This window comes from Treponema sp. OMZ 790 (genome assembly GCF_024181285.1).
Classification (GTDB): domain Bacteria; phylum Spirochaetota; class Spirochaetia; order Treponematales; family Treponemataceae; genus Treponema_B.
In genome coordinates, this window is the sequence record NZ_CP051201.1 from 57672 (window position 1) to 288357 (window position 230686).

The 230686-nt window shown below is 36.8% G+C and carries 227 protein-coding genes, 1 tRNA gene, 2 pseudogenes and 1 riboswitch (2 of these 231 only partly in view); of the genes and pseudogenes, 125 read left to right on the top strand and 105 right to left on the bottom strand.

The features are described 5' to 3' along the window. The 6 genes in view from E4O01_RS00240 to E4O01_RS00265 are tightly spaced (at most 43 nt apart) and all read left to right on the top strand, a layout consistent with a single transcriptional unit that may run on beyond the window. Window positions 1-389 carry the end of a MinD/ParA family protein gene (locus E4O01_RS00240; RefSeq protein ID WP_253693075.1) on the top strand. It extends 508 nt beyond the left edge of the window, so the window shows 389 of its 897 coding nt (coding positions 509-897); its start codon lies off the left edge, out of view; it ends in the stop codon at window positions 387-389. Window positions 390-432: 43 nt separating this feature from the next. Then, a complete protein-coding gene (locus E4O01_RS00245; RefSeq protein WP_253693076.1) occupies window positions 433-1089 on the top strand; it encodes a hypothetical protein in 657 nt (218 codons plus the stop codon). A 31-nt stretch (window positions 1090-1120) separates the two neighbouring features. Continuing rightward, window positions 1121-1909, top strand: a complete 789-nt coding sequence (gene whiG, locus E4O01_RS00250) for an RNA polymerase sigma factor WhiG (RefSeq protein ID WP_253693077.1) — start codon at window positions 1121-1123, stop codon at window positions 1907-1909. An 8-nt stretch (window positions 1910-1917) separates the two neighbouring features. Next, window positions 1918-3888 (top strand): FapA family protein, encoded by a 1971-nt coding sequence (locus E4O01_RS00255; RefSeq protein WP_253693078.1) that lies wholly within the window; start codon window positions 1918-1920, stop codon window positions 3886-3888. After that, window positions 3869-4210: a hypothetical protein gene (locus E4O01_RS00260; protein ID WP_253693079.1), complete on the top strand. Its 342-nt coding sequence runs from the start codon at window positions 3869-3871 to the stop codon at window positions 4208-4210. The genes E4O01_RS00255 and E4O01_RS00260 overlap by 20 nt, the downstream gene beginning before the upstream one ends. Then, window positions 4207-4836, top strand: a complete 630-nt coding sequence (locus E4O01_RS00265; RefSeq protein WP_253693080.1) for a hypothetical protein — start codon at window positions 4207-4209, stop codon at window positions 4834-4836. Before E4O01_RS00260 ends, E4O01_RS00265 begins: the two co-directional genes overlap by 4 nt. On the opposite strand, the gene E4O01_RS00270 is transcribed toward E4O01_RS00265, so the two are convergent. Continuing rightward, window positions 4833-5723, bottom strand: a complete 891-nt coding sequence (locus E4O01_RS00270; protein ID WP_253693081.1) for a DUF4349 domain-containing protein — start codon at window positions 5721-5723, stop codon at window positions 4833-4835. The two genes, E4O01_RS00265 and E4O01_RS00270, sit on opposite strands and share 4 nt — an antisense overlap. A gap of 126 nt (window positions 5724-5849) precedes the next feature. On the opposite strand from E4O01_RS00270, the gene E4O01_RS00275 reads away from it, so the two are divergent. Beyond that, window positions 5850-9392, top strand: a complete 3543-nt coding sequence (locus E4O01_RS00275) for an alpha-amylase family glycosyl hydrolase (RefSeq protein WP_253693082.1) — start codon at window positions 5850-5852, stop codon at window positions 9390-9392. Here E4O01_RS00275 and E4O01_RS14640 read toward each other — a convergent pair. From E4O01_RS14640 to E4O01_RS00285, 3 genes are read right to left on the bottom strand one after another with little or no spacing between them, the layout of a single operon-like run. Further along, on the bottom strand, window positions 9389-9523 hold the full coding sequence (locus E4O01_RS14640; RefSeq protein WP_256484060.1) for a hypothetical protein: 135 nt from the start codon (window positions 9521-9523) through the stop codon (window positions 9389-9391). The two genes, E4O01_RS00275 and E4O01_RS14640, sit on opposite strands and share 4 nt — an antisense overlap. Before the next feature lie 4 nt (window positions 9524-9527). Further along, window positions 9528-10841, bottom strand: a complete 1314-nt coding sequence (locus E4O01_RS00280) for a PALP domain-containing protein (protein WP_253693083.1) — start codon at window positions 10839-10841, stop codon at window positions 9528-9530. A gap of 20 nt (window positions 10842-10861) precedes the next feature. Beyond that, entirely contained in the window at window positions 10862-11752 is an 891-nt protein-coding gene (locus E4O01_RS00285; protein ID WP_253693084.1) for a DUF2156 domain-containing protein, read from the bottom strand. Between the two features lie 146 nt (window positions 11753-11898). Between E4O01_RS00285 and E4O01_RS00290 the strand changes: the two genes are divergently transcribed. Next, window positions 11899-12705 carry a DUF2715 domain-containing protein gene (locus tag E4O01_RS00290; protein WP_253693085.1) on the top strand — a complete coding sequence of 269 codons (807 nt, stop codon included), beginning with the start codon at window positions 11899-11901 and terminating at the stop codon, window positions 12703-12705. A 94-nt stretch (window positions 12706-12799) separates the two neighbouring features. Continuing rightward, complete coding sequence (locus E4O01_RS00295; RefSeq protein ID WP_253693086.1) at window positions 12800-13507, top strand: DUF2715 domain-containing protein; 708 nt, start codon at window positions 12800-12802, stop codon at window positions 13505-13507. 61 nt (window positions 13508-13568) lie between these two features. Here the strand turns inward: E4O01_RS00295 and E4O01_RS00300 are convergent, their stop codons facing one another. Further along, a complete protein-coding gene (locus E4O01_RS00300; protein WP_253693087.1) occupies window positions 13569-14909 on the bottom strand; it encodes a tetratricopeptide repeat protein in 1341 nt (446 codons plus the stop codon). Between the two features lie 148 nt (window positions 14910-15057). Between E4O01_RS00300 and E4O01_RS00305 the strand changes: the two genes are divergently transcribed. The 6 genes from E4O01_RS00305 to E4O01_RS00330 all read left to right on the top strand — a co-directional run bounded on the left by E4O01_RS00305 (window position 15058) and on the right by E4O01_RS00330 (window position 22306). Continuing rightward, window positions 15058-17040, top strand: coding sequence for a DUF4139 domain-containing protein (locus E4O01_RS00305; RefSeq protein ID WP_253693088.1), 1983 nt, complete (start codon window positions 15058-15060; stop codon window positions 17038-17040). An 87-nt stretch (window positions 17041-17127) separates the two neighbouring features. Next, a complete protein-coding gene (locus E4O01_RS00310) occupies window positions 17128-18201 on the top strand; it encodes an MraY family glycosyltransferase (RefSeq protein ID WP_253693089.1) in 1074 nt (357 codons plus the stop codon). Window positions 18202-18219: 18 nt separating this feature from the next. After that, window positions 18220-18996 carry a CDP-alcohol phosphatidyltransferase family protein gene (locus E4O01_RS00315; protein ID WP_253693090.1) on the top strand — a complete coding sequence of 259 codons (777 nt, stop codon included), beginning with the start codon at window positions 18220-18222 and terminating at the stop codon, window positions 18994-18996. A gap of 97 nt (window positions 18997-19093) precedes the next feature. Next, complete coding sequence (locus E4O01_RS00320; RefSeq protein WP_253693091.1) at window positions 19094-20614, top strand: glycine hydroxymethyltransferase; 1521 nt, start codon at window positions 19094-19096, stop codon at window positions 20612-20614. Window positions 20615-20697: 83 nt separating this feature from the next. Then, the gene (locus E4O01_RS00325; RefSeq protein WP_253693092.1) at window positions 20698-21429 is read left to right on the top strand and encodes a carbon-nitrogen hydrolase family protein; all 732 of its coding nucleotides are present in this window, start codon (window positions 20698-20700) and stop codon (window positions 21427-21429) included. Between the two features lie 70 nt (window positions 21430-21499). Then, window positions 21500-22306 (top strand): phosphohydrolase, encoded by an 807-nt coding sequence (locus E4O01_RS00330; protein ID WP_253693093.1) that lies wholly within the window; start codon window positions 21500-21502, stop codon window positions 22304-22306. 13 nt (window positions 22307-22319) lie between these two features. Here the strand turns inward: E4O01_RS00330 and E4O01_RS00335 are convergent, their stop codons facing one another. Further along, window positions 22320-23834, bottom strand: coding sequence for an IMP dehydrogenase (locus E4O01_RS00335; protein ID WP_253693094.1), 1515 nt, complete (start codon window positions 23832-23834; stop codon window positions 22320-22322). Between the two features lie 148 nt (window positions 23835-23982). Here E4O01_RS00335 and ileS point away from each other — a divergent pair, with 148 nt between their 5' ends. From ileS to E4O01_RS00355, 4 genes are read left to right on the top strand one after another with little or no spacing between them, the layout of a single operon-like run. Continuing rightward, window positions 23983-27285, top strand: coding sequence for an isoleucine--tRNA ligase (gene ileS, locus E4O01_RS00340; protein ID WP_253693095.1), 3303 nt, complete (start codon window positions 23983-23985; stop codon window positions 27283-27285). Next, on the top strand, window positions 27269-28114 hold the full coding sequence (locus E4O01_RS00345) for a hypothetical protein (RefSeq protein WP_253693096.1): 846 nt from the start codon (window positions 27269-27271) through the stop codon (window positions 28112-28114). The genes ileS and E4O01_RS00345 overlap by 17 nt, the downstream gene beginning before the upstream one ends. A gap of 16 nt (window positions 28115-28130) precedes the next feature. Beyond that, window positions 28131-28379 carry an FmdB family zinc ribbon protein gene (locus E4O01_RS00350; protein ID WP_253693097.1) on the top strand — a complete coding sequence of 83 codons (249 nt, stop codon included), beginning with the start codon at window positions 28131-28133 and terminating at the stop codon, window positions 28377-28379. A gap of 4 nt (window positions 28380-28383) precedes the next feature. After that, window positions 28384-28743 (top strand): double zinc ribbon domain-containing protein, encoded by a 360-nt coding sequence (locus E4O01_RS00355; protein ID WP_253693098.1) that lies wholly within the window; start codon window positions 28384-28386, stop codon window positions 28741-28743. Window positions 28744-28746: 3 nt separating this feature from the next. Here E4O01_RS00355 and E4O01_RS00360 read toward each other — a convergent pair whose 3' ends face one another. The 6 genes from E4O01_RS00360 to E4O01_RS00385 all read right to left on the bottom strand — a co-directional run bounded on the left by E4O01_RS00360 (window position 28747) and on the right by E4O01_RS00385 (window position 35870). Further along, the gene (locus tag E4O01_RS00360) at window positions 28747-30018 is read right to left on the bottom strand and encodes an HD domain-containing phosphohydrolase (RefSeq protein WP_253693099.1); all 1272 of its coding nucleotides are present in this window, start codon (window positions 30016-30018) and stop codon (window positions 28747-28749) included. A 46-nt stretch (window positions 30019-30064) separates the two neighbouring features. Then, complete coding sequence (locus E4O01_RS00365) at window positions 30065-31354, bottom strand: cobyrinic acid a,c-diamide synthase CobB (protein WP_253693100.1); 1290 nt, start codon at window positions 31352-31354, stop codon at window positions 30065-30067. A 3-nt stretch (window positions 31355-31357) separates the two neighbouring features. Beyond that, window positions 31358-32026: a precorrin-2 C(20)-methyltransferase gene (locus E4O01_RS00370; RefSeq protein ID WP_253693101.1), complete on the bottom strand. Its 669-nt coding sequence runs from the start codon at window positions 32024-32026 to the stop codon at window positions 31358-31360. A 1-nt stretch (window position 32027) separates the two neighbouring features. Then, window positions 32028-32783, bottom strand: a complete 756-nt coding sequence (locus E4O01_RS00375) for a sirohydrochlorin cobaltochelatase (RefSeq protein ID WP_253693102.1) — start codon at window positions 32781-32783, stop codon at window positions 32028-32030. A gap of 154 nt (window positions 32784-32937) precedes the next feature. After that, the gene (locus E4O01_RS00380) at window positions 32938-34410 is read right to left on the bottom strand and encodes a M16 family metallopeptidase (RefSeq protein ID WP_253693103.1); all 1473 of its coding nucleotides are present in this window, start codon (window positions 34408-34410) and stop codon (window positions 32938-32940) included. Then, window positions 34407-35870 (bottom strand): M16 family metallopeptidase, encoded by a 1464-nt coding sequence (locus E4O01_RS00385; RefSeq protein WP_253693104.1) that lies wholly within the window; start codon window positions 35868-35870, stop codon window positions 34407-34409. Before E4O01_RS00385 ends, E4O01_RS00380 begins: the two co-directional genes overlap by 4 nt. Before the next feature lie 266 nt (window positions 35871-36136). Here E4O01_RS00385 and E4O01_RS00390 point away from each other — a divergent pair, with 266 nt between their 5' ends. From E4O01_RS00390 to E4O01_RS00420, 7 genes are all read left to right on the top strand, one after another. Then, on the top strand, window positions 36137-36502 hold the full coding sequence (locus tag E4O01_RS00390) for a GntR family transcriptional regulator (protein ID WP_253693106.1): 366 nt from the start codon (window positions 36137-36139) through the stop codon (window positions 36500-36502). A 15-nt stretch (window positions 36503-36517) separates the two neighbouring features. Further along, the gene (locus tag E4O01_RS00395; protein ID WP_253693108.1) at window positions 36518-37387 is read left to right on the top strand and encodes an ABC transporter ATP-binding protein; all 870 of its coding nucleotides are present in this window, start codon (window positions 36518-36520) and stop codon (window positions 37385-37387) included. 1 nt (window position 37388) lies between these two features. Further along, window positions 37389-38081 carry a hypothetical protein gene (locus tag E4O01_RS00400; protein ID WP_253693110.1) on the top strand — a complete coding sequence of 231 codons (693 nt, stop codon included), beginning with the start codon at window positions 37389-37391 and terminating at the stop codon, window positions 38079-38081. A 132-nt stretch (window positions 38082-38213) separates the two neighbouring features. Further along, entirely contained in the window at window positions 38214-38417 is a 204-nt protein-coding gene (locus E4O01_RS00405; protein ID WP_253693112.1) for a hypothetical protein, read from the top strand. A 54-nt stretch (window positions 38418-38471) separates the two neighbouring features. Beyond that, window positions 38472-39209 (top strand): DUF6895 family protein, encoded by a 738-nt coding sequence (locus E4O01_RS00410; RefSeq protein ID WP_253693114.1) that lies wholly within the window; start codon window positions 38472-38474, stop codon window positions 39207-39209. A gap of 6 nt (window positions 39210-39215) precedes the next feature. Further along, entirely contained in the window at window positions 39216-39929 is a 714-nt protein-coding gene (locus tag E4O01_RS00415; protein WP_253693116.1) for a hypothetical protein, read from the top strand. Window positions 39930-39991: 62 nt separating this feature from the next. After that, window positions 39992-41692 (top strand): ABC transporter ATP-binding protein, encoded by a 1701-nt coding sequence (locus E4O01_RS00420; RefSeq protein WP_253693118.1) that lies wholly within the window; start codon window positions 39992-39994, stop codon window positions 41690-41692. Between the two features lie 2 nt (window positions 41693-41694). On the opposite strand, the gene E4O01_RS00425 is transcribed toward E4O01_RS00420, so the two are convergent. From E4O01_RS00425 to E4O01_RS00440, 4 genes are read right to left on the bottom strand one after another with little or no spacing between them, the layout of a single operon-like run. Then, window positions 41695-42297 (bottom strand): ATP-binding cassette domain-containing protein, encoded by a 603-nt coding sequence (locus E4O01_RS00425; RefSeq protein ID WP_253693120.1) that lies wholly within the window; start codon window positions 42295-42297, stop codon window positions 41695-41697. A gap of 22 nt (window positions 42298-42319) precedes the next feature. Next, window positions 42320-42706, bottom strand: coding sequence for a DUF1667 domain-containing protein (locus E4O01_RS00430; RefSeq protein WP_253693123.1), 387 nt, complete (start codon window positions 42704-42706; stop codon window positions 42320-42322). Next, entirely contained in the window at window positions 42699-44006 is a 1308-nt protein-coding gene (locus tag E4O01_RS00435) for an NAD(P)/FAD-dependent oxidoreductase (RefSeq protein ID WP_253693125.1), read from the bottom strand. Before E4O01_RS00435 ends, E4O01_RS00430 begins: the two co-directional genes overlap by 8 nt. Further along, entirely contained in the window at window positions 44003-45472 is a 1470-nt protein-coding gene (locus E4O01_RS00440) for an NAD(P)/FAD-dependent oxidoreductase (RefSeq protein ID WP_253693127.1), read from the bottom strand. Before E4O01_RS00440 ends, E4O01_RS00435 begins: the two co-directional genes overlap by 4 nt. 114 nt (window positions 45473-45586) lie before the next feature. On the opposite strand from E4O01_RS00440, the gene E4O01_RS00445 reads away from it, so the two are divergent. Continuing rightward, window positions 45587-45659: transfer RNA gene (locus tag E4O01_RS00445), tRNA-Lys, on the top strand. Window positions 45660-45689: 30 nt separating this feature from the next. On the opposite strand, the gene E4O01_RS00450 is transcribed toward E4O01_RS00445, so the two are convergent. The 3 genes from E4O01_RS00450 to pepF all read right to left on the bottom strand — a co-directional run bounded on the left by E4O01_RS00450 (window position 45690) and on the right by pepF (window position 49676). Next, the gene (locus E4O01_RS00450; RefSeq protein WP_253693129.1) at window positions 45690-46691 is read right to left on the bottom strand and encodes a Fic family protein; all 1002 of its coding nucleotides are present in this window, start codon (window positions 46689-46691) and stop codon (window positions 45690-45692) included. Window positions 46692-46880: 189 nt separating this feature from the next. After that, window positions 46881-47816, bottom strand: a complete 936-nt coding sequence (locus tag E4O01_RS00455; RefSeq protein WP_253693131.1) for a M28 family peptidase — start codon at window positions 47814-47816, stop codon at window positions 46881-46883. Between the two features lie 21 nt (window positions 47817-47837). Next, window positions 47838-49676, bottom strand: coding sequence for an oligoendopeptidase F (gene pepF, locus E4O01_RS00460; RefSeq protein WP_253693133.1), 1839 nt, complete (start codon window positions 49674-49676; stop codon window positions 47838-47840). Between the two features lie 146 nt (window positions 49677-49822). Here pepF and E4O01_RS00465 point away from each other — a divergent pair, with 146 nt between their 5' ends. The 3 genes from E4O01_RS00465 to E4O01_RS00475 are packed head-to-tail and all read left to right on the top strand — an operon-like array spanning window position 49823 to window position 53794. Beyond that, window positions 49823-50935, top strand: a complete 1113-nt coding sequence (locus E4O01_RS00465) for a DNA adenine methylase (protein WP_253693135.1) — start codon at window positions 49823-49825, stop codon at window positions 50933-50935. A 15-nt stretch (window positions 50936-50950) separates the two neighbouring features. Continuing rightward, window positions 50951-53263 (top strand): MFS transporter, encoded by a 2313-nt coding sequence (locus tag E4O01_RS00470; protein WP_253693136.1) that lies wholly within the window; start codon window positions 50951-50953, stop codon window positions 53261-53263. Between the two features lie 15 nt (window positions 53264-53278). Continuing rightward, window positions 53279-53794 (top strand): nitroreductase family protein, encoded by a 516-nt coding sequence (locus tag E4O01_RS00475; protein WP_253693138.1) that lies wholly within the window; start codon window positions 53279-53281, stop codon window positions 53792-53794. A gap of 70 nt (window positions 53795-53864) precedes the next feature. Here E4O01_RS00475 and msrB read toward each other — a convergent pair whose 3' ends face one another. From msrB to E4O01_RS00490, 3 genes are all read right to left on the bottom strand, one after another. Then, window positions 53865-54929, bottom strand: coding sequence for a peptide-methionine (R)-S-oxide reductase MsrB (gene msrB, locus E4O01_RS00480; protein WP_253693140.1), 1065 nt, complete (start codon window positions 54927-54929; stop codon window positions 53865-53867). Window positions 54930-54990: 61 nt separating this feature from the next. Beyond that, complete coding sequence (locus E4O01_RS00485; RefSeq protein ID WP_253693142.1) at window positions 54991-55446, bottom strand: threonine/serine exporter family protein; 456 nt, start codon at window positions 55444-55446, stop codon at window positions 54991-54993. Further along, entirely contained in the window at window positions 55446-56216 is a 771-nt protein-coding gene (locus E4O01_RS00490; RefSeq protein ID WP_253693144.1) for a threonine/serine exporter family protein, read from the bottom strand. Before E4O01_RS00490 ends, E4O01_RS00485 begins: the two co-directional genes overlap by 1 nt. A 144-nt stretch (window positions 56217-56360) precedes the next feature. Between E4O01_RS00490 and loaP the strand changes: the two genes are divergently transcribed. The 21 genes from loaP to E4O01_RS00590 all read left to right on the top strand — a co-directional run bounded on the left by loaP (window position 56361) and on the right by E4O01_RS00590 (window position 80503). Next, window positions 56361-56897: an antiterminator LoaP gene (gene loaP, locus E4O01_RS00495; protein ID WP_253693146.1), complete on the top strand. Its 537-nt coding sequence runs from the start codon at window positions 56361-56363 to the stop codon at window positions 56895-56897. After that, entirely contained in the window at window positions 56881-58365 is a 1485-nt protein-coding gene (locus tag E4O01_RS00500) for a polysaccharide biosynthesis protein (protein WP_253730164.1), read from the top strand. Before loaP ends, E4O01_RS00500 begins: the two co-directional genes overlap by 17 nt. 7 nt (window positions 58366-58372) lie before the next feature. After that, a complete protein-coding gene (locus E4O01_RS00505) occupies window positions 58373-59593 on the top strand; it encodes a retropepsin-like aspartic protease (RefSeq protein WP_253693150.1) in 1221 nt (406 codons plus the stop codon). 269 nt (window positions 59594-59862) lie between these two features. Further along, a complete protein-coding gene (locus E4O01_RS00510; protein ID WP_253693152.1) occupies window positions 59863-60063 on the top strand; it encodes a hypothetical protein in 201 nt (66 codons plus the stop codon). Window positions 60064-60136: 73 nt separating this feature from the next. Continuing rightward, complete coding sequence (locus E4O01_RS00515; RefSeq protein WP_253693154.1) at window positions 60137-61426, top strand: S41 family peptidase; 1290 nt, start codon at window positions 60137-60139, stop codon at window positions 61424-61426. A gap of 320 nt (window positions 61427-61746) precedes the next feature. Beyond that, entirely contained in the window at window positions 61747-61869 is a 123-nt protein-coding gene (locus E4O01_RS14645) for a hypothetical protein (protein ID WP_256484063.1), read from the top strand. 230 nt (window positions 61870-62099) lie between these two features. Further along, window positions 62100-63440, top strand: a complete 1341-nt coding sequence (locus E4O01_RS00520) for a S41 family peptidase (protein ID WP_253693156.1) — start codon at window positions 62100-62102, stop codon at window positions 63438-63440. Window positions 63441-64072: 632 nt separating this feature from the next. Continuing rightward, a complete protein-coding gene (locus tag E4O01_RS00525; protein ID WP_253693158.1) occupies window positions 64073-65215 on the top strand; it encodes a hypothetical protein in 1143 nt (380 codons plus the stop codon). 296 nt (window positions 65216-65511) lie between these two features. Further along, a complete protein-coding gene (locus E4O01_RS00530; protein ID WP_253693160.1) occupies window positions 65512-65769 on the top strand; it encodes a hypothetical protein in 258 nt (85 codons plus the stop codon). 256 nt (window positions 65770-66025) lie between these two features. Beyond that, window positions 66026-68179, top strand: a complete 2154-nt coding sequence (locus E4O01_RS00535; protein WP_253719303.1) for a peptidase domain-containing ABC transporter — start codon at window positions 66026-66028, stop codon at window positions 68177-68179. Next, window positions 68176-69318: an HlyD family secretion protein gene (locus E4O01_RS00540; protein WP_253693164.1), complete on the top strand. Its 1143-nt coding sequence runs from the start codon at window positions 68176-68178 to the stop codon at window positions 69316-69318. The genes E4O01_RS00535 and E4O01_RS00540 overlap by 4 nt, the downstream gene beginning before the upstream one ends. Then, complete coding sequence (locus tag E4O01_RS00545; RefSeq protein WP_253693166.1) at window positions 69315-70700, top strand: hypothetical protein; 1386 nt, start codon at window positions 69315-69317, stop codon at window positions 70698-70700. The genes E4O01_RS00540 and E4O01_RS00545 overlap by 4 nt, the downstream gene beginning before the upstream one ends. 125 nt (window positions 70701-70825) lie before the next feature. Further along, a complete protein-coding gene (locus E4O01_RS00550; protein ID WP_253693168.1) occupies window positions 70826-71002 on the top strand; it encodes a hypothetical protein in 177 nt (58 codons plus the stop codon). A gap of 73 nt (window positions 71003-71075) precedes the next feature. Beyond that, a complete protein-coding gene (locus E4O01_RS00555) occupies window positions 71076-72353 on the top strand; it encodes a S41 family peptidase (RefSeq protein ID WP_253693169.1) in 1278 nt (425 codons plus the stop codon). Window positions 72354-72556: 203 nt separating this feature from the next. After that, on the top strand, window positions 72557-72850 hold the full coding sequence (locus E4O01_RS00560; protein WP_253693171.1) for a hypothetical protein: 294 nt from the start codon (window positions 72557-72559) through the stop codon (window positions 72848-72850). A gap of 62 nt (window positions 72851-72912) precedes the next feature. After that, the gene (locus tag E4O01_RS00565) at window positions 72913-74235 is read left to right on the top strand and encodes a S41 family peptidase (RefSeq protein ID WP_253693173.1); all 1323 of its coding nucleotides are present in this window, start codon (window positions 72913-72915) and stop codon (window positions 74233-74235) included. Window positions 74236-74449: 214 nt separating this feature from the next. Beyond that, entirely contained in the window at window positions 74450-75775 is a 1326-nt protein-coding gene (locus E4O01_RS00570) for a S41 family peptidase (RefSeq protein WP_253693175.1), read from the top strand. A 141-nt stretch (window positions 75776-75916) separates the two neighbouring features. Continuing rightward, window positions 75917-77092, top strand: a complete 1176-nt coding sequence (locus E4O01_RS00575) for a DegT/DnrJ/EryC1/StrS family aminotransferase (protein WP_253693177.1) — start codon at window positions 75917-75919, stop codon at window positions 77090-77092. Between the two features lie 3 nt (window positions 77093-77095). After that, window positions 77096-79183 (top strand): xanthine dehydrogenase family protein molybdopterin-binding subunit, encoded by a 2088-nt coding sequence (locus tag E4O01_RS00580; protein WP_253693178.1) that lies wholly within the window; start codon window positions 77096-77098, stop codon window positions 79181-79183. After that, the gene (locus E4O01_RS00585) at window positions 79173-79652 is read left to right on the top strand and encodes a (2Fe-2S)-binding protein (RefSeq protein WP_253693180.1); all 480 of its coding nucleotides are present in this window, start codon (window positions 79173-79175) and stop codon (window positions 79650-79652) included. Before E4O01_RS00580 ends, E4O01_RS00585 begins: the two co-directional genes overlap by 11 nt. Before the next feature lie 5 nt (window positions 79653-79657). Then, window positions 79658-80503 (top strand): FAD binding domain-containing protein, encoded by an 846-nt coding sequence (locus E4O01_RS00590; RefSeq protein WP_253693182.1) that lies wholly within the window; start codon window positions 79658-79660, stop codon window positions 80501-80503. Window positions 80504-80511: 8 nt separating this feature from the next. On the opposite strand, the gene holA is transcribed toward E4O01_RS00590, so the two are convergent. The 5 genes from holA to E4O01_RS00615 all read right to left on the bottom strand — a co-directional run bounded on the left by holA (window position 80512) and on the right by E4O01_RS00615 (window position 86441). Then, entirely contained in the window at window positions 80512-81528 is a 1017-nt protein-coding gene (gene holA / locus E4O01_RS00595) for a DNA polymerase III subunit delta (RefSeq protein WP_253693184.1), read from the bottom strand. Between the two features lie 68 nt (window positions 81529-81596). Beyond that, window positions 81597-82988, bottom strand: coding sequence for a hypothetical protein (locus E4O01_RS00600; protein WP_253693186.1), 1392 nt, complete (start codon window positions 82986-82988; stop codon window positions 81597-81599). 80 nt (window positions 82989-83068) lie between these two features. Beyond that, on the bottom strand, window positions 83069-83725 hold the full coding sequence (locus E4O01_RS00605; protein ID WP_253693188.1) for a hypothetical protein: 657 nt from the start codon (window positions 83723-83725) through the stop codon (window positions 83069-83071). Window positions 83726-83785: 60 nt separating this feature from the next. Beyond that, window positions 83786-85093 (bottom strand): hypothetical protein, encoded by a 1308-nt coding sequence (locus E4O01_RS00610; RefSeq protein ID WP_253693190.1) that lies wholly within the window; start codon window positions 85091-85093, stop codon window positions 83786-83788. 19 nt (window positions 85094-85112) lie between these two features. Further along, the gene (locus E4O01_RS00615) at window positions 85113-86441 is read right to left on the bottom strand and encodes a hypothetical protein (RefSeq protein WP_253693192.1); all 1329 of its coding nucleotides are present in this window, start codon (window positions 86439-86441) and stop codon (window positions 85113-85115) included. Between the two features lie 184 nt (window positions 86442-86625). On the opposite strand from E4O01_RS00615, the gene trxB reads away from it, so the two are divergent. From trxB to grdA, 3 genes are all read left to right on the top strand, one after another. Beyond that, window positions 86626-87579, top strand: a complete 954-nt coding sequence (gene trxB / locus E4O01_RS00620) for a thioredoxin-disulfide reductase (RefSeq protein WP_253693194.1) — start codon at window positions 86626-86628, stop codon at window positions 87577-87579. An 86-nt stretch (window positions 87580-87665) separates the two neighbouring features. Next, window positions 87666-87983 carry a thioredoxin TrxA gene (locus E4O01_RS00625; RefSeq protein ID WP_253677344.1) on the top strand — a complete coding sequence of 106 codons (318 nt, stop codon included), beginning with the start codon at window positions 87666-87668 and terminating at the stop codon, window positions 87981-87983. 125 nt (window positions 87984-88108) lie between these two features. Next, the gene (gene grdA / locus E4O01_RS00630; protein WP_253693196.1) at window positions 88109-88582 is read left to right on the top strand and encodes a glycine/sarcosine/betaine reductase complex selenoprotein A; all 474 of its coding nucleotides are present in this window, start codon (window positions 88109-88111) and stop codon (window positions 88580-88582) included. A 119-nt stretch (window positions 88583-88701) separates the two neighbouring features. Here grdA and E4O01_RS00635 read toward each other — a convergent pair whose 3' ends face one another. The 6 genes from E4O01_RS00635 to E4O01_RS00660 form a co-directional block, all read right to left on the bottom strand. Continuing rightward, window positions 88702-89886 (bottom strand): ABC transporter ATP-binding protein, encoded by a 1185-nt coding sequence (locus E4O01_RS00635; RefSeq protein WP_253693198.1) that lies wholly within the window; start codon window positions 89884-89886, stop codon window positions 88702-88704. Continuing rightward, on the bottom strand, window positions 89873-90904 hold the full coding sequence (locus E4O01_RS00640) for a FecCD family ABC transporter permease (protein ID WP_253693200.1): 1032 nt from the start codon (window positions 90902-90904) through the stop codon (window positions 89873-89875). Before E4O01_RS00640 ends, E4O01_RS00635 begins: the two co-directional genes overlap by 14 nt. A gap of 3 nt (window positions 90905-90907) precedes the next feature. Then, the gene (locus E4O01_RS00645; protein WP_253693202.1) at window positions 90908-92065 is read right to left on the bottom strand and encodes an ABC transporter substrate-binding protein; all 1158 of its coding nucleotides are present in this window, start codon (window positions 92063-92065) and stop codon (window positions 90908-90910) included. Window positions 92066-92240: 175 nt separating this feature from the next. Further along, window positions 92241-95984, bottom strand: a complete 3744-nt coding sequence (gene cobN, locus E4O01_RS00650) for a cobaltochelatase subunit CobN (RefSeq protein ID WP_253719304.1) — start codon at window positions 95982-95984, stop codon at window positions 92241-92243. Beyond that, a complete protein-coding gene (locus E4O01_RS00655) occupies window positions 95981-97912 on the bottom strand; it encodes a magnesium chelatase subunit D family protein (RefSeq protein WP_253693204.1) in 1932 nt (643 codons plus the stop codon). Before E4O01_RS00655 ends, cobN begins: the two co-directional genes overlap by 4 nt. After that, on the bottom strand, window positions 97899-98828 hold the full coding sequence (locus tag E4O01_RS00660; RefSeq protein WP_253693206.1) for a magnesium chelatase ATPase subunit I: 930 nt from the start codon (window positions 98826-98828) through the stop codon (window positions 97899-97901). Before E4O01_RS00660 ends, E4O01_RS00655 begins: the two co-directional genes overlap by 14 nt. 134 nt (window positions 98829-98962) lie before the next feature. Between E4O01_RS00660 and E4O01_RS00665 the strand changes: the two genes are divergently transcribed. After that, window positions 98963-100468: a class I SAM-dependent DNA methyltransferase gene (locus E4O01_RS00665; protein WP_253693208.1), complete on the top strand. Its 1506-nt coding sequence runs from the start codon at window positions 98963-98965 to the stop codon at window positions 100466-100468. Next, a complete protein-coding gene (locus E4O01_RS00670) occupies window positions 100458-100928 on the top strand; it encodes a restriction endonuclease subunit S (RefSeq protein ID WP_253719305.1) in 471 nt (156 codons plus the stop codon). The genes E4O01_RS00665 and E4O01_RS00670 overlap by 11 nt, the downstream gene beginning before the upstream one ends. A gap of 42 nt (window positions 100929-100970) precedes the next feature. Here E4O01_RS00670 and E4O01_RS00675 read toward each other — a convergent pair whose 3' ends face one another. The 7 genes from E4O01_RS00675 to E4O01_RS00705 form a co-directional block, all read right to left on the bottom strand. Beyond that, on the bottom strand, window positions 100971-101252 hold the full coding sequence (locus E4O01_RS00675) for a helix-turn-helix domain-containing protein (protein WP_253693212.1): 282 nt from the start codon (window positions 101250-101252) through the stop codon (window positions 100971-100973). Next, window positions 101245-101604, bottom strand: coding sequence for a type II toxin-antitoxin system RelE/ParE family toxin (locus E4O01_RS00680; protein WP_253693211.1), 360 nt, complete (start codon window positions 101602-101604; stop codon window positions 101245-101247). Before E4O01_RS00680 ends, E4O01_RS00675 begins: the two co-directional genes overlap by 8 nt. Window positions 101605-101721: 117 nt before the next feature. Beyond that, window positions 101722-102858: a restriction endonuclease subunit S gene (locus E4O01_RS00685; RefSeq protein ID WP_253719306.1), complete on the bottom strand. Its 1137-nt coding sequence runs from the start codon at window positions 102856-102858 to the stop codon at window positions 101722-101724. A 6-nt stretch (window positions 102859-102864) separates the two neighbouring features. Further along, window positions 102865-103848 (bottom strand): site-specific tyrosine recombinase/integron integrase, encoded by a 984-nt coding sequence (gene xerA, locus E4O01_RS00690; RefSeq protein ID WP_253693214.1) that lies wholly within the window; start codon window positions 103846-103848, stop codon window positions 102865-102867. Window positions 103849-103960: 112 nt separating this feature from the next. After that, window positions 103961-104374, bottom strand: a complete 414-nt coding sequence (locus E4O01_RS00695) for a putative toxin-antitoxin system toxin component, PIN family (protein ID WP_253693220.1) — start codon at window positions 104372-104374, stop codon at window positions 103961-103963. 1 nt (window position 104375) lies between these two features. Beyond that, window positions 104376-104687 carry a type II toxin-antitoxin system RelB/DinJ family antitoxin gene (locus E4O01_RS00700; RefSeq protein ID WP_253693218.1) on the bottom strand — a complete coding sequence of 104 codons (312 nt, stop codon included), beginning with the start codon at window positions 104685-104687 and terminating at the stop codon, window positions 104376-104378. A 164-nt stretch (window positions 104688-104851) separates the two neighbouring features. After that, window positions 104852-105499 carry a restriction endonuclease subunit S gene (locus E4O01_RS00705; RefSeq protein WP_253693216.1) on the bottom strand — a complete coding sequence of 216 codons (648 nt, stop codon included), beginning with the start codon at window positions 105497-105499 and terminating at the stop codon, window positions 104852-104854. Between the two features lie 151 nt (window positions 105500-105650). Between E4O01_RS00705 and E4O01_RS00710 the strand changes: the two genes are divergently transcribed. Beyond that, complete coding sequence (locus E4O01_RS00710; RefSeq protein ID WP_253693222.1) at window positions 105651-106835, top strand: HAD family hydrolase; 1185 nt, start codon at window positions 105651-105653, stop codon at window positions 106833-106835. 8 nt (window positions 106836-106843) lie between these two features. Continuing rightward, window positions 106844-109975, top strand: coding sequence for a type I restriction endonuclease subunit R (locus E4O01_RS00715; protein WP_253693224.1), 3132 nt, complete (start codon window positions 106844-106846; stop codon window positions 109973-109975). Between the two features lie 27 nt (window positions 109976-110002). Here the strand turns inward: E4O01_RS00715 and E4O01_RS00720 are convergent, their stop codons facing one another. The 5 genes from E4O01_RS00720 to E4O01_RS00740 all read right to left on the bottom strand — a co-directional run bounded on the left by E4O01_RS00720 (window position 110003) and on the right by E4O01_RS00740 (window position 115035). After that, complete coding sequence (locus E4O01_RS00720; RefSeq protein ID WP_253730165.1) at window positions 110003-110602, bottom strand: hypothetical protein; 600 nt, start codon at window positions 110600-110602, stop codon at window positions 110003-110005. Window positions 110603-110635: 33 nt separating this feature from the next. Next, window positions 110636-112111 (bottom strand): Na+/H+ antiporter NhaC family protein, encoded by a 1476-nt coding sequence (locus E4O01_RS00725; protein ID WP_253693228.1) that lies wholly within the window; start codon window positions 112109-112111, stop codon window positions 110636-110638. Between the two features lie 98 nt (window positions 112112-112209). Continuing rightward, a complete protein-coding gene (locus E4O01_RS00730; protein ID WP_253693230.1) occupies window positions 112210-112971 on the bottom strand; it encodes an ABC transporter ATP-binding protein in 762 nt (253 codons plus the stop codon). Then, a complete protein-coding gene (locus tag E4O01_RS00735) occupies window positions 112971-114038 on the bottom strand; it encodes a FecCD family ABC transporter permease (RefSeq protein ID WP_253693232.1) in 1068 nt (355 codons plus the stop codon). Before E4O01_RS00735 ends, E4O01_RS00730 begins: the two co-directional genes overlap by 1 nt. 1 nt (window position 114039) lies before the next feature. Further along, on the bottom strand, window positions 114040-115035 hold the full coding sequence (locus E4O01_RS00740) for an ABC transporter substrate-binding protein (protein WP_253693234.1): 996 nt from the start codon (window positions 115033-115035) through the stop codon (window positions 114040-114042). Between the two features lie 160 nt (window positions 115036-115195). Then, window positions 115196-115379: riboswitch (cobalamin riboswitch) on the bottom strand. A gap of 155 nt (window positions 115380-115534) precedes the next feature. Between E4O01_RS00740 and prcB the strand changes: the two genes are divergently transcribed. The 32 genes from prcB to E4O01_RS00900 all read left to right on the top strand — a co-directional run bounded on the left by prcB (window position 115535) and on the right by E4O01_RS00900 (window position 135302). After that, complete coding sequence (gene prcB / locus E4O01_RS00745; protein WP_253693236.1) at window positions 115535-116062, top strand: dentilisin complex subunit PrcB; 528 nt, start codon at window positions 115535-115537, stop codon at window positions 116060-116062. Between the two features lie 81 nt (window positions 116063-116143). Next, window positions 116144-118051, top strand: coding sequence for a dentilisin complex subunit PrcA (prcA, locus tag E4O01_RS00750; RefSeq protein WP_253693238.1), 1908 nt, complete (start codon window positions 116144-116146; stop codon window positions 118049-118051). Window positions 118052-118061: 10 nt separating this feature from the next. Continuing rightward, window positions 118062-120350, top strand: a complete 2289-nt coding sequence (prtP, locus tag E4O01_RS00755) for a dentilisin complex serine proteinase subunit PrtP (protein ID WP_253693239.1) — start codon at window positions 118062-118064, stop codon at window positions 120348-120350. Window positions 120351-120915: 565 nt separating this feature from the next. After that, complete coding sequence (gene tuf, locus E4O01_RS00760; protein ID WP_253693241.1) at window positions 120916-122103, top strand: elongation factor Tu; 1188 nt, start codon at window positions 120916-120918, stop codon at window positions 122101-122103. 62 nt (window positions 122104-122165) lie between these two features. Further along, a complete protein-coding gene (gene rpsJ / locus E4O01_RS00765) occupies window positions 122166-122474 on the top strand; it encodes a 30S ribosomal protein S10 (RefSeq protein WP_253688106.1) in 309 nt (102 codons plus the stop codon). Between the two features lie 57 nt (window positions 122475-122531). Beyond that, window positions 122532-123158: a 50S ribosomal protein L3 gene (rplC, locus tag E4O01_RS00770; protein ID WP_253677332.1), complete on the top strand. Its 627-nt coding sequence runs from the start codon at window positions 122532-122534 to the stop codon at window positions 123156-123158. A 14-nt stretch (window positions 123159-123172) separates the two neighbouring features. Then, window positions 123173-123808 carry a 50S ribosomal protein L4 gene (rplD, locus tag E4O01_RS00775; RefSeq protein ID WP_253693243.1) on the top strand — a complete coding sequence of 212 codons (636 nt, stop codon included), beginning with the start codon at window positions 123173-123175 and terminating at the stop codon, window positions 123806-123808. Window positions 123809-123810: 2 nt separating this feature from the next. Beyond that, complete coding sequence (locus E4O01_RS00780) at window positions 123811-124095, top strand: 50S ribosomal protein L23 (protein WP_002672216.1); 285 nt, start codon at window positions 123811-123813, stop codon at window positions 124093-124095. 33 nt (window positions 124096-124128) lie between these two features. Next, entirely contained in the window at window positions 124129-124959 is an 831-nt protein-coding gene (rplB, locus tag E4O01_RS00785; protein WP_253693245.1) for a 50S ribosomal protein L2, read from the top strand. 12 nt (window positions 124960-124971) lie between these two features. Then, complete coding sequence (gene rpsS / locus E4O01_RS00790) at window positions 124972-125250, top strand: 30S ribosomal protein S19 (protein WP_002669999.1); 279 nt, start codon at window positions 124972-124974, stop codon at window positions 125248-125250. 4 nt (window positions 125251-125254) lie between these two features. Next, window positions 125255-125617 (top strand): 50S ribosomal protein L22, encoded by a 363-nt coding sequence (gene rplV, locus E4O01_RS00795; protein WP_253677328.1) that lies wholly within the window; start codon window positions 125255-125257, stop codon window positions 125615-125617. A gap of 2 nt (window positions 125618-125619) precedes the next feature. After that, entirely contained in the window at window positions 125620-126339 is a 720-nt protein-coding gene (gene rpsC / locus E4O01_RS00800; protein ID WP_253693247.1) for a 30S ribosomal protein S3, read from the top strand. Next, entirely contained in the window at window positions 126339-126758 is a 420-nt protein-coding gene (gene rplP, locus E4O01_RS00805) for a 50S ribosomal protein L16 (protein WP_253695145.1), read from the top strand. Before rpsC ends, rplP begins: the two co-directional genes overlap by 1 nt. 12 nt (window positions 126759-126770) lie before the next feature. After that, entirely contained in the window at window positions 126771-126980 is a 210-nt protein-coding gene (gene rpmC, locus E4O01_RS00810) for a 50S ribosomal protein L29 (RefSeq protein WP_253693249.1), read from the top strand. A gap of 11 nt (window positions 126981-126991) precedes the next feature. After that, complete coding sequence (rpsQ, locus tag E4O01_RS00815; RefSeq protein ID WP_044977703.1) at window positions 126992-127264, top strand: 30S ribosomal protein S17; 273 nt, start codon at window positions 126992-126994, stop codon at window positions 127262-127264. Between the two features lie 18 nt (window positions 127265-127282). Then, window positions 127283-127651 (top strand): 50S ribosomal protein L14, encoded by a 369-nt coding sequence (gene rplN / locus E4O01_RS00820; protein ID WP_253693251.1) that lies wholly within the window; start codon window positions 127283-127285, stop codon window positions 127649-127651. A gap of 9 nt (window positions 127652-127660) precedes the next feature. After that, on the top strand, window positions 127661-127975 hold the full coding sequence (gene rplX, locus E4O01_RS00825) for a 50S ribosomal protein L24 (RefSeq protein WP_253693253.1): 315 nt from the start codon (window positions 127661-127663) through the stop codon (window positions 127973-127975). Next, on the top strand, window positions 127975-128526 hold the full coding sequence (rplE, locus tag E4O01_RS00830) for a 50S ribosomal protein L5 (RefSeq protein ID WP_253693254.1): 552 nt from the start codon (window positions 127975-127977) through the stop codon (window positions 128524-128526). Before rplX ends, rplE begins: the two co-directional genes overlap by 1 nt. Window positions 128527-128537: 11 nt before the next feature. After that, window positions 128538-128723: a type Z 30S ribosomal protein S14 gene (locus tag E4O01_RS00835; RefSeq protein ID WP_002670020.1), complete on the top strand. Its 186-nt coding sequence runs from the start codon at window positions 128538-128540 to the stop codon at window positions 128721-128723. Between the two features lie 10 nt (window positions 128724-128733). Next, entirely contained in the window at window positions 128734-129132 is a 399-nt protein-coding gene (gene rpsH / locus E4O01_RS00840; RefSeq protein ID WP_253693256.1) for a 30S ribosomal protein S8, read from the top strand. Between the two features lie 10 nt (window positions 129133-129142). Then, window positions 129143-129682 (top strand): 50S ribosomal protein L6, encoded by a 540-nt coding sequence (gene rplF, locus E4O01_RS00845; RefSeq protein WP_253693257.1) that lies wholly within the window; start codon window positions 129143-129145, stop codon window positions 129680-129682. Window positions 129683-129692: 10 nt separating this feature from the next. Beyond that, window positions 129693-130055: a 50S ribosomal protein L18 gene (rplR, locus tag E4O01_RS00850; protein ID WP_002670026.1), complete on the top strand. Its 363-nt coding sequence runs from the start codon at window positions 129693-129695 to the stop codon at window positions 130053-130055. 8 nt (window positions 130056-130063) lie between these two features. Beyond that, entirely contained in the window at window positions 130064-130585 is a 522-nt protein-coding gene (rpsE, locus tag E4O01_RS00855; protein WP_253693259.1) for a 30S ribosomal protein S5, read from the top strand. A gap of 4 nt (window positions 130586-130589) precedes the next feature. Then, a complete protein-coding gene (gene rpmD, locus E4O01_RS00860) occupies window positions 130590-130775 on the top strand; it encodes a 50S ribosomal protein L30 (RefSeq protein WP_253693261.1) in 186 nt (61 codons plus the stop codon). Continuing rightward, window positions 130775-131227, top strand: coding sequence for a 50S ribosomal protein L15 (gene rplO, locus E4O01_RS00865; protein ID WP_253693263.1), 453 nt, complete (start codon window positions 130775-130777; stop codon window positions 131225-131227). The genes rpmD and rplO overlap by 1 nt, the downstream gene beginning before the upstream one ends. 13 nt (window positions 131228-131240) lie before the next feature. Beyond that, entirely contained in the window at window positions 131241-132557 is a 1317-nt protein-coding gene (gene secY, locus E4O01_RS00870) for a preprotein translocase subunit SecY (RefSeq protein ID WP_253693265.1), read from the top strand. 47 nt (window positions 132558-132604) lie between these two features. Beyond that, complete coding sequence (rpmJ, locus tag E4O01_RS00875) at window positions 132605-132718, top strand: 50S ribosomal protein L36 (RefSeq protein ID WP_253693267.1); 114 nt, start codon at window positions 132605-132607, stop codon at window positions 132716-132718. Window positions 132719-132734: 16 nt separating this feature from the next. Next, window positions 132735-133100 (top strand): 30S ribosomal protein S13, encoded by a 366-nt coding sequence (gene rpsM / locus E4O01_RS00880; RefSeq protein WP_253693269.1) that lies wholly within the window; start codon window positions 132735-132737, stop codon window positions 133098-133100. Between the two features lie 24 nt (window positions 133101-133124). Next, window positions 133125-133505, top strand: a complete 381-nt coding sequence (gene rpsK / locus E4O01_RS00885) for a 30S ribosomal protein S11 (protein WP_002670039.1) — start codon at window positions 133125-133127, stop codon at window positions 133503-133505. A 10-nt stretch (window positions 133506-133515) separates the two neighbouring features. Continuing rightward, a complete protein-coding gene (locus E4O01_RS00890; protein ID WP_253693271.1) occupies window positions 133516-134571 on the top strand; it encodes a DNA-directed RNA polymerase subunit alpha in 1056 nt (351 codons plus the stop codon). Further along, window positions 134561-135100, top strand: a complete 540-nt coding sequence (gene rplQ, locus E4O01_RS00895) for a 50S ribosomal protein L17 (protein ID WP_253693273.1) — start codon at window positions 134561-134563, stop codon at window positions 135098-135100. Before E4O01_RS00890 ends, rplQ begins: the two co-directional genes overlap by 11 nt. Next, window positions 135084-135302, top strand: a complete 219-nt coding sequence (locus tag E4O01_RS00900; RefSeq protein WP_253693275.1) for a hypothetical protein — start codon at window positions 135084-135086, stop codon at window positions 135300-135302. Before rplQ ends, E4O01_RS00900 begins: the two co-directional genes overlap by 17 nt. Window positions 135303-135357: 55 nt before the next feature. Here E4O01_RS00900 and E4O01_RS00905 read toward each other — a convergent pair whose 3' ends face one another. Further along, a complete protein-coding gene (locus E4O01_RS00905) occupies window positions 135358-136701 on the bottom strand; it encodes an ATP-binding protein (RefSeq protein WP_253693277.1) in 1344 nt (447 codons plus the stop codon). Between the two features lie 238 nt (window positions 136702-136939). Between E4O01_RS00905 and E4O01_RS00910 the strand changes: the two genes are divergently transcribed. Genes E4O01_RS00910 through E4O01_RS00925 form a run of 4 tightly spaced genes read left to right on the top strand, consistent with a single transcriptional unit; the run spans window position 136940 to window position 139852 of the window. Beyond that, window positions 136940-137749 (top strand): PHP domain-containing protein, encoded by an 810-nt coding sequence (locus E4O01_RS00910; protein ID WP_253693279.1) that lies wholly within the window; start codon window positions 136940-136942, stop codon window positions 137747-137749. Beyond that, window positions 137742-138026, top strand: coding sequence for an acylphosphatase (locus tag E4O01_RS00915; protein WP_253693306.1), 285 nt, complete (start codon window positions 137742-137744; stop codon window positions 138024-138026). The genes E4O01_RS00910 and E4O01_RS00915 overlap by 8 nt, the downstream gene beginning before the upstream one ends. Then, window positions 138016-139500: a glycerophosphoryl diester phosphodiesterase membrane domain-containing protein gene (locus tag E4O01_RS00920; protein ID WP_253693309.1), complete on the top strand. Its 1485-nt coding sequence runs from the start codon at window positions 138016-138018 to the stop codon at window positions 139498-139500. Before E4O01_RS00915 ends, E4O01_RS00920 begins: the two co-directional genes overlap by 11 nt. A 10-nt stretch (window positions 139501-139510) precedes the next feature. Continuing rightward, window positions 139511-139852, top strand: coding sequence for a glycerophosphodiester phosphodiesterase family protein (locus E4O01_RS00925; protein WP_253693312.1), 342 nt, complete (start codon window positions 139511-139513; stop codon window positions 139850-139852). Between the two features lie 35 nt (window positions 139853-139887). On the opposite strand, the gene E4O01_RS00930 is transcribed toward E4O01_RS00925, so the two are convergent. Then, window positions 139888-141216, bottom strand: coding sequence for an MFS transporter (locus tag E4O01_RS00930; protein ID WP_253693315.1), 1329 nt, complete (start codon window positions 141214-141216; stop codon window positions 139888-139890). A 260-nt stretch (window positions 141217-141476) separates the two neighbouring features. Here E4O01_RS00930 and E4O01_RS00935 point away from each other — a divergent pair, with 260 nt between their 5' ends. Beyond that, window positions 141477-142259, top strand: a complete 783-nt coding sequence (locus E4O01_RS00935) for a glycerophosphodiester phosphodiesterase (RefSeq protein WP_253693318.1) — start codon at window positions 141477-141479, stop codon at window positions 142257-142259. Here the strand turns inward: E4O01_RS00935 and E4O01_RS00940 are convergent. From E4O01_RS00940 to E4O01_RS00980, 9 genes are all read right to left on the bottom strand, one after another. Beyond that, entirely contained in the window at window positions 142254-143126 is an 873-nt protein-coding gene (locus tag E4O01_RS00940; protein ID WP_253693320.1) for a ketopantoate reductase family protein, read from the bottom strand. The genes E4O01_RS00935 and E4O01_RS00940 overlap by 6 nt on opposite strands. Before the next feature lie 9 nt (window positions 143127-143135). Beyond that, on the bottom strand, window positions 143136-143651 hold the full coding sequence (locus tag E4O01_RS00945; RefSeq protein ID WP_253693323.1) for a GNAT family N-acetyltransferase: 516 nt from the start codon (window positions 143649-143651) through the stop codon (window positions 143136-143138). A 15-nt stretch (window positions 143652-143666) separates the two neighbouring features. Further along, entirely contained in the window at window positions 143667-143858 is a 192-nt protein-coding gene (locus tag E4O01_RS14740) for a GNAT family N-acetyltransferase (RefSeq protein WP_371819625.1), read from the bottom strand. Beyond that, window positions 143782-144105: a hypothetical protein gene (locus E4O01_RS00955; protein ID WP_253693325.1), complete on the bottom strand. Its 324-nt coding sequence runs from the start codon at window positions 144103-144105 to the stop codon at window positions 143782-143784. The genes E4O01_RS14740 and E4O01_RS00955 overlap by 77 nt, the downstream gene beginning before the upstream one ends. Beyond that, window positions 144089-144733 carry a class I SAM-dependent methyltransferase gene (locus tag E4O01_RS00960; RefSeq protein WP_253693327.1) on the bottom strand — a complete coding sequence of 215 codons (645 nt, stop codon included), beginning with the start codon at window positions 144731-144733 and terminating at the stop codon, window positions 144089-144091. The genes E4O01_RS00955 and E4O01_RS00960 overlap by 17 nt, the downstream gene beginning before the upstream one ends. A gap of 42 nt (window positions 144734-144775) precedes the next feature. After that, on the bottom strand, window positions 144776-145210 hold the full coding sequence (locus E4O01_RS00965) for an Rrf2 family transcriptional regulator (RefSeq protein WP_253693330.1): 435 nt from the start codon (window positions 145208-145210) through the stop codon (window positions 144776-144778). A gap of 73 nt (window positions 145211-145283) precedes the next feature. Continuing rightward, window positions 145284-145919 carry an SDR family oxidoreductase gene (locus E4O01_RS00970; RefSeq protein ID WP_253693333.1) on the bottom strand — a complete coding sequence of 212 codons (636 nt, stop codon included), beginning with the start codon at window positions 145917-145919 and terminating at the stop codon, window positions 145284-145286. A gap of 244 nt (window positions 145920-146163) precedes the next feature. Next, complete coding sequence (locus tag E4O01_RS00975; protein ID WP_253693336.1) at window positions 146164-146526, bottom strand: type II toxin-antitoxin system VapC family toxin; 363 nt, start codon at window positions 146524-146526, stop codon at window positions 146164-146166. Continuing rightward, window positions 146523-146750: a DUF2281 domain-containing protein gene (locus tag E4O01_RS00980; RefSeq protein ID WP_253693339.1), complete on the bottom strand. Its 228-nt coding sequence runs from the start codon at window positions 146748-146750 to the stop codon at window positions 146523-146525. Before E4O01_RS00980 ends, E4O01_RS00975 begins: the two co-directional genes overlap by 4 nt. Window positions 146751-146831: 81 nt before the next feature. Between E4O01_RS00980 and E4O01_RS00985 the strand changes: the two genes are divergently transcribed. The 3 genes from E4O01_RS00985 to E4O01_RS00995 all read left to right on the top strand — a co-directional run bounded on the left by E4O01_RS00985 (window position 146832) and on the right by E4O01_RS00995 (window position 151582). Beyond that, window positions 146832-148322 (top strand): hypothetical protein, encoded by a 1491-nt coding sequence (locus E4O01_RS00985; RefSeq protein ID WP_253693342.1) that lies wholly within the window; start codon window positions 146832-146834, stop codon window positions 148320-148322. 151 nt (window positions 148323-148473) lie between these two features. Then, a complete protein-coding gene (locus tag E4O01_RS00990; protein ID WP_253693345.1) occupies window positions 148474-150735 on the top strand; it encodes a methyl-accepting chemotaxis protein in 2262 nt (753 codons plus the stop codon). A 97-nt stretch (window positions 150736-150832) separates the two neighbouring features. Further along, window positions 150833-151582, top strand: a complete 750-nt coding sequence (locus tag E4O01_RS00995; protein ID WP_253693348.1) for an alpha/beta fold hydrolase — start codon at window positions 150833-150835, stop codon at window positions 151580-151582. Between the two features lie 41 nt (window positions 151583-151623). On the opposite strand, the gene E4O01_RS01000 is transcribed toward E4O01_RS00995, so the two are convergent. From E4O01_RS01000 to E4O01_RS01025, 6 genes are all read right to left on the bottom strand, one after another. Next, window positions 151624-151980 carry a type II toxin-antitoxin system death-on-curing family toxin gene (locus tag E4O01_RS01000; protein ID WP_253693350.1) on the bottom strand — a complete coding sequence of 119 codons (357 nt, stop codon included), beginning with the start codon at window positions 151978-151980 and terminating at the stop codon, window positions 151624-151626. Further along, entirely contained in the window at window positions 151977-152234 is a 258-nt protein-coding gene (locus tag E4O01_RS01005; RefSeq protein ID WP_253693352.1) for a hypothetical protein, read from the bottom strand. Before E4O01_RS01005 ends, E4O01_RS01000 begins: the two co-directional genes overlap by 4 nt. Before the next feature lie 261 nt (window positions 152235-152495). Next, on the bottom strand, window positions 152496-152927 hold the full coding sequence (locus E4O01_RS01010) for a very short patch repair endonuclease (protein ID WP_253686837.1): 432 nt from the start codon (window positions 152925-152927) through the stop codon (window positions 152496-152498). A 10-nt stretch (window positions 152928-152937) separates the two neighbouring features. Beyond that, window positions 152938-153963 (bottom strand): DNA cytosine methyltransferase, encoded by a 1026-nt coding sequence (locus tag E4O01_RS01015; protein WP_253693358.1) that lies wholly within the window; start codon window positions 153961-153963, stop codon window positions 152938-152940. Continuing rightward, a complete protein-coding gene (locus tag E4O01_RS01020) occupies window positions 153960-155363 on the bottom strand; it encodes a hypothetical protein (protein WP_253693361.1) in 1404 nt (467 codons plus the stop codon). Before E4O01_RS01020 ends, E4O01_RS01015 begins: the two co-directional genes overlap by 4 nt. Further along, window positions 155360-158083 (bottom strand): sensor histidine kinase, encoded by a 2724-nt coding sequence (locus E4O01_RS01025; protein ID WP_253693364.1) that lies wholly within the window; start codon window positions 158081-158083, stop codon window positions 155360-155362. The genes E4O01_RS01020 and E4O01_RS01025 overlap by 4 nt, the downstream gene beginning before the upstream one ends. Before the next feature lie 444 nt (window positions 158084-158527). Between E4O01_RS01025 and E4O01_RS01030 the strand changes: the two genes are divergently transcribed. From E4O01_RS01030 to E4O01_RS01045, 4 genes are all read left to right on the top strand, one after another. Beyond that, window positions 158528-158899, top strand: a complete 372-nt coding sequence (locus E4O01_RS01030; RefSeq protein WP_253730166.1) for a helix-turn-helix domain-containing protein — start codon at window positions 158528-158530, stop codon at window positions 158897-158899. A 45-nt stretch (window positions 158900-158944) separates the two neighbouring features. Beyond that, complete coding sequence (locus tag E4O01_RS01035; RefSeq protein WP_253693370.1) at window positions 158945-159580, top strand: ImmA/IrrE family metallo-endopeptidase; 636 nt, start codon at window positions 158945-158947, stop codon at window positions 159578-159580. A gap of 150 nt (window positions 159581-159730) precedes the next feature. Beyond that, window positions 159731-160480: a DUF4469 domain-containing protein gene (locus E4O01_RS01040; protein ID WP_253693373.1), complete on the top strand. Its 750-nt coding sequence runs from the start codon at window positions 159731-159733 to the stop codon at window positions 160478-160480. A gap of 168 nt (window positions 160481-160648) precedes the next feature. Continuing rightward, the gene (locus E4O01_RS01045; protein ID WP_253693377.1) at window positions 160649-160828 is read left to right on the top strand and encodes a hypothetical protein; all 180 of its coding nucleotides are present in this window, start codon (window positions 160649-160651) and stop codon (window positions 160826-160828) included. A gap of 16 nt (window positions 160829-160844) precedes the next feature. Here the strand turns inward: E4O01_RS01045 and E4O01_RS01050 are convergent, their stop codons facing one another. The 19 genes from E4O01_RS01050 to E4O01_RS01140 all read right to left on the bottom strand — a co-directional run bounded on the left by E4O01_RS01050 (window position 160845) and on the right by E4O01_RS01140 (window position 182788). Further along, on the bottom strand, window positions 160845-161429 hold the full coding sequence (locus E4O01_RS01050; RefSeq protein ID WP_253693379.1) for a hypothetical protein: 585 nt from the start codon (window positions 161427-161429) through the stop codon (window positions 160845-160847). After that, on the bottom strand, window positions 161411-162097 hold the full coding sequence (locus E4O01_RS01055) for a hypothetical protein (RefSeq protein WP_253693381.1): 687 nt from the start codon (window positions 162095-162097) through the stop codon (window positions 161411-161413). Before E4O01_RS01055 ends, E4O01_RS01050 begins: the two co-directional genes overlap by 19 nt. Before the next feature lie 177 nt (window positions 162098-162274). After that, a complete protein-coding gene (locus E4O01_RS01060; protein ID WP_253693384.1) occupies window positions 162275-162538 on the bottom strand; it encodes a hypothetical protein in 264 nt (87 codons plus the stop codon). A gap of 44 nt (window positions 162539-162582) precedes the next feature. Next, on the bottom strand, window positions 162583-163488 hold the full coding sequence (locus E4O01_RS01065; protein WP_253693387.1) for a leucine-rich repeat domain-containing protein: 906 nt from the start codon (window positions 163486-163488) through the stop codon (window positions 162583-162585). Window positions 163489-163989: 501 nt separating this feature from the next. Next, window positions 163990-164475, bottom strand: coding sequence for a GNAT family N-acetyltransferase (locus tag E4O01_RS01070; RefSeq protein ID WP_253693389.1), 486 nt, complete (start codon window positions 164473-164475; stop codon window positions 163990-163992). A 39-nt stretch (window positions 164476-164514) separates the two neighbouring features. Further along, window positions 164515-165660, bottom strand: a complete 1146-nt coding sequence (locus tag E4O01_RS01075) for an immunity 26/phosphotriesterase HocA family protein (protein WP_253693391.1) — start codon at window positions 165658-165660, stop codon at window positions 164515-164517. Between the two features lie 67 nt (window positions 165661-165727). After that, window positions 165728-166315, bottom strand: coding sequence for a hypothetical protein (locus E4O01_RS01080; RefSeq protein WP_253693394.1), 588 nt, complete (start codon window positions 166313-166315; stop codon window positions 165728-165730). Window positions 166316-167231: 916 nt separating this feature from the next. Beyond that, the gene (locus E4O01_RS01085) at window positions 167232-167963 is read right to left on the bottom strand and encodes an ABC transporter ATP-binding protein (protein WP_253693396.1); all 732 of its coding nucleotides are present in this window, start codon (window positions 167961-167963) and stop codon (window positions 167232-167234) included. A 62-nt stretch (window positions 167964-168025) separates the two neighbouring features. Beyond that, the gene (locus E4O01_RS01090; RefSeq protein ID WP_253693399.1) at window positions 168026-168337 is read right to left on the bottom strand and encodes a DUF1648 domain-containing protein; all 312 of its coding nucleotides are present in this window, start codon (window positions 168335-168337) and stop codon (window positions 168026-168028) included. Further along, window positions 168330-168917 carry an SdpI family protein gene (locus E4O01_RS01095; protein WP_253693402.1) on the bottom strand — a complete coding sequence of 196 codons (588 nt, stop codon included), beginning with the start codon at window positions 168915-168917 and terminating at the stop codon, window positions 168330-168332. Before E4O01_RS01095 ends, E4O01_RS01090 begins: the two co-directional genes overlap by 8 nt. Then, window positions 168910-169185 carry an autorepressor SdpR family transcription factor gene (locus E4O01_RS01100; RefSeq protein ID WP_253693405.1) on the bottom strand — a complete coding sequence of 92 codons (276 nt, stop codon included), beginning with the start codon at window positions 169183-169185 and terminating at the stop codon, window positions 168910-168912. The genes E4O01_RS01095 and E4O01_RS01100 overlap by 8 nt, the downstream gene beginning before the upstream one ends. Before the next feature lie 361 nt (window positions 169186-169546). Continuing rightward, window positions 169547-171436, bottom strand: a complete 1890-nt coding sequence (locus E4O01_RS01105) for a methyl-accepting chemotaxis protein (RefSeq protein ID WP_253730167.1) — start codon at window positions 171434-171436, stop codon at window positions 169547-169549. Between the two features lie 519 nt (window positions 171437-171955). Beyond that, window positions 171956-173494 carry a DUF3375 family protein gene (locus E4O01_RS01110; protein WP_253693409.1) on the bottom strand — a complete coding sequence of 513 codons (1539 nt, stop codon included), beginning with the start codon at window positions 173492-173494 and terminating at the stop codon, window positions 171956-171958. Next, complete coding sequence (locus tag E4O01_RS01115; RefSeq protein WP_253693412.1) at window positions 173491-174702, bottom strand: Wadjet anti-phage system protein JetD domain-containing protein; 1212 nt, start codon at window positions 174700-174702, stop codon at window positions 173491-173493. Before E4O01_RS01115 ends, E4O01_RS01110 begins: the two co-directional genes overlap by 4 nt. 23 nt (window positions 174703-174725) lie before the next feature. Beyond that, window positions 174726-178115, bottom strand: a complete 3390-nt coding sequence (locus E4O01_RS01120) for an ATP-binding protein (RefSeq protein ID WP_253693415.1) — start codon at window positions 178113-178115, stop codon at window positions 174726-174728. Beyond that, the gene (locus E4O01_RS01125) at window positions 178112-178711 is read right to left on the bottom strand and encodes a DUF4194 domain-containing protein (RefSeq protein ID WP_253693417.1); all 600 of its coding nucleotides are present in this window, start codon (window positions 178709-178711) and stop codon (window positions 178112-178114) included. Before E4O01_RS01125 ends, E4O01_RS01120 begins: the two co-directional genes overlap by 4 nt. Window positions 178712-178827: 116 nt before the next feature. Continuing rightward, a complete protein-coding gene (locus E4O01_RS01130; protein ID WP_253693420.1) occupies window positions 178828-180666 on the bottom strand; it encodes a methyl-accepting chemotaxis protein in 1839 nt (612 codons plus the stop codon). Window positions 180667-180817: 151 nt separating this feature from the next. Continuing rightward, window positions 180818-182197: an MATE family efflux transporter gene (locus E4O01_RS01135; protein WP_253693423.1), complete on the bottom strand. Its 1380-nt coding sequence runs from the start codon at window positions 182195-182197 to the stop codon at window positions 180818-180820. A gap of 36 nt (window positions 182198-182233) precedes the next feature. Beyond that, the gene (locus E4O01_RS01140) at window positions 182234-182788 is read right to left on the bottom strand and encodes a hypothetical protein (protein ID WP_253693425.1); all 555 of its coding nucleotides are present in this window, start codon (window positions 182786-182788) and stop codon (window positions 182234-182236) included. Window positions 182789-183119: 331 nt separating this feature from the next. Here E4O01_RS01140 and E4O01_RS01145 point away from each other — a divergent pair, with 331 nt between their 5' ends. The 3 genes from E4O01_RS01145 (at window position 183120) to E4O01_RS01155 (ending at window position 187379) form a co-directional block, all read left to right on the top strand. Beyond that, window positions 183120-184085 (top strand): helix-turn-helix transcriptional regulator, encoded by a 966-nt coding sequence (locus E4O01_RS01145; protein ID WP_253693428.1) that lies wholly within the window; start codon window positions 183120-183122, stop codon window positions 184083-184085. Between the two features lie 110 nt (window positions 184086-184195). Continuing rightward, a complete protein-coding gene (locus E4O01_RS01150) occupies window positions 184196-185809 on the top strand; it encodes an ATP-binding cassette domain-containing protein (protein WP_253693431.1) in 1614 nt (537 codons plus the stop codon). Beyond that, entirely contained in the window at window positions 185793-187379 is a 1587-nt protein-coding gene (locus tag E4O01_RS01155) for an ABC transporter transmembrane domain-containing protein (protein ID WP_253693433.1), read from the top strand. The genes E4O01_RS01150 and E4O01_RS01155 overlap by 17 nt, the downstream gene beginning before the upstream one ends. A gap of 72 nt (window positions 187380-187451) precedes the next feature. Here E4O01_RS01155 and E4O01_RS01160 read toward each other — a convergent pair whose 3' ends face one another. Continuing rightward, complete coding sequence (locus tag E4O01_RS01160; protein WP_253693435.1) at window positions 187452-188024, bottom strand: nitroreductase family protein; 573 nt, start codon at window positions 188022-188024, stop codon at window positions 187452-187454. A gap of 342 nt (window positions 188025-188366) precedes the next feature. Continuing rightward, complete coding sequence (locus E4O01_RS01165) at window positions 188367-189188, bottom strand: pirin family protein (RefSeq protein ID WP_253693438.1); 822 nt, start codon at window positions 189186-189188, stop codon at window positions 188367-188369. Between the two features lie 243 nt (window positions 189189-189431). Between E4O01_RS01165 and E4O01_RS01170 the strand changes: the two genes are divergently transcribed. From E4O01_RS01170 to E4O01_RS01190, 5 genes are all read left to right on the top strand, one after another. Beyond that, on the top strand, window positions 189432-189830 hold the full coding sequence (locus E4O01_RS01170; RefSeq protein WP_253693440.1) for a hypothetical protein: 399 nt from the start codon (window positions 189432-189434) through the stop codon (window positions 189828-189830). Window positions 189831-189948: 118 nt separating this feature from the next. Then, on the top strand, window positions 189949-190839 hold the full coding sequence (locus E4O01_RS01175; protein ID WP_253693443.1) for an Rpn family recombination-promoting nuclease/putative transposase: 891 nt from the start codon (window positions 189949-189951) through the stop codon (window positions 190837-190839). A 352-nt stretch (window positions 190840-191191) separates the two neighbouring features. Then, window positions 191192-191746 (top strand): formylglycine-generating enzyme family protein, encoded by a 555-nt coding sequence (locus E4O01_RS01180; RefSeq protein ID WP_253693446.1) that lies wholly within the window; start codon window positions 191192-191194, stop codon window positions 191744-191746. Then, window positions 191709-192224, top strand: a complete 516-nt coding sequence (locus E4O01_RS01185) for a formylglycine-generating enzyme family protein (RefSeq protein WP_253693449.1) — start codon at window positions 191709-191711, stop codon at window positions 192222-192224. Before E4O01_RS01180 ends, E4O01_RS01185 begins: the two co-directional genes overlap by 38 nt. A 220-nt stretch (window positions 192225-192444) precedes the next feature. Beyond that, window positions 192445-192777 (top strand): hypothetical protein, encoded by a 333-nt coding sequence (locus tag E4O01_RS01190; RefSeq protein ID WP_253693452.1) that lies wholly within the window; start codon window positions 192445-192447, stop codon window positions 192775-192777. A gap of 67 nt (window positions 192778-192844) precedes the next feature. Here E4O01_RS01190 and E4O01_RS01195 read toward each other — a convergent pair whose 3' ends face one another. Together E4O01_RS01195 and E4O01_RS01200 are read right to left on the bottom strand one after the other, a co-directional pair. After that, window positions 192845-193414 carry a flavin reductase family protein gene (locus E4O01_RS01195; RefSeq protein WP_253677242.1) on the bottom strand — a complete coding sequence of 190 codons (570 nt, stop codon included), beginning with the start codon at window positions 193412-193414 and terminating at the stop codon, window positions 192845-192847. Between the two features lie 142 nt (window positions 193415-193556). Further along, a complete protein-coding gene (locus E4O01_RS01200) occupies window positions 193557-193904 on the bottom strand; it encodes a winged helix-turn-helix transcriptional regulator (protein ID WP_253693454.1) in 348 nt (115 codons plus the stop codon). A 303-nt stretch (window positions 193905-194207) separates the two neighbouring features. Here E4O01_RS01200 and E4O01_RS01205 point away from each other — a divergent pair, with 303 nt between their 5' ends. Then, window positions 194208-195092: a radical SAM protein gene (locus tag E4O01_RS01205; protein WP_253693457.1), complete on the top strand. Its 885-nt coding sequence runs from the start codon at window positions 194208-194210 to the stop codon at window positions 195090-195092. A gap of 73 nt (window positions 195093-195165) precedes the next feature. Here E4O01_RS01205 and E4O01_RS01210 read toward each other — a convergent pair whose 3' ends face one another. The 6 genes from E4O01_RS01210 to E4O01_RS01235 form a co-directional block, all read right to left on the bottom strand. Next, entirely contained in the window at window positions 195166-196887 is a 1722-nt protein-coding gene (locus tag E4O01_RS01210) for an ABC transporter ATP-binding protein (RefSeq protein WP_253693459.1), read from the bottom strand. 355 nt (window positions 196888-197242) lie between these two features. Then, window positions 197243-198979 carry an ABC transporter ATP-binding protein gene (locus E4O01_RS01215; protein ID WP_253693462.1) on the bottom strand — a complete coding sequence of 579 codons (1737 nt, stop codon included), beginning with the start codon at window positions 198977-198979 and terminating at the stop codon, window positions 197243-197245. A gap of 101 nt (window positions 198980-199080) precedes the next feature. Further along, window positions 199081-200646, bottom strand: coding sequence for an ABC transporter ATP-binding protein (locus E4O01_RS01220; protein ID WP_253693465.1), 1566 nt, complete (start codon window positions 200644-200646; stop codon window positions 199081-199083). Then, window positions 200646-201350 carry an energy-coupling factor transporter transmembrane component T gene (locus E4O01_RS01225; RefSeq protein WP_253693468.1) on the bottom strand — a complete coding sequence of 235 codons (705 nt, stop codon included), beginning with the start codon at window positions 201348-201350 and terminating at the stop codon, window positions 200646-200648. Before E4O01_RS01225 ends, E4O01_RS01220 begins: the two co-directional genes overlap by 1 nt. A gap of 119 nt (window positions 201351-201469) precedes the next feature. Then, on the bottom strand, window positions 201470-202051 hold the full coding sequence (locus E4O01_RS01230) for an MptD family putative ECF transporter S component (RefSeq protein WP_253693471.1): 582 nt from the start codon (window positions 202049-202051) through the stop codon (window positions 201470-201472). Window positions 202052-202732: 681 nt separating this feature from the next. Continuing rightward, window positions 202733-203377, bottom strand: a complete 645-nt coding sequence (locus E4O01_RS01235) for a TetR/AcrR family transcriptional regulator (RefSeq protein ID WP_253693474.1) — start codon at window positions 203375-203377, stop codon at window positions 202733-202735. A gap of 226 nt (window positions 203378-203603) precedes the next feature. On the opposite strand from E4O01_RS01235, the gene fabZ reads away from it, so the two are divergent. From fabZ to E4O01_RS01255, 4 genes are read left to right on the top strand one after another with little or no spacing between them, the layout of a single operon-like run. Next, complete coding sequence (gene fabZ, locus E4O01_RS01240; RefSeq protein WP_253693477.1) at window positions 203604-204035, top strand: 3-hydroxyacyl-ACP dehydratase FabZ; 432 nt, start codon at window positions 203604-203606, stop codon at window positions 204033-204035. 49 nt (window positions 204036-204084) lie between these two features. Continuing rightward, the gene (locus E4O01_RS01245; RefSeq protein WP_253695148.1) at window positions 204085-205749 is read left to right on the top strand and encodes a UDP-N-acetylmuramoyl-L-alanyl-D-glutamate--2,6-diaminopimelate ligase; all 1665 of its coding nucleotides are present in this window, start codon (window positions 204085-204087) and stop codon (window positions 205747-205749) included. Window positions 205750-205757: 8 nt separating this feature from the next. Further along, the gene (locus E4O01_RS01250) at window positions 205758-206687 is read left to right on the top strand and encodes an Hsp33 family molecular chaperone HslO (protein WP_253693480.1); all 930 of its coding nucleotides are present in this window, start codon (window positions 205758-205760) and stop codon (window positions 206685-206687) included. After that, window positions 206677-207300 (top strand): precorrin-8X methylmutase, encoded by a 624-nt coding sequence (locus tag E4O01_RS01255; RefSeq protein ID WP_253693482.1) that lies wholly within the window; start codon window positions 206677-206679, stop codon window positions 207298-207300. Before E4O01_RS01250 ends, E4O01_RS01255 begins: the two co-directional genes overlap by 11 nt. 500 nt (window positions 207301-207800) lie before the next feature. On the opposite strand, the gene E4O01_RS01260 is transcribed toward E4O01_RS01255, so the two are convergent. From E4O01_RS01260 to E4O01_RS01270, 3 genes are all read right to left on the bottom strand, one after another. Next, entirely contained in the window at window positions 207801-208040 is a 240-nt protein-coding gene (locus E4O01_RS01260) for a type II toxin-antitoxin system Phd/YefM family antitoxin (protein WP_253693484.1), read from the bottom strand. A gap of 131 nt (window positions 208041-208171) precedes the next feature. Continuing rightward, complete coding sequence (locus tag E4O01_RS01265; protein ID WP_253693487.1) at window positions 208172-209830, bottom strand: ABC transporter ATP-binding protein; 1659 nt, start codon at window positions 209828-209830, stop codon at window positions 208172-208174. After that, window positions 209827-211614, bottom strand: coding sequence for an ABC transporter ATP-binding protein/permease (locus E4O01_RS01270; protein WP_253693490.1), 1788 nt, complete (start codon window positions 211612-211614; stop codon window positions 209827-209829). The genes E4O01_RS01265 and E4O01_RS01270 overlap by 4 nt, the downstream gene beginning before the upstream one ends. 296 nt (window positions 211615-211910) lie before the next feature. Between E4O01_RS01270 and E4O01_RS01275 the strand changes: the two genes are divergently transcribed. From E4O01_RS01275 to E4O01_RS01295, 5 genes and pseudogenes are all read left to right on the top strand, one after another. After that, window positions 211911-212759: an Rpn family recombination-promoting nuclease/putative transposase gene (locus tag E4O01_RS01275; RefSeq protein ID WP_253693493.1), complete on the top strand. Its 849-nt coding sequence runs from the start codon at window positions 211911-211913 to the stop codon at window positions 212757-212759. Window positions 212760-212808: 49 nt separating this feature from the next. Further along, a complete protein-coding gene (locus tag E4O01_RS01280) occupies window positions 212809-213492 on the top strand; it encodes a metal ABC transporter ATP-binding protein (RefSeq protein ID WP_253693495.1) in 684 nt (227 codons plus the stop codon). A 29-nt stretch (window positions 213493-213521) separates the two neighbouring features. After that, window positions 213522-214346, top strand: a complete 825-nt coding sequence (locus tag E4O01_RS01285) for a metal ABC transporter permease (RefSeq protein WP_253693498.1) — start codon at window positions 213522-213524, stop codon at window positions 214344-214346. Between the two features lie 72 nt (window positions 214347-214418). Next, the gene (locus E4O01_RS01290; protein ID WP_253678135.1) at window positions 214419-214676 is read left to right on the top strand and encodes a type II toxin-antitoxin system RelB/DinJ family antitoxin; all 258 of its coding nucleotides are present in this window, start codon (window positions 214419-214421) and stop codon (window positions 214674-214676) included. A 2-nt stretch (window positions 214677-214678) separates the two neighbouring features. Beyond that, window positions 214679-214943 (top strand): annotated as a pseudogene (locus E4O01_RS01295) (Txe/YoeB family addiction module toxin). A 4-nt stretch (window positions 214944-214947) separates the two neighbouring features. On the opposite strand, the gene E4O01_RS01300 reads toward E4O01_RS01295, so the two are convergent. Genes E4O01_RS01300 through E4O01_RS01310 form a run of 3 tightly spaced genes read right to left on the bottom strand, consistent with a single transcriptional unit; the run spans window position 214948 to window position 220204 of the window. Next, a complete protein-coding gene (locus E4O01_RS01300; RefSeq protein ID WP_253693501.1) occupies window positions 214948-215832 on the bottom strand; it encodes a hypothetical protein in 885 nt (294 codons plus the stop codon). A 56-nt stretch (window positions 215833-215888) separates the two neighbouring features. Then, window positions 215889-219317 carry an InlB B-repeat-containing protein gene (locus E4O01_RS01305; protein WP_253693504.1) on the bottom strand — a complete coding sequence of 1143 codons (3429 nt, stop codon included), beginning with the start codon at window positions 219315-219317 and terminating at the stop codon, window positions 215889-215891. Window positions 219318-219325: 8 nt separating this feature from the next. Further along, complete coding sequence (locus E4O01_RS01310) at window positions 219326-220204, bottom strand: hypothetical protein (RefSeq protein WP_253693507.1); 879 nt, start codon at window positions 220202-220204, stop codon at window positions 219326-219328. A gap of 115 nt (window positions 220205-220319) precedes the next feature. Here E4O01_RS01310 and thiI point away from each other — a divergent pair, with 115 nt between their 5' ends. The 3 genes and pseudogenes from thiI (at window position 220320) to rnhA (ending at window position 223049) form a co-directional block, all read left to right on the top strand. Further along, the gene (gene thiI / locus E4O01_RS01315; protein WP_253693509.1) at window positions 220320-221480 is read left to right on the top strand and encodes a tRNA uracil 4-sulfurtransferase ThiI; all 1161 of its coding nucleotides are present in this window, start codon (window positions 220320-220322) and stop codon (window positions 221478-221480) included. Continuing rightward, window positions 221481-222533, top strand: a pseudogene (locus E4O01_RS01320) (3-deoxy-7-phosphoheptulonate synthase); the annotation flags it as partial. A gap of 39 nt (window positions 222534-222572) precedes the next feature. Next, a complete protein-coding gene (gene rnhA, locus E4O01_RS01325) occupies window positions 222573-223049 on the top strand; it encodes a ribonuclease HI (protein ID WP_253695150.1) in 477 nt (158 codons plus the stop codon). Window positions 223050-223052: 3 nt separating this feature from the next. Here the strand turns inward: rnhA and E4O01_RS01330 are convergent, their stop codons facing one another. Both E4O01_RS01330 and pgsA read right to left on the bottom strand, forming a co-directional pair. After that, window positions 223053-223283, bottom strand: coding sequence for a YdbC family protein (locus tag E4O01_RS01330; RefSeq protein ID WP_253693512.1), 231 nt, complete (start codon window positions 223281-223283; stop codon window positions 223053-223055). Continuing rightward, complete coding sequence (gene pgsA, locus E4O01_RS01335; RefSeq protein ID WP_253693514.1) at window positions 223276-223869, bottom strand: CDP-diacylglycerol--glycerol-3-phosphate 3-phosphatidyltransferase; 594 nt, start codon at window positions 223867-223869, stop codon at window positions 223276-223278. Before pgsA ends, E4O01_RS01330 begins: the two co-directional genes overlap by 8 nt. A gap of 172 nt (window positions 223870-224041) precedes the next feature. Between pgsA and E4O01_RS01340 the strand changes: the two genes are divergently transcribed. Together E4O01_RS01340 and E4O01_RS01345 are read left to right on the top strand one after the other, a co-directional pair. Next, window positions 224042-224926, top strand: a complete 885-nt coding sequence (locus tag E4O01_RS01340) for a YitT family protein (RefSeq protein ID WP_253693517.1) — start codon at window positions 224042-224044, stop codon at window positions 224924-224926. Window positions 224927-224988: 62 nt separating this feature from the next. Continuing rightward, a complete protein-coding gene (locus E4O01_RS01345; protein ID WP_253693519.1) occupies window positions 224989-225633 on the top strand; it encodes a hypothetical protein in 645 nt (214 codons plus the stop codon). A 4-nt stretch (window positions 225634-225637) separates the two neighbouring features. Here the strand turns inward: E4O01_RS01345 and E4O01_RS01350 are convergent, their stop codons facing one another. From E4O01_RS01350 to rsxC, 6 genes are all read right to left on the bottom strand, one after another. Then, the gene (locus E4O01_RS01350; protein ID WP_253693522.1) at window positions 225638-226702 is read right to left on the bottom strand and encodes an SAM-dependent methyltransferase; all 1065 of its coding nucleotides are present in this window, start codon (window positions 226700-226702) and stop codon (window positions 225638-225640) included. 132 nt (window positions 226703-226834) lie between these two features. Then, entirely contained in the window at window positions 226835-227407 is a 573-nt protein-coding gene (locus E4O01_RS01355) for an electron transport complex protein RnfA (RefSeq protein ID WP_253693525.1), read from the bottom strand. A 4-nt stretch (window positions 227408-227411) separates the two neighbouring features. Further along, window positions 227412-228071, bottom strand: a complete 660-nt coding sequence (gene rsxE, locus E4O01_RS01360) for an electron transport complex subunit RsxE (protein WP_253693528.1) — start codon at window positions 228069-228071, stop codon at window positions 227412-227414. After that, the gene (locus E4O01_RS01365; protein ID WP_253693530.1) at window positions 228072-228641 is read right to left on the bottom strand and encodes an RnfABCDGE type electron transport complex subunit G; all 570 of its coding nucleotides are present in this window, start codon (window positions 228639-228641) and stop codon (window positions 228072-228074) included. Further along, window positions 228638-229654, bottom strand: a complete 1017-nt coding sequence (locus E4O01_RS01370) for an RnfABCDGE type electron transport complex subunit D (protein ID WP_253693533.1) — start codon at window positions 229652-229654, stop codon at window positions 228638-228640. Before E4O01_RS01370 ends, E4O01_RS01365 begins: the two co-directional genes overlap by 4 nt. Beyond that, a protein-coding gene (gene rsxC / locus E4O01_RS01375) for an electron transport complex subunit RsxC (protein WP_253693535.1) crosses the window boundary here: on the bottom strand, window positions 229654-230686 show its 3' portion. Its footprint extends 401 nt past the window's final position; the window shows 1033 of its 1434 coding nt (coding positions 402-1434); the start codon falls outside the window, past its right edge — the gene reads right to left on this strand; it ends in the stop codon at window positions 229654-229656. Before rsxC ends, E4O01_RS01370 begins: the two co-directional genes overlap by 1 nt.

Here is a 230686-nt window from a genome sequence, read left to right on the forward strand (position 1 = left end):
TCGTTACCACCTCGGAACCTACGGCCATAACAGATGCTTACGGAATTATAAAAATAATCGCTACCGAAGTGGAAAACTACGATTTAAACTTAAAAATGGTCGTAAACCGTGTAAATTCCGCCCTTGAAGGTAAAAAAATAGCAGAGCGTATGATTCAGATTGTTGCTCAATTTTTAAATTTAAAAGTTGAGTATTTGGGCTTTATTTATAATGATCCTATCGTTGAACAGGCTGTTTTAAAGCAAAAGCCCTTTTTTATATATGCTCCCAAGAGCAAAGCAGCCGGTTGTTTGCGCCACATAGTTGCAAAACTTGAAAAAACGGATTATAATAGATATTCGGGATTTTCCGGTTTTATACAAAAACTTTTTGGAAGGAAATGGGAATAAAAATTCCGCTTTGAACTTTAAAGATTAGGAGGTTGATAGAGTAGTGGCAAAATTTAAAATTCCCCTTATATGTGCAGCAGCAGCTCTGATTTTAGCCTTCTTATTGGGTTTGATAAGCGGTGTACGGTTTTCCGTAATAATTTTGCGTTCGCTGATTATTTTTTTGATAAGCGGCGGTTTCGTTTTAGGAGCGCAAATCCTTTTGGAGCATTTTGTGCCGGACTTATTTCAGCCTGTTGATGCTCAAGAAAAACAAAGGAAAGAAACCGGAAAGAATTTGAATATAAGTATCGATGAGCCTATAGAAGTACCTTTTGAAAATGATGAAGAAGGAACTAATATGGAATCTGCTATGTTTGAAGATGAAGAAACTTATGAAAGTTCCATATCGGATGATGATGAATTCAACGAATTGGAGTCGATACAGGCAGATGTTGATACTATAAAGGGCAGTACTTCTTTAGCCGGAGAGGAGCCTTCAAATGAAAAGACAGAGGAAAATACTGTAAAAGAATTGGAAGAACTTCCCGACTTACAGGATTTTATACCTGAGGATGAGCTGCAGCAAGGTGATGATCAAATGGACTTCACTCAGAGAGGAACATCGGCATTTGATGTTTCAACCGACTTGTCCGGCTCCGGAATGGACACGAATACTATGGTTAGTGCTATTCGTACTGTGCTTAAAAGGGATTCCTAAATTGTTTAATTTAATATAAAAGGTGTGGGTAATGGCAAATACGGATTATGAAAATATACCTGAAGAAGAACTTTGGGAAAAATACAAAAAAACCTCAGATCCTAAAATCAGAGAATATTTTATTTTAAAGTATGCTCCATTGGTAAAGTATGTCGCCGGAAAGGTCGGTATAGGAATGCCTACCAATGTGGAATTTGATGATTTAGTAGGCTACGGCGTCTTCGGACTTTTAGACGCCATAGAGAAGTATGACCTCGATAAAAACGTTAAATTTAATACCTATGCCGTTAACCGAATCAGAGGAGCTATTTTTGATGAGTTGCGGTCTATAGACTGGGTTCCGCGTTCTGTACGTCAAAAAAGCCGCGAAATAGAAGAAATCATCGCCGACTTGGAAGCCCGGCTCGGCCGTTCCGCTTCAAATGAAGAAATAGCTTCTGCGATGGGATTGGATATTGAAGAATATAACTCTCTCCTGCTTAAAATATCTGCAACCAGCGTTATTTCGTTGACCGATTTAAGGTTTTCAAATGATGATTCGGAAGAATTCTCGGTAGGAGACATAATTGAAGCTCCTTCTTCTTTAAATCCCGACGTAATCGTGGAACGTGAAGACATAAAGCGGGTTATAGTTGAAGCTATTAAAGAATTGCCTGACAGAGAAAAAAAAGTTCTCATCATGTATTATTATGAAGACATGACTCTCAGAGAAATAGGTGAAGTCCTTCATGTAACCGAATCCAGAGTCTCCCAGATACATACAAGCGCAAATGTAAAATTAAGAGCCAAACTTTCTAGTGTTACAAAGGGCATAAAATAGGGGGAAATATGATTAGGCTTAATCAAATACAGGAAAAAATGTCTGAAATGCATGAACTGGATTCCGGCCGTTTTTTTGTTGATATAAGCGGAGAAACCCTTGATGAAGCCCTTGCAAATGCAGCCATACAGTTAGGGATGCCTGTTTCCTCGATAGACTACGAGATTCTACAAAAAGGAGCTTCCGGTTTTTTTGCAATAATTCCGAAAGAGTGGAAAATAAGGGCTTATGAAACCATAAAAGTAAAAAAACAGCAAAATATTGAAGAAGAAACGGATGAAACTCAAGAGACAATTGAAGGCGATGTAATTGTCAATAAGGATGGAATGGGGTATGTCTTCTGTGCGGCGGACGGTATCTACTTTAAAGTTACGGCCCCTTCAGGTACAGGCCGGGCTCTCGATATAAAGGCCGCAAGAGACAGGTTTAGGGATAGAGCTCTTCCTATTCCGGAAGATGATGTGCTTTCTACCATATTGGATGAAAAAACCGGAGAATATGTCAGAGTTGCTCCATACAACCGCATTCCGGGAAATGATGCCGCTATGGCCGTTAATATAAGCGATGATGAAATGAAGGCCTATCTCTATGTTACTCCTCCTACTGCAGGCGGTGTAGACCTTTCGGCAGATACGATTATAGCTTTTTTAAAGAATAACAGGATAATTGTCGGAATAAACGAGGAGAGGGTCAGAGAGTTTCAAGATTCTCCCGTTTACCGTGAAGATTATTTGGTCGCAGAAGGTATAGCTCCTCAAAACGGAGCTGATGCAAAAATTCTTTATAACTTTGAAGTAGATAATACGCAGGTACGTTTGCAGGAAACCCGGTCGGGACAAATTAACTTTAAAGAGCTGAACTTGATCCAAAATGTTGTTGAAGGTCAGCCTGTAGCTCAAAAGGTTCCTGCACAACGCGGAAAGCCGGGCAAAACCGTTACAGGAAAATATCTTGATGCCCTTAACGGAAAAGATATTGTAATGCCTGTTGGTAAAAACACAAAGATTGCCGCTGACGGCCTAACTATAGTTGCTGAGGTAAACGGACAGGTTCTTTTGGTAAAAAACAAGATTACCGTACAAGAAATTTACGTAGTAGAAGGCGATGTTTCAATAAGAACAGGAAACATTACATTCTTAGGTTCCGTCTTTGTAAATGGAAATGTGGATGATGGTTTTGTTATAAAGGCCTCCGGAAATATAGAGGTTAAAGGTTCTGTCGGCCGGGCCGAACTTGATACCGAGGGCGATATAGTTGTAAGCCAAGGTATTATGGGTAAAGAAGGCGGCGTTATACGGGCAGGAAAATCCATATGGTCTAAATTTATTCAAAATACGGACGTTGTTGAAGCAGGCGACATGGTAATAGTTTCGGACGGTATTATAAAATCGAATGTAATGGCCAACCGTAAAATTATATGCCGCGGAAAGAAGGCCGATATAATAAGCGGAAATTTAAGTGCTTCCGAATCCATTTCGGCAAGGAATTTAGGAAGTGTTTCAGGCGGAAACGATCTTGTCTTAAGTGTAGGCTTCGATCCCAAAAGCAAGGAACGCTTAAACTTTTTGATGCAAAAACAAGAAATGGATCAAAAAACTTTGGAAGATTTAAAGCTCAATTTGATGAGTCTTGAAGAGCTTAAATCCAAACGGGGAGAACTTCCAAAAGACAAAGAAGAAAATTACAACAAAATGAGCGAGTATAAGTATACTCTGCAAACTGAAATTCATGAAGTAGAAAAAGAAATTACTCAAATAAAAGAGTATCTAAATACCTTGAAAAATCAGGGACGTGTTTCCGCTTCCGGTCATGTATATCCGGGAGTGCGCATAGTAATCAGAGATACTGTCGAAGATGTAAGAATGGATTGCAAGGCTACTACATTCTACCTTGACAAGGGAATTGTGCGTTACGGAAAATATCAAGAAGATAACGATGAGGATGCTAAGAAGGTTCCAAGTGGCTATTCAACCAATTGATCTACAAACTCTATATGCTCAAATGGCTAAGGTGGGAAAACAGCAAGGTGCCGAACAACAGGTAACCTCTATGATTAGGGATGCACAGCAGCAGCAAAATAAAATTGATGCACAAAAAAAACTAAGCACTGTCCAGCTTGTAGAATCTGACAACAATAAAAATCTTAGAATTAATAAAGATGGAAAATCGCCTGATGAAGAGCGGAATAATGACGAAGAGGGCAAAAACCAACCTGAGCCCGAAGAAAAAAATCAGGCTTTAAATAATGAAGATTACATAAAAGACCCTTATTTGGGCCAAAGAGTGGATATTTCGGGATGATGACAGTTGTTTCAATTATTTTATTGATATTAAATATTTTTTTAATTCTCTTTTTTTATTTTAAGCTTAAAAATCAATTTTCCGACAAAGTATTGATCGATAATATAAAAAATGAAACCCAAAAATTGGTAGCACAGATAGCTTTTCAAACTGATCGCTCCGTCACCATCATGGAAGATAAGATTAGAGAAGTCAATAATATTATATCGGAACTTGATAAGAGGATATTGATTGCCGGTAAAGAAGAAGAAAAGCGGAGTGCGGCCGATAGGGTGTATCAAAGTTTGGCTGAAAGTGCCAAGACTTTTTCCGGCATTGAAAGAAGTGTTATCACAAAACATGAAAGACCTGTAATCGAGAATGAAGATGTAAAATTAAAGGTAAACAAATCTTCAAAAGAAGTAAATGAAGAAGAAAAAAAAGATACGGCTGTTGAAGAAGAACCTATCAAGATATACACAAAACAAATTCTTGCTCCCAAATCGGGAATCGTTCCCGACAGAACTGCTGCAATGAAGGAACAGATAATCGAAATGGCTAAAAAAGGCCTTTCAATAGAGCTTATTGCAGAAAAGATTCCTCTTCCTACCGGTGAGATAGAACTTATAATTTCGATGAATACTTAATTCAAATTTTCTTCCTTTTTTGCTTTTCTAGCGGTGCGTTTTTTGATGACAATCATCAAAATTACTGCAATTATGAGTATAAATATCCAAAGATAAAGAATACCTAGAATTATATCGCTAAAAAGGCCTATTCCGTCTTTTACTGCATTAAGAGCTTTGGTAAAAAATGCCGGCCTTGCTATACTGCCGTTTATAATTTGATACATTGAAATGTTTAAAGTACTGTAATTTACCGATTTTTGTAAATAGCGTAAACGGCCTTCAATTGCTTCAATGTCGGAACGTAAATCTTGAATTTGGTTTTGAACTTCTAAAATATCTTTTACCGTTTTAGCCTGACTTAAAATTTTTAAGTAAGTTTGTTCGGTTTCTTTTTTTACTTTTAGACGGGCAAGGCTGTCTACGAATTCTTCCGTAACATCTTCAACCGTAATATTTTTATTATCCAGGTTTTTAATTCCTGCGGTAATTTCATTTAAAAAATTCTCAAAATTTTCTTTCGGTATTCTGATGCTGATTGTCTGTCTGATACTTGAATGAAAATGTTTTTCATCTTCTTGACTTATGTAGGCTTGATATTTTGACACAAGGTTTTCGATTATTTCTCTTGTTTTTTTTATGTCGTCCGTTTCGAATTCTATAAAACCTGTTTTTATAAGTTTTCGTTCTATATCACGGGCATCCAAACTTAGTGTATTTTTATCTTCTGTTTGGGCTCTCTTTGCTATTTCAAACTCGTAATCGGTTGATGAGCTTTTGGATTCCGCACTATAAGCGTTGAATCGGTTTTCTTCGGTATCGGCGTAAGAATCTTTTTTGACACTGCAAGAAAGAAAGATACTTAATGCCAAGCTCAAATATAAAAACTTAAAAACAATATGTTTCATCTTATCCTCCTCAAATCTGCAATTAACTTTAACACAATTTATTTTATTTTACAATGGGAGTTCTACATTTTAACCCGAATAAGTCTTATGCTTGCGTTTTAAGCTTGTTAGTGTTATACTTAACTTATGGCCGTAAACTCTTTTTTTCAAAAAATGGAATTTCACATTAACGGAGATGTCCGCAAAAAGTGTAACTTAAAATCGGTTCTTTTTTCTTCATGCGGAAATGCAGTATTTGAAAATATATCTGAAGTTCATAACTTTGTTTTTAATTTTAATTCGTGTATAAAAGAGGGCATTTTTGGAAAGAATCAAAAATATTTGCAGGCCGGCGAATTAAATGCGATGGGAATTTTTGACGAAGTTCTCCATTATGTTTTAAGGCTCTACCGTCAAAATATCGATGACGATTTTTTTGTTAAAGGATATGAATTTATCGATAAGGAATTTAAAAATAGAAATTTTCACGGTCTTGATTTTTTGCTAAAAGAGTTTTGCAAAAATTTTCCGCCGAGGAATGTTTATACCGATAAACTGTCTTTAGATAAATGGCTTGAATCAAATGATGAAGCATCAAATGTACCGAATAAATTGCTCGCACTTGAAGAACTTATCCTACTCTGCCTTGCAAATAGAAATCCTGCAAATGCGCAGTTTGCAGTTTTATTTAATGACATAAATTTAAAAACAATCGATTCATATAAGCTTTTTTGGGAAACGGCAAAAAAATGGTCAAAAAAGAATAAACCCATAGGGAGCAAGTTAGGAAACGGGCAAAATGAGATGGATATTCTTTCTTTTTTGGAAGAACCGGTGAAGCGATGCCCTTACAGTATTTTTGGCCAGCTGAATTATGTAAAGGAACACTGGGCGGGATTTACTCAAAATCTTTTGCTTAAAGTCTTAGGTGCCGAGGATCTTATTCGCGAAGAGGAAAAAGCCGGCTGGGGGCCGCCCCAAGGCGGAGGTTTTGATGTTCCTGTCTACACCTTTGAAAATTTATTAAAAGAGTACGAGGCCTTTACCCCCGATAAAAATTGGATGCCGAATCTTGTCCTGATAGCAAAGAGCACCTTGGTTTGGCTGGATCAGCTGAGTAAAAAATATTCTGCTCCGATTACCCGTTTGGACCAAATCCCCGATGAGGAGCTTAGATTTTTTGCGGATGCAGGAATAACGGGGCTTTGGCTGATAGGCGTTTGGCAGCGCTCCGAGGCAAGCCGCCGTATTAAAGAGATTTGCGGAAATCCGGATGCGGCCGCAAGTGCATACAGTATCTACGACTATGACATTGCCGAGGAACTGGGCGGCTGGCCGGCTCTGGCTAATTTGCGGGAAAGAGCCCGGGAATTCGGAATCAGAATGGCAGCCGATATGGTTCCAAATCACACAGGCCTTGATTCCAAATGGATTATGGAAGACCCGAATCTTTTTTTGCAGACAAGGGAGTCTCCCTTTCCTGCTTATAATTACGATACCGAAAACCTTTCCCGTGATGGGAGAACAAGCGTTTATCTTGAAAAGGGCTATTATTCAAAGACGGATTGTGCCGTGGTTTTTAAGCGTGTCGATAACTATACAGGCGATGTGCGCTATATCTACCACGGGAATGACGGCACGGGCCTTCCTTGGAACGATACGGCTCAAATAGATTTTTTAAATAGTGAAGCCCGCGAAAAGGTTATCCAAAAAATTCTCCATGTTGCGCGTAATTTTCCCATAATACGCTTTGATGCGGCCATGGTGCTTGCCAAAAAACATATCCGCCGCCTATGGTATCCGGCTCCCGGTTCAGGCGGAGATATCGCAAGCCGTTCCTGCTATGCCCTTTCGATAGAGGAATTTGAAAAAAGAATCCCCGAAGAGTTTTGGAGGGAGGTTGTAGACCGCTGTGCAAAGGAAGCTCCCGACACCCTCCTGCTTGCCGAAGCTTTTTGGATGATGGAAGGCTACTTTGTGCGCACCCTCGGAATGCATCGCGTATATAATTCCGCTTTTATGAATATGCTCAAAAAAGAAGAAAATGCCAAATACAGGGAAACCATCAAAAACACCCTTGAGTTTGACCCGGAAGTTTTGAGGCGCTATGTAAACTTTATGAATAACCCCGATGAAGAAACTGCAATAGCCCAATTCGGAGACGGGGATAAATACTTCGGCATTTGTACAATGATGTCGGCGATGCCCGGGCTTCCCATGTTCGGGCATGGTCAGCTCGAAGGTTTTACCGAAAAATACGGAATGGAATATAGAAGAGCTTATAAGGATGAGACTGTAAATCGAGGCCTTCTTGAAAGGCATAAAAAAGAAATTTTTCCTCTTTTAAAAAGACGGCATATTTTTTCGGGTGTTGAAAAATTTAGGCTCTTTGATTTTTGGAATGAGGGAAACGTAAACGAAAATGTCTTTGTTTGGTCAAACTTTTTTGACGGGGAGCGTTCATTGATTTTTTATAATAATGCCTATGAAAGAGCTTCAGGCTGGATTAAGCTTTCAGCGGCCTTTGCCTTAAAAAATGCAAAAAATGAAAAGGAGTTAAGGCAGGAAACTCTTATGACCTCTCTTAATCTAAGTTCGGGAGAGGCCTATTTTACGGTGTTTTATGAGCAGCGATCTTCCTTATTCTTTTTAAGAAAAAATTCCGAACTTGCAGAAAAAGGTTTTTTTGCAGCCTTGGATGGTTATCAGTGCCAAGTTTTTTTGAGTATCTATGAGGTAAAGGATGAGGAGGGGTATTATAGCGAACTTTACCAAAAAACGGACGGCAGGGGTTTTAAAGATATTGACTTTGAAATAAATAAATGTAAATACGGCAAGTTATACGAATGTTTTAAAGATTTAAGTATAAAAGACTATTTTCCGCAAATTCTTGAGTATTATGATGCCTGCAAAAATAAAAAAACGGCTGTTGAAAATATCTCAAAAAAACTTTGTCCGAGTATTCAGGAATTTTTTGATTCCTTTAATGCCGAGTTTGTTAAAATTTTCCCCCATGATGAAAACAAACCTCATTTTTCTTTATTTAAAAATTCTATAGCTCGTTTTTTTAATATTTTGTATCTTTGTGCTGATGACACTTATCCGGCAGAAAAAGAATTTAAGATCCAAGGCTTTGATCTCTTTGTAAATGATCTTAAAGCCTTGGCTTTTGGCACAAAAGAGAATGCTCTTTTGTATGCGGCAGGTCTTTTATTGTCGGCATTGTTCAAATTCTTCCCTGAAGAAAAAATTCGGCTTTGCCGGTTTGATTTTGTTCTTGCTGAACAGCTTTGCAGTTTTGGCCTTTCCGAATCAAATGCAACGTCTTCATTGTTTTTGCTAAACCGCTTATTTTATTTTACGGAAAATAAAAGCTCCTCTTTTCAGAATCAGGAATTTGGCAGGGAGCGGCTTAAAGTTTTTATAGATTTTTGTGCTCACGATGAAGCCGTCAAAAAATATCTCGGTCTAAACGAATGGGATGGAGAAGTTTGGTTTAATAAAGAGTCCGTGGAAAGATTAATTCTCATAGATATTCTATATAAATTTGTATGGGAAAATTCGGAAGATTCTTTTGATTTTTTGTCTCTAAAACCTTATGTAAATGCTTATTCGGCTATGACCGAGGCTCTTTTTGATGCCGAATACAGGTTAAAAAATATTATTGATTTTTCGGATAAGCAGAACTAGGCCTTTTCGGCGTTTTCTTCAGCGTATTTTTTAAATTCCTCCTCACTCATCTTATCTGCATAAATAGGATAAAGGGCCTCTATTAGTTCTTCAAGTGTGGGAAATTTGGCTCCATCAAGTTTATATGACATAAAACTACCTCTCCATATATTGTAGCATATTTTCAATTTCTTTTTTAGATGCCTGTATCTTTTTTATATTTTTTATGGGCTTTTCCAAGTCATTCATGTATTCCGGTTGATTCGGTTTTTCGCCGCAGGCTTCTTGTATTATATCGGCTTCAAAGGCCGGATGATCCTTTGCTATAAGAATCATAGTTTCGGGCCCCTTGTTTTTGAGAATTTTGCTCTTTATGGCAGCTCCATAGGCGGCTGCTGTTGAGGTATCTATCATAATTCCATAGCGTTGATAGGCCTTTCTGATAAGCTCCTTATAATCCTTTTGTTCTACCGGTTTGGGAAAAATCAGAGCCTTCATAATTGCAGGGCTTATTTCGAAAATTTGTTCCAACCGTTCGATGTTTGAAGGGCTTACAGGGTCTGCCGCATTTCTTTGATTTAAAGGAATTTCCATGGTTTTACAAAAGCAGTCTCCGTCTTTGTTTGCTGAAAGCTCAGGTGTAGAATCGGTAATAAAGCCGTTTAAAGAAAGTCCGCTTTTCCATGCAAAAAGTCCGGCTGCAAGATTTCCGTAATTGCCTGAGTGAAGAGCGTAGTATATCTCGCCAAAGGTGTTTTTTCTTAAGCGCGTAAAGGCATAAAAGTAGAAAAATATTTGGGGTAAAAGACGGCCTATATTTACCGTATTTGCCAGAGTAAGGCCGTATTTTTCTACAAGGTTTCTATCAAGATATACGGATCGTTTTAAGGCTTCCACATCCTTTATGTCTCCATCGCATTCCATCGAGTAAATTGAACCCCCGTTTTCGGCTAAGTATTGTTCGGGTATACCGGATGCATAGCCTTTGGGGTGTATTAAAAGGGTCTTAACTCTTTTTTTGTTTCCGAAAGCTGCAGCCATGCTTTGTCCGTTTTTTTTGGTACCCGTGCCCAAAACTATGGCTTTTTTATCGTTAATTGTTAAAATATGTTCAAGAACTGAAGCAAACCATAAAAAGCCGAAATCTCTATGACAGCCGGTGGGGCCGTGAAAGAGATCCAGCAAAAACAGTTTTTCGTCTAATTGCCGCAATCTGGGGCTGTATTTTCCAAAGGCCGAAACTGCAATGCGTTCCGAAACGGCGGGACTGAATTCTTCTTGCAAGAGGGCTGAAGTTAGAGTTCCTGCAATAGATGTAAAACTTGATGTTTCATTTAAATGGTTTATCCAGTCATTTAAATCAAAGGCTTCTTTCGGAATATAAAGACCTCCGTCGGCCGGCATACAGCTTGTTACTGCTTCATAAAAGGATACTATTTTGTTACCGTTTCTTGTGCTTACTAAATCCATGCTAACCTATTGTATCATATTTAAGATAAAATTCTATACTTTTTTATGAATTTTATCGGTTTATATGTCATTTTTGCTTGCCTCAGGCCTTCATCGCCTAAATCTTGCTCTCTGTTTATGAATTCGATATGTTCAGGTAGATAACCTGCAAAGGCATAGTTAATGTACTGAAAACTTCCTTTGTAGGAGACTAGAGCTTTTTCGAATAACACCACGGCAGTTTTATTATTTTGAGTGATTTCTGCCAAGGTCCAGGCTACAGGTTCATCCCAAACGTAGAGAACGATTCCCATCATCGAGGTTCGGCTTAAAATTGAAAGAGCCTCTAAAGCTGCTTCATAGTCGGAATTTTCAGGAGTTGAATCCGGTTTTGTGCTATTCCATTCTGCAAGAACCTTTTTTGCATCTTCGACATTTTCAAGGGTGAGCGGTTCAATTTTTATCTTGTCATAGGATTTTTCAAATTTGTTTATGTGGGTCTTTTTTTTATGAAAATCCTTGCCTTTTAATTCTGCCAAATTTTGTCTGAGATAAACGTAATCAAAATTATCCCTGTCTTCTTCAATCTTTAGTTCTTTAAAAAAAGGAAGGTTAAAGGTATTTGAATTGTTATCCAAAAAAGATTTTGAAAGAATCATCCATTTTTTATATTTTGCTAATAGTTCTTTCGTTATTTCGACATTTACGGTGCAGCATGGAGTAATAAAAAAGCTTTCACCTTTATATTCTCCGATTATTATCAATAGTTTGTCCGTTTTTGTTACTTGATACTTATAATTATGCCTAAAAAGGTATAAATTCAAAAAAGTCAGTTCCGATATTCCGTCGGGAAGACTTTTTAAGTAAAAATCCATTTCGGATTGCATTTCCAGTGAAATAGGAGCAAATTCGGGATACTGTGGTATACTCATACATATATCCTACTATTTTTAAGCAAAAACGGCAAGAGATATAAAAAAATACTTAAAGCCGATTGAAAATATGCTGATATTGAAATATACTTATAGAGACAGGTTTTATACTTGTTTTTAATTCTAATTTTGGAGGAATAATAATTATGAAAAAAATTATCTTAATTATTGCAGCCCTTAGCTGTATGGTTTCACTGACGGCTTTTGACTTTATGGATATATCGGGCGACGTCGGATTGGGATACATGAATTATACCATAGTCAATAAATACGATAACTCAAAGGTTATCGAACTATTGAGTGATGACTTAAAAGCCTTATTGGGCGGGGAAGGAACATTAAGGATAAGAGATATAAAAGCAAAAGATATTTATAATGCTCTTGTACTTGGGCTTTCTTTGAAGATGAGCTATGTTTACACCAACATTAATGTAGGGTTTCCCTTCAAAGAAATTCCTACAGGCTTTGACCCCCTTGCTCAAAAATTAAAAGATAAGGGTGTTACGGACAGCATAAAAGGATCTGTCATATTTGACGGCCAATTGGGTGTGGGTATTACTCTTATGGAAAAATCGCCTGTAAATATATTCTTGGGCGGGGGATTTGGTATAAATTATGTCAGAATGACTCGTAATTTGCCTAAAGATTTTCTTAGTGGAACTAATGTTGATAGTCTGAAGGAGATACGAAGTATCGGTATGTTCGGACTCGGCGCAGATATAGGTATAAAGTATTTTATTTTACCGAAGGTCGGCCTTTGTCTGGATATAAAAGATACGATATATTTTTTACCGTTAGCAAATAAACGCTTCTATCGAGGTACTGCAAGAGGTATTCCGTTTGATTATTCTATCAATAAAGAGGCTGCCGGTGAGCTCAATATTAAAAAGATGATAAAGTCCACTTGGGCTAATAATTTTACTATAAGGCTAGGTGTTGCCTTAAAGTTATAGTTTAGGAAATGTAAAAAACTTGTAACAATTGAAAGAATGATGAGTTTAGTAAATGACATCATTTACCGATAATGGAAATTATATGGAGGTTTATATGAAGAACAAGAAAATGATTTTTGTTTTTGTCATGCTGGCTGCATGTATCGGTTTTGTATTTGCAGATTTTGCTATTTCTGTGGGGCCTGCTTATACAAATTATTTTACAAAATCGGATACCAAAGTTAGTTTTGATGCAGCTTATAGCAGCATTCAGACTGCTTTGACCGATGTAAAAAATGAAAAAAATAATGCAGCCGGTGTTGCTTTGGATCTTAGAGCCGGACTCTTTTATATGATGGCTCAGATTGCTTTCCCGGGAAAGAATCATAAAGCTCTTCTTTCTCAAGCCGGAAATGCCAAGAATTTTGTATCAAAGAACAGCGTTATCTTTGATTCACAGCTGGGAGCAGGATTGACTTTATTTAAAAAATCAAGGTTTAACCTCTTTCTGGGCGGCGGTCTTGGTTTAAATGCGATGAAGTCTACACAAACTGCTACTATACTTGGTCAAGGCATATCATACGAAAAATTGGACGTTATGTTCGGTTTAGGCGCAAATGTATTGGCTAGTTTTTATTTTACCGATATGATAGGTATTTATGCAGGTATTGCCGATACTTTCTATTTTGCTCCTTTAAAAGTTGAGAAAACTTTTAAAATAGCCGGTGTAGCAGACTATGTTGCTTCCCATAAAAATGGGAAGGTTGGCAATGTTATTGCCAATAGTTTAAACTTAAAACTCGGTCTTTCACTCAGATTTTAAGTTTTAACTTGCTTATTAAAATAAAAAGGCAGCCTCAAAAGGGCTGTCTTTTTATTTTATTTTATTTTAAGGAGTTTAAAACACTTGAAAGTCTTGTTTTGTCGTATAAATCTAAAGGTCTTCCCTCAGAGAATCTGACAGCTTCTTCGGTAAAGGTTCCTGCGCTCATACATATGCCGGAGCCTCCTTTTACTTCTTTTAGACGTGCATGCAGCTCTCTAAGAAGGAGCTCTCCCACTGTTCCTTGAGATCTAAAAAATCTAAAAATAACGGTATCCGAAAAGCGTGCTGTATCTATTTCGGCTACTATATCGGTGTAGGCGGCCAATACCGATATATCCAGTATTTTTACCTTTGCCTTCGGATAAAAGCGGGCTACGATTTTTCTGCAAAGAGCTACAAATTCGCTTTGTCCGGACATAAGGTATATTTGTAAGTTTTTGTTTTTATTTAATTCCTGATATCGCATTATAAGGGTTGCCGCATCCTTGTATCCGGGGCTGGTATTTTGAATTTCTTTTAAAAGATGAAGAGCTTGTCCTATTTCTTGAGTTTTGATATAGGCTTGAGCGAGTCTGTATTTGAGCTCATTGGAGATATCAGCAGGAGCTCCATTATGCTTTAAGCCGATTTGAAAGTCTTCTATAGCCCTTTCCAATTGATCTGCTTTTGCTCTGATCATACCTGTGTATAATGAGGCTTGAGGCCCAAAAACGGGATCAACCCTAAGATGATTTAATATTTTCAAGCATCGGTCTGTCGCTTCTGTTTCATAAAAGCACTCGCCCATGGCAAATAAGACTTCTTTATCGTCGGGTTTAAAGTCTAAGGCTTTTTTTAAGGCCGGCAGAGCTTCGTTATATTTATGCAGATGCTGAAAGGTATAACCAAGATATTTTGTTGCCAAAAAACTGTTGGGTTCAATTATCAATGCCCGTTTGAAAAATTTAACTGCCTTTTCATAATCTTTTTCAAGATAATAAATATAACCTAAATTGTAGCTGACATCGAGATTTTTAGGGTTTATAGTCTCAGCAAGCAGAAATCCTTTTTTTGCTTCAGGAACTCTGTTTGTTTTTAAAGCACAGATGCCGTATTTGATTGCAATATCCAGCTGTTTACTCATTTCAAGCTGTTTCATCCTATCTATCAAAGCTGAGTGGGCAGAATAGGCTTTTTCCCAGTCCTGATCTTGATAATAAATATCTCCCATTATAAAAAGACCATCAGGATCATGAGGGTTTTGAGCCAAACGCCTAGTCGCTTCTTTCATTAGAACGGCCCTGCCTTTAACTTTTTTTCTTCCTCCTGTAGATGAGGCATTGTTTCTTGTAGTTATCAGGACAATGACAACAGCAACGATAATAATAATAAAAAAGGAAATAATAATAGTTGATACCATTCTCATATTATGCGTTTTATTTTGATATATGTCAATGGAAGAGAATTGAATTTATTTTTATTTTTTACAATAATGTCTTAATTTTTAACCTAGGCAATATCCTCTATCTGTGGTATAATCAAAGTTAGACTTATTCCTTGGAGGAGGTATGAAAAAAGTATTTTTTATGTTAATTTCAGTATTATGTATGTCGACGGTTTTTACCGATACCGCAAACGGTTTTGATGAAAATGATATTCCGTTAAAAAATGTGACGCTTTATTCATCAGGAGTAGCTCATTACGAGCATGAGGGAATTGTAAAAGGCTCAGGTAAAATAGACTTGTTGTTTCTGCCGTCCCAAATCAGTGATGTTTTAAAATCCATTTTTGTAAAAGATCCTGCAGCAAAAAGCTTATCGATAAATTATCAGTCAGAAGATACTCTTAAAAAAACTATGCAGAGTTTAAAAATCGATTTATTCGGGAATGATTCTATTTTCAAACTTCTTAAAGCTCAAAAAGGTGCCGAGCTTGAAGTTTATACCCCGAATAAGATTGTAGGTAAAATTTTAAACATCGATAAAAGCGGAGATTCCGAAAACGGTGTTATTCTTTCTATTGTTGCAGAGGACGGCGTTAAGGTGATATCTTTTAACGATGTACAATCTTTTAAATTTACTGATCCTCAGCGAAATGAAGACTTACAAAAGGCCTTAGCTTTAATTTTGGAAGCCTCGGCAAAAGAAAGGAAGCTGATTTCGATAGATATAGAATCGGCAGGGGAACGTAAGATAGGATTTTCTTATGTCATGGAAGCTCCTATTTGGAAGCCTACATATAGATTGGATATGGGGAATAATGTTGCATCTTTTCAGGCTTGGGCAATAATAGATAATTCTACGGATCTTGATTGGAAAGGTGTAAAGCTTACCCTTACAAGCGGCCGGCCCATAGGGTTTAAACAAAATTTATATGAACCATATTATACTCACCGTGAAACTATTCCCATCCTTGCAGGACAGGCAGCCAGCCCTGAAACCTTTGAATCCGCTTATGACGATTCTGCTGATTATAAGGCAAGAAAAGCTCCTATGGAAATGCAAAAATATGCTTATGAGAGTCTTGATCTTTCTATGACCGATGTTGAAGAAGATGCTTATTTTGAAAATCAGACTGTTGCCAAAAGTATTGCAGGAGAAATGTTTGCTTTTACTCCTGTTAAACCCGTTAATTTACCAAGACAAAAAAGCACTATGATTCCTTTAAGCCTTACTTCTCTTCCTGCTCAAAAATATTCGGTATTTTCGGCTATACCCTATGGAGCCGAGGTTCATCCCAAGTTGTGTATAAATATTGAGAATAATTCCGGTATTAAATTTCCGGCGGGGCCTATTACGGTTTTTGAAAGCGGAGAGTATGTCGGTGATGCCGTTTTGAATTTTTTACCAGAAAATGAAAAACGCCTTATAGCTTTTGGGGATGATATGGATGTGAGAGGATCCAAAACCGAAAGCATTGATAATAAGCTCCAAAGTATTAAAATAGTAAAAGGTGTTTTACATCGAAAGTATAAATCATCTAAAAATGCGGTTTACACTATTAGGAATGCAGCTTCAAAAGAGCGTTCTATTATTGTCGAGCATCCTATAAGTTCCGGATTTAATCTCGCAGATGAAAAAAAATTATTGGAAAAGACTGCAAATAAGTACAGGTTTAACATAAAGGTTAAGGCTTCTTCTCAAGAAAAACTTTCCATAGAAGAGGAAAGGTCTTTTGAAGAAGTTTTACAGATTAATACGATGGACAATAATGCTATCATAGGCATTTATTCCAATTCGGAGTTGCCTGAAAAAATAAAGAAAACTTTTAAATCCATTTTAGATGAAAAAGTAAAAGTTGATAAGGCTCAAATAGCTTTGACCGATTTACAAGGTGAACAAAAAATACTCAATGGAGAACAAGATAGGGTTCGCAAAAATATTCAGGCTGTGGGAGCGGAAACTCAACAAGGTAAACTGTTTTTAGATAAGTTAATTCTTATAGAGGAGAAATTGGAGGATTTAAAAGTTAAGATTGAACAAGCGGAGAAACAATATTCTAAAATAAAAACCGATTTTGTAAATTACGTTGAAAAAATCAATTTAGAATAGTTATTCGGCCGGTTTGCGTTAAGGCTTGATAATTTAGCTTTATTGTTGTATAATGCCTACACAGAATATAAAAGGAGTGTATGGAATTTGACAATAGTTCAATTTATTTTTTATATCATGTTTTTGCCATGTACTTTGTCTGCTTTTTTTGTTTATTCGGCTATTATATTTTCAAGAAAGCATAATTTATATGACAAAACAGGGGGAAGAAAAATACATTCCGGAAATATTCCAAGAATAGGCGGATTGGGATTCGGTCTTGCCTATCTTATTTCAAGCCTTACCGTACATTTTCTTTTTCCTCATCTAAGACTTTTACATTTAAATTTTTTTTATATTGCTCTAGGCGGTGTAATTATCTTTGCCATGGGACTTTGGGATGATATAAAAAATTGGAGAGCAATTTTTAAGCTTTTGGTTCAAAGCATAGCTGCCGTTTTAGTAATGTACGGCGGTTATACTTTTAAAAAAATAAGTTTCGGCCCGATAGGTTTTTTTTGGTTTATGGGACCCGAAACTTATATAATAACTTTTTTATGGATAGTAGGAATAACCAATGCGGTTAATCTTGTAGACGGCATTGACGGGCAAGCCGGCTGTCTTGGAGTTTCCGTCCTTTTAACTTATGCGGGGATTTATTATTCGGCAGGTATAAGTCATATTATAATACTTAGGCTTCTTATTCTCATTTTTGCCGTTATAGGCTTTCTATTTTTTAACCTTTCCCGGCCTAGTGCAAAGATATTTATGGGAGACTGCGGTTCACAAATTTTAGGTTTTGTTTTGGCTGTTCTTCCTCTTATACCAAGTCCTCATGGATATGAAGCAGCAGGTTTGATATTTGCCGCTCTGATCTTAATGCTGCCCATTTTTGATACTGTTGCTGCAATATGGCGTAGAATAAGGGAAAAACGCCCTATAGGAATAGGAGATAGATATCATTTGCACCATAAGCTGATGCTGATGGGGTTTACTCCAAGAGGAGCTTTAGGCGTTTTTATGATATTCCAAGTAATTATAAATCTTTTTGCATATATGGCTATAGTTTTGCAAGGGGGACATGCCCTTATAATTTTGATAGGGCTTATACTTGTAGGCATACTGTTTTTTATGTTGATTCATTATGAAAAAGAAAGAATTGTAAATAAAAAAGAAAAATAATCCGGAGTTACTCACATTATGGAAAAAAAAATTGGCAGATTGATCTTGTTTTTTTGGTTGTTCCAATGTTCAGCCGTTTTTGCAATTTATAAAATATTTAATACCGATAGTGAAATTTTTAGTTCATTTTTAATACATATAACTCTTTGGCATTCTCTTCTTCTCTTGTTTTTAGTTTTATACAAGGGAGATTTTATAAATGTGGAAAATAATCTCACGTTAGAAAAAATTAATCTTGCAAACGGAATAACCCTTTGCCGCATAAGCTCGGTTCCTTTAATTGCTTTTCTTTTAAAACAAAACGAGATAGATAACATAAAAACTATATTAGCCGTTGTTTTAATTTTGGTATTTTTGACGGATTTTTTTGACGGATTTATAGCACGTAAATTTAATCAAGAAACAAAAATAGGGCGTATGTTGGATTCCATGAGTGATTACTCCCTTCTTGCTCTGGTTTCAATTGTATACTATCAGCTGGGACTGGTTCCTAACTGGTTTTTCTATCTGATTTTCGGAAGACTAATGTTTCAAGCTTTCGGCATGTTGTTCTTTATATTGCTAAAATTTCCGGTTGAAATAAAATCGACAAAGGGCGGTAAGATAACCATAGCCACAACCATGATTTTGTACAGCCTTAAAATCATGCAATTCTTTATTCCGTTTTCTAATAATTTTGAAGATTTATTTTTAATAGCCGAATATGTCTGCGGGTTTATAATTTTTGTATTTTCGTTTGAAAAAATCTTCATTTTTTGTAATCATTACGGGAAATATCGCAGACAGAATAAATAAACTTGTAGTTGTACAGGTTTGAAAGGCTAGAATATAATTTCATAAATTGTTATAATGGGATAGTAATATAAAATACGGTTTTTATAGGAGTTGTAGTATGAAAGAAGGTTTAAAAAAATACCTTGAAAAAGAAGGAGCAAATGCGAAACTTCCGATGGTTGCGTATTTGGCCAATTTGGATCAGGTTGCCTCAGTGCACCCTGAGGTTGCATCAAGTATTGTAAAAGAAATAGAAAATCAGCGCAGTCACTTAAAACTTATTGCCAGCGAAAACTATTCTTCATTGGCAGTTCAAGCTGCTATGGGTAATTTGCTCACAGATAAATATGCAGAAGGTTTCCCTGAACATAGGTATTACGGAGGATGTGAAAACGTAGACGCCGTTGAAATGGCTGCTTGCGAAGAAGCTTGTAAAATCTTCGGAGCCGAGCACGCATATGTACAGCCTCACTCCGGTGCTGATGCAAATATAGTAGCCTATTGGGCAATTTTAAATGCAAAGGTCGAAGAGCCTTTCTTAAAGAAATTTGAAACGGTTGTAGACGGAAAGGTTAAAAAGATGAGCCTTGAAGGCTTAAGCCATAAAGATTGGGAAGAATTACGCCATGCTCTCGGAAACCAAAAGCTTATGGGCTTGGATTATTATTCCGGCGGGCACCTTACCCACGGTTATGTTCAAAATGTTTCTTCAAAGATGTTCAGAACATGTTCATATACTGTAAGCAAAGAAACAGGCGAATTGGATTATAACGAAATCGAAAAAAGAGCAATGGAAGAAAAACCCTTGATTCTTTTGGCCGGATACAGTGCTTATCCTAGGAAGATTAACTTTAAACGCTTTAAAGAAATTGCCGATAAGTGCGGTGCTGTTTTGATGGTTGATATGGCCCACTTTGCAGGTTTGGTTGCAGGAAAAGTTTTTGAAGGTGAATATAACCCCGTCCTTTGGGCTGATGTTGTAACAACTACAACCCATAAAACTCTTCGAGGCCCCCGCGGTGCCATGATTCTTTGCAAAAAAGAATTTGCCGAATTCGTTGATAAGGGATGCCCCCTTGTAATCGGCGGCCCACTTCCTCATGTTATGGCTTCAAAGGCTGTTGCATTCCGCGAAGCAAGCAGCAAGGAATATCAAGACTATGCCCACAAGGTAAGAGACAACGCTGCTGCCTTAGCTGATGAATGTATGAAACTGGGTATGAAGCTCCAAACAAACGGAACAGATAACCACTTAATGCTGATTAACGTAACAAAATACGGCTTAAACGGCCGGCAGGCGGAAACTGCAATGTCCGAGTGCGGTGTGACTCTTAACAGAAACAGCTTGCCCTTCGATCCGAACGGCCCATGGTGGACAAGCGGCTTGCGCGTAGGTACTCCTGCAGTAACCAGCATCGGAATGGGTGCTGCCGAGATGAAGCAGATCGCTTCTATCATTGACAGGGTTTTAAAAGCTTCAAAACCCGGCGTAACAAAGAGCGGTGCTCCCAGCAAGGCTAACGTAATTGTTGACCCCGCCGTAAAAGCAGAAATTCAAAAAGAAGTAGATACTCTTTTACACAAATTTGTTCTTTATCCCGAATTGGATTTGGATTATCTAAAGAGCATCTATTGCTAAAGAATAATTTAGTTTAATTTAAGATGGGGGCTCCGAAAAGCTTTTGCTTTATATTGGATGCCCCTTTTTTTATGGAGGGAAATATGAAAATTGGACTTTGTGCATCGGAAAATAAAAATAATGATATTGATTTTAACATAGCTCAAATTGAAGATTTTATAAAAAAGACAAGAACCGAAAAGCCTGACCTTCTTCTTTTCGGAGAAAGTTTTTTGCAGGGGTTTGATTCGGTTTGTTTTGAATATAAAAAAGATATTTTAACGGCTTTCCAAATAAACTCGGAACCTATCACAAAAATCCGTTCAATTGCCAAAAAAGAAAAAACGGCAATAGGTTTCGGTTTTATCGAAAACGATCATGGTGCTATTTTCAGTTCCTACATGATAACAGGAAAAAACGGAGAAATACTTTGTCTTTACAAAAGAGTTTCCCGAGGCTGGAGAATTCAAGGTACCTGTGCCGATTACCGTGAAGGGAAAGATTTTTTTGAGTTTGATTTTGAAGGTAAACGTCTTGGTGTTTTTATCTGCGGAGACTTATGGGAAGATGAACTTTTAGATAGGATTATAAGCCTCAATCCAGATGCCTTTTTGTGGCCTGTTTTTTGCAGCTATACAAAGGAAGAATGGGAAAACGGTGAAGCCTCCGCCTATGCCGAAAGAGCAGCAATCCTTGATCCTCCCGTTTTATTTATAAATTCGCTTGTAGAGGAGAATGCTCCGGCTGCAGGAGGAGGTGCATTTGTATGGCATCACGGTAAACTTGTAAAAGAAATACCGATGGGCAAAACAGGATTTTTATTATACGAAATTTAATGAAATCTTATTGGAATTTCGGGCTTTTTTTGGGTATATTAGTATAAATGGAATTTTTATTGGAGTAGCTATGAAATCGCCTAAAGAGATTAACACAGAAAAACTGCTTTTAGACTATGTTAAAGATAATACTATTGTTTCCCGGCTTTTGCATATTTTGATTGCCGATCCTGAAATCGAAGCTTTGCAGGACTATGCCAATTCGGTTTCGATTGTGAGATTGGGGTATAATGATCACGGGCCTGTTCATATGAAGCTTGTAACCTCAAATGCGCTTAAAATATTGGATCTTTTAAAAAAAGCAGATGTGCAAACCAGTCTTGAAAAAGAAGGAACGGGTTCTTTAGAAGACAGCTATTGTGCCGTAGTGCTTGGATCCTACCTTCACGATATAGGGATGTCTTTGACCCGGCAAGACCATGAGCTTTTTTCGATGACATTGGCTCTTCCAATAATTGAAAGGACACTGGATAAGTTGGGTCTCACATCGTTTAATCAAAGAGCCGTCATAAAAGCTATGACCTGCGAGTGTATAATCGGCCACATGGCAAGCCGAAAAATTCATTCGATTGAGGCCGGCATAGTTTTGATAGCCGACGGCTGCGATATGAAAAAGGGGAGAGCCCGTGTTCCGATGGAACTAAATACCGATGCTAAGATAGGAGATATTCACAAATATTCTGCCAATTCCATTAAGTCCGTTTCCATTGCTGCCGGAAAAGAAAAACCCGTGCGCATAGATGTTTTGATGGACAGCGATGTAGGCTTTTTTCAGGTAGAAGAAGTCTTGATGGGAAAAATAAATATGAGCCCTGCAAAGCCCTTTATCTCCCTATATGCACAGTCGGGAGACAAAGAAGCTAAACGGTATCTTTAAAGCCGCTCTTTATTTAATAGTTTGAGCTGGAAGAATGGCTCATGTCTTTTAAGACAACATCGTGCGGTCCGCCTTCAATGATACTTGCCGAAGAAACTAATGTTATTTTTGCATCACGCTGGAATTCGGGAATACTTAACACGCCGCAGTTACACATGGTTGAGCGTATTTTATTTAAGGTTACCGAAACATTGTCGTGAAGTTTTCCCGCATAGGGAACATAAGAGTCTACGCCCTCTTCAAATGAAAGCTTTTTCTCCCCGCCCGAATCGTAACGCTGCCAGTTTCTGGCTCTTGCGGAACCTTCTCCCCAGTATTCTTTCATATAGTTTCCGTTGATTAAGACCTTGTTTGTCGGGCTTTCGTCAAAGCGGGCAAAGTAGCGGCCGAGCATACAAAAGTCGCTTCCCATAGCGAGGGCTAAGGTTATGTGATAGTCAAAAACAATTCCGCCGTCGGAGCATATCGGAATGTAAATGCCCTTCTTTTTAAAATATTCATCCCGGGCTTTGGCAACTTCAATTACGGCAGTGGCCTGACCGCGTCCTATGCCCTTCGTTTCTCGGGTAATACAGATTGAGCCGCCTCCAATTCCGACCTTGATAAAATCGGCTCCTGCATCCGCTAAAAAATTAAAGCCGTCTGCATCGACAACATTTCCGGCTCCTATGGGGATTGCATCTCCGTATTTTTCTTTTACAAATTGAATGGTTTGTTTTTGCCAATCGCTGAAGCCGTCGGAAGAGTCGATGCAAAGTACATCGGCTCCGGCTTCAACAAGGGCGGGAACGCGTTCTTCATAATCGCGCGTGTTTATACCGGCTCCTACCATGTAGCGCTTTTTTTCGTCAAGGAGTTCGAGAGGGTTTTCCGTGTTACTTTCATAGTCTTTTCTAAAAACAAAGGCAACGAGGCAGCCTTTTTTGTCCAGAATGGGAAGAGAATTCAGCTTATATTCCCAGATAATGTCTTGAGCTTTTTTTAGGCTTATCCCTTCTTCTGCAACATGGAGCCGTTCTATGGGCGTCATAAATTCTTTTACTTTTGTATTTAAATTTGTGCGGCCTATGCGGTAATCTCTGCCTGTAACTACGCCCAAAAGTTTTCCGCGGCCTGTTCCGTCATCGGTTACGGCGACAGTGGTATGGTCGGTTTTATCTTTTAAGTTTAAGACATCACTCAATTTTTGATCGGGTGTAAGGTTTGAATCGCTTTCAACAAAACCGGCGCGATAGTTTTTTACTTTTGCAACCATCTTGGCTTCATTTTCTATTGATTGCGAGCCGAAAATAAAGGAAAGGCCTCCCTCTCTTGCAAGGGCAATAGCCATATTATGATCTGAAACGGATTGCATAATCGAAGAGACCAGCGGAATATTTAAACTGATTTTAGGATTTTTTCCTTTTTTGTATTTTGTTAAAGGCGTTTTAAGGGAAACGGAATGCGGAATGTGTTCGACTCCCGAAAGGCGCGGGACCAATAAGTATTCGCTGAATGTATGCGAAGGTTCATCATAAAAAAAAGCCATAGATCACCTCGAAAATAAATTTGTTAATGATATAATTTTTTACAAAAAAAATCAAGGACGCTGATTTTTCATTTTGCCGGAGGCGTTGTATAATTTAGAAAAAAATAGTATAATTCTTGACTGTAATTTTTGTATTTTGGAGTTTTTAATGTATAAGCCCGTAGACCCTAAGGTTGATTTTGCAAAACAAGAAGAAGAAGTTTTAAAATTTTGGGAAAAAAATGACGTGTTTAAAAAATCCGTTTCGTCCCGTGACGGCCGGGATAATTATATTTTCTTTGACGGCCCGCCCTTTGCCACAGGACTGCCTCACTTCGGCCACTTTGTGCCCGGAACAATTAAGGATATTATTCCGCGATATAAAACGATGAAGGGTTTTAAGGTTGAGCGCCGTTTTGGGTGGGACTGCCACGGTCTTCCAGTTGAAAACTTAATCGAAAAAGAACTCGGACTCAATTCAAAAACCGACATAGAAAAATACGGTATAGATAAATTTAACGAGGCCTGCCGTGCAAGCGTTTTACGTTATGTAAAAGAGTGGAGAGAGACTATTACACGCTTAGGCCGATGGATCGATTTTGAAAACGATTATAAGACCATGGAGCCTGCCTTTATGGAATCCATTTGGTGGGTGATGAAAAGCCTTTGGGAAAAAGGCCTCTTGTACGAGGGCTACTATATTCTTCCGTATTGTCCGAGATGCTCTACTGTTCTTTCAAACCATGAGCTTAACTTGGGCGGCTACAAAGATGTCCACGACCCCGCAATAACGGTACGCTTTAAAACTCTTCCTCCGGTAAAGACTTCGCCTGCCGGTAAGGCCTTTGAGGTGAAAAATGCTCTTCCCTCCGAAACCTACCTTTTGGCATGGACAACCACTCCTTGGACTCTTCCGAGCAACCTCGGCCTTGCTGTGGGTGCCGATATCGATTATGCTTTAATAGAATATGACGGGGCTCACTATATAATTGCCGTTCCACGGCTTGAAGCTTATTTTGCAAAGAACGGAAAAGAAGAACCAAAAGAGTATAAGCTGATATGGACAAAGAAGGGAGCTGAGCTTGAAGGATTACGCTATGAGCCCCTCTTTCCTTATTTTAAAAACTTGAGCTCAGACGAAGACGGAAAAAATGCTGAGTCCGGGCAGGGTGCTTTTAGGGTTTTAATAGGAGACTTTGTCACAACCGAAGACGGAACGGGCATTGTTCATACGGCTCCCGGCTTCGGTGAAGACGATAACCGCATCTTTAAGGATACCGGAGTGCCGACTGTCTGCCCCGTCGATGCAGAATGTAAATTTACCCAAGAAGTACCCGACTATCAAGGTCTTTTTGTAAAGGATGCCGACAAGCAAATTATGGAAAGGTTAAAAACCGAAGGCAAACTTTTTAAGCGGGCTCAAATTTTGCACTCCTATCCTCATTGCTGGCGATGCTCAAGTCCCTTGATATACAGGGCTGTTGCAAGCCGGTTTGTTTCGGTTACAAAGATAAAGGACAAGCTCCTTAATGCCAACTCAAAAATAAATTGGCAGCCCGGCCATATAAAGACAGGCCGCTTCGGAAAGTGGCTTGAGGGAGCCCGTGACTGGGCTATCAGCCGAAACCGGTATTGGGGAAATCCCATTCCGATTTGGAAGTGTGAAGAATGCGGCGAGAAGATTTGTGTAGGAAGCAGGGAAGAACTAAAAGAACTTTCAGGAGTCTTCCCCGATGATATGCATAAGCACTTTGTCGATAAGATAACTATGCCTTGCAAAAAATGCGGCGGAACGATGAAGCGTGTACCGGAAGTTTTGGATTGCTGGTTTGAGTCCGGTTCGATGCCCTATGCCCAACAGCACTATCCTTTTGAAAATAAAGAATACTTTGAAAAAAACTTCCCGGCCGATTTTATTTCGGAAGGCTTGGATCAAACCAGAGGATGGTTTTATACCCTGACGATTTTGGCGGCAGCCCTCTTTGATGAACCTGCCTTTAAAAACTGTATTGTAAACGGTCTTGTTCTTAATGAGGACGGGAAGAAGATGTCCAAGTCCTTACGTAACTACACCGACCCCAACGAGGTTATAAAGCAATTCGGTGCGGATGCCCTCCGTCTCTTTTTAATGAATTCGAATGTCGTAAAAGCTGATGATTTAAAATATTCGGATGAGGGAGTGCGTGATGTTCTTAAAGGAATTTTAATTCCTTTTTGGAACAGCTACAGTTTCTATATAACCTATGCCAATATCGACGGAGTAAGGCCTCCTCATAATGCAAAGGTCGACGGAAAGGACGAGGGAGTCGAAGAGTTTTTGGTAAAACTAAATAATCCCTTAGACTTGTGGATTCTATCGGTAACCGAAAAACTGGTTGCCGATGTAACGGAAGCTCTCGACAAGTATGACCTATCGCAAGCTATTCCGCCTATGGTCGAATACATTGACCTTTTAAATAACTGGTATATCCGCCGTTCGCGCCGCCGCTTTTGGAAGAGCGAAAATGACGGGGACAAGGCTCAGGCCTACGAAACCCTGTATAGAGCCTTAAAGAAATTCTCCCTTGTTGCCGCTCCGGTAGTACCCTTTATTACCGAAAGCATTTGGCAGAATTTGAGGACAGAAAAGGATGCTCTTTCCATTCATCTTGCAGACTACCCTGAGTACAACGATAAGATAAGAAACAGGGAGCTGGAATTTAAGATGCAAACAGTACAAAAGGCTGTTTCTATGGGAAGAGCCTTACGCTATCAGTTTAACTTAAAAATAAGGCAGCCCTTAAAGGCAGTCGAAATAGTAACCCTCAATCCTGAAGAAAAAAGAGTTCTTCTGGAAATGGAAGAAAGCATAATCGAAGAGCTCAATGTTAAAGAGGTTATCTTCCATGAAAAAGAAGATGAACTTGTCGAGTATTCGGCCAAGGCTAATTTTAAGGTGCTCGGAAAAGAGCTTGGCCCTCTTATGAAAAAAGCCGCTGCCATTATCGAACAGATGAATTCAAGTGAGATTCAAAATATAATGGAGGGGGCTACTTTAAGTATCGACATTGAAGGAAAATCGGTCGAAATAACAGCCGATAAGATTGTAATAAACAGGATTGAAAAAGCTTCTTTAAAAATAGTAAATGAGGGTACACTTACGGTAGGCCTAAATACCGAACTTACTGAAGAACTTTTAATGGAAGGCTATATCAGAGATTTGGTAAGAGGCATTCAAACTTTGCGAAAAGAATGCGGCCTTGATGTTACCGATAGAATTAAACTTTATCTTTCAGCTTCTTCAAAAAATGCCGATAATAAAGAATTAGAAAAAGCCTTTGAGCTTTTTAAAGACTATGTTTGTGATGAAACCTTGACCGTGCAATCTTCTTGGCTTAAAACGAGAGACTTGAAAAAGCTCGGTTCAATTAAAACGAGTCTTGTTGAAGCCGGCGATTATGAATGGGAGATTGGAATTGAAAAGAATAATTAGAAATACCCTTGCTGCACTTATTGTTATTTTGGTTTTTGCTTCGTGTAAGACCGCTCCTCCTCTTCCGGGGATTGTAAGACCTTTCGGTATGGTAGGCGATAATGCAGATATGTATATTTATATGCCTATTGAGAAAAATAAAAGGATAGCAGAACCCATTTTGACTTCAGTTGGGGGAGATGCCATGAAGCAGGCCCTTAGCAGGACAACAGCTGTTTATTCAGGCGTATTTGTAAAGAGCGGTTTGCCCGAAATCAGGATTTGCTCCACCGGTAAATATCCGTATGGAGTAACTGACAGTATTTTTAAGAAAAAAAACGGCTGGGAACCTAAAAAGACAAAGGAAAAATATAAATATTATACATCCCCTTATATTGATGTTTCTATTCCTTCTCCTCAGATAGCATGCTTGGTGCTTGGGCCGGATGACAGACTAAGTATGGAAGCCTTTTTGGGAAAATTGGCTCAGCCCGAAGAAGCCGTATTTTCTCAACGCTTTGATGCTCTTGTTAATTCCGGCTCACAGGATATAGGAATTTTTGTAAAGAATGGAGACTTTTTTTTGGATCAAATTATAGGTGTTCAACTCGGCCTTCCCGTAGGCGTGATAGAAATGTATTTAAAAAAGAATTCGGGAGCCGAAGGCGAATATATATATGATTTGAGTGTTGAAACAAAAAATGTGATGACGGCTTCTTTGTTAAAACTGTTTTTTAAAAAACAACTTAAAGCCGATGTTAGGATTGAAGAAAACAAACTGATTATAGAGAATAGATCAGTTAGCGAATCTAAAATTATTGCAATAATAAAATCTTTATATAATTATTAACCTATAGGAGTTTAAGATGCCAACTTATGAGTATGTCTGCGATTCTTGCGGTCATGATTTTGAGGTTTTTCAGCGGATGAGTGATGAGCCTGTATCTGTCTGTCCTGAGTGCGGTAAGCCTGTAAGACGAGTTATTTCGGGAGGCTTAGGAATTAATTTTAGAGGCTCCGGTTTTTATGTAAACGATTCCTCGTCTGCATCAAAGTCTGCTTCAGGCGGCTGTTCAGGTTGTTCCTCTTCTTCATGTTCATCTTGTAAGCACTAGACCTATGAGTTCAAATTTGAAAGGACATCAGCCTAAATTTTTTTGTGAAAATTGCGGGCAGGAAGTAAAAAGAAACACGAAAGTTTGTCCTCATTGCGGCCGTTTTTTTGCTTCGGTAAGATGTCCTTCTTGTAATTATATGGGGCATACGGATGAATTTATAAACGGATGCCCTTCATGCGGGTTTGCCGTAAGTTCCGATGCTTCGAAAAATACAAGAAAATATCATAAAAAAAAGTTAAAAGAAACTCGTTCAAAATATAAATCCAATAGATATGATGATCCTTTGCCTTGGTGGGTTTACAGTTTGGTTATAGGGTCTTTGACTCTACTGCTTGTGTATATCTTTTATTTTAGGGCCTAGGAGTTACTCGTCCGCAAAGTGGGCTTTAATGGCTTGAATTCTTTCGAGTACATCAAAAAAAGCATCAACTATCTGCGGATCAAATTTTTTCCCTTGCATTTTTTTGATTTCTTTAAGAATGTTTTCTTCTGTCCAAGAATCTTTGTAGGAGCGTTTAGATGAAAGGGCATCATAAACATCAGCTATTGCAACGATTCTGGCTCCAAGAGGAATTTCTTCACCTTTAAGACCTTTAGCAAATCCCGTTTGTCTGTCCTTTTTTAAAACTTTTCCTGTTTCTTCATCTATATGCCCCGGGTATCCTGTTCCATCCCAGTTTTCATGATGACGGAGAGCTATTTCTCTTGAAAGTTTATCGAGAGGCGATTCATCATCATTGAATAGACGGGCTCCAAGCCAAGTGTGTGTTTTCATTATTGAAAATTCTTCATCGGTCAATTTGCCTGCTTTTTTTAAAATAGTATCGGAGATTGCAACCTTGCCTACATCGTGAAGCATTGATGCAATCTTTAAGGAGTCTCTGTATTTTGTTTGTTCGGACATGGGAATCTTATTGTTAAAAGCCCATCGGTCGTAAATCTCAACAGAGTAATTTGCTACCCTGTTTACATGCATTCCCGTTTCCCGCGGATCGCGAAGTTCAGCCATTTTAATCATGCGCAAAACCATCGACCTTGTTAAAAAAGCATGTTCAAGAGCTATGCCTGCATTTGAAGCAAAGTGGCTTAAATAGATTTCATCATCATGAGAAAAAGATTTTGTATTTCTGTCTTTGTCAAGGGCATTTAAAACTTGGAGAACTCCTAGAAGCATACCCGACATTGAAAGAATAGGAATGGTTAAATTGGAAACGGTTTTATATCCGGTTTTTTTATCCGTTTCTTTTCCGAATTTATAAGGCAAATTTGGATCTATGTTGTAAACATCCGGAACGTTTACCAGTTTTTTTGTATTTGCTGCACAGCCTGCAATGCTTAAATTGTTTATAGGGAAGTCAAAGAAAATGTAAGGAAGTTTTTTACCTGCCGGAAGTTTTTTTTGTAGGGTATCATTTTGGGCATACCTAATTGCAAGTCTGTCTCCGTCAGCTATATATATTGACCCCGCATCGGCATTTACTACACTGCGGGCTTCTGTGAGTATCTGTTCTAAAAGAACATCAACGTCTTGAACGCTGTGTATTAAAGATTCTGTTTCAAGTATTTTGATGAGAATTTCTTCTTTAGTGAGTGCCTTATAGCTGTCTCCTGCAATCATCATTATATTATAATACATTATAGCAAAAAAGTCTATATTTTTTTAGAAGAATAAAATCCGCATTTTATTTGTGTATTAAATCGTAAAAATTTTCAAGATTATATATAAAGTGGATATTTTGAAAAAGAGCTAAACAGTTTTTATATGCGTAAGCATCCTTAAAATTTAAATTTGAGTAAGGTTTTTTAACGGTAAAAATCGGCGGAATTACGGTTGATGCTTTTGATTTGTGATATTCGGCAGCATTTATAATAGTCCCTTTTTTTCCTAAAATGCAGTCTTGCGTAAATTCAAGCTGCTTATATCCGAAATTTTGCAGGGTGCTTGTACTTCCAACCGAACCTTTAAAAATTCCGCACATTTTAAACCCGTCGAAGTCTTCAAAAAGGTAGGAGAGCGCTTCGCCTTCGGCTAAAATGCGGCCTCCATTTTCGGCGAATTTTTTAACGGCTGTTTTCAGCGGAATATTTTTTGAAAGTTCCTCTTTATATTTATTTATTTGCCCGCTCCCGAAATATAAAAAATCACAGTCAGGCAGCTCTGTATCTTTGAGAGGAGAAAAATAACTGACCTCAGTACTTTTTTTAAGTAAAAATATATTTTCGGAATAGTATAAATTAAAAGCCTCATCCATTGCGATTGCAGTGCGTGCCTTTGTTTTTTTTATGTCTATCTTGGTACCGGTTTTAAGAGGCTGAAATAAGTTTAAAAGTTTTTGAATGTCTATATTTTCTTTTACGATTTTATATAGAACATCTAAAAAATTTTTATCTTTCAGCCTTTCATCTATGTCCAGACCAAGTCCCGATTCTTCAATTTCAAATTCGGGGATTTTAGGAAAAAAACCCAAGACTTGCAGATCAAGGTTTCCTTCAATCATCTTTTTGTAAATAGGATAGAGTTTAGGATTGGTCTTGTTAAATATAATTCCCCTTATTCTGTTTTTTGAAAAATCGATCATTCCTTTTAGCTTAGGAATAATCGTAAACATCTCTCCCTGAGGTGCGTAGACCAATACGATACTGCTCCCGATTTTTTCTGCAGTATCAAATGAAGAGTTTTCAGAAGTAGAACCTATTCCGTCAAAGCACCCCATTACTCCCTCAATGAGAGCATATTCCGAGTTGGAAATATTAAGGGAAAACTCCATTCCTTTTTGCCCCATCATAAAGGGGTCGAGGTTTCCGGCTCTTTTACCTGAAATTATTTCGAGGATTTTCCTGTCCACTTGATCAGGACCTGTTTTAAAAGCCGAGATGTTAAGGCCTTCTTTTTTTAAAGAATAAAGAAGGGCTGAAGATACAATGGTTTTTCCCGAATTACTGTTAGGTGCAGATATCATTATTCCTTTCATCTGCTATTTTCCTTTTTGCTTGCGGGCAATAATTAAGGATATATAATTTTCGTCTTCTAAAATTTTTTCTTTTTCATTTTTAGTGAGAATTGACTCCTCATCCATAGTTGCTCTTTTTATATAAGCATAGTCGAAATTATTATCTTCAAATTCTTTTAATATAATATTTTTTTGTTTAAATGTTTTTAAAAGAGCTATGGATGAAGATGAATTTAAAACGGATTCATCTAAGTGATCAGTTATAGTAAATACTTCTCCTTTTTCGGCAAGAGGAATTTTTGCTCTTCCTGCGGCAGCGACAGCAGATGGAATTCCTGAAACAATTTGTAAATTGATTTGAGGATTTTTAAAATATGGCATCATATAAATAAAGGTGCTGTATATCATCGGATCCCCTATAGTTAGAATAACGGAGGCCGAATTTTCCTTTGTTTCGTTGATTATTTTCTCGGCTTGAATTTTATAGTCTTTATCGGAAACATTTCCCATAGGAAAATCGAGAAAAAAAATTTTTTTGTTTTTTATAAAATCCCGTACCGTATCTAAGGCCATGTTTTTCCCTTTATTGTTTGGAGCAAAAATAAGATCTGCATTTTCAAGGGTTTTTATTGCCTGCAATGTAAGATATTCCGGAGCTCCCGGGCCCGTTCCGACTGCAAAAATATTTTTCATCTTAACCTCTGCAGGAATTTATTGTATTTTCTAAAGATTTATAAATAATTTCGCGGATCATAGGATATTCGCCTAAGCCTTTGAGATTTGCATTAACCTTGTATCCTTCATTTTTTAAAATTGTGTACCAGCTGTCTTCTTCATCGCCGGCCATATCATTGTGGGCATGGTCGCCTGCAACCATCATAAAGGGGTAAAGTTCAATTTTTTTTATTTTGCGCTCGGCAAGAATAGGTAAAATATCTTTTAGTTCTACAGAGCCTTCAACTGTTCCTATCAAAACATTTTCAAGCCCCATCGAATTAAGTTTTTGCTGCATTGTTTCATAGAATTTATCCGAATCATGGGATGAACCGTGCCCCATAAATATGACAGCTTCATTTTTTTCCGGTTTTTTTAAATCGAGAGCTCTTATTATTTTATCTAAGTCAGCATTTTTGTGAAGAAGCGGAAGCCCTAAAACCGTATTTTCGAATTGAAGTTTTTCGTACTCTTCTCCCGGAATTATGTGGGTCGGCTGTATGTAAATTTCGGAAAAACCTTCCTCCTTTAAATCGTCTATGAGTTCTTTAGGAGAAGGAACATTGATGGAATCCCTTTTTTTAAGAATTGCTCTGACCATATTTGAAGTATAGGTTTTAAAAATACTGTAATCTTTAAAACGGTCTTTTGCTTCTTTTTCGATAAGATCTATTGTTTTTTCTCTTGTTTCGGCATAGCTCGTTCCGAAACTTGCAATTACTACGGCTTTTTTCATTTTTTCCCTCTATTCTTTAAGGTGTTTTTTGATAAATTATTCGATAAGTATAATGAGAAAAGAATCAAAAATCAAGACCGATAAAGAGTTTTAATCTTTTAACCGGTCTCGATTTTTAATTTGGCATTAAGGTTTTTAGACTACCTTAAAATTTTTATTTTTTTACATTGCCGGTAAATCTCATAAACTTAGGCTTATCCAGTTTTGACAAGGTTGCAGAATCTGCAACCACCATCCAGCTTATTTTTCCGTTTACTATGTACTCGTTTGTAACCCTTATAATATCTTCGGCTGTAATCGCATTTATCTTGTCAATCATTCTCAGGTACTCATAGGGGTTGCCGTAATAGGCTTGACTATACATAATTTGAGCAGCAGCATCGGAGTTCGTGAGCTGGTTGCCGAAAAAGCCGTTAATAAATTTGGACTTATAGGCTTCAAGGTTTTCGGCAATGGGGGCGTAAGTTTCTCCGCTGGATTTTGTTACGCTTCCTTCACCGGATTTTATTCCCTGTCCTTTTAGATTAATTGTTTGTCCTGAAGCCAATACGGCAATTGCTTCATCAAAAGCTGTCTTAGCTTTTGTAGGCTTATCAGACTTAAAGACAACAAGGGAACCGTAGCTTGAATTAAAGCCGTGAGCATTTGTCCATACCGAATAGCAGGCTGCATTTTGAGTTCTTACAATTTCAAAAAGGAGTTCGTTTAAGATTGTGTAGGTAAATCTTAATGTTGTAAAATCTTTTGATTGTACGGGCGGAATTATATAGTCGCCTCTTATGTAAGCAATTCCCTTGGACTCTTCAAAGGCTTCCGTAAAAAGATTTTGTTTTATGTCAAGTTTTTTTACTTCAGGTGTCTTGTTTTGCTTTACGGGAATTTTACCGATCGTTTTATTTAATTGAGCAATGAGGCTTGATGGCTTAAAGTTTCCGACTGCAACAATGAACATTCTATCGGCTGTAAGTTTTTCGGTATACCATCGTTTTAAGTCTTCTATTTTCATAGCCGAAACTGAGTTTTCGGTTCCGTCTTTTTCAATAGAATAAGGATGTCCCTTAAAAATATTTTCGTGAAGCTTTGTTACAGTAAAATCATAAGGATCGCTCATTCTTTTTTTGATGTTCATCAAGACTGCTTTTTTTACAAGCTCCAATTCTTTTTCATCAAAGACGGGATTCATAATTGAATCGGTAAAAATATCCAACATCTGATTCAGGTATTTATCGATAGTAGTCAAGTTGAGCCATGAAATATCTATACCGGTATTTGCAGTCATTGCACTTGAATTTTCCGAAGAGATTCTTTTTATATCTTCATATGAATATTTTTTTGAACCTCTCAGCATCATACTAAGAGTTAAAGATTCCAATCCGTCTTTTCCTTGTGGAAGAAGGGCTAGACCGCCCGAGTAGACAACGTTCATCGTGAAGATTCTATTGGTATCTTGTTTTTTTAAAATTACCTTAATACCGTTATCTAAGGTGTGTTCGCTGATTAGGGGAACATTTGCCTTCATAAAGCTGCTTGAGTGTTCAAGCTCCTCAATTTTCGGAGCGGGCGGAGTTGTTTTGCATGAAAACAACAGTACAATTATACATAGTGTAATAAATATCTTTTTTTTCATTTTTTATCTCCCCACCAAAAGCAATTTTCTCTGGTTATAAGATTAAAGTTTTCTTTTTTAAATGCTTCCATTTCGTTTTTGTAATCTTCGGCATTCATTCTGACTATGATAATCGGCTGATTTTCCAAAATATATTTTTGTAAAAATGAGTCGATATCGGCCTTTGTTACCTTTTTCATATTTTTAAGATAGTTGAAAAAGTAATCGGCAGAAGCAGATGACCACCAAAAGGATAGAGTTTCGACAAAGTCGTCCGGTTTTTCCAAGCCTAAAATTTCGGCATCTTCCAATTGGCGTTTTACAATTTCAAATTCTTTTTTTTCAAAATACGAGCTGTTGTTTTTAGTCTTTTCTATTTCTTCATAGATTGCTTTTTGAAAATCCTTAGCCCGTTTTCCTGTAGGAATCGAGGGGTCAACTAGAGCTAAAGTGCCGAAGCTGATTTGCCCTCCATCCCTTTGGGTGTAATAATTTGCCCAAGTTTGATCTTTTTCATAAAGATTTGGAACGGCTTCAAAGATATTCTTTTTAAATTGACCTGCAGGCAGACCATAAAGCGAACCCCAGATATCGGCTGCATAAGTAGGTTTGGGCTCCCTAACTACATCAGGCCCCCTCATGTACATATAAAAAACGGACATACCTTTATAAAACCCGGGATCCGGATATACGAGATAAAGAGGTTCTTTTATGGCAGGGAAAGCTTGAGGATCCGGCATGGGATTCCAAGGGTCTTTTCCTTTTTCCCAATCACCGTAGTATTTTTTTACTTCATTATAAACTTCTTTAGGATTTACATCGCCTGCAACGAAGATGGCTGCATTATTCGGAATATAATATGTATTTTGCATCTCTTTAAGCATTTCGGGTGTTGCAGCTCTTATGACCTTATCATATCCGCCTACATCCCGTCTCCAAGGATATTTTGAGAACATTCTTTTTGTTAAGGTTTCGGAAATCGGGACTCCGGGATTAGCTCTGTTTCCGTTGATTTCGTTGCATACTACATCTTTTTCGATTTCAAGTTCTTCTTTATCGAAAAGAGGATAGCGCATTGCATAAGACCAAAACTCCAAACCCTTGTCTGTCTTATCGGACGGTAATGTTATGTAGTAGGTTACATATTCGGTAGAAGTTCCTCCGTTCCAGCCCGCTACACCCAGTTCCGTCATAGCTGCGGAAAATTGGGTTTCGGTTTGGTACTTTTTATTTCCCTTAAAGAGCATGTGCTCATATAAGTGGAAAATGCCGCAAGTTTCCGGTGTCTGAGTAAGAGCTCCGCACCTAAAGGTAACTTGAATACGGGTAAGGGGTACTGCATGGTTTTCGAGTACGAAAAGTTCCAAGCCGTTATCAAGCTTAAAAAAACTCAATCCGGGAACAGGGGTGGAATCGGCAAACACAGGGCTGATCAGCATTAAAATGATAAGCATTGCCGAAAAAACTTTAATACGTCTCATTTAATTTCCTCCATAAAAAATATTGGATATTAAGATTATCCCTTAAATCATAAAACAATTGTAACACAGGTATTAAAATTTTTCCAGTCAAAAATTATAAGGAGTAATTGCCGCTAAAATGGCGGTCATTAGGGCTCCGGCCCGTCCTAAAACGTTGCCTTCTATCTTTCTTTGTTTGAAAAATCGGCTATATTTTTTAAATTTCCTCTTGACAAAAGTTGTTATTCTGTATATATTTAATATATACAGAATAACAGGGGGCGAAGGTGAATATTTTTTTGAATAACTCTTCAGGGATTCCTCTTTACGAGCAGCTTTCGGAAAGTATAAAGAATCAAATTTTAAGCGGCACCTTAAAGGAAGGGGAAGCCCTGCCTTCGATGAGGGGCTTGGCAGCTTCCCTCCGTGTGAGTGTCATCACCACAAAGCGGTCCTATGAAGATTTAGCCCGCGAGGGCTTTTTGTACTCGGTTCCTGCAAAGGGGTATTTTGTTGCCGATGTAAATTTAAAAAAAATAGAAAAGTCGATTAAAAAAAATATTGAAGAAAAATTAAAAGAGATTTGCAGTCAAGCAAAAAAAATTAATCTAAATGCTGAGGATTTATATAAAATCCTCAGGCGTATTTATTAAGTCCAAGGAGTTTTTATGATATCTGATGAGGTACTAAAAGTTGAAAAACTTAAATTTTCGATAGGGCGGGGTAAAAAGGCTTTTTCTTTAGATGGTATTTCTTTTTCGATTCCGCGGGGATGTGTTACGGGCTTAATAGGAGAAAACGGTGCAGGGAAAACAACCCTTATCCGCCTTCTTCTCGATATGTATCAGCCGGAAAGCGGAAAAATCTTTATCTTTGGGGAGAAATTAAAAAGAGAAAATATAGAAATAAAAGAAAAAATCGGTTTTGTTATAAATGACAGTTTTTTGTCCTTGTTGTTCACGCCTAAAAAATTTGGACGATTTTTTGCGGGTGTTTACAAAAATTGGAATCAAGAACTTTACGAAAAGTACCTAAACGATTTTAAAATTCCTCCTTCAAGGTTTTTGTCGGGTCTGTCTTCGGGAACTATGCAAAAGCTTCAAATTGCGATAGCCCTCTCTCACGGAGCCGAGTTATTGATTTTGGATGAACCTCTTAATTTTTTAGACCCTGTTTCCAAAAAAGAATTTTTAGATCTTATAAGAAACTTTATGCTTGACGAAAATCACTCGGTTTTAATTTCGAGCCATCAAACAAACGAGCTTGAAAAAATTTGCGATGAAATTGTTTTTATAAGTGAGGGGAAAAAAGTTTTTGATTCTTCTTTAGAAAATATAAATAAAAATTACGGGCTTTTAAAAATAGATGAAAAGACTTTTAAGTCCTTGTATAGTAATGAATATATAGGTTATAGAAAAACCGATTATGCTTATGAGGTTTTGGTTTCGGATAAGGAAAATCAAAAATTTAACGGAATGGTTTGCGAAGATGCAAGCCTTGAAGATATTATGTATTTTTATACAAAGGAGAAAATCTAAAATGAAAAAAATTAGAGCGATTATATTTAATTCTATGCATAGTATTGGTGTTTTAATTGGAAGTATTTTCTTTTTAATTGGAATTATTGAGATTCTTATAGGAGCATTGATTCCTGCTGCTCGGAATGTTATCTTTTTTCAAGGTTTAATGTTTTTATTTATCGGAACTATGGCTCCCTCTCTTTCCTTTTATGAATCTATTACAATGTGTATATTAATGCCGATACGTGGGAAAGAATATTTTATTGCAAATAGTATTTATTCTTTGTCGGTTAATTTTTTAAGTGTTTTTATTTTAAGTCTTATTTTATATATTATAAATTTTTTTCTACCGATTGAAGATTTTAAACTCCTTATTTTAATTATGTTTATTTACTTACCTGCTGCCGTATCTTTTAACATGATTTTATGTGCAGTTGCAATTAAAGGAGGGCTTTTGCGCAGTATGATTACCTCAGTTATAGCTTACGGATTGCCTCCTGCAGTTCTTACTTTAGTAAATATCGGATTAAATACTTCGCATGATAAACTAAAATCTTTTTTTCAAATAATTCCGTTCCCATTTTTTCTTCTTGCAGTTTATCTTGTTTCTTTAGTTCTTATTTTAATTTCTTTCTTTTTAGGAACAAGGAATTTTAACAAATTTAGAGTAAAAGATTTTATGTTTATGAATCAATACCGCAGGAAAGGATAGAAATAGATTTTGTTCATTATTATTATAAATTTAACAATTTTATTAAAAAATATATGATTTTAAAAAAAAGCTTGACAATTTTATATTTTTCTGTTATTATGTTGGTATAAATTAACTTTAAGGAGAAGTTGTATGGAGTTTAATCTTTTTAACAAAGTATTTAGAGTAGGTGTAACAAAAAAGTTTTCGGCTGATGACCTATTGGGTAGTAATATCTACTACGGTGGCGTGTTTATTGGTAATGGTCCAGATCGTTATATCTTAGTACAGTGGATCGAAGATGCCAATCAAAAAGCTGGTACTCCTATATTAAATGCTGTAGTATCTCTGGCATAAGAAGTGTACCAAGATTTAAGTAAAAAATCATTACGTTGGATAAAATCTAACTTAATGACCTTTTTGAAACCGGCAAAAATCTCATATAAATTAGGTTTTGTGTATAAAGCCTCCGCAGAGTTGCTCTTCACTTCTATTTTTAAAAATCATAATGATGAATTAAACAGCGAAATAGCTTTTAAATTAAAGCGGATACAAAGGCAAAAGCAGATGTTTGCCGATATTTCGCAAAAAGATATCGGCAAAATCATTTTAATGATTTTTTTTAATAAGAAGCCGAACTTTACAAAAACTACACTGGATAGTGTGAATTTATTATCATCTAGGGAGCAGCTGGAATTTTCTATGTATCTATCTTTATTGAATAATTTTTCGTCTATTAAACTATTAGATGATAAAATACTGGAAAATACACTTATACATCAAAAACTATCAGCCTGCAATTTTGAAATAATGGATATATACGAACTCACACATGAAATTATGTATTTTACTATGTTGGGAAGAAGCACACATCAAATTTTATCGGATAATTCAGATTATTTGGACACTACGATTCATAATCTTTTAGATAAAATGATAGCAGAAAAAAATATAGATTTAATTGCAGAGTTGATATTGGTAAGTCAATTATTGAATATTGAGCTTGATGAAAAATTAAAAGATAATTCTTATATGCTGTTGGATGCTTTTTTGGAACAAAATATAAATAAGCGCGGTATAAGTATAATATTAAATAAACAATTTAATAAGATATATCATCAAATGCTTGTTATTTCTTTATTGAGGTAAAACGTCATGAGCTTACATATATATGAAAAATATTCAAAGAAGTATCACAGTAAAGCAAGATTAGGTATAACATTAAAAACATATTTGCTGTCTATCAAAACTTTTTCAATTTATACCAAACTTATGGGTAAGGATGCTTTTTTCTGCCCCGAAGTTAATAGTTTTTTTTCAAAAAAACAGATTAATGATTGGCAAATATTTAAAGACCTTCCTCGTTCATACATCTTTAATTATATAGCTGCCGGACATTTATTAGGTGATACGGAATTTAAAGATTCTTTTTTAAATGCTCCTATTCCTGACTATATAAACGAAAAAGAATTTTTGATTTTTACAGGTAATCCTGCTGATAGATTATTAAAAGATTTCATTCAGGGTAAGCATCTTGAAAATTTAGATTATTATAAAAATTTAGTGAAAATAATAAAGAGTAAAAAAACTTCTCTTTCTTTATCTGATGTTTATTTTTTGTTGTGTTTTTGTGCTGTGTTTTCAAAAGAAGAATTATTTGCTTTAATATCAGACATAGAATTTTCATATCATTATAATAATTTAAAAGAAGAAGCGGAGTATGAATTGCTTCTTTTAATGTTTCTCATAGGAAATTCTTATATTGAGAATAAAGAAAAAGAATTAAAACTTATTTTAAGAAGATTCGATAAATTATCTTTTGACAGTAAATTTATACTTATAGCTTTATTGCATATATACCGCTATTGACTATTTATATCTTAATTGCTAAGATGACTTTGTATAAAAGTTTGATGAGGAGAACTTACTTTATGGATAAATCGACATTTAAGAAATTAAAAAAACGGGTTCCTGTAAATACCGGTGCGATTATTTTTGCCTGTGTTTTGGTAGGGCTTGGAACGCTTACAAGTTTTGCAATACCTTGGTTTGCTAAACTTATTTTGGACGGAAATAACAGCAAGCAATATCTTATGACGTTGACCTGTGCAGTTTTGTTTTCGGCTGTAGTAAGCGTTATAGGCAGATACATCTTTAATAAGAGTGCAATTGTGTGGACTTTGAAGCTGCGCTCCGATATTGCAGACCATATTTTCGGTGTTAAAATGAAATTTTTTAACAAAAAAAATTCGAGTGAATTGAGCAGCGAGATATTAAACTTTACCGAAAAAATAAAAGAGCTGTTTACTTCAACTACGATGCATTTAATATCGATAGCGATAAGCTCTATAAGCATTGCTGTTCTCTTCGTTTTAAGCTGGAAGCTTACCTTAGTGATGATGGGTTCTTTACTCGCCTTTGTTATAGTGATTTCTCCTATCAGTTCTATGAGCTCTAAGGTGTACAAAAAAAATCAAGAAGCTCTCAATAAACTTATCGGTGCTTTAAGCAGCATTTTTTTGGAAATAAAACTTGTTAAAAGTTATACAGCCGAAAAAACCGAAGCAAAGCGGATAGGGAATTTAAATACGGAAGTAAAAAACTTATCGGTTAAATCCGTTAAAATTGAAGCTGCTATAGAGCCTATCATTATGACAATCTTTATACTAAATCTGTTTTTTATCTTTGTATACGGCGGTTCCTTGGTTGCCAAAAACGAAATGACCATAGGTTCTTTGATCGCGTTTTGTTTATACCTTTTTCAAATAATTACACCCATGGTTAATATAGGAAACTTTTTTAAGGATATAAAGAGCTTAAATGAAATGTCGGATAGTATCGTAAAAATATTTGAACTTGAAACCGAAGAATCCGGAACAAAACCTGTGGACAATGCCATGCAAACCTCAAGCATTAAATTCGATAATATCTCATTTAAATATGACGATGATGCGGTGATTTTAAAAGACTTGTCTTTAGAAATAGAACCTAAAAAAACTATAGCCATTGTAGGACCGAGCGGAAGCGGTAAGTCTACTCTATTTAGCTTGCTGGAACGTTTTTATAATGAATATGAAGGCAGTATCAGCATTGGCAATACCGATATAAACGAATTTGATTTAAAAGACTGGCGTAAAAAAATAAGCTATGTTCAGCAAATAAGCTCAACCACCGAAGACAGTATTCTTAACAACATTACCTACGGAAGTGACGGACCTGTTCCGCAAGAACTCATAGAAGCCTCCCTTAAAAAAGCGGGCATCTATGATTATGTAAACAGCTTACCCGAAAAATTAAATACCATTGTGCAAGAAAAAGGAACTAACTTTTCAAGCGGACAACTCCAGCGGCTTATGATTGCAAGGGCTCTAATTAAACAGCCCGACATTCTTCTTCTTGATGAGGTAACTGCAAGTTTAGATAGTGAAAATGAACTTTTGGTAAAGACTACTTTAGATTCTATAAAGAGTGAAAAAACAATAGTTATCATTGCTCACCGCCTCTCAACGGTAACAAGTGCTGATAAGATTGTATTTTTGGACGGAGGCAAAATCACCGGGGTCGGCACTCATGAGGAGCTTTTAAAAACTCACGCCTTATACGAAAAATATGTAAATAACCAACTGATATAATTTTATAACTCCACTATCTTATCCGCAATTTTTTTTGCGAAGGGCGCATCGTGAGTTACGCAGACTGCGGTGCGCTTTTCTTTTTTGACAATCGATAAAAAAAGATCGGCAACTCTGTACTTGTTTTTTTCGTCGAGGGAGTCGAAGGCTTCATCGAGGAGAAGGAGGGGGGCAGGATAGCTTAGGGCACGGGCGAGACCTGCACGCCGCTGCATTCCGCCTGAAAGCTCGGCGGGTAAAAAGTTTTCAAAGCCTGAAAGCCCCAAGGCTCTTAAATAAAAAAGAGCCTTTTCCTTATTTTCAATTTTTGAAGATTTTTTTGAATCCAAAACATATTCTATATTTTCTACGGCCGTTAGATGAGGAATAAGACGCATGTCCTGATAGGCCATGGCATAGCTTCCGCGGACGGGACGGTTTTCTATGATTCCCGATTTTAACTCAAGGCTGCCTGAAATAATTTTTAGGAGGGTAGTTTTGCCCGCCCCAGACTCTCCTAAAATGCAGGTAACTTTTTGTGGAGGAATTTCAATATTGAGGTTTTGAAAAACCTTGTGCTTAGAGTAATAAAAAGTTCCGTCGTGTATTGTAATCGGTCTTTCCATTTGCCCCTCAGTGCTGTTTGATTTATCTCGGCTCGGCTTTGCGGCAGGTGCGGCTTGCGACTATATCTATTCCTGTGTTAAGCACATTTTCAATTATCACCTCTCCCATCTTTTTGGGGGCTTGAGTTTTGATGCTGTTTATTTCTTTCATTACATCGAAGATCAAGGCCTTAGGTATGGGGCTTGAAGTTTTTACGGGAAGAGATGGAAGAACTCCGCCCTCGATTATTACGGTCGAGCTTATGTTTCTTCGAGGGTCCTTGATTTCCTGCATTGCGTAAAGCTCGCCGCCCTTGCATAAATTTCCGTTAACGGAAAATTCTCCCGACTCTTCTTTGAAGACTGAAAGTTTACAGCCCCGCGGGCAGGACACACACGTAAAATCTTTTTTTATCAGTTCTCTACTCATCTAAAATTACCTCCACAGTTATGTCTTCGGTTAATTCCTTTAAGGTGATAAAGTTTAAGGGAATGTTTATCATCTCGGACGGAACCAGCTGAGCCGTTTTCTTTTGTGCAAGAATTTTTTCGCCTGACTTAATTATAAGGCGGGCGTTTCTATAAACCGAATCCGTCCGCATAAAAAGGGAAGCTCCGTCGATGTTCGAGGTGTTTATTCTGTTCGGAACAATGTAGCGGATTCCTTTTTTGGCTATTGTCTTAATAAAAGCAGCTTCCTCTTTTTGCGAGGCCTTATTTTCAAGCTTCTTGTTTTTTTGAGCAAAGAGGGCTGCGTTCTTTCCGGCTGTTCGGCTTTCTTTTGTAACGAAGTCTACGATGTCGTGCACGTGGAGAACATTTCCGCAGGCAAAGATGCCGCTTGCTTCCGTTTCCATTCCGTTATCGACAAAGGCGCCGTTTGTTATCGGGTTGAGGGCTATGCCTGCCTTTTGCGTAAGTTCGTTTTCGGGGATGAGCCCGACTGAAAGAAGAACCGTATCGCAGGAAAATTCTTTTTCGGTTCCGGGGATTTCTTTAAAGGAAGAATCTATTTGCGCTATCGTAACTCCCGTAACCCTGTCCTTGCCGTGGACGCAGGATATGCTGTGACTTAAAAAAAGCGGAATCCCGTAGTCTTCGAGGCATTGGGCTATGTTGCGGTTTAGGCCGCTTGAATAGGGCATGATTTCGATAACGGCCTTTACCTTGGCTCCTTCCAAGGTCATGCGGCGGGCCATGATTAGACCGATGTCGCCTGAGCCGTAGATTACAACCTCTTTGCCGACGGAAAGCCCCTCGATGTTCATAAGGCGCTGAGCCATGCCTGCATTAAAAACTCCCGATGGGCGGTAACCTTTTAGGGCGATGGCTCCTGCCGTGCGTTCGCGGCAGCCCATTGCAAGGACTACAGCTCCCGCCCTTATTTTTTTTAAGCCGCCTTCATTTATGAGGGTAATTTCCCTTTCCTTGGTTAGGTCGATTACCATGGTATTGAGGAGGATGTCTATGTCCTCTCTTTTTACCATCTTTATAAAGCGTTCCGCATATTCGGGGCCGGTTAATTCTTCTTTAAATTCGTGGAGACCGAAGCCTGCATGAATACATTGGTTTAAGATGCCGCCGAGTTCAAAGTCTCTTTCGATTATGAGAACGGAAGAAGCTCCGTTTTTTTTGGCTTCAAGGGCTGCCGCTAAGCCTGCCGGGCCTCCGCCTATTACGGCGACCTCGTATTCGTCTTTGCAATTATTGCTTTCTTTTATATTTATCATTGTGTACCGCCCTTTAGCTTTCCGTAAACAATCGGAGAGTTTCTTCTGTCCTTTTGAATTTTTTCGATAGGAGTTTTTAATTCGCGTGAAAGGATTTGGAGCACGTGGGGCTCGCAAAAACCTCCCTGACATCTTCCCGAGCCGGGGCGTACCCGCCTTTTTATGCCGTCAACCGTGCGGGCTCCTGCAGGCCGGTGAATTGCCTCAATGATTTCTGCCTCGCTTACTGTTTCGCAGCGGCAGATAACATGGCCGTAAAGCGGATTTTCTTTTATAAGAGCGTCCTGTTCTTTTGGGCTTAGGTCTGCAAAGTGCTTGATTGCCTTTCTATTCTCGTTAAAGTTTTTCTTTTTGTTAAAGGGAAGTTTTAAGTCATCGGCTTCTTTTTTTGCGAGTTCCGCAACATATTCTCCAATGGCGGGAGCCGAGCTTAGTCCGGGCGATTCGATTCCGCCTGCGTGTATAATTCCCTTGGAATTTTTTGACGCATAGATCATAAAGTCGCCCGTGTCAGGCCTTGCCCTTACCCCGGCAAAAATGCGGATGGTGTTTTTAAAATTGAGAGAGGGCACTGTCTTTAAAGCCTTTTCTTCTACCTGAGCCAAGCCTTGGGCTGAAACGGATGTGTCTTCTGCATCTTCAATATTTTCTGCGGAAGGACCGGCCAAAAAATTCCCGTGATAGGAGGGGAGAACCAAGATGCCCTTTCCCATCTTTGAGGGAGCCTGAAAGCAGATATGGTTTACAAGATTTGTATAGTTTTTATCGAAGAGGCGGTATTCCCCGCGGCGGGGTAGAATTTTAAAATCTTCGTCGCCTGCCATTTTTGCAATCTTATCGGAGTAAAGCCCTGCGGCATTTATAACGAGCTTTGTTTTAAAATTCTTTTCTTCCGCCCTGCCTGATAATGTTTTGATGACATAGGCTTGGTCTTCTCTTTCAATTGAGATAACCTCGTTTTCTGGGAGGAAGTCTACACCGTTGGAAACGGCGTTTTCCATAAAGGCCGCCGTCATGTCGAAGGGACAGATGACTCCGGCTGTTCCGCAGTATAGGGCTCCCGCAGCCTCTTTTGAAACATTGGGTTCTTCTTTTAAAAGCCTTTCCCTATCCCACAGCTCTAAGCCTTCAGCACCGTTTTTTATGCCTCGTTCGTAGAGGACTGAAAGTTCTTGTTTTTCTTCTTCGTTAAAGGCGATTACAAGAGAGCCTAATTGTTTAAAGCGCAGATCCAATTTTTCTTTTAAGCTGCGCACTAAAAAATTACCTCTCACATTTAGCCTTGCCTTCAATGAGCCTTCCTTTGCGTCATAGCCTCCATGGATGATTCCGCTATTGGCCTTGCTTGTACCGCAGCCGAATTCCAATTCTTTTTCGAGGACGGCGATTTTTAATTCGTATTTTGAAAGTTCCCGTGCAATGCAGGCTCCTACAACTCCTGCTCCGATTATCATTATATCGTACATATCCTTTGATAATATCACTATTTTGAGGCTTAGTCTATATGAAAAAAATGAGTTTTTATTTGATATAGCATTGACTTTTTTTTTAGATTTTTATATAATCAAAACTCGTTTTACGGGCCATTAGCTCAGCTGGTAGAGCAACAGACTCTTAATCTGTGGGTCGCAGGTTCGAAGCCTGCATGGCTCATCTTAATTGAACCTCTAAGAACATTAGTTTTTAGAGGTTTTTTTGTAACTTTTCATCCAAGATTTGCCAGTACCCGTTTTTGTCGGCTCCGATGCGCTTGATGATATTTTGTTCTTGAAGTTTTTTCATATTTTTAATAATATTTAAACGCGCTATTCCTACGATTTCGGCGAGTTCTTCTTGGGTAATGTAGGGATTGTTTTTTACTGCGGCTATAATTTTTTGTTGATTTACAGTAATCTTTTGAGTAATCTTTTGAGTAATCTTTAATTCGGTTGCAATTATTTCTTTTATCGTTTTTAAAATAATCGATAACATAAATTCTATAAATTCCGTGCTGTCTGCATTGCTGTCACTAATTCCTAAAGCTTTGTAATAGAGTTTTTGATTTTCCTTTATCAAAGTTTCTATAGGCAGCCATGCAAAAATCGGTTTCCACGCTGTTAAGATTACGGTTTGCCATAAGCGTCCCATTCTTCCGTTTCCGTCTTCAAAAGGATGAATAAACTCAAACTCATAATGAAATACGCAGCTTTTGATTAAGGGATGAGCATCACTGTTTTTAAGCCAGGCAAATAAATCGTTCATTAAAAAAGGAACTCTATCGGCAGGAGGAGCTACATGCACTACATCTTTTCCGTCAAAAATACCAACCCCTCCCTTTCTGTATTTACCGCTGTGTTTTACTAGATCATTCATCATAAGTTGATGGGCTTTGAGTAAATCTTTTTGGTTATACGGGTTCAGGTTTAAAAGTAATTCATAGGCTTGAACAGCATTTTTTACTTCCTGTATTTCGTTCGGCGGCCCAAGGACTCTTTTCCCCTCGATTATTGCAGTGATTTGTTCTATAGATAGAGAATTATTTTCAATGGCCAATGAAGAGTGGATTGTCCTAATCCTATTTTTTTTTCTTAATTGGACACTTTGCTCGGTATTTTCAAGGTTGTTTATTTCTCCGATTTTTTCGGATATTTGAGAAATCAAATTTATAGCTTTTGACGTAATTTTAAATGGGGGTTCGTAACTCATATTCTTCTATTATAAAGGATTTTTAAGATATAGTTAAGGGCATATCTAAAAACCTTGTTGGATTTTAGATATGCCCGTCGAGTTTTTCATAAGTCTTTAGCTGTTGAATGACTTATGAAAAACGTCGCAAATTAAATTCAAAGAAAACTTCTAAAAAGCTGAAGTTTTTAGAAGTTCCCTTAAGTAGTTTTAGCGGTAATTGTCTGTCAGGGCTTTAAGATATTTTTCGGTGAGGATGAGGGCTTCGTTATTGAGCGTTTCAATCTTGTCATCGGCTGTGTGCATGAGCTGCCATGTAAAAGGGATGATTTTTTCGAAGGGGGAACCTTGGGGCGGTTTTTTGTTTTTTATTACCATGTCCGTGAGTTCACCCATGGCCGTTTTATTTTGAGGGAGACCGCTCAATGGAGAGGCTGCTTTTTCCTGCGGGAGATAATGCAAAAGAGTTGTGGCTTCTTCTTTGGGGAGAACGGTTATGACTTGGGCACAAAGGCCTGCGGCGATAAAGCCTGCATTGTCGCTGTAAGCTGTCAGCATTGAAAGCCATTGACTCGGACAAGCCCTTTGGGCAAGGAGGCCGGCCCTCTTATGAAGCTCGTCGAGCCTCTTGGTCTTTTCTTTATCCCGTCCGAAAATGCCTGAACGGGAAAGGATTAGGGTGTCGCCCCTTCCGCACATGTCGAATACAAAAATATCATCCTCATCCATTTTAAGTCTTTTTAAGCCTGTTCCAAGTGTGTAAGATCCTTGTTCTCTAAGACCGGCTGCTCCTGCTTCTTCTCCGTCGGTAAAGATAATTTTTATGTTGTGGGCCTTTGTGTAAGCACATAATTTTTTTGCAAAGTTCATGAGGATAAAACAAGAGGCTGAATTGTCGTTAGCCCCTTGAGTATTTGGAGCCCTGTCATAGTGGGCTACGAGGGTTTTCATTTTAAAATTCTTATCGTAAAACTGTGCAGGGTATTTTATGATGATGTGTTTTTTTTGTGCAAGGTTTACTATGCTGTGCGGAACCTTATTGCTGCTTAACCACTGCGATATAAAATCACAGCGGTTAAGGTCTTTTTTTAAAAAGGCTTTAAACAAATCGGAATTGAGCAAGCTGTCTTCATTTTCCTGAATCATTTTTGTTAAAGCCTTTTATTCTTATTTTTTTAATTCTTCAAGAGCTTTTTCAAGTTCGTCTACAATCTTTGCAAAGTTGTCGCAGGCTGCTTGTACCGGAGCGGGACTTGCCATGTCAACACCTGCAAGTTTGAGCGACTCAATCGGATAGCGTGAGCCTCCCGATTTTAAGAACTTAAAGTAGTCTTCTCTTTCCTTGTCGCCGCCTGAGCAAACTCTTTCGGCAAGAGCCATTGAGGCCGAAATACCTGTTGCATATTTGTAAACATAGAAGGCCCTGTAAAAGTGCGGAATCCTCATTCCTTCCAAATCGCTTACATCTTCGAATACCATTTCGGGACCGAAGTAAAGTTCCAAAAGTTTTTTGTATTCGCTTCGCAAGTTTTCGACTGTAAGAGGTGTGCCGCTTTCGACAAGGGCGTGAGTAATCTTTTCGTACTCTGCAAACATTGTTTGTCTGTAGAGGGTGGCAAGAATATCCGATGCTCTGACGCTTAAAAGATAGGCTCTCATTTTCGGGTCGGTTGTAGTCTTAATCATGTGCCTGAATAAGAGCTCTTCATTAAAGGTAGATGCAACCTCAGCTTCAAAGATTGTGTAATGGTAGCAAGGGTAAGGATTGTTTCTTACCGAGTACCATGAGTGCATGGAGTGACCGCCTTCGTGTACAAGAGTGAATACGTCGCGGATAACATCTTCTTTGTAGTTCATCAAGATATATGGATCGCTGTCATATCCTCCTGCCGAAAAGGCTCCTGAACGTTTGCCTTCATTTTCATATTTGTCTACCCAGCCGTTTAAAAGACCGTTGCGGATTGTTTTAACATAGTCTTCTCCAAGAGGTTTGAGGGCTTCTGTAATGATGTCGACGGCCTCGTTATACGGTGTAACTTTTTTTACTTCGCTTACTAAGGGCATGTAAACATCATAGTGGCAGAGTTCTTTTAAACCCAAATGTTTTTTTAACATACCATAGAATTTATGCAAGGGTTTTAAATTCTTGTGAATGGTGTCTACAAGGTTGTCATAAACGGCTGTAGGAACCTTGTCTACATAAAGGGATTTTTCCCTTGCCGAAGTATAACCTCTGATTTTTGCAAGGGCAACATTTTGCTGAACTTGTCCCGTGTACAAACTTGCGATTGTATTTTTGTGAGCATTGTATACCCCATAAAATTGTTTATAAGCTTTTTCCCTTAATGCCCTGTCCGGATTCTGCATAAACTTTGAATAAGAAGATTGAGTGAGTTTTACATCTCCTTCTTTTGTTGTGATTGTACCAAAATCAAAGTCTACATTGGTTAAAACCGAAAAAGTTTGGCTCGGTGTACCATGGGGCTCGCTTAGAAGGCTTAAAATCTTTTCTTCCTTGTCGGAAAGGGTGTGGGGCTTTAAGTGCAGGGTCTTTTCCAAGGAAACCTTAAAATCGGCAAAATCCTTTCCTGTGGGGCTTGAAGGATCAATCCATGAGCGGATTTTTTCTTCGGGGATTTCCATGATGGCGGGCATGAGCCAGCTGGTAGCAGCCGAAAGCTCGGTAACGGTCATCATGTATTTTCCCTGCCGTTTGATATTGTCGGGATCTCCCTCATTTGATGATTTTTGCAAGAAAGCGTAGTTTCCTACTTTTTCTGCAATTCTATCGACATTTGTCGAGGCCTTTAAGCATGCAAGAAGGGTTGCAGCATCGATGGTTTCAGGCTTGGAAAAAGCTTCTTTGTATTTTAAGATTTCTTTTCCGCCTTCGGGAATCATAGCAAGAGCCGCTTCCCATTCTTCATCATTCTTAAAAAGTAATTCGATATTCCATTTGTCGCTTTTTGCGATTTCGGAACGTTTAGGTGTAGTTAAGTTTTTCATACAATTACTATACAACAATGTCGATAAATAGGCAAGAGTCTTAAAATTTTTTAATTTTTTAAAATATCCCTTTTGGTTTTATCTTCTTGTAAGTTTCTTATCTTTATAGTAGTATAGGTTTTCTTTATGAGGAAAACAATAAATCTATGAAAGAACAGCAAGAAGAAAATAAGGACTTTCTTACTACACAGATAATTACATACCTCGGCAATAAAAGAACTCTGATATATAAAATAGAAGATGAGATAAAATTAATTTCAAAAAACTTAAACAAAGAAAAGCTTATCTGTGCGGATCTTTTTTCAGGCTCAGGTATAGTTGCCCGAATGTTAAAAAAATATGCTTCAAAAATAATCGTTAATGATTTGGAAAATTATTCATATGTTATAAACTCATGTTATCTTAGAAACAAAGAAGAATATCCTAAAAAACTTTGCGATCAATTAAGAAAAGAAATCATCTATTCTTGTTCGGATAAAAAAATCCCCGGAATAATTACAGAAAACTATGCTCCAAAGAATGACAACAAAATCGAAAAAGGAGAAAGGGTTTTTTATACACATCAAAATGCTCTTTTAATCGATACCTATAGAAATCTTATCGATAAAATTGTACCGGAGGAAAATTTAAAGAGATTTTTTTTGGCTCCCTTAATTACCGAAGCTTCAATTCATGTAAATACGAGCGGTGTGTTTAAGGGTTTTTATAAGGATAAAAATACGGGGATAGGCTGCTTCGGCGCCAGCGGGAAAAATGCCCTGACAAGAATATTGGGCGAGGTGGAATTAAAAGAGCCCGTTTTTAGTAATTTTAATTCCGAGCTTGAATTTTTTACAAAGGATGCTGTAGAACTTTCAAAAGAAATAAAGAAAATAGATATCGCTTATATCGATCCGCCTTATAACCAACACCCCTACGGTTCAAATTATTTTATGCTTAATTTAATTCTTAAAAATAAACTCGATGTTCCTATAAGCAAGGTAAGCGGAATTACCCAAGACTGGAAGCGCTCCGCCTTTAATAAACCTTATCTGGCTTTAAAATCTATGGAAGAAATTATATCATCTCTTGATTCGAAGTATGCAGTTATTTCTTATAATTCGGAGGGCTTTATTTCTTTTGAAGATATGACCGCTATGCTGAAAAAATATGGAGAACTAAAAACTGCCGAAATAAAATACAATACTTTTCGGGGAAGCCGAAATCTTAACAATAGGAACATTCATGTTTCGGAATACTTGTTTGTTTTAAAAAAATAGATTAAAATACCTGTGATGGAAGAACAATTATCTAATTTTAGAATTAAACAGGGCCGCAGCGTTTTTAGTGCGTACAATGGAATCAACTCGTTTTCATTTGCTCTCGTTACAGGAAACACAATCACTCTTTATGCTCTTGCTCTAAAAGCTAACAGTACCGTCATAGGTTTGCTTACAGCCTTTATGTACATGTGCTATTTTACAATTCCTTTAGGCAAGCTTATGGCTCGGCGTTTTACAATTGTAAAAACCTTTGCTTATACTTGGTTTTTGCGAAACAGCTCGCTTTTACCCATCTTGTTTATTCCGTTCTTTTATTTTAGAGGCGAAAATGAAGCAGCCATCTTTATGCTCTTACTTGCAGTAGCCCTTTTTAATTTTTTTCGCGGTGCCGGAATAGTTGCAAACAATCCGGTTATAAGCCTTTTGGCTCCCGGTAAGGATCGAAATTCTTATATAGTCAAAATCTCATTGACAAACAATACGGCTGCACTTGCAGCCATAATATTTTTAACCGTCTTTTTATGGTTTTCTCCAAGACTCGGAATCGATATAGTTTCTACATATAATATAACTGCAATAATAGGAATTATTACGGGCTTTGCAGCCTCGGCTCTTTTGCTTAAACTTCCCGATCCCGATTTTGAAAGGAGAATGGAGGCTGTAAAAGAAGCTAAAGCAGAAGGAAGAAGCCGAAAGGAAATACGAAAGCTAAAGAAAGGAAACCAAAACCTGCAAAAGGGTTCTTTTTTTGCTGCTGCAAAGGAAGCCTTTGGCGATAAAAATTTTGCGCTCTATATTTTTTCGTTTTTTATAATTCAGTTCGGAATAAGTTTGGCCCGTCCCTTTATAATTGTTTATGGAAGATCGGTTTATGGTATACCCGATAATTTGGTAATTATCTTTTCTCTTGCTTCAACTATGGGTTCCCTTTTGGTCGGGCTTTTAATGCGCCTTTTAATAGACAGGATGGGAGCAAAGCCGATGTATGTTATTTTTACGGCACTCAGTGTTGCAGCTCTTTTTCCTGCAATTGTAGCTCCTGCGAGAGAAATGCAGCTTATCGCATTTATATTTTTAATTCTGTTTTCGATGATAACCAACATGGGCTTTTCCGCTCAAATGGATGCATCTCAGGCCTACTTCTTCGGAATAGTTCCGTCAAAATCCTTGATGGATTTGAGTATGCTTAATTTTTTTGTTATGGGTATTACAGGAGCTCTTGGTTCAATCTTGGGCGGCCGCATTTTGGATATGCTCCAAACCTCAGGCTTTTCCAATTTGAGTATGTACCGTTTATTTTTTTCGGGCGTTATAATCTGCATCCTTTTCGGAATGATTTTTCAGATTAGGCTTTTAAATCTTGGCGGCCGCCTTGTAAAGGATGCTCTTGCAGTTATTTTTTCGCCGCGCGACATGAAGGCTTTAAACCTTTTGTATAAACTGGATTCGAGTGCAAGCCTTCAGACGGAAGAAAAAATTTTACATGAGCTTACTGCAACGGCTTCTCAAGAATCGGCCGATAAGTTAAATCAATATATGAGCTCTCCGCGCTTTTCTATCAGGTATTCTGCGATGAAGTCTCTAAATTCTTTAGAAAAACTTTCGGCAAAAAATAAGGAATCTCTTTTAGAAGAATTGAACAAAGGAGAATTTACTACGGCTGCCCTTGCGGCAAAAACTCTCGCCCATTTTAATGTGTATCAAGCGGTTGAGCCTTTGCGTAATGCTCTTGAAAGTGAAGACTATCTTTTGGCAGGTGAGGCGATGATTGCCCTTGCCCGCCTTAAAGATGAGGCTTCTCAATTTAAAATTTCACAGATCTTATCCGGAACACAAAATCCCAAAATTCTGCTTTCGGGCATTAAGGCTATGGAAACTTATAGGTCGGTAAATTCCATTCCCTTTATAATCGACTTGCTCCGCAGGGAGGGACTTCCTTCCTTGGTAGAAGATGAGGCTTATTTAAGTTTGGCTTCGATGATGAAGGTTGAGGGCGGTTTTTATTTTGCTTATGATAGGTTTAAAAACGAAGCGAGGGACACGGGAGCAATTTTTACCGACATGCTGGATGAAGCTTTTGCAAAAAGAAAAAATTCGGATCTTAAATTCAAAAAGATAATTTTAACATTTATAAGCGAGGCTTCAAACGATACAGAATTTATAAAATGGTTTTTAGATTTGGCGGAAGATTTTTTAGGCATGAACACTGCTCTTCTTTTGAGCGTTATAATGGATATCGACATGGTTACAAATAAATCGTTTAGATTTTTCTTGTGCTATTGGACCGTGTCGATTTTTAAAGAGCCTAGATTGGCGGCAATCTAAACTAAGGAGTGGAATATGAATGAGGTTATTAAGAACATGCTCACTCGTGTGAGTGTCCGTAAGTTTACGGCAGACAGGGTCGAAGACGAAAAGCTTAAAACGATTGTAGAATGTGCTAAGGCTTCTCCGACAGGTAAAAACAGGCAGATGAGAAAATTTACCGTTGTGCATAATAGGGAGAAAATACAGGAACTTGCAAGGGCTGTTTCTTCCGTGCTTGATATTCCGAATTATCGAATCTATGACTGTGATGCGTTGATACTCATAAGTTTTGAAGAGGATGACCGCTTCGGCTACTGCGATTCTTCGGTTGCAATTCAAAATATTTATCTTGCAGCTCATGCGCTCGGACTGGGCTCAGTTTGGATAAATCAGCTGAGGGAAAAATGTAATTCGCCCGAAATAAGGCGCGTTTTAGATTCTTTTAATATTCCTAAAAATCATGTTGTCTGCGGAATATCCGCTATCGGTTATCCTGCTGAACATCCCGAACCTAAAACACGTACCGAGCCTGTGGAATTCATAAATTAAAAAATAAAAAAGACCGGTCAACTTTTGCTGTAACCGGTCTTTTTTATTAGCCAAAACTATCTAATAATTTTTAGAAGTTTCCTGTAGGTTTTACATAGGGGAGATAATCTCCGTAACCTTCTTTTTCCATGTTTTCATAAGGAATAAAGCGTAGTGCTGCACCGTTAATGCAGTATCGTAATCCGCCCGCATCGGAAGGGCCGTCATCAAAGACATGACCGAGGTGAGCGCCTCCGGTTTTTGAAACAACTTCGGTTCGGTTCATACCGTGGCTTCTGTCATCTAAGTATTGAAGAGCCTGAGTTGTGATGGGCTTTGTAAATGAAGGCCACCCGCAGCCTGCATCGTACTTGTTTAATGAAGAAAAAAGAGGTTTGCCTGTTGTGATGTCAACATAAATTCCTTCAGCATCGAATTTGTCATACTGACTTGTAAAAGGCCTTTCGGTTGCTTTTTCTTGTGTAACAGAAAATTGTATGGTTGTCAAAGATCTTTTCAATGATTCTTTTGACTGAGGCTTAAATTTGCTTTCATCGTAGAGCGGTTTTAAAGCAAGAGTTAAATCGATGTGGCAATATCCGCCCGGATTTTTTTGAAGATAGTCTTGATGATATTCTTCTGCAAGAATAAAATGCTTGAGCTTTTCAACTTCAATTACGATGGGCTTTGAATATTTTCTTTGCATAAATTTAATGAAGCTTTTTACTTCGTTAACCATGGAATCGTCAACGTAATAGATACCTGTTCTATACTGGCGCCCCGTATCGTTTCCTTGTTTGTTAAGCGAGGTAGGATCTACTACTCTGAAATAATGCGCAAGCAATTCCTGTAAGCTTACGGTGGAAGCATCGTAAACAATCTTTACGGTTTCGGCATGGTCACTCTGATGTAAACCCTTATAGCTTGCGGAGTCATTTTTTCCGTTTGCATAACCCGTATCGGTTTCTTTAACGCCGGGTATTTGGCGAAAATATCCTTCGACGCCCCAAAAACAGCCGCCTGCAAAGTATATTTCTCTAATCATTCCGTTTCCTCCAATTGGTAATTTTTGCTCTGCCTGAGCTTTTGTACATGATAGGAACAAAACTATCGCCGTCAAAAAACTCATGCGTACTAAAATGTTCTTATTTTTCATATCTAATTCCTCTCGGAGAAAAAATTTACATATTTTTTTTATAAAAGGCAAGAGGAAAAAATTATTTTTTTATTTTATTTGCGGTTCTTTTCTTTATTGTCCTGATAAGACGGATTGCCGATGTAGAAATAATTAAGCCGACGGATATGGCTATGGCTATAAAAGCGGCTTGTACCCCTTCGCTGACTCCTTTTTCCAGTCTATCTGTAACAAAAAAAAGCATGGTTTTATAAACTTTAAAACCCGGAACCAAGGGAATAGTTCCTATAACTATGAAGCAGGTGACCGGAGTTTTTTGAAGGACCGCAAAAAAATCTGCCAAGATACCTACGGCTATGGCTCCTGCAAGGGTAGCAAATATATAGTTTACTCCCATATTTTGAAAAAATATTAAAATCGTCCAAGAAATACTTCCGCACAGGGCGCTTAAATAAGTATTTTTTTTCGGCACAGAGAATAAAAAGCAAAAACAAAAACTTGCAATAAAAGATGCTATTGAATGTACGTAAAGCGGCATTATATTCCTCCCAAAAGAGAGTACCCGAACAGAACGGAACCTATGCCGAAGGCTATGGCAACTGCTATGAGTACGGCCTCACAAGTTCGTGCTATCCCCGAAATTAAATCACCCAAAATAAAATCCCGTATACCGGATGTAAAGGCGACTCCGGGTACAAGCGACAAAACGGCTCCTACTATTATCATGTCAAGATTTTTTACAAAACCGATATGGTAAAAAAGAATGGTTATTATGCCGACAAAAAAACCTGCAATAAAATTCCCTAAAAATACCGTTTTGGAAAATTGGGTAATTCTGTCGTTTAAAAAAACGGCGGCAAAGGTTGCAAGAAATGTAACGATAAAATCGTTTACCGTACCGCCCAATAAAACGGAGAAAACTCCGCAGCCTATTCCGGCCGTCGTCAAGACTAGCCAATAGGGATAACCTTTTTCTGCATCAATCTTTTTTAAAATATTGAGAGCTTCGCTTGCGGGAATATTACCTTGAGTAAAGTTTCTTGAAAATTCATTTACCAATGAAATCTTCTTTATATTGCTTCCTCGGGTTTTGATATTTTTAATATAGGTCGTTCCTTCTTTTTTGTCATCGCCTATCATTATTACGGTAGGGCTTATAAAAACAGCTATATCGGTAAACCCGCGCGAAGCGCATATTCTTAAAATAGTCTCTTCGGTTCTATTCATCTCGGCTCCGTTCTTTATCAAGAGCTCTCCGGCCGCCAAGGCTATTCTAAAAATGGAAACCGCTTTTTTTTCTTCTTCCATTATTTTCCTCAATCGTTTAAAAATTATAAAGGAGAATATAGCACAGCCTATCGAAAAAAACAAGTAATCCTTTTGATATGTTAAACTTAACTCCTTAATAGGCTACTTTAATCAATCTATTTTTTATGTTATAATCTTAACGATATGGATTATTATGTAGTTCAGGTAAGCACAGGAAAAGAAAAGAATTTTATTGCAGATGCAGAATTTAAAAATAAATTTAAAGAGCTTTCTTATTCTATAGTTTTTCCTCAAAGAATTTTAAAGATAAGAAAGGCCGGTACGGTAACGGAGAAGCAGCTGCCTGTTTTTGCTGGGTATTTGTTTATAGGTGCTGATGAGATTTCAAAAGAGTTGTATCAGCATATTAGAAAGTGTAAAGGCTTTTATAGATTTTTACCTAATAATCAAGAACCTAGATTTTTAGAAGGAATGGATTTGGAAATTCTTAATCAATTTATTTCCTTCGGAGGGGTTGCGAAAATTTCACAAGTTGTGTTTGATGAAAATGATAGAATAAAAGTTATCGAAGGCCCTTTAAGCGGACTTGAAGGTTATATTGTAAGAGTGAATAAGAGGAAGGGAAGAGCTACCGTTTGTTTGGATATCTGCCAGACTGCTTTTTCTATCGACTTAGGATTTGAAACAATAAAGAAGGAAAAAAATGAATCACCCAATTAAACAAAAATCTTCCATATATATTGTCGGTGCAGGGCTTGCCGGAACTATGATTGCACATGAAATTTCGGCAAAAAAAATATTCGGTAAGGTCGCCGCATTTTTGGACGATGATTCTAAAAAAATCGGAACCAAGATTAACGGCATTCCCGTATTCGGGCCTATAAGCGAAACTGTTCATTTAATCAGAATAGATACGGGGGATGAGGCTTTAATTGCGATTCCCAGTATACGCTCGGAACGTTTGAGAGAAATATATGATCTTCTTAAATCGGCAGGGTTTTCAAAAATAAAGTTGTTGCCTGCAATTTCGCAAATCATTGACGGTTCGGCGCATTTGGTGCAGGCCAGAGAGATAGACCCGCAGGATTTACTTACACGCACTCCCGTTACAATTTCTTTAAAGAAGAGCTTGGCATACCTCAGAGGAAAGCGTGTTTTAATTACCGGTGCCGGAGGTTCTATCGGGAGCGAACTCTGCCGTCAGCTTTTATCGGGCGGAGCGGAACGCCTCTATCTTTTCGGACATGGCGAAAATTCCATCTATCAAATTTATAAGGAACTTAAAATATTGCAGGCCGGCGGAGTAGGAGACAAGGCTACTATAGTTCCCGTAATCGGGGAATTAAAAGACCGCGAGTACATGCGCTACATCATCAAGCAATTAAAATGCGATGCCGTTTTTCATACCGCTGCTTATAAACATGTTCCGTTGATGGAAGAAAATCCTGTTGCCGTTATCGAAAACAATGTTTTTGGAACAAAGAATCTTTTGGATGCCTGTATTGAATTCGGCGTAAAGCGCTTTGTTTTAATTTCGACGGATAAGGCTGTTGAGCCTGTTTCTGTTTACGGTGTTTCAAAATTATTAAGCGAAAAATTGGTATTGCAGGCTGCCGAAACCGTAAAAGAAAAAAAAGATTCGGCTTATATGTTTGTGCGTTTCGGAAATGTTTTGGGTTCAAGAGGTTCTATATTTCCCTTATTTGTAGAACAGATAAAAAACGGCGGGCCCGTTACGGTAACAGATAAAAAGATGATAAGATTTTTTATGACAATTCCTGAAGACTGTTCCTTAGTATTGCAGGCCGGAGGTGTCGGCAAATCGGGCGAGTCCTATCTTCTCGATATGGGTGATCCTGTAAATATTTATGAAACTGCAGAACAGCTTATAAAGTACATGGGCTTTGAACCTGAGAAAGATATTAAGATAGAAATAATAGGAGCCAGAGAAGGAGAGCGTTTGGAAGAACCTCTTTGGTCTTCAACCGAATATCTTGAAAAAACCGATTACGAAAAAATTATGCGCTTGCGCGATAAAAAAGAATTTGATTCTGAAATCTTAAATGAAATTTTAAATACGTTATACCCCTTTTGTTTTTACAATGAAGATCATAAAGATATTTTTCGCAATAAAGAAAAAATGCGCAAGTTTTTAGAAGAAAAAAGTTTGTTAATTTACAAAAATTGAAAGATATATGATGAATACACCGAATGTTGGTAAGATACTAAAATTTTGCCGGAGATTTTCATTTTTTTTATTTGCTTTGATTTTATCTTCATGTAAGGTTTCCATTGAAGAAAATATTGATAATCAAGTAGAAGTACTTGAATTTGAAATACGGCCTATGGCTAGAATTGTTGTTCAGGCAAAACTTGGTAATGTTTCTTGTAACTTTATGATAGATACAGGATGTGATTCCTCGGTTCTCTCAGAAGAATTTGCAAATAGAATCGGTAAAAGTTTTTTGTTTCCTGCGATTATTAAGACATTTTCCGGGAGAGGGTTTAGTCTTGGAAGCAGATGGAAATCGAAAGATGTATTAAAAATAGGAAATTTTAATTTCGGAAAGTTACAATTTGTTATCGGTGAGCTTGATGATTTTATGTTAAAAAATATTCACGGAATAATCGGTACCGATATTTTACAAAAATGCATTTTAAACTTAGATTACTCAAAAGGAAAAGGATATCTTATCCCCCGATCAATTTTCAATGATAAAGAATATTCAAAATACGAGAAATTAAAAATAGATAAAAAAAGTTTGATGCCTGTCGAAATTGAAAATAAAAAATATAAGTTACTTGTAGATTCTGGTGCAGAAGGTATTTTTTTGGATATCGATAATAGAATAACTTTTAGCGATTCGGTTGTTGTAAAGAATATTGAATCTAAGTATGATACTATTATTTCTTCTATTAAAATTGATGGTAAATTATGCCGATCGCAAAAAGGAATTAAGATAAATAACATTCTTATTAATGATATTGTGTATCAGACATATAAATTATCTAAAAAATTTATATTTAATTCTGAAAGTATAATAGCAGGTATTGTATTTATATCCAAATTGGATTGGATTTTTGATTATCACAATAATTCGGTATATATTTTTAAACCGGACAATTTTACTTCCGATTTTAAAGAATATAAAATTAAAGAAGTAGTTTTATACCGCAAATTAAATGCTCTATGGTTAAAATGGGAAAATAACGAAAATCCTCTTATAGATATAACGGATATTAAAAGCAGTGATAAAATTATTGAAGTCAATGGAGTGTCTTTTAAAGACTGTATTGAAAAATTGGGCTATGAAAAAGGTTATGACGTTTTTTTATCGGGAATTGAAAGTTTAGATTTTAATTCTATTACCGTTATGCGGGAAGATAAAAAAGTTGTCCTAAACCGAAAAAAATAAGTATGAATATATTTTTTTACTTTTTAATTTAACCGCAAAGCTCGCCAAGGGCGCAAAGGAATTTTAAGGGGAAAAGTATGGATTATCATTAAGACAAACCTGCAGTTTTTCTTAATAATCTTTTCCCTTTGCGTTTTTTGCGGTTTAATAAAAATAAATAAAAATCCCAAATTTCCAAAATAAACACTTGACAAATAAATAAAGTATGCTATACTTAACATAATCTTAAATTCAAGTTTAGGTGTAGGAGCCTAAACAAAGGAGTTTACATGAAAGATTTATTGAACAATGGGTTTCAGCCTGTGTCGGAAACGGAGATGGTAATGGTAGAGGGAGGAAGCCCTAGCTCAGATCGCAATACAGAGCATGGCCCAGATCCATGGTTTGGTCACGATGGAGGAAGTCAATATCCAAAACAACCTAAAAAAGGTGGAGGAGGCGGTAATGGCAATTCATATTCCGACCGATAGGGGAATATGATTCAGCTAAAGGACTGCATAATCTTTTCTAGGCTATGTAGTCCTTTTTTATAGACATACTGCAATGAAAAAGAAAAAACTAATACTTAAAACCGTTGAGTTTTCTCTCGTATTATTATTTATTATAACGTCTCTTATCATCTCAAAAAAAAATGACACTGTATCGGGTTTTATTTCTGAAGAAAAAATGAAGGCTGATTATGAATATTTTTGGGATTTTATTTATAACGGTTATCCTTTTACTGAAGTTTGTGAACGCAAAGGAATTGATTTAAGCCAAATACGGCAGACAGGATATAGGTATTTATCGGATCCTATGATGCAGCATGGATATTATTTTTTCTATGATGATTTATGCAGAAAAATTACTAGAAACATATATATAGGACATCTTTATCCTTCCGACTATTTTGATTATAAAAATGCATTTAAAAAAACATCTTTGTCGGCTTTATATCTTGAACAATTACCTTTAATTGATAACTTTTATAATAAAATGCCTAAAACAGGTGCTTTTACCGACAAAAGCGATACGTTGTATGCAGGTAATCTTAAAAATATAAATCCTCCGTTGATAGGGGCTCGTAAGTATTCAAAACCATATATAAAGATAATAGATACTGGTCATATTGCATACATAAAAATAAATTCTTTTTATATAACAAATAGCAATGAAAAACAAGAATATCGTAAAATTGTAGATAAGTTTTTTATGGAAACGGCAGATTATAAACATATAATTATAGATATTACAAATAACGGAGGCGGTTACACTTCTAATTACGAAGTTTTAATAACTCCTAATTTAAAAGCCAATAAAGCAATTTTTACCTATTCATTATATAATGAAAATAAATATATATTACCTGTTTTAAATTATTGGCTAAAAAATGACCCGTCTACAGTAGAACTGATAGAAAAGTCTGAAGTACCGAATGTAGAAAACTGCGGGACAATAAAAAACGATAAGGCTGTAAAGATTAAAGATTCATTGGCATCTAAACCTATATTCGGATATAAACCTTGTGAAGATAAAAAGTTTTGGCTTTTAGTAAGCAGTGATTCGTATTCTGCAGCAGACCGTTTTACCGATATTTGTAAAAAGACGGGTTTTGCAACGGTAGTAGGAGATCGGACAGGAGGAGCAGGAGTAAACGGCTATTATCCTAGTTTTATAGTTTTACCCAATAGCGGCTTATTGATAAAGTTTGATTTTATGTACGGTTTAACCGAGGACGGTTATTGCACTGACGAGTTCGGTACAGCTCCCGATATTTATAATCTCCCCGGAAAGGATGCCTTAGAGACCTGCTTGGAAACTATAAAAAATTTAGGGGAGAGGACAAACTTTTGATGGAGCAAAAGTTTTTCTTCTCCCCTATAACCCCTCATCTTTTCAAAACGCCATTTAAGAGGGGAACATTTTTTAGCTCCCCTCTTAAAAATCTCCCCTGATTTAGAGGTATTGATTGTCATTAAGACAAACCTACGGTTTTTCTTAATAATCTTTTCCCTTGGTGTTCGCTGCGGTTTATTTAAAATAAATAAATATTGAGAATTTCTAAAAAAACACTTGACATATTGCAAAAGTATGGCACACTTAAAGTAAGGTCTTTTTAAAAGACTAAAAATATTTGAGTTTAGGTGTAGGAACCTAAACAAAGGAGTTGTTTTATGAAAGATTTATTGAACAAAGGGTTTCAGCCTGTGTCTGAAACGGAGATGGTAATGGTTGAGGGCGGCGGTCTTAATTATCTTGATTTTTGGTATTGGGATACAGAGGCTATTGAAAATTAGGATGGCACTATAACAAAAGAATGTAGAAATGCTCAACCTGTTGAGAGACGTGAATATCCTGAGGAAATTAAGATTGTATCAGGAATAATGCAAGCCCAAAAAATGTCAGGTTGCGGTTCAGGATGCTATGCATCTTGTTGTGTCAATAGTTTAAATGATTATTTTTAAATTAATTTAAATTCTGTCCTATAAAATTTTATAGGACAGTTTGTAATATTGCGAGTCTTTATATGAATAAAAGAACATTATTTACACTCATCACAGTTTTACTTCTTGCCGGAATTGCAGCTTGCGTTATCTTTATTTATTATATTCCATATCGAAAGGAATATGCTTTATATAAAGATACTTTTATGCCTAAACAAAAGATGCAAGATGATTTTGATTATGTTTGGGACTTTGTGGAAAACGGTTATCCTTTTAAAAATGTATGTATCAGAGCCGGAGCCGATTTACAAACCATTAAGGAGGAGTATACCAATCGTTTGCATGAACCGAAAAATGAATTTGAATATTATTTATTTTATCTTGGGCTTTTTAATAAAATTACAAAAGAAAAACAGGTGGGACATTTAAATATATATGATATGAGTTCTGTACATCCTGTTACAAAAAATGTGCAAAATACACGGTTTTATGATAATGATGCCGAGGTCAGGCAGTTTTATGAAAAAGCCTTTATGTGTTTGAATGATTTAAGCGGAATTCACATAAATAAATTGGAAGCCTTGCTTAAAAAATATAATGTTAATTTACCTATTGAAGATAGTGATAGAGAAAAAATTGATGAGAGTATGCTCATATCTAAAATTATTAAAGAGAAAAAAATAGCCTATATCGGTATAAAAAGTTTTTCTCCATATAACAAGGCCGAGTACATAAATCGTCTTTGTAATATGTTAAAATCTTTTGAAGGATATGAACATTTAATTATTGATGTACGTGAAAATATAGGCGGAGATAAGTATATTTGGTCTAAATATCTTGTTTCTCCTATAATTAAAGAAAGCGGTGAGCTTTATGCTAAAATAGTTTATGACAGTGAGAATGAATATTTTAAAAAATATGAATCAAATTTTCTGCAACGCAAAATGGGACAATCGGGAAATATTGAAAGTTTTCAATTTGCCGGACAAAATAAAGAAGATAAAGTCCTCTTTGATTCTATAATAAATTATGGTTTCGGTATTCACCCGGGAGATAATGATACTAATTTCACAATTAATTTTACCGGCCGGATTTGGCTTTTAATAAATGGAAAAACTCAGTCTGCAGCAGATCGGTTTGCTTATTTTGCAAAAGGAAAAAAAGGAAATGCTCAACCCTTTGCAACCTTAGTAGGAGAAAATACCGGCGGCATAGGCCTTAACCTATTGTCAAGCCGCTTATATTTGAAGCTTCCCGAAAGTAATATGCTGATACAAAGCGATATGACCTATGGGTTAAATCCTGACGGCTCTTGTCATGACGAAGTGGGAACTGCTCCCGATATTTATAATCTCCCCGGAAAGGATGCCTTAGAGACCTGCTTGGAAACTATAAAAAATTTAGGGGAGAGGACAAACTTTTGATGGAGCAAAAGTTTTTCTTCTCCCCTATAACCCCTCATCTTTTCAAAACGCCATTTAAGAGGGGAACATTTTTTAGCTCCCCTCTTAAAAATCTCCCCTGATTTAGAGGTATTGATTGTCATTAAGACAAACCTACGGTTTTTCTTAATAATCTTTTCCCTTTGCGTTCCTTGCGGTTTAATAAAAATAAATAAAAATCTCAAATTTCCAGAATTTCCAAAATAAACACTTGACAAATAAATAAAGTATGCTATACTTAACATAATACTAAATTTGAGTTTAGGTGTAGGAGCCTAAACAAAGGAGTTTACATGAAAGATTTATTGAACAATGGGTTTCAGCCTGTGTCTGAAACAGAGATGATGATGGTTGATGGCGGTTGTCCTTGTCCTTTCTGTCCTGGAGATGATTCTGATGGAGGTACACCGCTTCCTGTGCCGCCAGCACCTAACCCTCCGCAAGATCCGCCGGGTATTCGACTGCCTGGAGGTGTTATCATAGGACCTGTTAATCCGCCTAATGGTGGTATAGGTATTGGAATTACAATTCCTCTTCCTCCTCGTAGACGTAGGTAAAATCAGTTATCAAGCGGCTTATGAGTGATCTTATAAGCCGCTTTAGAGAGAATTATTATGAAAAAATCTTTAATTGCGCTTTTTTTTATTTTTACAAATCTTTTAATATTTGCTTCGGAAGTAATTGAAATCCCTTTTTATTATGATAACGAAAAAAAATCTATCTTTGTTTATGCGGAAATTGCAGGTAAAAAAGGGTATTTTTTATTTGATACCGGAACATTTGCATCTTTGATTTTTGATAAAAAAGAAAATTATAATAATTTTAAAGTTGTTGCTGAAAATTACAGTTTAATAATCGGCGGTGTGCAAGATTCCGTATCGGTATATTCCATTGATGATGTTGTACTTGCAGGTAATACTCTTAAAATAAATTCTTACTTTATGGTATCGGATAATCCAAATATGGGAAAGGATTATATCGGCATAATAGGGTTGAATGTTTTTAAAGATAAAATCTTTGAAATATCCATGACTGATTCGGTTATAAGAATTTATGATAAAAAACCTGATGAATATAAGGATTTTTTACCTATCCAAAACTATTCATCAGTTGAATTAAAAATATTTGTTCCGATTATAATTGACGGTAAGACCTATAATGCATTTGTTGATACCGGAGCCTCATACGGCGGATGTATACTTTTATCACCGGTTGCTCATAACATTAAAAAATCAAAACAGTTTAAAATAAAAACACTTTCGGGATATGATAGTTTTATAGTTGAAACTGAGGCTGTTGAGGTGATGGGGATAAAATTTAAAAATGAAGATTTTACTACTCACTCTATTGGTTTATCTGAAGATATAATCGGAATGGAATTTTTAGCATTATTCGATATGCTGTTTGATCTGCGCAATGAAAAAAAAGCCGTGTTTTATTATAGACCGCGTTATCCTTATGAATATTTTAATTTTTTTATAGGAAGCTCAGGCTTAGAAAATATAGGAATATATCATCTTGATATTTTCGATCAAAACAGTCTTATTGTAACTTCGCTTATAGAAAATTCTGCTGCATGGAAAGCAGGACTTAGACCGGGTACTATAATTACTCGGTTAAATTCAAAAGAGGTTTCGGAATACAGTATAGAGGGAATAAAAATATTGATAGGCGGGAGCAGTAACTTAAAAATAACGTATATCGATTCCAATGGTAAAGAAAAAAACGTTAAGGTAAAACCCAAGAAGATGTTGTAAAACTTATGGGGAAAAGACAAACTTCTGATGGAGAAAAAGTTTTTATCTGTTTAATTTAACCGCAAAGCTCGCCAAGGGCGCAAAGGAATTTTAAGGGGAAAAGTATGGATTATCATTAAGACAAACCTGCGGTTTTTCTTAATAATCTTTTCCCTTTGCGTTCCTTGCGGTTTAATAAAAATAAATAAAAATCTCAAATTTCCAAAATAAACACTTGACAAATAAATAAAGTATGCTATACTTAACATAATACTAAATTTAAGTTTAGGTGTAGGAGCCTAAACAAAGGAGTTTACATGAACAATTTATTAAGAAAAGGGTTTCAGCCTGTGTCTGAAACGGAGATGGTAATGGTTGATGGTGATGGAGTAGCTTCCGCAGTAGCAGGAGCCATTATTGGCGGAGCTATAGGAGGTTTTGTTGCATCATGCAGAATGGTTGGTCGGGCTTTCTCAGGTGGATCAATGGAAAATGCAGGGGAAGAAATTTTAACTTCAATGGCTGAAGGGGCTATAGGAGGAGCCATAAGTGGTGCTTTGATACCATCTATTTAAATATTTTACATGAAAAAATATTTTTTATATCTAAAAAAAGGCTTGAAATGGTCGATGCTAACTGTTGTTCTAATTCCGTTCATACATTATTTATTTGTAAATTCTTGGTATGACTGGAAGTGGTTTGCTCTTGCAATTCCCATATTTATACTACTCGGCGGTCCGTTGTATGTAGCTGCAGTTGAAAAGATAAATACTGCAAAAAAACACTAAATATGGATTCGGTTCAAACTACCATAATGTTTTTATATTAGATATGCGTTTAATCAGGCAATTTGACGGGACGGATTGCGGGGCGGCTTGTCTTGCTATGGTTGCATCCCATTACAAAGCAAAATACTCTGTAACATCGATCCGTGAAATTGCCGGAACCGATACGCACGGTACAAATCTTGCGGGGCTTGTAAAAGCGGGCGAGGCTATGGGCTTTTCGGTTCAAGTTTTAAAAGGCGATAAAGAAGCCATAAGTCAAGACCTGCCCCTTCCCTTTATTGTACATATAAAAAAATCTGAAGAAAAAAGAGAGTTTTTTCATTTTGTTGTTATAAAAAAAATAAAAAACAAAAAACTTACAATATACGATCCTTCCGGGGAAAAGAAAAAAATCGATATTGACGAGTTTGCAAAAACATGGACAGGTTATACTGTTTTTCTTAGTCCTTCAGCCGAATTTAAAATGCAGGACAATACCAAGGGATTTTTTGAACGCTTTGCACCTCTTTTAAAACCCTATATCCATGAGATAATTCAAATTATAATAGCATCTTTTTTATTGACCTTTTTCGGTATTATAAGTTCCCTTTATTTTAGATATATAATAGACGATGTAGTTTATTCAAAAGCTTTTACGTCTCTTACAAGCCTTTCTATAGGAATAATTATTTTAACTCTTTTTTCCTCAGGGCTTTCTGCGGTACGTTCCCATATTATTTTGTTTTTTTCGTTAAAAATGGATTACCATCTTATCTTTTCATATTTTAAACATGTATTTTCTCTTCCTATAAAATTTTTCGATACAAGAAAAACGGGCGAAATTCTTTCCCGTATAAATGATGCTCAAAAGGTACGTTCTGCCCTTTCCGGAACTGCCGTTTCGGTTGTCATTGATTCTTGTATGGTAATTATTGCAGGTGTAGTACTTTATTTTAAATCTTCATTTCTTTTTTGGATAGGTCTTATTACCGTGCCATTATCTTCTATTATAATATGGCTTTTTTCAAAAAAATTTGCAAAGGGCTACCGTGAGCTTATGGGACAATTATCCGAAGTACAGTCATACTTGGTTGAAGCCGTTTCAGGGGCGGCCTCATTAAAGGCCCTTAATGCAGAAGATTCCGTTTATGATGAATATGAAAAAAGAGAGGTAAAGGCCGTAAAAATAAACTATAGACTTGGAGTTTTAAGCAATATTCAATCTTTTTTAAATTCTATTTTAACGGGTTGGAGTTCAAATATTATTTTTTTTGTAGGGACTTATTTAATTTTAAAGGATCAATTTACCGTAGGACAGCTCATCTCATTCAATGCTCTTTTGAGCTTTTTTACAAGTCCTCTCCAAAGGCTTTTAACATTGCAGCCTAGTTTGCAGGAAGCCTTTGTTGCAGGAAGCCGATTGGGAGAAATTTTCGATTTAAAAAAAGAAATAGCCGATGAAGGGCATTGGATAAAACCTGAAAAAATTTTAGGTAACATCGAAATCAAAGATTTGATTTTTAGATATGGAACGCGTAATCCTGTTTTAAATAAGATATCTTTAAACATAAATGCAGGGGAAAGTATAGGTTTTGTCGGAGCATCAGGCTCGGGAAAAACAAGCCTTATTAAACTGCTTTTAAAATTTTATTCGCCTGAATCAGGCTCAATAAAAATTGACGGACATAATATTGAAGATATAGATACAAAAGCTCTCCGTGCAAAAATAGGCTATGTGCCTCAAGATATCTTTTTATTTTCCGGAACCATTGCACAAAATATTTCTCTTCATGATGACAATGCTTCTATTGAAGATATTATAAGGGTCTCGATGGAGACGGGAGTGCATTCTTTTGTCGAAAACCTGCCTGAAAGATATAATACGGTCCTTGCAGAAAGAGGTGCAAGCCTTTCAGGCGGAGAAAGACAGCGCATAGCTCTTGCCCGCGCCCTTATATCGGATCCTGACCTTTTAATCTTTGATGAAGCTACAAGTAATCTTGATACAATATCCGAAAAACAAATTCACGGTATAATCGAAAATATAAAAATAAAAAAAGTAACCACTATTATGATTGCGCATAGACTTACAACCGTAAAAAATTGCGATAAAATTTTTGTAATGCAAAACGGTACAATTGCAGAAGAAGGTAATCACTCATCTCTTTTAGAAAAAAAAGGCTTATACTATAAGCTGTGGAATGGAGATGTTCTATGAGAGTAAAGGATTTGGAAACGATTAAAAATAGAATTCTTTTTTTTGAGTACAGGCTTCCGATAGTTTATACATGCTTTATTTATATAATTTTATCCGTCTTTATAATTAGTCTTTTGTGGATATGTTTTGCAGAAATGGATCAGACGGTAAAGGCGGCCGGTGTCTTACGGTTAAAAACAAATACCTCAATAGGCAAGGCGGCTTATTCCGGCACGGTAAAATCAAAGAAATTTAAATCCGGTTCTAAAATAAAGAAAGGGGATATTCTTTTGATTTTGGAAACTGCCGATATTGAAGAAGATAAGACTAATACCGAAAACGAAATACATCGGTTAAACAAAGAAATTAATAATCTTCTTTTATATGAAAAGGCTGTTCATTCGGATAAAAATAATATTTCTTTGGAACAAGCCATAGCTAAGGCCAGAGCCGAAATATATTTTGCAAAAAAAGAAAAGTTAAGAATTTTTTATGAAGAGGCAAAAGAAGAATATGCTCACGAAAAAGGATTGCCTTCTTCGATGAAAACAAAAAAATCGTTAAGTTCTCTTTTTGATAAATTTAAGATTGCAGAATTGGATTATAAAACTTTTAGTGCGCAAGAAATAATAAACATAGAAACCGAAAAAAATCTACTTACACAAAAACTTGAATCTGCTAAAAAAACTTTAACCCGTCTTAATAAAGAAATATACGAAAGTAAAATAATATCGCCTCTTAACGGCACAGTAGAAGAATTGATTAGAATAAACGAAGGGGATTATATATTTGCAGGTACGGAAATACTTCGTATTATTCCCGATATGATAGAAGAATTAAAAGCCGAGTTGATAATATCAGATAAGGATATAGCCGAATTAAAAACCGGTATGGAGGTAAATTTAAAATTTACGGCTCTCCCGCCTTCCGAATACGGTGTTTTAAAGGGTATAATTACAAATATTTCCAATGACAGCTTTAATAATCAAAATACTCCCTCATTTTTTTTAGTCGATGCCGATATTCTTTCTTCTTCTTTAAAAAATAATGAGCAAAAGGAAGTTAAGTTAAAACCCGGAATGAGTACCGAAGCCCGTATTATAATAAAACGTAAAACAATTATAAAATTTATCTTAGAAAAACTGGACTTTGTTAAATGAAACGTATTGGTTTAATATTGTTGTTTTTGATTTTCCCATATTTACTTTTTACTGAAAGCCGTGATTGGGAAGAATTTTTTAATGAACGGCTTTCATATTCTTTATCAGCCTCCTTAAAAGATATCGAATTAAAAAAGATAGAACTTTTGGAATATAAAGAAAAAACAAAATGGATACCCTCTCTTTCTTTTGATTTTCCAAAACTATTTGCATGGAAAAATATTCCTGTAGAACTTACTAATACAAATTCTTTAATTAAGAAAAAATATGCTGATGTTTTTAGCGGTAAGTATTCTCTATTGTTAAATCAAGCCTTGCCCTCAGCCGGAAATATTTTATTTTCATTTAATTTTAATTATGAGAACTTATTACAAAGTAAAGAATTTAAACATAGCCCTTCTTTTGCGATTCGATTTACTCAGCCCATAACTAAATATAGTTTCGGTTTTATAAATGAAGCAAAAAAAATAAAGTTTTTAAAAAGCTCGGTTAAAGAAAAAAGATTTGCACTCTATGCCGATTTTATTAAAACATTTTTAAAATCGGCTTTAAATATCGAAGTTTTAAGTGCAGAATCGGAATACTTAAAAAATAATTATCTTTATGCAGCAGAACAATATTCTGCAGCCGAAGCTGAGTTTAAAAAAGAAAGATTTAAAAAAAGTGAATTATTAAAGGTAAAACAAAAGATGATTGAAGCAAAACAAGAATACGATTTAAATCTAAATTCTTTAAATAGATTAAAAGAAGAGTTTGTCTTAAATTATAATTATGAGTACTCTTTAATGAATGAACAAGATCCTTCTTCTCTTATTATTTTTTTGGAACCCCTTTTTTTTGATTCGTATATTTTTGATGTACAAAATATCGAATATGAAATATTTTTATTAAACACGGAAAAAGAGCAAGCCCATATTAAAAATGCTCCCCGCTTTAGTATAGGTTTTTCAGTTGAGCCTAATCCCTTAAAAAACAGGCTTTACTCTTATGCCGGCTCGTGGCAAAACCTTAAAAAAGCTGAATGGCTTCCTGAATTTTTTGCTTCCTTTTCTTGGACTCCCGATTATACTCTTACACAAAAAAAAGAAATAGATTTGATCGATTTAAAAATATCTTATGCAAAAAATAAACTCAAAGCTTTAAAAGAAAAAAAAGAAATTAAAAATAAAACTAAAATCTTACGGGTAAAAAATCTAAAAGAAGATTTAAATATCCTTTCCGAAAATTTATATCTTTATTTTGAATTAAATGAAGAATATAAAAAACTTTATAAAGATGTAGCCGTAACAAAGCTTAATTTGTTGGAACACACCGTAAACTATTCCCGTCAAAAACTTTTAAAATTTAAAAAACTTAAAGACCTGATTTTTGAAATCTTTTAAAAAGTGTAAATTTATGTAAAAAACACTTGACATATTACAAAAGCATGGTAGAATTAAGGTAAGGTTTTTTTAAAATACTAAAAATATTTAGGTTTAGGTGTAAAAATCTAAACAAAGGAGTTTTTATGAAAGATTTATTAAACAATGGGTTTCAGCCTGTGTCTGAAACAGAAATGATGATGGTTGAGGGTGGAGGAGGTGCTTCAGATATGGTAATAGATGGTGATCATCCTGGAGCTCAAAGACCGGCACCTCCTCCACCTCCATCAGGAGGCAGAGGTAATTCATATTCCAATCAATAGGATAATATGATTCAGCGAAAGGACTGCATGACGTTTTTTTAGGTTGTGTAGTCCTTTTTATCGGCATCCTACAATGAAAAAGAAAAAATTAATATTCCGAACTATAGTATTTATTTTTGTTTTTGTATATGTTGCAATAGCTCTTAGTGTATCAAAGAAAAATGATACAATATCCGGTTTTATTTCTGTCGAAAAAATGAAGGCTGATTATGAATATTTTTGGGATTTTATTTATAAGGGTTATCCTTTTAGTGAAGTGTGTGACCGAAAAGGTATAGATTTAAAAGAAATACAACAAGCGGGATATAGATATTTATCGGATCCTATGATGCAGCATTCTTATTATTTTTTTTATGGTGATTTATGCAGAAAAATTACCGGTAATCGATATATGGGACATCTTTATCCTTCCGATTATTTTGATTATAAGAAAATATTTAAGCAGAGCACAGCTCAGGTTCCATTGCGTGAGCAAGAAGCTTTGATAGATAATTTTTATGCTTTAATGCCTAAAACAGGTGCTTTTGCCGATAAAGAAGATATGCTGTATGCAGGTAATTTTAAAAATATAAATCCTCCGTTGATGAGGAATCGTAAGTATTCAAAACCATATATAAAGATAATAAATACTGATTATATTGCATACATAAAAATTAACTCCTTTCTTATAACGGAAGGGGAAGAAAAACAAGAATACCTAAAAGTTTTAAAAGATTTTTTTATTGAAACTGCCGATTACAAACATATTATTATAGACATACAAAATAACGGAGGCGGGTACACCGATAACTATGAAGCAATAATATCTCCAAATATAGAGGAAAATCTGACAATAGTTTCTTATGGTCTTTATAACCTAAATAAATATAATGATATTTATTTAGATATGTTTTTGAACTATAACGATGTGAAAAAGATAGAAAAGCATGAAGTTCCAAATATAGAAAACTGCGGTAGCGTAAAAAATGATAAGGCTTATAAATTAAAAAATGTAATTTTTTCTCGTCCTATTAAGGGATGTAAACCTTGTGAAAATAAGAAGTTTTGGCTTTTAGTAAGCAGTGATTCATATTCAGGAGCGGATCGTTTTGCTGATGTTTGTAAAAGAACAGGATTTGCTACAGTGATCGGGACTAATACGGGAGGAGCCGGAACAAATGGTGAATCGCCTATGTATATTGCTCTCCCCAACAGCGGCTTATTGATAAAGTTTGATTTTATGTACGGTTTAACCGAGGATGGGTATTGCGCTGACGAATTCGGCACCGCTCCCGATATTTATAATCTCCCCGGTAAAGATGCTTTAGAAACTTGCTTGGAAGCTATAAAAAACTTAGAACAGAAGAACTAGTTTTTACCGTTTAATTTAACCGCCAAACGTTGAGCTTATGAGATATTTGCGTTCCTTGCGGTTTAATAAAAATAAATAAAAATCTACAAATTTATGTGAAAAAACTTGACATATTATAAAAGCATGGTAGAATTAAGGTAAGTTTTTTTTAAAAGACTAAAAATATTTAGGTTTAGGTGTAAAATCTAAACAAAGGAGTTTTTATGAAAAAATTATTGAACAATGGGTTTCAGCCTGTGTCTGAAACAGAGATGATGATGGTTGAGGGAGGATACCGAAATGCTTCGGCTGCTTGTGGTAAAGGCTTTGATGTGCCATCTTTCAGTGGCAAAAAAAAGATTGATCAGTATGATCAATTAAAAAATGAAAATACTGATGAACCTTATATGTCACCTGAAGTTAGATTGACAATGTTTATTATGGAATTTCAACGTAAAAGTGGAGGATCATCAGGAAGATTAGATATGTGCATAAGTAGTTTAAATGATTATTTTTAAGCTATTTTAAATTCAGCCCTATAAGATTTTATAGGGCTGTTTTGAATGTTGAGAAATTTTACATGAATAAAAAAACATTGTTTACACTTATCACTATTTTATTTTTTGTTGGAATTGCAGCTTACATTGTCTTTGTATATCTTCCTTATCAAAAGGACTATGCTTTATACAAAGATACTTTTATGTCCAAACAAAAGATGCAAAATGATTTTTATTATGTTTGGGATTTTATTGAAAACGGTTATCCTTTTAAAAATGTATGTATCAGAGCAGGAGCAGATTTAAAAGCTATCAAGGAAGAGTATGCAAATCGTCTGCATGAGCCTAAAAATGAGTTTGAATATTATTTATTTTATTCAAGTCTATTTAATAAAATAACATCTAAAAAAGAAATAGGGCATTTATCGGTATATAATATCAATTTGTTGAAGCCTTATACTAACAAAGTTCAATATACAAAAGTTTATGATAATGATGAACAAGTAAATAAATTTTATTCACATGTAATAGATATTATGTTTAAATCGCTTGATAATCAAAATATAAAAGAGTTGGCGGAGAAATATAATTTGGATATTGATACGGATAAACGAAGTTTTGTAGAAGCGGATTTCGATATGATAGCAAGCAGGATTATAGTAAAAAATAAAATCGGGTATATAAATATAAAAAGCTTTTTCCCTTATGGTGTAGATAAATATACCGAAAGACTTGTTAAAATATTAAAATCATTTGAGACTTTTGAGCATTTAATTATTGATCTACGTGGAAATAATGGCGGATATTCTGAAATCTGGCAAAATTTTATTGTTGCTCCAATTGTCAAGAGACAATTAGTATATTATAGTACCGCTGTATTTAATAGTACAAATAAATTTATAAAAATATTAAATAGTAGATTAAAATTTAAATTAGAAAAATCTATATTGGGCGAGTATAGTGAAGTAAAATTTCATATAATCAATGAAAAAGATAAAAATGATTTTGATTCTATCGTTGAATATGTTCATAGAATAAAATTATCGGAACATAAAGTTTTTTTTACCGGAAAGATATGGTTGTTGATTGATCGAGATACAATATCTGCTGCTTCACATTTTGCATATTATTCTAAACTTATGAGTACAGGAATATTTAAAGAATTTGCAACAGTTGTAGGTGAAAATACTGGAGGACAAGGCCTTAATGGATTTCCTTCAATGAGATTATATTTAAAACTTCCTGAAAGCCATATGCTGATACAAAGCGACATGACTTACGGACTCAACCCGGATGGTTCTTGTCATGATGAAACAGGCACAGCCCCTGATATTTATAATCTCCCCGGTAAAGATGCTTTAGAGACTTGTTTGGAAACTATAAAAAACTTAGAGCAAAAAAACTAGTTTTTATCTGTTTAATTTAACCGCAAAGCATTGAGCTTATGCTCAACTTCGCGAAGGGCGCAAAGGAATTTTAAGGTAGCTTTTATAAGCAATATTTTAATTAGTCTTTGCGGTCTTTGCGTTCCTTGCGGTTTATTTTTATAAAGCCCTTGATTTATTGCAGAGTTGTGATATAATTAAAATAGAATTCGGTAAAGGAGGTAAAATAAATATTATGAAAAAATTAATATTCCGAACTGTAGTATCTGTTCTTGTTTTGGTGTTTGTTATAACAGCTCTTATTGTATCAAAGAAAAATGACACTGTATTTGGTTTTATTTCTGAAGAAAAAATGAAGGCTGATTATGAATATTTCTGGGATTTTATTTATAACGGCTATCCTTTTACTGAAGTATGTGAACGCAAAGGTGCAGATTTGGAGCAAATACGGCAAGAAGGATATAAATACTTATCTGATCCCATGATGCAATATTCTTATTATTTTTTTTATAAAGATTTGTGCAGAAAAATTACGGGAAATAAATATCTGGGGCATCTTTATCCTTCCGATTATTTTGATTATTACTTCAATTATTATTTTAATTATAAAACAATACTTAAAAATGATTCAGCTCAAAATCCATTAATTAAGAAAGAGACTTTGATAGATAACTTTTATTATCATATATATCAGGCAGATGCTATTAGTGATAAAGACTATATGGTGTATGCGAGAACCTCTAGTGATAGGATTGCTCCGTTAATAGGAACACGTACATATTCAAAGCCGTTTATACAGATTATCGAGACCGGCCGTATTGCATATATAGAAATCAAATCTTTTTTTACAACGGGAGTAGAAGAACAACAAACGTATCTAAAAACTTTAGAAGATTTTTTTATTGAAACGGCAAACTATAAACATATAATAATAGATATACGAAATAATGGAGGCGGCCGTTCAGAAAATTATGAAGCGATAATATCTCCGCATATAAAAAAGGATATGAATATAGTTTCTTACGGCCTTTATAGCGAAAATAAATATACGGATACTTATTTGGATATAAATTATATGGGAATAGAAAAGATTGAAAAATACGAAGTTCCTAATATAAAAAACAGCATCACTATAAAAAATGATAAAGCTTATAAATTAAAAAATGTAATTTCTTCTCGCCCAATTATGGGGTATGAACCCTGTGAAGATAAAAAATTTTGGCTTCTTGTTGATAGCGGTGTATATTCTGAAGCGGATAGATTTGCTTATGTGTGCAAAGCAACAGGTTTTGCTACTGTGGTTGGAACTAATACGGGCGGAGCCGGAACAAACGCCAATTTGCCTGCGTACACTGTTCTTCCCAACAGCGGTTTATTGATAAAGTTTGATCCTCTATATGGTTTAACTGATGACGGCCGTTGTGCCGATGAATTCGGCAATACTCCGGATATCTATAATATCCCCGGTAAAAGTGCCCTTGGAACCTGCTTGGAAGAAATAAAAAAATTAGGGGGAGATGAAACTTTTGATGGAGCAAAAGTTTCATCTCCCCTAATATAGCGGTATGGATTATCATTAAGACAAACCTGCGGTTTATTTTCCGGGGTCAAGCTTAACTGCGAAAAAAGGTGTCTTATTGCATAATTCTTAAAATTTTAGTATACTTTGCTGTTGATTTTATGCGGCAAAGGACTAAGATTTATGAAAGATGCTCCGGCTAAAAAAATAATTCCTTTTTTTACTCCTTCTTTTTCTGAAGCAGAAGAAAAAGCTTTGATGAGGGTAATGCATTCCGGATGGCTTACTACAGGAAAGGAAACACTTGATTTTGAAAAAGAGTTTGCTGCTTTTACAGGAAGTAAATATGCTCTTGCCGTAAATTCCGCTTCAAGCGGACTTATGCTTGCAATGGATGCCTGCGGTATAAAAAAAGGGAGCAAAATACTTACAAGTCCTTACACCTTTATTTCGACTGCAACTTCAGCCTTACATTTGGGAGGAGATGTGGTTTATGCCGACATCGAAAAAAAATCTTACAATATAGACCCTGAAAAAATCGAAGATATACTAAAAAAAGATAAGAGTGTTAAGGCTATTGTTCCTATTCATATTGCGGGGAATGTCTGCAATATGAGGGCTATAAATGAACTTGCAAACAAATATTCCGTTGCGGTCATTGAAGATGCAGCTCATGCTTTTCCTTCAAAGACCGAAGCCGGTTATGCCGGTACTCTCGGCACCTGCGGTGTTTTTTCTTTTTATGCGACAAAGACAATTACAACAGGCGAAGGCGGAATAATTTGCACCAATGATGAAAAAATTGCAGAGCGTATAAAACTTATGCGTTCTCACGGTATAAACCGCACTATCTGGGACAGGTATACCGACACAAAGGCTTCATGGAAATATGATGTTACAGCCGAAGGCTGGAAGTGCAATTTGCCCGATATTCTTTCTGCAATAGGAAGAGTTCAGCTTAAAAAAGCTCAGAGTTTTTTTGAACAACGTAAAAAAATCACCGAAAAATATAATGCTGCATTTGCCGGAAATGATTCTTTTATTCTTCCGCCCGATGGACAGGGGAATGCTTGGCATCTTTATATTTTGCGGTTAAATCTTGAATCTTTAAAAATAGGAAGAGATGAATTTGTTTCTGCTTTGCAGGAAAACGGGTTGGGAATTTCGATGCACTTTATTCCTCATTTTGAGATGACATACATTAAAGAAAGATACGGTTTAAATAGTTCCGATTTTCCGGAGTCGAATAAAAAATATTTGCAAAGTTTAAGTTTACCGTTATATCCTTCAATGAGTGAAGATGATAGCGATTATGTTATTGAGACCGTGATTAAACTTGCAAAATTGAATAGGCGCTAATTTATGGATAAAACTTTTGTTTCAGATTTGGAATTTGAAAATCAGGAATGGGCTCGTCTTATCAGAGCTTCCGATGTAGATGCTAAAATTATCGATATAGAAGTTCCGGAACTTCCCGAAGGTTTTTTATTTTTTTCTGCGAAGGATATTGCAGGAAAAAATTCGGTACGTTTTTTAAAAACCGAAATACCTGTATTTGCAGACGAAAAAATTGAATACGCAGGTCAGGCTGTGGGTATTTTGACGGGGCCCGATAAAAAAAAGCTTTTAGAACTTTCGGCTTTTTTTAAAATAAAAACTCAAGGCCTTTCGCGTCCTAAAGCTCAATTTACTTTTGAAGAAGAAGAAAAAAATTATTTTGATTATCCCATAATTTCCAGAGAAAGTTTAGGTTCAGGAAATGCTGAAGAAGTTTTTGAAAAAAACTCACAGGTGGTGTACTCTACTTTTTCTTTTAAACAAAGATATCATTATCATGCTGAAACAGCTTGCGTTAAAACAAACTGGGCTGATGATCGGCTTGAAATTCATCTTGCAACTCAATGGCCCTATCAGGTATTGAATTCGGTTTGTGAGGTGCTGAATGTATCGAAAGAAAAAATAAATGTCGTATCTCATGCAGAAGCAGAATCGCTTGATGGAAGAATTTGGTTTCCGTCTTTACTTGCTGCTCAAGCTGCTGCAGCATCGTTTTTGACCAAAAAAAATATAGTGATAGAATTTTCACGGCAAGAAGATTTTTTATATACGCCAAAAACACCGATTGTTTTGATTCAACATAAGACTGCAGTTTCCGAAACGGGAAAAATTATTGCAATGGATGTTTCAATAATTGTAGATGCAGGTTCTTTTAATCCTTTTATAACTCAAATGCTTAAACAGATGGTTGTAACTGCAGCAGGTATTTATCATCTTCCGGTTTATATGATTAGTGCAGTTGCAATAAAAACCGAACGCGGATTAACGGGTTTGTTTTCCGGATGGGGAGATTCTTATGTAACTTCTGCTTTAGAAAAACATATAAACGAAATTGTAGAACAGTTAGACTTATGTCCGATTCAGTTTAGACTTCAAAATAATTTAAAACTTGGGCAAAAAACAATTACAGGAATAAAAAAAGAAGAAAATTTTATTTTTGAAAATATATTAAAAGCGGTTTGCAATACCAGTGATTTTTATAGAAAATTTTATGCTTATAGATTGATGAATAAAGGAAGAAAAAACCGCTATGACGGAAACTGGCGCGGAATTGGAATTGCGGTAGGCTGCCAATATAACGGACTGAATATTCTTGTAAAATCAGGGATGAATTATAGTGCAGAAATAACGTTAACAAAGGATGATAAGGTATTGGTAAAAGTTGAACCTACTTCCGAAGGTTTAAAACGTATTTTAAAAAAACAAATTGCAAAAGAACTTGAGGTTGAAGAAAATCAAATTATTTTTTTCGGAACCTCAACGGATGAAATGAATGCTGCAGGTGCTGCAACAGCTTCTTGCGGAATTAGTATTTTACCCGATTTAATTGCAAAATGTTGTACGGGAGTAAAAAATCAACGTTTTAGAAAACCCCTTCCGATTACGGTAAGCCGAACTTATAAACTTTCCCGCTCAAAAGATTGGGATAACGAAACCTTAACAGGTCATCCCTTTATTTCCGAAACTCCCGGTGCTTGTGTTATTGAGTTAGAACTTGATCCGAGTACTTATCAAATTGATATAAGAGGTATTTGGTTTGCCTGCGATCCCGGAAAAATATATTCTAAAAAAATGGTACACAGAAATATTCATAAGAGTATTGCAAATGCAGTTTCAAATATTTCTATAGAAGAGATTAGAGAAAAAAATCTTCTTCCTTCCAATTATAAAATAATCAAAACCGGCGAAATACCTCCGATAAGAGATTTTATTTTGGACAGCGAATTAAAAACCCGAGGCTTGGGAGAGTTGGCTGAAGGATTGGTTCCGGCGGCCTATATTTCTGCGTTAAATCAGATTATGCTGAATCATAAGAGGATAGACTTTTTGCCTGTATTCACGGAAGATATTTTTAATGCCGTTACAAAGAGTGAGGTCGTAGATGAAGATTAGTTTTAATTTAAATAAAACGGCAGTTCAAATTGAAGCTCCTGCAAATGAACGCCTTTTGTCCGTATTAAGGAGAGAGTTTAATCTTTTAAGTTTAAAAAGTTCATGTTTAAGCGGGCAGTGCGGCTCTTGTACCGTTTTGATGAACGATAAACCCGTTCCTGCGTGTTTTATTCCTGTTTTTAAAGTTGAAGGAAAAAATATAATAACTTTGGAATATTTTAAAACAACTGAAGACTATAAAATAATTTCAACTGGTTTTGATCAGGCCGGTGTTGAAATGTGCGGATTTTGTGATGCAGGAAAAATATTTTTTACATATGCAATTTTGAATTCAAATATCGATATTGATGCTGCCGATGCAGAAAGCATTATAAGAAAATATTATTCGAGCACTATGTGCCGATGTACAAGTTTTGAAGATTTATTTTCGGCTATCGAAAAAATAGCTAAAAATCAACGGAGAAAATAGAACTTATGACCGAATTAACAAAGAATAGTATTGTGTACAGGGTGCGCCATATGCAGGAAATGCAGGCTATCTTAAAGAACATTTCAAATATAACACCTATTGCCGGTGCAACGGGCTTTTTAAATTATCAAACCGATGAAATAATTGATTTACCTGCCCATGTATTGGATTTGAATTTTTTACCCGAATTAAAAGTTATTTCAAAAACCGAACGTTACTTTGAATTCGGTGCTGCCGTTACATTAAATGAAATTTTGGATTTGGGTAAAAAGAATATTCCGCCTTCTTTGTACTATTCTATCGAAAAAATAGCAAACAATGCTATCCGTTCTCTTGCAACTATCGGCGGCAATATTGCAACTGCAAATCCTCTTGCCGGAACTTTTTTACCTATGCTTGCTCTTGATGCAAAACTTGAAATCAGAACAGCAGAAGATATTGAGTGGGTTCCCTTTGCAAAATATATCGACAAGACTTATGCAGAAAAAAGAGAAGAGCAATATATTATCAGCCGTATTAGAATTCCGAATGAGACATGGACTAAAAGTTTTTATACCAGATTAGGTTCTACGGGATATATCGGCAGCGATACGGCGTCTTTTTTATTTTTAATTCTTGTTCAAAAAAATATATTGTCTGATATGAGGCTGTTTTTTGCTTCAGATAAACTTATACGGAATAAAGAATTCGATAACCTGCTTTTGGGAAGAGACCTTCCGCTTTCGCAGGCAGATGTTCCGGTAATTATGCAAAAAGCAAGGCAAATCTTTACCCCGGAAGAATTTTCTTCCGAGTTTCATCTTTCTTGTTTTTTTAATTTACTTGAAGATAATTTGTATAATCTTACATAAATCGGGTCTTAAATATAATTAGGATTATACTGTTCACTTTTATTTCCTGATTTGCAAACTATTTCGTACAGGCACATTTCCATAACTATATTTTGAAGGCTTGTTCCTAAAGAGCGTAAGTCCAAATCAGTTTCGGACAAAAGAGCTATTATTTTTACGCACTGAACTTCGTTCCAAAGTTTTGCGGCTCTTCTGTATTGGGATAATGCTGTCTTTCCCGAAAAGCCGAAACGTTTTAAACTAAAATCATCCAAATATTCGTTTTCCCTATGTATTTTATGCCAGTCCTGTAATCGTCTAAAACAATAACTTAAACCTGCAATAATTTGTATGGGAGAAGAATTTTTAGAAAGTATTATTTTTTGACTGATAGATAAAGCTGCTTCAAGATCTTTTAATGTAAGAGCATTAAAAAGACTGAAAGGTGTTTCTTCTTTATTGTGAGCAAAAAGTTTTTCGATGTCTTCTTGTGAAATATGGGCTCCCTTTTGAAAGTATAGAGCTAAATGGGAACAAGCTGTTTTTAAAGCATCGGTATTATTTTCGACCAATTCCAAAAGTTCGTCTACGGCTTCATCTTCTATTTCAATGCCTTCCCTAAATAAAAATCCTCTTACCCATTCCTGTTTTTTATTTTCAAAAAGTTCCCAAAATATTTTTTGTTGTGTTTTTAAAACGGAGTCACTTATTTTTTTTGCGACTGAAGTTTCATCCGAAATTAAAATCAAAAAAGAATCGCTTATGCCGTCTTTCTTTGAAACACTTTGAATCCAGTCTGTAAGTAAGTCTATGTCTTCTTTTTTCTTGATAAGTTCTGCAGATTTTAATATGATAAGTTTTGCCGACGAAAAAAGGGATGCATTTTGTAATAGAGAAATTATATCGCCCATGCCTGTGTCTCCTGCATAAGCCGTATGTGTTTCAATATCTCCGTATTGCTTTGAAATAGTTTTTACGACAGTATCAACTGCCGCATTTCTTTCGCCGATTTCAGGCCCCATAAAAAGCCAAACAGGACTTTTCAATTTTTTCTCTCCAGCATAAAAATTTACGTATACCAAGTATACAATAAATAAAATCTTTTGTCATCAGGTTATTCTGAAAGTTCGACAAAAGCTGACGCTATTGTTTTTGCAACAGTAACCGAGGCCGATCTGTGAGCTTCTTTTTCACTAAAACCGGCTCCTCTTTTTGTTATAATTTTTTTGTAAAGAATTTCATCCGTGCCGGGATTTTTGATTTCTATAAAGGCTTTAAGTTTTACTAAAAATCCGCCTGCTGCATCGGTAACTTCGTCAAATTGTATTTTTGCATGGATGAGAAAAGGAGCCGATAAATTTTGTGAGTTTACCGGCAAAGTTTTAAAATCCATTTTCTGCAAAATATCGGTAAGTTTTTCTTCGACATCGGATATCGGCTGCCCTTCATGTTCTATAAAAATTGCAACAGATGATTTCTTTTCTTTTTGTTTTTTTTCTTTATTTTGTGTTTTTTTTAATTCAAGATTTATTATTTGTTTAAAAACTATTTGCTGAAACTCCTTAACAGTTTTTTGATATGCGGGAAAATCTTTTGATTTGAATATATGTTTGATTTCGGAAATATCCAATTCGATTCTGAGGCGGCTTGAAGAATCAATATTTTCATCATGTAAGATAAAATGTGCTTTTCCGTCTTTGTCTGTTTCAATGCCTTCAATTACAATAGAAGTATTATTTTTTATTTTTGTTTTATAACTTATCAGTAATGGAACATTTTCTTCAAATGCGCCTATATTAACAGGAATGAAAAATTCGTTTAAAGGATTTTCAAGACTCTCTTTTTCGATGTACGGTTTAATCTTTTTTAAACTATCCTTTGCTTTTTCAATATTTTGTTTAAATTTTATATCGTAGTTTTCTATTCCGGAATTTAAAGCTGCTGCAGCTGTTTTGCAATAATAAACGGCAGCAGAGTAATATTTTTTTTTGGAAAAAAAATCGTCGGCTTTTTTTTCCGGTTCACTTATAGATAAAATTTTTTCTTCTGCAATTTTTAATAAACGGTTTCTTTCTTTGCGAAGTTCATTTTTGTCATATTCTGCCAAAAGATATACGGTTACACTATCGTTCTTTTTTTCGATATAGCGGTTTTTGATTTTAAGATTTTTTATATTTGCTGATGAAGACTGGGTAATTTCGGATTTTAATATTCTTTCAAAATTTTCGATTGTTCCTAAAGCTGTAGTTGTTGTTTCAGCTTTTATCGATACGCCCAAATATCGTATAATTTCGTTTATAAGATTGTTTTTTGCATCTGTTTCTGCAAGAGTAAAATTTTTATTTGTTCCTGATGCTGTAAAATACTCATAACTTCCACTGCTCGCCGGAACTTTTTCGATCCAATCAGGCATCTCTTTCTCGTATTCGCTTTTATAACTTGTACAAGAGAATAAAATTAAGGCTGAAATAATTAAAAATATTATCGTGTATATTTTTTTTTGCATATGTTTTTTCTAAACTAATAAAACGGAATGCGGAAGAAAGAAAATAAAGTTTTTCTTTCTTCCGCATTTTTAATAAAGAATTATATGCCTTCTGAAAGAGCTTCTTTTACTCTTTCTCTGACAACCTTTTCTTCTTCTGTTTTCGGTTTGTCTTCGTCTGCGCCGCTGATGGCATTTTGTATGAGTTTATCCAAAGTTTTTTTGGATATGCTGTATAAAACTATGTAGGTGTAGTCATCGCCTGTAGGATTTCCGTCTGCATCAAAATATCTCATCTGAACCCAGTAATTGGTTTCAAGTTTAAATCCTGAGAGTTTTGTAGAAGTGACGGTTTTGACTATGTCTTCAAGATAGCCTTCTATTCTGTCTTTGTCGCCTGCGGCCGCAGCTGCTGCCTTGCTTTCAACTCTTACCTTAACCATTCTAGCCATTTCTGAAGGAACCGAAAAATCTCTTGTCCATAATTCCGCACCTTCCAAACTCTTTGACCTTGGTGATTCAAACTTAAATAGATAAACATCTTTGCCCTTATAGTCATCAGTTTTTTCGATAACATTGGGTTCTTCTGCTACCCAGCCGGGGATAGGTTTATCCCATTTAAGGTTTTTGTGGTCTAGAAGTTCCGGTTTTTTTACTTTACTGGAAACGGTTCCAAGCGGTTTTAATTTGTTTGCACAACCTAAAAGAATAAGGGCTGCAGCACCCGCAAGGATCATAATTTTAATTGCTTTTTTCATATCTTGCCTCCTAAAATAATGCAAATATATTTTTAAAATCAGATGTATTTTACACCCGATTTAAAAGCCCGATTTAAATGTCAGGGTTTTTCCACGTAATATTACTAATTTTATATTTTCAAAACCGGTAACCGATTCTGCCGTATCATAGATTACGGCTTCAAGATCATCGATAGTTCCAAAGAATGAAACGGCGTATTTTGTTTGTGCCGAAGAGCGGTATAAGGTTTTTATGTCGTTTACATTTTCGCTTAAAGCCTTTCTAAAGCGGGCCATGCTTTTACTGTCCGGTGTATCGTTTATAATAATCTCATATCTTATACCTCGTGAATAAGCCTTAGCTAAAAGAATTTTTGCCTGATCTACTGCCATCGGCAAAGCCTTGTTTACCGCGGATTGAATTGCGTTTGATTGAGCATCATAGCTGCTTACGCGGCTGAAAGTTTTTTGGCTAGTGTAAGGAACTGCTCCGAGTAATTCTCCCGTAGAAGGATTAAATATCTTTAAGGTTATTTTTGCAGAGCCGTAGTATCCGTTTGTTTCATAACCGCCTTCTGTGACGGAATCTATTTCGATATATACATCAGCATTTAATTTTTGTGCTATAAGCTGTATAGGCGTCATTCCTTCATCGCTGCTTTCCTGATATACAACTGCGTTGTCTTTTTTTAGTTTTTCAACTTCTTTGGAATCGATAGCCCGATATCCTTGTTTAAGAAGAAAGGCATTTGCACTTTCAACTGCGGCTTTGAGTAAAAACCTGTCGGCATTTGCTTCTTCGGCATCGAATACCATGTAGGTCATATTTTCTATATAATTATTCAAAAATTGAATATTTTTTTTACCTTCTGCCGAAGCTTGAGTTTCCTTTAAAATAAGGTCGGCATCTTTGACTGCGGGCTTAGAGTTTGTTTCTGTCTGCGGGATATTCTCGCTGCCGAAGACTAGATCGTCCATTGTTTCGTTTTTTGAAGAAATTTTACCGGTCATTCCAATCGACGAAAGAACTGCCGCAACTTCGTTCATTTTTACGGGGATTTTGATTTTGATTATATATATTTCTCCATTCTTGGATTTTTGTAAAACTTCCATTTTTTCGTTTACGACATATCGGTTGGGATATTCCGTATCATATAATACTTCATTAATTCTTTGATAATTTGCCCTTTCGGCTTCCAAACCTATGATGTTTATGACGCCTTGTTGTATAGCGCCTATCTTTGCCTTGTTTATAGCCCGCAAAAAAGAAGCGTCTTCTCCAAGAGCTGTATATTCTTGTGTTTTTGTATCGAAAGCATCTTTAAAGCTTACACATGACAAAAAAAGAATGAATGCAGATAAAAACAAAAAAATTAACTTTCTTTTCATTATAATTCTCCTAAAAAATTTATAACTTAATTGTGACGCCTGCTCCGGCTGTAAATCTCAAAATAAGTCCTGTTCCCTTAAAAAGAGAAGCTCCTATTTTTATACCTATGTCTCCTCCGATTTTAAAATTCTTTGTTACAAGATAACTGGTATGCACAAAGGCTTTGATTCCTGTTCCTACAGGAATATGTATATTATCTTTAGAACCGGTTATAATCATTGTATAATAAAATTGTACTGTAGGCAAGATTTGTAAGCGTTTAAAATATGTATTTCCTATTTCAGCTCCCCCGAAAATGCTGAAAGGAACTCCTTGTGACATCAACTCTTGAAAGCGGGGTTCAATGTTAAGTTCAGCACCGAAACAAGGTCTGATACGGTAAAATCCTCTTGCGGCTGAAACATTTATACCTGTGCTTAATGCCTTATCCTGTGTGCCTGTGTTATCTCTAAAAAATCCAAATTCGCCTAAAACATAAGGCCTGTATTCAAAGCGCCCGCGAGGTATTTCTCTAATTTGGTCTCCCAAATTTAAAGGATTCTTAGAATAAAGAACTAATCCTGCTGAAAAGTCGCTTTCAATTTTTGTAACGACGATTAAGCCGTATTCTTTTCCATCATCGCTTAGGATAACATATTCATCTCCCAGCTTGATGCCCATTTTTTTTCCGAGTTCGAAGTGAACGGTATTGTGTTCAGCCTTAATTATTCCGGTTTTTATTGTAAACTCTTTGATTTTGCGCAGTTCAAGATCGAGTTTATCGGATAAGGCTTTAAATGCGGTACTGCATGACTTTTCATAAGTTTTATCTATAAAATTTACGTTTATATCGATTTTTTCTTTTAAATCTTCTTTTGAAGAATATATGTGTAATTCTAAAGTAAGGTTTATCCTATATCCGTCTATTTCTCCCCAAAATGTATCGTGGTACCGTTCTTTTTGAATCGAATAATATGTAATTACAGGCACTACTACATAGTAAGAGTTGATTGTTTTTTCCCAGTCATCTTTTGTAAAGGCTTCCAAACCCATTAAAACGGATTCAGGCAATTGAGTGTCGGCTTCTATCGATTGTTGTAAAAAACCGATAAACGTGCCTACATCATTTGAAGCAAGCCTATATTCCAATCCTATTATATTAAACCTTTCAAGATTGAAGAATACGTTCATAATAGAGTCGTCTACCATTTCGATAAATTCATTTGTATTAACAAATTCATCAAAGATGTATCTGTCCGGATAGGAAGTTGCAAAAATTGCTATATCTTTTTTTTCGCTGATTTTTTGTGCGTAAAGAGTCGAGAAAAAAGAGATTATAAAAATGAGATAAACAAGATTTTTTTTCATACAGGGTGCCTTTTTGAGAAGATTTAAGGTCTTCTCTATAACCGATAAGCAGTATATAACATTTAATACGTATTTTCAAGTGAAATACCTCTTAAACTGTTTAATAGTTTCTATACTTTATCACACATCTTGATTAAAATGATAAAAACTGATATATTTATATGGAAATATTTAGGAGGACTTTATGTCAGAAAAATATGATTTGGTTATAATTGGTGGCGGTCCCGGCGGTATGGCCGCAGGAATTTATGCAGCCCGTTCAAAGTTAAAAACGGTTATTCTTGAAGAAAAACCCAATCAAGGCGGACAGTGCTATATCACTGAAGAAATCGAAAACTATCCCGGTTTCCCTGAATCTTCAGGACCTGCTCTGACCGAAGCCTTTCAAAAACATGCCGAAAAATTCGGTGTAGAATTCAAAAGAGCAAGAGCCGAAAAAATCGAGCTTGTTCCCAATTCACCTACACGCATCGTTCACGGAAGCGACGGCGTAAAATATGAATGCTTGGCTGTTGTTGTAGCAACCGGTGCAAGTGCCAGAGAGCTCGGCTGTAAGGGTGAAAAAGAACACTGGGGCAAGGGCGTTTCATACTGTGCAACATGTGACGGCGCCTTCTTTGAAGAATGCGAAATCGTAGTTATCGGCGGCGGAGACTCTGCTGTTGAAGAAGCTATGTACCTCACAAAATTTGCCGACAAGGTAACTATCGTTCACCGAAGAGATGAGCTTAGAGCTGCAAAATCCATTCAGGACAAGGCCTTTGCCAATCCCAAGATGGCCTTTAAATGGAATGCGGTTGTTGAAGAAGTTTGCGGTGACGGTCTTGTAGACAGCGTTATCTTAAAGGATACAAAGACAGGAGAAACCTCCAAATTCGATACTGAAGGTGTATTCGTATTTATCGGACACAATCCTCAGACGACCTTTATTCAGGGTTTGGTTGACCTTGATGAAAACGGCTACATCCTCACAAACGGAAAAATGGAAACAAATGTACCCGGCATTTACGGCGTAGGCGACGTTATCCAAAAAGAATCACGCCAGGTTGTTACAGCCGCCGCCGACGGTGCTCTTGCCGGTATTTGGGCAGGACACTATATCGACGATATCAAAGCCAAAATGGCTATGAACAAATAAGGAGATACGATAAACAGTTCGGCAGGAATTCGGCCTCACTGTTTATCTGTCGAGTTTTGTGCAAAAAGTTTTTATAGGAGAAAAAAATGATTGAATTGACAAAAGAAAATTTTGAACAAGAAGTTCATCAGTCAAAGGGTGTAACCTTTGTAGATTTTTGGTCGGACGGATGCGTCCCTTGTAAACAATTAATGCCTGATGTTCATGCAATGGCAGAACGCCATGCAGGAAAGGCTAAGTTTTGCTCATTCAATATTGACGGTGCAAGACGCGTTGCCATGAAGGAGCAGGTTTTAGGTCTTCCTACAATGCTCATCTATGTTGACGGCGAGAGAAAAGACAGCGTTACCGGAAGCGACTTAACCATCGATCAAATCGAAGAGATGGTAAAAAAATACATCTAATTGTTTTTAATCTTTTAAGCCGGAAGAAAGGTGATAAACTTTTTTGACGGCTTTTTGAAGATACGGTTTAATAGACCGTGGGCGGGGTTATCCTGCCTTAATAAATTTTATCCTAGGAGGATGCTATGGTTGAATTGAAAACCAAAAAAGTCATCATAATTGGTGACCGAGACGGCGTTCCCGGGGAGGCTATTAAGCTCTGTGCAGAATCGGCAGGTGCTGAGGTTGTATACGCTGCAACCGAATGCTTTGTCTGAACAAGCGCAGGAGCAATGGACTTGGAAAACCAAAAGCGAGTCAAAGATTTAGCTGAAAAATACGGTCCTGAGAACGTAATCGTTCTTTTGGGCGGTGCAGAAGCCGAATCTTCAGGTTTAGCCTGCGAAACTGTTACAGTAGGCGACCCGACTTTTGCAGGTCCGTTGGCTGGAGTCTCGTTGGGACTCTTGTGCTATCACGTGGCAGAACCGGAAATTAAGAGCCAAATAGACCCCGCGGTCTATGAAGAGCAGGTAAGCATGATGGAAATGGTTATGGACGTCAATGCTATTATCGCGGAAATTTCGGAATACCGAAATAAAGGCTGCAAATTCCTGTAATGCCTTTCGGAGCTTATGAGTTTTAAACCGTAGGCTTCTTTCGTGTTAGTCAGCGGTGCGGTACTACATAATGACACCATTCTTTAAAATGGAGCATTTTTGTAACCGCACCGCTTTTTTTATTTACATAGATTAAATTCTTTAAGAATTTTTAACAGCATGTAAAAATTGTTACAGTAGATGTAGTTTTTATATTCTTTTCTTTCTTTTAAGGATAGAATTTTTTTATTTAATTCTTCCGCGTATCTTATTAAGTTCAAATTTCTGCCATTGATACCGCTAAAAGATGCACCACAGTCTATAATTATATCGGATTTTTCAATCAAAAGTTTTGCGTCATTCAATATTTTATCGCTTATAGGTTCAAAAGATATTTGCGTAAGGGATTCTATGCTTAGAGCTTTTGCTATTGGTGTGTCCAAATCATTTTCAAATAGAATACCTGCGTTAAAAGTGATTTCATATTTATTAAGGAGGCGGTATACCGGAATCCCCTTGCCGTCACCCCCAATAATAAAAATTTTAGATGAGGTATCACGGTGTGCCAACTCTATATTTCCTAAGAGGGTATTGTATGAACCTTTTTTTATGTCAAAAGCCTTACAAATTGAAGTATCGCTTATAATCTCTTCCGGTGTTCCGTAAAGATAGTTGTCCTTGTCCAAAATTAAAACTATTTTATCTGCAATCTTAGGTATTAAATCTAGTTCGTGTAAGGAAAGAATGATGATCTTATTTCTATCTCTGGCTAAGGTGCGCAATATTCCCAAGAGGTCAATTTTATATCTGATATCTAAAAAAGATGTAGGTTCGTCAAGAATCATTAAGTCTGCCTCTTGGCAAATTGCCCTTGCAATCATTATCCGCTGTTTTTCGCCGTCGCTTAACGAAAGAAATTCTTTGTGCTTTAATCTCTCTCCTCCTACGATTTTTATTGCATCATCAACAGCCAAGTGATCTGCTTCCGTCATTGTTCCAAATTTATTGGTGTGAGGATATCTGCCTGTTGCAACTATTTCTTCAGCAGTCATAAGATGAGGGTTTATTCTATCGGTTAGGACAACGCTCATTTTTTTTGCTTGTTCAATGTTGTTTAGTTTCTCGATGTCTTTTCCGCCTATAAAGATCTTTCCGCCTAATTTTTTAATATGTTGAGTAATTGTTTTTATTATTGTGGACTTACCTGAACCGTTAGGCCCCATAAGGCAAAGTATTTGACCATGTTGTAATTCTATTTCTATATTACCTAGAATAATAGAGTTATTATATCCGACATTGAGTTCTTTTACGTTAAATAGTTCCATATTTTTTGTTTTTGCCGACCATCAGACAAATGACAATTGGAGCTCCTATAATTGATGTAATTGTGCTTAGGCTTAATTCTGTAGGAGCAAATAAGGTTCGTGCAAAATAGTCGCTTAAAAGACAAAAACTTGCACCCATTAGTGTAACTGCCGGTATTAGTATTTTAGGTTGTGAGGTTGAAATTGTAAGACGCGTTAAATGAGGAACGGCAATACCTACAAAGGATATAGGGCCTGCAAAACCTGTAACACAAGCAGAAAGAATACTTGACAAAAAAATGAGTATCAGTCTAAAATTTTTAACATTTACGCCCATACTCTTTGCATAGTTTTCTCCCAGAAGATAGGCTTGTAAGGGTTTTGATAAGCAGAAAACTCCTATCGTAGCCGGAATAATAATTATGCTTGAAATTTTTATCATTTTCCATGTGATACCTGAAAAGCTGCCCATTGACCACATAGTTAGATTTGTAATTTTATAGTCTGATGCAAAGGCTATCATAAAATTTGTTCCTGCAGAAGCTATGTAGCCTATCATAATTCCCACAACGATCAGTATTGAAATATCTCTTACCCGTTTTGCAAAAGTTAAGACCAAAAGCATTGATAGAATACTCCCTATAGCAGATGCAAAAAAAATCAGGAACAAAGAGTTAAAATTAATATTGAAGGTAAAATTAGTTAAAATTATAAATCCTACGAAGAGACGAGCTCCTGACGAGATACCTAATACATAGGGTCCTGCAATCGGGTTTCTAAAAAAAGTTTGTAATAGAAATCCCGATATTGATAAGGCAATACCGAAAAGAATAGCGGCAAGAATTCTCGGGAAACGTATTTTAAATAGGACATTGTATTCCAAAGTGCTTGGAGTCCTTTCTCCTATACAGATATCCCAAATATCTTTTAAGCTAAAAGATACCGAACCCGAGACAATATTTATTAATACCGCAATTATAAATAAAACTGTCAGGATTATAAAAACTATGATAATCCGCCTTTTCTTTTCGGTATTCATGTATTATTTTTTTTCTGCCGGAAGCGGGTTACTGAATAAGTAGAAATATTCCGTTTCGGTCAACTCTCCCGGTTTTGAATGAATTATTTTATTTAATTCTTCAATCATATCTGCAACGTGATCGGCACTTTGATAGTAGTTAGGTTTAACACCCCAGACTTTATTTTCTTTTACAGCTTTGAGATCTTTTAAATATTCTGCAAAAGTTATTAAATCTGCATTACTTTTAATGGCACTTCCATTTACGCTGTCATAGAATAAGAAGTCTGCTTTTTCTGCTCCCTTGTAGAACTCTTCGGCATTCATCTTTGTATTTCCGTTTTTTTCAGGATTTAAATCTTTGAAAATATATTCGATTCCAAGCATTTCAAACATCTTTACATTGTAATCACCTGCATTTCTAACATAAAAGATATCTTTTGACATAAAAGCTGAAGCGAAGGTGGGTTTATTTACAGCTTTTTTATTCATTTCTTCTACTGCATTTATTTTTGCCAATTCTCTTTCATAGTATTTATCGGCTTCTTTTTCTTTTCCGGTTATTTCTGCGGCAAATTTTACCCATTCAAGACGGGCACGGGGATCGTTTTCCATGTGATTTGCAACCCCTATCCATTTAAGTCCTAATTCATTAAACTTGGAAATTATACCGGGTGTTCTTGCCATATTTTCATAAGTCAATAAAACGGCATCCGCATTTAATGCATGAAGCATTTCATAGTCTAAGGCATTTTTATTTCCGACAAATTTTATTTTACCGTCATCCATTCCCTTTTTTACTTCAGGTATTTTCCATGTGGCGGATTTTACGGCTGTTCCTGCAATTTTATCTAATTCTCCGATAGGACGAAGAAGAGTCGCATGTACTGTCGATAAGATAACTAAAGATTTGACAGGAGTTTCAATAATATTAAGGTTTTCGGCTCCATTTATTTTTTTGCCTCTTGGAACGAACCAAACTTCCCGTCCTTCAACGTCAGTATACTTTTTTACTCCCTGTTCATAATAATCTACAGAGAAAGATTTAGCATACTTTAATTTTAATTGGCCTATTTTTTTAAGACCTATTTCATTCGTTGTTTCTTGACTTCCCTTTGCCCATGCCGATGTAAGAGAAAGCATCAGTATTGCGGCAAACCAAACGGTAATTCGCTTTTTCATAATAATCCCCTTATGAAATTTAATTTTACTCCGTTTTAAGCGGCGGAGTATTCCGCTTTGCGGCTGAATGAGATATTTCAATTTGCATTGAAATAAATTAAATGGACTCTGTTTTTTGTCAAGATTTTTTTATATAATATTCAAAATCGAATAATTTGTCTATAGCACTGCTTTTTTATAATGTTGATTCTTCATAAGATTCCAAGTCCGCTTCCATATCAAGAAATATGCTTTTAAGTTTTTCAAGGCTCTCAGGTTTTGCCTCCCACATCTTACGCTGATTTGCTTCAAGTAAACGCTCGCTTATTTGGTAGGCTGCATTTTTATTGACTGATTTTATCCAGTTTAATGTTTTTTCATCAAAGAGAAAAGTTTTTACAAAATCTTCATACATCCAGTCTTCTATATTATCCGCCGAAGCATCCCAGCCGAAAATATTGTCCATAACCTTGGATATTTCCTGAGCTCCCTTATAACCGTGTTCTTTTAAACCCTCAAGCCATTTCGGATTAAGAATTCTGGAGCGTATAACACGGGAAGTCTCTTGGTCTAAGGTCATGGTTTCAGGGATTTCCATATTTGCAGTGTTTCCTACTGAAATATATGGCTTTTTACCGGATTTGGCAGTAACGGCAGCTATCAAACCTCCATGGTAGTTATAAAAATCATCACAGTCCAAGAGATCTATTTCGCGGCTTACTTCGTTTTTGATAGCCATATCGGTTTTGCTTAAAAGACTTTCAAAAACTTTTGTATCTTTTTCGCCATGAAATTTCTTTGAATATGCATGACTGCTCCATGTTATATAGGCCGCAGCGAGATCTTCAAATGTTTGCCATTTTTTTGACTCTATTAAATTTGCGATGCCTGCTCCATAAGTTCCTGAAGGAGCACTAAAAACCCTCACCGATGCCCTATCTCTTGCCTTGTCTGCAGGTATTCCTTCATCTATAAATTTTTTAATTGTTTCTTGAATATTTTTTTTAATCGGATTCATTTCGTTGTCTTCATTTAAAAAGGCTACAGCATTTACTGCCTCATCCATTAAAAAAATTAAATTTGGAAAGGAGTCTCTAAAAAGGCCTGAAATGCGCATTGTAACATCGATACGCGGTCTCCCCAATTCTTCGAGAGGAATTGCTTCTACTCCGCATACAGTTTGTGTATTTTTTATGTAGATAGGCCGGACTCCCATTAGAAAAAATATTTCACCTATGTCCTCTCCATAGGTTTTCATTGTATTTGTTGAGTATACAATTATAGTTATATTTTTAGGGTAGGCCTTATGTTCTTTATAATATGCTTTTAATTGAATATCGGCTAATTTTTTTCCTGTTTCGTATGCAGTTTTGCTCGGAATTTCTTCGGGGTTGATTGAATAAAAATTTCTTCCTGTGGGAAGAAGCTTGATGTTCCCTCGGCTTGGGTTTCCTCCAAGACTTGGCAAAATAAACTCTCCGTTTAAACCTTTAAGAAGGAATATTTTTTCATTTTCAGTTTTTATGAGGCGGGGATAAACCTCGTTGCAGATAAATTTAAGTGTTTTCTTTAATTCGTAATTGCCGGATTTATTATTTTTAAAAAAAGGTAATCTATCGATGCATGATTCGTTAAATTCTACTTCACTTAATTCTTTGATTAGTTGTTCTGCAATTCTATTTGCTTCTTCTAAGATTTTATATTCATTAAAATTATTTTTTTCGGCATCGATTAGATTTTTTCTGATCTCCTTAGGCTCATGCCCTAGAGAAATTATAATTGCATCCTCTAAGCCCTCCGTATCTTCTTGGCCAATTACAGACAGCCCCCTTGCTAATTGCAAGAGGCGTTTTTTTTCGGGTATCTCCCCGTATATGTGAAGGCCATCCCTTACTACAGAATTTTTTATTTTGTGAATCCAGTTATGAATTAAAATAAGACTTTGTTCAGGATTTTTGATTGCATCCTCATATTCAATCTTTAAATCTTTTAAAATAGAATGTTCATTTGCAAGTTTGAAAATATTTTTAATTATAATATTTTGTTGTGAGGGTGCAGATTGTTTGATATGTTCATATTTTTCTAAGGCTTCTTCTATTTCTTGAAGGTAATCATAGGTATCCGAATCGGTAAAACTTGGAATCAAGTGACTTAATATTGCAGCATGGGACCGCCTTCTTGCCTGCATTCCTTCTCCTAAGATGCCTAGATGATAAATATAAAAATGCGGAATGGAATAGATATTTATGTCGGGATAGCTTTCCTTTGATAGAGCAATCTCTTTTCCCGGAAGCCATTCCAAGGTGCCGTGTGTTCCCACATGGATAACGGCATCAGCTTTAAAAATTTTGTCAACCCATTTGTAAAAGGCTAAGTATGAATGAGGAGGCGGATTATGAGTGTCATGATAGGTTTCTACGATTGCGTCCTCCGGACTTCGAGCAGGTTGAAGACCGATATAAATATTTCCGTTTATGATTCCCGGAATCACAATCTGCTCATCCATAAGCATTGATAGGCCGGGGGGATTGCCCCATTTTTGTTTTAAATCACTGCGGTTGAATTCGGGAAGATTATTATACCAAGTCTCATATGTTTCAGAACTCACTGCATCAGCTTTAAATTTCCAAATTGTTTTAGGTGAAGCCCATTTCCATTCATTTGTTCCCCTGCGGATTAACTCATCTATTATTTCCTGCCCGCTCTTAAAATTAAAATCCAAGCTATAGTTTTCTTCTTTTAAGAACTCAAGTATGTTCCATAAAGAATTCGGCGTATCCAATCCGTGGGCTGAACCTATCAGGTCGTTTCGCGGAGGGTAGTTGTGCAAAATAATAGCAATCCGTCTGTCTTGGGGCTTTTTATTTTTTAATTGGGCAAATCGGCATACAAGTTCACATAGTGTTTTTACTCTTTCTGCTATAGGTACAAAAACTCGCCCTGTAATTCCGTCTTTTTCTATTTCTTCGGAAGCAGCTATGGGAATGGTAATAATTTGTCCGTCAATTTCAGGCTGGTATATGTTTAATGATACAGAGGCTATGTCCAAGCCGGAAGGAGAGTTTTCAAATTCTTCTTTTGAAAGATAGCTTGTGATGGCTTGAAATACCGGAATATTAAAATTTTCAAAACAAGAATGAATAAAATTTTTAAATTCATTTTGGTAATAAGAAGATATGGTATATCCTGTTGTTAAAATTACTGCATCTATAATTAATTTGCCGTTAAAGTAAAAATATTTTTCCATGGCTTGTATAATGCCGTCATTATCTTGGGGGCCGAGTCTTCCTATAATGCATATAGCTTCGGCTCCTTGATTTTTTAACTCTTCAATAATTGCATCTACATGTCTCATGTTTTGATTAAGTAAAAAAGGATAGTGTGCAACAACACCTATAATGTTTTTTTTGGAATTGGAAATATCGGATAATAATTTTTGCTCTTCATCTTCATCAAGTTGTTTTCCGCCTTTGTAGATACCGATAGCCTTTCTTTGTTTCGGCGGTTGTAAAATATAATTTGTTCCTGCCGTAATATTTGAAAATAATTTTACAAATTCGATAATTTGATCAATGCCGCCTGCTTTAAAGTAATTTTTCAATCTTATATATTCTTCAGGCGTAAGAGAACTGTGCAGCATAATTGAGCTTATTTCTTCAGGAATTGAGCAATCAAAGAAAATTTTTTTGCCATTTATAATTCCGATTACTGTTTCGAGATTTTGTAAATGTGCAGATGAACCGTGAAAATGCATAATTACCGCATCCGATTCTTTCAATTTATTGCACATTTTTTGAAATGCTTGTTTATTCGAGTTTACTTTCATAACATCAAAGCAAAAAATATTTAAATTTATCTTCTCAGAATTTTTTACTTGTTTTACGGCTGATTGGAATTCAAAAGCTCTGGAGTCCCCATAAAAAATTCCTGTTAAATTCATCGTTTGTCCTCCATAATATCAATACGGGATAGGGAGTATTCCGTGTTTTGATGTACAATCGCAGTTATGATTTCAGGTTTTAAATTTTCTATTTGGTAGTATTTTGCATTTAAATTTTTTGCAATCTCTTCGGCAATAGCCAATTTTACAAAACCTGATTCGGTATCTATCACAACAGAGTGAATATTTTCATATTTTATTTTTTTAGAAATAAAAAGAGCATCCTTAATTGGCTCATCAAAAAAAACGGATCCGTGATTAGCCCTTCCGTCTGTAATTAAAAAGAGCAGTGGAATCATATCTTTATTTTTTAGTCTGTGTATTTTAAAATACTCCAAAGCTTTGTTTAGGCCTATGGATAAGGGTGTTTTGCCTATTGTCGGGATGAGCTGCAATTCTCTTTTTGCAAGCAATACACTTCTTGTAAAGGGTAATGCTATTTCAGCCCCTATTCCTGCAAAGGTTATCATGGAAACTTCATCATGTTTTTGGTAAGAATCCATTAATAAAGATAAGATGGCATTTTTTGTTTCTTTCATCCTTTTCATAGCCCCCATAGAGCCGCTTGCATCTACCAAGAAAATAATAGAAGTTCCTATACGGGTCTTTCTTCTCTTGAATTTATAATCATCTTTGTTTATTTTAATAATACCTTCTTTAGGTTTTATTTGATGAGAAGCTGCTGATTTTATTGTGGGTATAAGAGCGAGGTTATGAAGATTGTGATTTGATCTTGTGTAACCGAAGGATTTTCCTCTTAATTCATTAGTACGTGTCTTATTTCTTTTACCTAAACCTTTTCTAAAAGCATTATCTTCATTAAGATTTAAAAGATTTTTAATTTTAAAAATTTTATCTGCAAGCTCCGTATTTGGATTTTTAGGTTTCATTGTATTTTGATTGTTGGCAGTATTATCTTTATCTATATCGTAATCGTTTTTATTATTTGAAATTTCAGATTCGGAATCAATGTTTATATTATCTCTCCGTTCTGATTGTGCTTTAGATTTATTTTTATCTGAATGTTTTTTATCATTATTGTCTTTGTTTTGTTTTATTTGATTCTTATTTTGTTTTTCAGATATGGTGTTCTTTCTATGTTTAAGAACCAGTTCAGCTGCTTCTTGTAAGTTTGTATCTGTAATATATTGGTTGCTGTCTATGGCTGCCAGAGCTTGTGCGGTATGTATAAGATATATACTCGCTCTATAACCTAAGCAGTTTGCTTCTTTACTAAGAGCTTCAGCTCTTGTAATTATAGAATCTGAAACTTTTATATTCTTTAACCGTTTTTTTGCTGACAGGATTTTATTCGATAAAATTTTATCTTCTTTTTTTAACTCTTCAATTAAAATTTTATTTTCTTTATCAAGGCTTAAATTTTTTTTTAATATTTTCAGTCTTTCTTCTTTATTTAGATTTGAATCTGTTTCTGCATAAATTGAAAATTTATCGGTAATCGAGTTATTTAAAAATCCTTCTTCAGGATTCATTGTTCCTATGAGTTTAGACCTTATTATTTTTTTATCGGAATATCCGTCACGTTCTATTTGTAGAAAGCCTGTTTCTATTGCATCCAATATTGTATTAACATATTCATTCGGAAAAAGATTTATCTCATCGATGTATAAAATTTTATTTTCGGCTTCAGCTAAAATTCCTTGTTGAAATTCGATTTTACCTGACTCAAGAGTTTTTTTTATATCCAAGCCTCCGAATAAATTATCTTCCGTAATATTTAGGGGAAGATTAACTATGTCCATATCAGAGATATTTTTTATACTTCGTGCAGCCATAGTTTTCCCCGTGCCCTTTCCTCCGGCTATAAGCAAGCTGTTTATTTTATCGCTGACAGAAAGAACAAGGAGGGCTCTTACTAATTTTGTTTGACCTACGAGGATGCTAAAAGGATAATCAAAGCTTTTCATTTAAGATGTTCTCAATATCCGATCGGTTTAAGGGGGTTATTTCTTCAAAAGGTTTTTTCCTAAGCCGATGAGAATAGACCATTTGGGCGAGGCGGATTATATCGTCCTTTGTAACCTCATCTTTTTCTTGAAAAGCTGCATAGGCCTTTGCTGCTCTAACTAAGGTTAAGTCGCCTCTGTGGCCGTCTACATTTAAACTTGTTGAAAGGCTTACGACCAAGTCCAGAATTTCATCCTCTGTCTTAATATGAGGAAAGCGTTTTTGAGCTTCTTTTATTTTTGATACTAAATTTTTTTCTTCATTATAAGAGCCGTTTATAAATTCCTCAGGATTATTTTCAAAGACCAGTCTTTTTTTTATTATTTCTTTTCTTAAGAGTCCGTCCCTTTCGCTTTTTACATCGACCAATAAACCAAAGCGATCCAAAAGCTGAGGTCTTAGCTCTCCTTCTTCAGGATTCATGGTTCCGATTAGGATAAATTTGGATGAGTGACTGTATGAGATTCCGTCTCTTTCTATTGTGTTTACACCCATAGCGGCTGCATCCAATAAGAGGTCTACTATATAATCCTCCAATAAATTTATCTCGTCTGCATACAAAATATTTCCGTCAGCTTCGGCTAAGATTCCTTTTTGAAGAACTTTTTCTCCCGTTTTTAAAACCTTTTCAATATCTATTGAGCCTGCGACTCTGTCTTCAGTAGCATTTATAGGGAGTTCCACAACTTTTAAATTTTCTCCCTGTCTTTGCATCAGTTCTCCTATTCCACGTACAATTGTAGACTTACCCGTTCCCTTTTCTCCTCTTATAAGAACACCTGAAATTGAAGGACATATCAAATTTAAAATTATTGCAAGTTTTATATCTTCTTGTCCCTCAATTTGTACAAAGGGAAAAATCTTTTTTTCAGCCATAAAATCTCCGTGATGTTTACTCTATGAATCTTAGCAGAATATTAGCATTACGCTAGGTGAAAGTCAAGAAGAGGGGGAAATTATCCTGTAGTCTCTTTTTGTAAAATGTGATAATATCCAAATAAGGATAAATAATGGCTAAGAAAAATAACGCAAACATAGGTTTTGAAAAACAAATTTGGGAAGCGGCTTGTGTGCTTTGGGGATTTATTCCTGCCGCTGAGTATAGAAAGGTCATCATCGGTTTAATTTTTTTGCGCTATATTTCCAATGCTTTTGAAAAGAGGTATGCCGAGCTTGTTGCCGACGGCGATGGGTTTGAAGATGATCGGGATGCCTATGCCGAAAGGAATATCTTTTTTGTACCCGAAAAAGCCCGATGGAAAATTATTGCTGCTTCGGCCCACACTCCCGAAATAGGTTTGGTAATCGACAAGGCTATGCATTCTATTGAAGAAGAAAATAAAAGTCTTAAAAATGTGTTGCCTAAAAACTACGCGAGCCCCGATTTGGATAAAAGAGTTTTGGGCAATGTTGTAGATCTTTTTACCAACATGGATATGGAAGAAACGGAGGATAGCAAGGACCTTTTAGGAAGAACCTATGAATATTGCATAGCCCAGTTTGCCGCCTATGAAGGGAAGAAGGGCGGAGAATTTTATACTCCTGCGAGCATCGTAAAAACGATAGTTGAAATTTTAAAGCCTTATTCAAACTGCCGGGTTTATGACCCCTGCTGCGGTTCGGGCGGAATGTTTGTTCAATCCGTAAAATTTTTAAAAGAACATTCAGGCAAGCGGTACAGCATATCGGTATATGGGCAGGAAAGCAATGCCGACACATGGAAGATGGCCAAAATGAATATGGCTATTCGCGGAATAGGTGTAGACTTCGGCTCCTATCATGCGGACACCTTTTTTAATGATCTTCATCCGGCTCTTAGAGCCGACTTTATTATGGCAAATCCTCCCTTTAATTTGTCAAACTGGGGACAGGAAAAACTAAAGGATGATGTAAGATGGAAATATGGAATGCCGCCTGCCGGAAATGCAAACTATGCATGGATTCAACACATGATTTATCATCTTGCTCCTAGCGGAAAAATCGGCCTTGTTCTTGCAAACGGAGCCTTATCAACTCAAACGAGCGGGGAGGGAGAAATAAGAAAAAAAATTATAGAAGATGATCTTGTTGAAGGTATCGTAGCTATGCCGACACAGCTTTTTTATAGCGTTACAATCCCCGTAACTCTTTGGTTTATTTCAAAAAATAAAAAACAAAAAGGAAAGACCTTATTTATTGATGCCCGAAAAATGGGTTATATGGTTGACAGAAACCACAGAGACTTTACCGATGAAGATATCCAAAAGCTCGGCAAGGTCTTTGAAGACTTTCAAAACGGAAAGGCGGAAGATGTTAAGGGTTTTTGTGCAGTTGCCTCAACTGAAGATATAGCAAAACAAGACTATATCTTAACTCCGGGGCGCTATGTCGGGGTAGAAGAACAAGAAGATGACGGTGAACCCTTTGACGATAAGATGAAGCGTCTTACCTCCGAATTATCCGAACTTTTTGCAAAATCTCATGAACTTGAAACCGAAATCCGCAAAAACCTGGGAGCTATCGGCTATGAGATGTGATACATATACTTTAGAAGAATTAGCATCTATCAAGTATGGTAAAAATCAAAAAAAAATACTGTCAAAAAATGGCGATATTCCCATATATGGAACAGGGGGGCTAATGGGATATGGGGCAGAAGCTTTATATGATAAACCATCAGTGCTAATTGGTAGAAAAGGTTCAATTGAAAAAATACGGTATGTGGACCATCCTTTTTGGACTGTTGATACTTTATTTTATACTGAAATAAATACAAATTTAATTATTCCCCGTTTTTTATATTATAAAATACTGCTACTGGATTTAAAAAAATATAATGAAGGAACTACAATTCCAAGTTTAAGAACTGAAACACTTAATAAATTACAATTTGATATTCCAAAATTGGAAGCACAAAAAAAGATTTTATCCATATTGGCTCCTATTGATAAAAAAATCAGAAATCTCAATAAGATAAATGATAATTTATCGGCTTAAATAGCGGTTAAATTAAAACATTGGTTAAAAGAACTCAATATACTATTGTAATTGTAAAACCAACTTTTTGCCTAATACATTAGCAGCCCTTGTTAGCGTAGCTAAGGTAACCGAATCATTTTTAGGATTAAGAAGTCTATCTAATGCGGCTCGTGATGTGTTCATTTTTTTTGCCATTTCTGTTTTGTTAATATTTTGAGCTTTCATTTCATTCAATAAATTATATGAAATTAATCTTTTTATAGCTTCATTTCTAACTTCAACCTCAATATTTTCTTCTTCAAGAAAATCTTCAAAAGAACTTCCTATGTACTTCTCATTCATAATGCCTTCCTAATACTAAATTTCTTCTTTTTTTACTCAAATCTATATCCTCTTGCGGAGTTTTTTGAGTTTTCTTTATAATTGCATGAAGCAATATCATGTTATCGTATTCTATCGTAAAAAATACTCTGCTAATTCTTTTATCTGAAATATTTGAACGTACTTCCCATAAATTGGAATCAAGCTTTCTTACAGCAGGATATCCAATAGGCCAAGACATTTCTATTGCCATTATGTCCGCTCCTATTGTTTTTCGATCAGCCGGTGCTAAATCTTTTAAAAAATCACGAACAGGTTCATTTCCTGCTTCGGTCTTAAAAAATTTGGCTACAACTATTTTATCCATTTTCATTAAATATATTGTATCAAATTTGATACTTTTTATCAAGCATACTAATGAATTATTATAAAAAAATAACTTTAAGAGACAATCAATTATTTTTTCTTAAATGGCTGTCGGTTATGCATCCTATACCTTTATATTTGAAACATCTATCTCTCCCGACATGAGTTTCGGTAAAAGGGTGTCACGAAGGGATTTTAATATGTTATTTTTATTTCTATTTGAAATTATTAACTCTCTTATTTTTTCAAAATAAGTAGAAAACATATGATAGTTCTTAGGTAAAGATATTTTTAATTGAAGTACATACTGTTTATCAGTATGTGGAATAGCAGAGCCTGTAGTATGGTTTTTTATATCATTTTCATAATATTTCAAGGCTTGATATATAATTTCTCTCATATTGTCATCTAATGTAACAATTTTTGCAATTGTGGATCCTACAACACCATTCTTACCAAAATATACGGTCCCTGAACTTGCTCCATCCATTACCATAAGAATGTCTTTTTCACCAGCTTTAATTAAACAGTCAGGAGTTGTATATGATATTTTATTATTAGTAAGTGTATCTATATTTAAATAAAGTTCATAGTCTTTTTTAAAATAATCTGCTACTAATTTTGGATTCTTACCTTTTACAAAGCTACAATAATCAGATAATGTTACTATATCCTTTTCTATACATTCTATAAAATTTTTTTTAAAAATCGCTTGTGCTTGTTGTTCTAAATTATCATTTATTGTTATATTTGTTTGTATTAGAGATTCTATCGTTTCTAGGATTGAAATAATTTGTTTTTGAGTTATTCTATCGGGAATTTTCACCTCCATGGGAGCCAACTCAGAAATAAAAGTAATTTGAGGAAATGTGCCTGATCTTGTTTCTGCAAGATGCTGCAACTCATTAACAATAGATTGCGATTTTAAGATTGAAAATAAGAATCGAGGTTCTATAATATTTTTATTTGGACGCAATACCATTAACTTTGTTGAAGCTATATACAAACTGGTATCCTCAATATCAACATAGGCAAACCTTTTATTGGCCGGCCTAATTTCAGAATATAAAATATCGCCTTTTTTGAATGTTTTTTTAAACTGTCCTTTCAAATTTTTATTTTCAACGAGTGTGTGATTGAGTATGTTACCATCTAATACATCAGATGTATTAATAAGAATTACTTTTGAAAGCTTTGAATTGAAACTAATAGACACCGAAGTACATAAATCTCCGATAAAAGTATTTATCCATTTTGCCATATTTTCCTACCCTATGTATTTTCTATGTGCAATTTTTACATTGGTTTGTTTTACCATTGCATATTGCAAGGTTGTATCTATACGCTTATGCCCTAAAAGCTGTTGTAGCTGCTCAATGGGCATTCCCTTATCTATTGCCATGGTTGCCAAGGTCCGCCTGAATTTATGCGGATGAACCTTTGATATACCAAGTTGCTTGCCGATCTGCCTTAATCTCACTTCAATTCCTCCGATATTCATTCTTTTGTGCGGAGCCCTTAACGATACAAAAAGAGCCGGATTACTGTCGGTTCTATGTCTTAAATAGTCTTTTAAATGTATCTTAGTTCTTGCATCAAAATATACTATCCTTTCTTTGTTTCCCTTTCCTAAAACAACACATTCCCTTTCATTAAAATCTATATCATTCCGGTTAAGAAGAACCATCTCTCCGATTCTCATACCGGTTGAAGCAAGCATATCTATCATGGCCAGATCCCGTCTTTCCATGCAGCTGTCTCGCATAAGCTCAAGGGCCTCGTCGGAATAGGTTTCTTTTATATTTGTTGCAGTTTTAACCTTATGGATTCTTCTTACAGGACTTTTTAAAATATAGTCTTCATCTTCAAGCCAAGAAAAAAAACTTGATAGAATACGTCTAATATTATCTATGGTTACCTTACCGGAATTGTTTTTGTATTGATAATCTGTTAAATAAGAGCGTATGTCCTCAGTTTCAATTTCTTTTACATTTTTTTTCATATAATTAAGCATAGATTGAATTGTGGAGTAATAGTATTTTAAGGATTTTTCAGAACAGCCCTCCACCCTCTTTGCAGACAAGAATAGATTTACAAAATCAATTTTTTCATCTTCCGAGTTTTCTTCTTTTTTATTTACTTCATAACTAAAAAGAACATGCTGAATTACCGTTTGTAATTTTTCGATCTGAGCATTATTCAAATGAGGCAGCATTTTTTGAGTAATGTCATTAATAAGTCTTTGTTTCATTCTTATTTTCTCCTTAATTACTATGGTATCGGCATAATTTTAACTTAGCTCTTTTTAGATAAATGATAATTTATCGGCTTAAGCCGAGGGTTTAAATGATTTTTAAACTTCACTAAGTTTGGCATTCAATTATATCCAAAATTTGATGCGGCGTTAATACAAAATCTTCTCTGGGAAAATGTTTTATATTACCTGTAATCAAATAAGTCTCGAAACTCCGCTTAGCATGTAGTGTGACTGAATAAAAAACGGTATCTTTCGGATCAGGCATTGTATCTAAAACTTTTATACCATCAAATTTTAAGCCTATTTTTTGAATTGCATTAACGGCAATATCAACAGCTTCCGCAGGAAAACAAAATTTAGGACGGTGCAATACACCAAAATATTCTGTAATAATGTCTTCATTGTAAATTGGAATGATCTTACCTGCATATATATAGTTAATAACAAAGCGAGGAATGGAATCTTCTTTTAAAAATGCCGAAACAAGAACATTTGTATCAATAACAGCATACAAAGGCATACTACAGTCCTTTACGGCAGGCTTCTATTTCATAATTGATCTCATCAAGACTCATTTCCGAAACACCATTTATAGCAGCATTTTGCGACATAGACTGCATTGCAGACAAAATTTCAGGTGAAATTTGTTTTTTTACATCATTCTGATTGGCGTTTTCTAACTTCATGCTAAATGGAATCCCATTTTCAGCAATGCTTCGCTTAAAAAATATGCGTACAGCGGTTGATAAATCTAGACCTAGCTGCTCATAGACGGCGGTCACATCATCTTTGAGCTTTTCATCAACCCGAATTTGGACTAAGGTACTTGCCATACTTACCTCCATATAATATTATAGTATAAAATATTTTTTTTGCAAGTACAATGTAATAATAAAATATTACATCGTCAATATAAATCTATAATTGATTGACAGGACAGCCGTTTTGTCTCGCCACAGTTTTTTCAGCTAATTAATGAAAATCTTATTTCTGCATACTATATTTCTATATTTGAAACATCTATCTCTCCCGACATGAGTTTCGGTAAAAGGGCGTCTCGAAGGGATGTAAGGAGGTCAATTTCGATATTATTTTTAAAAATTACTTCAAACATAGGTGCTATAATTTGATTAAATTTTATATTTATATAATTGGCAGGTATTATTATTGGAGATAGTTTTATTGCTGCAGATGATAAGTTCACTTGAACTCCGCTACTAGCACGACTTCTTAAATCTTGTAAAAAATATTTACTATTTGTAAGTAAGTATATGTATGGATATGATATTCCATATTTTCCATTACATCTGAGCAATCCTACTCTTTGATTGAGTAAATATTTATTATCAACAGACATAATAGCAGTATTACCAAGAATAGCAACATTATCTTTCATGTCTGTCATTGCCATAAGTATGTCACCCTTGTAAAGAATATATTTTTGTAAATGTTCAGATTTTTTTTTGCGGAACCAGCTTTTTGTTCCGGTAGATATAAAACCTCCTCCAGATTTTATGTGACCTTGTTTAAATACCGCATAACAGTCTTTTTCTGGTTTATTTAATAATTCTTTGCTTTTAAAAGCATATCCATTATAAAATTTTATAACATCTTCCAAGCTGCCTAGTTCCCAATCATCAGGCATTATACCGCCAAACGGTTCAAAATCGACAAACCATGCTTTAAAAATCGCTTGTGCTTGTTGTTCTAAATTATCATTTATCTTAATACGTCTTATCTGACTTGTTAATTTATCGATAAAAGGGTATAATCTTAAAACTAAGGTTAAGAACTATATGCAGAATTATGATTACACTTTTGAATCGAAAGAGAAAAATCCTATTTTGGCAATTTGCTATGATTTTGACAAAACGTTGTCACCGGATGATATGCAGGCTCAAGGCTATATCCAATCTATCAATTATGAGGTTAAAGATTTTTGGGAAGAATCCAACAAACTTGCAGCAGATAACGAAATGGATCAAAATCTAGCCTATATGTATTTAATGTCCAAGAAATCAAGAGGAAAACTTGTATTTACAAAGGATAAATTAAAAGACTATGGTTCGAAAGTAACACTTTTTCCCGGTGTGGATACATGGTTTGATAGGATAACTACCTATGGAAATAAAAAAAATGTTATTGTTGAACATTATATCATTTCCTCAGGTCTTAAAGAAATGATAGAAGGGACAGCAGTTGCGGATAAATTTAAAAAGATATATGCGAGTTCTTTTTATTATGATTCCGATAATGTCGCCGTTTGGCCGGCACAAGCTGTAAATTATACCAATAAAACACAATTTTTGTTTCGAATCGAAAAAGGAGTTTTAGATGTAAATGATCAAAGAATTAATTCCCATTTTGAGCCCAACGAATATAGAGTACCTTTTAGAAATATTGTTTATATAGGTGATAGTGATACTGATATACCATGTATGAAGCTTGTAAATATAAATGGAGGACATTCAATAGGTGTTTACAATGCAGAAACTAAAGATAAGTCAAAAGTATTCCGAATGATTGATGAAAATAGAATAAAATACTTTGTTCCTGCTGATTATAGGGAAGGTTCAAAATTGGAAATGTTGATTAAAATGATTATTGATCGTACCGTATCAAATGAGCTGCTTGAAGATGCATATTTTGAATGTCTGGATGAAAAAAATATAGAAACAAAAAATATTACCCAAGAGGATAAGGATAAAGATATTTTAATTAATAGCCTTGAAGAAAGCAGAAGTTTTGCTAATACACATTCTGTAATCTCTCAATTGCGCGAAATAGACTCATGGTCTCCTGAACAGTCAAATAAGCTCTTAGATATAGCCTTGACAAATAGACAAGTTACATATATTTTGACCGATACTGATGTAAAAAAATTTTATGAAAGTGTTGTAAAAGATATAGATAGGGGTTATTGTGATTATGTTTTTGATAGTGATAATATCAATAAAATAAAACAAATATTAAACATATAGAGGCCGATATGTCGACATCATTTACCGAAAACGATTATGAAAATTCAATTATTGAGCTGTTTAAAAATAATTTGGGATATACTTATGTTTACGGTCCTGATGTCGAGCGCGATTTTTCGAGTCCGCTATATGATGAGGTTTTAGAGGATTGTCTTTACCGCTTAAACAGCGGGCTGCCAAGGGAGGCTATACAAAATGCTCTTTTTAAATTAAAACATTTTGAAAACGGCGAGCTCGCTCATAAAAATGAAATTTTTACCGAATATCTTCAAAACGGCATACCTGTACATTATCTTGATAAAAATGAAACACGATCGGGAATTGTGTATCTTGCCGATTATAAAAATCCTCAAAACAATTCCTTTATAATTGCCAATCAGTGGACCTTTATAGAAAACAGCAATAAACGTCCCGACATAATTTTATTTTTAAACGGTCTACCGATAGTTTTGATGGAATTAAAGTCTCCTTCAAGGGAAGAGACCGATGCTTCCGATGCATACCGCCAAATCCGTAATTACATGACCGAAATACCTTCTATGTTTATCTACAACTCAATCTGCGTTATGAGCGATCAGTTAACTTCAAAGGCGGGAACCATAACTTCAGGCGAAGACCGCTTTATGGAATGGAAAACAAAGGACGGGAGTTACGAAAACACTCAATATGCCCAATTCGATACTTTTTTTGAAGGCCTTTTTCAAAAAGAAAGGCTGCTTGATATTATAAAAAACTTTATCTGCTTTTCAAACGAGGGTTTGCAAACTTTTAAAATTCTTGCAGGCTACCACCAATATTTTGCGGTTCGCAAGGCTGTTTTCTCCACCCAAAAAGCTGCGTACAGTGACGGAAAAGGCGGAGTTTTTTGGCATACCCAAGGCAGCGGAAAATCTTTATCAATGGTGTTTTATGCGCACCTGTTGCAGGAAGCCTTGGAAAGTCCGACAATTGTAGTTATAACGGATAGAAATGATCTTGATGATCAGCTTTTCGGTCAGTTTGTTAAGTGCAAAGAATTTTTACGCCAAGAACCTATACAGGCTGAAAGCCGAAAAGACTTAAAGAAACTTCTTGCCGGAAGAAAAGCAAACGGAATAATTTTTACGACGATGCAAAAATTTGAAGAGTCTGCCGATGCTCTTTCAGAAAGGCGGAATATAGTTGTTATGGCTGATGAAGCTCATCGAGGGCAATACGGACTTACCGAGCAAATTAAAATAACAAAGAATAAGGCCGGAGAAGATGTCGCAAAGAGGGTTATAGGCACTGCCCGTATTATTCGGAACAGTCTTCCCAATGCGAGCTATATCGGTTTTACCGGCACTCCTATTTCTGCCACTGACAGGAGTACCCGTGAAGTATTCGGAGACTACATCGATATTTACGATATGACTCAGGCAGTGGAAGACGGAGCAACTCGCCCCGTGTACTATGAAAGCAGGGTTATAAAACTTAAACTTGATAAAAAAACTTTGCAGCTGATTGATGAAGAATATGATCTCATGGCTAAAGATGCCGATGAAGAAGTTATCGAAAAAAGTAAGCATGAACTCGGCAAGATGGAAGTGCTCTTAGGCAATGATGAAACTATAAACTCCCTAGTGAACGATATACTCTTCCATTATGAAAACAACAGGGAACATCTGCTTACAGGTAAGGCAATGATAGTCGCTTACACCCGTGCCATAGCTATGAAGATTTACAAAAGAATCTTGGAACTTCGTCCCGGCTGGGAAGAAAAGGTTGCCGTTGTTATGACTTCTGCAAATACCGATGACGAAGAGTGGAGAGAAATTATCGGGAACAAAAATCACAGGGACAAGTTGGCTAAAAAATTTAAAGACAATGACAGTCCCTTAAAAATTGCAATTGTAGTAGATATGTGGCTGACAGGCTTTGATGTTCCTTCCCTTGCGACTATGTACATATATAAACTTATGGCAGGACATAATCTTATGCAGGCTATCGCCAGAGTCAATCGTGTATTTCAAGATAAAGAGGGAGGATTGATCGTCGATTATGTGGGAATAGCCGGTGCCTTAAAGCAGGCTATGAACGACTATACAAACCGCGATAAAAATAATTACGGCGATACCGACATTTTAACCGCTGCCTATCCTACCTTTCTTGAAAAGCTTTCTATATGTAAAGATATGTTCCATGGATATGATTATTCAAGTTTTATGAAGGGCAGCGATCTTGAAAGAGCCAGGACAATAAGCGGTGCCGTAAACTTTATAGTTGCTCAAGAAAAAGAAGAAGAAAAAAATATCTTTATAAAAGAAGCTCTTATGATGAGGCAGGCCTTATCCCTTTGTTCATCCGTAGTTGAAGAAAGTTTGCGCTTTGAGGCAGCTTTTTTTGAATCTGTCAGAGTTTTCCTTTCAAGGCTCACAAATGCGGGAAGCGGAAAAAAGATTTCTTTACCCGAAATGAATGAGCGTATAAATTCTCTTTTACAGCAGAGTATAAAAAGCGAGGGCGTTATAAACCTCTTTTCTGACATTAAAGAAAAATTCTCTCTTTTTTCTCCCAAGTTTCTTGAAGAAATTTCCAAGATGAAAGAAAGAAATTTAGCTGTCGAATTATTAAAAAGACTCATTGCAGAACAGGTAAGAATTTATCGAAGAACCAATGTAGTTAAGTCCGAAAAATTCAGCGAGATAATGCAAAGAACCGTTAATTCGTACCTAAACGGGCTTCTCACAAATGAAGAGGTTATAGCCGAAATGCTGAAACTTGCCAAGCAGATTGTAAGTGCCGAAAAGGAAGGGCAAGACCTCGGCTTAAATGCTGAAGAAGCCGCCTTTTACGATGCCCTCACCAAGCCTCAGGCCATAAAAGACTTCTATCAAAATGAAGAGCTGATTGCAATAACCAAGGAGCTCACCGAAACCTTGCGTAAAAATAAGGCCGTAGATTGGCAGAAAAGAGAAAGTGCACGGGCTCATATGCGTATGCTCATTAAAAGACTTTTAAAGAAGCATAAATATCCGCCCGAAGGTATGGATGACGCAGTTCAAACCGTTATGGTCCAGTGCGAGCTTTGGGCCGACAATCTAATGGACTATTATTATTTTGACAACGAAAATAATAACTATGCAGAAATTGCCGCAGATAGAGAAGAGGTTTATCTGTAGCCCAATTTTCCTGCGGTAAACTAAAAATTATAAATGACTATTTAGCCAACAAATCTTCTTGAAGTCTTTATTGTTATTATTATCGTTTCTATATGAATCTTTTGATGATGCTTCATAAATACCTAAAAACTGTTTTAGACTTGGTACACGAAACTTTATTCCGTCTAGTTGAATAAGTTCTATATCCGATTCATAAATACCTGCAAAATCATACAATGCATCAATTGTGCCGTATTCTACGCTTACTCCGTTTTTTTGAAATTCATGCTCATGAATATCTATTAAATTATATCCCAAGCCTTTCATAACCGCCGTTATTTTGTCCCAATTATAAATTCTAAGTTCGTCAGGAGCTTCCCATCCTCTTGGATCGCCCGGAACATGAATATCAATATCTGACGGCTCCCAATCTTCTTTTGATATAAATTCTAATCCTAAAGAACCCATTAGTGTAGGTATGATTCCGGCTTTATTTAAATTCAAACAAATAGTCTTAAATTCATCAAATAAAAAACTCATTTCTTCTCCATAAATTCTAAATTGGCGGTTTTTACGATTGTAGTTATGCAAACACAAAAAATCAAGTTCATTTAAGCAATGATATGCAGAAAGTAAAAAAAGCTGCACTGTGCTTTTCACAATACAGCTTTTTGTTTGTTCTTATTTTTTCTTTAACCTTACCTTAGGTTCGCTTGCGATGCCGAATTTTGGGAAGATTCTGTCTATTCCGAACAGGGTGAATAATAAAATAGTTACAACCGAAATATGGGCCATAAAGTTATATTTTATTATCTGAGTTTGGCTGAATTGGTAAAGAGGATATACCGTGCCTGCGATGCCGATAAAAAAGCTTAAATAAACATGCCAAGGAATCAGCTGGGATCCGAAGATACCGAGGGCAGAAGAGAAGGTTGCGTTTCTCAATTTTAAAGAATAAAGATCTTTTTCGTCTCCTTCTACGTTTTCTTCCGTAATATCTCTTATTATCGGGCCTACCGTAACTATTTGAGCCATCTCATCGGCAAGGGCTGCATTTCCCAACAAAGAGATGATGCCGTTCCAGAACATTAGCTGTCTTACGTTTCGGGAAAGTTTTACGGCAAGGTTTGATAGAGGTCTAAAGGCATCCATCTTCGACATTATGCCTCCGAAGGCTGCAACCCACATCATCATTATGATAACCCAAGAGCCTGCTCCCACAAAGCCGTTATACACTATGTCAAAAAAGGCGAGGAGGCCTGAGACTGTTCCTGCAATGCGGCCTAAAATAAAGCATGATACAATGCCTGCACCCAAGCAAAGGAGGGTAGAGTAGCCTTTTAAGGCAATCCCTATAACCAGGATGAGGGGAATTACCATGTAAACGGGAACTCCGTTTTGTACTTGATGGAGGAGGTCGACTGCAACAGGCTTTTCTTCAGCCAATTTTTCCCAAACATCTTGGGGAATAGCCTCGATGGCTTTTTGCGGGCTTACTGCATCTCCCGGGAGGCTTAGGCCCGCAATTAAAAATAGGCCGCCTGCAAGCACCAAACACATTAAAGACCAAAGCCCCTGATTTTTCATACGGTGGGTAACCTCAACCCTGTGAATACCTGAGCTTACGACTGTTGTGTCCGAGATAAGACCGAGGTTATCGCCGAAGCAGGACCCGCCTGCAATGGCTGCAATGCTTAAAACCATGTTTCCGCTTAAAATATGGGTCATCCACAAGAAAATCGGGGCACAGGCTGCAAAAGTTCCCCATGAGGTTCCTGTAGCAACCGACAATACTGACGAAACCAAAAAGGCAACAAGGGCTACAGTTCTTGCCGATATACCTATGTTTAGGCTCAATGTAATAATCGAGGCTCCAACCCCTGTAGACATAAAGGCATCTGCCATGGCATAGGCAAACATGAGGATAAAGAAAACCAACTGCATTTCTTTAACATTGTCTACGGCAGAGTTTAAAATATCGTTGAATTTGAATTTTTCGGTTATCATAGCGACAATGGAGGCATAGATTACGGCGATAGGTGCTATGATTAAAATGTCCAGTTTAAATCCCAAAGCAGTCGAAAATGACTCAATGTTTGAAATCATCATCAGACCTGCAAGCAATAAGACCGGAGTGAGCTTAAAAAAAGCGCGCATAAAGTCTCCTTTTATGTGAAATAAGGGTGCCAGTCTATCATATTTATAAAAAAAAGTGTATAGGATTGGATATAGAGATTTACATCATAAAAATCGGATTAAACGCTTTTAAAGATTACATGAGGTTTTTTTTCTTCATCGTAAATGATTTTGGAATCCACATCGTATAAAGCTTTAATTACTTCTTCCGTGATAACCTCATCTACACTGCCTAAGGCGATAATCTTTCCTTCTTTTAGTGCGTATATTTTGTCGCAATACATTGCAGCTATGTTAAGGTCATGGATTGCCGATATGACGGTTATTTTTAAATCTTTTGCAAGGCTCATAAAATGCAGTTGGTGTTTTATGTCCAGATGGTTTGTAGGTTCATCGAGAATGAGACAATCGGTATTTTGCACCAAGGCCCGCGCTAAAATAATCCTTTGTTTTTCTCCTCCCGAAAGGTTGGAAAAACTTCGTTCTGCAAAATCTTTCATATCAACCTGTTCTAGTGCCTTATACGCAAGTTCAATATCTTCGGCGGAATCACGCTCCATAAATTTTTTATGAGGCGATCGGCCGATCAAAACCATTTCAAGTACATTAAAGTCAAAATGAGTTTCGTTATGCTGGGCAACTACAGCCATCTTTTTCGCCGTTTCTCTAAAGGGATAGTCATTTATGTTCTTGTTGTCTATAAATATGGTTCCTGTTTTGGGTTTAAGGACACGGTATATACATTTGAGCAAGGTGCTTTTTCCCGAACCGTTGGGGCCGATTATACCGACAATGCCTTTATCCGTAATTGCAAGGTCAATGCCGTTTAAAATATTTTTATCACCGAAGTTAAATGAAAGAGTGTTAATGTCAAGAAGCATTACGATTTCCCTCCAAACCCGTATTCTTTATTTATCAATAAATATAAAAATACAGGGGCTCCTACAAGGGATATGACTACTCCTACAGGGATTTCTCCAAGAGAAGAGATTGATCGGGCAAGTACATCCGCCCAAACAAGAATGATAGCACCGATTAATACTGAAGCCGGTATTATGTTTTTATGATTAGTCCCCCAAAATATTCTTGCAATATGAGGTACTATGAGTCCTATAAAGCCTATAATACCTGCATTATATACCAAAAATCCTATAACTGCAGAACACATTAAAAGGTAGATTTGGCGGTAAATATGTAAGTCTTTACCTAAGGTAATTGATACGCTGTCGCCCAGGAGCATTAAATTAAGAGTTCTGTATTGCGTCATAAAGGCAAAAATGCTCAAAAATACGATAACGGATAATAAGCCTAAATTTTCCCATTTTGCTCCTCCGAAACCTCCCATCAGCCAAAAAGAAATACTTCGTATAGCTTCTCTGTTTTTTGTAGTAAAAACTATGAATGAAGAAAATGCCGAAAATATTGTACTTATAGCGATTCCGGCCATTAATAATTTTACGGAATTGGCTCTGCCGTTTATATTTGCAGCTGTCATCACAATTACAGATGCACCGAATGCAGAAAAACAAGCAGACAAGCCTACATAATTGGGGCCCAGACTTGCTCCTATCCCCAGGGCAATAGCCAAGGTTGCTCCAAGAGAAGCCCCTGAAGAAATACCCAATATATAAGGATCTGCCAACGAGTTTTTTACGATAGCCTGCATTACAACCCCCGTTAAAGCCAATCCCATACCGGTAAGACAGGCTAAGATAATTCTAGGCATCCTTACAATCCAAACGATATCTACAGTAGATTTTTTTACTCCTTCAAGGCTGCCTATTCCGAAGATTTTATATTGAGCGATTTTTAAAATATCGGCGGGCACTATATTTACGGCTCCGAATCCTACCGATAGGATTATTGAGAGTAGAAGTCCCGCCAAAAGAAAAAGAAGTGCTGAAGATATAAAAATTATTTTCAGCACCTTGGTTTTATTGTTTTGCATATTATAGGTCAGGATATAGACCTGAAATGATAGTCTTTATTCCGTCATAGGTTCTTATGCCGCTTGCATAAACTTCACTTAAATTAATCGGGAAAACTTTTTTATTTTGAAGAGCTGCTATGCTTTGTAAGGCTTTATCTTTTGTCAGCATTTCTATAGATTGATCTTTTTCAATATAGTCTCCAAAATAAACGGTAAATATAACATCCGGGTTAAGCTCTATAAGCTCCTCTTTTCCTATGCCGTTTTTTTCTTTGCCCACAAGGTCTGCCCCGATTTGCATCGCAATTTGTCCGCCGATTGTTTTTTCTCCATAAACACGGTATTGCCCTTCTTTTTCTACCTCAATTATTATAGCCTTTACTTTTGTTTTTCCTTCAACATGTTTTTTTGCTGCCTCAATTTCGCCTTTCATCTTATCGACAATCGATTGCGCTTTGTCTTCTACATTGAAAATTTTACCTATGTTAAGAATATCCTGATATTCATTTTCGAGAGAATCCTGTTTTTTTAAGCCGGAATTTTGCCATATATAGGTTTTTGTACCTCTATCATGCCAAAAATTTACATCCCCATAACGTTTTTCGCCGAATAAAGATGACCATGCAAAAATAAAATCGGGCTCCATGTCGATAACCTCTTCTTTTGTAGGGCGTTTGTCACGGTAATCTACTTTGCTAAAAGCTTCTTTAAATTCATCTTTTACAGGATCATCAAGACCGACAGCTAAAATGAGTTTGTCTGAAAGTCCGAGTGCAAGCATAGTTTCTATCGGGCTTTGGTAAAAGGCAGCGACTTTTTCAGGGGCTTTTTCAAATGTAAGCTCGATAGGTTCTGCCGCATAGTTATAAGTCGTGATTGTTACAGGATAATACTGTCCATCCGCTTTCGGCATCGTTTTGCCGGAATTTTGTGATTGATTTTCTTTAGGACTGCACCCTAAAAAAACCGAAACTGCCGATATTAGCAGTAGTGAGTAAAAAAAAGTTTTTTTCATACTTCCCCCCAAATGTGTTAATTTTACGGTTTCAAACTTAAAAGACTTGAGTTTATGCAGCAGGTACAAAGATACTTTGGGGATCTTATTAGTTTATAGAGAAAACAAAAAGGCTATAAGTTCCTTCAAGCGTCCGGTACTTTATCGCTCGTAAAGCACAAGGTTTAAGCCCTCTACAGGCAGGTATTCTGACTTCGAGCTTCATCATCTTTTTAAGCCTTCCCCGATTCCTCTCGAGTGACATATTTTAAAAAGACTCTTCTCTTACAGCGGCGGGACCGTGACGGAATTACACCGTACTTCCCTTTTAACCGAATTTCGGCACCTGCAGGGTTTGAAATGTTAAAAGCAATTTTAATGTTTTTATAAGGCAGTGTCAAGTCTTAATTTTATATCTCTTATAATAGAACAAAGATTTATTTTATAATTTTAATGATTTTTTTTTAAAAATAAGAAAAAAAATCTTGCTGAATAGAACTAATTGTGGTAGACTCTTTATATGAAGTATTATATCGTATTTTTACTTATCTTTTTAAGTTTGTTTGGCTGTAAAACTCCTCCCAAGCAATTTTCCGAAATTCCGGAATCCAAATCAGATAAAACATTTAAGGACAACAGTAGTTCCGCCTTAGAGATAGGCTATGAAATTTTGAGTCAAGGAAGTAATTTTAAGCCGGGACTTTCTTCAATTATAAGGACACAAAAAGAGCTGGATAATTTTTATTCCGTTTTATATGGAAATTCCGCAAAAGCCCCAATAGTGGATTTTTCAAAAAGAGCGGTTGTCATTGCGGCAGCAGGACCATTTAACACCGGCGGTTATTCTGTTTTTCCTGTGTCTGCAATAAAGACGGGTAAAACTATAAAACTTGTTTTTGAAATATCTGCTCCGGGGCCTAAGGATATGGTCACACAGGCTTTTACTCATCCTTATGTGATAGTTTTAGCAGAGGCTGAGCCTTCTGACGATATTTTTATTGAGGTTAGAGGCGATTACAAGGGGGGATACGGGATAATAGAGTTTTAATTTATAAATCGATTCTTGTGTAAAAAAAAGCAAGTATTTTTAACGGCTTGCTTTAAAAATAAAATTAATAGGAGGGACTTTATGTCACAAAAAAAATGGAACGCTAAGGCGTTATTCGGTCTTCTGGTGTTGGTGCTTTTCTTGGGTTCATGTCCTCAAAAGCCGTCACCGCCTTCCGTATTGGTTCCGGATCCATATCCTGTTCCGGCCGATGCCGTCAAGGTTGAAGTATGTGTTGTAGATTCTGTAAGCGGTACTGTAGTTACAGGTACACAACTGCTAGTTTTTGATTCTTCTACCGGTAAACAGGTTACCCATCCTCTATCTGTAACTAATGGAAAAGTTACTGCAAAAGTAAGTCCAAAAAAGAATTATAACTTTCATCTCTTGGGGCAAAAAGGAAAGTGGGCCGGTTCCCTTATTGAGAATTATTATGTAAGCGAAACAGACGGCCAAAATTTTACGATGCTCCAATTTAAACATGGACAGATAACAAGAGGTGTTACCCCCCCCCATGTCTCTAGGGTAACAATTGAAAATGCGGGCGGATCGGATATAACCGACGGTTATACGATAACCGATACAGAAAAAAAAGTTTATGTAGAATTTACTTCTGAGGTAGGTGCTGTAGAAGATGTTGCTTGGAGCGGTTTTGGGGCAAAGCTCGGAATAGGAGCTGTTCCTTCAGGTTCAAGCGGTATTTACGGGGATTACACTGCCGATTCTGACCCTAGTGACGGAATTTTTAAGTCGGAATATGTTTTTAACATAGAACATGCTTCATTGCCTAACGGCGATACGGAACTTGTGATAGTAGGTTACGATATCGCAAATAACAGGGTCGAAAAACACATCCCGGTAAAATTTAATAAAACTCCGGCAGGAAATCCGCTTTCAAATGCAAAATTTGAAAATCCTTTTATACTTATGGAAAGGGTTCCCTTTACAAATAATACCTTTTCGGCAGACCCTGATCAGGGGTTGGTTCAATTAAGTGCCGAGAGCGGCTTAAATCCTTCTGCCTTAATGCCCATCGGAGGTGAAAATTCCTCTTATATGGCAGTTGTTGTTTTCCAAGTTGTTGATAAGACTACTTCTGCTAAGATTCCTATTATAGGTTTTGACCTTTATCGTAAAGATGCAGGTTCAAGTGATGAGTTTAAATTTGTGAGCAGGACTCATTACAATGAACAGAAAACGGAAACCGGGCCCGGCTGGGGTGCACATCAAGGTTTTGATACATCTTCGGAGCTTGAAGAAGGTAAGGAGTACGAGTATAAGATTAGGGCCTTTACTGCAAACGGCAATTTGGAATCCGGAGTGCTTACCGGTAAGATTATGGAATCCTTTACCTACACCTTGGAAGAGCCTAAGAACCGTAAACAGGTTCCTATTGCCCAAGCCTCAGACATATCCTACTCCTGTAAGATAAGTAACCCCAAGCTCTTAGCTAAGGAAGAGGCCGATTGGTGTGATCTTGGTATATTGATTCTTGACGGACAGGGTGAGCCTGTATTCGGCTCAAAATTCCGCTATGTATTTGACGGTGTTACCGTCGGTATAGGCGGCGGTAATACTACTACGGGCCCGGATATTCTTATTGATACCATAGGGTTCGCTCCGGGCGGCGTTAAGCGTTTTTCATATAAGCAACACCTCGCTGCGCCGCTACAAAACTATTACGGAATTACCGGCCTTGATGACCTTATAAAGGTTGACTCTGCTGCCGGCCTTATCACCATTACCGCTAAATTTGTAAAAATACCTAATTTTAATGTAGCTAAAGGCGCTCCCATGGAATATCAAGCAGGTGTAAACTACCAATGGGATATACAGGATTGGGGGGAAAGTCCTTATAGTTTAAATGATGACAGGGCTTTAAGAATAGTTAAAATGTATGGAACCAATCAATCAAGGTCTATGGGCAACAACCGGTCAAGCGGTTCCAATGCCGTAAACGGCAGATTTACCTTCGTGATAACGGAATAGGAGGTTTGATATGAAGAAAATATTTTTTTTAACGGCAATAGCTTTGCTTGTTTCTTCCTGTAATTTAGGAATGAATACCGGAGGTATTGATAATACCGGAACGGGTTCAAACGGATTTACGGGAGGATCAGCAAATTCACCTTCAATTGAATTGCCTGACGGTGCAAATTATGCACCAAAAGATGAAGATATAGTTGACGGGTTCTTTATCGTTAAGACAAGGGACGGTTTTGATAAGGCTCTTTTTGAAGAAAAGGGTTTTGCAGTCAAGGGAAATATTTCTCTTACAGGTACGGGTTTTACCTACTGGTATCTCAATAAAGAAGGAAACAATAAAAAGAATCTATCCCTTGCAGCTTCAATAAAGGGGGTTCTTTCGGCAGAACATGATTATAAGGTTTCAGAGCCCGACGGTGCTAAGGTAAATAATCAAAATAGTCAGCCTGTAGACCCTGCCGGTGAAGGAACCTACGGTCTTATGGACGGAAACTATTTGGATGACCCTATAGCAAATAATTCCGATTACGGGCTTTCGATAACCGAGGCTCTAAGAGCATATAGAGAAATCGGATATGGGAATAAAACCGTAGTTGCAGGTATTATCGATACGGGTATAAACATGACCCATAAAGATTTTAAAGATGAACACGGTAACTCCATAGTCTTATATGCAAAGTCCTGCGCTACAGCACCAAATGGAGCCTTTATCGGTAGCGGAAATCCTTTTACCGACATACCCATAGGGCAAAACTGGGATAAGGGCGCTCACGGAACCCACTGTTCAGGCACAATTGCCGCCAGAGGTAATAACGGTACGGGTATTGCAGGCGTAGCATGGAAAAACACCAAGTTGATTTCATATCAATCTTTAAATGCTGGTGCAGGCGGTCAAGCAGGCGGAGATGTTTGGTCTGTTTACGGGGCAATGGCTGATCTTACAAAGATGGTTACAATCTTGCGTAAAGCAAAGGCTGATAGAACCCCGGCAGAGAATGCTGCCTTGCCATCTTATTTACGAGGCACAGATTTTCAAATTACCCAAAAAACTGTTCCCGTAAATATGAGTTTAGGCGGTTCTTACGGTACCGAATTTGCTTTTGCAGTTTTAACCAATGCGGTAAAAAACAATGTTCTTCCCGTAATTGCCATGGGAAATGAGGGCCGTTACACTGCTGCCTATCCTGCAGCCTTCCCGGGCGTATTGGCTGTAGGGGCTACCAACGGTAAAGATAAAAAGGTGCATTTCAGCAATTCGGGCGCATGGATAAGCGTTTCAGCCCCCGGCGACGGTATTAAATCTTGCGGTGTTTATAGCGATGATGACTATGAAACCATGAGCGGGACTTCAATGGCAACTCCGTTTGTAACCGGCTTTATAAGCTATCTCCTTTCGTTCCCTGAGGCACATGACTTGACTCCCTATCAAATTAAAACCCTGCTTGAAAAAACTTGCGATAAGATTGAAGGGGCAACGGGTTTTACCGACCGTTTAGGACACGGGCGCGTTAATGTGTACAAGGCTGCAAAGGCATTAAAAAACGGTAATATCCCTCCGGCTAATGATATTTACAGTGAGGCAGAGGTTAAGGTTACCGTAAAAAATAATGACGGTACTGCAAATGATATAGTTCCTGCTAAGATTACCCTCGTAGATGAAGCGACCAAAGCTCCCTTAGCCTATGTTGCAGGAGTTGGAAATAATCCCGCCATATTTAAGGGCTTGGTCAAAGGACATTTATATTCGATTTATACTTCTTTTTTTGGTGAAGCTAAAAAAGAAGTATTCACCATGGGTACTGCCGATAAAGACATGACCTTTCAATTCAATAAAAAACTTGTCTTTGTTTCAACCGTTAAAAATCTTCATTATAACGGCGGTAATGATACTACCGACACTATAATAACGGTTTATAAGGCAGATTCCGCCGGTAATCTTCCTGCAGGTGCTGTTCCTATTTTAGACTATGATAGTGATACTCTTGATACTGTTTATTTTGAGGCTGAGTCAGGCGGTAAGTATTACGTAAAAATCACAGGCTATGGTGCTCTTACAGGATCTAAAAACTATGTTATAGGTATAGACCGTGTTCCTCTTGATCCTGCAGGCGCGGCCCTTGATGATCCGGCTCGCTCGCCGAATAATGCCGTAACAAATGACAGCCATGAAAATGATGATACGGCTGCTGATGCAAAAGTCAAAGGTAATGCTTGGGGGCAAAAATATGCCTGTAACCTCGTGGCTCATCCAATCGGTTCGGCAAACACTGATGAAGATTGGTTCTATGTAGAACATCCGTAAAGAAAGGGATGATAACTTAAGTATAGGGCAGTGTGCTTTTTTAGTACACTGCCTTTTTTAAACAGGAATCTATTTGTTTATAAACAAAAATAAAATAATTTTCCTATTGACATTTTTTATTCTTTATGATATAAAGAACGCTGATATTTACATTATGATTTAAGGTCTGAAAAAGGCTTTAAATCGGTATTCTTTAGAAGTTTTGCGTTGCCGTAAAGCCTTTTTAGGCAGGTGGATGCCGCTCTTATTTATACAAATGAGAGGAGAAATCTTTAAAACTTCGCAGGATGCCAAACCAGTCATCGGAGTTACAGTTTAAAGGTGATCAGGTGGGTCCGAATGCTGTCCGAAAACCTATGGGCGGTGGATAAAAAGCGTTTTTCTTTACAAAAAAAATGAAAGAAAATGCTTAAATCTTATCTGATTTTAATCACTGTCTTATGTTTCTCCGGTTTGTTTCTTTGTTAAGCTTGTTTTTCGGTTACGAAAGACCGGTTAACTTTTTAATCTCGTCATTTTTAATGCGGGAAATATTAGACTTGCCAACGTCTTTTAGGAGGATCTCATGGCAAAGGAAAAATTTAACAGAACGAAAGTTCACATGAATGTTGGTACCATCGGTCACGTTGACCATGGTAAGACCACTCTTTCGGCAGCGATCACTACGTATTGTGCAAAGAAGTACGGTGATAAGCTTCTAAAATATGACGAGATCGACAATGCGCCGGAAGAAAAAGAGCGCGGTATTACTATCAATACCCGCCACTTGGAATATCAGTCCGATAAGAGACACTATGCACACATCGACTGCCCCGGCCACGCTGACTATGTTAAGAACATGATCACAGGTGCTGCTCAGATGGACGGCGGTGTTCTCGTAGTTTCAGCTCCGGACTCGGTTATGCCTCAGACAAAAGAGCACTTGCTTCTTGCTCGACAGGTAGGTGTACCTTCAATCATCGTCTTCCTCAACAAGATTGACCTTGTTGATGATCCCGATCTTGTAGAATTGGTAGAAGAAGAAGTCCGCGAAACCTTGGCATCTTACGGCTTCCCCGAAGATACACCCATCATCAAGGGTTCTGCTTTTAAAGCTCTTCAAGAAGGTGCAACTGCTGAAGACACAGCTCCTATCGAAGAATTGCTCCAGACAATGGACAGCTACTTCCAGGATCCCGTTCGAGATGCAGAAAAACCCTTCCTTCTCCCCATTGAAGATATCTTCACAATTCAGGGACGAGGAACTGTTGTTACGGGAAGAATCGAGCGCGGTGTTATCAAAATGAACGAAGAAGTTGAAATCGTTGGTATCCGCCCCACAAAGAAGACTGTTGTTACAGGTATCGAAATGTTCAACAAACTTCTTGATCAGGGAGAAGCCGGAGACAACGTAGGTCTTCTCTTGAGAGGTGTTGAAAAGAAAGAAGTTGAGCGCGGACAGGTTCTCGCTAAGCCCGGTTCAATTCATCCTCACACCAAATTTGAAGCTCAGATTTATGTTCTTTCAAAAGAAGAAGGCGGACGACACAGCCCTTTCTTCTCAGGTTACAGACCTCAGTTCTATTTCAGAACAACCGATATCACAGGAACTGTAAACCTTCCTGAAGGAACAGACATGGTTAAACCCGGCGATAATACAAAGATTATCGGTGAACTTATTCACCCCATAGCTATGGATCAAGGTCTTAAACTCGCTATTCGCGAAGGCGGACGAACTATTGCTTCGGGTCAGGTAACTGAAGTTATCGAATAAATGATGCAAAAAACGGCGCTTGCGCTTTTGTAAGTGCCGTTTGCATCTCTTCGGAGGGAATGATGACAAAGGAAAAGATTCGCGTAAAGCTTCGCGGATTCGATGTAGAGTTGGTTGATCAGAGTTCAAAGGCTATTGTACAGGCTGTTCAAAAAGCAGGTGCAAAGGTTTGCGGTCCTATCCCGCTTCCCACTCGGATTAACAAGTTTACAGTGCTTCGCTCGCCCCACGTAAACAAAAAATCACGTGAGCAGTTTGAAATGCGGACGCACAAAAGGTTAATCGATATTATCGAACCTTCGGCAGATGTTATGAATGCCTTGTTGGCATTAGAACTCTCAGCCGGTGTTGATGTAGAAATTAAACAATAAGATTTAATTAATGGTAGACGGCCTTTAATCAGGGGTGCGTACCTTAGGAGAATTTAAATGATTGGACTGATTGGAAAAAAAATCGGCATGACCCAAATCTTCAATGAAGTCGGTCACCTTATGCCGGTTACAGTTATTCAGGTAGAACCCAATACCGTTGTTGCACTAAAGGACAAGGAAAAGTTCGGATACTCTTCAGTAGTGCTCGGCTTGGGTGAACTCAAAGAAAAGCACACCAGTAAACCCTATGCAGGACAGTTCAGCGGAGACATTAAGCCTTTAAAACTTTTAAAGGAATTCCGTGATTTTGACAAAGAAGTTGCAGTAGGTGATAAACTCGGTGTAGAGGTTTTTGAAAAGGTTCCGTATTTAGACATTACGGCAATTTCAAAAGGTAAAGGTTTTCAGGGTGTTATGAAGCGATGGGGCTATGGAGGCGGTAGAGCAAGCCATGGTTCTAAGTTCCACCGTGAAGCAGGTTCGACGGGACACTGTACAACTCCGGGACGTTCTTTTAAAAATACGACAATGCCCGGAAGAATGGGTTTTGACAAGGTTACCGTTCAAAATTTGCAAATCGTAAAGATTGATCCTGAATTGGGTGTTATAATGGTTCGCGGTTCTGTTCCGGGTAAAAAGGATGCAACTGTATTCTTAAAATCCGCAGTAAAGCGGGCTAAATAAGGACGGTAGAAGACATGGAAAAGAAAGTCTATTCAGTCGATGGTAAAGAATTGAGGACAATTAATCTTGATGACAAGGTGTTCGGTCTTCCCGTAAATGATGATGTTATTTACTACGCCATCAATAATGAACTAGCCAATAAACGAGTCGGAACGGCTTGTACAAAAGGCAGAGCTGAGGTTCACGGTTCAAATTCCAAGCCTTACAGCCAGAAAGGTACAGGACGCGCACGACGCGGTGATAAAAAATCCCCTCTTTTAGTCGGAGGAGGAACTATTTTTGGACCCAAGCCGAGAGATTTCAGCTATTCTATGCCTAAAAAAGCAAAAAGATTGGCTATGAAGTCAATTTTGAGCCTTAAAGCTCAAAACGACAGGTTAGTGGTTGTCGAAGATTTTACGGTAGAAAGCGGAAAAACACGCGACCTTGTAAAGATTTTAAATAACTTTTCAAAGGGCGAACGGACTGTTGTTATTCTAAAGGATGATGATTCTTTGGTAAAAAGAGCAGGACGCAATATTCCGCATCTTTCATTCTTGGCATATAACCGCCTTAGAGCTCACGATTTATTCTACGGCCGAAAAGTTATCATGCTTGAATCTGCCGCAAAAAATCTTTCCGATTTTTACGGATGTAAGGAGGCCGAATAATAATGGAATACAATGATATACTTATCGCGCCTGTTCTTACCGAAAAAAGCACAGAACTTCGCGAGCAGGGCAAATATGTTTTCAAAGTAGCGCCAAAGGCTACCAAGATTCAGATAAAGGAAGCAGTACGAAGATTGTTCAATGTAAAAGTTACCGATTGTACTGTTGTTAATGTTCGAGGAAAGACTAAGCGTCTCCGCTACAAGGAAGGTAAAACTTCATCTTGGAAAAAAGCAACCGTAAAACTTGCTAAGGGCGAGACAATTAAGATTTTTGAAGGTGCGTAAGCCTTAATGTGCTTATGCTAAGGGGATAGCAAAATGGCTCTAAAAGAATATAAGCCGATGACGCCCGGATTGCGCGGACGAATTGATTTGCGAAAAGATGAAATTACAGCTCAAAAGCCTGAAAAGTCCTTGACTACAGGCAAAAAGAACAGAGCCGGTCGCGATTCAAGAGGACGCATTTCAGTTCGAGGCCAAGGCGGCGGACATAAACAGAAATACCGACAAATCGATTTTAAGCGAAACAAATATGGTATTCCGGGCACTGTAAGGACAATCGAATATGATCCTAACCGCAGTGCAAATATTGCATTGATTTTTTACGCTGACGGAGAAAAACGATATATCATCGCTCCCAAGGGCTTAAAAATCGGTCAAAAGATTATGAGCGGCGAAATGGCTACATTGGATGTTGCAAATGCTCTTCCTTTGGAAGCAATTCCCGTCGGCTTTACCGTGCATAATATTGAGCTTACAATCGGAAGAGGCGGACAAATGGCGCGTTCGGCTGGTGCCGGCGCATTGGTTGCTGCAAAAGAAGGCGAATATGTTACCATAAAGTTGCCTTCCGGAGAAACTCGCTTAGTAAACAAAAAATGCTATGCAACAATAGGCGAAGTCGGCAATGAAGATCATATGAATACAAGTCTTGGCAAAGCCGGTCGATCAAGATGGCTTGGAATCAGGCCCACCGTTCGAGGTATGGCTATGAACCCGATTGATCACCCCCTCGGCGGTGGTGAAGGACGAGGAAAGGGAAGACATCCCGTTACTCCTTGGGGACAGCCTTGTAAGGGCTATAAGACCCGCAAGAAGCGCAATCCTTCGGATAGCTTCATTGTCTCAAGACGAAAGAAGAAGAAGTAGGGGGTTGCACAAGTGTCAAGATCAGTTAAAAAGGGACCTTTTATTGCAAAGAGTCTTTTTAAAAATGTAAATGAGATGAACAGATCGGGCAAAAAAAAGCCGATTAAGACTTATTCCCGCTGTTCTACAATTATACCTGAAATGGTAGGTAACACTATTTCGGTACATAACGGCAAGACGTGGATTCCGGTTTATATCACCGAGAATCTTGTTGGACATAAACTTGGAGAGTTTGCTCCTACGCGCACATTCCGCAAGCATGCAAACTCTGACAAGAAGGTTGGAAAATAGGTGAATGAAGATGACTGAAAGAACAGGATATCGAGCAACAACGAAATTTCTTATTGCATCACCTACCAAGGTAAGACCGGTGGCAAATGTCGTAAAAAACAAGCCCTATCCGGAAGCAATGGCTATTTTGGAAAATATGCCGCAAAAAGGAGCAGTTTTAATTTCACAGACAATGAAATCGGCTGCTTCCAATGCTCTTTACAAAAATAAACAGCTTGATGAGGACATGCTCTTTGTTAAGGAAATTATGATTGATGAAGGGCCCAGGCTAAAAAGAATTTGGTGTCGCGGCAAGGGCCGTGCAGACATGCTCTTAAAGCGCATGTGTCATATCACAGTTGTCGTTGACGAAAGAGCAGGAGAGTAGATATGGGACAGAAAGTAAACCCTACAGGATTAAGACTTGGTATAAACAAAACTTGGTCGTCTCGCTGGTATGCAGGACCCCGTAATTATGCCGATTTGCTGCTTGAGGATTTAAAGATTCGAGCTATGATTCAGGAAATCCCTGAATGTAAAAACGCCGACATTGCCGAAGTTGAAATCATCCGTCATCCCCAAAGGATCACGATCATGATTCATACGGCCCGGCCCGGTGTTATAATCGGTGTAAAAGGTGCCAATATCGAAAATATCGGAGCCATTATACAGAAAAAGCTCGGCAAAAAGGTGCAAATTAAAATTAAGGAAGTAAAGAGAGCCGAATTGAGGGCTTCTTTAGTTGCTCAAAATGTTGCACGTCAGCTTGCAGGAAGAGCTTCTTTCCGAAAAGTATTAAAACAGTCTTGTTTTAATACGATGAGATCCGGCGCTCAAGGTATAAAGATTAGAATTTCAGGACGCTTAGGCGGTGCTGAAATGTCGAGAACCGAAGAAATGAAAGAAGGACGCGTTCCTCTTCACACGCTTCGGGCAGATATAGACTACGGTTTTGCTGAAGCCGATACAACCTACGGAAAAATAGGTGTTAAGGTATGGCTTTACAGCGGAATGATGTTTGGCGGAGAACAAAAAGAAGATGCAGGAGCCTTGCTTAAAAAGCAAAGAAAACCCCGCTCTGAAAAACCCGCTCAAGCAGGGAGGCAATAATTATGTTTAGTCCCAAAAGAGTAAAACATAGAAAGGTTCAGCGCGGTAGAATCAAGGGTGAAGCTACACGATGCAACAACATCGATTTCGGCGAATACGCTTTAGTTTCTCTTGAACCTTTTTTGCTTACAAATAGACAAATTGAAGCTGCCCGTGTTGCTTTAAATCGTAAGATTAAGCGAGGCGGAAAATTGTGGATTCGAGTTTTTCCGGATAAACCCTATTCAAAGAAACCCGCTGAAGTTCGAATGGGCGGCGGAAAGGGTGCCCCCGAATACTGGGTAGCGGTTGTAAAACCCGGAACTATTATTTTTGAATTAGCCGGTGTTGATAAGAATTTGGCCGAACAAGCTATGACCTTGGCAGGAAGCAAACTTCCGTTTAAGACAAGGTTTGCCGAGCAGATTCAGGCCGACTAAGGAGCGTTTAAAATGAAAAAGAAGTCAAAGTACAGAGAAATGTCGTATAAGGAACTTGTTTCAAAACGCAATGATCTAAAGCAAAAATACATGGATTTGAGATTTCAAGCTGTGGTAGGGCATTTGGATAACCCGCTTGAAAAGAGAATTATGCGTCGTGAAATAGCGATGTTAAATACCTTTATCCGCCAAAAAGAATTGGCCGGCGAAGGTGTAAATTAGGAGCTTAACCCGTGGAAACAACAGAAAACACAAAAAAAATCGGGAAGCGCGAGTTTGTCGGAATCGTAACAAGCGACAAGATGAATAAAACCATCGTCGTTGAAGTCCGAACCAAAAAGCTTCATAAGCTGTACAAAAAATACGTATCGAGCAGTAAAAAATACAAGGCTCACGATGAAGAAAATACAGCCCACATCGGCGATACTGTAAGAATTGTAGAGCATAAGCCCATCAGCAAAGAGAAGGCTTGGATGCTTACTGAAGTTATTGAACGGGCTAAGTAAGGCAAGGAGTTAAGGTAAATGATACAGGTTGAAACAAGATTAAACGTTGCCGATAACTCAGGCGCTAAACTCGTCGAATGTATTAAGGTTATCGGCGGATCAAAACGCAGATACGCAGGTATTGGGGATATAATCGTTGTGGCAGTAAAAGAAGCATTGCCCACATCGGTTATTAAAAAGGGTACGGTAGAAAAAGCCGTTATTGTGCGTGTTTCAAAAGAATACCGCCGTCCCGATGGAACTTATATTCGATTTGATGATAACGCCTGCGTAATCATCGACGATAATAAAAACCCTAAGGGAAAACGTATTTTCGGCCCTGTAGCCAGAGAGCTTCGTGATCATGATTACATGAAGATAGTTTCTCTTGCTCCGGAAGTTCTTTAAGGAGAGTTTATGGCAGGAAAGATGAAAATTCACCGCAATGATACTGTTGAAATCATTGCAGGAAAGGAAAGGGGCAAGCGGGGCGAAGTCGTAAAGGTCTTGCAGGAAGATAATAAGGTTATCGTCGGCGGACTTAATATGATAAAAAAAGCCATGCGCAAAAGAAGCCAGCAGGATCAGGGCGGAATTGTAGAAATTGAAGCTCCGATATCTGCATCCAATGTTATGATTATATGCAAAAAATGCGGTAAAACCCGAATTGCATACGAAATAAAGGACGGCAAAAAGACAAGAATTTGCCGTAAGTGTGGAGAAGCGTTATAATGAGTAATTACGTACCTCGGCTTAAGAAAGTCTATACAGAACAAATCATGCCCGAGCTTAAAAAGGAATTTAACTACAGTTCTGTTATGCAAATTCCTCGGCTTAAAAAAGTCGTAGTAAGCATGGGTGTTGGTGTAGCTCTCACGAATAGGAAACTACTTGATGCTGCAGTAACTGACCTTGAAATAATCACCGGTCAAAAAGCTGTGAAAACAAAGGCAAGAAAGAGTATAGCAAACTTTAAACTTCGTGAGGGAAATGAGATTGGGGCAATGGTAACATTACGTGGTGCTAGAATGTATGAATTTTTGGACCGTTTTATCAATGTTGCTTTGCCGCGTGTTAAGGATTTCCGCGGAGTTAACCCGAACGGTTTTGACGGTCGCGGAAACTATTCAGTGGGTATTACCGAGCAGATCATCTTCCCCGAAATCGACTTCGATAAAATCGAACGCATTTCAGGATTGAATGTGAACGTAGTAACTTCTGCCGAGACTGATCAAGAGGCAAGATCGCTTCTTGCAAAGTTTGGTATGCCCTTTAGGAAGTAAGAGAGGATTTCATGGCTACAGTTGCAAAAATTAATCAAGCTAACAGAAAAGCGAAGTATCCGACACGACAGTATAACAGATGCAAGGTTTGCGGACGCCCCAGAGGTTATCTGCGAAAATTCAAGATGTGCCGTGTTTGTTTTAGAAAATTAGCAAGCGAAGGGCAAATCCCCGGCGTTACAAAGTCAAGTTGGTAGGAGGTAGATAATGAGTGTTTCAGATCCAATAGCAGACATGCTCACTAAAATTAGAAATGCTGCTTCCGCCGGTCACGAATCGGTTGATGTTCCTTCTTCAAAAATGAAATGGGAAATTATCAGTATTCTTAAATCGGAAGGGTATATCAAAAACTTTAAGAAAATGACCCAAGACGGAGCTAACAATATCAGAGTATTCTTAAAATACGATGATAAAGAATCTTCGGTTATTCATGGAATTGAAAGAGTTTCCACACCCGGCCGCCGAGTATATTTAGGTTATAAGAGCTTACCGAGAGTTTTTAACGGCTACGGTACTCTTATTGTATCGACTTCAAAAGGTATCATAACCGGAAAAGCTGCCGGCGACAGTCAGGTAGGCGGCGAGCTTATTTGCAAGGTTTGGTAGGAGGCGCAGTATGTCAAGAGTTGGAAAAATGCCTGTTGCTATTCCTGCAGGTGTAAAAGTGAATGTTGCAAACGGAACTTTTACCGTTGAAGGCCCCAAGGGAAAACTTTCCCAAAGTTATCATACTGAAGCTGTTGATTTTAAGGTTGAAGCCGATCATGTTCTTGTAACAAGAAAAAATGATGAACTTCAGACAAGGGCTTATCACGGTTTATACCGAAGCCTTCTTAACAACATGGTAACCGGTGTAAGCACAGGTTTTACAAAAACCTTGGTAATCAATGGTGTAGGTTACAGAGCAGAAGTTCAAGGTAAGCTCCTTGTAATGGCTTTGGGTTATTCAAACGACTTTTCGGTTCTTATTCCTGAAGGAATTGAAGTAAAGGTTGACCAATTAAAGGTTATCATTTCCGGAAATTCTAAGGAAGCTGTCGGTCAGTTTGCTTCTCAGGTAAGAAAACTTAGAGGGCCTGAACCCTACAAGGGCAAGGGAATTCGTTACGAAGACGAAATCATCAAGCGAAAAGTCGGTAAGTCCGGTGTAAAGTAAGGGTAGTATTATGGACAAAAAACGTAATGATAAAGATAGAAAAAGATTTAAGCGAAAGATGCACATTCGAAAGTCTATTTTCGGTACTGCAGAACGCCCGCGCATGACCGTGTTCCGAAGCAATAAGCGCATTTCGGTTCAGGTTATTGACGATGTAGAAGGTAAGACGTTGGCTGCCGTTTCTACAATGGAAGAAGCTCTTCGATCGCTTAAGGTTAATGTTGAATCTGGGGCAAAAGTCGGTGAAGAAATCGGCAAGCGCCTCAAGGAAAAAAATATTGACACTGTTGTTTTTGACAGGAACGGATATCTTTACCACGGTGTTGTAAAGGCCGTTGCCGACGGTGCAAGAAAAACAGGAATTAAGTTTTAGGAGAGGTTATGAGTCATCAAAAAGAATCAAAACGCGATAACCAGCATACCGACAAAGAATACGTTGAAAAGCTTGTTAAATTGAACCGAACAGCTAAGGTTGTAAAGGGCGGACGCAGGTTCTCCTTTTCTGCTCTAACTGTTGTAGGTGATCAAAAAGGACGAGTAGGATACGGTTTCGGTAAGGCAAATGATGTAAGCGATGCTATCAGAAAGAGTATCGAAAAGGCAAAAGCCAATATGGTAACCTTTCCGCTTAAAAACGGTACAATTCCTCATGAGGTTCAAGGCAAGTTCAAAGGTTCTTCAGTACTTTTGCGCCCTGCTTGTTCCGGTACGGGAATTATCGCAGGCGGTACAATCCGTGCTATTATGGAAGCTGCCGGTGCTACCGACTTGCTTTCAAAGTCTTTGGGATCAAGCTCCGCTGTAAATGTAGTTAAGGCAACATTTGATGCTGCAAGTCTTTTGATGGACGGCAAAAAAATTGCTAAAAACCGCGGAAAAACCCTTTTGGATGTATGGGGGTAAGTAAATGGCAAAGAGAATTAGTGTAAAATTAGTAAAAAGCACAATCGGCCAAAAGCAGCCGGTTTGTTCGACTATCCGCTCTTTGGGATTAAAAAAGCTTAATTCCACTGTTGAGCATGATGCAAACCCTGCCGTCTTAGGTATGGTAAAAAGCGTTGCTCACTTGGTTGAAGTTAAGGAGTTAAACTAATGTCCGAATTTAATTTAACTGTTCCTGCAGGAGCAACTCATAAAAAGAAGATTGTAGGACGCGGTTCTTCTTCCGGTTGGGGAAAAACTTCCGGAAAGGGACACAAGGGTCAGCAAGCCCGTTCAGGCGGCAAGGTTTATGCAGGCTTTGAAGGCGGACAGATGCCCTTGTACCGACGTGTTGCAAAAAAAGGATTTTCAAACTATCCTTTTAAAAAGGAATTCTATGTTGTAAACCTTGCCATGCTCGAAACAAAGTACAGCGATGGTGAAACCGTAAACAAAGAGTCCTTAATGCAAAAAGGCCTTCTCCGAAAAGGTTCTCTTTATGTTAAAGTTTTGGGAACTGGAGATATAACAAAAAAATTGACGGTTGATGTAGACAAGATTTCTGCATCGGCTAAGGAAAAAATAGAAAATGCAGGCGGAACAATAGTTCAGTCTGAAGCATAAAAGGCGGTAAAAAATGGCTAATAATGTAGTTGCAAATATGTTCAAAATAAAGGATTTACGAGGCCGTATTTTCTTTACGATCATAGTTTTAGCAGTTTTCCGCTTAGGCTCGGTACTCACCATCCCCGGTATCGATCCTCGGGCTCTTACAATGTATTTTCGACAAGGTCAAGGAAATGCTTTTGCAGATCACATGGACTTTTTTGTCGGAGGAGCATTTTCGAACTTTTCGGTATTTATGCTCGGTGTAATGCCCTATATTTCGACTCAGATATTGATGCAGCTTGCCATGATTATTTTCCCGCGCCTTAAAAAAATAGCGGAAGAAGACGGAGGTCGCAAAAAGATTCAGGTTTGGACAAGAATCATAACCGTTTTTGTTGCCCTTCTTCAATCTTCCGCTGTCGGTACATGGGCCAGAGCAATTCCGGGTGCCGTTGTAATTTCAAGTCCTGTTTTACACTTGTTTATTACGATGGTTACGGTAACGACAGGTACCATGATTACCGTTTGGATGGGTGAGCAGATTACTGCAAGAGGTATCGGAAACGGTATTTCAATGTTGATTTTTGCAGGTATCGTTGCCCGTCTTCCTCAGGCTGTTTGGGAATTGATCAAGCTTGTAAGCACTAACGAATTGAACCTTGTGTTCGTAATTATTGCTTTTGCAATGTTTGTCGGAATCATAGCCTTGGTTGTTTACGAACAACAAGGTCAGCGCAAAATACCGGTTCATTATGCAAAGCGCGTTATCGGCCGAAAAATGTATGGCGGACAGAATACTTATATTCCGTTTAAGATTAACCCTTCAGGAGTTATCCCCATCATTTTTGCTTCGTCATTTTTGACCTTCCCCCTCATGCTTTCGCAGATGTGGGGACCGAATGTTTCTTGGTTGGCTGCAGTTGCAAGATTTTTGCGTGCAGATGGCTGGGGTTATAACATTCTATATGTTGTTTTGATTGTTTTCTTTGCTTACTTTTATACACAGGTTGCACTTAACCCCACGGAAATAGCAAAACAAATAAGGGAAAACGGCGGATCGATTCCGGGAATCAGAACCGACAAAACTGAAGAATATTTACAGAAGATTTTAAACAGGTTGATATTACCCGGTTCGCTTTATTTGGCTGCAATTGCAGTACTTCCTACTGTAATTCAGTGGGCATTTAGTTTCCCCAGAAATATTTCGATGTTGATGGGCGGAACTTCATTGCTTATTTTGGTTGGTGTTGACTTGGACACAATGAGCCAAGTTGAAGCTTTGCTTAAAATGCACCATCATGACGGCTTGCTTAAAAAAGGCAAGATTAGATCAAGGAACCTATAGAATTTTTTTTAAGAATGATATAGAATACATTCTTTGAAGGAGTGGATATGAAGGTTAGAACAAGTGTAAAACCTATTTGTGATAAATGCAAGGTTATTAAGCGCAACGGAATAGTACGGATAATCTGTATAAATCCTAAGCATAAACAGAGACAAGGTTAACGGAGGACACTGGATAATGGCTCGTATTGCGGGAGTTGACCTCCCTAACAAACATGTTAATGTTTCATTAACGTACATTTATGGAATTTCGACTTCATCGGCAAACAAAATTTGTGAAGTCACAAAGGTTGACCCGATGAAAAAAATGAATGATTTGGATGAAGCCGAATTAGCTGCAATCCGTGAAGTGATTGACAGAGATTACAAGGTTGAAGGCCGTCTTCGAACCGAAGTAGCTTTAAATATCAAGCGTCTTCAGGATATCGGCTGTTATCGCGGACAAAGACACCGAAAGGGTCTTCCTGTACGCGGACAGAGAACCAGGACTAATGCCAGAACACGCAAGGGTAAGAAGAAGACCGTTGCCGGTAAGAAGAAATAATCGTGGTTGGAGGTAATTAAAAACATGGCTACTGTAAAGAAAAGAAAAGAAAAGAAAAGCATATATGAAGGCAATGTTTATATTCAAGCAACCTTTAATAACACAATTATTACGATAACCGACTTAAAGGGAAATGTTCTTTCATGGGCATCTTCAGGCGGCTTAGGCTTTGCCGGTGCCAAAAAATCGACACCCTTTGCGGCTCAGACCGTTGCAGAAACAGCTGTACAAAAGTGCCAGCCCTACGGCTTGCATGAAGTTCATGTTTTTGTAAAAGGTCCCGGAGTCGGCCGTGAATCGGCTATCAGAACGCTTGGAACAATGGGATTAAAGGTTCGCTCAATCAGCGATGTAACTCCCATTCCTCACAACGGCTGCCGTCCCAAGAAGACGCGCCGAATATAAGGAGACGTGAATGGCCCGTAAAAATCTTTTAAAAGGATTTAAGAAGCCGAAAGGCTTGGAATTTGCTCAGCAAGAATCAACCGAAAGCTATGGTAAGTTTACGGCATCCCCTTTTGAGACAGGTTTTGGAACTACTATCGGAAATTGTCTGAGGAGAATTTTATTGTCCTCAATTCAAGGTTATGCCATATCGGCTGTGCTTATTACTTCGTACGATGCCGACGGCGTGCCTCATACGATTTCAAGTGAGTTTGAAAATATTCCTAATGTCTCGGAAGATACGCTGGAAATTTTGAATAAACTAAAGCAGATCCGCCTCCGTTTATCGGATGAGTCGGAACAAGGTGACTTTCATTTTGAATTTAAGGGGCCTGCGTCGATAACCAGCAAAGATTTTGCCGTTGAAGGACAGCTTGAAATTTTAGGCGAACCTTTCCATGTTATGGAGTTGATGAAGGGTGCCAATGTTTCGTTCGATGTTCAGGTAGATTTCGGTCGAGGTTATGTACCGGCAGAATTAAATGAAAAATACATTGAAATTGTCGGCACTATACCGATGGACGCAATCTACGGTCCTGTTTTAAAGGTAAGCTATGCTATTGAACCTTGCAGGGTAGGACAGAGAAACGATTACGACAAGCTCATTCTTGAAATTTGGACCGACAGCACGGTTCGGCCCGAAGATGTTTTGGGTGAAGCTGCAAAAATTGCAAAAGATCATTTTTCTATTTTTATTAATTTTAATGAAAGCGATTATCTTGGTGAAGATGAAGATGATGATGAAGAAAGTGCAATAAAGCAGCTTTTAGCAACTTCGATAAACACTCTCGATTTTTCCGTTCGGGCTAAAAACTGCCTAGACTCAGCAGGTATTAAAACTCTCGGTGAACTTGCTCAAAAATCGGAAGATGAGATCGAAAGTATGCGCAATGTCGGCAGAATGACTTTGAATGAAATTCATGCTAAGTTGGCGGAATACAATTTGCGTTTGGGTATGACTGATTACAGTCATCTAAAAAATACTATAAAAGTATCAAGACAGAAGGAAGAAACAGATGAAGCATAAGAACGGCTTTAATCCGCTCTCGCGTACAACTGCACATCGCCGTGCTTTGCACCGAAATATGGTTACATCGCTATTTAAGTACGAGCGGATTACGACAACAAAACAAAAAGCGATGGAAGTACGCCGAACTGCGGAAAAATTGATTACCCGCTCAAAGGTTGATACATTCAACAACAGGCGTCATGCTGCAAAGTATATCTGGGATGACAATATTGTAAAGAAGCTTTTCAGCGATATCGGTCCTAGAATGAAAGACAGAAACGGCGGTTACACCCGTATCTTAAAAATCGGCTTCCGTGAAGGCGATGCGGCTGATGTTGCTATCTTGGAACTTGTAGACTATGACTTTGAGAAAAAGGAAAAGGATACAAAGAAAAAAGATGATTCAAAAAAATCCGATGACAAGAAAGCTGCCAAAAAAGAAGCAGGTTTCAAATCATCAAAGGGTGAATCCGAGCACAAAAAGAATACCGACCAGGTAGTAGACAACTCATCAAATCGGAGGTACAACCGTGTCAAAGGCTCATAGAGGTAAGGGAATCCGCGCAGAGCAAAACCGCGGACGCGGGGTATGCCCCGTATGCAACAAAACAGGAATAAAAGTTTTGTACGAACAAGATATTAACGGTGCAAAAGCAAAGATCTGCAAGATATGCAGAGCGAACATCAAAAATAAAAAGGCTGCCGAAACATCTGCAGAAAAACCGGCCGAAGAAGCTTCAGCCGAATAAATTATTTAAGCCTTTTTTGCACAACGCCCGCCTTTGATGCGGGCGTTTTTTTATATTATCGCTTTTTTTCGGATAAAAACTTTTTTAGCATAAATGTCAAAAAATATGGGATTGTATAGAATTCTCCGTTAAAGCCTATATTATTAGCTGATAATTTTATTCCGTATTTTATATCGGGATATTTTTTTTGATTTATCAAATTTTTTAAAGAAGCTGTTGCTCCATCATTGGCTTTAACTTCTACAGGAATGAGAGTATCTTTGTCGCGTACAAAAAAATCCATTTCTATTGTCGATTTTTCATTTTTATAAAAGAAAAGATTATACCCTGCACAGACAAGCATTTGAGATATGATGTTTTCGAATATGGCACCTTTGTAGGTATTAAAATTTTTATTTTTTCTTAGATCCTCTTGAGCTTCATCATCTAGGGCTGCAATAAGAAGGCCGGTATCGTGATAGTAGATTTTGTAGTTTTCATAGGTGCAGTTTCCCTTCAGTGGAAGCTCAGGAAAATTAAGACAATAACAAATATTTACAATTCCGGAATCTTTAAGCCAATCAGTAATTCCTGTATAATCTCGACTGCGGGCATTTTTTCGCACTTTTGAAATTTTGAATTTTTTATTATCTTTGCCTAAAAAAACAGGTATACTCCTATAAACATTTAAAATTTTTGCCTTCTCCAAATCTAGGGCATATTTTATAATATCTTCTTCGTAATCATTCAAGAGCATCCTTTGAAGCTCAAGACAGCCTGAAAAGTTTTTTTGTTCAATGTAGTTTTTTACAATTGCAGGCATCCCTCCAACGATAAGATAATCCTTAAAACATTCCGATAAAATATTGAATTTTACTTTTGGAAGAGGCTGAGTGTTTTTTAAATAATGATATATGTCATCAATTTGATTTTCTTTGTATCCGTACGCCCAAAGGAATTCCTCAAAATCCATAGAATACATTTGATATTCTTGCTTATGTCCTACGCTGTTTGATTCGATTTCTTGATAGCTTATCCCCATCAATGAGCCCGAACATATTACATCATAGCGGCCGTCTTCTTTAAAAGATTTTAAACTTGTCGCACAATTCGGCATTGCTTGAAGTTCATCAAAAAAAATCAATGTATTACCCGCTTCAAAAATGCAGTCAGGGCGGATAAAAGAGATGTTTTTTAGAATATTGTTGACGGAAAAACCCTGATCAAATATTGTTTTAAATTCAGGTTGAAGAGCAAAATTTATTTCGACAATATTTTTGTAGTTTTGATGTGCAAAAAATCTTATAGATTCGGTTTTACCTATCTGACGAGCTCCTTTTACAATTAAGGGTAAACGATTCGTTCTGTTTTTCCAGTCTTTGAGAAAGTTGTCGATTTTGCGTTTTAAGATGACTTTCATTCGTTTTCCTACTGACTTTATTATATCACAGAATTCCGGCCTTTTTCAAGCATTTTTTCACAAAATTCCGGTGAAATTATTAAAAAAAATCACAAAATTCCTATTATTTTTGACTTTATTTTCACAAAATTCCATATTTTAGTCTTTTATTAGAGCAACTGCACCGGAATGTTTCTGAAGCGTTTGCTGCTATATTCTCCGATTGACAAAGGTTTCTATAATAAATAAAATTGTGTTGATGAAAGAAAACAACTTAATAAGCAATTTTCATACTCATACTTATTTGTGTAAACATGCTGAGGGGCGGCCCGTCGATTATGTAAAAGAGGCTATAAAGGATGGATGTTCTGCTCTCGGTTTTTCCGACCATTGCCCTTATCCCGATTCTTCATGGGATTATTGCCGCATGGGGGAGTATGAAATAAATCTTTATAAGAGCATGGTGGAGGAAGCCGCCATTGATGCTCCCTTCCCTGTTTATTTCGGGTTTGAGTGCGAGTGGCATACCCGCTATAAGAGCTGGTACAAGGATTTTTTACGAGATGAAATGAAATCGGATTTTTTGGTTTTGGGTTCCCATTGGTATGATTCTAATGGTGTTTTAGAGTATGCTCCTAATCTTACAAAAAAAGAACTTTTCGGATATATAGATTTTACAATTGATGGGATGAGATCCGGTCTTTATAATTTTTTGGCTCATCCTGATCTTTTTTTGGCGAATGTCTCAAAGATAGATTCCGATCACGCGGCTTGCTCGAAGGCTTTGATAGAAGCTGCCATTGATCTTGATATGCCTATAGAAATAAACGGTTACGGCACATTTAAAAGAAAAATTGAACGCTCAGGAATCGATGAGTTTATTTACCCTGTCCGGCAGTTTTGGGAACTTGCACACGCAATGGGTGCAAAGATTATCTGTAATTCCGATGCTCATTTTCCTGAGCATACTATTTTGGGCTGTAGGAATGCGATTGCTTTTGCAGAGAGCATGGGGATTGAGCCTATGGATACTGCCGCAGCGATAGGTTTCCGGAGTATAAATGGATAAGGGAACTTTGCGGGCTATTCGTATTGTAGTTAAGGGAAGAGTACAAGGAGTGGGCTTCCGTTATTGGACGCGCTCTCTTGCAAAGAGCCTTAAGGTAAAAGGCTGGGTGCGTAACCTTGCGGATTATTCAGTCGAAATTTTTGCAGAAGCCGATACGGAAACTCTCGGAGAATTCGTTTATGCTCTTAAACACGAACATCCTTATGCCCGTGTTGAAAGCCTTAACTCTGAAGAGGTGCGGGTAAGAGGTTATAAGGATTTTATTATTGAAAACTGAATGGATTAAAGAAGAATATAAATCTATCATACTGGGATTTATCGAGGGGCTTCCACGTTTTTTAAAGTATCAACTGATAACAAAATTTTTAATTTCAGCCATAATATTTCCCGGTTTCGGTTTTATAGTTCAAGCTCTTATAAATATGAGAGGTTTAAAAGCTGTAAGCAATAACGAGATATTTAAATTTATTTTAAGTCCGCACGGACTAATTTTTTTAGCAATCGGAATTATAATTTTGATTTGCGGAATTCTTGTAGAAGTGGGCGGATTGATAACTATAAGTGCTCAAGTTTTCTTTAAAAAAGCTGAAAGTTCTTATAAGGAACTTCTAAAAATAAATTTAAAGAAAATTCCTAAAATGCTGGAACTAGGAACCTTGCTTTTAGTTTTATATATAATAATAATAATTGTACCATTAAGCGGCTTTGGAAACAATGTGAGTATTATAGCCGATTTTAGAATTCCTAATTTTATTAAAAGTGTTATTGAAACAAATCCTTTATACACATCCTTATATTTTCTATTGATTGCAGTTCTGATTTTCTTTAGTTTGCGATGGATTTTTTGTTTTCATTTTTTAATAATCGCAGGCGACAAACCTTCGAGAGCTTTAAAAAAAAGTGCGAAGTTATTAAAAGATAATAAAAAAAATTTTTTTATTATCTTTATTTGTTTTTCACTTGTAAATGCACTTATCTTTTCTATTTTAAATGCAGTTTGGATGAGAGCATTTTTATACCTTACAGGTTTTTTAGATCTTTCATTAAGTATCGGAAGAATTTTAATGATATTATTGATTATAACTCAAAATTTAATTTTGAGTTTAATTACATTGCTTGTCATCCCATTTGAAATTTATATGCTCACTGTTTTGTTTTATAAATTTACAATACAGGATAAGAATTTTACTCCTTCCAGCTGTCCTATGGTTCCTGAAAAAATAAAGCCGTCTTTAATAGATAGAATTCTTAAACATAAAAAAGCAACATTCACGTTACTTTTTATTTTAATAATTATTATTTCGGTTCCATTAGGTTTATTTTTTGATGATTTTTTTAATACAAAAAATGAAATAGTAATTGTCGGTCATCGAGGAGGCGGCGGTTTTGATATTCCGGAAAACAGTATCTCGTCAATTAAAGAATCCATAAAGCATGGAGTTCACTTTGTTGAAATTGATATTCAACGAACAAAAGATAATTTTTATATACTTAATCATGATAAAACCTTTGCCCGTATGGCAGGAGAAAACCGCACTGCGCAGGATATGACTTTGGGAGAAATCAAAAATCTTGATATCGGTCAAAACTATCCCGGATATGCAGGAGAAAAAGTTTGTACCTTGGATGAAGTTCTGGATTTATGTAAAAATCGGATAGGCATTTTTATAGAATTAAAATGTTCGAGTGCAGATAAAAAAATGGTAGACGATGTTTTTCGTATGGTTAGAATTAAAAAAAATGCAGGATGAAATTATTTTAATGGTATCATCTAAAGAACTTTTAGAATATGCAAAAATAAAGTATCCTGAAATTAAAACAGGCTTTGTTTTCTTTTTTGCCTTAGGCGATACGGGAAAATTTGATGCAAACTATATCATATTGGAAGAAGATGCTGCGAGTTCTTCTACATTAAATAAAATTCACAAAGCCGGAAAGTTTGCAATTGTGTGGACGGTCAATAAAGAAAAATCTATGGAAAAATTTGTTGGAGAAGACGTTGACGGTATTATAACCGATGACGTAAAAAGTTTAAAAGAAATAATGGCAAAACGAAATCATCGTTCAGACTTGGAAATTCTTTTAGATTTAATAAATCGCTAGCTCTATAAAAAGCGGAACTGTCTCCACTTTTTAATCTATTCTACCTTATCGTGCTTTTCGCCTCTTGTAACCCTTCCCATCATAAGCCATGCAAGAAGGAAAAAACATGCACAGTATACAAAGACGGCCCTGTGGCCTGCAAAGTCGATTATAAGACCTGCAAGGAAGGGGGCTATTATTGCAGCTCCTTGAGAAAAGGTATAGTATAAACCTGTGTAAAGACCTATGTGAGAAAAGCCTGCCATTTGCCAAAGCATCGGGAAGGAGTTTGCTATTATACAGATCCAAAAAATACCGAAGATAAACATCATACCCCAAAAAAGATATTTTATTTGTCCTCCTGCAAGTCCTAGGATGTATGCAATTTCGGTTAAGAAAAATTGGGCTAGACACAAGCTTGCGACAACGACTAAGGCGATCCTTATCATTCTTTTTCGTCCCCACTTACTTGCGGCATATCCCATTGGAATGGCTGACAAGGCTGAGGCTATGCCTACCATTCCTGCTGCAAAGGCTCCCTGACCTGTTGATACACCGAAATTTTTTATGCTGTACTCGGCGATATAAGGCAGCATTCCTTGATAACCTAGGAACCATAAAAAAAGCGAAACAAGAACAAAGAGGGCACTCTTATCAGGCTTTTCTTCGCCTTCAATTTTTCTGCCTGCCAATACGGTTTTCATAGCTTGTATAAAGGGAACTTTTTTTTCTTCTTCTTTTTCGGGAGAAACGGGAGGCGGAACATTTTTTTCTTTTACAAAGAGAAAGAGCATTAGGGTTGCAAGGATTACCAAAAGACCTGCTGCAGGAAAGGAAAGAACATCCTTTGTGTGTCCTATAATGGGAAGGACTGTATCTATGTCCATTAGACGGGCTAAAAATAATGTTCCCACTATTGCTGCAATGTTTCCCATAGTGTTTATAACTCCGTTTCCCTGCGAGCGGAATTCCGCGGGAACAATGTCAGGCATTAAAGCAATTACGGGGCCCCGCACCGATTGTTTAAATAAATTAAGCAAGGCAAGCACTATTATCAATGCAGTTAATGAGGTCTTTGCTGCATAGGGAATATAACTAAAGGTAATTGCCGACAGGGGAAGAAGAACAATTATCCACGGCATTCGTCTTCCTATTTTTGTGCGGGTTCGATCCGACCATGCCGAAACAATGGGGATTAATAATATTGCCAAAACATTATCAAGAGACATCAACATTCCGACAAGCCATTTAAAAGGAATATAACGGCTTAAAAAAATCGTTACATAACTGTCATACAATGGATCCATAAGTCCCATCGTAAAAAAACCTGCTCCGATCAAAAAAGTTATCGGAAGGTATTTTCTAAATCCGTCTTTTTGTTTCATAGTTTCTCCAATAAAAACTTTTTGTAAGGATTATTAAATCCTGAAAAAAGTTTTTTCAAGTGTGTGCGGAAAGCACACACATACAATAATGCGAGGTTTTGTACCTATGGTACAAAACTCGGCAGATAAACAGTGAGGCTGAATTTCTGCCGAACTGTTTATCATATCTCCTTACAAATTTTATCTCTTAACAGTATAAACTATATTTGCTATAATAGCCATAGTAAATATAAAAAAATCAATTTATGAGGAGCTTGAATATGATAAAAGAAATTTTACCTAATGCAAAACGCCCCCTTCTTTTTGGTCACCGAGGAGTTCCAAGCTTAGCTCCTGAAAATACTATGGCCTCATTTGAAAAAGCTGTAGAGCTGGGTATCCCCGGAGTTGAACTGGATGTGCATTTAACCAAAACAGGAGAACTTGTTGTTGTTCATGATTCCTCAATTAAGCGCACCGGAAGAATTTATGAAAATGGAAGGCCTATTGAGGCTCCGGATTTGAAAGTTGAAGATTTATCTTGGGAAGAATTACAAAAATACGACTTCGGTCTTTGGTTTTCAAAAGAATATGAGGGAGAAAGGCTTCCCCTGCTGTATGATGTGCTTAAACTTTTAGGTTCCGATATATATGTAGATATAGAAATTAAAATAGATAACTTAAAATACAATGACGTTGTAGAAAAAATTTATCAGGTTTTGCAGGATATTTTAAAAATTCTGCCTGAAAATCCGCACAGATTTTTGGTTTCTTCTTTTAATCCCTTTGCAATAAGATATTTTTCAAAAATATGTTCCGATATTCCTACTGCCTTAATCTATGATAAGCATCCCAACACTCCCTTCTTTTTAAAAAAGGGCAGGGGGCTTTTATTTTGTAAACCTGATATTTTAAAGTCTTCTTATAAATGCTTTACTAAAAAGAAAAATAAAGAAGTTTGGTGCTGGACTGTTGACGATAAAGAAAATGCCGCGGAGCTTATCAAAAATGGAGTAAGCGGAATTACTTCTAATAGGCCTCAGGATATAAGGGAGATTTTATAAATTCTTTAAAACAAGATTAAGGTTTTCTTTTAGTTTTTGCATTTCTTTAGGAGCCTTCATTGAATGGCGGTACATAAACTTATTTCCGAATTCGCTCTTATATGTTAGTTTTAAGATGAAGGCGATAAGAAAAAGAGGACAAATTGTAACAAGATAAAATTTATTTGGAGAAAGCATTTTCCGTTTTGCCAAGAATCTAAAATTATCCCTCATCGTTTTACCTGCCTCATACATAATTTTTTTGTTTAAGTATACGGTTTTAGGCTCATCGCTTTTATAATAAGCATCCGCAAGCGGAACGACCATTGCAAGATGGGAAAGCTGCCATTTATGCATATCGGGGACAATCTGATAAGGAATCTTGCTCTTTTTGAAAAAAGAAGCTAGAAGTTTTGAGCGTTCAGTTTTTTTACCGTCCTTTTCTCCGAATGTTGTAGGCTGAATAAGGCGGGGAGTGAGGGCTGCATCCAAGATGCCGTCATCAATACTGCCTCCCGCTCCCGGAAAAGCCGGTAGAATTTTTCCTTTTCCGCAAAGTTTTTCAAGCTCGGCATATGGGCTTATGGTGTTTACCATTGTAACTATGGTTTTGCTCTTGTTTTCTTTTAATTCGCTCAAGGCTTCTTTTAAGTTATCTTCACGCACGGTTAAAAAAATAAAATCGTAGATATCATCATCAAAAACTTTTTCAAGCACTTTCACATTTGCAGTTTTTATTTTCTTTTTTTCAAAATAGGATAGACCTTTTTCTTTTAATTCCTGCAAACGGCTTCCCCTTGCATAGATTGAAACATCAGAGCCTCCTTTTGAAAAATAAACCGCATATAAACTTCCTATAACCCCGGCCCCATAAATTAAAATTTTCATTTGTACAGCTTACTCCATGTTCATTGTATAAATATTTGATTCAAATTCCATATCCGTACCGCGTTTTTTAAATATTTGTGTCTCTTTTATTTTTAATCCGCATTTTTCCATCACTCGGCAAGAGGCCTTATTTTCTTTTGCAACTGTACAATAAAAATTATGTACGCCGAATGAGTAAGCAAAATTTATCAAAGCTTTTACCATCTCGGTTGCAAGCCCTTGGCCCCATAATTCTTTTTTTACTGTATAGCCGAAGCCCCAATGACCCTTTGGTCCTTCCGTCCCTAAACAGCAGGTTGCAACTGGCTCTCCTGTATTTTTGCAAACAGCAATAAAAGGATATTCATCTTCCCATTCATCTATATCGTAAATTACCTTTCTAAGTTCATCGCCGTTTTTATACGGTGCATCTGCAAGATACTTTCCGTTTTCAGGATCACCCCAAAGTTTTGCTGCAAAATCCGCATCGTCAAGTGTCATACTGCGTAAAATAAGTCTTTCCGTTTCTATATCTTTTGTTTTCATTTGTACTCCATGTTTTTACTTAATAGTTTGAATAAATCCGCACTTGTTGTACCAATTTATTGCCGTTTTATTTTTTGCTTCGACATCAAGATAGATTTCCAAATCCTGATTTTTAAAATAATTTATGACTCTATTTATAAGAGATATTCCGATACCGTATTTTTGATATTTTTTTAGAACTGCAATAACACTTGATGTAAGCCGAATTCTCTTTTATAAATGAAATAATAAAACCTGCATATTCTTCATTATATTTCGCAACAAAACAAGAATCGGGATTAAAGAGGTCTATTTTATACCAATCGCTTTTCCATGCTTTATCGCAAAAGGCATCGGCATATATTTGCGGAATAATATCTTTGTGTTGAATTTCATTAAATTTTTCGATTTTAATATTTTTATTTTTATTACCCAAAAGTTTTTTAGGTATAAGATATTTAATCCAATTCTGCATTTTGCTCCTTATAAATTATAAATACGCCTGAGCAATAAGATATTTTGATAAAATCCGTTTTTAAATGAGGAAACCAAAAATTAAATCTTTCGGCAATTAAGTAATATTCTTCATCGTCCCATAGGTCATAGTCTTTTTTTCTTGCCGCTTCCATATCTTCTTCCGTTTCAAATGAGACATCTCCGAAAATAATAATTCCCTTAGGTTTTAAAGATTTTAACAGCCTGAGAATATATGATTTTTTTGCTTCGTCATCTATGTGATGAATTGCGTAGGTGCTGATTATAACATCGAATTGTTTTGCTGCGAATTCTTTCGGGAGTCCGTCTGCAAAATCAAATTGTAAAAGTTCTGCATTCGGCATTTTTTGTTTTGCTTTTTTGATCATCTCAATTGAAAAGTCTATTCCGCAAATATTATAGCCGTCGTCATAAAGTTTTTTTGTTAAAATGCCCGTACCGAATCCTATGTCTAAAATATCTTTAGCATTTTGATGGCGGATCTTTTCGTATACCGTACCGAGAACCTTTTTATAGCCGGCAAACGGATAAACATTTTCTTCGTCGGATATTTCTACTTGTTTGTCATAATTATTTGACCATAGGTCAAAACCTTTATTGTCCAGCATTATGTTCCTCCTTATGATTACAGGTTTTATATTAATTAACAATTAAGATATCTGCATGTTTTTTATTTTATTTAAAATCGCTTGCAGGGTAAATGAATTTAATTTTTTTTCGAGGGCGGTTTGAGCGTCCATAAAGTAGCCGTCAAGTAAAAAATTTATTCTTTGTGCAACAGGGCATTCGTTCGGAGGTGTATCATGTATTTTAAAAAGTTTGCCGTCTTTTACGGATTCTACCGCATTAAAAATATCGAGGAAGGTTATTTGGTTTGCATTTTTTTTTAATGCGATACCGCCTGTTCCTTGAGTAATTTCTATAAGCCCGGCATCTTTTAACGCGCCCATCAGTTTTCGTATAACTACCGGATTTGTCTTTACGCTTTCGGCAAGAAAATCGCTGGTTACCTTACACTTATCTTTAAAGAATTCCACGCAGAGTAGAATATGAATTGACACCGAAAATTTTGTTCCTATTTGCATAAGCCGTCCTAACCTTATATAGTTTATACTAAAACTATATAAGATACAATAGGTCGGACGGCTGATGGAGCTTTTATAAACTTACAACCGAAAAATTATCTTGAACGAATTTTGCATTTTCTACTTCATCAATCATAGCAACGGCATAATCGGCATAGCTTATTGTACTCTCTCCCTGCGAATTGAAAGAGAGCTCTTTACCTGCAAGTTTATATTTTCCGGTACGTTCACCTTCGACCTTAAAATACAATGGCGGCGATAAGTAAGTCCACAAAACATCTTTTCTTTCCTTTAATTCAAAAAAAGCATCCGTTTCTGCCTGTGCCAGGGGCCGGAATTCTTTGGGAAAATCGGGAGCATTAAGTAAGATTGTTTTATGCTCCTTGTCCGTGTAAAGGCAAGCTGCTCCTCCGACTACTAAAAGCCGCGTTTTAGTGTTTTTTAAGCAATCACATAAATGCCTTAATGAAGTGATGTGCAGATTAAAAGTTTCCGGTGTCCACGCGCCAAAGGCATCGATGACCGCATCAAAGCTTGCCAAATCTTCAGGTTTTAAATCAAATAAATCTTTTTGAAGAACCTTTACCTTTTCATTTTTAGCGCAAGGCTGACGGATAACGGCAGTTACATCAAAGCCCCGCATTACAGCTTCATTTGTGAGGCATTGACCTTGCTTTCCATTTGCTCCGATAATTGCAATCTTTTTCATTAGAACCTCCAATGTTTTTATACTATAGTTGTAACTATAATTGTTACAGCTATAGTATAATCTTTTGTTGATGTAATGTCAATAGTTACAACTAAAATTTTTTAATATATTTTATTCGTGCGGAGGGTTTAATACCCCGACGCTTTGCGTCGGGGTTGTTGATTTGAGATTCACATATAGTTCTATTTTTATTTCCAAATCATTAATTACACGGATATGATAAAATTTTCATCATAATATGGAATCAATGAATCATGAGAAACATGTTTTCTACCTTTGCTTGGCAAATTAACATGCGATCAAATGGATCGTTATGTATTTTTGGTGCCTTTTTAGAATAAGTAAGTGTTCCAAGTGCAGTTACATGATTTGGTTTTACATATAGGCAAGATAAATTTGCTTTAAGGCTTAGTTTATCCAAATGTTCTCCTGAAAATTGAAAAGAATCAGGATATTTTAAATGTTTAAGTTGAGCTTCCCAAATATTTATTGAGCTATAAAAAATGTCATTTTGAGGATTTAGTATAATTTTTCTAGCTTTTTGAGAAAGTCTTTTATCATTTTGGTGCAGCCATATTAAAATATGTGTATCTAATAAGATTTTCATATGTATTCCCCGAACATATCAATTATTTCATCATCATATGCGTTTATGTCATCGGGTGTTGAGAATTTCCCCTCTGCAAGTCCTATAATAGGAATTTTTTTTGAAAGGTGATTTTGATTCAAAAAGGAAATCTTATACTTTAATAATTCAATATATTCTGCCACAGATTCAAGGTATTCTTCGGGCAGTGTTTTCAATTCTTTTTCTAATGCACTGTAACTCATACTTTACCCCTTGCCTTCATAATTATATCACATTTTTTATCGGTAGTATACTAATCTTCTTTTTTTTAATATAATATATACATGAAAACTGTTAAACTATTTTCTTTATTTTTAATTTTATTGAGTCTGCTTGCAGTGATGGCAGGCTGTGCGAGTATGTATATTCATGGTTCAACCCCTGTTCAAAGAGCTATATCTGCTGCCGATCTTCTTATTGCAGGAAATATATCGGATGACTACATACGGGTTTATAAGAAAGAATCGGCTCAAGCTGAGCAATCGATTATGGATATGATTAGTAAGGCGGAGCGGTATGAGATATACTATGCCGATGTTGCAGATAATATTTCCGATTGGATGCTGCTTTACGTCCGCGTTACAACTCTTCAAAGAATGTATCCCGAAGGTTTATGGGGAAAGAGAGAATTTGCGGTTTTTGAAGCCCGAGATTACAGCAATCTAAAAGATAAGGCCTATACCAAAGCTACAGAAGCTCTTTATGATGAAGCTCTGCACATCGCGCGGACATCGGGAAACGATTCTAAAAGTATTTCAAAGGCATTAGCCAACTTAAAACGTGCAAAAAAATATTCCCGCCATTTGGATAACGAAATAAATTCATTGGGTGCCGATATAGCCTATAATGCTGCCGAATCTCTTTCTTATACAAATAGGCCGGATAATCTCCTTCAAGCTTCGGAATATTATATGCTTGCTCACTCATGGATTCCGGGATATAAGGAGGCTTTGGAAAAAAGCAGGTTTGCAAAAGAAAAGGCTGCATATCTTTATATTGAAGAAGGCCGCCAGAATCTGCGGTTAAAAGATTATACTGCATTCCGGCATGCAAAAAAAGCTTTTCAAAAAGCAGAAAAGATAATTCCGGGCATAGCTTCAAGAGAAATTGCAGAAGTAAATCGCCGTCTTACAGTAAGGCTTGTTATTGTGATGCCTGAAAATACTTATAATCAAAATGAAGAAGACAGAGTAAGGCGCGCAATAAGTTCCGAACTTGCTTCCGCAAAATCGGGCCCCGAAATTGTCGAAATAAATTTTACCAGAGGCGGAATGAGTTCTATCTTTAATCTTATCGATATTCGGGATGCTGATTTGGTTCTTACTCCTTCCGATAACTACGGAAAAGTTAAAGAGTCATACGGGCCTGTAAATACTTCAAACAAAAATGTTTCAAAAGTCATAAACGGAATTGTATACACAGGTATGATAACCGAGCAAAGTCAAGTCGTTACGGTTTATGCTCAAAACGATTTTGTTCTGTATGATATTCGAACTTGGCGAAAGAACGAATTGCGTTATTTTAGTAATACGGCAAATAAACTTTCCAAAACTTTCACAATGAGATATTACAGCGGTGCTCCTGAAGCAAAACCTGCCGATTTTGATCCCGGTTTTCTATATGAAGCCGGGCAATATAGGAGATTTTTTCCTGAACTAATGCAGTCAGGTAATTCGATGCACTTACTTACAAACTACTGGTCGCTAAATCAAGCAGGAAAAGAACTATGTAATGCAATTCAAAATCTGGAATATGTTGAGCGGCGATTGAAATAAATTACCTGCAGTGCTTTAAAGCGAATATTAAAAATCTTTAAAACATTCATTTTATCTCTTGAAAATTTTTATGAAAATGAATATTTTATACTAAAGTTCGACCTAGCATGGCCTTTAAAAGATGCTACTAGAATTTTATAGGAGACTTAATATGAACGATAAAAAGAGTATCAGCCAACTTCACGAGAGCACTGCAAGTAACAGTAGGGTTTTAAAACACGGTATAGGTTTTAGATTAACGCTTACGGTATCACTGGTATTATTCTTGGTGTTTGCCGGTAAGGCTGCCTATGACGCTGTTATACATTATTCCGAAGATTTGTCGGGGTATACACAGATTGCCATGGAAGAAAATAAAGCTTTAGCTAATGAGTTTGAAACTTTATTCGTTGATGTTGACCGCACTTCAATGGGAGTGATGTCTTTAGTTGAATATGAATTATCACTCCCTGAAAATCAAAGGGATAGAAATAAACTTGTAGAATATTTAAAACTTGTTTTGCAAAAGAGTCCTAACCTTTATGCAGTAGGCGTTTTTTTTGAACCTAATGCTTTTGACGGGAAAGATGCTGTTTTTGCAAATCAAGATTTCTATGGTGCAGACGGAAGGTTTATTCCTTATGTTGAACGCACCGAAAATAATTCCATAATAGTTGAATCGGTTTCAGGTATCAATGATTCTTCTAAAAATGAATGGTACAGAAAGCCCATGGAAGCAAAAAGGAATATTCTTATTTCTCCGTTTGAATTTAAAACAAATAAGGGTGTACGTATTCTTACTACTTATGCGGCACCTATAACAAATAAGGGAAAGATTATCGGTGTTTTTACTGCAGATATAGATGTAAGCTTTTTGCAAAAAACGATTGAAGAGTTTCCCGGAACTTCAAAGGAAAGTTTTAAAGAAGCTTTTTCGGCTGAAGGTATAACTATCGCAAACGGAACCGATTCTTCCCGTGTGATGGAAAATATTTTGGAACGCCGGCCTGAATTTAAAGAACTCTTTGACGTCGTACAGGAAGATAAAATTTCGGAAAAAGTTTTTATCTCTCATACTTCAGGAAAAAAATCGCAATACATCTTTCTTCCTGTTCAAATATCAGGCGTAAAAGAGAATTGGGTTTTTGTTTCTGTGGATTCGATAGACTCTTTTACCAAGGGTGCAAAAAATAATTTGATAACGACAATCATTCAATATATAGGAATACTTATCGGTGTTATTATTTTGATGTTTGTTCTTATTACAAGAGCCGTAAGTAAACCGCTTCAGTTTACGGCCAATGCACTTAAAAATATTTCGCAAGGCGAAGGAGATTTAACGGTACGGCTTCCTGTAAAAGGAAGCGATGAAATAGCCGAACTTTCTGATTATTTTAATCAGACGATTGCTAAAATAGGAAAAGCAATTGAATCTGTCGGAAAAAATACTCAAATTATGCAGGAGGTCGGCGGTTCATTGTCAAGCAACATGACCGAAACGGCAAGTGCGATACACCAGATAAGCACAAACATTGAGAGTGTAAAACAACAAGTTTTAAATCAGAGTGCAAGCGTAACGGAGACCGCTTCTACTACCGAACAGATTATTCAGATGATCAAAGCTTTAAATACAAGCATTGAAAATCAGGCAGCGAGTGTTACCGAATCTTCTTCGGCTATTGAACAAATGGTTGCGAACATAGCTTCGATTACCGATACTCTTGAAAAAACCGATGGAGTTATAAAAACTCTTGCAGATGCTACCGCTGATGGAAAAGATACTGTTTTATCTGCGAATACGGTAACGCAAAAAATAGCGGAAGAGTCGGGAGGCTTACTTGAAGCTTCAAGTGTTATTCAACATATTGCAAGTCAAACAAACTTGCTTGCAATGAACGCTGCTATTGAAGCCGCTCATGCAGGGGAAGCCGGAAAAGGTTTTGCCGTAGTTGCGGATGAGATAAGAAAACTTGCAGAAGAATCGAGTACTCAAGGAAAGACGATTACTGCTACATTAAAGATTTTAAGCACCGAAATAGAAATGCTTTCAGCTTCAGCAAAGACTGCCGAAGAAAAGTTTAACATAATTTTCAATCTGACGGAACAAGTTAAAGCTATGAGTGCAAGACTGACTGAAGCAATGCGTGAACAGGAAAATGGAAGTAAAGAAGTTCTTACCGCAATAAGAGATATAAATTCCATTACTACTCATGTAAGCGCAAGTTCTGCAGAAATGTTGAACGGAGGAGAGAATGTCGCTAAGGAAATGAATAAACTCGATGCTCTTACCCGTATCATAACCGACAGTATGAATGAAATGGCTGCCGGAGCTTTGCAGATAAATAATGCCGTTCAAGAGGTCAGCGAAATAACTCAACAAAACAAACAGAGTATTGAAGATTTATCTAAAGAGGTAAATAAATTTAAGGTGTAAATCTTTTAAGGCCGTCATCATTTAGGTGACGGCTTTTATTTTTTGTTAAACGGTTGAAAATTATAGAAAAATAAATAAAATAGAATAGGGGTAAAAAATGACAATTCATGAATTCGGCCGGCAGAATGGAGAAAAGATTCTTTTGATTCATCCTTCGTGCGTAAAATGGGATTACTTTGAGAAAGTCATTCCCTTGCTTGAAGACCGATATCACTTAATTGTTCCTGCCTTGCCCGGCTATGATTTTGATCGGGAAAGTGATTTTACAAGCGTTGAACAAATTGCTTCGGAACTGACTGAATGGATGAAAGAGAATGACTACAGACACCTTTATTCCGTTTACGGCTGTTCTATGGGCGGCTCTATCGCCTTGCTGATGACTCTGGAGAAAAAAATAAGGATCGATCACTGCATAATGGACGGCGGAATTACACCTTATGAACTGCCTTGGCTCTTGACACGCTTTATTGCCTTGCGCGATTATCTTATGGTGATGATAGGAAGAATAGGCGGTGTAAGATTGTTGTCAAGAGTTTTTTCTACGGATGAGTATAGCAAAGAAGACATAGAATACGCAGCTGAAGTTTTGCGGCACAGCAGCCGAAAGACTCTATGGAGGAGTTTTGATTCCTGCAATAATTATAAGATACCTTTTCCTATTCCCGGCCTTTCCACAAAAATTCATTATTGGTATGCCGAGACTGAAGAAAAAGCTCGCTCCTGGGATATCCGCTATATGAAAAAATATTTCCCCCAAACAGATTTTAAGATTCTGCCTAAGCTCGGACATGGCGGACTTGTTTTGCTTAAACCTAAGCTTTTTAAAGAGATGATTGTGGGGATGTGAAATTAACTGCTTAGGATTAAGTTTTAAGAATTGTTTAAAAACTATTGTTTTATTTTATTGCGGGTTATCTCACCTGATGCAATTCCTAAGCCTAAATCTACTAAGTCCTTTTGAGTATATATCATTTTTTTATTATTGAGTTCAAGAAATATAAGCATTACATGAACCCCTATTCTTTTATTACCGTCAATAAACGGATGATTTTGAATGAGTGCATAGCAAAGCTGGGCTGCTTTGTCAATAATGTCGACATAGAGTTCTTTTCTATTGAATGTTTGGAATGGGGAATGTAATGCTGAATCGAGAAGACCCTCATCTCTTATGCCGTCTATTCCGCCGGTTGCATTGATAAGGCTACGGTGTATTTCTTTGACCTGATGTTGTGTAAAGAAAATCACTGTGCCAGAGCCTTATATGCTTCAAGATTTTTATTTATAAGATTATTGGAAACTTCAAAAAGTGTTTTGTCCGCAACGATTTCGGCCTTTGTTCCGAATAATGAAGTAGCCGATAAGTTATCTGCTTGAGTTTCTTTCATGTTTTCTTCGTGCGTTTGTTTACTCAATTCTTTATTTTTTAGAAACAGATATTCAATATAGTGCTGTAATTCTTTTGAAAGCAAATTATATTGATGTAACATTACCTCATTCATAGATACCTCCATCCTATTGCCATTATATCACATTTTGCTGTTTGTTTGAACTACCTATGAGTCTTCATTTCCTTTATCGACAGAGAATTTGCATCGTCTTTGATAAGATACGTAGTTCCGGTTTTATTTGCTTATCCTTGTCGTACCACGTTAGTTCAAGTTTTTGGGACATGTATACAGTATAGCACAAAAGAGGGAAAGGTGGGAGGGGGCAAAGATTTTAGCAACCTAAAACCATATTTATAAAAATTGAAATAGCTTCTAACCGATAGTGGAAATGGATGATAATAAAGCTCCCGTTATTTTTTCTAATGTTTCATCTCTTCTTTTTATTGTTAAAGTACATTGCCAAACTACTATCACATTATACCCCATTTTTTTTAAATCACTTATATTTTTCCTATCTCTAATAATGTTTTTATCTATTTTTTCTTTCCAGAAATTAAAATTGGTTGTAGGTAGAGCGGCTTTTTTACAGTTTTTATGACCGTGCCAAAAACAACCGTTGACAAAAATAACGGTTTTATATTTGGGTAAAACTATATCGGGTTTTCCCGGTAAAGTTTTAACGTTTTTACGATATCTGAATCCTTTTGCAAAAAGATATTTACGTACTAAAATTTCAGGTTTTGTTTCTTTTCCTGAAATTTTAGACATAATTTCACTTCGTTTTTTTTGAGAAAATTTATCCATATTTTTTAATTCAATTGCTTAAATACTTCTTTAAATGTCTTTTTATATTTAGTGCCTGTATTTTACAGAATTGCGGCGGTAAAGCGTTTCCTATCATCAACGCTATTTTTGAAATAGGTACATCAGTAGGAAATTTATAATTCCTAGGAAACGATTGTAATAATGCCGCTTCACGTGCGGAAATACAACGATCTTGTTCGGGATGTAAAAATCGCCCCTTTGAAGGATTTAAACATCCTCCTGTGATAGTTGTCGAATAATCGTTCCACCGCAATCTACCGTAAACATCATTAAAACCTACATTCGCTTTTTTATGGCATTCCAATTGTCTACTTTCTCCCAAGTCTTTTCTACTCCCTCCGTCATGAGGAATATCTCGGATTAAATCTTGAATTCTTTTTGTATGTTTAGGATATATTTTATGCAATTTGTCGGAGGATTCTTCGGGTTTGGGTAAACTGCCTATTTTTTCTTTTACCGTTACTTTTTTATTGGACGGTTTTGCTATCTCTATAGGTCCCAATCTTGAACCTACCATTACCAATCGCTTCCTATTTTGCGGAACTCCATAATCTTTAACATTAACCGTTTTATAATATACAACATATCCTATATCTTTTAATTCTTTTACGGCTTGTTCAAAATTTGATGATAATGCAAGACCGGGAACATTTTCCATCATAAAGGTAAATGGATTTAGTTCTTTTATGAAACGAACATATTCATCGATAAGATTGTTTCTATCATCTGCAACGGGATTGGGTTTATTAAGTCTACGTATGGCACTGAAACCTTGACATGGCGGACATCCGGCTAATAAGTGAATTTTTTCATCCTTTAAACTTGCCTTTATTTCGTTCATATCAACTTGGCGAATATCTTTTGTTATTACTTCTACTTCCTTATGATTCATGGAATAGGAGCGAGATGCAACCTCATCAATTTCAAATGCATATTTAGTTTGGAAACCCGCTTGTCGAAGCCCTTCAGTTAATCCCCCGACCCCGGAAAATAGATCTATAGCCGTAAAAGTCATTTTTTCGAATCCTCATTTTGTATCGCTTGTTCGAATTTATTTTTTAAATAGTCCGATAGTGTTTTCGGAAAATCGGGACAACCGTAACCCGTAATATTGTCTTGTATGAATTGTATGAGTTGGTTTTTAAAATTTTCGGAAATTGAAACGACTTTTGCTATAGTATTTCTATCATGTGTATCGACATAATCAAGTGCTTTCTTATTCTTTATCTTCCTTTGTTCATTTTTATCTTTTACGGAAGGAGGAGAAATTTCTATAGTTCTTATCGATTTTGGGCAAAGGATATAATCAAAAAAATTATCATTAATCGGAATTGCAGGTAATACGGCTATATTTTCAATACCTTGGGTATTTGTTAAAGAAGTAGGTCTAAAATGATTCGATTTAGTGAGCTCTCCGAATAAATCTTTGCATTTTTCATTTTTGTCAATTTTATATAAAGGTATTACAGCTAAAAAACCGTAATTTTTACACCAAAATTTTTCCATGTGACAGTCTGAGGAAAAAACCAAAAATAAATCATCTTGATATTTTATTATATCGCCTTGTTTGATTTGATTACTTTTCGAGCTATAATATAATCTATAAGACCATATTTTTTTTATGATATCTTCATAAATATCTTTCTTCTCATTTGCGGATGTTTCTAAAGCAGGGAGATTTTCTATCAGCTTTTGTTTATATTTGTCAAAAATGATACCTGCAAATTCTTCCGGTTCAATAATAAATTCATTATTTTCCTGATACCCGAAAGAGTTTATAAATTCTTGAACAGATAATGAGGATATTTCAGATAATACTTCATTTAAACTTTTATTTGAATTGTACAGTAATTCTTTTGCATATTTATATGAAAAATTGGATTCGAATCTTTTTTTTGCCTCTTCTATGACTTCATGAACACTTTTTTCAGCATTTTTCTTATCATCTAGCGGTTGACCTTTTTCTATAAGAGTTAATCTCTCTTCGTAAGGTTTGAACTTTTCTTTTTGAAGTATATCGATAAGTTCATCATTTTTATCCGCTCCGGTATATATTATTATGATGGAATGTGTTGATTTTAATAGTTCAAATAAATGTACTTCGGAGCTATCGGAGCTTGGTGAATCATTATAATCCCAATCATACAAGATAACATCAGGGTTAAGATAATTTCCGTTGTTTCTATGATTTACAAAAAATTGAGGAGCGGTAAATGCATAGCACTCCCAATCTATGGGGTCTTCTAAAAGAGATTCAATTATACTTTTTACATTCTCATCTTCCGACCAATTGGTTGTATCGTTTTTCAATAAAAATCTTAAGACTTGTTGATCAATTAATTTTGTCTCTTCAAAATATTCATGAAATTGACTAACTGGTATTTTGTCATCAATATAGCAGACCATTGTTTTCATTTGGCATTCTCCTTTGCTTCCGGAACTCTTTCAAAGTCTATAGTTATTTGTGCTCCTTGCATATCAGGTATTCTTTCGCTTTTTCCGGTTTCGTATATTTTTCCGTTCATGGCAGCCATATATGATTTACATATATACAAACCCAATCCGCTCGGTGGAATTTTCAAACTATAACCGGGTTCAAATAAATAAGGGCGTATTGAATCATCGATTCCGATTCCCGAATCGGCAAATATGAGAGTTCTATATTCTTTGTTCAGCTGTATTTTTATTTTTCGTTTTTTTATATCTTTTGACATCATCCAATAGATACTGTTGTCTATAAGATTTATCATAATTTGGTTAAATGTGGAGTATCTTGCATATACTTGAAAATCATCGGCAAAATCAACGATGACTTGTACTTCCGCTTTTTTTAAAGCCGTAGCATATATTTCTAAGGCATATTTTATTGATTGAGATAGGTAGAATTCTCTTCTGTTTTCATTTCGTATGGTTCTTAAAGGACTTAAACGTTTTAATTCGGATTTTAAAGAATTTGAAGCATCCTTTAAAGTTTCAAGTTTCATTTTATCCGCATTCCCGGTATTTATTAAGTATGATATACCGTTGTAAAAGTTACTTGCTATCTTGGTTAATTCATGCAGGGAAACCGCCACTGCTATTCCGAACCCTGCTTGTTCGGTTATTTTTTCTTGAATATTTTCTATCACCTCAATACTCTTTTTTAAATTTTTTATTGAGGATTCAAGGTTTACAAGGCCTTCTTTGCGCTCTGCAACGGTATTACCGAATCGTTCAAGTATACTCCATGGGTCGTTTAAAATTTCATAATTATCATTAATACTTTTTATCAGGGCAGCACTGTCAGCGGTAACGGTTTTCAGTTTTTGAGGATCACGTATGAGTCCTTTCGTTAATTCATTGTATGTATTGCGTACCGATATATATCTTATTTCCACTATATTTTGAATAACGGTTTCAACCAATTTGGATAAATCCAAATAAGCGGTATTTTCAAGCATCCCCTCTCTATTTGTTTTATCAATTAGCTCAAAATTTTCCGACTGTTCTATTTCTATATTACCGATCATATGATAATATGAAATTCTAAAAGCTTGCTTTATTTGCCTTTGTGATAAATTGAGCCAATCGTTTTTTGTTCCTGATTCGGCTGGGAAAATTATTACATTATCACGATAAATTGATATGCCTCCGTATTCTGCCAGATAGTCTTTCATTTCTTTTGCATCTATACCGTCTATCCACGGTTTTTCTCTGTACCAAACATCCAAATGCATATAAAATGCACCGCATTCAGGTGAGCGGAATATATTTTCTTTCGTCATCCAATAATCAGGTGACGGTATTTTAAGATCATAGTTTTCATCGCTCCATTTCTCTTTCGGCAGGGGTATACAGGCTGGCGGGTTAAATTTCAATGTATAGTTGTCGGCAATACCGTTTTTATTAACAAAGATATCCAAACTGAAAATGGGATCGAATTTTTTATATACCTCTTCTTGCTCCAAATCATCAATTTGCGGGCACTCCACCGATGCAGAAAACGGCGGTTTCATTTTCTCAGGGTTGGGATTTGGTGTATTTAATCTCAAAACGGATTTATTTATATCGCGTATTTTATCTTCCGTTAATTCAAAGCCTTCTTTACCGCCGAATATGATAATTTTTGTCCATGATTTTATTTTATTGCTTTCTTGAAAAATTTGTCGTCGCGTGAGCTTTACAGGTATTCCGTTTAAATCTTTCGGTACTCCATCCTTAGAATCAAAATCATCCCAATTAACGGACAGAATATTCGCAAAGTCGGTATTTTTAGTCTTAGTTTCTATCAATAATTTTCGTCCAAGCCTATGTGTTGCAAACCGTCCGACTCCTTTTTCTCCTAATGGAATTCTTCCTCCGTTTTCTTTTGATATCTGATCGACAATTGTATTGTATGAAGCGAGCTTTCCTGATTTTTCGGCTTTTTCGCGTTCTTTTTTCAGTTTTTCTTTGACTTCCGTTTTTATGGTAGAAGCGGGTCTTAACCATCCGTTTTCAATAATATCTTTATCCATACCGTCACCGTCATCTTCGATAATGATGACAGGTCCTTCAAAATCATTATATTTATATTCAGTCAAATCCGCTGTTTTCAAATTAGGTATTTTTTCGAATCTTATTTTACAATATGATGCATTTGCGTCTATAGAGTTTTTTACAAGTTCTAATATTCCTACTTTTTCCGAGCCTATAAGTTGTTCTCCCAATACTTTAATCAGGTGAGCATCCGCACTAAAGTTCACCAAAAGTTGACCGTCCATGCATACATTATCCAAAAACTCAGGAGAAATTTTTCTAACGGCATTGTTATAGTTATATGTTTCGGGATTATACTTTTGTTCTATAATCTCTCCTGCTGCATTTTTATAACTTACAGGATTTGCAAAGGTGTTATACTCGGATATTTCTATGAATGAAAAGTCTTTATTAGTCTTATCTTCAAATGGCGGTTTATGTATTTTACCGTAACCGTAAAATACTCCTCCTCCTTTTTTGTACGGTTCATAATAAATAAATTCTATAGGTAAATCTTGAAATGATGATAGGTAATTTTTCTTGTTATTTGAAGGAAAATGATAGAATTTCCCAATAAAATCATTGTATTCGTCGCCCTCTCTATATTGTGTTAAAACCAAACAGTTCCTTGTTTTCATATAATAAGCTCTAAACCCTTTATTTTATAATTTTATAGAAAAAAATCATCTTCCTTTATTTTACTATATTTTCTTTTATTTTTCTATATTGCGACCGAATATATAGCTCGTTTTTTTAGTTTCACTAGCCCCCCCATTCCAGCCGCTCTCTTATGGTTGCAATCGATGCCATATTGTAGCTGAAATATATGACCTATTACAGCTACAATATGACACATGTTTCAGCACTACACTAGACGGTCTAGTGTAGTACTGCAATAGGACACCTATTACGGCTGCAATATGGCACATGTTTCAGTACTACACGAGGTGCCATAGTGAAATACCTGAAACGAAGTCTTTTTTTAGATAAAATTAGTATAAATTCTACAAAATTTGTAGATTTTTTTTGTAAATTTGTTGACTTTATTCTTTATTTTGTGTATTATATAAACATAAGGAGTTATGAGTATGGGGGCTATGACATTGTATGGTAAGGCTTTAAGGAAGCTTCGTGTAGAACATGAGCTTACGCTTAAAGCACTGTCGGAGAAGTTAGATTGGGAATTATCACCGGCGTACTTATCTGCAATAGAGATAGGTAAGAGGGCAATCCCTCACGACCTTTCCGACAAAGTAAAGGAAAAATTGGGGCTTAGTGATGCGGAGTACAACGAGTTAAAGGAGGCCGAATATAAATCCGCAAGCGAGCTAAAGCTAAATTTTAATGAGATGGAAGAATATCAGGCAGAAACGGCACTCGTTTTTGCACGATTATTAAAAAACTTTGACACTGAAAAGTGTAAAAAACTGCAGAGTATGATGCAGAAACCCTAAATTATCGGAACAGCATACTTATGTCCGGTGAAAGGAGAAATTTTATTGGAAAAGATAAAAAGACTAAAAACGGTATGCATCAGTGAGGCTGACTTATTGATAATCGCCGTGATTGTACACTGCATTTTGAAAACGGACACAATGTATGTAAATGTCCTGGCTCTTATAGAGCTGAAACTGCAAAAGTTTGATGAACATTTTCAATTTATTGTGCTTGAAAAGGACGAGTTTATCAGCGAAGTAAAAGACAAGAATATTCAGGCTTTTACCGAAATTATTCCGCAGAGTAATGAAGCGGTTCATTCCATTGTTGTGCCTTCCGATGTGTATGATGGTGCCTGTAAGGGTAACTTTCAGGATAGGATGACTTTGGCACATGAACTTGCTCACTACATATTGCACGGTATTTTGAAAATACCCGTCAGTGAATTGCAGGATGGGGAGATCTGCTCAAAGTATGAAGACCCTGAAGCAATTGCAGATATGCTGGCTAGGTTTTTATTGTCGGTCTGCGGTCTTGTTCAAAATATGAGTACTGCAGAATTATCGGCCGAATGCGGCTTAAGTGAGCAGGATGCCGTATCGGTACAAAAAGAATATAAGGAGGGTGTAGCGAAAATACTGTTTAGTATCAAGACAGTGCTGTTCAAGCACAAAATAAGCTCAAAGTCGGCAGCATAGCATTCGGCTTTGAGCTTATTTTTTAAGGATGTTACCATCTCTTTTAAGCATAAGACAATGGTAGCACTCCTTAAAAATAAAGTCAAGAGCTGTATTAAGAAATTTTATAGCTCATCGTTTTCTATATTTAATTTTTAAGGAGGAAATTCTATGATGAATTTTCAAATCCCTGAACACCGGGTAAGTATGGTGTTGTACAAGAACCGTTTTGATAAAACGGGAGAATCATTTTATGGGCGGGTACACCGCAGTAATAAGACGCTCAGTCTTGAAAATCTTATAAGCTTGATTGATGAGCGGGATACGGGCATATCGGCACATTTGGTACAGCATAGTGCACAGCTGCTGCATGAAGAAATTATGAGGCAGCTTAGACAAGGTAAGGCTGTAAATGTGCTGGGCATAGGTACTTTCTATCTTGCCGCTGACGGTATAGTGAAGGGCAAAAACCCGACACCTGCCGATGCTCCGCCTCTGTGCCTGCGTTTTACTCCTTCTGCGGAAGTAAACAAAAGCTTAAAAAAGCTTTCGGTTTCGCTTGTAGTACAGTCGCAGCACGATCCTCAAATCGATGCGGTAAGAGATTTATTTAGTCAAAAAGACAATGAGATTATTACTTGCGGAAAATCGCTTAGAGTTTCGGGAAACCGAATCCGCATTCTAGGTACATTGGAAGACTGCGGTGTATACTGTGTACCTCAAGACGGTTCGGAGCCTATAAAGGTAAAAGAGGAACACATCTTTACCAACACTCCTTCGTTGGTGGAATTCTTTGTTCCCGCCGAACTTGAAAAAGATACACAATACGCTATCCGTATTTGTACTCAGTTTTCTTCCGGCAAGATAACCGTAAAAGAGCTCCGTACTACGGAAACGGATTTTTATCTAAAAGCGGTATAGGTTGGCTAAGGCGGAAAAGCTGTTTGCCGTTCCGCCTTAATCTTTTACAGACGAAAATTTTCCGGCTAATCTGCAAAAGGAATTAGCCGGATTTTTTGTTTTTAAAACAATGCTCTTGCTTTTTGTTATTATATACCCTATAATTACACATACAGAGGAGGTTTTTGTATGAAAATGAAGGAAAAGAGCGGTAAGCTCTTAGGTTTAGGTGCAGCAGCGTTGCTGCTTGCTGCGTTGGTACTTTTTATTAACCAACCTAAAAGTAGTATTAGTTTACTTGTAAGTGTTAAGTCAGAAAAAGCAATGCTATCACTAAAATCAGACATGTCTTATACCTCCCATAGATAAAAAATTCTAAGATAAATTAATAGTAAGTTTCAGTTTCTAAATTCAGTTTCTGTAATTCATCTTGAGTTGCTTTTCTTAAAATACCTGTTACTTCATCTATGACGGCTCTGCCCCAAAATTCTCCATCTTGACTAAAGATAATGTAATAAGGAGTATTTAAATGATACTTAATTCTACCTCCCAGAGGTTTACCATTTTCATAAAACCATGGCTCTATAAGGGCATAAGTCTTATTGGCATTGATATTCCATATTGAAAAGCTGCGTGAATAATAAATTTCTGCCAATTTAATTATTCCATTTTCATAAAAATTTATTGATGTGCATTCAGGTATTACTCTCTCTGATTGACCAAATCCATCTTCATTTACTTCTGTATACATGAAATACTGTTCCGGTAATTCTATTTTATCATCTGCCATAAATATTGATTCAAATTTTCCGGATTCATATAAAGTTATATTACCTGAAGGAATGAGTCCTAAAGGAGTATCGAATATCTGTGTTTGTATAGATGCCTTTTTTAAATTTCCATTTTCATATACTTCAAAAAGGCCTCCTTCTTTTGTCGTTTTGATTTTACCTATATTTGTTTTATCCAATTATTGGATTTTAGAAATAAATTCTTAATTTTTCCATTTTCATAAAATTCTATTTTATCATATACTGTAAAATTCGACAAAAATTCAAGTCCGAAGTGCTTACCGGCGGATACATTCTTTGATAATATTTCACAACTTGATAATAAACCTTTCTTATCAAAAAAAAGCCTTGTAGCTTCTATTTTTCCTATAGGAGTATTGATTTCTTTTGTTTTAATTTTCACTGATGATATACTACCATCTTCATAAAAATTAATTCTTCCATCAGTTTTAATATCTCCAATACTAGTTTTTATTATTTGATTATCTTTTAACCAGCCTGTTTTTACTATTTCATTTTCATAGAATTCTACTTTATTTTTAATGTGTTCATCGCTTTCAAATGTCAATACGCCATTTTTAGTTTTCAACTGTATGTTGTTTACAAGTTCAATTTGTTTCATCATACCATTTTCATAAAACTCTATCATTTTATCGGATTTAAATATAAATTTACCAGACTTTGTTTTTAATTCTGTATCTTCTGAGAGCTCTATACGGCGAATTGAACCATTATCATATTTATCTGCATACTTGATGATAGCATCAGTCCCATCGGGGAGTATAATTCCCCATAATAAATTTAAACTGATTGAAAATACAAAGATAATTCCTATAATTTTTTTCATTTTTAACCTTCCTTTTTAGAAATGTTTTTTCATTGCAATTATTTTTATTTTTTTTGAAATAATGCTTTGATTTCTTCTTTTATCCACCAACTTTTAGGCAGGTAAATATAACTACCGCTCCATCTGCATTTCCAGCTTGTCCGCAATATCAGGTTGAAGCGGCTGCTAGGTTTCTATTTATTTTACTTCAAAATGTAAGTAATCAGATATATTGATACCTAATTTCTCAAATTCTATTTTATACGCATCAACATGAATTTTTAAATCAACCTTTAAATGTTCTAATGTTTGTTTATCAGCAGTCTGAGAAATACAATTCAAAAGTAAGGTTATTTTAACAGCATGTTTTAAAGGTTCAGAGTTATCATACAATTCCTGTAATTCGGTTGCTTTACCAAAGCCTTTAATAACTTCTCCAATTCCGTTCAACAAATTTCCCATAAATTTCAGTTTCTCCTATATTTTAAAGATTTAAACAATAATATTTAAAACGTATTATACCTTCCTGTATAGCCAAGTTCCTTTAAACGCTTTCTTGTTGCAATAGGTAATTTTTTACATCCTTCAAAACTACTGTTAAACTCGGAAACAACCAATTTTTTTATTTCTTCAGGTATTTCTAAGTTACATAGTTCCACACAATCCTTAAAACATCCAACACCAAAATCTTTTATATTTTTAGGAATATTAGCAGATTGTAAATTCTTACATCTTAAAAATGCACCTTTTTCAATAACTTTAATAGTATCGGCAAGATGAATTTCAAGTAAATTTTCACATTCTCCGAAAGCTGCCGTAGAAATTTTTTCAAGCGGTTCCGGAAGTGTAACCTTTGTAAGACTATTGCATCTTACAAAACTCTGTTCTCCAATCGTTTTTACACCAGGCATAATTTTTAAAACAGATAGACTATCACAGCCAAAAAATGCTTTATTGCCTATAGTTGTAACAGTGGATGGTATAAAAACAGAAGTAAGATTATCACATTCATAAAAACACCCTGTCCCCATAGTTTCAACACTAAAAGGAATTATTACTGAGATTATATCATTATTTTCTCTGAAAGCTAATGTATCTATTCGTTTAACAGGATACCCTTCAATCTCTGAAGGTATAATAACCAATCCGCCGGAACCATTGTAGCCTGTTATAACGATGCCGCTTTCATCTTTATTCAATTTATAGGAAAAATCTCCAACAGAAGATGGATTTTCAGTAGTCAACTTGTTAAGACTACTCTGATCAATGTCAGAAAAAATTTTCTCTATAGCAGCAATATCATTTTTCTCTAATGCATCAGATAATGCAACTTTATTATTTTTAGAACAAGCAACTGTACTAAATAATAAACCCAACATTCCAATCATTGAAACTAATCGTTTTTGCTTCATTTCGACCTTCCTTTTTGCAATATCTTTTTAATTGCAGTTTTTCTTATTTCCCCGCTCAATCCATAATCGAAAAGGTTCCGTACAGACGGCTTTTGCAAATAAAAGTTGTCTGTCATTCCGTACAGATTGACCGTAAAAACCAAAACTAACCCGCCTCGCTGAATTGTAAAACAAAAATATTGATTTACTTTCGAGGCGGTAAATATATAAAAAAACGCACAAGACAAAATAAAATAATTGACTTGTGCGTACAGTATTAAAGAGAAAAAAATATAAAAGATTTTGACTTAGTTTGTTGATTGTGTCATTTTGACACGTGGGGGGGGGTAAAAATGGCACAGTGTTTTGCTTAGAAGATCACTGCGTTTTTTTACCTTATCTAAAGCATTTAATGAGAAAATTTTAAAAAAGCATAAACTCAAAAAATTCTGCATGAGCTTACCTTAGCATAAAATATCTATTTTGTCAAGCATTGTGAACAAAGATTAAATTAATTTTTATTTATAAATCCCTTTGCATTATAATCTCATCTTCTTCTTTGCCGATTTCATAAAAACCGAAATTTTCATAGAGGCGTTTTGCTGCTATATCGCCTTCAACATAACAAAGCTGAATACATGGATATTTTTTTTCGGATTCTATCATCGAAAGCCATTTTTGTAAAGCTGCTTTTCCTAAACCCTTTCCTTGGCTTTTTTTATCTATCATAAATTGATCCATAATGCAGATAGTTTTTTTGCCGTCAATCCAATCTCTCTGCATTATAAGCCCTACAGGTTCATCCGAATAATAGACGGCGAAAACTTTTGCATTTTCTTTTCTGTAAGCAAAGGCTCTTGCAAGGATGGTAACATTCGAGGCTACAAAATTTTTTTGTTCTTTTTTTATGGAAAGAGAATTGATTATTCTCCAATTATCGGGAGTAACCTCTTTAAATTCGAGGCTATCGGGTGTAGGGTGATTAGTTTTGTTTATATATGTCTTCATATTCTTTTGCTCTTTTTTTGTAATATTCTATCATAGCTTTTACTTTTCCTTTGATAGTTTTAAATTCCCCTCATAGTCCAGATCGCCGTCCATACCGAAAGCTTTGAAAATTGAATTCTTATCTTTTTTGTTGGCGGGATTATTTAGGCCGCCGCCGGTTGCAGGATAAAGGGGGGCGTTTGATTTTGCTTTTATACATTCTTCCAATTTTTCTATGTTTAAAGAAAAGCCTATTGATTCTGCCCGGTAATTTTTATGATACCATTCTTCGTCTTTGTATAGAGCGTATTCTTTTAAAGACATTTCTTTATATATCAAGCCGTATTGGAGATAGGCAATATCCTTGTCTTGATGATTTATACTCTTGCTTGTCGATATTGGAGCGTCATTTAAGTCTTGGTAAGTAACTTTTTTGTTTCCGATAATTTTGTATTCGCCGTAATAGATATTGTTATCCATGATGGGCTGTGCGGGGAGGGAAGGGCATTGTTCCAATTCGTCAAGATTGATGTTTATGCCGGCGCTGATTTTATGGTAGACCTTTACAATTAAAGCGGTTCCCATGAGGTTGTTAAGACCGTAGTTTTTATTCTTTTTAAATTCCGGATTTTTTCTTAACTTAACAATATCGATTAAAATTTTTCCGAAACCGTATTGCCGTCTTCCTATTTTAAAAGCAAAGATATCTCCTTCTTTATATTTTTGGTGAGCTCTTTTTTCGTTTTTAAAATTTTCCAAATCGGTTAAATCTTCTTTTGATGTTTCCTTTATCCATTTTTCAATCCAAGAATTGAGAGCCGAAGCCTTGCTTTCTTTTAAGTTTTCCGAATAGTAGGTTTTTTGTGTGGTGTAGTTTCCGATAAGCACATGTCCGCTTCCGAATGAAAAATACACTCCGATTCCTTGAAATGATTGAGTTGCCGTAAAGTTGAATTTTTTCGGCTTTCCTCTTGCCGTCTTGGGAAGAACAATAGTTCTGTTTTCTCCCGTTTCAACATCAAGCTCATTTTCTTTATAATAAAAAGCTTCTCCCTCATAGTCCGATGCGGAAATTTCTTTTTTGATAGTATCTCCGTCAAAATAATAGAGGCTGCCCTTTATATCCATTACTTCCCAGTGAGCCTCAATCGGATTTAGACCCAGATACTTTCTTTGTTCGTTGGTTAAGATAAATTTTTTAGACATGCTTAATTCCTTTTAATAATTGTACCTTTTTTTATAATATTAGGCAAGGGCGAGGTTAATCTAATTTTCAGTATTTTTGAATAAGATATATTGTTTTTATGCTTTTTTTATATAAATAAATTCCGACAATGGCGAAACTTAAACATATCGGAATTATTATATAAATAAAATTTATAATAAAAAATAATAAAGCTGATAGTATAATAGTGATTATAGCAATTAGATGTGTGATAATAGATGCCGGACTATGCTTTATAACGCTTATCTCATCATTCCAATTTAGATTTAAATATTTGATGTTAAAAAAAATTCCTACAGTCGAAATAAAAAAGGAATAAAAAACAGGTACAAAGACTGTTAATAAAATTTGTAAAAAACCGGTACCTATATTCGGAAAAATGGCAATCATTGCAAAAAGATATCCTATTAAATGAATACTCATATTGACTGCTATTTTACTATTTAAAATTTGGGATATACCGATTGGGGCTGTTTGCAGTATCCATACATTTTTTCCTTCCAAAGATATTGATGAAGATGTGGTACAGCTCATAAGAAAAAATGCCCCTATTACCGATGAACCGTACTGTGTAAGAATATGTTCAAGGTCTCTAATACCGAGAAATATTTCAATCTTGTTAAATCCCAATATCATGCATCCGACACATAAGACACATAAAGATATAATACCTAATCCGCAATTTAATACACGAATAGGCGAAGTAATAAAACGGTTCAACTCTTTTAAATATAAACTAAAAAATGGTGTTCTTAAAATAGATTTTGTTCTTTTATTTTTAAAGCTTTGAGTGTTTAGTTTTTGATGAATTTTATTATAGTTTTTACCTATAAAAAATATATATACAATGGTTATAATAATTGTAATACTTATAAATTGTAAAATCTTTAGGTAAATATTTTGATCTATATAAAATAATTTGGATAACGGAAATATTTTATATAATTGTGTTTGAAGTAAATTGCCTAATGAAACGGAATCTAAATCGCGATTAAATGATACGGTTATAAAATATCCTGTCATCAATAAATAAAAAAATAAAATCGATATTTGATTTTTTCTTTTAAAAAATACACTGCAATATTCTATAATAATACTTAATATGGAAGCTACACACATAGGTATCATCGGGAGGGCGAAGCCTGACAGTAAAAATATTATTCCCGCAGAGACACTGATAATTTTTTTTAAAATTAAAAGAATGACTGCCGGAAATATACAGCTGCAACTGATAATAAGATTTAAAAAATATAGTATTAAAAATTTGCTTAGAATAATATCTTTTTGTGTGATCGGTAAAACCGATAACATATTAAAATCTTTATTATAAAAAAACATTGAGTTGCTTTTTAGCACTGTCATCATAAAAATAAAAAAACTTGATATTGCTGCCGAATAAGATAGGGTAAAAGAATGCAGCCCTAATTTTATTATTGAATTTATCGAAATAATATTATATAGGCATAACAAAAAAAATATTACGATAAATCCTAATAAATGATAGTTGGTTTTTTCCGAATGTGTAAAAATTGAGTACCGAAATACGGAATTTTTAAAAAGTATTATTACATTTTTCATTTTTAATAATATCCATAAAATATTCTTCCAATGAATCGGTCTTGCTCAAAACAGTGTTTATGTTTCCTTGCACAATTAATCTGCCCTTATTTATTATTCCTATCTTGTTACATAGTTTTTCTGCAACTTCTAAAACATGTGTAGAGAAGAATATTGCATTTCCGCTTTCTACTAATATTTTCATTTCTTTTTTTAAAAGATAACAAGCTTCTGGATCCAAACCTACAAAGGGTTCATCCATTATTAATAATTTTGGTGAATGGATAAGGGCTGCAATAATTACAATCTTTTGTTTCATTCCGTGAGAATATGAAGATATTGTATTATCTAAAAATGAGCTCATTTCAAATATTTCACTGAATGATTTTGTTTTTTGTATCCGCTCATTTATAGATACTCTATACAAATCTGCTATAAAATTGATATATTGCCGCCCTGTAAGATATTCATATATATCCGGGTTATCGGGTATATATGCGATATTTTTTTTAAATTCTACAGGATTATCTTTTATGGAAATTCCATTAACATATATTTCTCCTGTAAAATCATGAATTCCTACAATGGATTTAATTGTTGATGTTTTCCCGGAGCCGTTTGTTCCTATAAACCCGTAAATATCGCCTTGAGAGACTTTTAAGTTTATATTATTTACTGCAATGTTGTTTTTATGATAAATTTTTGTTAAATTCTTAATTTCTAACATAGTTATTCTTTTTACAACCTCAGTAAGTTCTCTAAACTGAGGTTGTAGTGTGTTTAATTTAATTATAAAATTGCCAAGAAAATAACTAGAAAGCTGATTATAATAGCAGATACCGGTATGATATAGTACTTCCATACATTTCCCTTTTGATTTTGAAATTTTATAAACCCGATAAGATTGATAAGAAGATATGCAAACGGTGCTCCGAATGTCAGATATACCTTTTCGATGGTGCCGTTTACATTTCCTGCTGAATCCCAGTGTACGGGAACCGTTTCCGGGAGTTTGCTTCCAAAGGCTATAAAAATAACCGTTGTAGCTAAACATAATAAGCTTCCGATAATCAAATGCTTTTTGTCGGATAAATTACTCATACAATCTCCTTTCTTTGTTTAAAAGTAATAGTGAATATATTAATGGAATAACATACAATAGGGAAAAGTAAATTATTAGATATTCCCATTTTGCAGATACTCCAAAACTCAACAAAAGAATTCCTGTGATTATCCATAAAAACCCGGCAAGGCGATGAGTTTTATACCATACCACAGGTTTATCCAATAACCAAAAAAATTTTAAACCGACAAATCTGCTTGGTTTTGTTTTAGGCAAATAGTTTCCGATTATAATGATAATCATTGAGGCTAAGATATGAATATATTTTTCAATGCCGGAACTGTTTGAATCTTTAAATATATATTTGCTGCTTTGAGCGATTGCAAATAATAGAGGAGTGCTTAAAACAATTGGAAGATAGAGTTTTTTAGGCAGTTTACTATTATTCGATAATGTATTTACTGCAATTTCCATTACAATGCTGAAAATAATTATTAATATAGGCAGTATATATAAATCATAATTTTTTATATTTTCATTTCCAATATTTATTATATAATAAATACTTGGAGAAAAACTTAGTAATGTAATAATCATGTATAATATTTTTTTACGCATTTTTCTTATCTCCTTTAAATTGTGACAGCCACATAATTGCTTCTTCAAAAATCGATATATTGATGTCGTAGTAAATAAAATTTTTATATTTTCTTTCACTTATTAAATCGGCTTTTTTTAACAAGGATAGATGATATGAGATGGTGGAATTTGATAATTCATATTTATCGGCAATTTCACCTGCCGTAAGCGATTTTTCTTTTAAAGAAATCAAAATGTCTCTTCTTACAGGGTCTGCCAATGCTTTGAATGTACTTTCAAAACTCATCCTTGTTATACCTCTTAATCTATTTCGATTTTTATCTAAATAGATTATAATATGTGTAGGATGAAAAGTCAATAGCTATTTTGATTTTTTTCAAAATAGTTTTTGGTGTAATGGGCGGTTTAGTATGTATAGGCAATGAGAGCGGAGTTCAGTGTTACCTCCGCCGGCCATGCGGCAATTATGCAAACGGCTGAATACATACGGAATAATTTACACAAAAAACTCCCGCTCGAACAGCTTGCAAAAATGCCGTACATGAGTCCTTCGAAATTTAAATATGTGTTCAAAGCCGTTACCGGTTTTTCCCTCACCCTTCCGAAAAACTCGACGATGAAAAATGTCAAAGGATGGACATTTTTCATCAAACCTTAAACTTCTGTACTTCCAATGCGAGGTTTTCAATACTTGCCTTGTTTTTTTGCGTTATTTCGTTTACATCCTGCACCGCATTGCTGATTTGCACTGCACCGCTTGCTATCTCATTCATACTGTCAGCAATCACACGGGTAAGATTATCGAGCTTGTGCATTTCGGCAGCTGCATTTTCGCCGCCTTTAAGCATTTCGGCGGATCCGTCATTTACCTGATGGGTTACGGTGTTAATATCACGGATGGCAGTCAGTATTTCCCGGCTGCCTTCTGTTTGCTCTTTCATTGATGCGGTAATAAGGTCTTCCTGTTCGGAAATGGTATGAGCAAGATCGTATACTTCGTCAAAGGTTTTTTCTGCCCCGTTTCCTGCACTAATTAAGTGATTGATAATTTCGATTGATTCTTTTAAGACGGCGGCAATCTGCTTACCTTGTGCATTGGATTCTTCGGCAAGTTTGCGTATTTCATCGGCAACAACAGCAAATCCTTTCCCGGATTCTCCTGCATGGGCGGCTTCAATGGCGGCGTTCATGGCAAGTAAGTTCGTTTGGCTTGCAATATTTTGTATAACTAAACTTGCTTCTAAAAGTGAATCTGATTTTTCTGCAATTTCATTTACTACACCGTTTGCTGTCCGAGCGCCCTCTTTTCCCTTAACGGTTTTTTCGTACAGGAGTTTAATCAGTGTATTGTTCTTTTCGAGTGTCTGACTTGCAGAATGTACGTTTGCCGTCATCTGTTCTATAAACGATGACGAGCGTTCAATGCCGGAGGCTTGACTTGCAATACTGCCATTCAGCTGCTTTATGGTGCGGATAATTTCTTCCATTGTTGCTGCCGTTTCTGTTACACTTGCCGCTTGGGTCATTGTCTGCTGTTTTACATTTTCAATGTTGGTACTGATTTCGTGGACTGCACTGGCAGTTTCGGTCATATTACTTGCAAGCTCTTGACTTATAGTCTGCATCCCTGTGATATTGTACCCTACACTTTCAATTGTACTTCGTATTTTTTCCATTGTACGATTAAAATATGTTGATAGGTCACTTATTTCACCGTATCCTTTTACAGGTAAACGGGAGGTTAAGTCTCCTTCTCCTTCTGAAATATCTTTTAATATTGATGATGTAAGTTTTATAGGTTTTATATTGATAGATAAAATAATAAAAATACTAACGCTAAATACGGCAAAAAAAACTAACGAAATAGCAATCAGTTTTATAATAAGCCGATGTATTTCTTTTAATAATATTGATATAGGCTGCACAGAAACAATAAACCATTTTGTATTAGGTATTCTGTTAGTACAAAAAGATATTTTTTCTGCGCCTAAAACAATCTCTCCCATATTTGTTTCATTATTTACTATTAATTTTCCGAATTCAGCATACGATTTATTTTCTATTTCAAAAATATTATCAGAAAAACCGTATTTATCATGTACCAAAAAATTCCCTTCTTCCACTATAAAAAAAGAAGTTATTTCGGTATTTTTATTATCATTTAGCACCTTACTTACTTCCGTTATATCTAAATTAGTAGCAAGGGCACCGAAAATATCTTCACTTATTTTTAGCGGAACACTAAGACTTACCATCGGTTTAGCTGTATTTGCATCTATGTATATATCCGTAATATATAATCCATTATTATTTCTAGCTCCTTTATACCAATCTCTCGTTCTTGGGTCATACTCGGCGGTAGCTATCCATGCAGAATCAAGGTGTTTTCTTGTATTAAATCCTGCATATAAAGTGTTTAATTCATCGTACATCTTATCATAGTACTTTAAAGTTTCAACAAACTGTACATCATTAAGATTATTAAATTCAAACCCTGAAGAAATTGCATTAAGAAATATTTTTCTTTTTTCCAACATTGTGAGTATCAATGCTGAATATTTCTCATTATGCAATAAAAATTTTGTTTTTGCTTGGTGTCGCAAATTATTACTGAATGTGCGATAAACAAAAAAAACAATTACCGAAACTCCGACAAGAAGGACAAAGCTCATTATAAGCCATAGTTTAAATATAAGACTTGTCTTTTCAAAATCGAGTAGTATATTTATTTTCCTTTTTCATGTCAAGTACTCTCCTTGTTTTTTTTTCGTATTTTTTTATAGATTCTTCTTTTAAAATAAGCAATCGAGTAATTTATCAAAATTAGGAGATTGCTTGTTTGCCGCACTTTTGTAACGATAGTGAGAAACGGCATACAATCTTTCGAGTTTGCTTCACAAACTCACTGTGTTTTTAATCAATGCTATTTGCGTTGATTAAACCTCTATTTTCTGCTATTAGTATAAACCCTTTAGAACGATAAGTCTAGTGTTGAATAGTATTTATTATAAAAAAAGTGAAAAATTTTTAATGGGGAGACGAAATGAGGGATTAATTTACAAAGTATCAATGATATTAGTGTTACCCGAACATAATCTTAGGCAGTGTGAGTAAAACCGGCTTACCGTTAAAGGTGTAAGATATTTGTTCGGATGTGTTTTCCAATATAAGCGCTTCCGGTTTGAGTTTGGGGCGAGGGCAAAGTAGGCGGCAACTTCAGATAGGCCTTTTTGAATGGGAAACTTTTCGGTCAGCTCTGCAAGGGAGAATTGAGTTCTTCCGTGTAAAAATTCGTTGCGGTAGTTTAAGATATTTTTTTTAAGAAGATTTTCATCAACATAAAACTGATTGAATATTCCGCTTTGCCTCAAAAGCTCTGCCGATTCCTGTTCGGTAAAACTTGTGATAGGTTCAAAACTTTGCTCTTGTTCGGGAAATTTTAAAGTGCGTGCCTGAGGAAAATATAAAAAGGGTCTTGTCTCAATCGAAAGAGGTTCCCGTAATTCAAAATCGCTGCCGGCCAATTCAAAGGCTCTTGTCTTTATAAAGGATATTAATTCTGTGAGAAGTTTGTGTTCTTGTCTTCCTTGAGAAAGAAGAACCCGATTTAACCGGTGCGTAAGGGAGCGGTTTGTATCTATTATTTTTCCGCCTGCTTCGTGAAGATATTGCTTTAAGTGAAAAAGAAAACCGTCTTCCCATTCTATGCCTTGATTTCTCACCTGTTCGATTATGTTTTCTGTCAAGCTGTTGATTTCATTTTTACCTGCATCGGCTGCGAGGAAGTCCCAAAAAGAATCAAAGCTTTGTCCCTGAGGTGTTTCTTTCATTTCCAAATATGCATCTAAGGCATAGCCGAGAACAGCTCCCTTTGTTTCACTTACAGATTGTTTTTTGTAAACATCCGAAAGAATTGATTTAAAATTTTCTTCGACTTGGCGGAAGTCCGATAAAAGTTCTCTTGAAGCTCTTGAAATTTCATGGAGGCGTTCAACCATTTGAACAGGTGTGTATATTTCGGCCTTACCGGTTTTTTTAATTCGGTTTATGCGGTCTTGTAATTCTTTTTTCTTTTTTTCCAAGTCGGCAATTTGAGAGGCCGGGTCATGGGTTGTGTTTTCAGAAAGCTCACGCAATTTAGATAAAATATCTTTAAAGCGTGATTCCGTTCCGATAAAAGTTCTTGAATCCATATTATCAAGCCATGTAAAAAGACGCTCGACTCCTGCACTCAATTCTATAATCAATTCTTGATTTTCGTTATAATATTTTCTGATAAATCCTATTTTGTCGGAGCACCATTTATTGGCTAAAAAATGAGAGCGGCTTTCGATGGTTTGTATTGCAAGCCGAATTTCTCCGATATCGGATTCTTCCGAATCAAAGTCATAATGAGTATTTGAGAATTCTTGATCTCGTAAAAAATCTGCGAGCAGGGTTTCAAAGCGGTCAGCTGAAATTGTTTGAATATGCTTTTCTCTAAAAATCTTATATAAGAAGGAAATAGTAAGAGCCGCATTTTTTGTTCTTAAAAGTCTTATGCCCGAATCTTCTGAAAGTATGGCCGATATATAAGCACTGTCCGAACTTTTCATTTTTCCTCCTCATTTATATTGTTAAATATTTCTTCCATACGGCTTTTGATAAAGGCATGAGATATTTTTTCTTGTTCAAGCCTTCCGGTTCTTTCTCGCAAAAACTTAAAAAGTATTAATTCTTCTTCATTAAGATTAAGGTCTTCAATTTTTGAGTGAGAATTTTCTCCCCTTACTGCAAAGATCGAAAAAGTTTCATAAGTTTTTTTATCCATGCAAAATGATTTTACATTTGGAAAAATGCTGCGTACATTTGAAAGTATTTCAAAGCCGTGTTCATCCATATCTCCGAAATAGTATAATTTTTTTTCGTTTAATGCTTTGTTTTCTTTTAAGTTTACGGCAGCGAAACCTGAACCGAAAATGCAAAGAGCTTTGCTAAAAGGCGGAAGTGTAAGATAGACCATTAAATTTTCAACAATAAAAATATATTCTACGGAATTAAAATTTATTTTTGCAAAGGCACCTAAAGGAATTTGAGCGTCATAGCTTGTAATTTCTTCGTTTAGAATTTTTAAATTTATATTTTTATCCAAACTGCGGAATCTTATAAAGGGCTCGAGTGTGCGTACTCCCCATCTTTTATATATATCTGCATTTGAGTTGATCTTATCCTTATTTTTATTTAGGGCTGTATAAACCGAAAAAATCAATGAAGTGTTTTGTTCTATAAATTTTGTGTGTACCGATAGAGGAATTTCTCTTAGATACAAATTACAATTAGGATTATTTAAAAACCAGATTGCACAACGAAAAATATTTTGCCAATAATCGGCTTCAACTTCGGTAATAAGATTACGCAGATGTTTATTTGCCCAATCGTTTTGAATATCCCCGGCATTTAAATTTGAAAATTGCTTTTTAACAATGGAAAGATGCTTTTTAAAATTTTCAGTTTCTTTTTCTTTTCCTATAAACCTTATAAAATCGATTTCAGTTTCAAAATATATTTTTTCTATTATTGTCTGCATTCCTTGTTTATGAGTTTTAAGGGTTTTTGTTTCTACGGTATAGCCTGTTCCCTTAGCATTCTTTGAGCCCTTGTAAAGCTTTTCCGCTTCAAGTTTTCTCTCATCGAAGGCATCTTTTACGGAACCCTTTGCAGACGGAATGAGCAGAGGAAAGAAATTTTTTTCATCTATAATCGAGTGTAAAAACGGTAAAAATTTATTTTCGGCTTTTTTCTTTATTTCATCAATACTTATCATCTTATTCCCTTAAAGTAACTGTCTTAACTTAAATCTCTCTTTTCTTGCTTGTACCTTTCGATTGTTATTTCAAGCAGACGGGAAGTATTGTCGTTTTTCTTTTCGGTAATGTGCATTGAAGAGATATAATCTTCGACAATGTTTATCTTATCCATAGGTGTTACCAAAATCATCTGTAAACCGATCTGCTTAAAAAGTTCCATTGCATAACAGGAATTATCAATATCGACCTTGCTGAATACCTCATCTATAATTACCAAACGGAGGGAACGAGGTGAACCGCTTGTTATTCCGAATTGGAAGGCTATGGCCGAAGCCAAAATCGTATAGGTGAGTTTGGATTTTTCGCCTCCCGATAAACTTGCGGAATCTTCATAGTATTGTTTTTGAGTATTATCGTTTTGGTAATATTCTATTGCCGCAAATATAAACCATTGGCGGACATCAAGAACTTTTTTCCGCCTTTGATCGTTCTCTTTTAAATATGAAATCAATATTTTTATTTTTTTAAAATTCTCAAATTCGGAATCCGCTTCTTTATTAAATATTGAGGCAGAGTCGGGGATGGCGGCTAATAAGAGGCCTTGAAATTCTTTTATTTGAATATCATTTGTAAAACGGTGCTCAAGTTTTATATAGGTCGGAGGATTTTTACTGTAAGGAATTGTTTTTAAACTTTTGTTAAGTTCTCCGATACCTTCAATAATTTGTTGTGTTCCTCCGTCTAAACGTGCTTTAAAGTCTGTAATATCTTGTTTTATGCTATCGTTAAATTTTCGTTTGAATTTTTTTAAGCAGGCTGGTAAATCGTCATGGTTTAACCTTTCATAAAAGGCCTTAAAGTCGGGCAGGGCTGCGGATTCAGCCTGCAAATCTCTTACATCCGCACTCCATGAAGGAAACTTTATTTTTATTTCATCCTTGGCATTTGTAAGGGCCGACATCTTTTCGCGCAGTTTTCTTTCCGTATTTTTTAAACTTTGCTCCGATTTTTCCGTTTCTTTTTCGAGTTTGGATGAAAAATTTTCTTTTGCCGTGTCAAGGACATCTAAGTTTTCAAAGCTCTTGTTGATTTTAAAATATTTTTCAAAATTTAAAACTAAGGTTTCTATTTCTTCATTATCTTTATTCGAGTAGTGTTCGTTAAATTGAACCTGCATCCTTTCTTGTTTTAAGTTTATATCTGCAAGCTGCTGTTCCAGTCTTCCCTTTTCCTGTGTAAGCTCGGAAAGTTCTGCCTCCTTTGACTGTCTCTCCTCTTTTAAAAGTTTAAGCCTTTCTTCAAGCTGATTGAGTTCCTTATCATCTTTTAATAGTTTAGCTTTTTCTTCATGGCTTGCATTAAGGGCTGCAGCATATTTTTGAACATCGATCTCATCCCAAATAGTAAGCTTAAATAAATTTTCCAAGATGATAAGCTTGTTCTTTATTTCATCTTGTTCTATTTTATATTTATTTAATTTTTCGGTGTTTTTTTCAATTTCGGTTTTGAGTTTATCCAATCTAAAGGAAAGCCCTCTTCGTTTTTGGATATTGTCCCAGCCTAAGACAAATGATTGAGTCCCGGAACGCTGAGGCCTGTCGTCTTTTTCATGCCTTATCTTTGCCTTAATTAAACCGGTTGAAGTGACAGCCTTAGCCGCATGATTAAATTCTTGCATATCATCGGTGCATATATAATCAAAGTTATCGGTTACATAGCTTTCGATCCAATCGGAAAGTTCATGCTTTCTGTTTATTTCAAGTTTGGAAATAAGGGAATTGCTTTGCAGTCTAAAATTTTTAAGCTGAGGTTTTTTATCCGTCTTTAAATAAACCAGTCTTCCTTTTAAATTATTTTTTGCGGCATAGGTATTTACCTTTGAATAAAGATTTTCCGGCACTAAAAGGCAGAGAGCAAAATGATGGAGAAGCTTTTCTATTGCCCCTTCCCAATGGGATTCGGTTTTTAACACTTGTAAAAGTTCTCCTGCAAAGGTAAGTTCCTGTTGAGAACAATTAATGCCTTCACATATTTCGTCCCTTATTCTGATATTTTGAGAGGGGATATTTGTATTCCTCTTGCTCAAGGATTCAAGTTCTTCGGTAAGTTCCGTAAGTTCATTTTTTGTGTCTTTATTTAAGACATTGAGTTCAAGAATGGAATTAAATAAGGAGTTTTCTTTTTTTGTAAGTTCTTTTTTTAGTTCCGGTAAAAGCTTTAAGTTTTCATTAAACTTTTTTTCCGTTTGGGGAGTTTCCAAAGAAAGAACTTCGGCACATCGCTCATAGTCCCTTATCTTTTCTCTGCGTATTTTTAATTCCCTTTCGTTAATATCTATTTTGTGTTCTGCCGCAGCAATGAGCATTGCAGTGGAATTTTTTTGAATTGCCGATTTTACGGAGTCGAGATCGAAGTCTATCTTTTTTATTTCTTCTTCTATTAAAGTTGTCTTGTTTTCGATTATCAGCCTTTCTTGGTTTAAATCTATCATTCTTTTTTCGATTAAGGCGAGAGCTGTTTTTAAGTACCAAAGTTGTAAGCTGTTTTTAATTTCTTTTAATTCCAAATCCTTCTTTTCGCAAAGTTCAAAGGTTTTGCCTGCTTCCAAAACTTCTTTTAAAAGCCGTATCTGTTCTTGTGCTTTTTCAATCTCGTTATAAATTTGTGAAAGCTCTTCATAATGTTTTACCAATCCTTCAAATTCGGCTTCGGTGTTTTGCCCCTCGAACATGTGCGTCCGTATAAACTCGTTTAAGTTTCCTACTCCTTTTAAACCGACCGTTTGCGAAAAAAGATAGAGTGCCCTGTCTGAACGTAAACCGGCAAGCTGCGAGAACGCTTCCGAATAAGAAGAAAAATTATCCCCGTAAAAAGCCGTATTGAATTTTTCGGCCATGATTTTTTTCCATTTGCTGTGAGGTGTAAGGTCTACGACTTCTTTTTGAATATCTTCGATAGAAAGCCTTTTTCTTGTTATAGAATAAACTCTTTGCAAGGTGCCTGCCTGAGAAAAAAATCTCATCTGCATGAGGGTTACAGGTCCCTGATCGTCTCCCAATACAAAGCAGCCCAATAAAATGGAAAAACACTTATCCTTTGAACGCAAATTTTTTGCCGTACTCGAAATGAATTCTTCATCCCTCTTGCTTCCGTAAGTACCGAGCACGTAGCTTGCCTCATCTCTTTCTTTTTTGCTTTCGGCTCCTGCCGATTGATTATAAAACCTGCGCCTCGGCGGAACAATGAGCGATAAAAAAGCATCGACTAAGGTTGTTTTTCCTGAGCCGTTTAAGCCTGTAAGAAGGGAAGATTTTTTTCTGCATCTCATTGTGTAGATATTCGAATCGAAGATGCCCCAGTTATACACTTGAAAAAAATCCAAATAAAAGCCGTTTTTATTCTCTTCACTCATCAATTCAAATTGCATCATTTTTCTTCCCTATTATAATTTTCAAGCCGCTTTTTAAATTCGGATAAGAATTCGGTTGTGATTTTTGCCCTAAGAATTCTGCGTACTTCAAATTTTCTATCGATTAAATCGTCGCCGATTCTTCCGTTTTGGTCTTGATGCAGTTCTTTTAAAAAGCCTAAGTCTACTGCCTGATTCAAATATTTGGTAAGTTCGTTATAGAGTTTTGTTTGATCGGTTTTTTCTTTAAAGTAAACCGAGAGCATACTGCGGATTTCGCTTTCAGGTAAAACCAAAATAGAAGAATCGTTTTGAGAAATATCGAATTGTTCTAGGGCTTCCCGCAATAAAACACAGAGGATGGACATTTCAAAGCTAAGAGGATAGCGGCGTATCAGCCTCACCGATTCTGGCGCACCTTCTTCATCTTCTTTTTGCTCTAAAAAGGCATAGCCTTCTGCAGGTTCAATAAAAACGCTTATTCCTATTTGATCGAAAAAAGATGTAATTTCCCCTTGGTATTGAATCAAGAGTCTCCAAGAATCGGAGTCTCCTTCATTTTCATACAAGGGGCCTTGTAGAAGCTTTATACAGGGTGCCGCCCAAACCGCCGTCATTCCTACCTCCAAAAAACTTTTTGTAGGAAATATTAATTTCCGAAAAAAGTTTTTATATTATAGAAGATTTTTAAGAGATAGTTAAGTAGGCTGTTGGGCAGCAATTAACTTAAGTTTTATAAAGCCAGCTTTTCAAGATATGAAAATATTTTTGAAACGGCCTGTTTATTTTCCTCAGTCATATTCATGGCTCTTTCTATTTCGCTTGCAATAAGATCCGATTTTTGGTTTATTTCATTCATATTATTGCTTATACTCTTAGAAATATCTACAAGTCTTGTCATTTCTTTTCCTGCTTCAGTGTTTCCTATAAGCATTTCTTCCGAACCGTTTTTGACTTCAGAGGTTATCTGCATAATGTTTTTTATTGCTTGAAGTATCTGTGTGCTGCCCACATCTTGTTCATTCATGGCATTCATTATTTCACTGTTTCTATTATTGACAAGATTTAGGATACGCATGACTTCAGTAAACTGTGTTTCACCCATTAAAGAGGCTTTGGTTACTTCTTCGATTTGATTTTTTAATTCCATTAAAACGGTAGTTATGGCTTTGCCCTGAGTGCCCGACTCTTCGGCAAGTTTTCTTATTTCATCTGCAACGACGGCAAACCCTTTTCCTGCTTCTCCCGCATGGGCAGCTTCAATGGCGGCATTCATAGCCAACAGGTTCGTTTGACTTGCTATATTTTGGATAACGGAGGTCGTTTCTAAAAGGCCCTCCGATTTTTCACTCAAGGACTTCACAAATTCGTTTGTTTCGAAAATGGATTTTCTTCCTTTTTCGGCTGCAATATTTAACTCTTCCATCGAACCTAAATTGTTTTTTAAAACGGAAGTAATGGATTTTATGTTTGCCGTCATTTCTTCTATTGCTGAAACCGATTCTGTTACTGCTGAAGATTGATTTGTAATATTTTGGTCAAGGCACTCAATATTTTTTGCTATTTGTTCAAGTGTAGATTGAGTTTGCAAAACTCCCAATGATTGATTTTGGATACTGTTATTGATTGAAGCAATATTTCCGGTTATTTGATCTACAACATTGCCGGTTGTAGTCATATTTGATAATAGTTTATTTGCTATGTTGTGAGAAGTCTCTCCCGAATTTTTTACATCATTAAAAAATTCTTTATTAAATGCTAAAAGAGTGTTAAAATCTTTTATCAAAAGAGCCGCTTCATCACGTGAATCGGCTGTGAGGAACTCTTGATTATAATTACCTAAGGATAGATTATTGATTGCCGATTGAAGACTTGCTATTTTCTTTTTGGTAGACTGAGTTATAAGGACTATATTTATTATTGAAAGAGTAATTCCATAGCTAAAAAGCGGAAGTACCTTTGTCAAAAGCTGCATATAAATATCGTCTGTTTTTGTTCTAACCAACGGAGCTATCGTAAAAAAAGCGATTGAGAGAATACTTAGGATACTTACAATGGCTGTTCTTCGCGTCATAGAAAGATCCAAGTGCTTTTCTTCTAAGGGCAAAAAAGTTGCCCATCTTTCCAATGATCTTACCATAAAACTGCTGAAGAATGTGCTCATCAAGAACATATTTCCCATGGTTATACTCATGTACGAAATGAATGTTCTTGTTTCGGTGATTAGGCCCGATTCCAATGAAGTAAAAAACGGACCGAAGAGGGCAATCATCAATGGAATAATAAATGCAATCATTACATACAAGGAGATACTTTTTTGTGCTTTTACGGGATTTTCTTTCCAGTTTACTATTGAGGGTATAATAAATTTCCATTTTAGTATCGGGTTAAAAGTTGAAGTTATCATGATAACTGCAAAAGCTTTTGTACTCAGAATATTCATGATGTTTCCTGAGCTGCCAACAATACGGTTGGTTAAAATAGTGGATAAAATCCACGCAAGGTTAGTTAATAAATCAAATATCAAAATTGCTTTTGATGGTTCATAAATGCCGCCATTTTTATCTTTCATTGTATGCTCCTTCACTATTTTGCAGTTTATCAATAGCTTTTGCTGTTGGTACCTTTATTAAAAATTGATTTATTTTGTCAATTTTTTACTACAGAATAGAATACAAAAAATGATATTCAATAAATAAATTTAATCTAATAAGGTTACTATATTAATTTTCTTTTTCATTTTTTTGCCATTTAGTAATGCCTGTCCTTAATAATCTGAATTCGCGCAAAAGAAGGATGGAAACAGGTATGCCGCTTAAAACTTCTATGAAAAATGTACCATAGTATACGCCTGCAACGCCTATAAAGATAGGAAAAATCAACATCACCGGTATGTAAAAGACGATTTGCTGTAAAATTCCCAATATCGAGCTTATTTTTCCTTTGTTGACGGCAGGAAAAAAGGCTAGAGCAAAAAAGACTAAGGGCATAACGGGTAGGAGTGCCATGTAAATCCTAAAATAGGAAATATTTTGAATGCTTAGATGAGGATTTTTCATCATCAAAGAAACTGCTGTTTGCGGGAAGATAATCATCAAAATCCATAATGGAGCTATCAAAACAAGGGCTGCAGATACAAATCGCTTAAAGGCTGAAATAAGACGTTCCGTCTTATCTGCTCCGAAGTTTATTCCGATTATGGGACTGAGGGCAAACATGAAACCTCCTATCGGCTGTAGTACAAAGGAAAAAATACGTGTAACTATTCCGTAAAAGGCAATGTCTTCTTGCGAACCGTACCGGTTGAGTACATTTAAAACCAAAAGCATTTGGATAGTTCCCATAAACTGCATTATAAAACCTGCCAATCCCATCGAAATAATCTTAGATATAATTTCACCGTCCATTCTGATTGTAAATACATAAGCCGGAGAATCCGTGTTCTTTTTTGCAAAATAATAGGCGCCGATACAGGCCTGTACTGCCATACCTATATTTGTTCCGATAGCTGCTCCTTTTACTCCGAAGCTGAATATAACCATAAGAATGTAGTTTGCGCATCCGTTTACAATAAGGCTTATTCCCATAATTGCCGCTGCCGTTTTCATTTTCCCTTCAGAGCGGATAAGGTTATTAAGAGCAATGGCATATATCCAAATCGGAGTACCCCATAAAAGGGTGAGGTAGTATTCGCCTCCGTGTATTAGAGCCTTGCCCCTGCCTCCCATTAAAAAAAGAGTTTGTTCCGAAAAAAGAAAGCCTAAGCTCATTACGATTACACTTATTATAAGTGTCAAAAAATTGACATTACCTAAAATCTTTTTTTGAATATTTTTATCTTCCGCACCGATTGCAATGCTTGAAAGAGTGCCGGCTCCCGAACCTACGAGAATACCTAAACCTATTATTGTTATGATTGGGGGCAGGGCTACCGAAATGCCTGTAAAAGCTCCTTCCTCGGCAAAGTGCCCGACAAAGATTCCGTCCAGCACATTGTTTGCTCCCAATAAAATCATTGCAATAACGGCAGGCCATGAAAGATCAAAGATAACTTTCCACAAGTTTCCGTTTAATATAAATTCTTTTTGCTTTTCGTTTTCCATAATGTAAAAATCCTTAAATAGTTTATGATGATTATTTTAAATTTTTCGGAATTCTTGTTTATGTTTTAGAACTCCTATTAATAAAAAAGGCAATGCTAAAAGTATTATAAGAAATGAAATAACATTGTCCATTTGTTCTAAACCGTAACTTTGTGCGGCTGTAGGTAATATGTTGTGAGCAATATAATTGCAAACGCCAAGCACAAGGACAGTAGCTGATACGCCATACCATGTGTTCAGCTTTATTCTTGCCCAAATGAACATAATAACTCCGGCTGTTGTTATACATAAAAGGAATTGCGGTAACGCAATATTTAAAAACCATTGTCCGGGACTTGTACACTGTTCCGTTATATAAAGGAATATCGGAATTGTGCATACAGCCGTCAAAAACAAAACCACTATCTTTTTCTTTTTACAGATAAATAAGGGTAAAAACAATATCCATGATAAGGCGACTGCACTGTCAACAATAACAATGGTAGAAAGATTTTCTCCAATAATACTTAGGACGAGGGTAGGAACAAAAATACCCAGAAAATGTGCCGTTGAAATTAGTATAAAAAGGTTTCTTTTGATTTTATTATTCATAGTAACTCCCATAAAAACTTTTTGCAGCAAATATTAATTTGCAAAAAAAGTTTTTTCAAGTGTGTGCCGGAAAGCACACACATATAATAATGCGATGTTTTGTACCTAATGGGTACAAAACTCGGCAGATAAACAGCGAGGCAGAATTTCTGCTGAACTGTTTATCATATCTCCTTAATTTAACATATAATGCGGAATTTATCGGTCTTTGTCAAGGGTTTTTATTGATATCAGAATGATTTTTAAAATATTTTTTAATTTTTCAATGTAATTTTCTTTATTTTGGAATGTTTATAATAGTAAATGGAATGTTTTTACTTTGAGGAAAGATATGCGCAGTTTGGAAGAACATTGGAATGATTTGGAAAGGTTAGGCTTTACCCGTGCGGAGGATAGGGGAACTATAAGATATGAGGTGCCGCCTAAGTTGGGGAAGGGGGCGGTTACAATCTTAGGAGATTTTGATCGAGCCTTGGTATCGATTGCAGATTTGGAATTTTTTGAATCCATAACCTTATTAGAGAATGTAAACGAAAAAACCGTTTCTATCGGTCAGTTTTATGAAGGTGAGCTGGACATATATGAAAAAGACAGCTCCGAACTGTTGCCCTGCGAACACGGTCTTAATGCCTTTGTGAATAACGCTTATTTTTCGGGCTTTAAGCGTTTTAGTGCAGGTGTCCGTTTGGTAAATGTCGGCTTTGTTTTTAGGCAGTTATTTTTTGATGAGATGGAAGATAAAATCGGCTGCAAGCTGCCTGAAGATTTTTGGGAAACTTCCGCAAAGATTTTAAACCCCGGAGTGCTTTATGTTCCTCAAATTACCGAGATTTGTAATCAGGTAAAAGATTGCCGATTAGAAGGCTTTGCTCTTAACATGTTTATTCGGGCAAAATGTTTTGAAGTCTTTTCAATTTTATTTGATTATGTTTATGCGAATAAAAAAAAATCAGCCGTTTATCTTTCCGATTCAGATATTAAAGCCTTAGACGGGATTCGTAAACTTTTGGAAACCGAAATGCTTTCGCCTCCTTCGATAAAAGAATTATCAAAACGCTTCGGTATAAATCAGCAAAAACTGATGTTGGGCTTTAAGGAGCGTTACAATATGACGGTGTATTCTTATGTAAAAAGACTTAAAATGGAAAAAGCCTTGCAGCTTTTACGGGATGAAAATCTTTTGATTGGAGATATCGCCCGTCTTTCCGGCTATAAGGGAGAGGGGCATTTTCAACAAGTGTTTCGGGAAGTTTACGGTCTTACACCTCATAAGATGCGAAAAGAATTATTTAAATAAAATAATTTAATCTTATTTTGTTCTATATCTTAATTCATTCTTGACAATAATTATCCAAAGTACTATAATCTTAAATGTTAGCTAATGTTTACAGTGAAGAGGGGTAGTAATTGTTTAGGTTTATATTCAAACAAAAAAAATATTTTGTGCTTTTTTTTGCCTTAGGCGGAGTTAATTTGTTATGTACAATGAAGCTTCAAATATGGAATGGCCGGCTTCTTGATACGGCCTTAGGAAAAACTTCCTACTCTATGTCTACCCTAATGCTATTGTCATTAGGGGCAATGATTTTTGCAGCTTTGTTTGCCTATTTTTATGATCTTGTAAAATCAAAACTTGTAATTGTTGCTGAGGCTGATTTACGAAAAACTTATTTTGATGCCCTTCTTAAAAAAAATATGGGAGAGTATATCAACATACCTGAAGGAAAAATAAGTGCAGATTATACCGATAAGATAGATGCCGTAAGCGGAGAGTATTTTTATGTATGGACTGCTTTAACCGATAATGTTTTGATTTTTTCTGTAACGATAATAACGCTTTTAACAATAAATATACAGACTGCTTTTGTTACTGTTGTCTTATTAATGATTCCTCTTATGGTTCCGACGGTTTTAAAAAATATTTTGGCCAAAGCTTCAAAGGAAAGGATGGCAGCGGTCGAAAAACATTTTTCGGCTGTAAGGACATGGTTAAAAGGAATTGATATTATAAAAGTTTTTTCTTGCGAACAGTATATAATTTTCAGATATGATAAAGTAAACGAGTTTTTAAGAAAAAAACAAATGGATGCCGTAAAGGTAAGCTGCTTTGAAACGGCTTTGAGTTTTTTTGTATCTGCTATAGTTAATTTGCTTATGACAGCTTATTGTGCATACTATGTTTACAAGAATGTTTTTTCTATCGGAGAGCTTTATACCATAATGAGCTTAGTCGCAATGATGTCGCGGCCCATGTATTGGACTGCAAATTTATTAAAAACTTTCTTTTCTTCCCGTCCTGTGCGTGATGCAATGGTTGAATTTATAGATGCTAAAACTGAAATAGGGGAGGAGGAAGTATTAAAAGATTTTACTGTTGATGCTAAGGGGCTATCGTTTTCGTATAATGAAAAAAAGATTTTAAACAATACGAATTTTACATTTAAACAAAACGAAAAAATATTGATCTTAGGTGAATCGGGTTCAGGAAAATCTACTATAATGCGTCTACTTTTAGGAATACACGCTCCCGATTCCGGTTCAATTACGATAGGCGGAACCGCTCCCCAAAAAATAAAAAATATTTCCGATGTGGTTTCCATTCAGCAGCAAGAAGCTTATATCTTTAAAATGAACCTTTTAGATAATTTATTTTTGGATAAGGAAATTACTGAAGAAAAAGTTAAGGATGTTCTTAACTCCGTAGGTTTAAATAAGTACACCGAAGATAAGTATTTGAAAGAAACCGTCATAGGTGAAACCTACGGTTTTTCGGGCGGAGAAAAAAAGCGTATAAGCATTGCAAGAACCGTTTTGCATAAACGCCCGATTATGATATTCGATGAGCCTCTTGCAAATATCGATAACGAAAATATTGAGCGGGTAAAAAATTTAATTTTTTCTATAAAGGATTCTACAGTAATAATTATTTCGCACATTGCGGATACCGAAACAAAAAAACTGTTTGATCGAATTTATAAATTCGATACAAATGAAAGGAGCTTATATGAAGAAGCTGTCTAATCTTGAAAAATTATTTATATTTTTTGCTCTTCTATTTTTAGTCTTTTCGGCTGCAGCCGTTACGGTTTTTTCATGGCTAGGCGGAAAGATAGCCGATGGCGCCGTAAGTAAGGATATTCAAAAAGTTATTGTTTTTATTTCCGTATATTTTACTGCAATACTGGTAAGAGCCGGAGGACATGGACTTTATTCTTATTTTTTCGGAAGATTTAAAACAAGCCGCTTAAAGTTTCTCAGGCAAGGTCTTTTTCATTCTTGGGTAAGAGCAGAGTACGAAGAATTTTATAATATTGATGAAGGAAAAAAACTTTCATACTACCAACAACAGCTTCCTTCCCTCAACGGACTATATTATCAGTCCTTCTACGGAATGGGTCAGATTCTTATGGAAACTATTTTTGCTTCCGGCTTTCTTTTATATATTAATTTAAAATTAGCCCTTATAAGTTTATTTTTTGTTTTAATAACCTCTCTTATTCCGCAACTATTTAAAAAGATTTTGGATAAAAAACAATCCGAGTCCATAAGCATTTTAAACGGACACATGGGGGAATTTTCGGATTGGTTAAAAGGTTTTGAAGTAATAAAAAATTACGGCAGTGAAGGACGTTTTCAAAATCTCTTAAATAAGTCGGTAGAAAGGTTAGCAAAAAAACAATTTTCCGTTTCAGCCGTAAGTATCCTATCCCGAAATCTTTCTTCTCTTGCCTCTCAATTAAGTATAATTACCGTTGTTTTTTACGGTGTTTACCTTATTTATAAAAACGAATTAAGCATTGCCGAATTTATGATGGCTAACGGTTTGATTGTACAGCTGAAATCTCAAGTTTATTATATTTCGATGTATGTTAATCACTTTATTATGAGCAAGGTTATCTTCGACGGTTATAAGAGTTTGGTGGTTAAAGAATCGGAAGAAAAAAAGATTGAAGCCGAGGTTTCGTCAAGCAATATATCTTTTGATGATGTAAGCTATGCTTACAGCGAATTACCCGTTCTTCAAAATGTAAATAAAAAATTTACCGGCAACGGAATACATATTATCTATGGAGAAAGCGGAAGCGGAAAGTCCACTGCAATGAAAATTCTTTTAGGCCTATTAAAACCCAAAAAAGGAAATGTTTTACTCGATGAAAAAAATATTTATTCCATCAAGAATAGGTTCGCTATTATTTCGTTTTTAGCTCAAGAGGCTGTTTTCTTTGACGATAGTTTAAAAAACAATTTAACCTTAGGTGAAGATATTGCAGAAGAAAAAATCTTTACCTTAATGGAAAAATTAGGTTTAGAAAAATTTGCAAACACTGAAAGCTTGAATATGGACTTTACGCACATCGAAAATAAATTTTCAGGCGGAGAATTAAAGCGTCTAAGTTTTGTGCGTACCCTATTGCGCGATACGCCTGTAGTAATTTTTGATGAGCCCTTTGCAAATATCGATGCTCAAAACATAGGAAGGGTAGAAGATCTTATTTTAGGCTTAAGGAATAAAAAAGTTTTTATTGTAACTCATCAGCTTAATGACAGGATCAAAGAAATGGCCGTCTCTCTTTGGAAGATAGGCAGATAATTGTATGACACCTTCTAAACGGTATAACCTTCTTAGAAGGTGTCAAATCATAAACTATCAATTAAGAAAGGATTACTCTATAATCGTTACTCTGTCATCAATATTTTCTTTTTCTTTCGGATCGGGCTCGCTGCCGATACCGCCGAAGGGCATTTGAGCAATCAGCACATATTCCTGCGGAATGGAAAAAAGCGATTTTACCTTTTCATCAATAACGGGATTGTAGTGCTGCAGCGAAGCGCCAATGCCCGCTTCCCGTAAGGCTGTCCAAACGGCGAGCTGAAGCATTCCGTTTGCCTGATTTGCCCATACGGGGAAATTGGCTGCATAAGAAGCGAATTTTTCTTGCAGAGCCTTTACGGTTTTTTCATCATAAAAGAACAGAACCGTACCTGCCCCCGCCTTAAATGAATCGATTTTTTCACGCGGAACTTTGCCGCCGAATGCCTCGTATATCGAATCCCACAATAAATCGTGCTTTTCGCCGAATACCGTAACTACCCGTGCACTTTTCATATTAAAGGCGTCAGGCACCAATTCTACCGCTTTTTTTATTAAAGCACCGGCTTCTGCGGCAGACACCGGCAGGTTTTTATTAATGTTATAATAAGACCTGCGTTTTTCCAAAGATTGTATAATTCCCATATCCTTCTCCTATAAAAACTTTTTGCAAGGATTATCAAATCCTGAAAAAAGTTTTTTCAAGCGGTTTGCTTGCAAACCGCATACAATAATATGATGTTTGTCTGAAAGGCAAACTCAAATATAAACAGCGAGGCAATATTTCCGCCGAGCTGTTTATCAGCTCTCCTATAAAAACTTTTTGCAAGGATTATCAAATCCTAAAAAAAGTTTTTTCAAGCGGTTTGCTTGCAAACCGCATACAATAATATGATGTTTGTCTGAAAGGCAAACTCAAATATAAACAGCGAGGCAATATTTCCGCCGAACTGTTTATCAGCTCTCCTATATATAGCTCTGTATCGGTTAAATAAACGTTCCGTTATGCAAATCGCTAAAAGCTTTTTGCAATTCTTCTCTTGTGTTCATTACGATGGGACCTCCCCATGCAATGGATTCGTTTAAGGTTTTTGATCCGACAAACAAAACTTTTGCCGTATCTGTTCCTGCCTTTATCGTAACGGAGTTTCCTTCAGTCAGTTTTACTGCCGTTTTTTCTTTTACCGTCTGACCGCTTATAACCGCATCCGAAAGGAGGGTAAACAGCATAACCGAATCCTCCTGTTCCGTTTCGATTGTTATTTCGGCTCCTGCATTGAGTGTAATGTCGTAATAGTTAAGCGGAAGATACTTGCTTTTAAAGCCTGCGTGTTCTTTATACGAGCCTGCAAGCAAGCGTATAAAACCTCCGTCAAAAGGTATTTCTTTAATTTCCGCATTTTTTATGCTGCGGTATTCCGGCGGTACCATTTTTTTAGCCGCAGGCAAATTGAGCCAAAGCTGAACACCGAGGAGGCGTTCGCTTGCAGGCAGCTTTTCTTCATGAAGAATTCCTTTTCCGGCTGTCATCCATTGTACTTCGCCGTCGCCTACCGTGTCTTCAAAACCAAGACTGTCCTTGTGCTGCATTTTTCCCTTGTACACATAGCTGATTGTTTCAATGCCTCTATGAGGGTGCATTGGAAACCCCGCAGTGTAGTCATCGGGATTGGTGCTGTCAAAAGAATCAAGCATTAAGATGGGATCAAAATCGCTTGTTGTGCTATGCCCCAACACACGGACAAGATGAACTCCCGCTCCGTCTTGTGCAGGAAAGCCTGTAACTGCTGTTTTTATTTTTCTTTCCATAGGTTTTTCCTTTTCCTTGGGCTATAAAATACATAATAAACGGCATTTAGTCAAATTCAATTATACATTTTAAGAATATATATTCTTTTCATCTTGTTTTTGCATGGACTTTAACACCTTTACATAATTCTCGTTTTATATTTTTAGCGGATAGATAATAATCACAGAGTTTGCAAAAACAGTTAAAAAATGATAGAATATAAACCGTAAAAAAGACGGACAAATCTTTTTTGGAGGCGGGCTATGCATACGGGGGTTGATTTTTGGAAGAATTACATGGATAGATGGTTCGGAAATGAGCTGATAGCCGAATGGAATAAAAATGTAAAAGTTGAATATGCGAGAAAAAACTTTACCGGGAAAGTATTTCTCGGAGGAGCCAGTATGGGCGGCCCCTTAGCTTATGCTTGTGATGCAAGATATAATCTCGCCGACGGATTAATATGCTGGTGTCTATGGGATTTTTCCGGTCCGCATTTTCCTTTAAAAAAGGAAACATACCGGAAATGGGCAAAAGAGGTAGATGATTTTATAAAAGAAATACAGCCGGGCACCGGTATATTTTTGATGATGGAAATGATTTTTTTACAAATTTTCTCCCTTAACCGGTATAGTACGTGTACTCTTATACTATACAATTAAGTCAAGTGGGGGATACCATCTCTCTTCTTTGTGCGGAATTAAAAATACTTAATTGAAAAATTCCCCTCTTCGTGGTATAATGCTTAAAGCGGAATATAAAAGTAAGGAGGTGATGAAAATGGCTAAAAACAAACGTAGCTATAAAGATTCTGTCTTTGTCGACCTTTTCAGCGAAGATGAAAAAGCAAAAGAAAACTTTTTATCGCTGTATAATGCCCTGCACGGTACGAATCTACAGCTGTCTTGTCCGGTAGAAAACATAAGGCTCGACAACGTTATGTACATGAACATAATCAACGATGTTTCCTGCCTTGTGGACAACAAAATAATCGTGCTTGCAGAGCATCAATCCACCATAAACGAGAATATGCCGTTACGTTTTTTGCAGTATATAGCTCGGCTCTACGAAAAACTGCAAGCTCCGACAGACAGATATTTAAGGAAACTGTCAAAAATACCTACACCTGAATTTTACGTTTTTTACAATGGTGTAGAAGACTACCCTGAAAGTACAATTCTAAAACTTTCCAACGCCTTTATTACAAAACCTGAATCTGTGCCTTTGGAGCTTTCGGTAAAAGTCTATAACATAAACAAGAATAAGGGAGCGGACGTATTAAGCCGATGTAAAACATTGAAAGACTACAGTTTATTTGTTGAAGAGGTAAGAAAGCAAACACAGCTTGACAGTGAAAACGGATTTACCAATGCGGTAAAAATATGCATAGAAAAAGGCATCTTAAAAGACTACTTAATGAGAAAATCACGGGAGGTAATAAACATGTTAATAGCAGAATACGATTATGATACCGACATAGCGGTACAGAGGCAAGAAGCCGGTAGAATAGCCTTTGCCGAAGGTATTGAACAAGGTATTGAGCAGGGGTTTTCCGACGGCTCTTACCAAAAAGCTCTCGAAACGGCGAAAAACTTACGTGCAATGAATTTTCCTATTGAAAATATTGCCCAAGCTGTCGGTTTAAGTATTGAGGAAGTGCAAGCCTTATAAGAATCAATATGTTAATAGCCGAATATGACTACGACACCGGCTGCTAATGCCGAAGTAAGAAGTTCGCCCTTTGGCACTTGTCATTCGACATTTACGCCATTTCTCAAAACAAATTACAAAAAACTTTCCCAAAAAGTTGTCATTTATAAAAACTTGGGCTATAATATATAGTATGAAGGGGAAAATAAACCACTTAAACAGTATAACAAAAAGTTCTCAAAAAACCGTCAAACTACTTGACAAAGCCGGTACGGTAAAGTCTGCACCGCCTTTTCCATACACAAGTTTCCGTAATTGGCAACGGTTTAACTACACATACACATTAAAAATTAAATAAATAAGTAGATATGTTATGAAAACAATCAACAAGCACAAGGCACACGCCTTTAAGGGAGCAGTGGCGCTCATCACAACCGCATTTTTGGCATTGCTCCTAACCGCCAGCCCCAACACCGCAGGAGGCGGCGGCGGCGGAACGCTCGCACCGTTTGCCGATAAAACCTACACGGTAGAGGGAGTCAGTTTTACGATGAAGGCGATTAAAGCGGCAAAGCCTGCAACGCTCGGGGTTGCGGACGAAAGCAATAACCCCGAACACACAGTAAACTTAAGAGCGTACTTCATAGGCGAAACCGAAGTAACGCAGGAGCTGTGGGAAAAGGTGATGGGAGAAAATCCGAGTTATTTTCAAGGCGCGGATAAACTTCCTGCTGCCGGAGAAGAGCAGGGAAAGCGGTCGGTGGAAAAGGTAAGCTGGGTTGACTGTATTGCCTTTTGTAACGAGTTGACGAAGAAGGTAACGGAGCTTGGAGCTGCCGAATGTGTGTACTATCTAAAAGAGGATGGCACAACGGTATATACAAAAGAGCATGTACAAGCAGGAAAAGAGCCGGTACAAGAAGCTTGAGAAAAAAGGCTTCCGCTTACCGACGGGGGCGGAATGGGAGTGGGCAGCCAAGGGCGAAACAAATGACAAATGGGCAGGAACAAACGATTTGACGAAGCTTGAACAGTATGCGTGGTACGATATTAACAGTGAAAATAAAACGCATGAGGTAAAGAAGAAGAAGAAGAAGAAGAAGAAGAAGAAGAAGAAGAAGAAGAAGAAGAAGAAGAAGAAGCGCAACGGCTACGGATTATACGACATGAGCGGGAACGTATGGGAGTGGTGCCGGGACTGGTACGGCAGCTTACCTGATCCGATGTCGGCTGACTATACAGGCTCTTTGTCCGGTACTAACCGCGTCAAATGGGGAGGGAGTTGGAACAACAATGCGGATAACGCTGCGCGTGCCTATCGGGACAACAACAATCCCGGCAATCGCAACAACAATCTGGGCTTGCGGCTTCTCTCGCGCCCCCTGAAGCTCACACAAAGTGTGTGAACCGCCCCTATCGTGTACGGTACGTTTGCATACGGACTGTAAAATGTCCGCGGCATCAAGACGGATTGTACAAGTAAAGAGTGCTCTCCTTATATTAGTATCGAATCCGGTTGGGAGCATTGAGAACGTTTAAGGAAAGTTTTTTTCACCTGAGAGTAAAAAGATGCAATTTAAATTGTTTATTATACCGATCTCTAATTGAGAACATGCGCTTTCAGAAATGAATACTTTTTTACGCGTGTATAAAATCATCACCGTTACAAAAGAATTTGTTGCAGCGGACGAAAACAGTTTTTATGAAATACTGGCAGAATATATTGACGACGGTGCCGTTACTGTATCCGATAAAGGAAAGAGTGCGGTTGATTATAAAGAAGTATTAACGCCTGATGTTTTTGAACTTTTCTCGTATCTGCGGGATGAACGGAAAAAGCTTGCCGAACAAGCGGGGCTTCCCGTCTATTCAGTGGTAACGAATGCACAGCTTGCCCATGCTGCAATCAGCCGGTGCAGGAAGTATCGGGCATATCTAAAACTGCGGTTAAATTTTTAAATATGCCGTCTTATCAAAACGGGAATTGAAAATGAAAATGGCCCCCTCGCGGCAATGCCCTAAGCATTTACGGCATTAACGTTTTTCCCGTTTTCCATGCCTGACCGACTTTTTCGCCGATTGCATAATAACCGTACTGAAATTGATCAAATACAAAGGCGTTTAGTTTTGCAGGGTTTATTTTGCCGTTTTCGTCGAGTACTTTTTCATCGGCTATGACATTGACTATTTCTCCTACAACGCGGAAGCCGAAGCGGTCATTCTGGATGGCGGCTGCCGTACATTCAAGCGTCAACGGAAATTCTTCTACGATGGGAGCATCCACACGGCTGCTTTTTACCGCATGCAATCCCGAGCGTTCAAATTTATCGTGCATGGTATTTGCACTCGCAATTCCGAAAAAATCCGCCGCTTCAATATGCGGAATATCCGCCACGCTGAGTGTAAAGGCCTTCCGGTTTTTAATATTGGCTGAAGTTTTATGCGATTCGTCAAGATTTAATGCGACCATGTTATTATCGCAGATTCCGCCCCAGGCCATATTCATAACATCGACAGAGCCGTCTTCATTGTATGTTGCAACCATCAACACCGGCATCGGAAACACAAAGGGATGTACTCCTAAATCTTTTTTCATATATACCTCTCTTCTGTTCTAAATGATTTTATACATACTATCACTTTTTTGTTATTTATTCAGCTGCCTCGCATTTTTGTATTTTCGGAATTCGCATAGTCTTGCGGTAATCTTGCTTTCGGGCAGGCTCCGGAAAAATATGCTATCGGCACCTTGCTGCCATCCTTTCATGATTCTCCTCCCCCCATTTTTGCATGGACTTTAAGACCTTCATAAAACTTTTCCCCATCTCGGTTAGAGAATATTCTACACGCGGCGGGATTTCTTTATAGTCATACCGTAAAAGAAAACCGTCGGCTTCAAGTTCGCGTAATTGCTTAGTCAAAGAAGACTCGTTAATTTCGCCTATCTTGCGGCGTAATTGTCCGAAACGATTAATCTTTTCAATTCCGATATAGTAGAGAATTTCAATCTTCCACTTTCCGCCCAGCATTTTTTGAATTGCCGAAACCGTTTCACATCTTTTTATAGCTTCTGCCGTTTTTTTCATACTATGATAATTTTATCACAAAAACTATATAAAAACAAGTACGCTAAAAAATAATAGTACTTGTTTTATCATTGTGCATGCCTTATATTAGAATTACTTCGCAATTTTGATAAATTTTAAATATGTTTTTATGGAGGATGATAAACAGGCGGTTTGAAATACAAACGGCCTGTTTATTTCGAGTTTGCCATTCGGCAAACATCGTTTATTATATGCCGTTTTTCAGGCTAAAGCCTTACAAAACGGTGTAAAAACATATTTATAATTTTGATAAATTTTAAATATGTTTTTATGGAGGAAGTTATGCATTTTACGGGAACTATTTGGAGGCCGCCTTATGAGGCTTCATCGTCTTTATTGCAGGTTACAGCCGGCTGCACACATCATAAGTGCAAGTTTTGTTCTCTTTATTCGGATTTGCCCTTTAAATTCCGTCTTTCACCCGACTATGAAGTAGAACCGGATTTAAAGGAGTTGAGTATTTACTATCCGCAAGGAAAGCGGATGGTTTTAACCGGTGCAAATCCTTTTGCCCTGTCGACGGAAAAATTAAAAGCGCTTGCAGAAAAAATTCATAGGTATCTGCCCATGATTAAAACGATAGGCCGTTTTTCGCGGGTAACGGATATAAGCCCGAAGAGTTTGGATGAGCTTAAAGAACTTAAAAAATTAGGTTATGATGAAATTATTATCGGAACCGAAACCGGTGATGACGAAACTCTCTTATTTATGCGCAAGGGCTACAAGGCTCAAGATATAGTTTATGAATTGACCAAATTGGATGAAGCAGGAATAAACTATCATATTTCATATTTGAACGGGCTTTCCGGAGAAGGAAACGGAAACCGTGCTGCTCTAAATACGGCTGCAGTCTATAATCGAATAAATCCTGTAAGTATAAGTATAGTAGCTCTTACGGTATTCCCCGAATCGGAACTTTATGATGAAATACAAAAAGGTCTTTTTATTGAAACTTCTGAAATAGAAAAATTAAAAGAACAAAAAACCTTAATCGAAAACCTAAATATTGAAACTATGATTTATGCAAACACTGTTTCAAATACGGCTCCTATCTCCGGCAAACTTCCTAAACACAAGGGCAAGATGTTGGAATACTTGCAGTATGCTATAGATACAATCGATGAGAAAATGTTGAAGCATTACAGGGATGGGATAGTACATTTGTGATGGGGTTTGACAAGATTAAATTAGGAATGAAGAAGTAAAGTTTTTTGCTTTAACTTCTCCACTCCTAATTATTTTAGTACACCCACTTTTCTGTGGCTGTGGATTTATCGATCATGTTTCTGTACAATTCGGAACTTTGTAAAAGTTCTGAGTGTTTGCCTTCGGCTTCAATTTTACCCGCGTTCATCACGATGATTTTGTCGGCGTTTTCAACCGATTTTAAGCGGTGCGAAATGATGATGACTGTTTTATCCTTGATGAGTTTATTTAAGCTTTCTTGAATCTTCATTTCGTTTTCAACATCGAGGGACGCACTGATTTCATCTAAAATAATAATCGGGGCATTTTTTAAAAAGGCACGGGCGATTGAAAGACGCTGGCGTTCTCCGCCTGAAAGACGGCTGCCGTTTTCTCCGACAAAGGTATTCCAGCTTTCCGGAAAGGCTTCGATAAACTCTGTGCAATTTGCAAGGCGGGCTGCTTCCTTTACTTCCTCATCGCTTGCATTTTTATTTCCGACACGGATGTTTTCCATAATCGACGTATTAAATAAGCCGACATCTTGGAATACAATCGAAATTTTTTCAAAAAGGCTGTCGGTGTCGATTTCTGCAATGTTTTTTCCGTCGATAAGAATCTGCCCCTTGTTGTAATCATAGAGGCGGGAAGCTAAACGGAGTACTGTTGTTTTTCCGCAGCCGGACGGACCGACAAGAGCGGTTACCTTATTTTGTTCGGCTGTAAAAGAGATACCGTCAATTATTTTTTGACCGTCATTGTATGAAAATTCTACATCCTTAAATTCGATACCGTATTTTTGCAAGGCGGCCGGTTTGCCTTCCTGCACGGGCGTTTCACGCAGCTCATTAATTCTTTTAACGCGTGAATCGATGTACATAATCTCTGCAAGGTTTGCTTCGACGGCGGCAACCGCATCGATAATGCGGGAGGCTGCAATGACATAGCCTATAAAATAAAGAAGAGGAGCAGTTCCGGCTAAGTACATTTTTAAACCGAAAACGACTGTTATTCCGACCGAGAACTTTAAGGCCGCCATTGCGATATTAAGCGGAATGGCTTGATGGGCTTCAACCGAAAGGTGGAGTTTTTCTGCCTCATCGACATTGCAGTTTAACTTTTCTGCAACCGTATCCGCGCGTCCGTAACTTTTAATTTCTTGTTGAAGTTCAATCGCTTCCTGAAAAAATTCGGAACGTTCGCGCTGCTTGTGAAAGTCGCGTGTGGTTTCCCGAATTTGAATCTTCTTCGATAAAATGAGCAGAATAAAGCTGACAACAATAGGTACAAAGACGCAAAGCCCGAGCGCAGGATGAGCGGTTATCATCATCACTCCGATAACAGCCAAATAAATGGCCAGCCCTATCGTCTGCGGAATAGCGTGGCTTAAGGCATGTTCCAGAGCCGCAACATCAGCCATAACGGTTTGCGAAAGGTCGGAAATATCGTGCTTGTAAAAGTAAGCAAGAGGCAGAGCCTTTAAGCGGTTAGCAATTTCAACACGCAGCTCCTTACATTCCTTAAAGGTTACCGTGTACAGGGTGTTGTAATTGATGTGCAAAAGAATGCCCATCACCACGGCAAGGACTGCAATAACACCCGAATAAAAGTAAGCCGTTTTAAGAGAGCCTTCAAAGTAGCCCTGCAAAAAAAACATAATCAAAAACATCGGTAAGATATAGGCGATATTTGAAAACACCGACCATACCGAAGCCGTAACCAAATCCCGAGCTCCATGCTCGGTAACTGCAAATAATTTTTGTAATTTTTTTATCATTATTAATCTCCAATTTTAGGGGAGGGAAGACACTTTTTCGGATAAAAGTTTTCTTCACCTCGAAACTTCGTTGGTTGTACCTCCCCTATGACCCAATCCCTTTTCCACGCGCTGCCAAAGGGTGCTCCCTTTGGAAACCCCAACCAAGTTTTTAGTTTAGCTGTGGAAAAGCTTTGAGAAAGCATTGTGAGTTGAATAGCTAAGCCGTATTTCCTTGATGCTGTTCAACATCCGATTTAATAATTGCAAAGGTACATTTGTACTTTGTTTAATTTTTAATTCATAATTATGAGTTAAGTTAATGTACGTCGAGGACTGTTTTTTGTTAAGCGACAACGCAGATGCCCTCATATTTTCAAAAGCGCCATTCGTTTGCTTTAGAATACAACTTTTGCAGCTTGCAGTACTTTCCGCCTTTAGCCATAAGCTCTTTGTCGCTTCCGCGTTCTATTATGTTTCCGTCTTCGACAACCAAGACTTCATCGACATTTTTAATGGAACTTAAACGGTGTGCAATCATGATTACCGTTTTGTTTTTCATCAAATTGGAAAAAGCTTGCTGAATTTCGTATTCGTTTTCGGGATCGGCGGCGGCGGATGCTTCGTCCAAGATAATGATGTCGGCATTTTTCAAAATTGCGCGGGCGATTGCAACTCTCTGTATTTCTCCGCCGGACAAATGCACTCCTTTTGAGCCGATAAGCGTATGTTCGCGTTTTTCAAACTTCGCTAAAATATCCTCGCAGCGGGCAAGACGGAGGGCGTTCATCACTTGTTCATCGCTTGCGTTTTTGTTGCCCATTTTCACGTTTTCAAAAATACTCATCTTAAAGAGCTTGGACGCTTGGAACACAAAGGCAATATTTTTCATCAAAGCGTTTTTTGAATACGAAGCGATGTTCTTTCCGCCGATTAAAATTTCTCCCTCATTGATTTTATAAAAGCCTGAAATAAGTTTTGCGATTGTAGACTTTCCTCCGCCTGAGGAGCCGACAAGGGCGTAGGTTTTATTCGGTTCAAGTGTAAAGCTCACGTTTTTTAAAATCTTTTCTTCATTGTAGCCGAACGACACGTTTTTAAATTCAATGCCGAAGTGCTCAAACCTTTCTTCCGTGCCGTGCGTGATATTGTCTTTTTCCATTTCGGTAAAAAGATTTTCCAATTTGTCTACAACGCTTTTTGCCTGAAAGTTGTACATGCCGACATACATAACGCGCATAAAAGCTCCGAAAAGTACACCTGCAAAGCAAACATAAAACACAATCTTTGCAATGATGATATTTCCATCCGCTCCCTTATTCATATAATAAATTGCGGCAGGGATTGTAAAAGTAGTAAATAAATTGAACAGCACTTGAAACATAACATAGGGTCTTCGGCAGCTGAGCGTATACTTATATGCCAAGTCGGAGTAGTCGGTGATGGCAGTGTAAAAAGCTTTAAAAGATTCTACCGTGCTTTTAAAAATTTTTACTACCTGCATACCGCGCACGTACTCCACTGCTTCGCCGTTCATTTTTTCCAAAGCAGCCTGATATTTTTGCATAAAATGTTTATCTCCCATCATAAACATCATCTGCACTGCGCCGGTAATCGCAATAAGTAAAAGCAAAAGACCAAGCTTTACATCCACCAGAAAAATGATGACAAACATTAAAATCGGGGTAACAATAGCTGCAACATTGTCGGGAATAAGGTGGGCGACAATCATGTGAGTTTCTTGTGCATTGTCGTCAATGATTTTTCTGATTTTTCCGGAGTTGTTTACATCAAAAAAAGCGAAGGAAGCAGTCATCAAGTGTTTGATTGCTTCTTTACGCAAATTCGATTCGAGCCGAAATCCCAGCACGTGAGAAGCCCACAAGGAAGCAAAATACACAACGGAGTAGCCGAGCATCAGTGCAACAATGACAGTTGCATAAAATGAGCCGTCCGTGACGCTTTTTGTTACCAAAAGCGCATGCAAAAACTTCCATAGATACCAAAATGCTCCCATTTGGCAAGCAACGCCCAAAGCGGAGCAAACAATGGAAATATACACACAGTGCATTTTTTCGGGTGTATATTTCAACAATCTTTTGTATGTGTCCATAACAGTCTCCTATTTTTAGTAACACTGTTATTATACTCGAAATAAAAAAATAGTCAAGTATGGGTAACTTTTTAATTCAAAGATTTTCTGATATTTTGCAATTACTTAATCGAGTGTTCTTTTAAATAATTAAAAATTTCTTCGGCTTTTTCTTTTGTAAATTCGGAGTGTGAAATTACCTCGCCTTTTTCCATCAAGATTATTTCGTCTGCAACAAGGCTTAAAAATTCAAAGTCGTGGCTGATAATTAAAATGAGTGTTTCGGGTGAGCGTATAGAGTTAATTAGTTTTGCGGTTTCTTTCATGTGAAAGTAATCCATACCCGAAGTCGGTTCATCCATTATAATGATGCGTGAGTCTGAACTGACGGCAGCTCCGATTGAAACTCTTTGTTTTTGTCCTCCCGATAAACTTAAGGGATGCTTATCTTTTAGCTCCGTTAAATTCATAGCTTTTAAAATTGTTTCAATGCTTGGAGTGCCGTTTTCCGTATTTTCGGTTTTGGGGCTTTGTTCCTGTTTGATCTTTTTATTTTTTCCTAAAGCTATTTCATCTTCAACGCTTTCGGTAAAAAGCTGATAGCCGACATCCTGCAATACCATGTACGAGAGTCTGAGCCGTTGTTTTGCCGTTATCTTTTTTTCATTCAGTAAAACGGAATCTTTTTTTGCCTTGAGTAAACCTGTAAGACATTGAGCAAAAGTGCTTTTCCCTTGTCCGTTTTTTCCGGTAAGAGCTATCACCTTGCCGAATCCCATTTTTAAATTTTGCACACGGAGAAAATCATCTTTTTCTTTTTTAAAACGGTAGCATAAATTTTCTACAGTCATAAAATTTTCGGATTTTATCTGAGCGTAATTCGAATCTTCCAAACCATTAAAAACATTTTTGTCCATCGTTATGGGACGAAGTAATAGCTCTTTCCTATTTTCTTCCGAAAGAGAAATAAATTCTTGTTGGGAAAATTCTTTTTCAACCTTTCCGTCCTTTATTAAAAAAGCCCTATCTATAAGGTCTTTTAAAAAATGCAGACGGTGTTCGCTTATGATTAAAGTTTTCCCCGATTTTTTTAAAAGAGTAAGAACTTCAGTCATTTTTTCTATATAGTATAAATCCAAATTGGAAGTCGGCTCATCCAAAACAATAATATCCGTATCGGCCGCAAGAGCGGAAGCTATAGCAATCATCTGCTTTTCTCCGCCTGAGAGATTAAAAATATTTCGATCAAGAAGATGTTTGATATTTAAAAATTCCGAAATAAAGGTCAGCCTTTCATGCATATGTTTAAAAGGGGTTCCCATATTTTCAAGGAAGAAAAGAATTTCGGAAGTTGTATCCAAATTAAAAAATTGAGATTTCGGATTTTGAAAAACAGTAGAAGCTTTTTTTGAAATCTCGTAAATAGGTTTTCCCTGTATCGGTTCTCCTGAAACTTCAATAAAGCCTAAAAGTTTTCCTTCATAATAGTTTGGAATTAAACCGTTTATTGTACGCAGCACACTGGTTTTTCCGCAGCCTGAAATTCCGGTGAGCAAGATGCATTCTCCTTTTTTTACCGAAATTGAAATATCGTTTAAGGCGGATAAGTTTTTTGTGTTTTGCTGATTTGTGTTTTCTGAAGATCGATAATTAAAACAAATGTTTTGAAGATTTACTGCCGTTTTCATTATGCATGCATCCTTGTTATGGCTGCAGCGATAAACACTGCGATGATATAGATAAAAATAGAAACATCGGCTGCCGTAAAACGGGAAGTTTTATAGCGCACTTTTTTTGAAGGAGCATCTACACCCTTTGTGTGTCCTGCAGCAGCAAGTTCATCGCCGATTCTTGAAGCGGATGAAAGAAGGGGAACCATCACATATTCAAGCGTTAAAAAAGGTTTACCGATTACGTTTGCCGCATTAAGTCCGATGCCCCGCATCTTCATTGCATTTTTAATATTTCCGTATTCTTCTTTTAATGTAGGAAAAAAACGGAACATAACTGCCACGGTTATCACGATCGAGTAAGGCAGTTTTAATTTTTCGAGGGCATTCATTAAAAGCCCTACAGGGGTTGATGCGATTAGATAATTTCCCGCGACAATAGGCATCATAAAACGGCGAACCATAAAACCGACCGGCAATACGACGGTTGTAACTCCCGGTAAGTTTTTCGGTAAATAAGTGAGTGCTGCAAGAAATAAAAAAACTGCCATCAATTTTATTGCAGACTTAACTTGTCTGTTCATCAAGAATAAAAAGGCCAAAAGGGCAGCGCTTAAAATCTCTACATATATAGGAACAAGAATTGTTATGGAAGCTCCCATTGCCAAAACCAAAAATATTTTTGTCCGCGGATCAAGAACCAAGAATGCGTCTTTGTTCATCAAAATCTCCCCTAGGTTAATTCTTAATTAGGAATTAGGTTAATTTGTAATTAGTAATGCGTAATTAGGAATTGGGTTAATTCTTAATTACGCATTCATAATTCCTAATTCCCAATTATCTACACCAAGCCTGCTTTTTCAAAGTGTTTCTTTAAAACTTTTTTGCCTAAAAGTCCGCCGAGGATTCCTCCTGCAAAAGCAGTAACATAGAGTATGGGCATAATCCACCACGGGAGACTTGTTAATTCTCTTGCATATTCGGTGCTCATCATTTTTTCGGTGAGGGCAAAGTATTGATCTTTTAAAAGGAATATTTGCCAAAACGCACCGCATAGCCACAGCGACATTATAGAATATCCTATGATGCTTCCCTTTGCTGTGTTATAGCCGAGTACCTTTCTTACGATTTCTGCAAGGACTGCAACGATTAAACTGTGGATTGCAACTACAGGTGTGTGTCCCATAAGAGTCATAAGACAGCCGGGAATTGCTGCAAATATAAAAAGTCCTAAAGGTTTTTGCACCTTTGCAAGCAAAAACATTACTGCAATTCCTAAAATTAAGCTTACTGTAAAAGGGAAAGCTAAATAGGTTATAACCAAAAAACCTAAGGGCATACCGATTACAAAAAGTCCGACAAAATAAATAACGGAGAAAATACCGATATTTATAAGATCCTTTAAAGCCAACTTGTTGTTCATAAACAACCTCCTTAAAAATTGTCCGCAGGTTTTATCAAAAACCGAGGAATAATTTTTACGCACTTTCGTAATGCAATGAGAAAGTGCATATAATAATATGATGTTTTGCGCTTTTGTGCAAAACTCAAGTTGAAGCTGAAGACGCTATTTGTGTCTGAAGCTTCAACGTCCCTCCAAAAAAATTAAATGAGCAATTCCTCAGAATTGCGAATATAATTTTTACGCACTTTTGTAATGCAATGAGAAAGTGCATATAATAATATGACGTTTTGCGCTTTTGCGCAAAACTCAAGTTGAAGCTGAAGACGCTATTTGTGTCTGAAGCTTCAACGCCCCTCCAAAAAAATTAAATGAGCAATTCCTCAGAATTGCGAATATAATTTTTACGCACTTTTGTAATGCAATGAGAAAGTGCATATAATAATATGACGTTTTGCGCTTTTGCGCAAAACTCAAGTTGAAGCTGAAGACGCTATTTGTGTCTGAAGCTTCAACACCCCTCCAAAAAAATTAAATGAGCAATTCCTCAGAATTGCGAATATAATTTTTACGCACTTTCGTAATGCAATGAGAAAGTGTATATAATAATATGACGTTTTGCGCTTTTGCGCAAAACTCAAGTTGAAGCTGAAGACGCTATTTGTGTCTGAAGCTTCAACGCCCCTCCTTAAAAATTGTGAATTATGAATTAACTTGTTCCATCCAATAATATTTCCATCCGGCACAGTGGTATGTATTAAAATCCATGGCATAATCTATAGCTTCTTTTTTTGTTAAATCATGATAGAATATTTCTTTTAAATTCTCGAAGTGTGATGAAGCCATGACATGAATAAAAAATTTTACTCTTTTGGTAATTTTTACTCCGTCATATTCCAGCCAGCGTATAGTTTCTTTTTCCATTACTTTGACGGCTTCATCAAACATGTATTCATAAGAACTTCCTCTTGCACAGCACACGAGAAGTTTCATCTCATCCCGGTTTTCAAAAAAGAAGTCGATCATGTATAAAAAACGCTTGCGCGATACTTCAATGATTACCGATAAATCACTTGTCTTCATATTATATTCAATCTCTGAAGGGGGAGGATTATGCGTTAAGGATTTCATCATTGCTTCAAATACGTTTTGGATAAGAGCTTTGAAAATTCCGTTTTTATTTTTAAATAGGTTATAAATTGCCCCTGTTGTAAGACCTGCTCTATTGGCAATAGATCTGACACTGGCTCCCATAAAGCCTTTTTCAAAGAATTCTTCTTTCGCCGCGATTAGGATTTTTGCTCCCGTATTTAGCTCTTCTTTATTTGTTAAAAATTTTTCTTTCATAAATTACCGAATATATAACAGCGTATCTCATCATTTAAAAGTGACGGTACTGTCGCTACATTGACAATATTATACGAAAAATTAAAAATAGTCAACTATCGATAACTTTTTTCAATAAATTTTATAAAAATATAAGTTTTTTCTATGAGAGTATCCTTCTTGCTTAATTCTTTTATTTTGTGTAAAATTACATAAGTATATAGTTACGTAAAATAAGGAGAAATTTATGAGTCTTACAAAAGATATAGAAAGTTTGATTCCTCATCGAAAGCCTTTTTTGTTTGTGGATGAGGTTATCTCTGCCGATGAAAAGGGAAGTGTGAGCGAGCATATTTTTACTCAAGAAGAATTCTTTTTTAAGGGACACTTTCCCGAATATCCTGTAGTGCCCGGGGTCATCCTCGTAGAAACAATGGCTCAGGCCGGAGGAGCAGCCTTGAGTTTTCAAAAGATTTTTGAAGAAGGCTCTTTATTCTTTTTGGCCACAGTCGATAAGGTTAAATTCCGTTCTCAGGTTAATCCGGGCGATAAAGTTAGAATGGAAGTTACAAACTTACGCGTATCGCCCCGAATGATTAAGCAGGCGGGCAAGGCCTATGTAGGCGATACCCTTGCCGCCGAAGCCGAGTGGATGTGCCTTGTCGGCAAAGAAGCTTAATCAAGAATATTACTTGATAAATTTTACCTTATTAATTATACTTTTCGATATGGAATACGTAAAATCGATTGCAGAGTGCATCAAAGCTGTTGAAGTTATAAATTGTTTTGGAAACGATAAGTCTCTTATAAATTCTATGGAATATGATTCCCGTAAGGTTCAGCCTTGCGGCGTTGATGATAAAACGGATCTTAAAAAAGGTGCTGCCTTTTTTGCTCTTCCGGGTATTCATACTGACGGAAAAAAATTTATAAATTCTGCAATCGAAAACGGAGCCGTTTGTGTTTTTTATGAGGGGGATTTAAAAGCTGCCGATGCTGCAGATAAAACGGATGCTGCAACCATAGAGAAGGCCAAGGATGTTTGCTTTGTTCAGGTGGATGATGTGCGCAAGACCATGTCCAAGGTCTCTGCCTTTCTTTATGATGAACCTTCAAAAGCACTGGGTGTAATCGGTGTTACCGGAACCGAGGGCAAGAGCAGCACGGTTTCTTTTATCTTTCAGCTTTTAAACCTTTGCGGGAAAAAAGCCGGCTTTTTCTCTACAGTCGAATACTCCATAGACGGAAAGGTAATTCCTAATCCTGAACACCAGACAACGCCTGAATCGAACATTGTCCAGCAGCGTCTTGCCCAAATGAGAGATGCAGGATGTAGTTTTGCTGTGGTAGAGTCTTCCTCACACGGCCTTTCTCCTAGGACGGCCCGTCTTGAAGATGTGATCTTTGATGCAGGTGTTTTTATGAACGTAACTCAGGAGCACTTGGAATTCCACGGAACCATCGAACAGTACCGCTATGACAAGGCCAATCTTTTTAGAGCCTTGGATAAAAATAAGGGTAAGGGTATGCCGATATTCGGGGTAGTAAACTATGAAGACATGTCAGCTCCTTATTTTATGGAAGCAACTCAAAAAAATGTATATCCTTTCAGCACCGAGATTAAAGACCTAAAAAAGATTGAAGAGTATGAAGGTCTTTTTGCAAAGGATATTGAAGAGTCATCAAACGGAATTAAATTTACCCTTTGCGATTTTTCTTCTAAAAAAGAATACAGGAGCGAGCTAAAACTTGCAGGCATCTTTAACGTAAAAAATATTTTGGCTTCGGTCTTGGCCGTTCAAAAAATTACGGGACTCGATATCGAAGCCATAATCGAAAAACTTTCTCTTGTAAAACCCGTAAAGGGCAGGATGATGCTCATAGATGAGGGTCAGGATTTTGAAGTACTCATAGACTATGCTCACACCCCTTCTTCTTTTATGACGATTTTTCCTTCGATAAAGAGTCGTATAGAAAAATCCGGCGGAAAGGTAATAAGCCTTTTCGGTTCCGGCGGAGAGCGTGACATAAAGAAAAGACCGGAGCAGGGCAGGATAGCGGCCCTTTATTCCGACATCGTAATCCTTGCAGATGAAGACCCTCGCGGAGAAGACTCCGTTGAGCTTTTGGAGATGATAGCAGCAGGCTGTCCCGAAAAAAAACGAAACGAAGAGCTCTTTATAATCCCCGACCGCCCCTCAGCCATCAAAAAAGCCTTCAGCCTTGCAGGTAAAAACGATGCAGTTCTCCTTTTAGGGAAAGGACATGAAAACTCCATCATCTTTAAAGATAGAACCATGCCCTACGATGAAGAAACAACGGCAAGAGAATTGTTAAAAGAGATGCTGAGGAAAAAAACTAATCCTTGTACAAAAGTGCAATCTTTGCTATAATCCGGCCTATGATAGATAAACCGATTACCGATCCCGTCTTAATAGAAAAATTTAAAACCATGCACGAAGACGGAATGACGGTCTTTATGCTCGGCGAAGGTCAAATCCGCGGAGCTTTTTTTCACGGAACCCGCTTTGTAAATAAGATGAGGGTGCAGCACAACTTAGGGCTTTTGGAAAGCCTCGCCCTGGGACACGCCTCCCTTTGCGGAGCCCTCCTAATTCCCACAATGAAGGGAAGAGATAGAATCATCTTTAGATGCGATACCCAAGGCCCCCTTGTGGGCTTTAGTGTCGAAGCCTTCAGCGAGGGCTTTGTCAGGGGCTATCTTTTGGAAGACCCGATAAGGCCTGATGAATTGTTAGAAACATGGGACTTAAAGCCCCTCTTCGGCGAAGGAAAGATTTCGGTTATCCGCTTCCCCGAAGGAGCCAGGGAACCCTTGACGGGAATCATCGAGATAAAGCACAAAAACATAGCCCTTGACCTTTCCGAATATTTTTTGCAATCGGAACAGACCGTAACGGGCTTTAATACAGGCGTCCAATTCGACAAGGAAGGAAGAATCATCGGAGCGGGAGGCATGTACATTCAGGTCATGCCGGGAGCCGAAGAAGCCTTGATAGAAAAGGTAGAAATGGCCTTTGCGGCCTGCCCCTCGATAGGCCAATGGTTTGCGGAAGGCGGAGACAGGGAAGATGTCATCTTCGGCCTTTTCCGTGACTGTGAGCCGAAAGTTCTAATCGAAAGAAAGATAGACTTTTATTGCCCCTGCTCGGAAGACAATTTCCGCAATAAGCTTTTTACCCTGCCCGAAAAAGAACTTGCAGACATGTACGAAAACGGCCCCGATCAAATCGAGCTTTATTGCCATAACTGCGGCTCTGTCTATAAATATCCCAAAACCGTCTTAAAGGAAAAAATCGATGTACATTAAAAAACCCATGGAAATAGAAAATAAGAGCATGGATATAATTGAAGAGAGCATGAAGGATGTTGCTTTCACCGAAGAAGAAAAAATTATAGCCAAGAGGATGATTCACACTACGGGCGATGTCGAGTACCGCAAGATAATTGTCTTTCAAAATAATTTTATAGAAGCCGCTAAAAAAGCTCTTCAAAAGGGCATAACTATTTTTACCGATACCAAGATGGTAATGACAGGCATCAATAAGCCAGCCCTTTCAAAAACCGAAAATAAGCTTTTATGTCTGATCGATGATGAGAGGGTTTTTAAGATGTCCAAGGAAGGGGGAATTACACGATCTTCGGCGGCTGTAGACCTCGCAGTCCAAGAAGGAGCAACAGCCTTTGTGATAGGCAATGCCCCTACAGCCCTTTTCCGCCTTTTAGAGCTTTGCGAAGAAAAAAAAGTTTCCCCCGATTTTATAATAGGAGTCCCCGTGGGCTTTGTAGGTGCCGCCGAATCAAAGGAAGCCCTGCGTTCCGTCTCCCTGCCCCAAATCTCTACCGTAGGCACCAAGGGCGGAAGCAACGTCGCCGCCTCCATCATAAATGCCTTACTTTACATGATGGTCGAAAGGGAGTAAGGAAAAGCTGCATTGAACATGCTTCTAAGTGCACCAATCCTCATCGAAAACCTATTGCATGATTATTTAAATCAAGTCTTGATTTATAGAAAAAAATACTGGGGCTGTTTTAGGACAAAATTTTTAAACCGTATTTTTTATAATTTGTAATCTGATTATCAACAGACAAAAAATAGTAATCAGACTGTATTGCTTGCCAAATCATTATTCGGTCAAATGGATCTTTATGTTCTATCGGTAATTTGTAAAAGGTAATTAATTCATCATTTTGAAAAGACCTGTATTTTAAAAACTATTTTCTACTTCTTTGTAGAATTCTTCAGGTTTTATTCCGTTTAGTGATAATTTTCCAATATTAAATTTTATTGATATTTTCCATAAGCTAGCCTGGCTATAGAAAATTTCGTTGTCATCTGCTAATAGTTTATTATAAACTGATCTAGATATTTTACTTGTATCAATAAATGGCCATAATAAATAATGTGTATCTAGTAGGATTTTCATAAATTGATAAACTCTTCATCTGTAATTGCCCAATTCTCACTAAATTCAACCGTTGCTTTTCCTTCCAATGTACCTAGTTGTCTCACTTTTATTCTCTTATATTCTTCAATTGGAACAATTACCGCGATTGCTTCTTCTTTTCGGCCGAGTGTTATCCCGATTTCGTTACCTAATTCCACTTCTTTTAAAAGTGCAGAGAAATTTGTTCTTATTTTGGTTACAGGCAATGTTTTCATGTAAATATATTAACATGTATGTATAACATAGTCAAGTTGTACATATTTTAAAAATGCTATTTCCGTGTTATATACATTTCCATTAAATTTCAAACATACCTCTAAGTGCACCAATCCTTGACAGTGCATTCCTACCTCAGTCTTCCCTTTTCAATATAGACAACCTTATCGGCGGCGTTTACGGTGGATTTGCGGTGGCTTACGATTAAAACGCCCTTGTCTTTCTTTTCTTGGTAAATTGAATTTAAAATGAGGGCTTCGTTTAAGCTGTCCAAGTTTCCGGTCGGCTCGTCGAGCAGCAAAAGAGGAGCCTTGTGTAAAAAAGCCCGGGCAAGGCCGAGACGCTGTTTTTCCCCGCTTGAAAGGTTTCCGCCGAGTTCTGTAATCTTCGTATCATAGCCTTCAGGAAGGCTCATGATAAAATCGTGGATGGCGGCTTTTTTCGCGGCTTCGATAACTTCCTCTTTTGAAGCATTCCTGTTTGCAAGAAGGATGTTTTCATAAATAGATTTTTTAAAAATATAGGTTTGCTGGGTAATGTACGAAACGGCCTCTCTTAAACTCGCAGTGTTTATTTTTTTAACGTCGATGCCGTTCATCCTTACCTCTCCCGAAAGGGGATCGAAAAAGCGCATGATGAGGCGGAGCAGGGTACTCTTACCGCTTCCGCTTTTACCGCAAAGGCCGACTATCTCATCTTTTTTAACCGAGATGCTTACATCCTTTAAAACTTCCATATCGTCGTATCTAAAATTGATATTATCGGCATCAACTTTTTCGAAGCTGACGTTTTCGCCGTCTTCAACTTCATCGAGTTCAGGCTTTTCTTCAAGCAGGGAAAAAACTCTCTCTGCGGAAGCGAAGGTTTGCTGCAAGTTTACGGCCAAGCCTGAAACAGCTATTATCGGACCGTATCCTGAAAGAAGCATTAGGTTGGAAATCAAAAGGTGAGCAAAGTCTATTTTTCCGTTTACCAAGAGGAAGGCCGAAATGCCCAGCATTAAAAAATTGCAAAGGGTGAGAGCTGCCTCCGTAACAGCAAAGGTGTTCCCCTCAAAGTCCTTTAAGAGCTTAAAGGTTCCGCTTATAGCCTCCCCTTTTTTTTCTATATTTTCTTTTCTCTCCCTTATCTTGTCAAAAAAGATTATCTCCTTTATTCCGAGGAGGGAGTCCAAAAAGTAGGAATTAAGGGAGCTCATTTTTTTTCGGTATTCTACACCCGAGCCGTCATCCATCTTACCGAAAAGGATGGGAAGGAGAAAGCCTATGATTATATAAATGAGGGCAACCGTAAGAGATAAAACAATGTGTATTTTTGCAAAGATGATTAGGGCAAAAATAAAGTAGAGAACGGCAGAAGCAGCGGGGGCTATTGTGTGGGCATAAAAAACTTCGAGCAATTCTATGTCGGTGGTTATGATCGACAAGAGGCTTCCTGAATCTTTTTTTTGCAATTTAACAAAGGCGAGCCGTCTCATAGCCGTAAAAATCTTATCGCGTATCAGGGCCAAGAGGGTAAAGGCTATGTAGTGTCCCGAAAGCTGTTCGCCGTATCTGAAGATACCGCGGCTTACGGCACAGACAATGAGGCCGATGATTACAAAGTTCAAGGAAAGATAGGTATTAAAAACCTTTAAGCCCAAAAGAGAAACGATGCCGGCTCCGCCCAAAACCGGAATGGCCGCTGCAATGATAAAGCCCAAGACCCTCAAGATAACCGTTATAGTCATAACGCCTGTAAGAGGTCTTACAAATACTATCAATTTTTTTATAAGTTCGCTTTTTTTCATTTTACACCCAGCCTTATTTTTTCAAGATCTTTTTGCTGTAAATACATCCTTGCATAGATGCCGTTTTTTTCAAGGAGGCTTGAATTAGTTCCATCTTCTTTTATCTCGCCCTTTTCAAATACATAGATATGGTCTGCATTTTCAATATTTGCAAGCCTGTGCGAAATAAAGATGATTATTTTTGTTTTGCTTAATTCGTAGAGGGTGCTTAAAATAAGCTCTTCGCTTTCGACATCGATATTGCTTACAGCCTCGTCAAAGATATAAATGTCTGCATCGTGAAGAAGTGCCCGTGCAAGGGCAAAACGCTGAACCTGTCCGCCCGATAAATTCTTTCCTCCGGATTCAATATAAAAATCCAAGCCTGAGTTTCCTTCTTCTTTTGAAGAACTGCGGCTTAAAACAAACTCGTCTAATAGAACCTTTTTTAATACGCTCATCAATTCTTCATCGCTTGCAGAGGGTTTGGCTATTAAAAGGTTTTCTCTCACCGAAGCTCCGAACAAAAAGCTCTCGGTCGAAACAAGGTTCATGTACCTAGCTCTAAATTCGTCGGGAAGTTTTTTTGCTTCTATTCCCGACAGGAGAATTTCTCCCGAATAGTTTTTTTGTAAGCCCATGAGAAGAGAGGCGGCCGTCGATTTACCCGATCCGCTTTCACCTGCTATGCCGTAAAAGCCCGGCTTTAAAAACTTCATCGATGCATTTTTTACTGCCTGCTTCGATTCGGTATAATTAAAGTTTAAATTTTTTACCTCAAGTGTAAGCTTCGATTCTTCAATTTTTTTTGCCGCTGCCTCAAGTTCGGCTCCGCTTAATATCGAAGCCGAGTCGCTTTTTACATCCATCAATTCAAAGAGGCGGTTTGCGGCGGTTATTCCGTTCATCGCTATATGGAAAAAAGAGCCCAAGGCCCGCAAGGGCAAAAAGAATTCCGCGCAGAGCAAAATAAAAAGAAGAGCGCCCTCTATCGAAAGATTTCCTGACCTTAGCTGATAGAGGCTGACGATGGTGCCGAGAGCTGTTCCGCCGTAAGCCACAGTGTCCATCACAAAGATGGAGTTAAGCTGCATGGTCAAAACCCTCATGGTTACCCGCCTAAAATTTTCCGCCTCGGCATTCAGCTCCTTGTGTTGAGCCTCATCATCCGAATAGGCCTTTAAAGTGATAAGGCCTCGGAGGTTATCCAAAAAAGAATCTCCAAGCCCCGTATAAATTGAAAGGTATTTTTTTAAAATGCGCTTTGCAACCTTTTGAATGGCAACAATCGAAAGAGGAATCAGGGGCACACAGATAAAAAGCACAAGGGCAGCAAAAAAATTTATCGGTGCAAGGATTATAAAAAGAGTTACCGGAGCCGCCATACTGAAAAAGAACTGAGGCAGGTAGGCCCCGAAATAAGAATCCAGCTGCTCTATTCCGTCCGAGCCTATTTGAGTAACCTCTGCCATGCTGATATATTGGGAATAATTTAGCTTTAACGAAATAAATTTATCGTAGAGCATTGAGCGCAAGGTCCGCTTAACCTCGGTTCCTGCCCTGTATGAAAAGTATGAGCGCTTACGGACGGCAATAACCCGTATTACCAAGGCAGAGGCAGCTACGGCCGCCAAAACAAAAAGCGTTTTTTTATCAAGCGAAGAATTATATAGACCGAAAATAAGGCGCACCGTTACAAACGTAATAACCACATTGCACAATAGAGAAATCCATGAAGAAAGGGCCGAAAGCAAGATCCACTTTTTACTTTTCGGCACAGACCTTGTCAGGCGTTTATGAATCATAACTAACCTCTTAAAAAGATATTAATAGCCTCTAAAAACTTCAGTTTTTAGAGGGTTTCCTTAAACTTAATTGCGATGTTTTTTATAAGTCATTAATAATTCAAGACTTATAAAAAACTCGTCGGGCATCTGTAAAAATTTAACAAAATTTTTACAGATGCCCTGTATTTTATAGGAAACAAATAAAAATAGCAATAGGCTAACTTTTAGGCTGTTGTTATTAGAAATTACAAAATATTTTTTAAAATTTTACTCATAAATCTTCTTTTTCCATATAAATATAATAGGAGGCACAAATGAAAAATGATGCAAGTTTCAAAATTACCCTACGAAATGACTATGCTTTTAAGCGTATCTTCGGTACTGAGGAGAATAAAGATATTTTGCAGGACTTACTGGAATGTATACTCGACATTCTGCCTGAAAATATCGCAGAATTAGAACTGTTAGATAAGGAGTTTCATAAAGAAATTTTGACTGAAAAGCTAGGTATCTTGGATATAAAGTTAAGACTAAAAGACGGAACAATTATCAATATTGAGATACAAAATCGGTGGAGAGGTGATTTTCCTGAAAGAAGTGTGTATTATTGGTCGAAGATGTATACCGAAGGCATAAAACAAGGTCAAGACTATACAAATCTACCAAAATGTATTACAATAAACTTAATAGGAGAAGGCTTTAATAAAAATAAGCGTTTGCACAATAAATATCTTATTTTGGAAAAAGATACAAAAGAGCCTTTGCTTTCAAAATTTGAGATTCATATTATAAATCTTGAAAAAGCAAAGCTTTTAAAAGAATCAAATTATATGAATGTAAAAACAAAACGCTTATTAAGCTGGCTGAAATTTATTGAAACGGATGATGGGGAGGTAAGAAAGATGTTGGCGCAAAATTCCGAAATGATGAAAAAGGCAAATGCAGTTATTAAAGTAATGGAAATGAGTCCTAGGGATAAATGGCTGTACGAATCACGCATGAAATATGAACACGATATGGCATCAGAAAAACGCGAGGGCTACACAGAAGGAGTATACCAAACAAAACTCGAAACAGCAAAAAATTTGCTTGATCTGGGTGTAACACAAGAAGTCATTATTCAAGCCACAGGTCTAAGCCAAGGTGAAATAAACAATCTTTAATAACTACAGTCTTGCAATCTTTAAAAAAAAGAAGTAAAATGCTCTTCCTATGGTAAAAATAAATTCTCTTAAATTTAAATATCCGAACTCGAAAAAAGAAGTTTTAAAAAATATAAATTTAGAAGTTAAGCAGGGCGATTATATTTCGATTGTGGGAGAAAACGGCTGCGGAAAAAGTACACTCCTAAAACTTATCTTAAAACTGCTTAAAATACAAAATGGCGAAATTATTATCAATGCAAAAAGAATAGGCTACCTTCCGCAAAAAAAAGAAAACCTAAGCGACTTCCCGATTACTCTTTTTGAACTTTTAAATTCTTATAGAAAAATATTAAAGATAAGAGAAAAGGATTGCGTTCTAAAAGCCTTGGAAAGGGTGAACTTAAGCGAATACAAAACCGGCCTTGTAGGAGAGCTTTCAGGCGGGCAGATTCAAAAACTCTACATAGCACGAGCCCTTATCGGGGATCCTGATCTTTTAATCTTGGATGAGCCTTCTACCGGAATCGATGTTCAGGGGCAAAAAGAAATCTATTCTTTTGTAAAAGATTTAAACACTCAAAAAGGACTTACCGTCATTTCGGTTGACCATAACTTGGATGCCGCCGTTTTTAATTCTACCAAAATATTTCATATAAAAAACGGGGAAGGCCACTTGTGCAATCCTAAACAGTACAGCTCAGAATTCTTTGACCCGAGCTTTGTTCAATTCAAACCCAGGGTGAATCAATAAGAGAAAAGTTTTTATAGGAGGTTAAGAAGATGCTTCAATACGGTTTTATGCAAAATGCTTTTATTGTTTCTTTTTTTATAGGAATCCTCTGCCCTGCAATAGGCTTATTTTTAGTCCTCAGAAGGTACTCCCTCATAGGCGATACCCTTTCCCACAGCTCTCTTGCAGGCGTTACCCTCGCCCTTGCCTCAGGAATAAACCCGATACTTGGAGCCTTTATTTTTACGACAGCTGCCGGAGCCTTAATAGAAGCCCTTAGAAACGCTTTTAAAGAATATCAAGATTTAATCCTTTCGATAGTTTTGTCCTTGAGCGTTGGAATCGCTATTACCCTCATAAGCTCAGGAGCCGTCAGGGCAAATGCCGAAACCTACTTATTCGGAAGCGTACTAACCGTTTCATCCTCGGACTTGGTTACGGTCATAGCTTTAAGCATCCTATCCTTGATTACCCTAGGCCTCATGTATCACAAGATGGTCTACATAGCCCTTGATGAAGATATTGCAAAAATAATGGGAGTTAAGGTAAGGCTCATCAATTACTTATTTTCAGCCCTTACTGCGGCAACTATAGCCGTTTCATTAAAAATCGTAGGCATGCTGGTATTAAGCTCAATGATAGCTCTCCCAGTCGCGACAGCCCTTCAACTAAAAATGAGCTTTAAAAAGACCTTGATTTTTTCTATTTTTATAAGCGTGGCCGATATCATGCTCGGCTTGGTTTTGTCCTATCACCTGAACGTCGCCCCGGGAGGCTTTACGGCCCTGGTTTCGGTCATTGTCTTAATCATAACAATAGGGATAAATTTCTTTTTGAAACATGTTAGAAAACCGGACGTGGTTAATACTTTATAAGCATGTAGTAAAAGAATACAAAAGTATTGTTTTTTCATAGCTTTTATGTTATATTTGTAATAAGGAGTAAATATGAAAACAGCAGTTTTACAGACGCGTTTAGACACGGCTCTAAAGAAAGATGCAGATGCTTTTTTTGAATCCATAGGAATGGATACGACTACTGCAATACGTATATTTTTAAAACAAACCTTAATACAACGTAAAATTCCATTTGAAATTGTTCAAGATAGTTCTTTTTATTCAGAAAAAAACATAAGAGCTTTGGAAAATTCCAAAACTCAAATGGAAAATGGACAACACTCAATAAGAGAGCTGGTTGAGGTATAGAATTGCACAAAGATTTTTCTGATGATGCATGGGCAGACTACACCTATTGGATAATGCAGGATAAAAAGACTCTTAAGAAAATCAATAAACTAATTGCAGATATTGAACGAAACGGTCACGACGGTATAGGTCATCCGGAACCCTTAAAAGGAAATCTTAGCGATTATTGGTCTCGTTCAAATAGATGAAAAACACCGTCTTGTTTATAAAATTGAAGATGGAATGATAAAGATTATTCAGTGCAAAAATCATTATAACGATAAATGATATTTTAAAATTTTCGGTAAGGGGAACGCACCGGTTTAGAGGCATCCCGGATAGTCCAATCTTCAATAGCATCATCAGAAAGGCGGGGCATAAAGCGTTTTTCTTTTACGGTTTTCATCGAAGATCCGGCTCCGACAGATTTGTTCCACCAGTCATATAGGTGTACATTTGTTTTTACTCCTAAAAAGTCATGAGTTTTTTCGAGGGAAACAAAGCCTATAGGATCATATTCGTAAAACTTTAACTTTGAACCGGCTGTGTTCGGGTGGGTCTCATAGGGAAGCCAGTTTTGCGGAATGTAGTTGTTTCCGATTATTTTTTTATAGTTGCCGGGCATCCCATAGGTGTAAAGGAGTTTGGTGTGAGTATCCAAGGCACACATCAAATTGTTGAGGTAATTTTCAAAAAAACCGCCTTTATCTGCATAAGCCGTAAATTTAAAAAAGATAAACCTCTCCAGCATTTTAGCCTCTGCAGGATCATCATAAACGGGTAAATCAAAGGGATGCACTCCTTCTATCTTGTAATAGACAACATCGTTTATTTTATTTGTTATGTTAAAAAATACGGAAGAGCCGGGCACTTCGCTTTCATGGTACTTATATGTTTTCTTTTCCTTGCCCCAGCCTTCATGCGGAGCACAAACTTCCCATTTAAAATCGGAGATAAAAAGAATCTCCACCGCAGGAGCAGAACCTTTTGAAGGAGAGGTAATCTTAGACATGTGTATAAAACAATCACCAAGCATTGCTTTCTTGTAGATACAGTCGGGATTATCGGGATCAAGTTTTAGTTTATCTTCTTTTATTGAATCCTCTGCAGTTAAAAAAACTGCCGAAAAAAAGAACGATAATACTAATACGCAAAAAATTAAAAAGAGTTTTTTCATAAAAATAGTCTACTAAAAAAAGCCGAAGGTTTAAAAAGAGCCTTCGGCTTTTAAAATTATTTCCAACTGATTGTATAAATTACTTTGATAGTTCCTTCCGATTTTGTATCGGGATTATTTACCGTATAGGTAATTACAAAATCCTTTTCTTCACCTGCTGTCAGAGTAAAGTCTTGATCATAGGTGATGGTTACGTTTTTGTATGAAATCTTACGGTTAGGATCAGGCTTGGTTCCTTCATATTCCTGAGGAAGAGGAATCTCGACAGACTGCTTTATTTGAACGTTTGCCGTATCTACAGTCCACGTTTCTGAAGCTTCATTATAAATCAGAGGAAATGAACTGTTATCATCGATAGCCTGCAACGGGTAAACAGTTCCGCCTCCCAAAGTAGTCCACTCAGCCCACCAATAATCATGACGATTGGCCTTTATCAAATGATTACTCAAAGTAATTTTCATATTTGTAAATGAATTGTATATATTATCAAGGAAACCGTTCTCAGCTGATTTATATACAGCCGTGTCAACAAAATCTGCGCTATCTACCTTTATCCATTTTCCTCCATTGTTTTCAACATTAAACTTCCTATTCCACGATTTTAATAATTCCGGAGAATCCGACTCTACCTTAATTTTAAAATTATGAGCCAAATGAACACCCTTAATGTATTTATGATTAAAATGATCCCCATCAGCTGTACTCCATGACTTTAAACTTTCATTATAAATCTTAGGAGTTATTTTAAGGCGCATACGGCGTTCAAAAGCTACGGAAACAAAGACATTTTGATCAGGTACAATCAAGTCGGCTATGGTTAAGTCCGGCATAGAAGAAACAGGTTCGGCACCTACCCATTGCTTTATATAATAAGCTGCATCAGGCGTAGCTATAAATCTGACCTTATCACCTTTTTTTACATAGTCACCGGAATTTATCGGTTTACCCTTGTACAAGGCTGTAAGAGTGCCGCCTTCATCGCCTGAAACCGAAAAAATTATGCTATATAAGGCTTCAACAGCAATCTTTGCCCGCATACTCTTTCTAATTGCTGTAGTATTTCCGCTTACATTAGTATTGGTATTTGTAATCACGCAATAATAGAACTCATTATGTTCAGAAGCTGTTGTAGGAACAAATTTATAAGTTTCGGCGGAGGCATTGTTTATGGGAGAACCTTCATCGGTTTCGTTATCGGCTTTAAACCATTGATATGTTAAGTTTCCCCCATCAACGGATTCTGCAATAACCGATAGGCTTATTTCTTCAGAAGAGCCGATAGCTGCACTTGCACCTTCAGGCTGTTTTAATATCTTTGGAGGTTCTGCATCAATTATTATCTGCCCGCTGCCGGGAACTAAGCGGAACTTGACTTCTTCGGATTTAACTTCGGTAATTTTCCCATTAGCCGTATTTTTATTTTGTATTATGCAGTAACAATAAGCATCTATCTCTGCGGAAGTGTCAGGAACATACTTAGCCTGTATGGCACCATCGATTTTTTCGTCAATTGATCCATCTATTTTTGATCTCTTATACCATTGATATGAGAGTATTTCTCCTGAGGGAGCCGGCAAAACTTTTATCTCAAAGTAAACACTATCGCCTACATGAGCGTAAATGGATGAAGGCTGCCCCATTATTACAGGTTCCGAAACAGTATATTTAGGGTTTATTTCTTTAGTAACTTCAGTCTTTGTGATTTCAATAGGGTTTCGATAAGGAGAAAAACCGGCTCCATTCGGTTTTTTTTCTGCAGGTTTTGTAAATATAGAATTTTCCTGTGCATGATAATTACTTGCATTTATATTGTCTTTAATCCACTGGTACATTACAACAGAACCATCTTCTTTTACATAACCCACAGGATCACTCATATAAAAAGGTTTACCGAACTGTACATGGTCGCCGGAAGTTGGAGTTGCATAGTCCACCCAGTTTTGAGGTACAATATTACCAAATATATTTTTAAGATAACTTGGGTCACTGTAGTAAAAAAGGAATTTTGAATATCTATCAACGCAGAACATCGAGTTATCTGCTTTTATTCCGGCAGAGGCATTCGCAGTAAAACGATAAAAATAAAATCGGCTGTCATTTGGGTCAGCATTAGGCACATACCCTCCATGTTTAGCCCATCTATCTGCCCTTGTTTTATAACGGTAAATCTTTATGTTATCTATAGCCTTGAGACCTGATCCTATTTCATCCGGAACATTATTACAAACATTAGGAATACCAGTCCAAGTTCCCGGTGTAAACTTATATGACGCTATTATGCCGGACATAGAAGGCATATATAAAACCCAATCATCAAATTTTGAAGAATGGAATTCATAATTTTCATCATAATAAACAAAGGGATCGATGTTTTCAAGTATAGTATTTATCTGTATTACATATTTTTTATTCCCTTTTTTATCTATAGGATTGTACAAAACCTCTGAACTTTTCTTTACAGTAATATCCATCTCCCATGCTTGATATTTACCTTCTTTTGCGGCTACTGATAGCTTCAAGGATACTATATCTTCGTTTCCAAAAACGGCCGGCTTGGGGCTTATTTCGGCAGGAATATAGCCGAATTTCTTAAAGGATAAAATTACATCATCAGAATTCAGAGTTTGAGTATTTTCCGGAACCAGAGCTGTTTTTCCTATCTCAGCCTTGATACCTAGAATATACATTTCTAAAAGCTGTAGTGCTTCATCTTCTCCCTCGGTCTTTGCTTCTCTGGTTATACTAATGTCTTTTTGAAAATCTTTATACTGTCCCTTTTTTCCTTTAACCATTATCTTTATATTTACAGTCTCATTTTCTTTTAATTCAACAGGAGAATTTTCTATATCAACAGGGATGACTGTTTCATTTTCTCCATATTTAAATTTTGCCGTAATTTTAGAAGGATCTATGACACTATATTTATACGGAACAGTAACAGCGCCGGATATGGCATCTATACCGCAAATTTCAAGACTCTTTAATTCTAAGTTATAAGGTTCACTTTGTGTAATTTTGATAATCTTCTCGATAGTGGAGTATTTACCCGCATTATCTATAATTTTTATTGTAATAGGAACAGTTTGACCCGGAACAAGAGGTGTACCTTCTCCGTTTATTTTTACATCTACTAAAACAGGTTCCTTTTTTGATAAAGAACTTACAGCGTTTACCTTGATATTATCAACATAAATTTCGTCAACTGATGGAGGAACTGTAACGATATAAGTATCTGCAGCTGAAAACTTTTTTAACCGATCAATTTCATCAATCGGTGTTTCAGAAAGGACTGCTATAACGGGGTTATCTGAAATAAGTATTTCGGTTATATACATGGACATTCCTGTATCATCACTAGTACGAGGATACCAAGAGGAACCTAAAGCCGGTCTACATGAATTGAACAATGTCAAGACAAGACCTATAAATATAAGGCTTGCAAATCTTTTTATTAATTTAGTTTTTATCACACATATATTTTTCATATTTCACCTCAAACTTTAAATAAAAGACCCAGGCTTACGCCAAAGTCAAGGTTATTCATAAAAAAAGATTTTATCGGATATTTCTCAAAATTTACATGAACTGGCGGAGTTTGGGTAAGACCATTAATAATTGCCGCTTGTTCTACTTTTTTAGGGAGAGCCACATATCCGGGTTTAAAAATAGAATATGACAAATAACCGCCTAATGTTAATCCCATTGTAGAAATTATCGGCTGGTTGTATTCGATAGATAATCTTAAGAGAGCACTTAAAGGATTCATCTTTTTCATCATAGATCTGGGTATCAATAAGGTACCTGTCTCCGGATAAAAATTGACTCCTGTTTTTTTTAATTCCTCTAATTCTTCTTCATTTAAATTGGAATATAATTCGTAGGTAGGCTGAGGATCCATGAGCATTTTCCCGCCCAATCCAAAACCAACAGAGAGCCTGTTTTTTAAAAGCATTACCTTTAGTGTTGTACCAAAATTCAAAACAGGAGTCATATAAACTCGTGAATATACTTCAATGTTCTTTTTTAGTTTATCATTATACTGCCCCGAAATTTGCCCGGAAAATCCCTGTCCTATACCCAGATTGAAAGCTAATCCCAATCCTCCGAAAGTATTAGTATTTGTATAGTGAAAGTATCGAACAGAATCAAAAATATATGTAAGCTCGGCTTCTCCATTCATAACAAAACCAACCATTCCATCCATAAAAGCTGCACCCAGATATTTCTTATCTGCTTCATTTATATGGGGGTCGGTAAAGGAACCTGAAAAATTAGCTCTGAGACAGAGTGTAAAGCCTTTTTCAAAGGCAAAGGCCGAAAAACTTACACACACAAACATAATCAAAAAAATAATTTTTTTAATAGTTTTCATAGCCACCTCAATCCCTAAATGATACATCATTTTTATATAATCGTCAATACAGGCGTTGAATATAAAATTTCCGCCTGATGGACTTTTTTGCATTTTTACTATAAAATACCGAAATATGGAAATTTTCTATCTTGCAAAAATAGGCGAAATTAACCTAAAAAAAGGGAATTTAAAAGACTTTGAAATGCGGCTCTCGCAGAATTTACGCAGCTATTTACCGGATGCTAAACCCAATATACGCGTGCGCGCCGGAAGAATGTATGTAAGTGTCAAACCCGAATTTAAAGAAAAAACGGAAGAAGCCCTAAATAAACTCATAGGCATTACGGGCTGGGCCGAAGCTATCCCTGCCGAAAAAACTATTGAAGCCATTACCGAAACGGCCAAAGCCGAAGCCGTAAAAGCCCGGAATGCCGGGGCAAAAACCTTTAAAATAGAATCCCGCCGAGGAGAAAAGACTTTCCCCATGACCTCTTACGAAATTTCGAGAGAAGTCGGCGGCGTAATCCACATGCAAGGAATCTTAAAAACCGATGTTCATAATCCCGACATTGTAATCACAGTAGAGGTAAGAGAAGAAGCCTTTATCTACGGCCTTGAGCACAAGGGGCGGAGAGGTCTTCCCTGCGGCTGTTCGGGAAGGGGACTTTTACTCCTTTCGGGAGGAATAGATTCCCCCGTTGCAGGCTTTAAGATGCTTACCCGCGGAATGAAGCTCGATTATCTTTACTTTCATTCTCATCCTTTCACCTCGCCAGAAGCTCAAGCTAAGGTTGAAAAGCTCGCAGAAATCTTAGCCGATTACGGCCTCGGCGGATACTTAAACATAATTCCCTTCACAAAGGTTCAGCAGCAAATCAGAGAAAAAAGCCCCGAGGCCTATCTCACCTTGATGATGAGAATCTGCATGATGAAGATAGCAAACATGACGGCTAAAGGCATAAATGCCAAATGCCTTATCACGGGAGAAAGCCTTGCTCAGGTTGCAAGTCAAACGGTAGAAAACCTGACCGTAACAAACTCTTATGCGGAATTTCCTGTTTTTAGGCCCCTCATCGGTCTTGATAAGGAAGAAATTACGATAGAAGCCAAAGCAATCGGCACCTACGAAACCTCAATCTTGCCGTACGAAGATTGCTGTGTAATGTTTTCACCCAAACACCCTATTTTACACTCAAACCTCAAAGATGCAGCTGAAATTTTCGAAAGAATGGAAATAGACGGCCTTTTGGAAGAGGCCTATTCTAAAAGAGAAACAAAAAAGATGAGTTTTTAGATGACAAAAGATATTGTTGACCTCCGTATCGAAAGAATTCATTGTATAAGCTCTCCTGCAGAGATGGCCGAAAAGATTCCGGCTGACGATAAGATATATTCTTTTGTAGCCGAGGCCCGAAAAACTATCAGCGATATAATAAGCGGAAAGGATAAACGCTTTTTACTCATAGCCGGCCCTTGTTCTATCCACGACACAAAGGCTGCAGAAGATTATGCGATGCGCCTTTTAGAGCTAAAAAAGAAATGCGCAGATTCTTTCTATATTATAATGCGAACCTACTTTGAAAAACCCAGAACGGTTTTAGGCTGGAGAGGCCTCATTGTAGAGCCGGAACTTGACGGCTTTATCAATATTGAGGGCGGCATTCAAAAAGCAAGAAAATTTTTGATTAAACTTGCCGAAATGGGTATTCCTGCAGCCGCCGAAACTGTAGACCCGATGATTCCACAATACATTGCCGACCTTGTAAGCTGGGCATCGATAGGGGCTCGCTCGGCCGAAAGCCAAATCCACAGGGAAATCGCCTCAGGGCTTTCGATGCCTGTGGGCTTTAAAAATACGACCTACGGGGATATAACGGCGGCAGTAAACGGAGTGACTGTTTCCCGTCTGCCTCATGCCTTTGTGGGCATTGCCCGAAACGGCCTTTCCGCAATCATCCACACCACAGGAAATCCCGACACGCACTTGGTCTTAAGAGGCGGCATTCTAAAACCCAATTACAATAGAGAAGAGGTCGAAAAAACTGCCTCTCTTATGGAAGAAAAAGAATTGGAACCGAGCATAGTAATAGACTGTTCTCACGGGAATTCGGGAAAAGACCCTAAAAAACAGATAAGCATTTTGGAAGAAAGCTTAAAACTCCGCTTCGATAAATATAAGCCTCTCGGTTATGTCCGGGGCTGTATGATTGAAAGCTTTATCCAAGAAGGAAAAACATCAATAGAAAAAGCAAGAGATAATTCCGAGTATGGAAAATCCATAACAGACCCCTGTTTAAGTTGGGAAGAAACCCAAGCGGAAATATCCCGTCTCTATCAAAAATACCGAAATTGTTTTGTAAGTAATAACCGTTTTAAGGAGGAAAGAATGAATATCGAAATATACACAGACGGAGCCTGCTCTAAAAACCCCGGCCCCGGAGGCTGGGCCTATATAATACTGAATAAGGATTTAAATGAAGAAATCTTTAGAGAAAACGGCGGTGAAAAGCAGACCACAAATAACCGCATGGAACTTATGGCCGTTATACGGGCCTTGCAAAAGATAAAAGATGGCGACTTGAGCGCTCAATCCGGCAGAATTGCAGGCTATGAAGGCATCTCAGTTCACACAGATTCCCAATATGTACAGCAGGGAATAAGCTCATGGATCTTCAACTGGAAAAAAAATAATTGGAAGACGGCCTCCAAAGAACCAGTAAAAAACCGGGACCTTTGGCAGGAACTGGACGCTCTTTCTGCCTCGGTTAAACCAAAATGGGTTTGGGTAAGAGGCCATGCAGGCAATCCTTTAAATGAGGCCTGCGACCGGCTGGCAGTCGAGGCCTGTAAAAAAATGATGTAAGGGTTATAGCCCCGCTTCATCCAAAAGCTTTTTTAAAGCTATAAGTTCTTCTTTTGTGAGAGTAATTCCTTTTCCCATTTTTTGGTGATCCTGAGACCACGCTCTTATGTCGAATTTGGGCTCTCTGCCGTTCCATGAAACTTCGTTGAGTTCGGTATTCCAGCCGCCCTTTCCTTCGGAGATGATTCCGTAGCTTTTTGTAATTTCAAATTTGAATTCGTCCTGATTATTCATCAGTTGACCTCCTTGTATTTAGATATGAAGTAATATAGTCGGTAAATGAAGCAAGCGATAAGATGACCGCCGCAAAATAAAGAAGCCAATTAAAATAAAGAACGTACCGGGTAAGGGCCGGCGGTAAAAATACGTAAATTTGTTCAAGTTTTAAAAACATTGAAACACTTGCCGCGATAATGTAAAGAACAGTCTTTGTTTTTCCGCCCATCTTTGCCCCTATCGTTATGCCTTCTCCGCGGGCCTTCATTCTCAAAAACATGATGCCGAATTCGCGGTAAACGATAATCAAAAAGAAGGGAGCAAATAAAAAGCCGTCCATCAAAAAGCAAAATAAAACCGTTACATTTGCAACGACATCGGCGAAGGGATCGAATATTTTTCCGAACTCATCGACCTGATTATTCCGCCTTGCATAGTAGCCGTCCAAAAAATCGGTAAATTCCATAAAAATAAAAATCGGAATTATAATAAGAATGGTAATTTTAGGGCTTATAAAAGGAATCCAGTCAGGTAAAAAATACAAAACATAGATTAAAGGAGCAAGCACCAAACGCGATGATGTAAAAATATTTGAAAGCTTCATATCCTATATGATGTAGCTTTAAGCCGTTTTTGTCAATAGAGTAAAGTGCGAAGTATGTCTACAAACCGCACATTTGGAAAGGAAGGGATACTTTTACAACTATACAGTTAAGCAGCAGTTGATTTTTTCGGGAAAATGATGTAGTATGTCCCCAATTTGGAGAATGTATATTATGAATAAAATATTGTCCGGTAAACATCTTTCCACAAAATTTGTTATAGGTGCCTTGTTGGATACCTTTTGGGTTGCAGTTGGAAGTGTGCTTGCAGCAGTTGCATTGCAGTTTTTTCTTATACCCGGAACAATTGCTCCGGGCGGCGTGAGCGGTCTGTCGGTTGCAATCGAAAAATTGACCGGCATAAGGGTATATATATCGAATTTGGTTATAAACGTACCCTTATTTATTTTTGGAGCAAAACTTTTAGGTAAAAAGTCGGCCGTTTTTACACTTCTTTCTATTTTGGTGCTTTCCGGGGTTCTGGCAGTTTTGCCTCAAGATTTTGTTTTTACAAACGACCTTTTTTTACAGGCGACATTCGGAGGAATTCTTTTAGGATTGGGTTTGGGAATTGTGTTTAAGCGTGGAGCCACTACAGGAGGAACAGACCTTGCAGGAGCTATTGTAAACAAACATTTTCCGGGCTTAAGCATAGCAAAGGGAATGGCCATAGCCGACTTTGTAATAGTAATCTTTGCAGGTGTTGTAGATAATAATCCGAATACTTCGCTTTATTCTTTAATAGCTCTTTTCTTTTGTACAAAGATAGCTGATATGATTCTTGACGGCTTAGGCTATTTTAAAGGCTTTTTTATTGTCAGCTCCAAACCTGAAGAAATAGGTGATGCTCTTATGAGCAAGTTGGAAAGAGGCGTTACTCTTCTCAAAGGGGAAGGCATGTATTCAAAGCAGGATAGACCTGTATTGCTTTGCGTTGTAAGCCGTGCCCAATTTGTCAGAGCAAAAGAAATAATAACCGAAATCGACGAAAAGGCGTTTATTATGGTCTGCGATATGCAGGAAGTTTACGGTCTCGGCTTTAAGCAAAAAATAAAGTAAACTGCTCTTTACCGATTTAAAAAGTCATTGACGGCAGATAGTTAATTATGGTATAGTTGAGTATGGATTCAGGAATTTTTATTACGGATAACAGATTAAAGTTTTCGCAAGAACTTGCAAACCGCCTCAGAGATAAGGGCTTAAAGGTTTGTCTGAGTTCGGAATATAAAGAGGATAATAAAGAAGGCGGTATTACTACCGAAATAGAATGGAACCGATCATCTCTTTTTTCGCTTCAAGCTATTCCGCTAAAATTGAAAAATATAAACATTGCAGCCGATACATCAATTTTGATTTTTGATGCCCCTGCTTATTCCAAGATATATTCAGGAACAGATGCTCTTTCTATCGATAGAACCGTAAGCGATCTTATTTCTGCAAATGCAGCTCTTTCTCTTGTTTTAAAAAATTACTACATAAAAAAAGCTCAAGGACGGCTGATTTTTGTACACCGTGATGTTGACACTCCTTGCGGAAATCCTAATATTTCGGCAGCTTCTGCGGCATTTGTCCGTATTGCAGAAGAAACCGTCGATGCCGTAAGAAAGGCCGATCTTCCCGGCGTGCAGACTCTTTTGGTAAAACTTGAAGGCTTTGAAGATGATGTTTTTTCCGATTGGATATGCAGCCAAATAGGTTTGCCCGTCTTATCCCGAAGTCCCAGCCGATGGGTAAAAGCAGGACAACGCGGTTTCTTCGGTAAGTAGGTATTTAGTATATAAAGGGGGCTTTTAGCCAGGTAAGTTCGTGTTTGTTTACCGTAAGATGAACAATCTTTGAGTTCGGGATTGCCGCAAACTTTTTAACGGTTTCGTTATCGGGATCTCCCTGCATTTTTATTGTGCAGATAAATTTTTCACAAAGCCCCGATTCAATCCATTTTATAATCCATTCATAAAGCCTCGGAGGATAGCAGATTACATCGGAACAAAGCCAATCTATTTTTCCGATCTCTTCGGGCTTTAAGGTAAAGGCGTCATGCTTTATAAATTCTATATTTTTCTTTGCCATTAAGTCGGGCCGCAAGGGGCTTCGGTCTATCGCTATAATTTTGCAGCCTAAACTGTCCAGCACCCAGCTCCAGCCTCCGGGGCAGGCTCCGGCATCAAGGCAGATTGAATCGGCTGCCGGCAGGGAAGGGGCGTTTTTGGAAACCTCTGCGTGTAAGGCTTTGCTTTTTTCAATAGGTCCGTTTTTTTCTTGGTGCTTTTTTAGGTAAAAATTTAGGAGAGTTAAGGCTTCCCACATTTTTAAGTAGGCCCGGCTCGGCGGGTTTATCTTATCTTCTTTAAAAAAAATTTCTCCGCGCGGAAGAGGACTTGAAGTTTTTGCTGAAGCAAAAATTTGATGCTCGTTTAAAAGAGTCCATATTCCCATTTCGGCTGACGGAATATCGTAGGGGAAGGCTTTTTCTTTTTTGCTTATAAAAGGGAGCTTTTTTTCGATGAGCTCTGCCCGTCTAAAACAGTTAAAAGGATAAAAAGCCCAGTTTCGCTGTATTGAGCGCAAAATATCGGCTGCCTCGCTTATACTCGAAAACTCGGCTATAAAGGGGACTTCCATACAAAGACGGTTCCAAAAAATATCTTTCGGAAAATTTTCCCTGTAGATTATGTTCCCGTACACAGCCGCATCTTTAGGGAGTTTTGTTATTCCTGAAATACTTCCTGTATGCGGAATTCCTAATTCATCTAGAAGATGGGTTTCAAATTGAGGAACGGCGAGCCAGGCTCTGCCCTTTAGTAATTTTATGCGGGGGTCAGTTTTATTAAACATTATCTGCGGTATTTTGTCAAAAGAAAGTGAAAAACTTGTCAATTATTTAGCATAAAAGTTTCTGCCGAGGCGCAAATTGCACTTTGTACCTCGGCATTCGAACTTTGTACTTTGTCATTCGTACTTAATCTTTTAGATCAGTCCTGCAAAGCCCTCAAAGGCGAGCGAGAGCAAGGCTGCCGCAATAAAAAGAATGGGCGTTCCTTTTAAGAATTTTGGCACGGGGGCTGTATCTATTCTCTGTCTTAAACCTGCGAGGAGTAAAAGAGAAATCATAAAGCCGAAAGCCGAACCTGCAGCATGAATAAGGGCTTGTACAAAGGTATAACCTTGATCAATAGCATCAATTGTAACTGCAAGGATTGCACAGTTTGTCGTAATCAAAGCCAAATAAACACCCATCGAGCTGTAAAGAGCCGGGGCTGCTTTTTTTAGGTAGAATTCTACCAGCTGAACCAAACTCGCAATTACCAAAATAAAGATAAGGGTTTGAAGGAATTCGAGGTTTCCAATCAATACATAATTGTATATTGGATAGGTTACGGCTGTAGCCAAGAGGGTAACGAAGAGTACTGCCCAGCCCATACCTACCGATTTTTTTACGTCGGATGACATTCCTATAAAGGGACAAAGGGCTAAAAAGCGCATTAAAACTACGTTTTTTACAAGGATTGCAGAAAGAAAAATACTAAGTGTTTCGGGCATTTTTTTACTCCTCCTCTTTTTTTGTTTCACTCTCGGCTTGCGGAGCAGGCGAGCTTTGAATTTTTTTCTTAGGTCTTTCTAAAAGCATTTTTGCAAAAAGGTTTATCGAAATCATAATACCGAATACAAAAAAGCCGCCCGGAGCATTTGCAAAAAAACGGATATGGTAGGCCTCCGGTATAAAAACGTTTCCTGCCAAGGCGCCCGACCCTAGAATTTCTCTTATGGCCGAAATAAGCACAAGAACTATTGTGTATCCGACGCCCATTCCCAAAGCATCCAAAACGGATTTTCCGGGGCCTTCTTTTGAAGCAAAGGATTCAACCCGCCCCATAATAATGCAGTTTACAACGATGAGCTTGATAAAAAGCCCCATCGCATCCGAAAGAGCGGGGGTGTAGGCCTGCATCAAAAGGTCTACAATGGTTGTAAAAGAGGCAATTACAATAATAAAAACCGGAATTCTTATATCCTGAGGAATTAATTTTCTAAAAATACTTATAATTAACTCGCTCATAACGATAACAAAGGTCATTGCCATACCCATTCCAAGACCGTTTAAAACATTGGTTGTAACGGCCAGGGCCGAACATAGACCGATCATCAGCACCAAAAGAGGGTTGCTTTTTATAATCCCGTTTGTGAAAATAGTTAAGTTTTTCATTTATTTACCCCCTTCCAAATTATTTTTGGTTATATAATCCAAGGCTGTAACCGAAGCGTCTTTGATTATTGCGGAGACTCCTTTTGAGGTTATTGTAGCGCCTCCTATTGCGTTTATATCTTCTCGTACGCTGAAAGGAGATTCCATGGATTTACCTGTAAATTGCCCCTTAAAAGGTTCTTCTGCGGCCTTACTTCCCAAACTGGGTGTGTCGGTTAATTCCAAAAATTCTATTTTACGGATTACTTTGTTTAAATCGAAGGCTACAAGAATAGTTGCCTTTGCATAAGTTTTTCCGCTTGCCGTTATGGTGATGCCGGCCGCCTTTCCGTCTTTTACGGCAAGGTAGGCATTCAAAAATTTGGTTTTTTCCAAGGATTCAGGGATTTCTGAACTTATTTCTTTAAAATCGTCGGCTTCGGGGAATACGGCTTTTAAGGCCATGTTTGTTTTTTCTGCCTTTACCTCTGCAATTCTAGGCGCCGTAAAGCTGTAAACTGCCGCAAGGGCTAAACATGCTATAACTGCATAAGCGGAAAGGGTGCATGCCAATTTTATCATTTGTTTCATTTTGCAGCCTCCTTGTTCTTTTTGGGCGGTTTTACGTAGCCGTATTTTACGGGTATAAGTTTGTTTAAAAAAGGAACTACGGCATTCATTATAAGAATACTGTACATAACGCCCTCAGGCATACCTGAAAATAGCCGGACAAGGCCGGTTATGAGGCCGCATCCTGCACCGAAAAGGAGTTTACCCTTGGGAGTTACGGGACTTGTTACATAATCGGTTGCCATAAAGACGGCTCCGAAGGCTAAACCACCGGAAGTCAGGGTTAAAATAGGATTTATCCCTGCAATAGAGGTAATAGCAACTGCTGTTGCCATCATGGCAATGGGAGTTTTCCAGTCAATAACCTTTTTAAAGAGGAGGTATGCAAAACCAAGGAGAATTAACAAAATACTTGTTTCACCTATACATCCGGCATGATTTCCCAAAATAAGTTGGGTATAAAGCTCTGTGCTTGAGCCTAAATTAAGAGTTTTTGCTATTTCTGAAGCGCTCAATGATATTCCTTCTTTTGCGTTGATTAGTTTTAAGGGTGTTGCAGTGCTCATTGCATCAAAAAAAGTGTTTCCGGGTTGTACCCAGCTCGTCATGGCTCCCGAAAAGCTTGCAAACATAAAAGCTCGCCCTACCAAGGCTGGGTTAAAGGCATTGGCTCCCAAGCCTCCGAAAAACTCCTTACCTACAACTATTGCAAAAAAGCAGCCTAAAATAAGCATCCAAATAGGCAGATTAGGCGGAATCACAAGAGCAAGTAATAGGCCTGTAATCACTGCCGAAAGATCTTTTACCCTTACATCCAGATTGCATATAAGTCTAAAAAAAGTTTCAAAACCTACACAGCAAAGTACGGCAACTATAATTCGAACCAAGGCAGGTATCGAAAAAAGATAAATTCCGTAAGCCGTGAGGGGGAGAAGGGCTATAATTACATCCAGCATCAAGGTTTGAGTCTTAACCGGTGTTACGACATGGGGTGCCGGAGACATAAAGATTTCGTTTTTATCGGATTCTGCCATTATTTGCCTCCTTCTTCGGTTGTTTGAGCTGCTTGCTTTTCTGCAGCTTGTTTTTCTGCTTCCGCGGCAGCTTTTGCAGCAGCCTTAGCTTCCCGTTTTTGCTTTTCTTCTCTGGCTATCTGCTTGCCCACTTTAAACCTTTGAACAAGCTTGATGCGGGCAGGGCAGGTGTAAGCGCAGGTTCCGCATTCTACACAGTCCAAAAGACCGCAGCGGATAGCTTCTTCCGTATTTCCCGTTTTTAATGCTCTGATAATTAAAACTGGAGAAAGGCGGCAGCTGCATACATCAATACATTTTCCGCAGCCTATACAGGGGCTTTCTTCTTCCAAAGAAACTTCTTCTTTTGTTAAAAAAAGTACGCCTGAGGTGTTTTTTTGAATCGGGAAGTCGGCATTTTTCATGGCAAAGCCCATCATCGGTCCGCCCGAAACTATTTTTACAACTCCGGGTTTAAGGGAAACTACACTCGGAATAAGGTCTCCTACGCAGGTTCCTATGGGAGCTATTACGTTTAAAGGTTTTTCGCAGGCTCCGCCGCCTATTGTTAAGGCTCTGTCGATGAGAGGTTTACCCAAACGGAAGGCTTCTGAAATAGCTTTTAATGTTCCGACATTTTGAATAACGCAGCCGATTTGGAAAGGAAGTCCGCCTGAAGGAATCTCCCTGTTTACTACTGCATCGGTAAGAGTTTTTTCTCCGCCTTGCGGATACTTTGTCTTACAAAGTTGTACCCTTATATCATAGGCGCCGGCAGCAATAGGATTTGATTTGATTTTTGAAATAGCTTTTTCCAAAACAGGAACCAAATCTTTTTTATTGTCTTCAAGGGCTATAATTCCTTGCTTTGCACCCACTATGCGCATTGTAATGGCAAGACCGTCAACAATATTATCCGAGTCGGTAAAAATTGTTGCAGCATCCGTACAAAGATAGGGTTCACATTCAGCTCCGTTTGCAATTACATAATCGATTTTTGCATCAGGCGGAGGACTTAATTTTACGTGAGTCGGGAAAGATGCTCCTCCCATC

What these genes read in the sequence shown, in the direction of transcription:
- whiG (WP_253693077.1), top strand. Translation starts at nt 1,121, where the DNA reads ATGGCAAATACGGATTATGAAAATATACCTGAAGAAGAACTTTGGGAA.
- E4O01_RS00255 (WP_253693078.1), top strand. Translation starts at nt 1,918, where the DNA reads ATGATTAGGCTTAATCAAATACAGGAAAAAATGTCTGAAATGCATGAA.
- E4O01_RS00265 (WP_253693080.1), top strand. Translation starts at nt 4,207, where the DNA reads ATGATGACAGTTGTTTCAATTATTTTATTGATATTAAATATTTTTTTA.
- E4O01_RS00270 (WP_253693081.1), bottom strand. Translation starts at nt 5,723, where the DNA reads ATGAAACATATTGTTTTTAAGTTTTTATATTTGAGCTTGGCATTAAGT.
- E4O01_RS00275 (WP_253693082.1), top strand. Translation starts at nt 5,850, where the DNA reads ATGGCCGTAAACTCTTTTTTTCAAAAAATGGAATTTCACATTAACGGA.
- E4O01_RS14640 (WP_256484060.1), bottom strand. Translation starts at nt 9,523, where the DNA reads ATGTCATATAAACTTGATGGAGCCAAATTTCCCACACTTGAAGAACTA.
- E4O01_RS00280 (WP_253693083.1), bottom strand. Translation starts at nt 10,841, where the DNA reads ATGGATTTAGTAAGCACAAGAAACGGTAACAAAATAGTATCCTTTTAT.
- E4O01_RS00285 (WP_253693084.1), bottom strand. Translation starts at nt 11,752, where the DNA reads ATGAGTATACCACAGTATCCCGAATTTGCTCCTATTTCACTGGAAATG.
- E4O01_RS00290 (WP_253693085.1), top strand. Translation starts at nt 11,899, where the DNA reads ATGAAAAAAATTATCTTAATTATTGCAGCCCTTAGCTGTATGGTTTCA.
- E4O01_RS00295 (WP_253693086.1), top strand. Translation starts at nt 12,800, where the DNA reads ATGAAGAACAAGAAAATGATTTTTGTTTTTGTCATGCTGGCTGCATGT.
- E4O01_RS00300 (WP_253693087.1), bottom strand. Translation starts at nt 14,909, where the DNA reads ATGGTATCAACTATTATTATTTCCTTTTTTATTATTATTATCGTTGCT.
- E4O01_RS00305 (WP_253693088.1), top strand. Translation starts at nt 15,058, where the DNA reads ATGAAAAAAGTATTTTTTATGTTAATTTCAGTATTATGTATGTCGACG.
- E4O01_RS00315 (WP_253693090.1), top strand. Translation starts at nt 18,220, where the DNA reads ATGGAAAAAAAAATTGGCAGATTGATCTTGTTTTTTTGGTTGTTCCAA.
- E4O01_RS00320 (WP_253693091.1), top strand. Translation starts at nt 19,094, where the DNA reads ATGAAAGAAGGTTTAAAAAAATACCTTGAAAAAGAAGGAGCAAATGCG.
- E4O01_RS00325 (WP_253693092.1), top strand. Translation starts at nt 20,698, where the DNA reads ATGAAAATTGGACTTTGTGCATCGGAAAATAAAAATAATGATATTGAT.
- E4O01_RS00330 (WP_253693093.1), top strand. Translation starts at nt 21,500, where the DNA reads ATGAAATCGCCTAAAGAGATTAACACAGAAAAACTGCTTTTAGACTAT.
- E4O01_RS00335 (WP_253693094.1), bottom strand. Translation starts at nt 23,834, where the DNA reads ATGGCTTTTTTTTATGATGAACCTTCGCATACATTCAGCGAATACTTA.
- ileS (WP_253693095.1), top strand. Translation starts at nt 23,983, where the DNA reads ATGTATAAGCCCGTAGACCCTAAGGTTGATTTTGCAAAACAAGAAGAA.
- E4O01_RS00350 (WP_253693097.1), top strand. Translation starts at nt 28,131, where the DNA reads ATGCCAACTTATGAGTATGTCTGCGATTCTTGCGGTCATGATTTTGAG.
- E4O01_RS00355 (WP_253693098.1), top strand. Translation starts at nt 28,384, where the DNA reads ATGAGTTCAAATTTGAAAGGACATCAGCCTAAATTTTTTTGTGAAAAT.
- E4O01_RS00360 (WP_253693099.1), bottom strand. Translation starts at nt 30,018, where the DNA reads ATGTATTATAATATAATGATGATTGCAGGAGACAGCTATAAGGCACTC.
- E4O01_RS00365 (WP_253693100.1), bottom strand. Translation starts at nt 31,354, where the DNA reads ATGAAAGGAATAATGATATCTGCACCTAACAGTAATTCGGGAAAAACC.
- E4O01_RS00370 (WP_253693101.1), bottom strand. Translation starts at nt 32,026, where the DNA reads ATGAAAAATATTTTTGCAGTCGGAACGGGCCCGGGAGCTCCGGAATAT.
- E4O01_RS00375 (WP_253693102.1), bottom strand. Translation starts at nt 32,783, where the DNA reads ATGAAAAAAGCCGTAGTAATTGCAAGTTTCGGAACGAGCTATGCCGAA.
- E4O01_RS00380 (WP_253693103.1), bottom strand. Translation starts at nt 34,410, where the DNA reads ATGAAAAAAAAGATATTTATTACACTATGTATAATTGTACTGTTGTTT.
- E4O01_RS00385 (WP_253693104.1), bottom strand. Translation starts at nt 35,870, where the DNA reads ATGAGACGTATTAAAGTTTTTTCGGCAATGCTTATCATTTTAATGCTG.
- E4O01_RS00395 (WP_253693108.1), top strand. Translation starts at nt 36,518, where the DNA reads ATGATATCTGATGAGGTACTAAAAGTTGAAAAACTTAAATTTTCGATA.
- E4O01_RS00400 (WP_253693110.1), top strand. Translation starts at nt 37,389, where the DNA reads ATGAAAAAAATTAGAGCGATTATATTTAATTCTATGCATAGTATTGGT.
- E4O01_RS00405 (WP_253693112.1), top strand. Translation starts at nt 38,214, where the DNA reads ATGGAGTTTAATCTTTTTAACAAAGTATTTAGAGTAGGTGTAACAAAA.
- E4O01_RS00410 (WP_253693114.1), top strand. Translation starts at nt 38,472, where the DNA reads ATGACCTTTTTGAAACCGGCAAAAATCTCATATAAATTAGGTTTTGTG.
- E4O01_RS00415 (WP_253693116.1), top strand. Translation starts at nt 39,216, where the DNA reads ATGAGCTTACATATATATGAAAAATATTCAAAGAAGTATCACAGTAAA.
- E4O01_RS00420 (WP_253693118.1), top strand. Translation starts at nt 39,992, where the DNA reads ATGGATAAATCGACATTTAAGAAATTAAAAAAACGGGTTCCTGTAAAT.
- E4O01_RS00425 (WP_253693120.1), bottom strand. Translation starts at nt 42,297, where the DNA reads ATGGAAAGACCGATTACAATACACGACGGAACTTTTTATTACTCTAAG.
- E4O01_RS00430 (WP_253693123.1), bottom strand. Translation starts at nt 42,706, where the DNA reads ATGAGTAGAGAACTGATAAAAAAAGATTTTACGTGTGTGTCCTGCCCG.
- E4O01_RS00435 (WP_253693125.1), bottom strand. Translation starts at nt 44,006, where the DNA reads ATGATAAATATAAAAGAAAGCAATAATTGCAAAGACGAATACGAGGTC.
- E4O01_RS00440 (WP_253693127.1), bottom strand. Translation starts at nt 45,472, where the DNA reads ATGTACGATATAATGATAATCGGAGCAGGAGTTGTAGGAGCCTGCATT.
- E4O01_RS00450 (WP_253693129.1), bottom strand. Translation starts at nt 46,691, where the DNA reads ATGAGTTACGAACCCCCATTTAAAATTACGTCAAAAGCTATAAATTTG.
- E4O01_RS00455 (WP_253693131.1), bottom strand. Translation starts at nt 47,816, where the DNA reads ATGATTCAGGAAAATGAAGACAGCTTGCTCAATTCCGATTTGTTTAAA.
- pepF (WP_253693133.1), bottom strand. Translation starts at nt 49,676, where the DNA reads ATGAAAAACTTAACTACACCTAAACGTTCCGAAATCGCAAAAAGCGAC.
- E4O01_RS00465 (WP_253693135.1), top strand. Translation starts at nt 49,823, where the DNA reads ATGAAAGAACAGCAAGAAGAAAATAAGGACTTTCTTACTACACAGATA.
- E4O01_RS00470 (WP_253693136.1), top strand. Translation starts at nt 50,951, where the DNA reads ATGGAAGAACAATTATCTAATTTTAGAATTAAACAGGGCCGCAGCGTT.
- E4O01_RS00475 (WP_253693138.1), top strand. Translation starts at nt 53,279, where the DNA reads ATGAATGAGGTTATTAAGAACATGCTCACTCGTGTGAGTGTCCGTAAG.
- msrB (WP_253693140.1), bottom strand. Translation starts at nt 54,929, where the DNA reads ATGAAAAATAAGAACATTTTAGTACGCATGAGTTTTTTGACGGCGATA.
- E4O01_RS00485 (WP_253693142.1), bottom strand. Translation starts at nt 55,446, where the DNA reads ATGCCGCTTTACGTACATTCAATAGCATCTTTTATTGCAAGTTTTTGT.
- E4O01_RS00490 (WP_253693144.1), bottom strand. Translation starts at nt 56,216, where the DNA reads ATGGAAGAAGAAAAAAAAGCGGTTTCCATTTTTAGAATAGCCTTGGCG.
- loaP (WP_253693146.1), top strand. Translation starts at nt 56,361, where the DNA reads ATGGATTATTATGTAGTTCAGGTAAGCACAGGAAAAGAAAAGAATTTT.
- E4O01_RS00500 (WP_253730164.1), top strand. Translation starts at nt 56,881, where the DNA reads ATGAATCACCCAATTAAACAAAAATCTTCCATATATATTGTCGGTGCA.
- E4O01_RS00505 (WP_253693150.1), top strand. Translation starts at nt 58,373, where the DNA reads ATGATGAATACACCGAATGTTGGTAAGATACTAAAATTTTGCCGGAGA.
- E4O01_RS00510 (WP_253693152.1), top strand. Translation starts at nt 59,863, where the DNA reads ATGAAAGATTTATTGAACAATGGGTTTCAGCCTGTGTCGGAAACGGAG.
- E4O01_RS00515 (WP_253693154.1), top strand. Translation starts at nt 60,137, where the DNA reads ATGAAAAAGAAAAAACTAATACTTAAAACCGTTGAGTTTTCTCTCGTA.
- E4O01_RS14645 (WP_256484063.1), top strand. Translation starts at nt 61,747, where the DNA reads ATGAAAGATTTATTGAACAAAGGGTTTCAGCCTGTGTCTGAAACGGAG.
- E4O01_RS00520 (WP_253693156.1), top strand. Translation starts at nt 62,100, where the DNA reads ATGAATAAAAGAACATTATTTACACTCATCACAGTTTTACTTCTTGCC.
- E4O01_RS00525 (WP_253693158.1), top strand. Translation starts at nt 64,073, where the DNA reads ATGAAAAAATCTTTAATTGCGCTTTTTTTTATTTTTACAAATCTTTTA.
- E4O01_RS00530 (WP_253693160.1), top strand. Translation starts at nt 65,512, where the DNA reads ATGAACAATTTATTAAGAAAAGGGTTTCAGCCTGTGTCTGAAACGGAG.
- E4O01_RS00535 (WP_253719303.1), top strand. Translation starts at nt 66,026, where the DNA reads ATGCGTTTAATCAGGCAATTTGACGGGACGGATTGCGGGGCGGCTTGT.
- E4O01_RS00540 (WP_253693164.1), top strand. Translation starts at nt 68,176, where the DNA reads ATGAGAGTAAAGGATTTGGAAACGATTAAAAATAGAATTCTTTTTTTT.
- E4O01_RS00545 (WP_253693166.1), top strand. Translation starts at nt 69,315, where the DNA reads ATGAAACGTATTGGTTTAATATTGTTGTTTTTGATTTTCCCATATTTA.
- E4O01_RS00550 (WP_253693168.1), top strand. Translation starts at nt 70,826, where the DNA reads ATGAAAGATTTATTAAACAATGGGTTTCAGCCTGTGTCTGAAACAGAA.
- E4O01_RS00555 (WP_253693169.1), top strand. Translation starts at nt 71,076, where the DNA reads ATGAAAAAGAAAAAATTAATATTCCGAACTATAGTATTTATTTTTGTT.
- E4O01_RS00560 (WP_253693171.1), top strand. Translation starts at nt 72,557, where the DNA reads ATGAAAAAATTATTGAACAATGGGTTTCAGCCTGTGTCTGAAACAGAG.
- E4O01_RS00565 (WP_253693173.1), top strand. Translation starts at nt 72,913, where the DNA reads ATGAATAAAAAAACATTGTTTACACTTATCACTATTTTATTTTTTGTT.
- E4O01_RS00570 (WP_253693175.1), top strand. Translation starts at nt 74,450, where the DNA reads ATGAAAAAATTAATATTCCGAACTGTAGTATCTGTTCTTGTTTTGGTG.
- E4O01_RS00575 (WP_253693177.1), top strand. Translation starts at nt 75,917, where the DNA reads ATGAAAGATGCTCCGGCTAAAAAAATAATTCCTTTTTTTACTCCTTCT.
- E4O01_RS00580 (WP_253693178.1), top strand. Translation starts at nt 77,096, where the DNA reads ATGGATAAAACTTTTGTTTCAGATTTGGAATTTGAAAATCAGGAATGG.
- E4O01_RS00585 (WP_253693180.1), top strand. Translation starts at nt 79,173, where the DNA reads ATGAAGATTAGTTTTAATTTAAATAAAACGGCAGTTCAAATTGAAGCT.
- E4O01_RS00590 (WP_253693182.1), top strand. Translation starts at nt 79,658, where the DNA reads ATGACCGAATTAACAAAGAATAGTATTGTGTACAGGGTGCGCCATATG.
- E4O01_RS00600 (WP_253693186.1), bottom strand. Translation starts at nt 82,988, where the DNA reads ATGCAAAAAAAAATATACACGATAATATTTTTAATTATTTCAGCCTTA.
- E4O01_RS00605 (WP_253693188.1), bottom strand. Translation starts at nt 83,725, where the DNA reads ATGAAAAAAGCAATTAAAATTATGATCCTTGCGGGTGCTGCAGCCCTT.
- E4O01_RS00610 (WP_253693190.1), bottom strand. Translation starts at nt 85,093, where the DNA reads ATGAAAAGAAAGTTAATTTTTTTGTTTTTATCTGCATTCATTCTTTTT.
- E4O01_RS00615 (WP_253693192.1), bottom strand. Translation starts at nt 86,441, where the DNA reads ATGAAAAAAAATCTTGTTTATCTCATTTTTATAATCTCTTTTTTCTCG.
- trxB (WP_253693194.1), top strand. Translation starts at nt 86,626, where the DNA reads ATGTCAGAAAAATATGATTTGGTTATAATTGGTGGCGGTCCCGGCGGT.
- E4O01_RS00625 (WP_253677344.1), top strand. Translation starts at nt 87,666, where the DNA reads ATGATTGAATTGACAAAAGAAAATTTTGAACAAGAAGTTCATCAGTCA.
- E4O01_RS00635 (WP_253693198.1), bottom strand. Translation starts at nt 89,886, where the DNA reads ATGGAACTATTTAACGTAAAAGAACTCAATGTCGGATATAATAACTCT.
- E4O01_RS00640 (WP_253693200.1), bottom strand. Translation starts at nt 90,904, where the DNA reads ATGAATACCGAAAAGAAAAGGCGGATTATCATAGTTTTTATAATCCTG.
- E4O01_RS00645 (WP_253693202.1), bottom strand. Translation starts at nt 92,065, where the DNA reads ATGAAAAAGCGAATTACCGTTTGGTTTGCCGCAATACTGATGCTTTCT.
- cobN (WP_253719304.1), bottom strand. Translation starts at nt 95,984, where the DNA reads ATGAATTTAACAGGAATTTTTTATGGGGACTCCAGAGCTTTTGAATTC.
- E4O01_RS00655 (WP_253693204.1), bottom strand. Translation starts at nt 97,912, where the DNA reads ATGAAAAGCTTTGATTATCCTTTTAGCATCCTCGTAGGTCAAACAAAA.
- E4O01_RS00660 (WP_253693206.1), bottom strand. Translation starts at nt 98,828, where the DNA reads ATGGCTGAAAAAAAGATTTTTCCCTTTGTACAAATTGAGGGACAAGAA.
- E4O01_RS00665 (WP_253693208.1), top strand. Translation starts at nt 98,963, where the DNA reads ATGGCTAAGAAAAATAACGCAAACATAGGTTTTGAAAAACAAATTTGG.
- E4O01_RS00670 (WP_253719305.1), top strand. Translation starts at nt 100,458, where the DNA reads ATGAGATGTGATACATATACTTTAGAAGAATTAGCATCTATCAAGTAT.
- E4O01_RS00675 (WP_253693212.1), bottom strand. Translation starts at nt 101,252, where the DNA reads ATGAATGAGAAGTACATAGGAAGTTCTTTTGAAGATTTTCTTGAAGAA.
- E4O01_RS00680 (WP_253693211.1), bottom strand. Translation starts at nt 101,604, where the DNA reads ATGAAAATGGATAAAATAGTTGTAGCCAAATTTTTTAAGACCGAAGCA.
- E4O01_RS00685 (WP_253719306.1), bottom strand. Translation starts at nt 102,858, where the DNA reads ATGGCAAAATGGATAAATACTTTTATCGGAGATTTATGTACTTCGGTG.
- xerA (WP_253693214.1), bottom strand. Translation starts at nt 103,848, where the DNA reads ATGAAACAAAGACTTATTAATGACATTACTCAAAAAATGCTGCCTCAT.
- E4O01_RS00695 (WP_253693220.1), bottom strand. Translation starts at nt 104,374, where the DNA reads ATGCCTTTGTATGCTGTTATTGATACAAATGTTCTTGTTTCGGCATTT.
- E4O01_RS00700 (WP_253693218.1), bottom strand. Translation starts at nt 104,687, where the DNA reads ATGGCAAGTACCTTAGTCCAAATTCGGGTTGATGAAAAGCTCAAAGAT.
- E4O01_RS00705 (WP_253693216.1), bottom strand. Translation starts at nt 105,499, where the DNA reads ATGCCTGATGATTGGGAACTAGGCAGCTTGGAAGATGTTATAAAATTT.
- E4O01_RS00710 (WP_253693222.1), top strand. Translation starts at nt 105,651, where the DNA reads ATGCAGAATTATGATTACACTTTTGAATCGAAAGAGAAAAATCCTATT.
- E4O01_RS00715 (WP_253693224.1), top strand. Translation starts at nt 106,844, where the DNA reads ATGTCGACATCATTTACCGAAAACGATTATGAAAATTCAATTATTGAG.
- E4O01_RS00725 (WP_253693228.1), bottom strand. Translation starts at nt 112,111, where the DNA reads ATGCGCGCTTTTTTTAAGCTCACTCCGGTCTTATTGCTTGCAGGTCTG.
- E4O01_RS00730 (WP_253693230.1), bottom strand. Translation starts at nt 112,971, where the DNA reads ATGCTTCTTGACATTAACACTCTTTCATTTAACTTCGGTGATAAAAAT.
- E4O01_RS00735 (WP_253693232.1), bottom strand. Translation starts at nt 114,038, where the DNA reads ATGCAAAACAATAAAACCAAGGTGCTGAAAATAATTTTTATATCTTCA.
- E4O01_RS00740 (WP_253693234.1), bottom strand. Translation starts at nt 115,035, where the DNA reads ATGAAAAAAACTTTTTTTTACTCACTACTGCTAATATCGGCAGTTTCG.
- prcB (WP_253693236.1), top strand. Translation starts at nt 115,535, where the DNA reads ATGAAGTATTATATCGTATTTTTACTTATCTTTTTAAGTTTGTTTGGC.
- prcA (WP_253693238.1), top strand. Translation starts at nt 116,144, where the DNA reads ATGTCACAAAAAAAATGGAACGCTAAGGCGTTATTCGGTCTTCTGGTG.
- prtP (WP_253693239.1), top strand. Translation starts at nt 118,062, where the DNA reads ATGAAGAAAATATTTTTTTTAACGGCAATAGCTTTGCTTGTTTCTTCC.
- tuf (WP_253693241.1), top strand. Translation starts at nt 120,916, where the DNA reads ATGGCAAAGGAAAAATTTAACAGAACGAAAGTTCACATGAATGTTGGT.
- rpsJ (WP_253688106.1), top strand. Translation starts at nt 122,166, where the DNA reads ATGACAAAGGAAAAGATTCGCGTAAAGCTTCGCGGATTCGATGTAGAG.
- rplC (WP_253677332.1), top strand. Translation starts at nt 122,532, where the DNA reads ATGATTGGACTGATTGGAAAAAAAATCGGCATGACCCAAATCTTCAAT.
- rplD (WP_253693243.1), top strand. Translation starts at nt 123,173, where the DNA reads ATGGAAAAGAAAGTCTATTCAGTCGATGGTAAAGAATTGAGGACAATT.
- E4O01_RS00780 (WP_002672216.1), top strand. Translation starts at nt 123,811, where the DNA reads ATGGAATACAATGATATACTTATCGCGCCTGTTCTTACCGAAAAAAGC.
- rplB (WP_253693245.1), top strand. Translation starts at nt 124,129, where the DNA reads ATGGCTCTAAAAGAATATAAGCCGATGACGCCCGGATTGCGCGGACGA.
- rplV (WP_253677328.1), top strand. Translation starts at nt 125,255, where the DNA reads ATGAAGATGACTGAAAGAACAGGATATCGAGCAACAACGAAATTTCTT.
- rpsC (WP_253693247.1), top strand. Translation starts at nt 125,620, where the DNA reads ATGGGACAGAAAGTAAACCCTACAGGATTAAGACTTGGTATAAACAAA.
- rpmC (WP_253693249.1), top strand. Translation starts at nt 126,771, where the DNA reads ATGAAAAAGAAGTCAAAGTACAGAGAAATGTCGTATAAGGAACTTGTT.
- rplN (WP_253693251.1), top strand. Translation starts at nt 127,283, where the DNA reads ATGATACAGGTTGAAACAAGATTAAACGTTGCCGATAACTCAGGCGCT.
- rplX (WP_253693253.1), top strand. Translation starts at nt 127,661, where the DNA reads ATGGCAGGAAAGATGAAAATTCACCGCAATGATACTGTTGAAATCATT.
- rplE (WP_253693254.1), top strand. Translation starts at nt 127,975, where the DNA reads ATGAGTAATTACGTACCTCGGCTTAAGAAAGTCTATACAGAACAAATC.
- E4O01_RS00835 (WP_002670020.1), top strand. Translation starts at nt 128,538, where the DNA reads ATGGCTACAGTTGCAAAAATTAATCAAGCTAACAGAAAAGCGAAGTAT.
- rpsH (WP_253693256.1), top strand. Translation starts at nt 128,734, where the DNA reads ATGAGTGTTTCAGATCCAATAGCAGACATGCTCACTAAAATTAGAAAT.
- rplF (WP_253693257.1), top strand. Translation starts at nt 129,143, where the DNA reads ATGTCAAGAGTTGGAAAAATGCCTGTTGCTATTCCTGCAGGTGTAAAA.
- rplR (WP_002670026.1), top strand. Translation starts at nt 129,693, where the DNA reads ATGGACAAAAAACGTAATGATAAAGATAGAAAAAGATTTAAGCGAAAG.
- rpsE (WP_253693259.1), top strand. Translation starts at nt 130,064, where the DNA reads ATGAGTCATCAAAAAGAATCAAAACGCGATAACCAGCATACCGACAAA.
- rpmD (WP_253693261.1), top strand. Translation starts at nt 130,590, where the DNA reads ATGGCAAAGAGAATTAGTGTAAAATTAGTAAAAAGCACAATCGGCCAA.
- rplO (WP_253693263.1), top strand. Translation starts at nt 130,775, where the DNA reads ATGTCCGAATTTAATTTAACTGTTCCTGCAGGAGCAACTCATAAAAAG.
- secY (WP_253693265.1), top strand. Translation starts at nt 131,241, where the DNA reads ATGGCTAATAATGTAGTTGCAAATATGTTCAAAATAAAGGATTTACGA.
- rpmJ (WP_253693267.1), top strand. Translation starts at nt 132,605, where the DNA reads ATGAAGGTTAGAACAAGTGTAAAACCTATTTGTGATAAATGCAAGGTT.
- rpsM (WP_253693269.1), top strand. Translation starts at nt 132,735, where the DNA reads ATGGCTCGTATTGCGGGAGTTGACCTCCCTAACAAACATGTTAATGTT.
- rpsK (WP_002670039.1), top strand. Translation starts at nt 133,125, where the DNA reads ATGGCTACTGTAAAGAAAAGAAAAGAAAAGAAAAGCATATATGAAGGC.
- E4O01_RS00890 (WP_253693271.1), top strand. Translation starts at nt 133,516, where the DNA reads ATGGCCCGTAAAAATCTTTTAAAAGGATTTAAGAAGCCGAAAGGCTTG.
- rplQ (WP_253693273.1), top strand. Translation starts at nt 134,561, where the DNA reads ATGAAGCATAAGAACGGCTTTAATCCGCTCTCGCGTACAACTGCACAT.
- E4O01_RS00905 (WP_253693277.1), bottom strand. Translation starts at nt 136,701, where the DNA reads ATGAAAGTCATCTTAAAACGCAAAATCGACAACTTTCTCAAAGACTGG.
- E4O01_RS00910 (WP_253693279.1), top strand. Translation starts at nt 136,940, where the DNA reads ATGAAAGAAAACAACTTAATAAGCAATTTTCATACTCATACTTATTTG.
- E4O01_RS00915 (WP_253693306.1), top strand. Translation starts at nt 137,742, where the DNA reads ATGGATAAGGGAACTTTGCGGGCTATTCGTATTGTAGTTAAGGGAAGA.
- E4O01_RS00925 (WP_253693312.1), top strand. Translation starts at nt 139,511, where the DNA reads ATGGTATCATCTAAAGAACTTTTAGAATATGCAAAAATAAAGTATCCT.
- E4O01_RS00930 (WP_253693315.1), bottom strand. Translation starts at nt 141,216, where the DNA reads ATGAAACAAAAAGACGGATTTAGAAAATACCTTCCGATAACTTTTTTG.
- E4O01_RS00935 (WP_253693318.1), top strand. Translation starts at nt 141,477, where the DNA reads ATGATAAAAGAAATTTTACCTAATGCAAAACGCCCCCTTCTTTTTGGT.
- E4O01_RS00940 (WP_253693320.1), bottom strand. Translation starts at nt 143,126, where the DNA reads ATGAAAATTTTAATTTATGGGGCCGGGGTTATAGGAAGTTTATATGCG.
- E4O01_RS00945 (WP_253693323.1), bottom strand. Translation starts at nt 143,651, where the DNA reads ATGAAAACAAAAGATATAGAAACGGAAAGACTTATTTTACGCAGTATG.
- E4O01_RS00955 (WP_253693325.1), bottom strand. Translation starts at nt 144,105, where the DNA reads ATGCAGAATTGGATTAAATATCTTATACCTAAAAAACTTTTGGGTAAT.
- E4O01_RS00960 (WP_253693327.1), bottom strand. Translation starts at nt 144,733, where the DNA reads ATGCTGGACAATAAAGGTTTTGACCTATGGTCAAATAATTATGACAAA.
- E4O01_RS00965 (WP_253693330.1), bottom strand. Translation starts at nt 145,210, where the DNA reads ATGCAAATAGGAACAAAATTTTCGGTGTCAATTCATATTCTACTCTGC.
- E4O01_RS00970 (WP_253693333.1), bottom strand. Translation starts at nt 145,919, where the DNA reads ATGAAAAAGATTGCAATTATCGGAGCAAATGGAAAGCAAGGTCAATGC.
- E4O01_RS00975 (WP_253693336.1), bottom strand. Translation starts at nt 146,526, where the DNA reads ATGAAAATCTTATTAGATACACATATTTTAATATGGCTGCACCAAAAT.
- E4O01_RS00980 (WP_253693339.1), bottom strand. Translation starts at nt 146,750, where the DNA reads ATGAGTTACAGTGCATTAGAAAAAGAATTGAAAACACTGCCCGAAGAA.
- E4O01_RS00985 (WP_253693342.1), top strand. Translation starts at nt 146,832, where the DNA reads ATGAAAACTGTTAAACTATTTTCTTTATTTTTAATTTTATTGAGTCTG.
- E4O01_RS00990 (WP_253693345.1), top strand. Translation starts at nt 148,474, where the DNA reads ATGAACGATAAAAAGAGTATCAGCCAACTTCACGAGAGCACTGCAAGT.
- E4O01_RS00995 (WP_253693348.1), top strand. Translation starts at nt 150,833, where the DNA reads ATGACAATTCATGAATTCGGCCGGCAGAATGGAGAAAAGATTCTTTTG.
- E4O01_RS01005 (WP_253693352.1), bottom strand. Translation starts at nt 152,234, where the DNA reads ATGAATGAGGTAATGTTACATCAATATAATTTGCTTTCAAAAGAATTA.
- E4O01_RS01010 (WP_253686837.1), bottom strand. Translation starts at nt 152,927, where the DNA reads ATGGATAAATTTTCTCAAAAAAAACGAAGTGAAATTATGTCTAAAATT.
- E4O01_RS01015 (WP_253693358.1), bottom strand. Translation starts at nt 153,963, where the DNA reads ATGACTTTTACGGCTATAGATCTATTTTCCGGGGTCGGGGGATTAACT.
- E4O01_RS01020 (WP_253693361.1), bottom strand. Translation starts at nt 155,363, where the DNA reads ATGAAAACAATGGTCTGCTATATTGATGACAAAATACCAGTTAGTCAA.
- E4O01_RS01025 (WP_253693364.1), bottom strand. Translation starts at nt 158,083, where the DNA reads ATGAAAACAAGGAACTGTTTGGTTTTAACACAATATAGAGAGGGCGAC.
- E4O01_RS01030 (WP_253730166.1), top strand. Translation starts at nt 158,528, where the DNA reads ATGAGTATGGGGGCTATGACATTGTATGGTAAGGCTTTAAGGAAGCTT.
- E4O01_RS01040 (WP_253693373.1), top strand. Translation starts at nt 159,731, where the DNA reads ATGATGAATTTTCAAATCCCTGAACACCGGGTAAGTATGGTGTTGTAC.
- E4O01_RS01045 (WP_253693377.1), top strand. Translation starts at nt 160,649, where the DNA reads ATGAAAATGAAGGAAAAGAGCGGTAAGCTCTTAGGTTTAGGTGCAGCA.
- E4O01_RS01055 (WP_253693381.1), bottom strand. Translation starts at nt 162,097, where the DNA reads ATGAAAAAAATTATAGGAATTATCTTTGTATTTTCAATCAGTTTAAAT.
- E4O01_RS01060 (WP_253693384.1), bottom strand. Translation starts at nt 162,538, where the DNA reads ATGGGAAATTTGTTGAACGGAATTGGAGAAGTTATTAAAGGCTTTGGT.
- E4O01_RS01065 (WP_253693387.1), bottom strand. Translation starts at nt 163,488, where the DNA reads ATGAAGCAAAAACGATTAGTTTCAATGATTGGAATGTTGGGTTTATTA.
- E4O01_RS01070 (WP_253693389.1), bottom strand. Translation starts at nt 164,475, where the DNA reads ATGAAGACATATATAAACAAAACTAATCACCCTACACCCGATAGCCTC.
- E4O01_RS01075 (WP_253693391.1), bottom strand. Translation starts at nt 165,660, where the DNA reads ATGTCTAAAAAATTTATCTTAACCAACGAACAAAGAAAGTATCTGGGT.
- E4O01_RS01080 (WP_253693394.1), bottom strand. Translation starts at nt 166,315, where the DNA reads ATGATATTGGGATTTAACAAGATTGAAATATTTCTCGGTATTAGAGAC.
- E4O01_RS01085 (WP_253693396.1), bottom strand. Translation starts at nt 167,963, where the DNA reads ATGTTAGAAATTAAGAATTTAACAAAAATTTATCATAAAAACAACATT.
- E4O01_RS01090 (WP_253693399.1), bottom strand. Translation starts at nt 168,337, where the DNA reads ATGAGTAATTTATCCGACAAAAAGCATTTGATTATCGGAAGCTTATTA.
- E4O01_RS01095 (WP_253693402.1), bottom strand. Translation starts at nt 168,917, where the DNA reads ATGCGTAAAAAAATATTATACATGATTATTACATTACTAAGTTTTTCT.
- E4O01_RS01100 (WP_253693405.1), bottom strand. Translation starts at nt 169,185, where the DNA reads ATGAGTTTTGAAAGTACATTCAAAGCATTGGCAGACCCTGTAAGAAGA.
- E4O01_RS01105 (WP_253730167.1), bottom strand. Translation starts at nt 171,436, where the DNA reads ATGTTGGAAAAAAGAAAAATATTTCTTAATGCAATTTCTTCAGGGTTT.
- E4O01_RS01110 (WP_253693409.1), bottom strand. Translation starts at nt 173,494, where the DNA reads ATGAAAAGTTCGGACAGTGCTTATATATCGGCCATACTTTCAGAAGAT.
- E4O01_RS01115 (WP_253693412.1), bottom strand. Translation starts at nt 174,702, where the DNA reads ATGATAAGTATTGATGAAATAAAGAAAAAAGCCGAAAATAAATTTTTA.
- E4O01_RS01120 (WP_253693415.1), bottom strand. Translation starts at nt 178,115, where the DNA reads ATGATGCAATTTGAATTGATGAGTGAAGAGAATAAAAACGGCTTTTAT.
- E4O01_RS01125 (WP_253693417.1), bottom strand. Translation starts at nt 178,711, where the DNA reads ATGACGGCGGTTTGGGCGGCACCCTGTATAAAGCTTCTACAAGGCCCC.
- E4O01_RS01130 (WP_253693420.1), bottom strand. Translation starts at nt 180,666, where the DNA reads ATGAAAGATAAAAATGGCGGCATTTATGAACCATCAAAAGCAATTTTG.
- E4O01_RS01135 (WP_253693423.1), bottom strand. Translation starts at nt 182,197, where the DNA reads ATGGAAAACGAAAAGCAAAAAGAATTTATATTAAACGGAAACTTGTGG.
- E4O01_RS01140 (WP_253693425.1), bottom strand. Translation starts at nt 182,788, where the DNA reads ATGAATAATAAAATCAAAAGAAACCTTTTTATACTAATTTCAACGGCA.
- E4O01_RS01145 (WP_253693428.1), top strand. Translation starts at nt 183,120, where the DNA reads ATGCGCAGTTTGGAAGAACATTGGAATGATTTGGAAAGGTTAGGCTTT.
- E4O01_RS01155 (WP_253693433.1), top strand. Translation starts at nt 185,793, where the DNA reads ATGAAGAAGCTGTCTAATCTTGAAAAATTATTTATATTTTTTGCTCTT.
- E4O01_RS01160 (WP_253693435.1), bottom strand. Translation starts at nt 188,024, where the DNA reads ATGGGAATTATACAATCTTTGGAAAAACGCAGGTCTTATTATAACATT.
- E4O01_RS01165 (WP_253693438.1), bottom strand. Translation starts at nt 189,188, where the DNA reads ATGGAAAGAAAAATAAAAACAGCAGTTACAGGCTTTCCTGCACAAGAC.
- E4O01_RS01170 (WP_253693440.1), top strand. Translation starts at nt 189,432, where the DNA reads ATGCATACGGGGGTTGATTTTTGGAAGAATTACATGGATAGATGGTTC.
- E4O01_RS01175 (WP_253693443.1), top strand. Translation starts at nt 189,949, where the DNA reads ATGGCTAAAAACAAACGTAGCTATAAAGATTCTGTCTTTGTCGACCTT.
- E4O01_RS01180 (WP_253693446.1), top strand. Translation starts at nt 191,192, where the DNA reads ATGAAAACAATCAACAAGCACAAGGCACACGCCTTTAAGGGAGCAGTG.
- E4O01_RS01185 (WP_253693449.1), top strand. Translation starts at nt 191,709, where the DNA reads ATGTACAAGCAGGAAAAGAGCCGGTACAAGAAGCTTGAGAAAAAAGGC.
- E4O01_RS01190 (WP_253693452.1), top strand. Translation starts at nt 192,445, where the DNA reads ATGAATACTTTTTTACGCGTGTATAAAATCATCACCGTTACAAAAGAA.
- E4O01_RS01195 (WP_253677242.1), bottom strand. Translation starts at nt 193,414, where the DNA reads ATGAAAAAAGATTTAGGAGTACATCCCTTTGTGTTTCCGATGCCGGTG.
- E4O01_RS01200 (WP_253693454.1), bottom strand. Translation starts at nt 193,904, where the DNA reads ATGAAAAAAACGGCAGAAGCTATAAAAAGATGTGAAACGGTTTCGGCA.
- E4O01_RS01205 (WP_253693457.1), top strand. Translation starts at nt 194,208, where the DNA reads ATGCATTTTACGGGAACTATTTGGAGGCCGCCTTATGAGGCTTCATCG.
- E4O01_RS01210 (WP_253693459.1), bottom strand. Translation starts at nt 196,887, where the DNA reads ATGATAAAAAAATTACAAAAATTATTTGCAGTTACCGAGCATGGAGCT.
- E4O01_RS01215 (WP_253693462.1), bottom strand. Translation starts at nt 198,979, where the DNA reads ATGGACACATACAAAAGATTGTTGAAATATACACCCGAAAAAATGCAC.
- E4O01_RS01220 (WP_253693465.1), bottom strand. Translation starts at nt 200,646, where the DNA reads ATGAAAACGGCAGTAAATCTTCAAAACATTTGTTTTAATTATCGATCT.
- E4O01_RS01225 (WP_253693468.1), bottom strand. Translation starts at nt 201,350, where the DNA reads ATGAACAAAGACGCATTCTTGGTTCTTGATCCGCGGACAAAAATATTT.
- E4O01_RS01230 (WP_253693471.1), bottom strand. Translation starts at nt 202,051, where the DNA reads ATGAACAACAAGTTGGCTTTAAAGGATCTTATAAATATCGGTATTTTC.
- E4O01_RS01235 (WP_253693474.1), bottom strand. Translation starts at nt 203,377, where the DNA reads ATGAAAGAAAAATTTTTAACAAATAAAGAAGAGCTAAATACGGGAGCA.
- fabZ (WP_253693477.1), top strand. Translation starts at nt 203,604, where the DNA reads ATGAGTCTTACAAAAGATATAGAAAGTTTGATTCCTCATCGAAAGCCT.
- E4O01_RS01245 (WP_253695148.1), top strand. Translation starts at nt 204,085, where the DNA reads ATGGAATACGTAAAATCGATTGCAGAGTGCATCAAAGCTGTTGAAGTT.
- E4O01_RS01250 (WP_253693480.1), top strand. Translation starts at nt 205,758, where the DNA reads ATGATAGATAAACCGATTACCGATCCCGTCTTAATAGAAAAATTTAAA.
- E4O01_RS01255 (WP_253693482.1), top strand. Translation starts at nt 206,677, where the DNA reads ATGTACATTAAAAAACCCATGGAAATAGAAAATAAGAGCATGGATATA.
- E4O01_RS01260 (WP_253693484.1), bottom strand. Translation starts at nt 208,040, where the DNA reads ATGAAAACATTGCCTGTAACCAAAATAAGAACAAATTTCTCTGCACTT.
- E4O01_RS01265 (WP_253693487.1), bottom strand. Translation starts at nt 209,830, where the DNA reads ATGAAAAAAAGCGAACTTATAAAAAAATTGATAGTATTTGTAAGACCT.
- E4O01_RS01270 (WP_253693490.1), bottom strand. Translation starts at nt 211,614, where the DNA reads ATGATTCATAAACGCCTGACAAGGTCTGTGCCGAAAAGTAAAAAGTGG.
- E4O01_RS01275 (WP_253693493.1), top strand. Translation starts at nt 211,911, where the DNA reads ATGAAAAATGATGCAAGTTTCAAAATTACCCTACGAAATGACTATGCT.
- E4O01_RS01280 (WP_253693495.1), top strand. Translation starts at nt 212,809, where the DNA reads ATGGTAAAAATAAATTCTCTTAAATTTAAATATCCGAACTCGAAAAAA.
- E4O01_RS01285 (WP_253693498.1), top strand. Translation starts at nt 213,522, where the DNA reads ATGCTTCAATACGGTTTTATGCAAAATGCTTTTATTGTTTCTTTTTTT.
- E4O01_RS01290 (WP_253678135.1), top strand. Translation starts at nt 214,419, where the DNA reads ATGAAAACAGCAGTTTTACAGACGCGTTTAGACACGGCTCTAAAGAAA.
- E4O01_RS01300 (WP_253693501.1), bottom strand. Translation starts at nt 215,832, where the DNA reads ATGAAAAAACTCTTTTTAATTTTTTGCGTATTAGTATTATCGTTCTTT.
- E4O01_RS01305 (WP_253693504.1), bottom strand. Translation starts at nt 219,317, where the DNA reads ATGAAAAATATATGTGTGATAAAAACTAAATTAATAAAAAGATTTGCA.
- E4O01_RS01310 (WP_253693507.1), bottom strand. Translation starts at nt 220,204, where the DNA reads ATGAAAACTATTAAAAAAATTATTTTTTTGATTATGTTTGTGTGTGTA.
- thiI (WP_253693509.1), top strand. Translation starts at nt 220,320, where the DNA reads ATGGAAATTTTCTATCTTGCAAAAATAGGCGAAATTAACCTAAAAAAA.
- rnhA (WP_253695150.1), top strand. Translation starts at nt 222,573, where the DNA reads ATGAATATCGAAATATACACAGACGGAGCCTGCTCTAAAAACCCCGGC.
- E4O01_RS01330 (WP_253693512.1), bottom strand. Translation starts at nt 223,283, where the DNA reads ATGAATAATCAGGACGAATTCAAATTTGAAATTACAAAAAGCTACGGA.
- pgsA (WP_253693514.1), bottom strand. Translation starts at nt 223,869, where the DNA reads ATGAAGCTTTCAAATATTTTTACATCATCGCGTTTGGTGCTTGCTCCT.
- E4O01_RS01340 (WP_253693517.1), top strand. Translation starts at nt 224,042, where the DNA reads ATGAATAAAATATTGTCCGGTAAACATCTTTCCACAAAATTTGTTATA.
- E4O01_RS01345 (WP_253693519.1), top strand. Translation starts at nt 224,989, where the DNA reads ATGGATTCAGGAATTTTTATTACGGATAACAGATTAAAGTTTTCGCAA.
- E4O01_RS01350 (WP_253693522.1), bottom strand. Translation starts at nt 226,702, where the DNA reads ATGTTTAATAAAACTGACCCCCGCATAAAATTACTAAAGGGCAGAGCC.
- E4O01_RS01355 (WP_253693525.1), bottom strand. Translation starts at nt 227,407, where the DNA reads ATGCCCGAAACACTTAGTATTTTTCTTTCTGCAATCCTTGTAAAAAAC.
- rsxE (WP_253693528.1), bottom strand. Translation starts at nt 228,071, where the DNA reads ATGAAAAACTTAACTATTTTCACAAACGGGATTATAAAAAGCAACCCT.
- E4O01_RS01365 (WP_253693530.1), bottom strand. Translation starts at nt 228,641, where the DNA reads ATGAAACAAATGATAAAATTGGCATGCACCCTTTCCGCTTATGCAGTT.
- E4O01_RS01370 (WP_253693533.1), bottom strand. Translation starts at nt 229,654, where the DNA reads ATGGCAGAATCCGATAAAAACGAAATCTTTATGTCTCCGGCACCCCAT.